The organism is Luteimonas yanweni, assembly GCF_039548475.1.
Classification (GTDB): Bacteria; Pseudomonadota; Gammaproteobacteria; order Xanthomonadales; family Xanthomonadaceae; genus Luteimonas.
The window spans coordinates 1-226,920 of the sequence record NZ_JBCLVC010000008.1; the positions used below are offsets into that span (position 1 = coordinate 1).

General features: G+C 69.3%; 201 protein-coding genes, 4 tRNA genes and 3 pseudogenes (1 of these 208 only partly in view). 104 read left to right on the top strand and 104 right to left on the bottom strand.

Annotated elements, in window-relative coordinates; all coding sequences use genetic code 11:
• Positions 1–212: 212 nt before the first annotated feature.
• Positions 213–1,037 (bottom strand): inositol monophosphatase family protein, encoded by an 825-nt coding sequence (locus WCE39_RS04095; protein ID WP_343275438.1) that lies wholly within the window; start codon positions 1,035–1,037, stop codon positions 213–215.
• A 121-nt stretch (positions 1,038–1,158) separates the two neighbouring features.
• On the opposite strand from WCE39_RS04095, the pseudogene WCE39_RS04100 reads away from it, so the two are divergent.
• From WCE39_RS04100 to WCE39_RS14280, 4 genes and pseudogenes are all read left to right on the top strand, one after another.
• Positions 1,159–1,950 (top strand): annotated as a pseudogene (locus tag WCE39_RS04100) (RNA methyltransferase); the annotation flags it as partial.
• Between the two features lie 71 nt (positions 1,951–2,021).
• Entirely contained in the window at positions 2,022–2,930 is a 909-nt protein-coding gene (locus tag WCE39_RS04105) for a phosphate/phosphite/phosphonate ABC transporter substrate-binding protein (protein ID WP_449283966.1), read from the top strand.
• Positions 2,931–3,529: 599 nt separating this feature from the next.
• Positions 3,530–4,243: pseudogene (locus tag WCE39_RS14275) on the top strand (diguanylate cyclase domain-containing protein); the annotation flags it as partial.
• Between the two features lie 75 nt (positions 4,244–4,318).
• Positions 4,319–5,059 (top strand): annotated as a pseudogene (locus WCE39_RS14280) (putative bifunctional diguanylate cyclase/phosphodiesterase); the annotation flags it as partial.
• Between the two features lie 10 nt (positions 5,060–5,069).
• Here WCE39_RS14280 and WCE39_RS04115 read toward each other — a convergent pair.
• Together WCE39_RS04115 and WCE39_RS04120 are read right to left on the bottom strand one after the other, a co-directional pair.
• Positions 5,070–5,693: an exopolysaccharide biosynthesis protein gene (locus WCE39_RS04115; RefSeq protein ID WP_343275441.1), complete on the bottom strand. Its 624-nt coding sequence runs from the start codon at positions 5,691–5,693 to the stop codon at positions 5,070–5,072.
• Positions 5,686–6,993, bottom strand: coding sequence for a hemolysin family protein (locus WCE39_RS04120; protein ID WP_343275442.1), 1,308 nt, complete (start codon positions 6,991–6,993; stop codon positions 5,686–5,688). The genes WCE39_RS04115 and WCE39_RS04120 overlap by 8 nt, the downstream gene beginning before the upstream one ends.
• A gap of 289 nt (positions 6,994–7,282) precedes the next feature.
• Here WCE39_RS04120 and WCE39_RS04125 point away from each other — a divergent pair, with 289 nt between their 5' ends.
• Positions 7,283–7,909, top strand: coding sequence for a DUF47 domain-containing protein (locus WCE39_RS04125; RefSeq protein ID WP_343275443.1), 627 nt, complete (start codon positions 7,283–7,285; stop codon positions 7,907–7,909).
• A gap of 10 nt (positions 7,910–7,919) precedes the next feature.
• Positions 7,920–9,047, top strand: coding sequence for an inorganic phosphate transporter (locus WCE39_RS04130; RefSeq protein WP_343275444.1), 1,128 nt, complete (start codon positions 7,920–7,922; stop codon positions 9,045–9,047).
• Between the two features lie 6 nt (positions 9,048–9,053).
• On the opposite strand, the gene WCE39_RS04135 is transcribed toward WCE39_RS04130, so the two are convergent.
• Entirely contained in the window at positions 9,054–9,464 is a 411-nt protein-coding gene (locus WCE39_RS04135; RefSeq protein ID WP_343275445.1) for a hypothetical protein, read from the bottom strand.
• A gap of 42 nt (positions 9,465–9,506) precedes the next feature.
• On the opposite strand from WCE39_RS04135, the gene WCE39_RS04140 reads away from it, so the two are divergent.
• Both WCE39_RS04140 and WCE39_RS04145 read left to right on the top strand, forming a co-directional pair.
• Entirely contained in the window at positions 9,507–9,842 is a 336-nt protein-coding gene (locus tag WCE39_RS04140; RefSeq protein WP_343275446.1) for an MGMT family protein, read from the top strand.
• A gap of 67 nt (positions 9,843–9,909) precedes the next feature.
• Complete coding sequence (locus tag WCE39_RS04145; protein WP_343275447.1) at positions 9,910–10,575, top strand: rhomboid family intramembrane serine protease; 666 nt, start codon at positions 9,910–9,912, stop codon at positions 10,573–10,575.
• 53 nt (positions 10,576–10,628) lie between these two features.
• Here WCE39_RS04145 and WCE39_RS04150 read toward each other — a convergent pair whose 3' ends face one another.
• Positions 10,629–12,632: a M13 family metallopeptidase gene (locus tag WCE39_RS04150; protein ID WP_343275448.1), complete on the bottom strand. Its 2,004-nt coding sequence runs from the start codon at positions 12,630–12,632 to the stop codon at positions 10,629–10,631.
• Between the two features lie 111 nt (positions 12,633–12,743).
• Positions 12,744–14,822 (bottom strand): M13 family metallopeptidase, encoded by a 2,079-nt coding sequence (locus tag WCE39_RS04155; RefSeq protein WP_343275954.1) that lies wholly within the window; start codon positions 14,820–14,822, stop codon positions 12,744–12,746.
• A 409-nt stretch (positions 14,823–15,231) separates the two neighbouring features.
• Between WCE39_RS04155 and WCE39_RS04160 the strand changes: the two genes are divergently transcribed.
• On the top strand, positions 15,232–16,620 hold the full coding sequence (locus WCE39_RS04160) for a DEAD/DEAH box helicase (protein ID WP_343275449.1): 1,389 nt from the start codon (positions 15,232–15,234) through the stop codon (positions 16,618–16,620).
• A gap of 20 nt (positions 16,621–16,640) precedes the next feature.
• Here the strand turns inward: WCE39_RS04160 and WCE39_RS04165 are convergent, their stop codons facing one another.
• The 3 genes from WCE39_RS04165 to trxA all read right to left on the bottom strand — a co-directional run bounded on the left by WCE39_RS04165 (position 16,641) and on the right by trxA (position 20,128).
• Positions 16,641–18,695: a bifunctional serine/threonine-protein kinase/formylglycine-generating enzyme family protein gene (locus WCE39_RS04165; protein ID WP_343275450.1), complete on the bottom strand. Its 2,055-nt coding sequence runs from the start codon at positions 18,693–18,695 to the stop codon at positions 16,641–16,643.
• A gap of 75 nt (positions 18,696–18,770) precedes the next feature.
• Entirely contained in the window at positions 18,771–19,241 is a 471-nt protein-coding gene (locus WCE39_RS04170; protein WP_343275451.1) for a DUF4442 domain-containing protein, read from the bottom strand.
• Positions 19,242–19,243: 2 nt separating this feature from the next.
• Positions 19,244–20,128 (bottom strand): thioredoxin, encoded by an 885-nt coding sequence (gene trxA / locus WCE39_RS04175; RefSeq protein ID WP_343275452.1) that lies wholly within the window; start codon positions 20,126–20,128, stop codon positions 19,244–19,246.
• A 95-nt stretch (positions 20,129–20,223) separates the two neighbouring features.
• On the opposite strand from trxA, the gene WCE39_RS04180 reads away from it, so the two are divergent.
• From WCE39_RS04180 to rlmH, 7 genes are read left to right on the top strand one after another with little or no spacing between them, the layout of a single operon-like run.
• Positions 20,224–20,874, top strand: a complete 651-nt coding sequence (locus WCE39_RS04180; RefSeq protein WP_343275453.1) for a DUF998 domain-containing protein — start codon at positions 20,224–20,226, stop codon at positions 20,872–20,874.
• Positions 20,875–20,907: 33 nt separating this feature from the next.
• Positions 20,908–23,667 (top strand): leucine--tRNA ligase, encoded by a 2,760-nt coding sequence (gene leuS, locus WCE39_RS04185; protein ID WP_343275454.1) that lies wholly within the window; start codon positions 20,908–20,910, stop codon positions 23,665–23,667.
• Complete coding sequence (locus WCE39_RS04190) at positions 23,664–24,281, top strand: LPS-assembly lipoprotein LptE (protein ID WP_343275455.1); 618 nt, start codon at positions 23,664–23,666, stop codon at positions 24,279–24,281. Before leuS ends, WCE39_RS04190 begins: the two co-directional genes overlap by 4 nt.
• A 16-nt stretch (positions 24,282–24,297) precedes the next feature.
• On the top strand, positions 24,298–25,335 hold the full coding sequence (gene holA, locus WCE39_RS04195; protein ID WP_343275456.1) for a DNA polymerase III subunit delta: 1,038 nt from the start codon (positions 24,298–24,300) through the stop codon (positions 25,333–25,335).
• Positions 25,332–26,009, top strand: coding sequence for a nicotinate-nucleotide adenylyltransferase (gene nadD, locus WCE39_RS04200; RefSeq protein ID WP_343275457.1), 678 nt, complete (start codon positions 25,332–25,334; stop codon positions 26,007–26,009). Before holA ends, nadD begins: the two co-directional genes overlap by 4 nt.
• Positions 26,010–26,037: 28 nt before the next feature.
• Positions 26,038–26,472, top strand: coding sequence for a ribosome silencing factor (gene rsfS / locus WCE39_RS04205; RefSeq protein WP_343275458.1), 435 nt, complete (start codon positions 26,038–26,040; stop codon positions 26,470–26,472).
• A 5-nt stretch (positions 26,473–26,477) separates the two neighbouring features.
• Positions 26,478–26,948, top strand: coding sequence for a 23S rRNA (pseudouridine(1915)-N(3))-methyltransferase RlmH (gene rlmH / locus WCE39_RS04210; protein WP_343275459.1), 471 nt, complete (start codon positions 26,478–26,480; stop codon positions 26,946–26,948).
• 30 nt (positions 26,949–26,978) lie between these two features.
• On the opposite strand, the gene WCE39_RS04215 is transcribed toward rlmH, so the two are convergent.
• Together WCE39_RS04215 and WCE39_RS04220 are read right to left on the bottom strand one after the other, a co-directional pair.
• Complete coding sequence (locus WCE39_RS04215; RefSeq protein ID WP_343275460.1) at positions 26,979–27,686, bottom strand: energy transducer TonB; 708 nt, start codon at positions 27,684–27,686, stop codon at positions 26,979–26,981.
• 74 nt (positions 27,687–27,760) lie between these two features.
• The gene (locus tag WCE39_RS04220; protein WP_343275461.1) at positions 27,761–28,501 is read right to left on the bottom strand and encodes an SIMPL domain-containing protein; all 741 of its coding nucleotides are present in this window, start codon (positions 28,499–28,501) and stop codon (positions 27,761–27,763) included.
• Positions 28,502–28,623: 122 nt separating this feature from the next.
• Here WCE39_RS04220 and WCE39_RS04225 point away from each other — a divergent pair, with 122 nt between their 5' ends.
• From WCE39_RS04225 to tldD, 4 genes are all read left to right on the top strand, one after another.
• Positions 28,624–29,217, top strand: coding sequence for a Maf family protein (locus WCE39_RS04225; RefSeq protein ID WP_343275462.1), 594 nt, complete (start codon positions 28,624–28,626; stop codon positions 29,215–29,217).
• Positions 29,214–30,713, top strand: coding sequence for a ribonuclease G (rng, locus tag WCE39_RS04230; protein WP_343275463.1), 1,500 nt, complete (start codon positions 29,214–29,216; stop codon positions 30,711–30,713). Before WCE39_RS04225 ends, rng begins: the two co-directional genes overlap by 4 nt.
• Before the next feature lie 27 nt (positions 30,714–30,740).
• Complete coding sequence (locus tag WCE39_RS04235) at positions 30,741–34,676, top strand: YhdP family protein (protein ID WP_343275464.1); 3,936 nt, start codon at positions 30,741–30,743, stop codon at positions 34,674–34,676.
• A gap of 63 nt (positions 34,677–34,739) precedes the next feature.
• Complete coding sequence (tldD, locus tag WCE39_RS04240) at positions 34,740–36,182, top strand: metalloprotease TldD (RefSeq protein ID WP_343275465.1); 1,443 nt, start codon at positions 34,740–34,742, stop codon at positions 36,180–36,182.
• Between the two features lie 61 nt (positions 36,183–36,243).
• Here the strand turns inward: tldD and yjgA are convergent, their stop codons facing one another.
• On the bottom strand, positions 36,244–36,831 hold the full coding sequence (yjgA, locus tag WCE39_RS04245) for a ribosome biogenesis factor YjgA (RefSeq protein WP_343275466.1): 588 nt from the start codon (positions 36,829–36,831) through the stop codon (positions 36,244–36,246).
• 56 nt (positions 36,832–36,887) lie between these two features.
• Here yjgA and pmbA point away from each other — a divergent pair, with 56 nt between their 5' ends.
• Positions 36,888–38,252 (top strand): metalloprotease PmbA, encoded by a 1,365-nt coding sequence (pmbA, locus tag WCE39_RS04250; protein ID WP_452299567.1) that lies wholly within the window; start codon positions 36,888–36,890, stop codon positions 38,250–38,252.
• Positions 38,253–38,338: 86 nt separating this feature from the next.
• Complete coding sequence (locus tag WCE39_RS04255) at positions 38,339–38,776, top strand: DUF4870 domain-containing protein (protein ID WP_343275468.1); 438 nt, start codon at positions 38,339–38,341, stop codon at positions 38,774–38,776.
• A gap of 5 nt (positions 38,777–38,781) precedes the next feature.
• Here the strand turns inward: WCE39_RS04255 and WCE39_RS04260 are convergent, their stop codons facing one another.
• The 6 genes from WCE39_RS04260 to WCE39_RS04285 form a co-directional block, all read right to left on the bottom strand.
• Positions 38,782–39,687: a polyprenyl synthetase family protein gene (locus tag WCE39_RS04260; protein ID WP_343275469.1), complete on the bottom strand. Its 906-nt coding sequence runs from the start codon at positions 39,685–39,687 to the stop codon at positions 38,782–38,784.
• A complete protein-coding gene (locus WCE39_RS04265) occupies positions 39,680–39,946 on the bottom strand; it encodes an exodeoxyribonuclease VII small subunit (protein ID WP_343275470.1) in 267 nt (88 codons plus the stop codon). Before WCE39_RS04265 ends, WCE39_RS04260 begins: the two co-directional genes overlap by 8 nt.
• 9 nt (positions 39,947–39,955) lie before the next feature.
• The gene (gene tilS, locus WCE39_RS04270; protein WP_452299562.1) at positions 39,956–41,329 is read right to left on the bottom strand and encodes a tRNA lysidine(34) synthetase TilS; all 1,374 of its coding nucleotides are present in this window, start codon (positions 41,327–41,329) and stop codon (positions 39,956–39,958) included.
• Positions 41,330–41,420: 91 nt separating this feature from the next.
• Entirely contained in the window at positions 41,421–42,380 is a 960-nt protein-coding gene (locus WCE39_RS04275; RefSeq protein ID WP_343275471.1) for an acetyl-CoA carboxylase carboxyltransferase subunit alpha, read from the bottom strand.
• Positions 42,381–42,441: 61 nt separating this feature from the next.
• Entirely contained in the window at positions 42,442–46,023 is a 3,582-nt protein-coding gene (dnaE, locus tag WCE39_RS04280) for a DNA polymerase III subunit alpha (RefSeq protein WP_343275472.1), read from the bottom strand.
• A gap of 83 nt (positions 46,024–46,106) precedes the next feature.
• The gene (locus tag WCE39_RS04285; protein ID WP_343275473.1) at positions 46,107–46,742 is read right to left on the bottom strand and encodes a hypothetical protein; all 636 of its coding nucleotides are present in this window, start codon (positions 46,740–46,742) and stop codon (positions 46,107–46,109) included.
• A 179-nt stretch (positions 46,743–46,921) separates the two neighbouring features.
• On the opposite strand from WCE39_RS04285, the gene WCE39_RS04290 reads away from it, so the two are divergent.
• Complete coding sequence (locus WCE39_RS04290; RefSeq protein ID WP_343275474.1) at positions 46,922–49,006, top strand: winged helix-turn-helix domain-containing protein; 2,085 nt, start codon at positions 46,922–46,924, stop codon at positions 49,004–49,006.
• 67 nt (positions 49,007–49,073) lie between these two features.
• Here the strand turns inward: WCE39_RS04290 and WCE39_RS04295 are convergent, their stop codons facing one another.
• The 15 genes from WCE39_RS04295 to rpsB all read right to left on the bottom strand — a co-directional run bounded on the left by WCE39_RS04295 (position 49,074) and on the right by rpsB (position 64,202).
• Positions 49,074–49,751, bottom strand: coding sequence for a ribonuclease HII (locus tag WCE39_RS04295; protein ID WP_343275475.1), 678 nt, complete (start codon positions 49,749–49,751; stop codon positions 49,074–49,076).
• Complete coding sequence (gene lpxB, locus WCE39_RS04300; RefSeq protein WP_343275476.1) at positions 49,748–50,950, bottom strand: lipid-A-disaccharide synthase; 1,203 nt, start codon at positions 50,948–50,950, stop codon at positions 49,748–49,750. Before lpxB ends, WCE39_RS04295 begins: the two co-directional genes overlap by 4 nt.
• Positions 50,947–51,741: an acyl-ACP--UDP-N-acetylglucosamine O-acyltransferase gene (gene lpxA, locus WCE39_RS04305; RefSeq protein WP_343275477.1), complete on the bottom strand. Its 795-nt coding sequence runs from the start codon at positions 51,739–51,741 to the stop codon at positions 50,947–50,949. The genes lpxB and lpxA overlap by 4 nt, the downstream gene beginning before the upstream one ends.
• Entirely contained in the window at positions 51,734–52,198 is a 465-nt protein-coding gene (gene fabZ / locus WCE39_RS04310) for a 3-hydroxyacyl-ACP dehydratase FabZ (protein WP_343275478.1), read from the bottom strand. The genes lpxA and fabZ overlap by 8 nt, the downstream gene beginning before the upstream one ends.
• Positions 52,195–53,217, bottom strand: a complete 1,023-nt coding sequence (lpxD, locus tag WCE39_RS04315) for a UDP-3-O-(3-hydroxymyristoyl)glucosamine N-acyltransferase (protein ID WP_343275479.1) — start codon at positions 53,215–53,217, stop codon at positions 52,195–52,197. Before lpxD ends, fabZ begins: the two co-directional genes overlap by 4 nt.
• Before the next feature lie 18 nt (positions 53,218–53,235).
• Entirely contained in the window at positions 53,236–55,689 is a 2,454-nt protein-coding gene (bamA, locus tag WCE39_RS04320) for an outer membrane protein assembly factor BamA (RefSeq protein ID WP_343275480.1), read from the bottom strand.
• 67 nt (positions 55,690–55,756) lie between these two features.
• Positions 55,757–57,109 (bottom strand): RIP metalloprotease RseP, encoded by a 1,353-nt coding sequence (gene rseP / locus WCE39_RS04325; protein WP_343275481.1) that lies wholly within the window; start codon positions 57,107–57,109, stop codon positions 55,757–55,759.
• A 10-nt stretch (positions 57,110–57,119) separates the two neighbouring features.
• Positions 57,120–58,304, bottom strand: coding sequence for a 1-deoxy-D-xylulose-5-phosphate reductoisomerase (locus WCE39_RS04330; protein ID WP_343275956.1), 1,185 nt, complete (start codon positions 58,302–58,304; stop codon positions 57,120–57,122).
• Positions 58,289–59,113 (bottom strand): phosphatidate cytidylyltransferase, encoded by an 825-nt coding sequence (locus WCE39_RS04335; RefSeq protein ID WP_343275482.1) that lies wholly within the window; start codon positions 59,111–59,113, stop codon positions 58,289–58,291. The genes WCE39_RS04330 and WCE39_RS04335 overlap by 16 nt, the downstream gene beginning before the upstream one ends.
• A complete protein-coding gene (gene uppS, locus WCE39_RS04340; RefSeq protein ID WP_343275483.1) occupies positions 59,110–59,874 on the bottom strand; it encodes a polyprenyl diphosphate synthase in 765 nt (254 codons plus the stop codon). Before uppS ends, WCE39_RS04335 begins: the two co-directional genes overlap by 4 nt.
• Positions 59,875–59,885: 11 nt before the next feature.
• Entirely contained in the window at positions 59,886–60,443 is a 558-nt protein-coding gene (gene frr, locus WCE39_RS04345) for a ribosome recycling factor (RefSeq protein ID WP_343275484.1), read from the bottom strand.
• A 67-nt stretch (positions 60,444–60,510) separates the two neighbouring features.
• Positions 60,511–61,428, bottom strand: coding sequence for a cation diffusion facilitator family transporter (locus tag WCE39_RS04350; protein WP_343275485.1), 918 nt, complete (start codon positions 61,426–61,428; stop codon positions 60,511–60,513).
• 109 nt (positions 61,429–61,537) lie between these two features.
• Positions 61,538–62,260, bottom strand: a complete 723-nt coding sequence (gene pyrH / locus WCE39_RS04355) for a UMP kinase (RefSeq protein WP_343275486.1) — start codon at positions 62,258–62,260, stop codon at positions 61,538–61,540.
• Between the two features lie 114 nt (positions 62,261–62,374).
• Positions 62,375–63,244, bottom strand: coding sequence for a translation elongation factor Ts (tsf, locus tag WCE39_RS04360; protein ID WP_343275487.1), 870 nt, complete (start codon positions 63,242–63,244; stop codon positions 62,375–62,377).
• A gap of 85 nt (positions 63,245–63,329) precedes the next feature.
• The gene (gene rpsB, locus WCE39_RS04365; protein WP_343275488.1) at positions 63,330–64,202 is read right to left on the bottom strand and encodes a 30S ribosomal protein S2; all 873 of its coding nucleotides are present in this window, start codon (positions 64,200–64,202) and stop codon (positions 63,330–63,332) included.
• A 315-nt stretch (positions 64,203–64,517) separates the two neighbouring features.
• Between rpsB and map the strand changes: the two genes are divergently transcribed.
• Genes map through dapE form a run of 5 tightly spaced genes read left to right on the top strand, consistent with a single transcriptional unit; the run spans position 64,518 to position 70,593 of the window.
• Entirely contained in the window at positions 64,518–65,291 is a 774-nt protein-coding gene (gene map / locus WCE39_RS04370; protein WP_343275489.1) for a type I methionyl aminopeptidase, read from the top strand.
• 1 nt (position 65,292) lies between these two features.
• The gene (gene glnD, locus WCE39_RS04375) at positions 65,293–67,965 is read left to right on the top strand and encodes a [protein-PII] uridylyltransferase (RefSeq protein ID WP_343275490.1); all 2,673 of its coding nucleotides are present in this window, start codon (positions 65,293–65,295) and stop codon (positions 67,963–67,965) included.
• Complete coding sequence (dapD, locus tag WCE39_RS04380; RefSeq protein WP_343275491.1) at positions 67,962–69,092, top strand: 2,3,4,5-tetrahydropyridine-2,6-dicarboxylate N-succinyltransferase; 1,131 nt, start codon at positions 67,962–67,964, stop codon at positions 69,090–69,092. Before glnD ends, dapD begins: the two co-directional genes overlap by 4 nt.
• A gap of 14 nt (positions 69,093–69,106) precedes the next feature.
• Positions 69,107–69,466 (top strand): arsenate reductase, encoded by a 360-nt coding sequence (locus WCE39_RS04385; RefSeq protein WP_343275492.1) that lies wholly within the window; start codon positions 69,107–69,109, stop codon positions 69,464–69,466.
• Positions 69,463–70,593 carry a succinyl-diaminopimelate desuccinylase gene (dapE, locus tag WCE39_RS04390; protein WP_343275493.1) on the top strand — a complete coding sequence of 377 codons (1,131 nt, stop codon included), beginning with the start codon at positions 69,463–69,465 and terminating at the stop codon, positions 70,591–70,593. The genes WCE39_RS04385 and dapE overlap by 4 nt, the downstream gene beginning before the upstream one ends.
• A gap of 114 nt (positions 70,594–70,707) precedes the next feature.
• Here dapE and WCE39_RS04395 read toward each other — a convergent pair whose 3' ends face one another.
• From WCE39_RS04395 to WCE39_RS04425, 7 genes are all read right to left on the bottom strand, one after another.
• Positions 70,708–71,379, bottom strand: coding sequence for a hypothetical protein (locus tag WCE39_RS04395; protein ID WP_343275494.1), 672 nt, complete (start codon positions 71,377–71,379; stop codon positions 70,708–70,710).
• Positions 71,380–71,451: 72 nt separating this feature from the next.
• Positions 71,452–73,827 (bottom strand): penicillin acylase family protein, encoded by a 2,376-nt coding sequence (locus tag WCE39_RS04400; RefSeq protein WP_343275495.1) that lies wholly within the window; start codon positions 73,825–73,827, stop codon positions 71,452–71,454.
• 84 nt (positions 73,828–73,911) lie between these two features.
• Positions 73,912–74,577, bottom strand: a complete 666-nt coding sequence (locus WCE39_RS04405) for a thiopurine S-methyltransferase (RefSeq protein WP_343275496.1) — start codon at positions 74,575–74,577, stop codon at positions 73,912–73,914.
• Complete coding sequence (gene parC, locus WCE39_RS04410) at positions 74,577–76,820, bottom strand: DNA topoisomerase IV subunit A (RefSeq protein WP_343275497.1); 2,244 nt, start codon at positions 76,818–76,820, stop codon at positions 74,577–74,579. The genes WCE39_RS04405 and parC overlap by 1 nt, the downstream gene beginning before the upstream one ends.
• Before the next feature lie 104 nt (positions 76,821–76,924).
• Positions 76,925–77,506 carry a cysteine hydrolase family protein gene (locus WCE39_RS04415; protein ID WP_343275498.1) on the bottom strand — a complete coding sequence of 194 codons (582 nt, stop codon included), beginning with the start codon at positions 77,504–77,506 and terminating at the stop codon, positions 76,925–76,927.
• A gap of 2 nt (positions 77,507–77,508) precedes the next feature.
• Positions 77,509–77,685 (bottom strand): hypothetical protein, encoded by a 177-nt coding sequence (locus tag WCE39_RS04420; protein WP_343275499.1) that lies wholly within the window; start codon positions 77,683–77,685, stop codon positions 77,509–77,511.
• On the bottom strand, positions 77,682–78,968 hold the full coding sequence (locus WCE39_RS04425) for a DNA topoisomerase IB (RefSeq protein WP_449283969.1): 1,287 nt from the start codon (positions 78,966–78,968) through the stop codon (positions 77,682–77,684). Before WCE39_RS04425 ends, WCE39_RS04420 begins: the two co-directional genes overlap by 4 nt.
• Between WCE39_RS04425 and WCE39_RS04430 the strand changes: the two genes are divergently transcribed.
• Both WCE39_RS04430 and WCE39_RS04435 read left to right on the top strand, forming a co-directional pair.
• Positions 78,967–79,179, top strand: coding sequence for a hypothetical protein (locus tag WCE39_RS04430; RefSeq protein ID WP_343275501.1), 213 nt, complete (start codon positions 78,967–78,969; stop codon positions 79,177–79,179). The genes WCE39_RS04425 and WCE39_RS04430 overlap by 2 nt on opposite strands.
• 62 nt (positions 79,180–79,241) lie before the next feature.
• On the top strand, positions 79,242–80,171 hold the full coding sequence (locus WCE39_RS04435; RefSeq protein ID WP_343275502.1) for an NAD(P)/FAD-dependent oxidoreductase: 930 nt from the start codon (positions 79,242–79,244) through the stop codon (positions 80,169–80,171).
• 3 nt (positions 80,172–80,174) lie between these two features.
• On the opposite strand, the gene WCE39_RS04440 is transcribed toward WCE39_RS04435, so the two are convergent.
• Positions 80,175–80,261: transfer RNA gene (locus WCE39_RS04440), tRNA-Leu, on the bottom strand.
• Positions 80,262–80,370: 109 nt separating this feature from the next.
• Between WCE39_RS04440 and rnr the strand changes: the two genes are divergently transcribed.
• Both rnr and rlmB read left to right on the top strand, forming a co-directional pair.
• Positions 80,371–82,899, top strand: coding sequence for a ribonuclease R (gene rnr / locus WCE39_RS04445; RefSeq protein WP_343275503.1), 2,529 nt, complete (start codon positions 80,371–80,373; stop codon positions 82,897–82,899).
• A gap of 13 nt (positions 82,900–82,912) precedes the next feature.
• Complete coding sequence (gene rlmB, locus WCE39_RS04450) at positions 82,913–83,671, top strand: 23S rRNA (guanosine(2251)-2'-O)-methyltransferase RlmB (RefSeq protein WP_343275504.1); 759 nt, start codon at positions 82,913–82,915, stop codon at positions 83,669–83,671.
• Between the two features lie 83 nt (positions 83,672–83,754).
• Here the strand turns inward: rlmB and rnt are convergent, their stop codons facing one another.
• From rnt to WCE39_RS04505, 11 genes are all read right to left on the bottom strand, one after another.
• Positions 83,755–84,384: a ribonuclease T gene (gene rnt, locus WCE39_RS04455; protein ID WP_343275957.1), complete on the bottom strand. Its 630-nt coding sequence runs from the start codon at positions 84,382–84,384 to the stop codon at positions 83,755–83,757.
• Positions 84,385–84,489: 105 nt separating this feature from the next.
• On the bottom strand, positions 84,490–85,332 hold the full coding sequence (locus WCE39_RS04460; protein ID WP_343275505.1) for an HvfC family RiPP maturation protein: 843 nt from the start codon (positions 85,330–85,332) through the stop codon (positions 84,490–84,492).
• On the bottom strand, positions 85,322–86,227 hold the full coding sequence (locus WCE39_RS04465) for an HvfB family MNIO-type RiPP peptide maturase (RefSeq protein ID WP_449283971.1): 906 nt from the start codon (positions 86,225–86,227) through the stop codon (positions 85,322–85,324). The genes WCE39_RS04460 and WCE39_RS04465 overlap by 11 nt, the downstream gene beginning before the upstream one ends.
• A gap of 4 nt (positions 86,228–86,231) precedes the next feature.
• Positions 86,232–86,696 (bottom strand): HvfA family oxazolone/thioamide-modified RiPP metallophore, encoded by a 465-nt coding sequence (locus WCE39_RS04470; RefSeq protein ID WP_343275507.1) that lies wholly within the window; start codon positions 86,694–86,696, stop codon positions 86,232–86,234.
• Positions 86,697–86,791: 95 nt separating this feature from the next.
• The gene (gene phoU / locus WCE39_RS04475; protein ID WP_343275508.1) at positions 86,792–87,496 is read right to left on the bottom strand and encodes a phosphate signaling complex protein PhoU; all 705 of its coding nucleotides are present in this window, start codon (positions 87,494–87,496) and stop codon (positions 86,792–86,794) included.
• The gene (pstB, locus tag WCE39_RS04480; protein WP_449283972.1) at positions 87,493–88,329 is read right to left on the bottom strand and encodes a phosphate ABC transporter ATP-binding protein PstB; all 837 of its coding nucleotides are present in this window, start codon (positions 88,327–88,329) and stop codon (positions 87,493–87,495) included. The genes phoU and pstB overlap by 4 nt, the downstream gene beginning before the upstream one ends.
• A gap of 34 nt (positions 88,330–88,363) precedes the next feature.
• On the bottom strand, positions 88,364–89,245 hold the full coding sequence (pstA, locus tag WCE39_RS04485) for a phosphate ABC transporter permease PstA (protein ID WP_343275509.1): 882 nt from the start codon (positions 89,243–89,245) through the stop codon (positions 88,364–88,366).
• Positions 89,245–90,213 (bottom strand): phosphate ABC transporter permease subunit PstC, encoded by a 969-nt coding sequence (gene pstC, locus WCE39_RS04490; RefSeq protein ID WP_343275510.1) that lies wholly within the window; start codon positions 90,211–90,213, stop codon positions 89,245–89,247. The genes pstA and pstC overlap by 1 nt, the downstream gene beginning before the upstream one ends.
• A gap of 53 nt (positions 90,214–90,266) precedes the next feature.
• Positions 90,267–91,322 (bottom strand): phosphate ABC transporter substrate-binding protein PstS, encoded by a 1,056-nt coding sequence (gene pstS, locus WCE39_RS04495; RefSeq protein ID WP_343275511.1) that lies wholly within the window; start codon positions 91,320–91,322, stop codon positions 90,267–90,269.
• Positions 91,323–91,621: 299 nt separating this feature from the next.
• On the bottom strand, positions 91,622–92,545 hold the full coding sequence (locus WCE39_RS04500) for a restriction endonuclease (protein ID WP_343275513.1): 924 nt from the start codon (positions 92,543–92,545) through the stop codon (positions 91,622–91,624).
• Positions 92,546–92,617: 72 nt separating this feature from the next.
• Positions 92,618–92,893: a polyhydroxyalkanoic acid system family protein gene (locus WCE39_RS04505; RefSeq protein WP_343275514.1), complete on the bottom strand. Its 276-nt coding sequence runs from the start codon at positions 92,891–92,893 to the stop codon at positions 92,618–92,620.
• Positions 92,894–92,976: 83 nt separating this feature from the next.
• On the opposite strand from WCE39_RS04505, the gene WCE39_RS04510 reads away from it, so the two are divergent.
• Positions 92,977–93,756: an FHA domain-containing protein gene (locus WCE39_RS04510; protein ID WP_343275515.1), complete on the top strand. Its 780-nt coding sequence runs from the start codon at positions 92,977–92,979 to the stop codon at positions 93,754–93,756.
• Here the strand turns inward: WCE39_RS04510 and WCE39_RS04515 are convergent.
• Together WCE39_RS04515 and msrP are read right to left on the bottom strand one after the other, a co-directional pair.
• Positions 93,730–94,371: a protein-methionine-sulfoxide reductase heme-binding subunit MsrQ gene (locus tag WCE39_RS04515; protein ID WP_343275959.1), complete on the bottom strand. Its 642-nt coding sequence runs from the start codon at positions 94,369–94,371 to the stop codon at positions 93,730–93,732. The genes WCE39_RS04510 and WCE39_RS04515 overlap by 27 nt on opposite strands.
• Before the next feature lie 44 nt (positions 94,372–94,415).
• The gene (gene msrP / locus WCE39_RS04520; protein ID WP_343275516.1) at positions 94,416–95,387 is read right to left on the bottom strand and encodes a protein-methionine-sulfoxide reductase catalytic subunit MsrP; all 972 of its coding nucleotides are present in this window, start codon (positions 95,385–95,387) and stop codon (positions 94,416–94,418) included.
• Positions 95,388–95,494: 107 nt separating this feature from the next.
• On the opposite strand from msrP, the gene serC reads away from it, so the two are divergent.
• From serC to aroA, 3 genes are read left to right on the top strand one after another with little or no spacing between them, the layout of a single operon-like run.
• Positions 95,495–96,601 carry a 3-phosphoserine/phosphohydroxythreonine transaminase gene (gene serC / locus WCE39_RS04525; RefSeq protein WP_343275517.1) on the top strand — a complete coding sequence of 369 codons (1,107 nt, stop codon included), beginning with the start codon at positions 95,495–95,497 and terminating at the stop codon, positions 96,599–96,601.
• Positions 96,594–97,715: a prephenate dehydratase gene (gene pheA / locus WCE39_RS04530; protein WP_343275518.1), complete on the top strand. Its 1,122-nt coding sequence runs from the start codon at positions 96,594–96,596 to the stop codon at positions 97,713–97,715. The genes serC and pheA overlap by 8 nt, the downstream gene beginning before the upstream one ends.
• Positions 97,716–97,732: 17 nt before the next feature.
• Positions 97,733–99,046 (top strand): 3-phosphoshikimate 1-carboxyvinyltransferase, encoded by a 1,314-nt coding sequence (gene aroA / locus WCE39_RS04535; RefSeq protein WP_343275519.1) that lies wholly within the window; start codon positions 97,733–97,735, stop codon positions 99,044–99,046.
• A gap of 8 nt (positions 99,047–99,054) precedes the next feature.
• Here the strand turns inward: aroA and WCE39_RS04540 are convergent, their stop codons facing one another.
• Entirely contained in the window at positions 99,055–99,633 is a 579-nt protein-coding gene (locus tag WCE39_RS04540; RefSeq protein WP_343275520.1) for an energy transducer TonB, read from the bottom strand.
• An 80-nt stretch (positions 99,634–99,713) separates the two neighbouring features.
• A complete protein-coding gene (locus WCE39_RS04545; protein ID WP_343275521.1) occupies positions 99,714–100,337 on the bottom strand; it encodes an energy transducer TonB in 624 nt (207 codons plus the stop codon).
• Positions 100,338–100,443: 106 nt separating this feature from the next.
• Here WCE39_RS04545 and serS point away from each other — a divergent pair, with 106 nt between their 5' ends.
• The 4 genes from serS (at position 100,444) to WCE39_RS04565 (ending at position 103,847) form a co-directional block, all read left to right on the top strand.
• The gene (gene serS, locus WCE39_RS04550) at positions 100,444–101,784 is read left to right on the top strand and encodes a serine--tRNA ligase (RefSeq protein ID WP_343275522.1); all 1,341 of its coding nucleotides are present in this window, start codon (positions 100,444–100,446) and stop codon (positions 101,782–101,784) included.
• Between the two features lie 92 nt (positions 101,785–101,876).
• Complete coding sequence (locus tag WCE39_RS04555; protein WP_343275523.1) at positions 101,877–102,848, top strand: LysR family transcriptional regulator; 972 nt, start codon at positions 101,877–101,879, stop codon at positions 102,846–102,848.
• Positions 102,849–102,960: 112 nt separating this feature from the next.
• A tRNA-Ser gene (locus WCE39_RS04560) sits at positions 102,961–103,048 on the top strand.
• Positions 103,049–103,196: 148 nt separating this feature from the next.
• Entirely contained in the window at positions 103,197–103,847 is a 651-nt protein-coding gene (locus tag WCE39_RS04565) for a response regulator (protein ID WP_343275524.1), read from the top strand.
• Between the two features lie 21 nt (positions 103,848–103,868).
• Here WCE39_RS04565 and WCE39_RS04570 read toward each other — a convergent pair whose 3' ends face one another.
• On the bottom strand, positions 103,869–107,252 hold the full coding sequence (locus WCE39_RS04570) for an Rne/Rng family ribonuclease (RefSeq protein WP_343275525.1): 3,384 nt from the start codon (positions 107,250–107,252) through the stop codon (positions 103,869–103,871).
• A 443-nt stretch (positions 107,253–107,695) separates the two neighbouring features.
• Here WCE39_RS04570 and WCE39_RS04575 point away from each other — a divergent pair, with 443 nt between their 5' ends.
• The gene (locus tag WCE39_RS04575; RefSeq protein ID WP_343275526.1) at positions 107,696–108,661 is read left to right on the top strand and encodes an RluA family pseudouridine synthase; all 966 of its coding nucleotides are present in this window, start codon (positions 107,696–107,698) and stop codon (positions 108,659–108,661) included.
• Between the two features lie 27 nt (positions 108,662–108,688).
• Here the strand turns inward: WCE39_RS04575 and WCE39_RS04580 are convergent, their stop codons facing one another.
• Positions 108,689–109,030 carry a 4a-hydroxytetrahydrobiopterin dehydratase gene (locus WCE39_RS04580; RefSeq protein WP_343275527.1) on the bottom strand — a complete coding sequence of 114 codons (342 nt, stop codon included), beginning with the start codon at positions 109,028–109,030 and terminating at the stop codon, positions 108,689–108,691.
• Between the two features lie 105 nt (positions 109,031–109,135).
• Between WCE39_RS04580 and WCE39_RS04585 the strand changes: the two genes are divergently transcribed.
• Together WCE39_RS04585 and WCE39_RS04590 are read left to right on the top strand one after the other, a co-directional pair.
• Positions 109,136–109,729 (top strand): NfuA family Fe-S biogenesis protein, encoded by a 594-nt coding sequence (locus tag WCE39_RS04585; protein WP_343275528.1) that lies wholly within the window; start codon positions 109,136–109,138, stop codon positions 109,727–109,729.
• Between the two features lie 27 nt (positions 109,730–109,756).
• Positions 109,757–111,493: a hypothetical protein gene (locus WCE39_RS04590; RefSeq protein ID WP_343275529.1), complete on the top strand. Its 1,737-nt coding sequence runs from the start codon at positions 109,757–109,759 to the stop codon at positions 111,491–111,493.
• A gap of 90 nt (positions 111,494–111,583) precedes the next feature.
• Here the strand turns inward: WCE39_RS04590 and WCE39_RS04595 are convergent, their stop codons facing one another.
• Both WCE39_RS04595 and WCE39_RS04600 read right to left on the bottom strand, forming a co-directional pair.
• On the bottom strand, positions 111,584–112,018 hold the full coding sequence (locus WCE39_RS04595; protein ID WP_449283974.1) for a c-type cytochrome: 435 nt from the start codon (positions 112,016–112,018) through the stop codon (positions 111,584–111,586).
• Positions 112,015–112,353: a c-type cytochrome gene (locus tag WCE39_RS04600; protein ID WP_343275960.1), complete on the bottom strand. Its 339-nt coding sequence runs from the start codon at positions 112,351–112,353 to the stop codon at positions 112,015–112,017. The genes WCE39_RS04595 and WCE39_RS04600 overlap by 4 nt, the downstream gene beginning before the upstream one ends.
• Before the next feature lie 229 nt (positions 112,354–112,582).
• On the opposite strand from WCE39_RS04600, the gene WCE39_RS04605 reads away from it, so the two are divergent.
• Genes WCE39_RS04605 through WCE39_RS04615 form a run of 3 tightly spaced genes read left to right on the top strand, consistent with a single transcriptional unit; the run spans position 112,583 to position 120,281 of the window.
• Positions 112,583–113,713: an efflux RND transporter periplasmic adaptor subunit gene (locus WCE39_RS04605; protein ID WP_343275531.1), complete on the top strand. Its 1,131-nt coding sequence runs from the start codon at positions 112,583–112,585 to the stop codon at positions 113,711–113,713.
• Entirely contained in the window at positions 113,713–117,201 is a 3,489-nt protein-coding gene (locus tag WCE39_RS04610) for an efflux RND transporter permease subunit (RefSeq protein ID WP_343275532.1), read from the top strand. Before WCE39_RS04605 ends, WCE39_RS04610 begins: the two co-directional genes overlap by 1 nt.
• A complete protein-coding gene (locus WCE39_RS04615; protein WP_343275533.1) occupies positions 117,198–120,281 on the top strand; it encodes an efflux RND transporter permease subunit in 3,084 nt (1,027 codons plus the stop codon). The genes WCE39_RS04610 and WCE39_RS04615 overlap by 4 nt, the downstream gene beginning before the upstream one ends.
• 216 nt (positions 120,282–120,497) lie before the next feature.
• Here WCE39_RS04615 and WCE39_RS04620 read toward each other — a convergent pair whose 3' ends face one another.
• The 5 genes from WCE39_RS04620 to ykgO all read right to left on the bottom strand — a co-directional run bounded on the left by WCE39_RS04620 (position 120,498) and on the right by ykgO (position 124,463).
• Positions 120,498–121,748, bottom strand: coding sequence for a TraB/GumN family protein (locus WCE39_RS04620; RefSeq protein ID WP_343275534.1), 1,251 nt, complete (start codon positions 121,746–121,748; stop codon positions 120,498–120,500).
• Positions 121,749–121,803: 55 nt separating this feature from the next.
• Entirely contained in the window at positions 121,804–122,709 is a 906-nt protein-coding gene (locus WCE39_RS04625) for a carbon-nitrogen hydrolase (RefSeq protein WP_343275535.1), read from the bottom strand.
• Between the two features lie 61 nt (positions 122,710–122,770).
• Positions 122,771–123,802 (bottom strand): agmatine deiminase family protein, encoded by a 1,032-nt coding sequence (locus WCE39_RS04630; RefSeq protein WP_343275536.1) that lies wholly within the window; start codon positions 123,800–123,802, stop codon positions 122,771–122,773.
• Positions 123,803–123,806: 4 nt separating this feature from the next.
• Entirely contained in the window at positions 123,807–124,133 is a 327-nt protein-coding gene (locus WCE39_RS04635) for a hypothetical protein (RefSeq protein ID WP_343275537.1), read from the bottom strand.
• A gap of 204 nt (positions 124,134–124,337) precedes the next feature.
• Positions 124,338–124,463 (bottom strand): type B 50S ribosomal protein L36, encoded by a 126-nt coding sequence (gene ykgO / locus WCE39_RS04640; RefSeq protein WP_005409283.1) that lies wholly within the window; start codon positions 124,461–124,463, stop codon positions 124,338–124,340.
• A gap of 131 nt (positions 124,464–124,594) precedes the next feature.
• Here ykgO and cmk point away from each other — a divergent pair, with 131 nt between their 5' ends.
• From cmk to WCE39_RS04690, 10 genes are all read left to right on the top strand, one after another.
• Complete coding sequence (cmk, locus tag WCE39_RS04645) at positions 124,595–125,278, top strand: (d)CMP kinase (protein WP_343275538.1); 684 nt, start codon at positions 124,595–124,597, stop codon at positions 125,276–125,278.
• A 158-nt stretch (positions 125,279–125,436) separates the two neighbouring features.
• Positions 125,437–127,125, top strand: a complete 1,689-nt coding sequence (gene rpsA, locus WCE39_RS04650) for a 30S ribosomal protein S1 (RefSeq protein ID WP_343275539.1) — start codon at positions 125,437–125,439, stop codon at positions 127,123–127,125.
• A 72-nt stretch (positions 127,126–127,197) separates the two neighbouring features.
• Positions 127,198–127,500 (top strand): integration host factor subunit beta, encoded by a 303-nt coding sequence (locus tag WCE39_RS04655; RefSeq protein WP_343275540.1) that lies wholly within the window; start codon positions 127,198–127,200, stop codon positions 127,498–127,500.
• 46 nt (positions 127,501–127,546) lie between these two features.
• Entirely contained in the window at positions 127,547–127,801 is a 255-nt protein-coding gene (locus WCE39_RS04660) for a LapA family protein (protein ID WP_343275541.1), read from the top strand.
• A gap of 1 nt (position 127,802) precedes the next feature.
• Positions 127,803–128,981: a lipopolysaccharide assembly protein LapB gene (gene lapB / locus WCE39_RS04665; RefSeq protein WP_343275542.1), complete on the top strand. Its 1,179-nt coding sequence runs from the start codon at positions 127,803–127,805 to the stop codon at positions 128,979–128,981.
• The gene (locus WCE39_RS04670) at positions 128,981–130,009 is read left to right on the top strand and encodes an MraY family glycosyltransferase (RefSeq protein WP_343275543.1); all 1,029 of its coding nucleotides are present in this window, start codon (positions 128,981–128,983) and stop codon (positions 130,007–130,009) included. Before lapB ends, WCE39_RS04670 begins: the two co-directional genes overlap by 1 nt.
• Entirely contained in the window at positions 130,010–131,920 is a 1,911-nt protein-coding gene (locus WCE39_RS04675) for a polysaccharide biosynthesis protein (protein ID WP_343275544.1), read from the top strand.
• On the top strand, positions 131,917–132,816 hold the full coding sequence (gene galU, locus WCE39_RS04680) for a UTP--glucose-1-phosphate uridylyltransferase GalU (RefSeq protein WP_343275545.1): 900 nt from the start codon (positions 131,917–131,919) through the stop codon (positions 132,814–132,816). The genes WCE39_RS04675 and galU overlap by 4 nt, the downstream gene beginning before the upstream one ends.
• Before the next feature lie 121 nt (positions 132,817–132,937).
• Entirely contained in the window at positions 132,938–133,462 is a 525-nt protein-coding gene (locus tag WCE39_RS04685; protein WP_343275546.1) for a hypothetical protein, read from the top strand.
• 121 nt (positions 133,463–133,583) lie between these two features.
• The gene (locus WCE39_RS04690) at positions 133,584–134,183 is read left to right on the top strand and encodes a hypothetical protein (protein ID WP_343275547.1); all 600 of its coding nucleotides are present in this window, start codon (positions 133,584–133,586) and stop codon (positions 134,181–134,183) included.
• A 74-nt stretch (positions 134,184–134,257) separates the two neighbouring features.
• On the opposite strand, the gene WCE39_RS04695 is transcribed toward WCE39_RS04690, so the two are convergent.
• The 3 genes from WCE39_RS04695 to WCE39_RS04705 all read right to left on the bottom strand — a co-directional run bounded on the left by WCE39_RS04695 (position 134,258) and on the right by WCE39_RS04705 (position 138,596).
• A complete protein-coding gene (locus WCE39_RS04695) occupies positions 134,258–135,463 on the bottom strand; it encodes an acetyl-CoA C-acyltransferase (protein WP_343275548.1) in 1,206 nt (401 codons plus the stop codon).
• 113 nt (positions 135,464–135,576) lie between these two features.
• Positions 135,577–137,949 (bottom strand): 3-hydroxyacyl-CoA dehydrogenase/enoyl-CoA hydratase family protein, encoded by a 2,373-nt coding sequence (locus WCE39_RS04700; protein WP_343275549.1) that lies wholly within the window; start codon positions 137,947–137,949, stop codon positions 135,577–135,579.
• Between the two features lie 29 nt (positions 137,950–137,978).
• Entirely contained in the window at positions 137,979–138,596 is a 618-nt protein-coding gene (locus WCE39_RS04705) for a TetR/AcrR family transcriptional regulator (protein WP_343275550.1), read from the bottom strand.
• Between the two features lie 224 nt (positions 138,597–138,820).
• On the opposite strand from WCE39_RS04705, the gene ndk reads away from it, so the two are divergent.
• From ndk to WCE39_RS04780, 15 genes are all read left to right on the top strand, one after another.
• Positions 138,821–139,246: a nucleoside-diphosphate kinase gene (gene ndk / locus WCE39_RS04710; RefSeq protein WP_343275551.1), complete on the top strand. Its 426-nt coding sequence runs from the start codon at positions 138,821–138,823 to the stop codon at positions 139,244–139,246.
• A gap of 159 nt (positions 139,247–139,405) precedes the next feature.
• Positions 139,406–140,557 (top strand): 23S rRNA (adenine(2503)-C(2))-methyltransferase RlmN, encoded by a 1,152-nt coding sequence (gene rlmN, locus WCE39_RS04715; RefSeq protein WP_343275552.1) that lies wholly within the window; start codon positions 139,406–139,408, stop codon positions 140,555–140,557.
• Positions 140,544–141,371, top strand: coding sequence for a tetratricopeptide repeat protein (locus WCE39_RS04720; RefSeq protein WP_343275553.1), 828 nt, complete (start codon positions 140,544–140,546; stop codon positions 141,369–141,371). Before rlmN ends, WCE39_RS04720 begins: the two co-directional genes overlap by 14 nt.
• Positions 141,368–142,174 carry a helix-turn-helix domain-containing protein gene (locus WCE39_RS04725; RefSeq protein ID WP_343275554.1) on the top strand — a complete coding sequence of 269 codons (807 nt, stop codon included), beginning with the start codon at positions 141,368–141,370 and terminating at the stop codon, positions 142,172–142,174. Before WCE39_RS04720 ends, WCE39_RS04725 begins: the two co-directional genes overlap by 4 nt.
• 131 nt (positions 142,175–142,305) lie before the next feature.
• Entirely contained in the window at positions 142,306–142,950 is a 645-nt protein-coding gene (locus WCE39_RS04730; RefSeq protein ID WP_343275555.1) for a YfgM family protein, read from the top strand.
• Positions 142,947–144,152 carry an outer membrane protein assembly factor BamB gene (gene bamB, locus WCE39_RS04735; protein WP_343275556.1) on the top strand — a complete coding sequence of 402 codons (1,206 nt, stop codon included), beginning with the start codon at positions 142,947–142,949 and terminating at the stop codon, positions 144,150–144,152. The genes WCE39_RS04730 and bamB overlap by 4 nt, the downstream gene beginning before the upstream one ends.
• 94 nt (positions 144,153–144,246) lie before the next feature.
• Positions 144,247–145,662, top strand: a complete 1,416-nt coding sequence (gene der / locus WCE39_RS04740; RefSeq protein WP_343275557.1) for a ribosome biogenesis GTPase Der — start codon at positions 144,247–144,249, stop codon at positions 145,660–145,662.
• Positions 145,659–146,234, top strand: coding sequence for a molybdenum cofactor guanylyltransferase (mobA, locus tag WCE39_RS04745; RefSeq protein ID WP_343275558.1), 576 nt, complete (start codon positions 145,659–145,661; stop codon positions 146,232–146,234). Before der ends, mobA begins: the two co-directional genes overlap by 4 nt.
• A 111-nt stretch (positions 146,235–146,345) precedes the next feature.
• Positions 146,346–147,488 (top strand): molybdopterin-synthase adenylyltransferase MoeB, encoded by a 1,143-nt coding sequence (gene moeB, locus WCE39_RS04750; protein ID WP_343275559.1) that lies wholly within the window; start codon positions 146,346–146,348, stop codon positions 147,486–147,488.
• Positions 147,489–147,567: 79 nt separating this feature from the next.
• Complete coding sequence (locus WCE39_RS04755; RefSeq protein WP_343275560.1) at positions 147,568–148,596, top strand: DUF2272 domain-containing protein; 1,029 nt, start codon at positions 147,568–147,570, stop codon at positions 148,594–148,596.
• A 79-nt stretch (positions 148,597–148,675) separates the two neighbouring features.
• Complete coding sequence (gene folD / locus WCE39_RS04760) at positions 148,676–149,566, top strand: bifunctional methylenetetrahydrofolate dehydrogenase/methenyltetrahydrofolate cyclohydrolase FolD (RefSeq protein WP_343275561.1); 891 nt, start codon at positions 148,676–148,678, stop codon at positions 149,564–149,566.
• Between the two features lie 115 nt (positions 149,567–149,681).
• The gene (guaB, locus tag WCE39_RS04765) at positions 149,682–151,139 is read left to right on the top strand and encodes an IMP dehydrogenase (protein ID WP_343275961.1); all 1,458 of its coding nucleotides are present in this window, start codon (positions 149,682–149,684) and stop codon (positions 151,137–151,139) included.
• Entirely contained in the window at positions 151,139–151,369 is a 231-nt protein-coding gene (locus WCE39_RS04770) for a hypothetical protein (protein ID WP_343275562.1), read from the top strand. Before guaB ends, WCE39_RS04770 begins: the two co-directional genes overlap by 1 nt.
• On the top strand, positions 151,366–152,949 hold the full coding sequence (guaA, locus tag WCE39_RS04775) for a glutamine-hydrolyzing GMP synthase (protein ID WP_343275563.1): 1,584 nt from the start codon (positions 151,366–151,368) through the stop codon (positions 152,947–152,949). Before WCE39_RS04770 ends, guaA begins: the two co-directional genes overlap by 4 nt.
• Positions 152,950–153,091: 142 nt before the next feature.
• On the top strand, positions 153,092–153,595 hold the full coding sequence (locus WCE39_RS04780; protein WP_343275564.1) for a hypothetical protein: 504 nt from the start codon (positions 153,092–153,094) through the stop codon (positions 153,593–153,595).
• Positions 153,596–153,614: 19 nt separating this feature from the next.
• Here the strand turns inward: WCE39_RS04780 and WCE39_RS04785 are convergent, their stop codons facing one another.
• On the bottom strand, positions 153,615–154,352 hold the full coding sequence (locus WCE39_RS04785; RefSeq protein ID WP_343275565.1) for a TorF family putative porin: 738 nt from the start codon (positions 154,350–154,352) through the stop codon (positions 153,615–153,617).
• 133 nt (positions 154,353–154,485) lie between these two features.
• Here WCE39_RS04785 and WCE39_RS04790 point away from each other — a divergent pair, with 133 nt between their 5' ends.
• The 4 genes from WCE39_RS04790 to WCE39_RS04805 all read left to right on the top strand — a co-directional run bounded on the left by WCE39_RS04790 (position 154,486) and on the right by WCE39_RS04805 (position 158,569).
• A complete protein-coding gene (locus tag WCE39_RS04790; RefSeq protein ID WP_343275566.1) occupies positions 154,486–155,625 on the top strand; it encodes a polyamine ABC transporter substrate-binding protein in 1,140 nt (379 codons plus the stop codon).
• A gap of 3 nt (positions 155,626–155,628) precedes the next feature.
• A complete protein-coding gene (locus WCE39_RS04795; RefSeq protein ID WP_449283975.1) occupies positions 155,629–156,786 on the top strand; it encodes an ABC transporter ATP-binding protein in 1,158 nt (385 codons plus the stop codon).
• A 128-nt stretch (positions 156,787–156,914) separates the two neighbouring features.
• Entirely contained in the window at positions 156,915–157,772 is an 858-nt protein-coding gene (locus tag WCE39_RS04800; RefSeq protein ID WP_343275962.1) for an ABC transporter permease subunit, read from the top strand.
• Positions 157,769–158,569, top strand: a complete 801-nt coding sequence (locus tag WCE39_RS04805) for an ABC transporter permease subunit (protein WP_343275568.1) — start codon at positions 157,769–157,771, stop codon at positions 158,567–158,569. The genes WCE39_RS04800 and WCE39_RS04805 overlap by 4 nt, the downstream gene beginning before the upstream one ends.
• 22 nt (positions 158,570–158,591) lie before the next feature.
• Here the strand turns inward: WCE39_RS04805 and pdxK are convergent, their stop codons facing one another.
• Positions 158,592–159,473, bottom strand: coding sequence for a pyridoxine/pyridoxal/pyridoxamine kinase (gene pdxK, locus WCE39_RS04810; protein WP_343275569.1), 882 nt, complete (start codon positions 159,471–159,473; stop codon positions 158,592–158,594).
• 73 nt (positions 159,474–159,546) lie between these two features.
• Here pdxK and tadA point away from each other — a divergent pair, with 73 nt between their 5' ends.
• Together tadA and orn are read left to right on the top strand one after the other, a co-directional pair.
• The gene (gene tadA, locus WCE39_RS04815; protein ID WP_343275570.1) at positions 159,547–160,044 is read left to right on the top strand and encodes a tRNA adenosine(34) deaminase TadA; all 498 of its coding nucleotides are present in this window, start codon (positions 159,547–159,549) and stop codon (positions 160,042–160,044) included.
• An 88-nt stretch (positions 160,045–160,132) separates the two neighbouring features.
• A complete protein-coding gene (orn, locus tag WCE39_RS04820; RefSeq protein ID WP_343275571.1) occupies positions 160,133–160,690 on the top strand; it encodes an oligoribonuclease in 558 nt (185 codons plus the stop codon).
• 171 nt (positions 160,691–160,861) lie between these two features.
• Here the strand turns inward: orn and ppsA are convergent, their stop codons facing one another.
• Positions 160,862–163,243 carry a phosphoenolpyruvate synthase gene (ppsA, locus tag WCE39_RS04825; RefSeq protein ID WP_343275572.1) on the bottom strand — a complete coding sequence of 794 codons (2,382 nt, stop codon included), beginning with the start codon at positions 163,241–163,243 and terminating at the stop codon, positions 160,862–160,864.
• A gap of 126 nt (positions 163,244–163,369) precedes the next feature.
• Here ppsA and ppsR point away from each other — a divergent pair, with 126 nt between their 5' ends.
• The 3 genes from ppsR to WCE39_RS04840 are packed head-to-tail and all read left to right on the top strand — an operon-like array spanning position 163,370 to position 164,910.
• Entirely contained in the window at positions 163,370–164,191 is an 822-nt protein-coding gene (gene ppsR / locus WCE39_RS04830; RefSeq protein ID WP_343275573.1) for a posphoenolpyruvate synthetase regulatory kinase/phosphorylase PpsR, read from the top strand.
• Between the two features lie 22 nt (positions 164,192–164,213).
• Positions 164,214–164,741 (top strand): DUF1249 domain-containing protein, encoded by a 528-nt coding sequence (locus WCE39_RS04835; RefSeq protein ID WP_343275574.1) that lies wholly within the window; start codon positions 164,214–164,216, stop codon positions 164,739–164,741.
• Positions 164,742–164,745: 4 nt separating this feature from the next.
• A complete protein-coding gene (locus WCE39_RS04840) occupies positions 164,746–164,910 on the top strand; it encodes a hypothetical protein (protein WP_343275575.1) in 165 nt (54 codons plus the stop codon).
• Between the two features lie 66 nt (positions 164,911–164,976).
• On the opposite strand, the gene WCE39_RS04845 is transcribed toward WCE39_RS04840, so the two are convergent.
• A tRNA-Glu gene (locus WCE39_RS04845) sits at positions 164,977–165,052 on the bottom strand.
• A gap of 40 nt (positions 165,053–165,092) precedes the next feature.
• Positions 165,093–165,168, bottom strand: a tRNA-Ala gene (locus tag WCE39_RS04850).
• Positions 165,169–165,309: 141 nt separating this feature from the next.
• Here WCE39_RS04850 and WCE39_RS04855 point away from each other — a divergent pair.
• A complete protein-coding gene (locus tag WCE39_RS04855; RefSeq protein ID WP_343275576.1) occupies positions 165,310–166,578 on the top strand; it encodes a Yip1 family protein in 1,269 nt (422 codons plus the stop codon).
• 48 nt (positions 166,579–166,626) lie between these two features.
• On the opposite strand, the gene WCE39_RS04860 is transcribed toward WCE39_RS04855, so the two are convergent.
• The 5 genes from WCE39_RS04860 to WCE39_RS04880 all read right to left on the bottom strand — a co-directional run bounded on the left by WCE39_RS04860 (position 166,627) and on the right by WCE39_RS04880 (position 171,267).
• Positions 166,627–167,160: a DUF411 domain-containing protein gene (locus tag WCE39_RS04860; RefSeq protein WP_343275577.1), complete on the bottom strand. Its 534-nt coding sequence runs from the start codon at positions 167,158–167,160 to the stop codon at positions 166,627–166,629.
• 25 nt (positions 167,161–167,185) lie between these two features.
• Positions 167,186–168,226 (bottom strand): copper resistance protein B, encoded by a 1,041-nt coding sequence (locus WCE39_RS04865; RefSeq protein ID WP_449283983.1) that lies wholly within the window; start codon positions 168,224–168,226, stop codon positions 167,186–167,188.
• A gap of 5 nt (positions 168,227–168,231) precedes the next feature.
• Positions 168,232–170,049, bottom strand: coding sequence for a copper resistance system multicopper oxidase (locus WCE39_RS04870; RefSeq protein WP_343275579.1), 1,818 nt, complete (start codon positions 170,047–170,049; stop codon positions 168,232–168,234).
• Between the two features lie 117 nt (positions 170,050–170,166).
• A complete protein-coding gene (locus WCE39_RS04875; RefSeq protein ID WP_343275580.1) occupies positions 170,167–170,580 on the bottom strand; it encodes a CopL family metal-binding regulatory protein in 414 nt (137 codons plus the stop codon).
• Between the two features lie 12 nt (positions 170,581–170,592).
• The gene (locus tag WCE39_RS04880; protein ID WP_343275581.1) at positions 170,593–171,267 is read right to left on the bottom strand and encodes a trimeric intracellular cation channel family protein; all 675 of its coding nucleotides are present in this window, start codon (positions 171,265–171,267) and stop codon (positions 170,593–170,595) included.
• Between the two features lie 131 nt (positions 171,268–171,398).
• On the opposite strand from WCE39_RS04880, the gene WCE39_RS04885 reads away from it, so the two are divergent.
• Entirely contained in the window at positions 171,399–173,264 is a 1,866-nt protein-coding gene (locus WCE39_RS04885; protein ID WP_343275582.1) for a LysM peptidoglycan-binding domain-containing protein, read from the top strand.
• 28 nt (positions 173,265–173,292) lie between these two features.
• Here the strand turns inward: WCE39_RS04885 and WCE39_RS04890 are convergent, their stop codons facing one another.
• A complete protein-coding gene (locus tag WCE39_RS04890; protein WP_343275583.1) occupies positions 173,293–174,189 on the bottom strand; it encodes a LysR family transcriptional regulator in 897 nt (298 codons plus the stop codon).
• A gap of 208 nt (positions 174,190–174,397) precedes the next feature.
• Here WCE39_RS04890 and WCE39_RS04895 point away from each other — a divergent pair, with 208 nt between their 5' ends.
• The 3 genes from WCE39_RS04895 to WCE39_RS04905 all read left to right on the top strand — a co-directional run bounded on the left by WCE39_RS04895 (position 174,398) and on the right by WCE39_RS04905 (position 177,019).
• Positions 174,398–175,111 (top strand): DODA-type extradiol aromatic ring-opening family dioxygenase, encoded by a 714-nt coding sequence (locus tag WCE39_RS04895; protein WP_343275584.1) that lies wholly within the window; start codon positions 174,398–174,400, stop codon positions 175,109–175,111.
• Between the two features lie 34 nt (positions 175,112–175,145).
• Positions 175,146–175,940, top strand: a complete 795-nt coding sequence (locus WCE39_RS04900; protein WP_343275585.1) for an SDR family NAD(P)-dependent oxidoreductase — start codon at positions 175,146–175,148, stop codon at positions 175,938–175,940.
• A gap of 95 nt (positions 175,941–176,035) precedes the next feature.
• A complete protein-coding gene (locus tag WCE39_RS04905) occupies positions 176,036–177,019 on the top strand; it encodes an aldo/keto reductase (RefSeq protein ID WP_343275963.1) in 984 nt (327 codons plus the stop codon).
• Between the two features lie 75 nt (positions 177,020–177,094).
• On the opposite strand, the gene WCE39_RS04910 is transcribed toward WCE39_RS04905, so the two are convergent.
• Both WCE39_RS04910 and WCE39_RS04915 read right to left on the bottom strand, forming a co-directional pair.
• Positions 177,095–177,796 (bottom strand): LytR/AlgR family response regulator transcription factor, encoded by a 702-nt coding sequence (locus tag WCE39_RS04910; protein WP_343275586.1) that lies wholly within the window; start codon positions 177,794–177,796, stop codon positions 177,095–177,097.
• Positions 177,784–179,487 carry a histidine kinase gene (locus WCE39_RS04915; protein ID WP_343275587.1) on the bottom strand — a complete coding sequence of 568 codons (1,704 nt, stop codon included), beginning with the start codon at positions 179,485–179,487 and terminating at the stop codon, positions 177,784–177,786. The genes WCE39_RS04910 and WCE39_RS04915 overlap by 13 nt, the downstream gene beginning before the upstream one ends.
• Positions 179,488–179,621: 134 nt before the next feature.
• Between WCE39_RS04915 and WCE39_RS04920 the strand changes: the two genes are divergently transcribed.
• From WCE39_RS04920 to WCE39_RS04940, 5 genes are all read left to right on the top strand, one after another.
• Positions 179,622–181,262: an alpha/beta hydrolase gene (locus tag WCE39_RS04920; protein WP_343275588.1), complete on the top strand. Its 1,641-nt coding sequence runs from the start codon at positions 179,622–179,624 to the stop codon at positions 181,260–181,262.
• A gap of 114 nt (positions 181,263–181,376) precedes the next feature.
• Positions 181,377–182,192 carry an alpha/beta fold hydrolase gene (locus WCE39_RS04925; RefSeq protein ID WP_343275589.1) on the top strand — a complete coding sequence of 272 codons (816 nt, stop codon included), beginning with the start codon at positions 181,377–181,379 and terminating at the stop codon, positions 182,190–182,192.
• Positions 182,193–182,429: 237 nt separating this feature from the next.
• Positions 182,430–183,197: an AzlC family ABC transporter permease gene (locus WCE39_RS04930; protein WP_343275590.1), complete on the top strand. Its 768-nt coding sequence runs from the start codon at positions 182,430–182,432 to the stop codon at positions 183,195–183,197.
• Complete coding sequence (locus WCE39_RS04935; RefSeq protein ID WP_343275591.1) at positions 183,197–183,508, top strand: AzlD domain-containing protein; 312 nt, start codon at positions 183,197–183,199, stop codon at positions 183,506–183,508. The genes WCE39_RS04930 and WCE39_RS04935 overlap by 1 nt, the downstream gene beginning before the upstream one ends.
• Before the next feature lie 443 nt (positions 183,509–183,951).
• Positions 183,952–185,484, top strand: a complete 1,533-nt coding sequence (locus WCE39_RS04940) for a serine hydrolase (RefSeq protein ID WP_343275592.1) — start codon at positions 183,952–183,954, stop codon at positions 185,482–185,484.
• A gap of 301 nt (positions 185,485–185,785) precedes the next feature.
• On the opposite strand, the gene WCE39_RS04950 is transcribed toward WCE39_RS04940, so the two are convergent.
• Genes WCE39_RS04950 through WCE39_RS04960 form a run of 3 tightly spaced genes read right to left on the bottom strand, consistent with a single transcriptional unit; the run spans position 185,786 to position 187,825 of the window.
• On the bottom strand, positions 185,786–186,634 hold the full coding sequence (locus WCE39_RS04950) for an SDR family oxidoreductase (protein ID WP_343275593.1): 849 nt from the start codon (positions 186,632–186,634) through the stop codon (positions 185,786–185,788).
• A 43-nt stretch (positions 186,635–186,677) separates the two neighbouring features.
• The gene (locus tag WCE39_RS04955; RefSeq protein WP_343275594.1) at positions 186,678–187,058 is read right to left on the bottom strand and encodes an SDR family oxidoreductase; all 381 of its coding nucleotides are present in this window, start codon (positions 187,056–187,058) and stop codon (positions 186,678–186,680) included.
• A 29-nt stretch (positions 187,059–187,087) separates the two neighbouring features.
• Complete coding sequence (locus WCE39_RS04960; protein ID WP_343275595.1) at positions 187,088–187,825, bottom strand: SDR family oxidoreductase; 738 nt, start codon at positions 187,823–187,825, stop codon at positions 187,088–187,090.
• A 220-nt stretch (positions 187,826–188,045) separates the two neighbouring features.
• Here WCE39_RS04960 and WCE39_RS04965 point away from each other — a divergent pair, with 220 nt between their 5' ends.
• Positions 188,046–188,954: an AraC family transcriptional regulator gene (locus tag WCE39_RS04965; RefSeq protein ID WP_343275596.1), complete on the top strand. Its 909-nt coding sequence runs from the start codon at positions 188,046–188,048 to the stop codon at positions 188,952–188,954.
• Positions 188,955–189,480: 526 nt separating this feature from the next.
• Here the strand turns inward: WCE39_RS04965 and WCE39_RS04970 are convergent.
• The gene (locus WCE39_RS04970; RefSeq protein ID WP_343275597.1) at positions 189,481–189,903 is read right to left on the bottom strand and encodes a MerR family transcriptional regulator; all 423 of its coding nucleotides are present in this window, start codon (positions 189,901–189,903) and stop codon (positions 189,481–189,483) included.
• 41 nt (positions 189,904–189,944) lie between these two features.
• On the opposite strand from WCE39_RS04970, the gene WCE39_RS04975 reads away from it, so the two are divergent.
• From WCE39_RS04975 to WCE39_RS04990, 4 genes are read left to right on the top strand one after another with little or no spacing between them, the layout of a single operon-like run.
• Entirely contained in the window at positions 189,945–190,301 is a 357-nt protein-coding gene (locus WCE39_RS04975; protein ID WP_233740725.1) for a mercuric transporter MerT family protein, read from the top strand.
• 10 nt (positions 190,302–190,311) lie between these two features.
• Positions 190,312–190,599, top strand: a complete 288-nt coding sequence (locus WCE39_RS04980) for a heavy-metal-associated domain-containing protein (protein WP_233740726.1) — start codon at positions 190,312–190,314, stop codon at positions 190,597–190,599.
• Complete coding sequence (locus tag WCE39_RS04985; protein WP_092410672.1) at positions 190,592–190,804, top strand: GDCCVxC domain-containing (seleno)protein; 213 nt, start codon at positions 190,592–190,594, stop codon at positions 190,802–190,804. Before WCE39_RS04980 ends, WCE39_RS04985 begins: the two co-directional genes overlap by 8 nt.
• Before the next feature lie 10 nt (positions 190,805–190,814).
• Complete coding sequence (locus WCE39_RS04990; protein ID WP_233740727.1) at positions 190,815–192,095, top strand: hypothetical protein; 1,281 nt, start codon at positions 190,815–190,817, stop codon at positions 192,093–192,095.
• Between the two features lie 247 nt (positions 192,096–192,342).
• On the opposite strand, the gene WCE39_RS04995 is transcribed toward WCE39_RS04990, so the two are convergent.
• From WCE39_RS04995 to WCE39_RS05060, 14 genes are all read right to left on the bottom strand, one after another.
• On the bottom strand, positions 192,343–195,495 hold the full coding sequence (locus WCE39_RS04995) for an efflux RND transporter permease subunit (protein ID WP_343275598.1): 3,153 nt from the start codon (positions 195,493–195,495) through the stop codon (positions 192,343–192,345).
• 1 nt (position 195,496) lies between these two features.
• The gene (locus WCE39_RS05000) at positions 195,497–196,945 is read right to left on the bottom strand and encodes an efflux RND transporter periplasmic adaptor subunit (RefSeq protein WP_343275599.1); all 1,449 of its coding nucleotides are present in this window, start codon (positions 196,943–196,945) and stop codon (positions 195,497–195,499) included.
• Positions 196,942–198,264: a TolC family protein gene (locus tag WCE39_RS05005; RefSeq protein ID WP_343275600.1), complete on the bottom strand. Its 1,323-nt coding sequence runs from the start codon at positions 198,262–198,264 to the stop codon at positions 196,942–196,944. The genes WCE39_RS05000 and WCE39_RS05005 overlap by 4 nt, the downstream gene beginning before the upstream one ends.
• A 129-nt stretch (positions 198,265–198,393) precedes the next feature.
• On the bottom strand, positions 198,394–198,792 hold the full coding sequence (locus WCE39_RS05010) for a hypothetical protein (RefSeq protein WP_343275601.1): 399 nt from the start codon (positions 198,790–198,792) through the stop codon (positions 198,394–198,396).
• A 68-nt stretch (positions 198,793–198,860) separates the two neighbouring features.
• Positions 198,861–201,287, bottom strand: a complete 2,427-nt coding sequence (locus WCE39_RS05015) for a heavy metal translocating P-type ATPase (RefSeq protein ID WP_343275602.1) — start codon at positions 201,285–201,287, stop codon at positions 198,861–198,863.
• A gap of 61 nt (positions 201,288–201,348) precedes the next feature.
• Complete coding sequence (gene copD, locus WCE39_RS05020) at positions 201,349–202,278, bottom strand: copper homeostasis membrane protein CopD (RefSeq protein WP_343275603.1); 930 nt, start codon at positions 202,276–202,278, stop codon at positions 201,349–201,351.
• 10 nt (positions 202,279–202,288) lie between these two features.
• A complete protein-coding gene (copC, locus tag WCE39_RS05025) occupies positions 202,289–202,672 on the bottom strand; it encodes a copper homeostasis periplasmic binding protein CopC (protein ID WP_343275604.1) in 384 nt (127 codons plus the stop codon).
• Positions 202,673–202,849: 177 nt separating this feature from the next.
• Complete coding sequence (locus WCE39_RS05030; RefSeq protein ID WP_343275605.1) at positions 202,850–203,200, bottom strand: four-helix bundle copper-binding protein; 351 nt, start codon at positions 203,198–203,200, stop codon at positions 202,850–202,852.
• Between the two features lie 70 nt (positions 203,201–203,270).
• A complete protein-coding gene (locus WCE39_RS05035; RefSeq protein WP_452299568.1) occupies positions 203,271–203,783 on the bottom strand; it encodes a DUF411 domain-containing protein in 513 nt (170 codons plus the stop codon).
• A gap of 29 nt (positions 203,784–203,812) precedes the next feature.
• Entirely contained in the window at positions 203,813–204,322 is a 510-nt protein-coding gene (locus tag WCE39_RS05040) for a nuclear transport factor 2 family protein (RefSeq protein WP_343275606.1), read from the bottom strand.
• Positions 204,323–204,422: 100 nt separating this feature from the next.
• Complete coding sequence (locus tag WCE39_RS05045) at positions 204,423–205,601, bottom strand: copper resistance protein B (protein ID WP_343275607.1); 1,179 nt, start codon at positions 205,599–205,601, stop codon at positions 204,423–204,425.
• Between the two features lie 5 nt (positions 205,602–205,606).
• Positions 205,607–207,460 carry a copper resistance system multicopper oxidase gene (locus WCE39_RS05050; protein WP_343275608.1) on the bottom strand — a complete coding sequence of 618 codons (1,854 nt, stop codon included), beginning with the start codon at positions 207,458–207,460 and terminating at the stop codon, positions 205,607–205,609.
• A gap of 103 nt (positions 207,461–207,563) precedes the next feature.
• A complete protein-coding gene (locus WCE39_RS05055; protein WP_343275609.1) occupies positions 207,564–207,965 on the bottom strand; it encodes a CopL family metal-binding regulatory protein in 402 nt (133 codons plus the stop codon).
• Positions 207,966–208,183: 218 nt separating this feature from the next.
• Entirely contained in the window at positions 208,184–208,597 is a 414-nt protein-coding gene (locus tag WCE39_RS05060) for a beta-lactamase hydrolase domain-containing protein (RefSeq protein ID WP_175498188.1), read from the bottom strand.
• Positions 208,598–209,208: 611 nt separating this feature from the next.
• On the opposite strand from WCE39_RS05060, the gene WCE39_RS14285 reads away from it, so the two are divergent.
• The 6 genes from WCE39_RS14285 (at position 209,209) to WCE39_RS05085 (ending at position 215,860) form a co-directional block, all read left to right on the top strand.
• A complete protein-coding gene (locus WCE39_RS14285; RefSeq protein WP_225218078.1) occupies positions 209,209–209,298 on the top strand; it encodes an SEC-C metal-binding domain-containing protein in 90 nt (29 codons plus the stop codon).
• Between the two features lie 61 nt (positions 209,299–209,359).
• Positions 209,360–209,752: a hypothetical protein gene (locus tag WCE39_RS05065; RefSeq protein WP_096009489.1), complete on the top strand. Its 393-nt coding sequence runs from the start codon at positions 209,360–209,362 to the stop codon at positions 209,750–209,752.
• A gap of 56 nt (positions 209,753–209,808) precedes the next feature.
• Positions 209,809–211,089, top strand: a complete 1,281-nt coding sequence (locus tag WCE39_RS05070; protein WP_343275611.1) for a TolC family protein — start codon at positions 209,809–209,811, stop codon at positions 211,087–211,089.
• On the top strand, positions 211,086–212,066 hold the full coding sequence (locus WCE39_RS05075) for an efflux RND transporter periplasmic adaptor subunit (RefSeq protein ID WP_343275612.1): 981 nt from the start codon (positions 211,086–211,088) through the stop codon (positions 212,064–212,066). Before WCE39_RS05070 ends, WCE39_RS05075 begins: the two co-directional genes overlap by 4 nt.
• 22 nt (positions 212,067–212,088) lie before the next feature.
• A complete protein-coding gene (locus tag WCE39_RS05080; protein WP_191728980.1) occupies positions 212,089–215,265 on the top strand; it encodes an efflux RND transporter permease subunit in 3,177 nt (1,058 codons plus the stop codon).
• Between the two features lies 1 nt (position 215,266).
• Positions 215,267–215,860 (top strand): cation transporter, encoded by a 594-nt coding sequence (locus WCE39_RS05085; RefSeq protein WP_095208872.1) that lies wholly within the window; start codon positions 215,267–215,269, stop codon positions 215,858–215,860.
• A gap of 8 nt (positions 215,861–215,868) precedes the next feature.
• Here the strand turns inward: WCE39_RS05085 and WCE39_RS05090 are convergent, their stop codons facing one another.
• Positions 215,869–216,264: a MerR family transcriptional regulator gene (locus WCE39_RS05090; RefSeq protein WP_095208871.1), complete on the bottom strand. Its 396-nt coding sequence runs from the start codon at positions 216,262–216,264 to the stop codon at positions 215,869–215,871.
• A gap of 94 nt (positions 216,265–216,358) precedes the next feature.
• Between WCE39_RS05090 and WCE39_RS05095 the strand changes: the two genes are divergently transcribed.
• A complete protein-coding gene (locus WCE39_RS05095) occupies positions 216,359–216,982 on the top strand; it encodes a cation transporter (protein ID WP_095209458.1) in 624 nt (207 codons plus the stop codon).
• Positions 216,983–217,297: 315 nt separating this feature from the next.
• The gene (locus WCE39_RS05100) at positions 217,298–218,122 is read left to right on the top strand and encodes a S1 family peptidase (RefSeq protein WP_343275613.1); all 825 of its coding nucleotides are present in this window, start codon (positions 217,298–217,300) and stop codon (positions 218,120–218,122) included.
• Between the two features lie 215 nt (positions 218,123–218,337).
• On the opposite strand, the gene WCE39_RS05105 is transcribed toward WCE39_RS05100, so the two are convergent.
• The 3 genes from WCE39_RS05105 to WCE39_RS05115 form a co-directional block, all read right to left on the bottom strand.
• Entirely contained in the window at positions 218,338–219,750 is a 1,413-nt protein-coding gene (locus WCE39_RS05105) for a UvrD-helicase domain-containing protein (protein ID WP_343275614.1), read from the bottom strand.
• Positions 219,740–221,491 (bottom strand): ATP-dependent nuclease, encoded by a 1,752-nt coding sequence (locus WCE39_RS05110; RefSeq protein WP_343275615.1) that lies wholly within the window; start codon positions 221,489–221,491, stop codon positions 219,740–219,742. Before WCE39_RS05110 ends, WCE39_RS05105 begins: the two co-directional genes overlap by 11 nt.
• Positions 221,492–221,641: 150 nt before the next feature.
• Positions 221,642–222,727 carry a site-specific integrase gene (locus tag WCE39_RS05115; protein ID WP_343275616.1) on the bottom strand — a complete coding sequence of 362 codons (1,086 nt, stop codon included), beginning with the start codon at positions 222,725–222,727 and terminating at the stop codon, positions 221,642–221,644.
• A gap of 109 nt (positions 222,728–222,836) precedes the next feature.
• Here WCE39_RS05115 and WCE39_RS05120 point away from each other — a divergent pair, with 109 nt between their 5' ends.
• On the top strand, positions 222,837–223,790 hold the full coding sequence (locus WCE39_RS05120; protein ID WP_343275617.1) for a DNA-binding protein: 954 nt from the start codon (positions 222,837–222,839) through the stop codon (positions 223,788–223,790).
• Between the two features lie 506 nt (positions 223,791–224,296).
• Here WCE39_RS05120 and WCE39_RS05125 read toward each other — a convergent pair.
• Positions 224,297–226,920, bottom strand: partial view of an excinuclease ABC subunit UvrA gene (locus WCE39_RS05125; RefSeq protein ID WP_343275618.1) — the 3' portion only. Its footprint extends 58 nt past the window's final position; only the last 2,624 of its 2,682 coding nucleotides appear in the window; the start codon falls outside the window, past its right edge — the gene reads right to left on this strand; it ends in the stop codon at positions 224,297–224,299.

Here is a 226,920-nt window from a genome sequence, read left to right on the forward strand (position 1 = left end):
CCCCCCCCCCCCCCACCCCCCCCCCCCCCCCCCCCCCCCCCCCCCCCCCCCCCCCCCCCCCCCCCCCCCCCCCCCCCCCCCCCCCCCCCCCCCCCCCCCCCCCCCCCCCGGGCCCGGACCTTCTTGGCGGTCGGGGGAGGAGGGCAGCGCGCATCCCGACGGAGCGGCTCCCGACCCGAACTATCTCGTCATCACCCGGAGATAGGCTTCGATCAGAACGCCGCGGCGTAGCCGGAGGCGGCGACGGTTTTTTGCAGGGCTTCGGCCACGCGGATGTTGCCGGCCACCACCTGGCGGCTGTTCATCGCGATGTGCAAGGGGCCCATCGCGGCACCCTTGTAGTCGGTGACCTTGCCGCCGGCCTCGCGCACCATCAGGATGCCCGCGGCGATGTCCCAGGCCTGCACGCCGGCTTCGAAATAGCCGTCGGTGCGGCCGGCGGCGACGTAGGCCAGGTCGAGCGCGGCCGAACCCGTGCGGCGCACGTCTTCCGCCACCGACAGCACCTGGCGCATGCAATCGAACTGCGCCGCCGCGCGGGCGCGCTCGCGCGGATGGAAGCCGGTGCTGATGGTGGTGCCGGCCAGGTCCTTGCGATCGGCCACGCGGATGCGTTTCTCGTTGAGCTGGGCGCCGCCACCGCGGCTGGCGGTGAACAGTTCATTGCGCAGCGGGTCGAAGATCACCCCGTGCAGCGGCTCGGCACCCTCGCACAGCGCGATCGAAACGCACCAGTGCGGGAAGCCGCGCAGGTAGTTGCTGGTGCCGTCCAGCGGGTCGATGACCCAGGTGTAGCGGCTGGCGCCCTGGCTGCCCTTCTGCGCGCCGTATTCCTCGCCCAGGACAGCGTATTCGGGATAGGCGCGGCGCAGTTCCTTGACCACGGCGACTTCGGCCAGGCGATCGACTTCGCTGGCGTAGTCCATGCGGTCCTTCTCGACGACGTTGATCGCATCGAGCTTGTGCATGTGCCGCAGGAGGATGTTGCCACCGGCGCGGGCCGCCTTGACCATGATGTTGACGGCAGGTTGTAGCATCGCAGGCGGACTCCGGCGTGGTTGGAAGCGGCAGGGGAAAAGAACAGTCGGCTCAGGGCCGCCGCACAGTTTACCATTCGCGCCCATGAACACCGCGAACACGGCGCATCCCGAAGGCGAGATCCGCATCGTCCTGGTCGGCACCCAGCACCCCGGCAACATCGGCTCGGCCGCGCGCGCCATCAAGACCATGGGGCTGCGGCGGCTGGTACTGGTCGCTCCGGAGCGCTATCCGCACGCCGACGCCGTGGCCATGGCCGCGGGCGCCGATGACGTGCTCGACTCGGCCGGCATCGTCGGCAGCCTGGCCGAAGCCGTGTCGGATTGCGCCCTGGTGATCGGCTGCACGGCGCGCAGCCGGCGGATCCAGCTCGAGGAACTGTCGCCGCGCGCGGGCGCCGCGCGGCTGCTCGATGCCCAGGCCGGCGGGGCGGAGGTGGCCCTGGTGTTCGGCCGCGAACGCACGGGCCTGGACAACGACGAACTGCAGCTGTGCCACGCCGCGGTGCACATCCCCGCCAATCCCGATTACAGCTCGCTCAACCTGGCCGCGGCCGTGCAGGTGCTGGCCTATGAACTGCGCGTGGCGACCTTGCAGCGCGGCGCGCCGTCCGCTGGCGTGGCTGGCGGCCATGGCGACGGCAGCGGCGAGGGCGGCGGTGACGGCCGGGCGAGGCGCGATCCCCTTGCCAGTCATGCGCAGCTGGAAGGGTTCTTCGGCCAGCTTGGCGACACGCTGGACGCGATCGACTTCCACAAGGGCCGCGCGCCGCAGTCCGCGTTGCGCAAGCTGCGCCGGATTTTCCTTCGCTGCGGCATGGACGAGCGCGAGGTGCGCCTGCTGCGCGGCGTGCTGGCCGATGCGCAGCGCATGGCGCGACTGGCGCGCGGGACCGGCGGCGGGGAGCCGTAAAAGTGTGCCTGCGATCATGTTTTCAGCTACGCTGCGCCATTGTCTGCACGCAGGGCTCCTCCGGAATCCCGATGTCCCGCCGTCTTCGCCAGCTGTTGGCCGCGATGGCCGCATCGCTCGCCCTGTGCGCCCCGGTCGCGGCCAGCGAGCCCGGCGTGCTGGTGCTCGGGCGCATCAGCGACGACCCGGCCGCGCACTATGACCAGCTCAAGCCGCTGCTCGATTACGTCGTGGCGCGGATGGACGATGTCGGCATCCGCGAGGGCCGCATACTCATGGCGCGGGACGCGAAGCAGATGGAGAGCTACCTGCGTCGCGGCCGCGTGGACTGGGTGACCGAGACCTCGGCCGGTGCCATGGCGCTGGAAGCGCGCGCCGGCGCACGCGCGATCCTCCTGACCGAGCGCGGCGGGCAAGACGCCTATCACACGGTCTTCTTCGCCCGCCGCGACAGCGGCATCGACGACCTCGACGACCTGCGCGGGCGCAGCGTCGCGTTCCAGAACCCCAGCTCCACCAGCGCGTACTACGTCCCGGCGATGGAGGTGATCTCGCTGGGCATGCCGATGGAGATCCTGCTGTCGCCGTTCGACCGCCCGGCCGAGGGCTCGGTCGGCTACCTTTTCGCGCGCTCCGAGTTCAACATCTCCACCTGGGTGCACAAGGGCCTGGTGGACGCGGGTGCGTTCAGCAACATCGACTTCCGGAACATGCCCGAGAGCTACCGTCGGGACCTCGTGGCCTTCCACGCCAGCGGGGACTACCCGCGGGCGCTGGAAGTGGTGCGCGGCGACCTCCCGCCTGCCGTCGTCGCACGCCTGGACGAGGTGCTGGCCGACGCCGCCAACGATCCCGCCGCCAGCGAAGCCCTGCAGCGCTTCTTCGGCACCACGCGGTTCGTGCCGATCGACGCACGCACGCGCGACTCCCTGGACATGCTCCGTTCGGGCGTGGCCCGCGTCGCCCAGGTGCTGGAATGAAGCCCCGCAACAACGGGCTGTACACGCGCTTCCTGGCGGCCCTGGGGCTGGCGCTGCTGGTGGTGCTCGCGGTGGTAGTGATGCTGCTGCATCGCCAGGACGTGATGCGCAGCGAAGTCCTCGAGCTCGGCAAGGAGTCGATGCACTCGCTGGCCTTCGACAGGCTGGCCGAGCGCTCCGAGGCCGCCGCGGTCGAGCTCGCCACCGGACTGGTCAATCCGCTGTACTACTTCGACCTGGACGAGATCGGCGTGCTGCTGCGCGCCGTGCTCAAGCAGCCCGATGTCGCCTATGCCGTGGTCTACGACAACGAAGGCACGCTGATCCACGACGGTTCGCGTGACATCCGCAGCTATGGCCAGGTGATGGACGACGCGATGGCCTTCGAGGCGGTGACCGCGCGCGCGCCGCACATCCAGGCCAGCGATTCGGTGCTGGACGTGGCGGTGCCGCTGCATATCGGTGACGTCCGCCTGGGCGGCCTGCGGGTGGGCTACTCGCTGGCATCGGTCAAGGCCGACGAGCAGCGCGCCGTGGCCGGCATGGGCGAGCGGCTGGCGGTCATCGGCCAGCGGCACGCGGGCTGGATCGCGACGCTGATGGCGGGCCTGGTGCTGCTGGCCGTGGGCCTGGGCATCCTGGTCCAGCGCACGCTGATGCGCCCGGTGCGCCAGCTGGCGGACGCCGCGCGCGAGATCGAAGGCGGCAACTTCGTCGCCGAGCTGCCCGACAGCAAGCGCGCCGACGAGGTCGGCGACCTGGTGCGCGCCTTCGGCAACATGCGCGAAAGTATCGCCCGGCACGACCGCGACATGCGGCGCGTGGCCTATACCGACGCGCTGACGGGGCTGGCCAACCGGCTTTCGTTCCGCGAGTCGCTCGACCGCAGGCTGATGGAACTGCACGGGGCCGGCCACCAGCTGGCGCTGCTGTTCGCCGACATCGACGACTTCAAGCGCGTCAACGACACCCTGGGCCACGACGCCGGCGACGAGGTGCTGGTGCAGTTCGCGAACCGCATCCGCGAGACGGTCGATCGGCTGGGCGGCGAGGGCGCGCTGCTGGCACGCTTCGGCGGCGACGAGTTCGTGATCCTGGTGGAATCGCCGGGCAGCGATGCCGGCGGCATGCGCGAAATGGCCAGCCGCCTGGCCGAGAGCCTGGTGGGCGAACTCAGCCGGCCGATCGTGGTCGGCGGGCGCCAGGTCTTCCTGGGGACCTCGATCGGGATCACGCTGTTCCCCGACGACGCCGCCGGCGCGACCATGCTGATGAAGAACGGCGACATCGCCATGTACCAGGCAAAGGTCGCCGGCAAGAATTGCCATCGCTTCTACAGCCGGGCGATGGACCAGGCCGTCGAGCGCCGCGTGAGCATGGAGCAGGACCTGCGCGGGGCCTGGGAGCGCGGTGAACTCAGCCTGGCCTACCAGCCGGTCTACCGGCTCGAGGACCGGCGCCTGGTCGGTGCCGAGGCGCTTCTGCGCTGGCAGCATCCCGAGAGCGGCATGGTCGCGCCCTCGGTGTTCATCGACGTGGCCGAACAGAGCGGCCTGATCGAGACCATCGGCCCACAGGTCCTGCGCCTGGCGTGCAAGGACGCGATGCAGTGGCGCCGCGACTTCCCGGACAGCGAGTTGTTCGTTTCGGTGAACGTCTCGCCGCGGCAGCTGCGCAACGGCGACCTCGCCGCGCTGGTTGAGCAGACCCTGGCCGAAACCGGCCTGCCGGCCGAGGGCCTGCACGTCGAGCTGACCGAGACTGCCGTGATCGGCGACGAACTGCGCGTCAGCAGCCTGCTCGCGCGCCTTCGCGACGCCGGCGTCAAAGTCTGGCTGGACGACTTCGGCACCGGTTTCTCCGGGCTGAGCCACCTGCGCCGGGTGCCGGTGGATGGCGTCAAGATCGACCGCAGCTTCATCGCCGACGTCCTCCGCGACCCGGACGACCTGGCACTGACCACGGCGATCATCGCCATGGCGCATTCGCTGGGCATCACCGTGGTCGCCGAAGGCGTGGAGAAGGAAGGCCAGTACGACGTGCTGCGCGAGCGCGGCTGCGACCTCGCCCAGGGCTACTGGCTGGGTTATCCCATGAACCTGCACGACTTCCGCGGCCTGCTGGCCTGAACGACGGGCTCTACAGCAGGCGGTCGACCCATTCGCCGGCCAGCGCCGCGAGCGTGCCGCCGGTGATCCCGAAGAACGCGATCGCCGCCAGGCCCGCGCCCCAGGCGACCAGCATCAGCGCGCCGTCGCGCTCGAGCAGGGCCAACGCGTAGGCCAGCAGCAGGACCCCGAACACATAGTTGGTGAACGGGATCGGCAGCGCCAGCAGCACCCCCAGCAGGACCAGCAACAGGCCGGTGACCGCCGTTGCCGCCGGATGGTCGATCATGCCGGGGAGGCGCGGTCGGACCACCCGCTCCAGGCGCTTGAGCCACGGTGATATGCGCTGTTCGAAGCGCGCCAGGGTGCCGCGCCTGGGGCCGCGGTCGGCGACCATGCGCGGCAGCCAGGGCCGGCGCATGCACAGCAGCAGCTGCACCCCGATCAGGCTCACCAGTGGCCCGCTGAGCGCACCGGCCACGCCGGGGATCGGCAGGAAGGCGGGCAGGGTGGCGATGAACAGCAGCATGCCGAACAGGCTGCCGCCCAGGCCTTCGGTCACCGAGCGCAGGGTGACCACGTCGTCGGCCGGGCCGGCAGCCAGGGCCGCCAGCACCGCGCGCGCGGTGGCCCGCGGCGGATCGGACTCAGCCATCGCCGGGCGGGTTGCCCGCGACCCGCTGCAGCAGCAGCTTGTCGATGCGCGGACCGTCCAGGTCGACCACCTCGATGCGCCAGCCGGCCCACTCGAAGTGCTCGCCGGCGCTGGGGATGCGCCCGAAGTGGGCGATGGTCATGCCGGCGGCGGTGTTGTAGTCGTGCTCGTCGGCGTGCGGGAGCGGCTTGCCGTCGAGCAGTTCGCGCAGCGAATCGGCGCCCAGCGCGCCGTCCACCAGCAGCGAGCCGTCGTCGCGCGCCACCACCAGCGGATGCGAATCCGCGCCTTCGCCGCTGGAGGTGCGGCCGATGACCGCCTCGAGCACGTCGTTGACGCTGATGATGCCGGTCACGTCGCCGTATTCGTCGACCACAAGGGCCAGCGACTGCTGCTCCTCGCGCAGGATCTCGATCAGCTTCATCGCCGGCGTTGATTCCGAGACGAACAGCGGCTCGCGCAGCTGCTCGAACAGGTTGAACTCGCCCTCCTGGAAGCGGTCGATCAGCGACTTGACCTCCAGGATCCCGACGACTTCGTCGTCGCTGCCGGCGTACACGGGATAGCGCGAGAACGGCGTCTCGCGCATGGTCGCAAGGTTGTCCTCGAAGCTCTCCGAGGCGTCGAGCCACGCGATGCGCGTGCGCGGCGTCATCAGGCTGTGCGCGTCGCGGTCGCCCAGGTGCAGCACCCGGTTCATCATGTTTCGTTCGTCGGCGTCGATCACGCCCTGGGCGTGGCCCTCGCTGACCAGCATGCGGATCTCCTCTTCGGAGATCGCGTTGCGCTCGTCGTCCTTGATGCCGAGCATGCGCAGCACCGTGCGGTTGATCGCGCCCAGGGCCAAGACCACCGGCTTGGCGACGGTGGCCAGCGCCTCCAGCGGCAGCGCGACGGCGCTGGCGATGGTTTCGGCGTTGGTCAGGGCCAGGCGCTTGGGGATCAGCTCGCCGAAGATCACGGTGCCGGCGGTGATCAGCCCGACCGCGGTGCCGATGCCGATCGGGCGCGCGTATTCGGCCGCCGAAGGCACCATGCCGTCGATCCAGCCGGCGACCTGCAGGCCGATGGCCTCGCCGCCGAACAGGCCGGTGAGCACGCCGATCAGGGTGATGCCGATCTGGACGGTGGACAGAAGGTTGTCCGGGTGCTCGGCCAGCTTCAGCGCGGCGCGCGCACCGCGGCTGGTCTCCGCCAGCTGCCGGAGGCGCGAGGTCCGCGCGGTCACCAGCGCCATTTCGGACATGGCGAAGAACCCGTTCAGGGCGATCAACGCGGCGACGATGAGGAGCTCGATCATTGCGGCATCCCCGGCGGTCGGGGGCGGGGGCGATCGGCGTTGCGGTGGCCTGGCAGCGCGGCGGGGCAGGGGCGCGGGCAGCGCTGCGGGGGTCTAGGGTCGTCGTCCATGGGGGTCCGTGAAACAGGGTGCGCCAGGCGCACGCGGCGATCATAGCAGGCACCCTGCCGGCCGGGCGGGCGCCGCCGGGTGGGCGCCGCCGGGGTGGGCGTATTGTCACGATGCGGTCATAATTCCGCGTCCGCCGGCCACGCGCGGACCCCGCATTCCCCGACGAGGCGACGCGCCCATGTTTTCCCTGCAGACCATGTTCGGCCAAGGCAAGCAGTTCTACACGCTGCTCGAGGAGGCCGCGCAGGCCGCACAGGACGCCGCCGTGGCGCTCCACCAGATGCTGCGCGAGGCCGACCGCCAGCCCGCGCTGGACGCCTTCAAGCTGGCCCGCCTGCGCGAGCGCGAGGCCTCCAACAAGATCAGCCAGGCGCTGGTGGACAGCTTCATCACGCCCATCGAGCGCGAGGACATCGAGGCCCTGGGGTCGGCGCTGTACAAGATCCCCAAGCAGATCGAGAAGTTCGCCGACCGCTATTCGCTGGCGACCGCGCACCTGGAGCACATCGACTTCGCGCCGCGGGCGGCCATGCTGGAGCAGGCCTCCGGGGTGGTGGTGAAGATGGTGAAGCAGCTGCGCCACCTCAAGCTCGAGCCGATGAAGGCCCTCAACGACGAGCTGCGCTCGATCGAGAACGAGGCCGACCGCCTGATGCTCGAACTGTACCGCGACATCTACTCGGGCAAGCTGGAAGCCCGCGAGATGTTCCTGCTCAAGGAGTTCTTCGAGATCCTCGAGAAGGCCATCGACCGCTGCCGCGAGGCGGGCGTGGTGGCCTACGAAATCGTGCTGAAGAACAGCTGAGGCCGGACCCATGCTCACCCTGGTGCTGATCGTCATCCTGGTGGCGCTCGCGTTCGAATACATCAACGGGTTCCACGACACGGCGAACTCCATCGCCACCGTGGTCGCCACCAAGGTGCTCTCGCCGATGCAGGCGGTAGGCCTGGCGGCAAGCATGAACCTGATCGGTGCGCTCGCCGGCACCGCGGTGGCGAAGACGATCGCTTCGGGGCTGATCGACGCCGGCGTGGTCGAGGTCGGTTCGCAGCTGATCCTGTGCGCGCTCATGGGCGGCATCACCTGGAACCTGATCACCTGGTGGTTCGGGCTGCCGTCCTCGTCCTCGCACGCGCTGATCGGCGGGCTGATCGGCGCGGCGCTGGCGGCCACCAGCAACAACTGGGACTCGATCATCTGGTCTGAGCCGGCGGAGCCTGTCTACCGCAGCGCCGGCGTGCTGTGGAAGGTGATCGTGCCGATGGTGAGTTCGCCGGTGCTGGGCTTCACCGCCGGCTTCCTGATGATGGGCGTGCTGTTTTTCGTGATCTCGATGATGGCGCGCAGCGGCGGCTGGCTTGCCAGGATCGCGCGGCCGCGCTGGGTGAACGGCTTTTTCGGCAAGGCGCAGATCGTGAGCGCCGCCGGCATGGGCTTCGCGCACGGCATGAACGACGCCCAGAAGACCATGGGCATCATCGCGCTGGCGCTGGTCAGCGCACAGTCGGCGGGCACGCTTGACGCGCTGCCCGGCTGGCTCGCCTTCCTGCATCCGTCCGAAAGCGCGCTGGCCGAGGGCGACATCGACCTCTGGATCAAGTTCACCTGCGCGCTGGTGATGGCCGCGGGCACCGCCGCTGGCGGCTGGCGGATCATCAAGACCCTGGGCCACAAGCTGGTCAAGCTGCATCCGATCCACGGCTTCGCGGCTGAAACCAGCGCCGCCTCGGTGATCCTGGCGGCATCCTCGCTGGGCATCCCGGTGTCCACGACCCACAACATCTCGACCGCGATCATGGGCGTGGGCACGGCCAAGCGGCTCAATGCCATCAAGTGGACCGTGGTCGAGAAGATGATCGGCGCGTGGATCCTGACCATCCCGATGTCGGGTGGCATCGCCTATGGTCTCTACCGGCTGCTGGGCTGGTTCGGCTGGCTGTAGGAGCCGCTACAGCAGGTCGCCGTCGGCACTGAGCAGGCGCTCCAGGCGGTCGCCCATGCCGCCGATCTCCAGCACCAGGCGTCCGAGTTCGGCCGCGTCCAGGCCCTCGTAGGGGCGGTTCTCGCACAGCTGCAGGTAGGGCACGTCGTCCAGCTTGCCGATGGCGAGATAGCCCACGCGGCTGTCCCAGTTGAAGGCGAGCGCGCGGCGCGCGTCGACGCCGGTGATCGGCGCCACTGCAGTGCTCACGCGCAGGTAGCAGCGCCGGTCGTCGTCGTGGAGTTCGGAGAGGAAGATCGCCTGGTGGCGGCGGCCACCGTCGAGGCTGAGCTCGACGCCGATCACGAAGGTTTCGTCGACGGTGGTCCGGAAGCCGTCCACTGCCAGCTGGCGGCGGACCTGTTCGAAGTTCTGCATGCGGGCTCCCGCGGGGGCGGACGGGATGGCTATCCTAGCGCAATGGCGCTTCCGGACCCGGCCCAACGCATCCTCGCAGCCGTCCGCGCGATCCCGCGCGGCGAGGTCGCGGGTTACGGCGAGGTTGCGCGCCGCGCAGGGCTGCCGGGGCGCGCGCGCTGGGTGGCGAAGCTCCTGGCCGGCAGCGACGATCCCGCGCTGCCGTGGCACAGGGTGCTGCGCAGCGATGGGCGGATCGCGTTCCCGGAGGGCTCGGCGGCGTGGGAAGAGCAGGTGCGGCGCCTGCGCGCCGACGGCGTGCCGGTCAACGCCGGGCGCGCCTGCGCGTCGGCGCGCAGGGAGACTTCGCTGGACGCGGAGGTCTGGGGGCCCGGCTAGCGGCCTCCGGCGGCCGGGCCGGACGATGTAAACGCTATCATTGCCGGTGCCCGCGCAAGGACCCCGAATGCTCACCAACCTGCCGCCCGTCACCAAGGGCCTGCTGATCGCCAATGCCGGCGTCTTCCTGCTCCAGAGCCTGCTCGGGAGCGCGGCCTTTGCGTCGCTGATGCTGTGGCCGCCAGGGGTGGACGCGTTCATGAGGATGGCCGGCGTGCCGGGCTTCTGGCCCTGGCAGCTTGTCACCTACGGCTTCCTGCACGGCGACCTGGCGCACCTGCTGTTCAACATGCTTGCCCTGGTGATGTTCGGAGCGCAGCTTGAATACACCTGGGGCCCCAGGCGCTTCCTCACCTATTTCCTGGTCTGCGTGGTCGGCGCCGGGCTGTGCCAGCTCGGCATCGTGAGCTGGACGCTGGCCCAGGGCGGCCAGCCCTATCCGACGCTGGGTGCCTCGGGTGGCGTGTTCGGCCTGCTGCTGGCCTACGGCATGCTGTTCCCGCACCAGCGGGTCATGCTGCTGATCCCGCCGATCCCGATGAAGGCGCGCACGCTCGCCATCGTCTTCGGCGTGATCACGCTGGTGATGGGCATCACCGGCCGGCAGCCGAACGTGGCCCACTTCGCGCACCTGGGCGGCATGCTGTTCGGCTGGCTGCTGATCCGCTACTGGCGCGGCCAGCCGCCCTTCGGTCGCGGCCCGCGCCGCGGGCCCCCGGCGCGGCGCTTCTGAACCACCTGCGCGCCGCGCCCCCTGGGCCGCGGGCGCCGTGACGCCGGCCGGCGTCAGCGCCAGACGCCGACGCGCTCGTCCTCTTTGCGGACCATGGCGTTGCCTGCCTTGCAGCTCCAGGTCGTGGCGAACCCGGGCAGGTTCGACAGGGGACCATTGATCCGCCACTTGCCGGGCGCCTGCACGGCAGTGCCGGCGCGCTGCTCGGCGACCGCGGGCGACACCTGCTCGCTCCACACCCCGGCCCACGCGTTGAAGAAGGCCTTCCTGCCGTCCTCGCCGGCCTCGGGCAGGGCATGGCTGAAGGCGTCCCAGGCGATCTCGACCGCGGCGACGTCGGCGGCATTCTCGTCGGCGGTCCGGGTGCCGTCGAGCTTGCGCCCGGCAAGGCCCGGATAGTCGTAGTTCCCGTACTGCGCCGCAAGCACGTTGAGGCGGTCGGTCCAGGCGGCCACCGTTCCGGGCGTCCACCAGTCGCGCATCTCGCCGCGCGAATCGACGCGCCGGCCCCTGCCGTCCACGGCGTGGCTGATCTCGTGCGCGACCAGGGCACCGAACGCGCCATAGTGCGCGGCGCCGTCAAGCGACATGTCCAGCACGGGAGGTTGCAGCATCGCGGCCGACACCAGCAGGCGGTTGTGGGCGGCGTCGTAGGCCAGCGCCGGCTCATGCGGCAGCACCGGCCAGCGGCGCTGGGCGTTGCCGCGGCCGATGCGCCGCATCTCCTCGCGGTGGTGCCAGGTGGAGGCGATCAGCATGTTGCCGCCGAAGCTGCCGCGGCCCATGGGCTGCACGGTGTAGTCGATGTTGCGCACCGGCGCGCCGATCTCGATGCCGAGGGCCTTGACCTTGGCGGCCGCCTCGGCGCGGGTGGCATCGTCCATCCACGGCGCGCGTTCGACCGCGCGCATGAGGGCGTCGCGAACCTCCGCGGCCACCGCTTCGGCGCGGCTGCGGCTGGCCGGCGGAAGGTAGCGGGCGACGTACTCGCGCGCGACCATCTGGCCGGCGGCGTGGTTGATCGCCTGCAGCACCAGCTGTTCGCGCGACGGCTGCGCGGCCTCGCCCCGAAGCACGCGGCCGCGGAAGTCGAAGGCCGCGTCGCGGAAGCCGCTGGACAGGTAGGGCGCCATCGCATCGCCGACGTGGAAGCGCAGGTAGGTCTTCCACTGCGCCGGCTTGAGGCTGCCGACGATGCCGTCGAGGGCGGTGAAGAGTTCGGGGTTGGCGATCGAGACGCTGTCGTCGGCCACGCCCTGGGCGGCCAGGAACTCGGACAGCCGCAGGCGCTTGTACGCCTTGTCCAGGCCTTCTGTGGGCACCAGCGCATAGTTCTGGCGAGGGTCGCGCAGCGAGGCCACCGGCAGCGATGCGCGTGCAATGCGCGTCTCGATGTCGATGACCGCCTGCGCTTCGGTCGCGAGGTCGGCCTCGGCGGTCCCGGTCAGCGCCAGGATCTTCTGTACGTAGCTGTTGTACAGGCCGAGCAGGGCGCGGGAGTCCGCGTCCTCGCGCGTGTAGTACGCGGGATCGGGCAGGCCGGTGCCGCCCTGGGCGAAGTAGCCGATGTGGCGGTCCAGGTCAGCCAGGTCGAGGTCGGCGCTGAAGTTGAACACCACCGGGACCCCGACCTGGTGCAGGGCGGCGATCGCAGGCGGGATGTCCTTCGCGCGCTTGATGCCGTTGATGCGGTCGAGCAGGGGCGCGATGGGCCGGGCGCCGTCGGCTTCCACCGCCGCCTGGTCAAGGCCGCTCGCCCAGAAGTCGCCGAGCAGCGCCTGCACGGGGCCCTGGGGGGCGTTCATCGCCGTTGACAGGAGTTCGCGCTGCTGTTCGAGCACGCGCGCCTGGAGCTGGCCAAGCGCGGACACCGCGCCGGCGTCCGGCACAGGGTTGGCGGCAAGCCAGGCCTGGTTGGCGAAGGCATCGAAGTCGCCGCAGGCGGTGGGGCCTGCGGGCGCGCGCGCGGCGCGGCGCTGTGCTTCGGCATCGGGGGACGCCAGGCCGATGAGGAGGCTGGCGGTGAGCGCGAAGGCGAGCGGGGCGTACTTGGGCATCGTGGAGTCCGGCAGAAGGGCGCGGGCAGTCTAGCAAGCGGACGTACGCGGGAAGCGCCACGAAAAAGGCCCGGCATGGGCCGGGCCTCGTTCGTGGTGCTGCCGTCGCGTTTACCAGATCACGACCTGGGACTCGCCTTCGCGGACCATCGCGCTGCCCGGGGTGCACTGGAACGCCGCGGCGAAGGCCGGCAGGTTCGAGGGCGCGCCGATCGCGCGGAAGTTGGCCGGGGCGTGCGGATCGGTGGCGATGCGCACCTTCAGCTCCTCGTCGGTGAAGTTGCGGCGCCACACCGTGGCCCAGTTGGCGAAGAAGCGCTGGTCGCGGGACAGGCCCTCGATCATCGGGTCCTCGCTGCCGGCGGTGGCCTTCTTCATCGCGTCGTAGGCCGTGGCCAGGCCGCCGAGGTCGGCGATGTTCTCGCCCAGCGTGAGCTTGCCGTTGACGTGCAGGCCGGGCGCGGCCTCGTAGGCGTTGAACTGGGCGATCAGCTTGTCGGTGCGTCCCAGGAAGCCCTTGGCATCGGCCTCGGTCCACCAGTTCTGGAACTTGCCGCTCGCGTCGAAGCGGCTGCCCTGGTCGTCGTAGCCGTGGGTCATCTCATGCCCGATCACCGCGCCGATGCCGCCGTAGTTCAGCGGATCGTCGGCCTCGGCGTCGAAGAACGGCGGCTGCAGGATCGCGGCCGGGAACACGATCTCGTTGGCCAGCGGGTTGTAGTAGGCGTTGACCATCTGCGGCGGCATCGCCCATTCAGTCTTGTCGACCGGCTTGCCGATCTTGCCCAGCATCCACTTGTAGTTGAACTCGTTGGCGGCCAGCACGTTGCCGATGTAGCTGTCGCGCGCGGTCTCGAGGCCCGACCAGTCGCGCCACTTGTCCGGGTAGCCGATCTTGGGCGTGAAGCTGGCCCACTTCTCCATCGCTTTCGTCTTGGTCTCGTCGGACATCCAGTCGAGGTTCTCGATGCGCAGCTTCAGCGCCTCGCCCAGGTTGGCGACCAGGGTTTCCATCCGCTCCTTGGCTTCCGGCGAGAACGCGACGTCGACGTACATCTGCCCCAGGGCCTCGCCGGTCTGCTGGCCGATGGTGTCGAGCACGCGCTTGCCGCGCTCCTTCATTTCCTTCTGCCCGCGCATGGTGGCGGAGTAGAAGTTGAAGTTCTCTTCGGCGAAGGCGTCGGCGAGGTAGGGCGAGGCGCTGTCGACGGTGTGGAAGCGCAGGTAGGACTGCCAGGTCGCGGGGGCGACGTCGGCGATCATGCTGCTGACTTCGGAATGGAACTCCGGGATCGCGAGCGAGAACTTCTCCGGGATCGCCAGGCCCTGGGATTCGAAGAACGTGGTCCAGGCAAAGTCCGGTGCCAGCGCGTCGGCATCCGCCGGGCTGACCGGGTTGTAGAACAGGCCGACGTCGCGCGACATTTCCTCGCTCGACTTGGAGACCTTGGCCAGGCGGCTCTCGAACGCGACCACGTCGGCGGCCTGGGTGGCGGCGTCGGCGGCCGGCACGCCGGACAGCTCGAGCACCTTGGCGACGTGCGCCTGGTAGGCCTCGAGCTTGTCCTTCTTGTCTGCGTCGAAGTAATAGGTCTTGTCGGGCAGGCCCAGGCCGGCGGGGAACGCGTAGGCGATGTTCATGGACGAGTCCATGAAGTCGGCCTCGGGGCCGAAGCCGAACACGGTGAACTGGCCCTTGGCCGCGCTGCTGCGCAGGTAGTCGGCGATCGACGCCGGGGCATCCAGCGCGGCGATGGCCGCCAGCTCGGATTCCAGCGGCGCGATGCCCTGTGCGTTGATCGCCTCGGCGTCGAGGCCGGTCGACCAGATGTCGCCGACGATCTTGTTGACGCCGGTCGCGCCCTCGACCGCCGCGGCCTGGTCGGCCAGCTGGCGCTGGATCGCCTGCGAACGCTCGTCCAGCATCTCGAACGCGCCCCACGACGTGCGGTCGCCGGGGACCGGGTTGGCCGCGAGCCAGGTTCCGTTGACGTACGCGCCGAAGTCCGTGCAGGCGTTGCCGTTGGCGTCGAAGTCGCTCGCCTTGAAGCTGTTGACGCCGGGCAGCGTGGATTCGTCGAGGGTGAACGCCGCGGCGGCTGCGGGCGGAGCGTCGACGGCCGCGGTTTCGGTCGCGGCGTCACGCTGGCAACCGGCCACCGCGGTGGCGACGGCCAGCGACAGAAGCAGGAACTTGGGTGCGGACTTGGAAAAATGGCTCACGGCGAACTCCGCCCTGGTGGGCATGGGTGATGGGATGGATCGGCCACGCGGGCGGGCCGGATGCCGAATCTACGCCTGCGTCGCTGTTGCCGGGGGTGCAGAAGGTCATGACGGGCTTTCGCGGTCGTGGCCGCTTCCACTGATGTGGTCCTCCCACATTCATGTTTCTGCCGTATGATGTGGGGGTTGGCGCACGGCAGTCCGTTATCCGGTCATTGCCCAGCCGCGGTCGCCCCAGGCACCCCGGCCCTTTAACTCCCGCACGTCTCTCGTCGCGCAGACACGGCCCGGACATCTCCGACAGCCGTCAAATCCATTGCCCGCCGCGCGGTTCACGGAAAGCGCCGGGCAAGCTGCGAACCAGGAGTTCAAATCCATGTCCGATACCCGGACCTTCGAGACCCTCGGGCTCTCGTCCGCGCTGCTGCGCGCGCTCGATTCGAGCGGCTACACCATTCCCACCCCGATCCAGGCGCAGGCGATCCCGTTCGTGCTCGCCGGGCACGACGTACTCGGCGCCGCCCAGACCGGCACCGGCAAGACCGCCGCGTTCGGCCTGCCGCTGCTGCAGCGCCTGGCCAAGGAAACCCCGCCCAAGGGGCCGCGCAAGCCGCGTGCCCTGGTGCTGGTGCCGACCCGCGAGCTTGCGGTGCAGGTCGCCGACAGCCTGAAGGAGTACGGCCGCCACCTGCGCATGAACGTCACCACCATCTTCGGTGGCGCCGGCATGCAGCCGCAGATCGACAACCTGCGCCGCGGCGTCGACATCCTGGTCGCCTGCCCGGGGCGCCTGCTCGACCACATGGAGAACGGCCACGCGAAGCTCGACGCGGTGGAGGTGCTGGTGCTGGACGAAGCCGACCGCATGCTCGACATGGGCTTCCTGCCGTCGATCAAGCGCATCCTGGCGCGCGTGCCGAAGCAGCGCCAGACGCTGCTGTTCTCGGCCACCTTCGAACCGCGCATCAAGGCGCTGGCGCTTGACTACATGCAGTCGCCGAAGCAGGTCGAAGTGGCGAACCGCACCACCATCGCCGACACCATCGTGCATCGCGCGCATCCGGTCGATTCCGGCAGCAAGCGCGACCTGCTGATCGACATCCTCGCCGCCCGGCACACCGAGCGGGTGCTGGTGTTCGGCAAGACCAAGCACGGCTGCAACCGCCTCGCCGAGCAGCTCGAGACCGCCGGCCTGCCGGCCGTCGCGATCCACGGCAACAAGAGCCAGGCGCAGCGGCAGAAGGCGCTGGACGCGTTCAAGGCCGGGCGGGCCAGGATCCTGGTCGCGACCGACGTCGCCGCGCGCGGCCTGGACATCCCCAACCTGCCGCTGGTGATCAACCACGACCTGCCGATGGTGGCCGAGGATTATGTGCACCGCATCGGCCGCACCGGTCGCGCCGGCGCGACCGGCGAGGCGCTGTCGCTGGTGTCGCCGGAAGAGGGCGCGCTGCTGAACCAGATCCAGAAGATGCTCAAGGCCGAGATCCAGATGGACGTGGTGGCCGGCTACGAGCCGAGCCGTCCGATCCGCCTGGATGCGCCGATGCCGCCGCAGGGCGGCCGCGGCCAGCGCCAGGGCGCGCCGCGTCCCGGCGGCCAGCGTCCGCCGCGGGCCCCGGGCGCCAAGCCCGGCCACCGCCAGGGCGGCCACGGCAAGGCGCAGCCGGTGGCGGCGCATGCCCATGCCGGCCCCAAGGCGCCGGGCAGCCGCGGTCGCGGCGGGCGTGGCCGGGGCGGCAGCAGGAGCGGTTCGAGCGCCTGAGCGCCTGCGCCTGGGCGCGGCTAGCCGCCGCCCAGGTCGCGGACCAGGCGGAAGCCAAGGTCATCGAAGCCACGCGCGGCTTCGTGGGCTTCCGGGCCGGTGGCGCCTTCGTCGCGCCAGCCGGCGCCGCTGGCCACGCGCTGCGCACAGCTGCCGCTGCAGTCGATGTTCCACTCCGACACCCGGCGCTCGCCGCCGGTGGCGGGCAGGCGGCTCCACTCCGACGCGGTGGCCAGGCGATATGTCAGGCCATCGCGCTTCCCGCGCCACGCCGCATAGGCGCTGGCGTCGTCCCATGACACGCAGACCACCGGGTCTGCCCCGCGCTGCTCGAATCCCGGGGAGCGCCAGTCGCGTGGTGCGAGCATGCGCAGCAGCGACGCCCGTTCGCGGCAGCGCGCGGGCTCGCGCCCGGTGGCGTCGGCGAACGCCGCGTATTCGTCGCGGCTGACCAGGCGGCGCATCGCCCCGAGGCGGACGCCGCCCTGTTGCACCAGGACCATGTCGATTCCGGGACCGCCCAGGCGCTCGCCCGGGATGGGGATGGTCCGTGCGCGTTTTTCCAGTGCCGCGAGCGCCTGCGCGTCCAGGCCCATCCTGCGCGCGTCTTCGACCGCGTCCAGGCCCTCGGCCCGGTCGAAGTCGGCTGCGGCGTGCTCGACGCGCGTGGCCACCACTTTCACGATGTCCTGCTTGGCCTTGCGCAGGGCCGCGCCGTCGGCGCGCGAGGTCCTTGATGCCAGCTGGCTGGCCTGCATCACGCCGGTGCGCGCCGCGTCGGTCCGGCCCGAGGCGAAGTCGCGCCCGGCCTTCTCGCCCAGGGCGGCGATCAGGGCGTCGATCGCCGGTGCGAGCCGGAGGTGGGCGGGATCGGCCTGCCAGGCATCGAGCAGGCTGGTGTAGGCGTTGTCGCCCGCGGGCGACGTCAGCTTGCCTGCGCGCAGCTGCCGTTCGGCAAGCACCAGGAAACGCTCGGCTTCGGACGCGGGCGCAGCGCGCAGCAGGGCGTCGTCCGGGTTGCCGATGGCCGGCGCGTCCCGGGTGGCCAGGGTGGGCGTGGCGCCGTCAGCGGCCCCGTCGCCGCCGGTGCCCGCGCGGTAGAAATCCGGCGCATCGCCGCGACGCTCGAAGTACAGCCCGGCGCCGAGCATGCCCACCGCGAGCAGTGCCGCCGCTGTCCAGGCCCGCGCGGGCAGCGCGCCAAGCCGCTCGCCCAGGCCGCGCAGCAGCGCGCCCGGGCCACCGCGCTCCGCCGCGGGCACCTGGTCCAGGGCCGCCAGCATCTGCGCTGCGTCGGCGAAGCGCCGTCCCGGCGACTTGGCCATCGCGCGGTCGATGAAGGCCTGCCAGTGGCGCAGCCCCGGCGGCAGTCGCGGGATCGGGTCCTGCACGTGCATCATCGCCATCGACAGGGCGTCGGCGGCGTTGTAGGGCAGGGAACCGACCAGCATCTCCCAGGCCAGCACGCCGACGCTGTAGAGGTCGGCGCGGGCGTCCACGCCTTCGCCGCGGGCCTGCTCGGGCGGCATGTAGGCGGTGCTGCCAACGGCCAGGCCGACGGTGGTCACGCGCGAGCCGTAGCCGCGGCGCAGGGCGATGCCGAAGTCGGCCAGCAGCGGCCGGCCGGTGTCGTCGAAGAGCACGTTCTCGGCCTTGACGTCGCGATGCACGATGCCGCGCGAATGCGCGTACTGAAGGGCCGAGAGCAGGCTGCGCAGGATCTCCCGGGCCGTGGCCTCGTCGCCGCGCAGGTTGCGCTGGCCAAGGTGGCCACGCGCCAGGTAGGGCATGGAGTAGTAGGGCAGGCCATCGCGCGTGCGGCCGACGTCGTGGATGCCGACGATGTTGGGATGGTCAAGGCGGGCGATGGTGCGCGCTTCGTTCTCGAAGCGGCGCCGGCTGACTTCGTCGCCCAGCGCCTCGGGCAGCATCACCTTGATCGCGACCTCGCGGTTGAGCGAAAGCTGCTCGCCCAGGTAGATCGTCGACATGCCCCCGATGCCGGCCACGCGCGTGACCCGATAGCCGGGAATGTCCGGCAACGGCGTGTCCGCGCTGCGTGTCGTGTCGTGCATGTCCCGGCCCCCCTCAGGCGTTGACGAGGATAGCGCTCCCGCGTCGGGATGTGATGAACGCCACTGCGACGGCGGTCACGCGCCCGCGTTCGCGGCGGCGCGTTCCGGCTTGCGACGCACATAGACCTGCTTGCGCATCGAGGCGACGACGTCGCCGGCACCGTCGCGCACCTCGGTGTCGAACCAGTGCAGGTACTTGGCGCCGCCGGCGGTGGCGGCGCGCATCGCGGCAAGCACCTCGTCGCCGAGGTCGAAGCTTGCGTGCACGGTCCCGCGGCCGGGCTTGAGGAAGCGGATCTCGGCAGCCTGGTCCCAGACGTAGTAGTCGCGGCCGAGCGAGCGCATCGTCAGCAGCATCCAGAACGGATCGGTCATCGCGAACAGGCTTCCGCCGAAGTGCGTGCCGACATAGTTGCGGTTGTACCAGCGCTGGCGCAGCTCGACGCGGGCGTGGCGGAAGTCGTCGCTGATCGCCGTGATGCGGATGCCGGCAAACAGGAACGGCGGCCACGCGTTCATGCCCCGGCGCAGGCTCGATGCGCGCACGCTCAGGACAGCAGCAGGGCCGACATCTGCCTGCGGTAGCGCGACACCAGCGCGGTATCGTCGATCACCCGGAAGGCCTCGATCAGTGCCTTGCGCGGCAGGCCGTCGTCATGGTTGCGGTCGCGCCGCAGCATCTCCATGAACTCCCGCAGCGCGGCCTCGTGGCGGCCGGCGACCATGTGGTGGGCGCCGAGCAGGTGGCGGGCGCGCAAATCGCCGGGATCGGCCGCGAGGGCGGCCTCGAGCACGGCGGCCTGCGGCGCGTCGCGAAGCAGGGCGGAGAAGCCGAGCGCGGCGCGCGCGCGCAGCGCGCGGTCGTCGGTGGCGAGGTTGGCGGGCAGCGCGTCGAGCAGCGGACCGGCCTCGGCGGTGGCGCCGGTGGCAATCAGGGCGACGGCCAGGTCGAGCCTCAGGCCGTCATTGTCCGGCGCGGCCTCGACTTCGCGGCGCAGGCGCTGGACTTCGGCCTGCGGGTCGACGGGGGCGGCGGCCTGCGCATCCACCGCTGCATCGGCGTCGGCCTGTGCCTCGGCGGGCACGATGCCGTGACGGGCGAGGAACTCGCGCAGCTCGCCTTCCGGCAGCGCGCCGGGGAAGCCGTCGACCGGCTGCCCGTCCTTGACCAGGATGATGGTGGGGATCGAGCGGATCTGGAACGCGCCGGCAAGCTGCTGCTCGCGCTCGACGTCCACCTTCGCCAGCAGGAAGGCGCCGTTGTAGTCGGCGGCGAGCTTCTCGAGCACGGGGCCGACGGTCTTGCACGGCCCGCACCACTCGGCCCAGAAATCGATCAGGACCGGCGTCTGCAGCGAACGGTCGAGGACTTCGGCTTCGAAGTTGTCGGCGGTGACATCGAGGACGTGTGGCTTGGCGTGTTCGGGGGACATTGCGCGATCCGTTATGCGATGGATACGAGATTGTGCCAGCGCTTGCCGATTGCAAGCCCGGGGGCGAGGATGCCGGGCCCACCGGAAGCCAGTGCATGGGCAAAAAAGCCGAGCCGTTCGAACACCCCGGGGCCGGCGCCAGGCGCGCGGCGGGGCTTGCCGCGGGTGCGTGCTTCGCGCTGGCGCTCGCGTGCTTCGGCGCCGCGCTCCCGGGATACGCGCAGCTGCAGTATCCGGTGGCACTGCTGGGTGCCGCAGGCGTTCCGCGCGCAACCGCGTTCAACCTCGCCGGCTTCCTGCTGCCCGGGCTCCTGGCGGCCTTCGTCGCCCTGCGTCGGCGTGGCGGGCTGCCGCAGTCGGCGGCGCTGGCGGCCCGCCTGGGCTGGACGCTGGCGCTGCTGGCGGCGCTGGCGTTCGCGGCGCAGGGCCTGCTGCCGCTGGATGCGTCCTCGCCCGACGCCGGCCGCGGCCGGCTGCACGGCGTGGCCTGGGGGCTGTGGGGCATCGCGTCCACGGCGGCGGCGCTGGCACTCTCCCTCGACGCGCTGCGGCTGCGCCGGTGGCGTGCGGTGGCGGGCCACCTGCTCGCCGGCGCGCTGGTTTTCAGCCTCGCATGGCTGACGGCCGACCTGGTGCCGCCGGCGCTGGCGCAGCGCGCGGCGTTCGCCTGCTGGTTCGCGTGGATCGCCTGCGTCGGCTTCGCCGGGGCGGGCGGCGCATGGCGGCGGCATCGCCCACTGCGGTAGGCTTGGCGGCCCTGTTTTACTGGCGCCCCCGACGTGTCCGAGACCCCCGCTGCGACCGACCCGACCTCCTATCGTCCCGCCGACGTCGAACGCGCGGCCCAGGGCTTCTGGGAGCGGACGCGGGCGTATGAAGTGACCGAGGACGCGGACCGGCCGAAGTACTTCTGCCTGGCGATGCTGCCGTACCCGTCCGGTGCGCTGCACATGGGGCACGTCCGCAACTACACCATCAGCGACGTCATCAGCCGCCACAAGCGCATGGGCGGCTTCAACGTGTTGCAGCCCATGGGCTGGGACGCCTTCGGCCTGCCTGCCGAGAACGCCGCGATCAGGAACCGCACCGCGCCGGCGAAGTGGACCTACGCCAACATCGACCACATGCGCGGCCAGCTGAAGATGCTGGGCTACGCGATCGACTGGTCGCGCGAGTTCGCCACCTGCAGCCCGGACTACTACGTCCACGAACAGCGCATGTTCACCCGCCTGATGAAGAAGGGCCTGGCCTACCGCCGCAACGCGGTGGTGAACTGGGACCCGGTCGACCAGACCGTGCTGGCCAACGAGCAGGTGATCGACGGCCGCGGCTGGCGCTCCGGCGCGCTGGTGGAGAAGCGCGAGATCCCGCAGTGGTTCCTGCGCATCACCGATTACGCCCAGGAGCTGCTGGACGGCCTGGACACGCTCGGCGGCTGGCCGGATTCGGTCAAGACGATGCAGCGCAACTGGATCGGCCGCAGCGAGGGCCTGGAAATCCGGTTCAGGGTCGATGGCGAAGACGAGCCGCTGACCGTCTACACCACGCGCCCGGACACGCTGATGGGCGTGACGTTCATCAGCATCGCGGCCGAGCATCCTCTGGCGCAGAAGGCGGCGAACGGGAATGCGGAGCTCGCGGCCTTCATCGCCGAGCTGCGCAAGGGCGGCGTCTCCGAAGCCGAGATCGAGACCCAGGACAAGCGCGGCATGGCCACCGGCCAGTGGGCGATCCACCCGGTCACCGGCGAGGACGTCCCGGTCTATGTCGCCAACTTCGTACTGATGGGCTACGGCACCGGTGCGGTGATGGCGGTGCCCGCGCACGACCAGCGCGACTGGGAATTCGCCAAGGTGCACGGGCTGCCGGTGCGCCCGGTGATCGTGCCGCCCGGCGTGGCAGACGCCCTGCGCGAGGTCAGCAGCGACGTCGCCCACGATGCCGATCCCTTCCAGGCGGCGCTGGCCGGCGGGACGGTCGACGCCTACGACACCTCGGCGGCGGTGGCCGTGGTCCGCGACTATTTCGAATCGATCCGCAGCGCGGGCGCGTACACCGAGCGCGGCCTCCTGGTCGCGTCGGGCGAGTACAGCGGCATGGAGTTCGCCGCGGCCTTCGATGCACTGGCCGCGCGTCTGGGAGCCGAAGGCAGCGGCCGCCGCCGGGTCAACTTCCGCATCCGCGACTGGGGCGTGAGTCGCCAGCGTTACTGGGGCTGCCCGATCCCGGTGGTGTACTGCGACGCCTGCGGCGCGGTGCCGGTGCCCGACGACCAGCTGCCGGTGGTGCTGCCCGAGGACGTCGAGGACGCGTTCGCCTGCGGCACCGTGCAGTCGCCGATCAAGGCCGACCCCGAGTGGCGCAGGACAACGTGCCCGGAGTGCGGCGGCGCGGCCGAGCGCGAGACCGACACTTTCGACACCTTCATGGAGTCCAGCTGGTACTACGCGCGCTACACCTCGCCGGGCGCGGCCGACATGGTCGACGCGCGCGCGAAGTACTGGACGCCGGTCGACCAGTACATCGGCGGCGTCGAGCACGCGATCCTGCACCTGCTGTATTTCCGCTTCTACCACAAGCTGCTGCGCGACCAGGGCCTGGTGGACAGCGACGAGCCGGCGGTGAACCTGCTCACCCAGGGCATGGTGGTGGCTGATACCTACTACCGCGAGGATGCCAACGGCGCCAGGGAGTGGTTCAACCCTGCCGATGTCGACGTCGAGCGCGACGAGCGCGGTCGCATCACCGGCGCGCATCTCGTGGCCGACGGCCAGCCGGTGCGGGTGGGCGGCATCGAGAAGATGTCGAAGTCGAAGAACAACGGTGTCGACCCGCAGTCGATGGTCGACAAGTACGGTGCCGACACCGTGCGCCTGTTCTCGATGTTCGCCTCGCCGCCGACGCTGTCGCTGGAGTGGAACGAGGCGGGTGTCGAAGGCATGTCGCGCTTCCTGCGCCGCGTCTGGCGCCTGGTCCAGGAGCACGTCGCCACGCTCCCGGCCCCAACGTCTCTTTCCCTGTCCGCCGGCGAGCTCACCCCGGAACAGAAAACCCTCCGCCGCCACCTGCACGAGACCATCCAGAAGGTGGGCGACGATTACGGCCGCCGCCACAGCTTCAACACCGCCATCGCGGCGCTGATGGAATTGCTGAACCACCTGGTGAAGTTCAACGACGCCAGCGGGGCCGGCCGCGCTGTCCGGCACGAAGTGCTTGAAGCGATGGTGCTGATGCTGAACCCGGTGACGCCACACACCTGCCACGCGCTGTGGCAGCTGCTGGGCCACGCCGAGCAGGTGGTTGACGATGTCCCGTTCCCGGTCGTCGACCCGGAGGCCCTGGCGCGCGATGCGATGACGCTCGCGGTGCAGGTCAACGGCAAGCTGCGCGGCACGATCGAGGTCGCCGCCGACGCCGCGCGCGAGGCCATCGAGGCCCGCGCACTGGCCGAGCCCGGCGTGGCGAAGGTGCTCGAGGGCCTCGCCGTGCGCAAGGTGATCGTGGTGCCGGGCAAGATCGTGAACGTGGTGGCCGCATGAAGCCCGACGCGCAGCTTGTCGCGCATCCCGGCGTCGTCCAGACTTCCGGCATGGCCCGCCATTCCCTCCGCTTGGCCCTTCCGGTGCTGCTGGCGCTGCTCGTCGGCGCCTGTGGCTTCCACCTCCGCGAGCCGCTGCAGCTGCCGCCGGAGCTCGCTGGCGTCCAGGTGACCGCCCGCGATCCCTACAGCCCGCTGCTTCAGGCGCTCACGCGCACCCTCGAGCGCGCCGGATTCGATGTCCCCGAGCGCGCGGGCCCGGGCGTTGCCCGGCTCCGTATCCTGTCGGAGCGCTGGGAGTCGCAGCCGATCAGCGTCGACCAGTTCGGTCGCGCCCAGGAGTTCACGCTGCGCTACGCGGCGGTGTTCAGCCTGCTCGGCGGCGATGGCGAAGAGCTGGTGCCCGAGCAGGTGATCGAACTGTCGCGCGACTACGTGTCGCTCCCGGCGAACTCGTCGGGTTCGGAAAGCGAGCGCGAGATGCTGTCGCGCGAGATGCAGCGCGAAATGGCCGCGGCCGTGCTGCGCCGGATCGATGCCGTGAACCGCACGCGCCTGGAACAGGACGCGGTGCCGCTGCCGATGCCCGTGCCGGTGCCGCCGGCCGGCGGCTGAGCGGCCGCGTCCGGCCATGGCCCGCGAACTCGGTCCCGAACAGTTGGCCGGCGGCCTGTCCCGTGGCCCGCTGGCGCCCGTGTACCTGGTGGCTGGCGGCGAACCCCTTCGGGTGCTGGAGTGCGCCGATGCGATCCGCGCGGAGGCGCGCGCCCAGGGCTACGCCGAGCGCGAGGTGTTCGAAGTCGAGACCCGCGACATCGACTGGGACGGTCTCGAGGCCAGCCTGCGCGCGCCAAGCCTGTTTTCGGCGCGGCGGCTGATCGAGGTCCGCCTGCCGACCGGGAAGCCGGGCAAGCGTGGCGCCGAAGTGATCACCGACTACTGCGCCGCGCCGCCTCCCGACACCTGCATGCTCGTCACCGGCGGTGAGTGGAGCGGCAAGCACGGCGGCAAGTGGAGCCAGGCGATCGCCGCGGCCGGCGCGGTCGCGGTGGCCTGGCCGGTGAAGCCGCATGAACTGCAGGGCTGGCTCGAGGCGCGCCTGCGCCGCCATGGCGTGCGCGCCGACCGGGGCGCGGTCCAGCTGCTGCTCGAGCGCGTGCAGGGCAACCTGCTCGCCGCCGCGCAGGAGATCGACAAACTGGTCCTGCTGGCCGGGGAGGGCACCCTGGACGCGGCGGGCATGCAGTCGCTGGTGGCCGACGCGGCGCGCTATGACGTGTTCCGGCTGGTCGATTCGGCACTCAACGGCGAGGGCGTGCAGGTGCTGCGCATGCTGGCCGGGCTGCGCGCCGAGGGCGCCGCGGTGCCCGCGCTGATGGGCATGGTGGTGATGGAGCTGCAGCGCGCCGCCGCGCTGGCGCGGGTCAAGGCGCGGGGCGGCAACCTGGCCTCCGAGTTCAAGGCCCAGCGGATCTGGGATTCGAAGGAAGCGGCCTATCGCCGCGCCCTGGATCGCCACCCGGCCGCCCGCTGGGAGCGTTTCGTCGCGGTTGCCGGAGACGTGGACAGGGTGGCCAAGGGTCGCGGCGCGGGCGACGAGTGGCTGCTGCTGGAGCGCCTGCTGCTTGCGGTCGCGGATCCGCGCGCCGTGCCGCTGCTGGCGGCATGACCCTGCTGGCCTGCTACGGCGGCAGCTTCGATCCGGTCCACCTGGGCCACCTGGCGGTGGCCATGGCCGTGCGCGATGCACTCGGTGCCGACGTGGCGTTCGTGCCGGCCGCCGATCCACCGCACAAGGACGCGACCCATGCCGCTGCCGCGCTGCGCGCCAGGATGCTCGAGCTGGCCGTCGCCGGCGAGCCCGGACTCCGCATCGATCCGCTTGAACTCGGGCGCGAGGGCCCGTCGTACACAGTGGACACGCTGCGCCTCCTGCGGGCGGCGCACGGCCCGCATCGGCCGATCGCCTGGGTGGTGGGCGGGGATTCGCTGCTGCAGCTGGACCGCTGGCATCGCTGGCAGGAGATATTCGCCCACGGCCACGTGCTGGCGGTCGCGCGCCCGGGCTCGCCGCTGGGCGAAGGCGAGATCGCCGCTCGTGCCCCGGCGGTGGAGCGCCAGCTGGGCTTCCGGCGGCGCCCGGCCGGCGACCTGTCCCGATCGCCGGCCGGCGGCTTCGCGCTGCTGGAGCTGCCGCGGCTGCGCCCCGAGTCCTCGACCGCGGTGCGGCGGCTGATCGCCACCGGCGGCGACTGGGAGCCGCTGCTGCCGCCGGCGGTGGCCGGGTTCATCCGCGAACGCCGGCTTTATGGATACGGGGCCGCGACGGCTCCTTCGCTATAATCCCCACCCCCGCCAACGAGCACCGTCCTTGTCCAGCCAAGCGCAAGTCATCAAGACCAGCCTGCCCAACCCGCCGCCATCCGTGGAACTGCTGCTGTCCACGGTCCTTGAGGCCGTTGCCGAACTCAAGGCGGTGGATGTCACCGAGATCGACGTGCGCGGCAAGACCAGCGTGTGCGACTTCATGGTGGTCGCCTCGGGAACTTCGACCCGGCACGTGAAGTCGATCGCCGACGAAGTGGTGAAGTTCGCCAAGCGCCTGGACTGCCAGCCGCTGGGCGTGGAAGGCGAGCGCGAGGCGGAATGGGTGCTGGTGGACCTGGGCGACGTGGTGGTTCACGTGATGCTGCCCCGCGTGCGCGAGTTCTACGCCCTGGAGCGCCTGTGGACGGTCGGCGACCAGCCGCCGGATGCCGCTGACGACGCCGGCCAGCCGCGCGACCACGGCCGCGACGACGGCTGAGGCCGGTGAAGGCGCGCCTGGTCGCAGTGGGCGAGCGCCCGCCGGGCTGGGTCGCGGAGGGCTTCGCCGAATACCGCAAGCGGCTGTCGCACTGGCTGCCGCTGGAACTTGTCGAAGTCACGCCCGGCCTCCGCGGCAAGGGCCGCGACGCCGTACGCGCGACCCATGACGAAGGCCAGCGCGTGCTGGCGGCGCTCCCGCGCGACGTGCACGTGGTCGCGCTGGACGGTCGTGGCCGGGCCTGGGATTCCGAAGCGCTGTCCACGCGCATGGAGCACTGGCGCGGGCAGGGCCGGGATCTCGCATTCCTGGTCGGCGGGCCCGAGGGCCACGCCGACGACGTGCTGGCCCGCGCCGACGAATCCTGGTCGCTCGGGCCGCTCACCCTGCCGCACATGCTGGTGCGGCTGGTGCTGGCCGAGCAGCTGTACCGCGCCGCGGCGCTGCTCGCCAACCATCCCTACCACCGGGCCTGACGCCCGCAGGCGCGTGCCGCCGGCGGCGGCTCAGCCCCGGTCGAGCCTGAAGTCGATCGGGACCAGGCCGATGGCCTGTACCGAGCGCCCGTCGCGCATCGCCGGCTGGAAGCGCCAGTGGCGCAACACATGGCGGCGCGCGGCCTCGTCAAGCTCGCGATGGCCGCTGCCGTCGTGGACCTGGACCCGCAGCGGCCGGCCGTCGATGTCCACCAGGACCTGCAGCATCACCGTGCCCTGCAGTCCCGCGCGCAGCGCTTCGCGCGGGTAGGGCGGTGCGCTGGCCTGGGCATAGGCGAGGCGCATGCCGGTCAGCGGCCCCGTGGCGGGTGGTGCGATGTCGGCCGCTGCCTGCTCCACGACGGGGGCGGGATCGGCGGGGATGCTTCCGCCATCGACCAGTGGCGGGACCGTGACGGGCCGGGGCTCGACAACCCGCTGCGCGGGCGCGGTCGGCGCCGGCGGAGTGACCGGACGCTCCACCGGCACGATCTCCGGCGGCGGAGGCGGCGGCACCGGCCTGGGTTCGAACCATTCGGTGTCCAGGCCGCGGGGCCCCGCGGGCTCCGGCGTGGGCCGGGACAGCGGGGCCAGCATCAGCAGCAGCAGGGCCCCGTTGAGCAGCAGCGTTCCGGATACCCCGGCGATGCGTACGGGGTCCGGGCGGTTGGCGACAGGCGGCGCGTGGCGGGCATGCGGGACGGACGACGGACTGCGGACTTCGGGCTGCAGGACCATGGACCACCTCCTCGTTGTGCCGGCACGATGCCGGCTGCATGGGGGCCAACGCGCGGCCGGCGGCCGCGGGGTTGTCAGCGCCCCAGTTCGAACACGACCTCCAGGTTGGCCTCCAGCGTGTTCTCGCCCGGCGCCACCGGAGTCGACTCCGCATCCATGGCCACCGCGCGCATGGCGTACATGGGTCGCGGCTGCGGGATGCTGCCGCCTTCACTGATGCTCACGATGCGGCGCACCCGCAGGTCCAGCGCCTGGGCATACATGTCGGCGCGGGCGCGGGCAAGCTCAAGCGCCTTGCGCCGCGCCTCGTCGTAGACCACCTCGGGCTGGTCGATGCCGAAACCGGGGCCGTTGACATTGTTGGCGCCGCTGGCCACCAGGGCGTCAAGCACCTCGCCCAGCGTGGCGATGTCGCGCACCTTCAGGCTGACGGTGTTGCTGGCGCTGTAGCCCGAAATCACCGGGGCCTGGTTTTCGACGTGGCGATAGTCGGGGTTGATGTTGATGCCGGAGGTCTGGATGTCCTTCTCGGCGATGCCCGCGGCGCGGATCGCCGCGATCACGCGCGTCATCTGCGCCGCGTTGGCGCGCATCGCGGCGTTGGCATCCGGGGCCTGCGTCACCACGCCGGCCGAGGCCGTGGCGATGTCCGGCGCGCGGCTGGCGGTGCCGCGCGCCGATACCGACAGCAGGGTGCCGTCGCTGGTGGCGCCCGCGTAGCCGGTCTGGGCGGATGCGGTCATGGCAAGGCTTCCAAGGGCGAGGGTGATGGCGAGGGCGGCGGTGGTCGCCGTACGCATGAGGGTCGGGCGCATGTGGATCTCCGGAAGCGACGTGGACAGGGTCGATGCGGTGGAGTGAACGGGTCGTGAGCCGGAACGGGGTTGCGTGCGCAACGTTCCGGCTGGCCGCGTGCCCGGCACGGTATCCTTCCTTCATGCTCCACCTGGCCTCGAAATCGCCGCGCCGGCGTGAACTGCTGGCGCGCCTTGGACTCGACTTCGGCGTGCTCGACGTCGACGTGCCGGAGGCGCGTGCGCCCGGCGAATCGGCGGAAGGCTATGTCGCCCGGGTTGCCCGCGACAAGGCCGGCGCCGGCCTGCTGTGCGTGGTCGCGGTGCCTGGCGCGGTGGTGCTGGGCTCGGACACCGAAGTGGTGCTGGACGACGAGGTGTTCGGCAAGCCAGCCGACGCCGCCACGGCAGCCGCCATGCTGAGCCGCCTGTCGGGCCGCACGCACCGTGTGCTGACGGCGGTGTCGCTGGTGTCCGCCGGGCGCGAGGCACGGGTCACGGTGTCGAGCGACGTCACCTTCGCTTCGCTGTCCGACGACGACATCGCCGACTACGTCGCCAGCGGCGAACCGATGGGTCGCGCCGGCGCCTATGCCATCCAGGGCGGCGCGGAGCGCTTTGTCACCCGCCTGGCCGGCAGCTATTCCGGTGTCATGGGCCTGCCGCTGCACGAGACCGCCGCGCTGCTGCGCGACTTCGGCATCCACGCGCGCACGCCGCGCGGGGCCGGCGCATGAGCGAGGAGATCCTGGTCAACGTGACCCCGCGCGAGACGCGCGTGGCCGTGGTCGAGAACGGCATGCTCCAGGAGCTGCACATCGAGCGCGGCTGGAGCCGCGGCGTGGTCGGCAACATCTACAAGGGACGCGTGCAGCGGGTGATGCCCGGCATGCAGGCGGCGTTCGTCGACGTCGGCCTGGAGCGCGCGGCCTTCCTGCACGCCAACGACGTACTGCGGCCCGGCCGCGCCGAGGACCTGGCCGTCGAAGAACCCGGCCCCGGCCCGGCCCAGCCCGCGCCGCAGTCCACGCCGCCGATCAGCGAGCTGCTGCGCGACGGCCAGGAGGTCGTGGTGCAGGTGGTCAAGGACCCGATCGGCAGCAAGGGCGCGCGCCTGACCACCCAGATCAGCATTCCGTCGCGCTACCTGGTGCTGCTGCCGCAGTCGCGCGTGATCGGCGTCTCGGCGCGGATCGAGGACGAGGCCGAGCGCGCGCGGCTGAAATCGCTGGTCGGCGCGCGTGCGCTGGCGAACGGCCACGGGTACATCGTGCGCACCAACGCCGAGGGCCAGCCCGACGAGGCACTGGCCGAGGATGTCGCCTACCTGGCGCGCGCCTGGGCGCTGGTCGAGCGCGGCGTCGCCGAGGCCCGCGTGGGTGCCTGCGTGTACGAGGACCTGACCCTGCCGATGCGCGCGGTGCGCGACCTGATGCGCCGCGATGTCGAGAAGGTGAAGGTCGATTCGCGCGAGACCTGCGACCGCCTGAAGGCCTTCGCCGCGCAGTACATGCCGGGCCTGGCCGAGAAGATCGAGCACTACAGCGGCGCACGCCCGGTCTTTGATCTGTACGGCGTGGAAGACGAGATCGGCCGTGCGCTGGAGAACGAGGTGCCGCTGAAGTCCGGCGGCTACCTGGTGATCGACCAGACCGAGGCCATGACCACGGTGGACGTCAACACCGGCTCCTTCCTGGGCCAGCGCAACCTCGAGGAGACGGTGTACCGCACCAACCTGGAGGCGGCGCAGGCGGTGGCGCGGCAGCTCCGGCTGCGCAACCTTGGCGGCATCATCATCATCGACTTCATCGACATGACCGACGCCGAGCACCGGCGCCAGGTGCTGCGCACGCTGGAGAAGTCGCTCGCGCGCGACCATGCCAAGACCACCGTCTACGACTTCTCGCCGCTGGGCCTGGTGGAGATGACGCGCAAGCGCACCGTCGAAAGCCTGGAGCGCCAGCTCAGCGAGACCTGCCACGAGTGCGGCGGCCGCGGCATGCTCAAGACCGCCGAAACGGTGACCTACGAGGTGTTCCGCGAGATCGTGCGCGCCGTGCGCCAGTTCGACGCCGAACGCCTGCTGGTGATCGCCTCGCCCAAGGTGGTGGCGCGGATCACCGAAGAGGAGTCGGCCGCGGTCGCCGAGCTCGAGGAATTCCTGGGCAAGACCATCCGTTTCCAGGCCGACGAGCAGTACTTCCAGGAACAGTTCGATGTCGTGCTGCTCTGAGCCCCGCGCACGGCGCGCGGGCCGCTGATGCCCGGCCCGTTCCGCCGCGGCCTGCGTCGCGCGCGGCGCGGCGCCTGGTACGTCTTCGCCGTCGGCCTGGTGCTGATGGCGCTGGGCGCGGGGATCACCAGCCAGCTGCTGCCGCTTGCCGAGCGCCACCCGGACCGGATCGCGGACTGGCTTGGCGCGCGCGCGGGCCGGCCGGTGTCGTTCGACGCGCTGGAGACGGCCTGGACGCGGCGCGGCCCGCTGCTGCGCCTGGACGGGCTGCGCATCGGCGAGGGGCCCGATGCGATCCCGATTGGCGAGGCCGAAGTGCTGGTGGCGCAGTACGCGGGCCTGCTGCCCGGGCGCTCGTTCACCGAATTGCGCCTGCGCGGCCTTGAACTCCGGCTGGAACGCGGCGACGACGGTCGCTGGGGGGTCCGGGGACTGCCGGGCGAGGCGCAATCGGGCGGCGATCCCTTCGCCGTGCTCGAAGGCCTGGGCGAACTGCAGGTGGTGGATGGCGTGCTCGAGGTGTCGGCGCCGCGCCTCGGCATCGCCTCGCGCCTGGGCGAGGTCGACCTGCGCCTGCGCGTTGACGGCGATCGCGTGCGCGCGGCCGCACGGGCCTGGATGCGGCCGGGGGAGTCGCCGCTGGACATCACCGCCGAGCTTGATCGCGACAGCGGCGATGCGCGCGCCTGGATGGCGCTGCGGCGGGCGGACCTGTCGGCGTGGTCGGACCTGCGCGCGGGTGGCATCGGCCCGCTGGCGGGGTCGGGCCAGGTCCAGGCCTGGGCGCGGCTGCGCGGTTATCGCGTGGAGTCGCTGACCCTGCGCGCGGCCCTCGACGGCCTGCGCCTGGGTGGCGACGAAGGCCAAGGCCACGTGCGCGAAATGGACATGGGGCCGCTCGATATCGATGCGCGGTGGACCGCGCTGGACGGCGGCTGGCGCTTCGACGCGCCGCGGCTGCGCATGGGTGGCGAGGGGCACGCACAGCGGCTCGATGGGCTGCTGCTCGCGGGTGGCGCGCGCCGCGCCGTGGTGGCCGAGCGCATCGAGGCCGGCGCGCTGCTGGCACTGGCCCCGCTGGTGCCGGCGGTGCCGCCCGCACTCGCCGACTGGTTGCGCGACGCGCGGCCCTCCGTCGTCCTGCATGCGGTGGAGGCGGCGGGCGACGCCGGCGGTGCGCTGCGCGCCACCGCGCGCATCGAGGACTTCGGGTTCCGGCCGCACGAGGGGGCGCCCGGCGTGTCGGGTCTGTCCGGACAGCTGCAGGGCGATGCCGCCGGACTGGTCTTCACTCCCGACCCGGAGGCGACCGTCCGGGTCGACTGGCCGGTGGGCTTTGGCCCGCCGGCGCACGCGGTGCGGCTGCGCGGCGAGGTGGCGGCCTGGACCGCCGGCGGCGGTTGGCATGTGCAAACCGGCGCGCTGCGGATCGATGGCGAAGGTTACGGCGCCGACGTGCGCGGCGGCATGGCGTTCGAGGGCGATGGAACGCGCCCGCGCATCGACCTGGCCGCCGAACTCGACGCCGCCCGGGTGCCGGTGGCGAAGCGCTTCTGGATCCGGCACCTGATGCCGGCGGCGGCGGTGCAGTGGCTGGACTCCGCGCTGGTCGACGGCCAGGTGCTCGAGGGCCGGGCGGTGGTGTCGGGCGACCTGGACGACTGGCCGTTCCCCGCGGCCGGCGGCGCCGCCGGGCATGGCCTGTTCCATGCGTCGGCCAGGCTCGAGGACGCCGTGGTGCGCTTCGATCCGGGATGGCCCGCCGTCGAGGCGCTCGACGGTCGCGTGGACTTCATCGCGAACGGGTTCGCCCTCGAAGGTCGCGCGCAGCTGGGCGGCGTGTCCATGGAATCGCTGCGCGCCGGCATCACCGACTTCGACCGGGCGCCGCTGCGGCTGTCGACCGCCTTCGCCGCGGACGCTGCGCCGGTGCTGGCGCTGCTCCGGGGCAGCCCGCTGCGCGAAGGGCGCGAGGCGCTGCTGGATGCGCTGGATGCGTCCGGCCCGCTGCGTGCCAGCTACGCGATGGTGCTTCCGCTGGGCGGCGATGGCGGCGGAGCGGACGGACTGCAGGTGTCGGGCCGGGTGGCCCTGTCGGGTGCGCGGCTGGCCGAGAAACGCTGGGAACTGGCCTTCGACGACGTCCGCGGGGAGGCGCGCTACGACCAGTCGGGATTCATCGCCGATGGCCTGCGCGTGCGTCGCGAAGGCCAGCCGGGTCGCCTGTCCCTGCGCGCGGGCGGGCCGCACGTGCGCGACCGTGGCATGGCCTTCGAGGCCGAAATGGAGGCCAGCCTGGCCTCGTCGGAGCTTGCAGCGCGCGCCCCGGAGCTCGCCTGGCTGGGCGCGTACCTGGCGGGGCGCTCGGCCTGGACCCTGGCCCTCGGGCTGCCCGTCGACGCCGGCAGCGATGGTGCAGGCGGCCGGTTGCAGCTGCGCTCGGACCTGGTGGGCACCCGCCTTACGCTGCCACAGCCGCTGGGCAAGCCGGCGGCCGAGCCCTTGCCGGCGCGCATCGACCTGACGCTGCCGATGGGCGAGGACGACATCGACGTGGTGCTGGGCACGCGCGTCGCGCTGCGCGCCCGCAGCCGCGGCGGACGCACCGGCGTGCTGGCGGTGCTGGGCCGGGATCGCGTCGACGCGGCGCCGCCGGATGCCGGCATCCGCATCGAAGGCCGGACGCCGGTGCTGGACGCGATGGAATGGGCGGCGCTGTTCGGCGGCGACGGTACCGATGGCGGCGATGTCGGCGATGCGGGCGACGGCCTCGCGCTGCGCGGCGTTGACCTGGTCGCCGGCAGGCTGCAGCTGCTGGGCGCGAGCTTCCCCGAGACGCGGATCGTCGCGCGGCCGGAGCGGGGCGGCACCGCGGTGCGCTTCGACGGCGCCGCGCTGGCGGGCAACCTGCGCATCCCGCAGGCGCCGGGTGCGGCGCTCTCGGGCCACTTGCAGCGCCTGTACTGGCGCAGCGCCGGCACCGCGGCCGCGGCGTCGGACGCGACGGCGCCGCGCGCCGCCGCCGATGCCGACGTCGATCCGGCGGCGGTCCCGCCGCTGGCGCTCGTGATCGATGAGCTGCGCGTCGCCAATGCCTCGCTGGGCAGGCTGGACCTGCGCACGCGCCCGACCGAGGGCGGCCTGCGGGTCGATTCGCTGCAGTTGCGCGCGCCGGGGCAGTCGATCGACGTCCAGGGCGCCTGGATCGGCCGCGGCGCGCAGGCGCGCACGCGGATGCAGGTGGCGGTGGACAGCGAGGACTTCGGCGCCCTGCTCGACGGCTTCGGCATGGCCGGGCGCATGGACGGCGGAGAGGGCACGGCGCGCTTCGCGGGCTCCTGGCCCGGATCGCCCGCCGGCTTCCGGCTCGGCGGGCTCGAAGGCCGCCTGGACCTCACGGTCAAGGACGGGCGCCTGGTCGAAGTCGAGCCCGGGGCGGGCCGCGTGCTGGGCCTGCTCAGCATCGCCGAGCTCCCGCGCCGGCTGATGCTCGACTTCCGGGATTTCTTCTCGCGCGGCTTCGCCTTCAACCGGATCGGCGGTGGCGTGGAGTTCGCCGGCGGCATGGCGCGCGGCGACGGGCTGGTGATCGACGGACCCGCCGCCGAGATCCGCATCGGCGGCAGTGCCGACCTGCGCGCGCAGGCCTATGACCAGGTGATCGACGTGTTCCCGCGCACGGGGAGCCTGCTCACCGCGGTGGGCGCGATCACCGCGGGCCCGGTCGGCGCGGCCGTCGGCGCGGTGGCCAACGTGGTGCTGGAGAAGCCGCTGGCCCGCATGGGCGCGCGCCGGTACCACGTCACCGGGCCGTGGAAGGATCCGAAGGTCGTGGTCGAGGGCCGGGAGATGCCGCCCCCGGCGGAGGATGCGCTCCGGCCCGCGATCGATCCGCGTGATGCGCCCGGATCCGCGCCCGTGCCGGAGCCTGCGTCCGGGCCGTCCGCGGACCCGCGGCCTTGATCCGCGGGCCCGCGCCCGCACGTCTGTGTGATGACTTCCCGTGATCCGGAGCCCGACCCCACCATGACCCAAGCCCTTGCCATAGCCGAAACACGCCTGCTGCTGCCCGCGGGCCTGGACGGCGGCGGCCTGGACCGCGCCTTCGGGACCCTGCTGGGTCCCGGGATCGACTTCGGCGACATCTATTTCCAGCACGCGCGGCGCGAGAGCTGGACGGTCGAGGACGGCATCGTCAAGGACGGTGCGCACTCGATCGAGCAGGGCGTGGGCGTGCGCGCGATCAGCGGCGAGAAGACCGGCTTCGCCTATGCCGACGACATCAACGCCGAATCGCTCCTGTCGGCGGCAGGCTCCGCGCGCGCGATTGCCCACAGCGGCGCCGAACGGCGCGTGCAGGCCCTGGTTCCGGCCGGCGCGCGCGCGCTGTACGCGCCCGAGGATCCTGTCGATGGCATGGCCAACGACGCCAAGGTCGAAGCCCTGCGCCGCGTGGACCGCCTGCTGCGCGCGGCCGACCCGCGGGTGAAACAGGTGATGGTGAGCCTGTCGGGCGGCGTAGACACCGTCTTCGTGGCGCGCTCGGACGGCGTGGTCGCCGGCGACGTGCGCCCGCTGGTGCGCCTCAATATCCAGGTGATCGTGGAACAGGGCGGCCGCCGCGAGAGCGGCTATGCCGGCTATGGCGGGCGCTACTCGTACGCAGAGTTGCTGGGCGACGGGCAGCCGGAGAAGTTCGCGCGTGAAGCGCTGCGCCAGGCGCTGGTGAACCTGGAGGCGATCGACGCCCCGGCCGGCGTGATGCCGGTGGTGCTGGGCAGTGGCTGGCCCGGCGTGCTGCTGCACGAAGCCGTCGGCCACGGCCTTGAGGGCGACTTCAACCGCAAGGGCACCAGCACCTATGCCGGCCGCATGGGCCAGCGCGTGGCGGCCCCGGGCGTGACCATCGTCGACGACGGCACGCTCGACAGGCGCCGCGGCTCCTTGAACGTCGACGACGAAGGCACGCCCACGCAGTGCACCACCCTGATCGAGGACGGCGTGCTGGTGGGCTACATGCAGGACACGCTCAACGCACGACTCATGGGCGTGGCGCCGACCGGCAACGGCCGCCGCGAATCCTTCGCGCACCTGGTGATGCCGCGCATGACCAATACCTACATGCTCGCCGGCAAGGACGACCCGGCCGACATGATTCGCTCGGTGAAGAAGGGGCTGTACGCGGTCAACTTCGGCGGCGGCCAGGTCGACATCACCAGCGGCAAGTACGTGTTCTCGGCCACCGAGGCCTATCTGATCGAGGACGGGAAGGTGACCGCGCCGGTGAAGGGCGCGACGCTGATCGGCAGCGGCCCGGAGACGATGCAGAAGGTGCGCATGGTCGGGCACGACATGGCGCTCGATGACGGCGTGGGCATCTGCGGCAAGGACGGGCAGAGCGTCCCGGTCGGCGTGGGCCAGCCATCGCTGCTGGTCGACGGGATCACGGTCGGCGGTACCCGCGCGTGAACCCGGGTGCTGTGGGAGCGGCTACAGCCGCGATGCCGGCCGTGCGACGGCGAGATCGCGGCTACAGCCGCTCCTGCAGGTGGTCTTCGCTGTCATCGCCTGCCGACCGGCCGCTTTCCCCGGTGCCTTCCGCGTCCAGCAGGGCGCGGATTTCGCGGTACAGCTCGCGGAAGGCGCGCGGCGGCTTGTTGGCCTTGCGCTCGGCCAGCGCGTTGCGCACCAGCTGCCGCAGTCGCTGGCTGTCGGCGCCGGGGAAGCCGTCGATGAGCGCCGCCAGCGCGAGGTCGCCGTCTTCGCCGAGCAGGCGCTCGCGCCACTCCTCGGCGCGGTGCAGGCGCGCGGTGTCCAGGCGCGCGGCCTCGCCACCGACGTCGAGCGCGTCGTGCAGTGCGTCCAGGGCGTCCTCGTCCTCGCGGCGCAGCTGCTTGGCCAGGAAGGCGACCTCGCGCTTGCGCGCGATGTGCGAGCTGATGCGCCGCGCCTGTGCGATGTGCGGCAGCAGGTGCTCGCCCAGCGGCAGCTTCGCCAGCTTGCCAGCGTCCAGTTCGACCAGCTGTTTGGCCAGTTCCAGCACGTCCAGCGCCTCGCGGCGCTGCGCGCTGCGGCTGGGGCCGAGGAATTCGCCGCTGTCTTCGTCCTTGCCGCGCATGTCGTTCCAGCCGTCCGTTGAGCCATTTCAAGAACACGAAGGATAAGGCATTGACCATCGCCACCACCGATCACGCCCCCGTCCACGATGACAGCCGCGAGCGCCTGGCGCGCCTGGAGGCCATCGCCGGACAGCTGCTCGACCGCTGCCGCGCCGCCGGGGCGACCCAGGCCGAGGTCGCGTCCACCGAGGACCGCGGCCTCAACGTCAACGTGCGCATGGGCGAAGTGGAGTCGGTGGAATCCACGCAGGATCGCGGCATCGCCGTCACCGTCTACTTCGGCCAGCGCAAGGGCAGCGCCAGCACGGCCGACCTGCGCGAGGAGAGCCTGGCGGCGACCGTCGAACAGGCCTGCGCCATCGCGCGCCACACTGAAGACGATGCCGCCGCCGGGCTGGCGGATGCCGCGCTGATGGCGCGCGACCTGCGCGACTTCGACACCTGGCACCCGTGGGACATCGACGCGCAGGGCGCGGTCGCGCTGGCGCTGGCGGCCGAGCAGGCCGGCCGCGACGCCGACCCGCGGATCACCAATTCCGACGGTGCCGGTGTCGGCAGCGGCACGTCGCTGGGCGTGTACGCCAACTCGCACGGCTTTGTCGGCGCCGAGCGCGGCAGCCACCACAGCCTGTCCTGCGCGCTGATCGCCGGCCGCGGGGAAGGCATGCAGCGCGATGGCTGGTACAGCTACGCCCTGGCCGCGGGCGACCTGGACCCCGCAAGCGCGATCGGCCGGATGGCGGCCCGGCGCACGCTCGCGCGCCTGGACCCGGCCCCGCTCGCGACCGGCCGCTACCCGGTGCTGTTTTCGGCGGACGTCGCCCGTTCGCTGATTGGCCACCTGCTGGGCGCGGTGTCCGGCGGGGCGCTGTACCGCGGCGCCAGCTTCCTGGTCGATGCCGCCGGCACGCAGCTGTTTCCGGACTGGTTCGCGATCCACGAGCGCCCCTTCCTGGCGCGCGGCCTGCGCTCCGCCTCCTTCGATGCCGAAGGCGTGGCCACGCGTGAATCGGCCCTGGTCGACGCCGGCGTGCTGCAGCGCTATGTGCTGGGCAGCTACTCCGCGCGCCGGCTCGGGCTGGAGACCACCGCCAACGCCGGCGGCGTGCACAACCTCGAGGTCGCGGCGAACGCCGGCGGTTTCGACGCGCTGGTCGCTGGCATGGACCGCGGACTGGTGGTCACCAACCTGATGGGGCAGGGCGTGAACACGATCACCGGCGACTACTCGCGCGGGGCGTCTGGCTTCCTGGTGGAAGGCGGCGCTATCGTGCGCCCGGTCGACGGCATCACCGTGGCCGGCAACCTGCGCGACATGTTCATGGCGATCGAAGCGGTCGGCACCGACGTCGACCCGCGGTCGCACATCCGCACCGGTTCGATCCTGGTTGGCGGGATGACGGTGGCGGGCAGCGACTGAGGCCTGGCCCATCAGTTGGGTTGCCTGCGCATGCGGCGGCCCCATCATCGTCCTGGGCCGGACTGTTTCCGGCCGGAGCCGGATCAATGGGCAATCCCCTTCCTCTCGTCGCCAGCACGCCGTCCGAACGCCAGTGGGCCGCATTGGCGCACCTGGCCGCGCTGGTCCTGGCCCTGTGCACCGGCTGGATCGCGGGCGCGGCCGGCATGCTTGGCGCCGGTGCGGTGTACCTGTTCAAGCGCGACCGGTCGGCGTTCGTCGCGGAGCACGCGCGCGAGGCGCTGAACTTCAACCTGAGCATGTTCATCTACGCCTGCGCGGCCACGGCGATCGGCATCGTGCTGGTCGGCGCCACCGTGTTGACCCTGGGCCTGGGCGCGATCGTGACGCTGCCGGCTGGACTGCTGCTCCTGCTGGCCTATTGCGCGATCGCGGTGATGTGGCTTGTATGCAGCGTGGTCGCGATCGCCCGCGCATGGAACGGCCAGGCCTATCGCTATCCGCTGACGCTGCGCCTGTTCTGAGGCACTCAGTGCGAGCGGTGGATCGCCAGCGTGCCCAGGGCGGCCAGCGTGGCGCCATCGGGGCCGATGGGCGCGAGCGCGGCGTCCATGGCCGCGGCCAGCCCGGCCAGTCGCGCGCGTGATGCCGCCGGACCGATCAGGGCGGGGAAGGTCGCCTTGTCCTGCGCCGCGTCCTTGCCGGCGGTCTTGCCCAGGATGGTGCTTTCGCTCTCGACGTCGAGCAGGTCGTCGCGGATCTGGAACGCCAAGCCCAGGGCGCCGGCGAAGTCGTCGAGCCGCTGGCGCTCGCCGGGCCCGGCACCGGCGGCGATCGCGCCCATGCGCAGCGCGGCGCGGATCAGGGCGCCGGTCTTGAGCGTATGCAGGCGTTCGAGGGCCTCGAGGCTGGACGCGGAACCACGGCCGGTCGCGGCCAGGTCCAGGGCCTGGCCACCGCACATGCCGGCCGCACCGGCGGCCCGGGCCAGCTCGCGCATCATCGCCACGCGCGCGTCGTCGCCGACGTGGGCCTCGGCAAGCACGGCGAAGGCCAGGGACTGCAGGGCATCACCGGCCAGGATCGCGGTGGCCTCGTCGAAGGCGACGTGCACCGTGGGCTGGCCGCGGCGCAGGTCGTCGTCGTCCATCGCCGGCAGGTCGTCGTGGACCAGGGAATAGGCGTGGACCAGTTCGATGGCCGCCGCGGGCGCATCGAGCGCGGACTCCGCGGCGCCGAAGGCGCTTCCGGCGGCGTAGACCAGCAGCGGGCGCATACGCTTGCCGCCGAGCAGCACGGCGTGGCGCATGGCAGCGCCCAGGCGTTGTTCGGCCGCGGGATGGTCGGCAAGCGCGGCTTCAAGCACGCCGTCGATGCGCTGGCGCCAGGCCTCGAACCGTGCCGCGGTGGCGTCCGCGGCGCTGGTGTCAGGCATCGTCGCCGCTGGCCGGGAATGCGGTGGCCGAGCCAGGCTGCTGCGGATCGGTGAGCAGGCGCACGCGCAGTTCGGCGGCTTCCAGCGCCTGCTGGCAGCGACGGTACAGGCCGACGCCGCGTTCGTAGGCGGCGAGCGAGTCTTCCAGGCTCATTTCGCCGCGCTCCATCTTTTCGACCAGCTGCTCAAGCGAGTCGAGCGAGGCTTCGAAGTCGGCGACGGGGGACGTGGCGTTGGCGGAATCGGGCGTGCTTGGCATGGGGCCAGTTTACGCCATGTCCCGCCAGCGCAGCCTGGCGCCGCGTGCCTCGAGCCAGGCGTGCAGCGACGCGTCCACGATGCCGTCACCCGCGGCCAGCAGCCGGCCGGAGGCGTGGGACAGCAGCGGCATGCGCGCGCGCTGCCACGGTGCGATGCCGGCGTCCTGCAGCAGCTGCTTCAGTGCATGCGAATGGGTCCGGCCGGGCAGGTGGATGCGTTCGCCGCCGCGGCGCGCATGTGCGTGCAGCGGCGCATCGAAGGCGTCTGCGCCTTCAAGCGCGAGGCTGCCGCCGCCGGGCAGCGGCAGCGGCGCGCGGCCGTCCCAGGGGCGTGCCCATCCGGGCCCGAGCTGGACCAGCGCCTGCAGCGGCATGGCGTGGAGCCGGTCGCGCCATGCGCGGACGCACGCGTTTGCCCAGCGGCATGCGGCGGCGCCGTCGCCGCGGGCCTCCAGCAGGCCCTCGATGCCCTGGATGGCCGATGCCGTCAGCGGTGGCAGCCCAAGGCCGCCGACCCAGGCGCGGAGCAGGCGTGCGCGCTGCGCGGATGGCATGGTCTTCAGCGGGGCGATCGGCAGGGTCCGGTCGTGATTGCGGGCGTCCTCGCGATCACCATTCCCGGCCACGGCGGCCCGCCCGGCAGTTTCCGTCGCGGTGGCCATCAGGTCGTCGAGCGCGGCGGCGTCGTGCACGGCGAGCAGGTCCACCGCCCCGGCGCACAGCGCGGCGCTGCGCGCCAGCGCCGCGTCCGCGCCCGGCCAGCGCTGGCGCAGCAACGGCAGCACGGTCCGGCGGAGAAGCGTCCGGTCGTGCATCGGGTCGGCGTTGGCCGGATCCTCGATCCAGGCCAGGTCCCGGGCACGCGCCCAGGCCTCCAGGCGGGCGCGTGGCAGGGACAGCAGGGGGCGCCACATCCAGCCGGCGGCGAAGCGGCGCCAGGGACGCATCGCCGCCAGTCCATCGGGGCCGGAGGCGCGCAAGGCGCGCAGCAGGAAGGTTTCGGCCTGGTCGTCCTGGTGGTGGGCGAGCGCAAGCACTTCGTCCTCGCCGAGCGCTTCCGCCAACGCCGCGTGTCGCGCCGCGCGCGCCGCGCCTTCCAGGCCCAGGCCGCTGTCGCGCTCCACCGCGACCCGCCGCACCGCCAGCGGCACGCCCAGCGCGGCGCAGGTCGCGCTGCAGTGGGCGGCCCACGCATCGGCATCGGGATGCAGGCCGTGATGCACGTGGAGTGCGCGCAGGCGGCGCGCGCGGATCGCGGGCAGTGCCGCGAGCCGGTGCAGGAGCACGCTGGAATCGAGCCCGCCGCTCAGGGCGACGGTGATCGCGGTGCCGGCGCCATCGTCCGGGACCGTGAACATGTGCTCCGGGAGCAGGCGCTCCATGCGAATGCCATCGGGCGGCTCGGGGTTCATCGGCTACGCAGCGGATTGCCGGCAGGCGAAGTCCATGCGACCACGCGCGGCCGGCCGGGTGTCAGGCGGCTTCGTAGGCGCCGTAGCCGCGCAGGCGCCGGTAGCGCTTTTCCAGCAGCGCGTCGACGGGCAGGCTTTCCAGCGCGTCGATCTCGTTGGCCAGCACCGCCTTCAGGCGGAGCGCCATCTGCCGGGGATTGCGGTGCGCGCCGCCGATCGGCTCGCGCACCATCTTGTCGACCAGGCCCAGGCCCAGCAGGCGTTTGGCGGTGAGCCCCAGCTGCTCGGCGGCGTCCTTGGCCTTGCCCGCGTCCTTCCACAGGATCGACGCGCAGCCCTCGGGCGAGATCACCGAATAGGTGCTGTATTCCAGCATCACCGTGCGGTCGCCGACGCCGATCGCCAGCGCGCCGCCGGAACCGCCTTCGCCGATCACCGTGCAGACGATGGGCGTCTTCAGCTCGGCCATCTCCATCAGGTTGCGGGCGATGGCCTCGGACTGGCCGCGCTCCTCGGCGCCGATGCCGGGGTAGGCACCGGGCGTGTCGATGAAGGTCAGCAGCGGCAGCCTGAAGCGCTCGGCCATCTTCATCAGGCGCAGCGCCTTGCGGTAGCCCTCGGGGCGCGGCATGCCGAAGTTGCGACGCACCTTGGCCTTGGTGTCGCGGCCCTTCTGGTGGCCGATGATCATCACGCTGCGGCCGTTGATGCGGCCGATGCCACCGACGATGGCGGCGTCGTCGGAATACGCGCGGTCGCCGGCCAGCTCCTGGAACTCGTCGCAGACGTAGCGGATGTAGTCGTTGGTATAGGGCCGTGCCGGGTGGCGTGCGAGCTGCGAGACCTGCCAGGGGCTGAGGTCGCGGAAGATCTGCGCGGTGCGCAGGCGCAGCTTGTTCTGCAGGGTGCGGAGCTCCGCATCGATGTTGACGCCCGGGCCGGAGCTGGCCTGGCGCAGGTCCTGGATCCTGGCTTCCAGGTCCGCGATGGGCTGTTCGAAATCTAGGTAGTTGGGATTCATCGGCGGCTGCGGTCGTGAAAGGGCCCAGTCTAGCGGAGTCGCCCCTGCGGGGCCGCCCGGCTCAGCTGGTCCAGGGACGCGTGCCCATGGCGACGTGCAAGGCGCGGACGCCGGGTTCGGCGCGAAGCTGGCCCAGGAGGTCGGGTTCGACGCGCACCGCGTTGGCGCCGTCGATGTCGAGGCTCCCCGCGGCGCCAGCGGGCAGCAGCAGGTCCAGCCGCAGCGGCGTGGTGCCGGGGCGGTGCGTGGCCAGCAGCGCGTCGATGCGGTCGAGGACGCCCGTGGACTTCAGGTCAAGGCGCAGCGACAGGCGCTGTGCGGACTGCCTGCAGACCTCGTGGAAATCCCAGGCCCGGCGCGCGCGCAGCGAGAAACCGCCGCTGAACTCGTCCTCGCGCAGGCCGCCTTCGACGATCACGATGCGGTTGCCGCCAAGCAGCGATGCGTATTCCACCCAGGCTTCCGAGAAGAACGCGCACTCGATGCGGCCACGGCCGTCTTCCAGTTGCACGAAGGCCTGGCTTTCGCCGCGCTTGCGGATGCCCATGACCTGGCCTGCCACTATCGCCGTGACCTCCTGTCGCCAGCCGCCGCGCCCGCCCTCGCCGTTGCCGTTGCCGCCCTTGCGCATGCTGCTGCCCGACTCCCAGAGCTGGTCGAGTTGGCCGAGGTCGGCGCCGACCAGGGTCTTGAGCTCGCTGCGCCACGGGTCCAGGGGATGGCCGCTGAGGTAGTGGCCAAGCGTGTCGCGTTCGCCCGCGAGCTTCTGCGCCAGAGGCCATTCTGCGACCTCGGGCAGGGTGATCTGGGCCGCCGCGGCCGCGGGCTCGGCAAAGCCTCCGAACAGCGAGGTCTGGCCGGCCTCGCGCTCGCGCGCCAGCTGGTCGGTGGCCTTGAGCACTTCGGGCAGCTGCAGCATCAGCGACGCGCGGTTCAGTCCGAGCGCGTCCAGCGCGCCCGCGTTCACCAGCGCCTCGAGCGTGCGCCGGTTCAGGCGCGCGGATTCGATCCGGCGGCAGAAATCCATCAGGTTGGCGTAGGGTCCAGCGCTCTCGCGCTCCGCGGCGATCGCCTCGCAGGCGCCCTGGCCCACGCCCTTCACCGCGCCCAGGCCGTAGCGCAGGGTGCGCGCATCCATGGCTTCGAACATGTAGCCCGAATGATTCACGTCCGGGAGCAGGATCTCGAGCCCGAGCGCGCGCGCCTCGGCGAGGAAGCCGACGACCTTCTCGGTGCTGTCCATGTCGCTCGACAGCACCGCGGCCATGAACTCGGCCGGGTAGTGCGCCTTCAGCCAGGCGGTCTGGTACGACACCAGCGCGTAGGCGGCGGCGTGCGACTTGTTGAAGCCGTAGCCTGCGAACTTTTCCAACAGGTCGAAGATGGGGCCGGCCACCTTGGGCGCGATGCCGTGGGTTTCCAGCGCGCCGGCCTCGAACTTGGCGCGTTCGCGCGCCATTTCCTCGACTTTCTTCTTGCCCATTGCGCGGCGCAGCAGGTCGGCGCCGCCCAGCGAATAGCCGCCCAGGATCTGCGCGGTCTGCATCACCTGTTCCTGGTACACCACCACGCCATAGGTCGGCGCCAGGACCGGCTCCAGCAGGTCGTGCGGGTACTGGACCTCGGCGCGGCCGTGCTTGCGCTCGATGAAGTCCGGGATCAGGTCCATCGGCCCCGGCCGGTACAGCGACACGAGCGCGATCAGGTCGTCGAAGCGGTCGGGTTTGGCGCGCTTGAGCAGCTCGCGCATGCCGCGCGATTCGAACTGGAACACCGCCACGGTGTCGCCGCGCGCGAACAGCTCGTAGGTCTTCGCGTCGTCCAGCGGCAGCTTGGTGATGTCGACCGGCGCCGGGGGGGCGTCTCCGCCCGGCGCGGCCTGTCCGGCCAGGCGCGTGTTGATCGCCTTCACCGCCCAGTCGATGATCGTGAGCGTGCGCAGGCCCAGGAAGTCGAACTTCACCAGGCCCACCGCTTCGACGTCGTCCTTGTCGAACTGGGTCACCGGGTTGCGGCCGCCGCCTTCGCCGTCGTGCTCGGCGAACAGCGGACAGAAGTCGGACAGCGGCGTCGGCGCGATCACCACCCCGCCGGCGTGCTTGCCGGCGTTGCGGGTCAGGTTCTCGAGCTGCAGCGCGAGGTCGATCAGGTCGCGGACGTCGTCCTCGTCGCCGTAGCGCGCGATCAGCTCGTCGGAGCGCCAGGCGTCGTCCTTGCGCCCCTTCTCGGTGCGCCCCAGCGCGTCCTGGAGGGACACGCCCAGGGTCATCGGAACCAGCTTGGCGATGCTGTCCACCAGCCCGAATGGATAGCCCAGCGCGCGCCCGGCGTCGCGCACCACCGCCTTCGCGGCCATGGTGCCGTAGGTGATGATCTGGCTGACGCGGTCGCGACCGTACTTGCGCGCGACGTAGTCGATCACCTCGTCGCGCCGGTCCATGCAGAAGTCGATGTCGAAGTCGGGCATCGACACGCGTTCCGGGTTGAGGAAGCGTTCGAACAGCAGGTCGTAGGGCAGGGGGTCGAGGTCGGTGATCTCCAGCGCCCAGGCCACCAGCGAGCCGGCGCCGGAACCACGGCCGGGGCCGACGGGAATGCCCTGTTCCTTGGCCCAGCGGATGAAGTCCGAGACGATCAGGAAGTAACCCGGGAAGCCCATCCGGATGATGACGTCGAGCTCGGTTTCCAGGCGCGCGTCATAGCTGGCGCGGTCGTGGCCGGCGGCGAGCGGCGCGTGCTCCAGCCTGCGGGCCAGGCCGTCGCGGGCCTCGCTGCGGATCCAGGAGTCGAGCGTGTGCTCGCTGGGCACCGGGAACGCGGGCAGGTGGTAGGTGCCCAGGCGAAGTTCGAGGTTGCAGCGCTGCGCGAGCGCCACCGTGTTGTCGAGCGCATCCGGCACGTCGGCGAACAGCGCGGCCATCTCGTCACCGGACTTCAGGTACTGCTCGGCGGTGTAGTCGCGCGGCCGCCGCGGATCGTCCAGCACGCGTCCCGACGAGATGCAGACCCGCGCTTCGTGGGCGTCGAAGCCCTCGCGGTCGATGAAGCGCACTTCGTTGCCGGCCACCACCGGCACCGAGCACAGCGAGGAGGCCTGCAGCGCGAAGTCGTTGAATGCCGCCTCGTCGGGAAAGCCGCAGCGGGCGAGCGCCAGGTGCAGGCCGTCGTCGAACACGCCGCGCCAGTCCTTCAGCCAGGCCTCGGCCTGGTCCGGGCGGCCGGCGGCGACCAGGCGGCCCGCGGGCGACTGGCGCCCCGCCAGGGCGAACAGGCCGCCGTGCACCTCGCGCAGCCATTCCGGGCGGACCACCACGCCGTCGTGGCGCTGGCCCTCCATCCAGGCGCGGGTGAGCAGCCGCGACAGCGACAGGTAGCCCTCGTGGTCGCGGCAGAGCAGGGTGAGCGTGGCCGGCGCCTCGTTGCCTTCGGCGATGCTGATGTCGGCACCGGCGATCGGCTTGATGCCGGCGCCCTCGGCCGCACGGAAGAACTTGACCAGCGAAAACAGGTTGTTGCGATCGGTCACCGCCACCGATGGCTGGCCCAGGGCCACGCAGCGCTTGACGAGCTCCGGGATGCGGATCGTCGAGTCGGCGAGCGAGTACTCGCTGTGGAGCGTCAGGTGGACGAAGCGTCGGGACATCGTGGGACCGCAGGCACAGCCATGCAGGTTAGGTCCCCGCCCCCGCGCGGACAAGGCTTGACAGCCAGGTCCGCGGAAGGCGTTCAGTGAATCCGGAACACCGGCGCCGATGCGGTGGACAGATAGCTCCGGGTGCCGCGCATGGCCACGTGCACGCGCAGGGCCATTTCCGCGCGGCGGGCTTCGAGCCACTGGTCGCGGCTGAAGTCGAAGCTGTCGCGGCGCTGGCCGCGCAGGAGGGCCTCTTCGACACGCAGGCGGCGGAAGTCGAGGTAGGCCTCGGCATCGGCGACCAGGCCAGGCCAGGCCAGATCGAACAGCACCGCGATGTCCAGGCCACCGATCACCGGCACCGCATCGGGCACGAGACGGTCGCGGCCGCGTGCGTAGTCGGCCAGCAGGGCGATGCACTCGACCTGCTCGGTGGCGAGCCGCCAGGCGGGGTCGTGCGCCAGTGTCTGCAGCGCTTGCAGGCCGTGGCGCCGCTGGTGGATGCATGGAGCCCAGGCATGTCCGGCATAGGCCTGGGACAGGCTGCGCGCGGCGCTGGCGACGCCGTCCAGCGTGGGGGCCTCGCCGCCCTGCGCGGCGAGCACGCGCGCGACGGCCTGGAACCGTTCCAGGCCGCGACCCAGGGGCTCCATCCCGGCGATCCGGTGGCGGCGGGCGTATGCGGGCCGCCCGGCGGGCATGGGCACGCTTTCGAGGATGGCTTGCATGACGTTCTCCGGCACACGCGCGCCTGATCGGCGCAGCTGCAGGATCCCACCGCCGAGTCCGTGAAGCTTGAGGGAAACCCACCGGGCTGGTGAGGGAATCGCGATGGAAGCCGGTTCTTTCCGGTTTCTGCGTTGACTGCGGGGCTCGCCTCTGGGCTGGACCCTTCCAAAGGGCTGCAATGCTGGATCAAGCGCGCATCTATCGCTTCGGTGACGTCGAGGTCGACACCGCCGCACACAGCGTCATGCGCGGTGGCCGCCCCCTGGCGCTGGAGCCCAAAGCCTATGCGGTGCTGCTGGCCCTGCTTGAGCACCCGGGGCATGCCATCGAGCGCGACGAACTGCTCGACCGGGTGTGGGGCCATCGCCACGTCACGCCCGGAGTGTTGAACCGGGTCGTGGGCCAGTTGCGCAAGGCGCTTGGCGATGATGCCGAGCATCCGCGTTACATCCAGACCCTGCACGCGGTCGGCTACCGCTTCATGTGCGTACCGGAAATTTCCGCGCATGTGGACGCACCGGAAATTTCCGGCGCTGCGGAGGCCGTGGGCCCGGACACCGGAGCGCCATCGGCGGGCGGTGATGGCACCAGCCGCAGCGGGCGATCCTGGCGATGGAGGGCCGGCGTGGCGGTGTTGCTGGTGCTGGTGCTGGTGCTGGTGCTGGCCGTGGTCGCGGCGGGCTGGTGGCGATCGGGCACGGAAACCACGTCGGCGCCAGTGGGATCCGCGATCGCCGTGCGTCCGTTCTCCATGCTGGGCGAAGGAGAGGCCGATGCCTGGTTCGCCGAGGGCCTGGCCGTTGAGATGCACGATGCACTGGCTTCGGTGCCGGGCCTCAATGTCGCGGCGTTGATGGGCAGCGGGGACTCCCGCCGCGATCACGACGTCCGCGAGCTGGGGCGTGAGCTCGGGGTCGATGCCATCCTTGACGCCAGCATTCGCCGCGAAGGCGATCGTGTGCGCATCAACGCCAGTCTCAGCGATACGCGAAGCGGCTACGTCCTCTGGAGCCGCGCCTACGAGCACTCGATGAGCGAGGTGTTCGCGACCCAGGGCGCAATCGCGGGCGAAGTCGTCGAATCGATGCTGGGCGCCATGCCCGCGGAGCGCGAGTCGCTGCGCCGCAGGCTGGCACAGACCCACAGCGTTGCGGCCTTCGATGCCTACCTGCGCGGCCTCCACCTGTCACGCGCTCCCGTGGACCGCGAACGCAGCTCCGGGGCCGCCGAGGCTTTCCGCGCGGCCTTGGCCGAGGACGCGGGCTTCGGGCGTGCGCAGGCGGCGCTGTGCACCACCGAGACCCGGCGGTTCGAGTACTGGAACGACACCGACGCCCACGAGCGCGCGCGGACGGCCTGTGCACGCGTGGCCGCGCTCGATCCCGTGCCGCCCGAAGGCGCGCTTGCACTGGGCAACCTGCATCGCGTCGATGGCGAGTTCGATCTCGCGCTTGCGCAGTTCGCGCCCGCCGCCGATGACCCGGCGACCGCCGCCTTGGCCGAGGTCGGCATCGCGAAGGTGCAGGCCGCGCGCGGTGACCGCGCCGCCGCGGCCGCGCATTTCCACAAGGCCCTGGCGCTCGCGCCCGACGATGCCCGGATATGGACCGAGGCCGGCCTCCAGGCCTATCGCGACGGCCACCTTGCCGAGGCGCTCCGGCAGTATCGAAAGGCCCTGGAGCTGGCGCCGGACAACGCCGGCAACTGGAATACCTACGGTTTCCTGCAGCTGCTGTCCGGGAACGCAGGGGACGCTGCCAGCGCGTTCGAGCGTTCGATCGCGATCAGGCCCAGCGCCGACGTGTTCGCCAACTTCGGCACCCTGCGCATGCGGACCGGCAAGCACGCGGCCGCGGTCGCGCTGTACCGGCGCGCGCTCGAGCTCGATCCGGACGACTACACCAACTGGGGCAACCTGGGCGACGCGCTGGCGGCGAGCGCTGCACCGCGGCACGAGGTGGCTGCGACCTATGGGGAAGCCGAGCGCCGCGTGCGCCGCTATCTCGGCGTCAACCCCGGCGACGGGTATGCGCTGGCGGCCCTGGGCTGGTATTGCGCGAACCTGGACAAACGCGTTGAAGCGCTGGAAATGGTGCGTCTCGCGGGCGCGGCCAAGCGCGGCGACGCCGCCGAGATCGCGCTCTACCAGGCCCAGACCCTGGCGCGGCTGGGCGAGCGCGCGGCGTCGCTGGAGGCCGTTGCGCGCGCCCGCAAGGCAGGCATGGACGACGCGCGGATCCGCGCCACCACCGCGTTGCAATGAACAGAGCACCGCGAACCGCAAGAGGGTGCGGTGAGCGGCCGCCGGGAGCGGCGGCCCCGGGCCGGAACTAGGCTGGCTCGAGCGCCAGGCGGGGCTGGAACAGGTCCGTTGCGGTAGCCGCGCGCACCGGAGCGAAGCTCCTGCGATGCTGCGGACAGGGGCCGTGTGTGCGCAGCGCGGCCAGGTGTGCCGGCGTACCGTAGCCCTTGTGGCCGTCAAAACCGTAGTCCGGGTACTGGGCGTGCAGCGCGAGCATGCCGCGGTCACGCGTCACCTTGGCCAGGATGGATGCGGCCATGATGCTGCGGTCGCGGGCGTCGCCGCCGACCCAGGCTTCGGCGGCGCAGGGCAGCCCGGGCGGGATCGCGTTGCCGTCGATGCGCGCGCTGCCCGCGACGTGCGCGACGGCTTCGACCGCGCGCCGCATGCCGAGCAGCGTGGCCTGGTAGATGTTGATGCGGTCGATCTCCGCGGCCTCGATGGAGACGACCTGCCAGGCCAGGGCGCGCTCGACGATACGCTCGAACAGTTCGTCCCGCCGCCCCGGCCCGAGCGCCTTGGAGTCATCGAGACCGTTGATGCGCGGACGATCGGGATCAAACACCACCGCGGCCACGACCACCGGCCCCGCAAGCGGGCCGCGACCGGCTTCGTCGACGCCGGCCACGAGCGCGGAGAATGAGATCGTCCCCGGCGGTGCCGGCTGGATCCTGATGCCTGCGGCTAGCGGGCCGCGCTGCCTCATGGCCGCGGGCCGGACTCGATGCCGGCTTCGGTGGCGACGTGGCGGGGATCAAGGAGTTCGACAACCGCAGTCGCGGCCTCGCGCGAGGCGTTACGACGCAGCAGCATGTGCAGTTCGCGATAGCGCGGCTCCAGCGCTTCGATCGCATCCGGGCGCGAGAACCAGGCGAGCACCGCTTCAGACAACCTGATCGGCGTGCAGTCGTCCTGCATCAGCTCCGGCGCGATGGTTTCCCCGGCGAGCACGTTCGGCAGGGCGTAGCGATCCACCTTCAGCATGCCCAGGCCCTTGACGATGGCATGGGTGGTGGGCGAGATCCGGTAGCCGACCACCATCGGGCGCTTGGCCAGCATCGCTTCCAGGGTGGCGGTGCCGGATGCGAGCAGCACCACGTCCGAGGCCACCATGGCTTCGCGCGCCCGGCCTTCGAGCAGCCGTATGGAAGGCTCATCCGCGCGGGACGCGGGCAACATCGCGGCCAGCGCCTCGCGGCAGGCGGCATTGGCCGCGGGCACCAGCACCTGCAGGCCCGGGATGCGCTCGGCCACCAACGCCGCGGCCTGCAGGAAGGCGGGCCCGAGTCGCTCGATCTCCCCCAGACGGGAGCCGGGGAGCACCGCCAGCACCGGGGCGTCGTCGTCCACGCCGAGCGCCGAGCGCGCGGCGCGACGGTCCGGGTTGAGCGGCATGGCATCGGCCATCGGGTGGCCGACGAAGCGTGCGTCGACGCCGTGGCGGGCGTAGATCGGCGGCTCCATCGGGAACAGGCAGAGCACGCGGTCGGCGCTGCGCCCGATCTTCGCCGCCCGGCCCTGGCGCCAGGCCCAGACCGATGGGCTGACGTAGTGCACGGTGCAAACGCCGCGTGCCTTGAGCTGGCGCTCCAGGCCGAGGTTGAAGTCGGGAGCGTCGATGCCGATGAAGGCGTCGGGCGTCCAGTCCAGGATGCGGCGGCGCAGGCTGCGGCGCAGGCGCAGGAGGCGCGGCAGGTGGGCCAGCACTTCGGACAGGCCCATCACCGCCAGTTCGCCGGCGTCGTGCCAGGTGTCCATGCCGGCCGCGCGCATCGCATCGCCGCCGACGCCGGCGAATTCGGCGTCGGGAAAACGCTCGCGCAGGCCGTCGACCAGGCCGGCACCCAGGAGGTCGCCGGAGGCTTCACCGGCGACCAGCGCGAAGCGCGGCCCGCCCGCGCTCACCGCAGCAGCGGTCGTTCGCCGCCCTCGATGAAGTCCAGCATCAGCCGCACGTCCTCGCTGCCCGAGGCCAGTTCCGCCAGCTTGCCGCGGGCTTCGTCGAGCGTTTCGCCGGACATGTACACCGTGCGGTAGGCGCGGCGGATGGCCGCGATCCGGTCCTGGTCGAAGCCGCGGCGCTTCAGGCCTTCGGCATTGATCCCGCGCGGCCGGCCGTAGCCCTCCTGCGCGACCATCAGGAAGGGCGGGACGTCGCCATTGACGAAGGCGCCCATGCCGATGAAGGCGTGGGCGCCGATGCGGCAGAACTGGTGGATGCCTGCGAAGCCGCTCAGGATCACGTGGTCGCCGACCACGACGTGCCCGGCCAGCGTCGCGTTGTTGGAGAAGATGCAGTGGTCGCCGACGATGCAGTCGTGCGCCACGTGGGTATAGGCCAGCAGCCAGTTGTCGCTGCCGATGCGGGTGACACCGCCGCCCTCGCCGGTGCCGCGGTTGATGGTCGTGAACTCGCGGATGACGTTGCGGTCGCCGATCTCCAGGCGCACGGGTTCGCCGCGGTACTTCTTGTCCTGCGGCTCGCCACCGATCGCGGCGTGGCCGTGGACGTGGTTGTCACGGCCGATGCGGGTCGGACCCGTGACGCTGCAGTGCGGGCCGATGCGCGAGCCTTCGCCGACCTCGACGCCGGCGCCGATGATCGTGAAGGCGCCGATGCTGGCCCCGTCGCCGATGCGCGCCGACGGATCGACGACGGCGCTGGCGTGGATCGACGCCGCGGCCACGTCAGGCATCCACCTCGGCACAGAGGATGTCGGCGCTGGCGACCTGGCCGCCGTCGACGCTGGCGACGCCGCTGTACAGCGTCATGTTGCGGATCAGGCGCTTGATCGTGACCTCGATGTCGAGGCGGTCGCCGGGGACGACCATGTTCGCGAAGCGCGCGTTGTCGACCTTCACCAGGTAGGACAGGCGGCCGTCAGGCGTGGCGCCGCCGCGCGACAGCTGGGTCAGCACGCCGCCGGCCTGGGCCATGGCCTCGATCACCAGCACGCCGGGCATCACCGGGCGGTCGGGAAAGTGGCCCTGGAAATAGGACTCGTTGGCGGTCACGCTCTTGTAGGCACGCACGCGCTTGGCTTCTCCGTCGTACTCGACCACGCGGTCGAGCAGCAGGAAGGGGTAGCGGTGCGGCAGCATCCTGCGGATGCCCTCCACGCTGATCGGAAAGCTCAGCTCGGCGGCTGTCATGTCTTCTCCTTGTCGAGCGCCTGCACCTGGCGGGCAAGCGCGTCGAGTTGCCTGAACCGGGCCGCGCTCTTGCGCCAGCTCCGGGCATCCATCAACGGCGTGCCGGACGAGTATTCACCCGGCACGTCGATCGAACTGGTGACCAGCGACATCGCCTGGATGACCACGCGATCGCAGATCCTGATGTGGCCGACGATGCCGGCGGCGCCGCCGACCAGGCAGTAGCGGCCGATCACGGTGCTGCCGGCGACGGCGACGCAGCCGGCCATGGCCGTGTGCGCGCCGATGCGGACGTTGTGCGCGATCTGGATCTGGTTGTCGAGGCGCACGTCCTCCTCAAGCACGGTGTCCTCGATGGCGCCGCGGTCGATGGTGGTGTTGGCGCCGATCTCGCAGTCGTCGCCCACCGCCACGCCGCCCTGCTGCGGGACCTTGATCCAGCGGCCGGCGTCCATCGCCAGGCCGAAACCGTCGGCGCCCAGTACCGCGCCGGGGTGGATGAGCACGCGTTCGCCCAGGCGCACGCGGCGCACCAGGGTGACGCGCGCCACCAGCTGGCTGCCAGCGCCGATGTCGCAGTCCTCGCCGATGACGCAGCCGGGGCCGACGATGGCGCCGGCGCCGATGCGCGTACGCGCGCCGATGACCACCAGGGGACCGATTTCCGCGCCGGGGTCGATCTCGGCCGAAGCGTCGACGACCGCCGAGGCATGCACGCCCGGACGGGCGAGGGGCGGCGGGTCGAACAGCGCCGCGATCCGGGCAAAGGCCACGTAGGGATCCCGCGCCACCAGCAGGGTGCGGTCCAGGCCCTCGGCATCCTCGGCGCGCACGACCACCACGCCGGCGCCCGAGCCGGCAAGCTGGCCGCGGTAGCGCGGGTTGGACAGGAACGACAGCTGCCGCGGACCGGCGCCGGACAGCGTGGCGACCGAGTCGATCGCCGCCGCGCCGTCGCCGCGCAGGACCAGGCCAAAGCGCTCGGCCAGTGCCGCCGCCGTCTGCGTGGTGGATGACATCGCCGCGCGCCCGGGCGGCTAGAACGCGCCGCCGAAGGTGAACTGCAGGCGCTCGAGCTCGTCGCCGTCCTGTTCGCGCAGCGGCATTGCATAGCTGATCGAGATCGGGCCCACGGGCGCGCGCCACATCAGGGCGACGCCGGCCGAGGCACGGAGCTCGCCCGCGTCGACGGCATCGAAGTCCTTGAACACGTTGCCGAAGTCGACGAAGGCGGAGACGCGCGCGGCGGGCGAGTCGAACAGCGTGGGGAAGAACATTTCCAGCGAGCCCACGGTCTTCACCGCACCGCCGATCACCTGCTGGTAGCTGCTGTTCCAGGCCGCCTCGCGCGGACCAAGCGTGTTGTCGCGGAAGCCGCGCACAGAGCGCGCGCCACCGGCGTAGAAGTTCTCGAAGAACGGAAGGCCGTCGGCCACCGCCGCGCGGTACTCGGGCAGGTCGTCGGTGTCCTCGGGGGAGTCGGGGTCCTGCACGATGCCGAAGCGGGCGTCGCCGTAGCTGTCGCCGTAGCCGAACTCGAAGCGGGTGTTGAGCACCAGCGCGCGCGAGATCTGCCAGTACTTGGAGAACTCGTAGTTGATCTTGTAGTACTCGGCGGTGGAGCCCGGCAGCGCCACTTCCGCGGACACGCGCTGCAGCGTTCCGCGCGTGGGCTGCAGGAAGTCGTTGCGGGTGTCGCGCGCCCAGCCCAGCTCGCCGCGCCAGGCGTGGAAAGTGCGCTGCCCGATCACGTCGATGTAGTCGACGATCGACTGCGGCGAGCTGCCGCGCCAGGCGAAGATCTGGTTGCTGTCGATGCCGAACATCGCCGTGACCGTGTCGTGCTCGGTGATCGGGATGCCCAGCACCACCTGCGCGGCCCGGCTGGTCGAGGAGTACTGCGCGGTGTTGTATTCGGAGTTGTCGAACTCGCGCCACCACAGGTTGTAGCCCAGCGACAGGCCGTTGTCGGTGAAGTACGGGTTCAGGTACGAGAACGAGTAACGCTGCAGGTAGACGTTGCGCTGGGCCTCGATCGAGACCCGGTTGCCGCTGCCCAGGAAGTTGTTCTGGGACAGCTGCACCGAGGTGGTCATGCCGCTGAGCTGCGAATAGCCGACGCCGAACATGAAGCTGCCCGACGTGGTCTCGGTGACGCTGTATTCGATGTCCACCAGGTCGTTGGTGCCGGGGACGGGCTTGCTTTCGACGTTCACGCTGCCGGACTCGAAGAAGCCCAGGCGCTGCAGGCGCACCTTGGAGCGGTCGATCGCCGCCTGCGAATACCACGCGCCCTCGAACTGGCGCATCTCGCGGCGCAGCACTTCGTCGGCGGTGCGGGCATTGCCCTTGAACACGATCCGGCGCACGGTGACGCGCGGCCCGGGCACGACCTGCAGCTTGATGTCGACGCGGCGGTTCTCGCGGTCCACTTCCGGGATCACGTTGACCTGCGCGAAGGCGTAGCCGATGTTGCTCAGCGTGGATGCGATCTGGTCGGAGCTGAACTCGAGCAGCGCGCGCGAGAAGGTCATCTCGGGCTTGATGAACACCAGGCGCTCGATGTCTTCCTTCGGCAGCACGGTGTCGCCGGTGACCTCGACCGTGTCCACCGTGTACACCTCGCCCTCGGTCAGGCCGGCGGTGATGTACATGTCGCGCTTGTCCGGGCTGATCGCGACCTGGATGTTGTCCTCGCTGAAGTCGATGTAGCCGCGGTCGAGGTAGAAGTTGCGCAGCTTCTCCCGGTCGCCCTCGAGCTTCTCGCGCGAGTACTGGTCGTCGCGGCGGTACCAGCTCAGCCAGTTGCTGGTGCCCGACTCCCAGGCCCCGGTCAGGGTCTCGTCGTCGAAGCTGTCGTTGCCGACCAGGTTGATGTGGCGGATGCGCGCGGCCTTGCCCTCGTCGACCTTGATCGTGATGTCGACGCGGTTGCGGTCCAGCGGCGAGACCGTGGGCGTGATCGCGACGTTGTACTTGCCGCGGTTGTTGTACTGGCGGGTGAGCTCCTGGGTCACGCGGTCCAGCGCGAGGCGGTCGAAGGTCTCGCCCTCGGCCAGGCCGATGTCGCGCAGGCCCTTGGTCAGGTCCTCGGTCTTGATGTCCTTGTTGCCGGTGAGCGTGAGCTTGTTGATCGCCGGGCGCTCGGTGACCTCGACCACCAGGATGTCGCCCTGGCGGCCCACGCGGACGTCCTCGAAGAAGCCGGTGGCATACAGCGCGCGGATGGCGTCGCCGACGCGGCCGGAATCGATGGTGTCGCCGCGTTCGATCGGCAGGTAGGTGAAGACCGTGCCGGCGCCGATGCGCTGCAGGCCGTCGACGCGGATGTCGGACACAGTGAATGCGCCCGGGGCGAGGGCGGCGGTGGCCGGCTGGGGCGGCATGCCGAAGGCGGCCAGCGGGTCGACCGGCTGCTGGGCCCAGGCCGGCGCGGCGAGCGTCGAGGCGAGGGCGATGGCAAGCAGGCGGCGTTTCGGGAGTCGCGTCATCAATGGCGTCCGGGTGGGGCGTTTCGTGGGGGTGCGGCGCTGGGCGCGGCGGCGGTACATGCGGGCATCAGCGCACCAGTTGCAGGATGTCGTTGTAGAACGCCAGGCCCATCAGGCCTGCGAGCATGGCCAGTCCGACATATTGCCCGGCGACCATCGCGCGCTCGCTCAAGGGGCTGCCCTTGACCAACTCGATAAGGTAATACAACAGGTGACCGCCGTCCAAGATCGGGATCGGCAGCAGGTTGATGATCGCCAGGCTCAGCGAGAGCAGGGCGAGGAAATTCAGGAACCAGGCCGCGCCCATGCCGGCGGACGCGTTGGCGTAGCGGGCGATGGTGATCGGGCCGGAGACGTTTTCCATCGAGGCCCGGCCGCTGGCCATGCGCCAGACCATGCCCAGGGTGTCGCGGGTGAGGCGCCAGGTCTCGGTGGCGGCCGCGGGAACGGCGGCCAGCGGCCCATGGCGCAGGGTGGCGTCGTGCACCGCCGACCGCGGGGTGGGCTCGATGCCCAGCGCCCAGAATGGGTCGCGCCCCTCTGCCTCGGCCAGCGTGGGCGTGATCTCCAGCGCCAGGCGCTCGCCGTCGCGCTCGACCTCGACCATGCCCTTCCCGCCCTGCGTGCCGAGCTCCTGCACCAACGGGCCGATGTCGGCGAAGGCGTGCACGGGCGTGCCGTCGATGGCGGTGATGCGGTCGCCCTCGGCGAGCACCCCCCAGGCGGCGCTGTCCTCGCGAACCCGGCCCACGTCCGGCGGCAGCACGAAGGCCTGCGGGAGCAGCCCGATCGCCGCGATCGTGCGCCGGGCCTCGAGGTCCGCGGGCAGCGCGGACAGGCGCAGCGTGCGGACGGCTTCGCTGCCATCGGCCGTGCGCAGGCGCACCTCGACGTCGGAGCGGTCCATGGCCGCGGTGGTCAGGGCCATCGCCGCCTCGCTCCAGGTCGGGGTCGGGCGGTCGCCGATCCGGAGCAGGGTGTCGCCGCGCGTCAGGCCCGACTCCGCGGCGATGCCCTGGGCCTGGCCCAGCACCGGCTGGTAATCGGGCCGGCCGATCACGAACATCGCCCACAGCAGGGCCAGGCACAGCAGCAGGTTGGCGATCGGTCCCGCGGCCACGATGGCGATGCGCTGCCAGACCGTCTTGCGGTTGAAGGCCGCGCCCAGCTCGGATTCCGCGACATCTCCCTCGCGCTCGTCGAGCATGCGCACGTAGCCACCCAGGGGCAGGGCGGCGACCACGTATTCAGTGCCGTCGCGGCCCACGCGCTTCCACAGCGGCCGGCCGAAACCGACCGAGAACCGCAGGACTTTCACGCCGTTGCGCCGGGCCACCCAGAAGTGGCCGAACTCGTGGAAGGTCACCAGCACGCCCAGGCTGACGATCATCCACCACACGGAACCCAGGAAGGTAGTCATTGCGTGCTCGTCAGTGGGCGTGGCGGGCGAGGGCGTGCCGGGTGGCGTCGCGGGCGAGGCCGTCGGCCGCGCGCAGCGCTTCGAGGGACGTGGCCGGGCTGGCCGGCAGCGCAGCCAGCGCGTCTTCGACCAGTGCGGGGATGGACAGGAAGCCGGTGCGGCCCTGAAGGAAGGCTGAAACCGCCTCCTCGTTGGCGGCGTTCAGCACCGCGGGCGCGGTGCCCCCGGCGACCAGGGCGTCGAAGGCCAGGCGCAGGCAGGGAAAGGCGTCGGTATCCGGCGGCTCGAAATCCAGCCGGCCGTGGGCAAGCAGGTCCAGCCCGCCGACGCCGGATTCGATGCGCCGTGGCCAGGCCAGGCCGACCGCCAGCGCGGTGCGCATGTCCGGCAGCCCGAGCTGGGCAAGGGTCGAGCCGTCGATGAACTCCACCAGTGAATGGACCAGGCTCTGCGGATGCACCAGCACGTCGATGCGGTCCGCGGGCAGGCCGAACAGGTGGTGGGCCTCGATCACTTCCAGGCCCTTGTTCATCAGGGTGGCGGAGTCGACCGAGATCTTCGGGCCCATCGACCACTTGGGGTGGGCCACGGCTTGGGCGGGCGTGACCCCGGCGAGCGACGCGCGGTCGCGGCCGCGGAACGGGCCGCCGGAGGCGGTCAGCACCAGCCGGCGCACGTCCGCGCAGGCGCCGCCGGGCGGCAGGCACTGGAAGATGGCGCTGTGCTCGCTGTCGATCGGGATGACCTCGGCCCCGTGTTCGCGGGCCGTGGCCATCACCAGCTCGCCGGCGAGCACCAGGGATTCCTTGTTGGCGAGCAGCAGGCGCTTGCCCGCGCGCGCGGCGGCGAGGGTCGAATCCAGGCCCGCGGCGCCGACGATGGCAGCGACCACGGTGTCGCTCCCGCCGTCGGCGGCAAGGTCGGCGATCGCGGCCATGCCGGCGTGCGCGCGGGTCGGGAGCCCGGCCTCGCGCAGGCCGTCGCGCAGCCGGGGATAGGCCGCTTCGTCGGCGATCACGGCATCGTCGGGACGATGCCGGCGACAGGCCTCCAGCAGGGCCTCGACCCGGCTGCCGGCGGCGAGCGCGCTGGCGCGCATGGCCTCGGGGTGGCGGGCGATGACGTCGAGTGCCGAGGTGCCGATCGAACCGGTGGCGCCGAGGACGGCGACGCGGCGCATCAGAAGCCCAGCCAGATCTTGCCCAGCGCGAACACGGGCAGGGCGGCGAACACGCTGTCCAGGCGATCCATGATGCCGCCATGGCCGGGGATGATGTTGCCCGAGTCCTTGGCGCCGACGTGGCGCTTGAGCAGGCTTTCATGCAGATCGCCCACCACTGAGAACAGCACCGTGAGCAGGGCCACGAGCGCCACCAACGGCAGAGCGGGAACGCCGACGCCGATGAGCCATGCGCCCAGCGTCGCCACCAGCACGCCGGCGGCGGCGCCGCCGACCAGGCCGGCCACGGTCTTGTTGGGGCTGATCCGGGGCGCCAGCTTGCGCTTGCCGAACGCGCGCCCGGAAAAATAGGCGCCGGTGTCGGTGGCCCAGACGGTCATCAGCACCAGCAGCAGCCACGAGGGGCCGTCGTTGTGCAGCAGGGCCAGCGCGCACCACGCCGGGACCACGGCGAAGGTCGCCGCGGCAAGCTTGAACACGCGGGCATTGGTGTCGTGGTCGGAGGCGAAGTCGTAGTGGACCAGCCACATCATGGCCAGCAGCCACCAGACCACGCCCAGCACCACCGCCAGCTTGAACAGCACCAGGGTGGCGGCGGTGCCGCCGGTGCCCCAGACCAGGGCCACCATCAGCAGCAGGTTCAGCACCAGCAGCGCGCTGCGCGCCAGCGAGTCCTCGATTTCGGCCAGCGCGAACCACTCCCACATCGCGGCGAGGAAGACGATGGCCGCGGCCAGCATCATCCACGGCGTGGGCAGCAGCAGCACGGCGGCGATGGTCCCCGGCGCCATGACGAGGGCGGCGATGATTCGGGTGCGGGTCATTGGGTCATGGTATCCGTGGTTGCGCCGCCGGCCACCTGCTCGCCAGTGAGGCCGTAACGGCGTTCGCGGCGTGCGAAGTCGTCGAACGCCTGCTGCAGGGCGGCCACGTCGAGATCGGGCCACAGCAGGTCGGTGAACCAGAGTTCTGTATAGGCGAGCTGCCAGAGCAGGAAATTGCTGATCCGCAGGTCGCCGCCGGTACGGATGAACAGATCGGGGGCCGGCAGGTCGGCCAGCGCCACGCGTGCGCCCAGCGCCGTTTCGTCGATGTCCTCCGCGCGCAGGCGGCCCTCGGCGACGTCCACGGCCAGCGCGCGCGCGGCCGTGGCGATGTCCTGGCGGCCGCCGTAGCTGGCGGCGATCGAGAGCGCCAGGCGGTCGTTGCTGGCGGTGAGCCCCTCGGCAGCGCCCATGCGCGCGATGATCGCGGCGTCGAAGCGGCTGCGGTCGCCGATGAAACGCACGCGCACGCCGCGTCGGTGGAGTTCGCCCACCTCGCGGTCCAGCGCGTTGAGGAACAGCTTCATCAACGCCCCGACCTCGTCGGCGGGGCGGCCCCAGTTCTCGCTCGAGAACGCGAACAGGGTGAGCGCCGCGACGCCACGGTCAAGGCAGAAATCGATGCACAGGTTGACCGCGCGCGCGCCGGCGCGGTGGCCGATCATGCGCGGCCGGCGACGGCGGGCAGCCCAGCGGCCGTTGCCGTCCATGATGATGGCGACGTGGCGCGGGATGCGTGGCGTGGCGGGCGGGGCGTTCATCGCGACCCCCGTCAGACCGCCATCAGCTCCTGCTCCTTGGCCTTGACCACCTCGTCGACGTCCTTGATGGCGTCGTCGGTGAGCTTCTGGATCTCGCCCTCGACGCGGCGTTCGTCGTCCTCGCTGATCGCCTTTTCCTTCAGGAGATCCTTGACCTGCTGGTTGGAATCGCGGCGGATGTTGCGGATCGCCACCTTGGTGGACTCGCCCTCGGCGTGGACCAGCTTGCTCAGCTCGCGGCGGCGCTCTTCGGTGAGCGCGGGCAGGTTGATGCGGATGGTGGTGCCGGCGGTGTTCGGCGTCAGGCCGAGGTCGGAGGCGAGGATCGCCTTCTCGACCGCGGCGACCATGGGCTTTTCCCAGGGCGTGATGGTGAGCGTGCGCGCGTCGCTGACGCCGACCGAGGCGACCTGCGTGAGCGGCATGTCCGAGCCGTAGTAGTTGACCTTGAGGTGGTCGACCAGCGCGGTGGACGCGCGGCCGGTACGGACCTTGGTCAGGTCGTGGCGCAGCGATTCCACGCTCTTCGCCATGCGCGTCTGCGTGTCTTTCTTGATCTCGTTGAGCATGGGCCGCGGGCTCCTGTTCGCAATCGGCGGATTATAGGCGATGCGCGTGGACCGCGGCGCCCGGGACTCAATGCCGTGCGTGGCCGCCGCAAGCGCCGTCGCCGCGTTCGACCTGGAGCGTGGCGTGGTTGATGCCGAAGCGCGCCTGCAGGGCTTCGGCGGTAGCGCGCATGAACGCGTCGTCGTCGCCCTGCGGGCGCACCAGGTGGGCCGTCATCGCCACCCCGCCGGCACCCAGCGACCAGATATGCAGGTGGTGCACCGAGGCGACGCCCGGCTGGGCAGCGATGAAGTCACGCACCGCTGACGTGTCGATGCCCGGCGGCACCGCGTCCATCGCGGCGTTGAAGCTGTCGCGCAGCAGGCCGACGGCGCCGACCGCCACCACCAGCCCGATCAGCAGTGCGGTCACCGGGTCCAGCAGCGCCCAGCCCCAGGCCAGCATTCCGGCGCCGGCGACCACGGTGGCGAGCGAAATGCCCGCGTCGGCCATCAGGTGCAGGTAGGCGCCGCGGCGATTGAGGTCCTGCGCGTGGCCGTCGCGCACCAGCAGCGCGGTGCCGAGGTTGACGGCGATCCCGATCGCAGCGACCACGATGATGGTCATGCCCGGGACCTCGGGCGGCGCCCACATGCGCCGCAGGGCTTCCCAGGCGAGGGCCCCCGACAGGCCCACGAGCAGCACCGCGTTGGCGAGTGGCGAGAGCAGGGTGGCGCGGCGCCAGCCATAGGTGTGGCGCTCGGTCGGCGGCCACTGCGCGATCACCGCCGCGCCCCAGGCCATGGCGAGCCCGAGCACGTCGCCAAGGTTGTGCAGGGCGTCCGACAGCAGGGCCAGGGAGCCGGTCATGAAGCCGTAGGCCGCCTCGACCACGGTGTAGCCCAGGTTGACCAGGGTGATGATGGCGAAGGTGCGCGTGGCCGTTCCCGGCGCTGGCGCGTGGTGGTGGCCGTGATGGCCATGGCCGTCGTGGTGGGGTTGCATGTGCTCAGGCTGGCACGGGCCGCCCGCGGACACTATTCCAGTCGCGATGCAGCAGCCCGGCCGCGCGGATGGATGCGGGAGCGGCCATCGCCGCTCCCGGGCGAGGGCCTCAGCCCCGGCCCTGCACCAGGGTGCCGATCGGCTCGCCCTTGAGGATGCGCAGCAGCTGGCCGGGCTGTTCCATGTCGAAGATCCGCAGCGGCAGGTCGCTGTCGCGGCACAGGGCGAATGCCGCGGTATCCATCACCTGCAGGTCGCGACGGATCACCTCGTCGTAGCTCAGGCGGTCGAAGCGCACCGCTTCGGGATTCTTCTTCGGGTCGGAGTCGTAGACGCCATCGACCTTCGTCGCCTTGAGCAGCAGGTCGGCGCCGATCTCGATCGCGCGCAGCGCAGCGCCCGAGTCGGTGGTGAAGAAGGGATTGCCTGTGCCGGCGGCGAAGATCGTGAGCCGGCCCTTTTCCAGGTGGCGGATCGCACGGCGGCGGATGTAGTCCTCGCAGACGTCGTTGATCTTGATCGCGCTCATCACCCGGACCTTGGCGCCGAGCTTCTCAAGTGCGTCCTGCATCGCCAGGGCGTTGATCACCGTCGCCAGCATGCCCATCTGGTCGCCGGTCACGCGGTCCATGCCGCCGGCCGCCAGGCCCGCGCCGCGGAAGATGTTGCCGCCGCCGATCACCAGCGCGATTTCCGCGCCCGCCGCCTGCGCCTCGATGACCTCGGCCGCGAGGCGATTGATGACTTTCGGATCGATGCCGTAGTCCTCGTCGCCCATCAGCGCTTCGCCGGAAAGTTTGAGCAGGACACGGCGATAGGCGAGTTGGGACATGGTGGATCTCCGGCGGTAATCACGGGAATTCTAGCGGAAAAAAACGAAGGGCCGCGGATTGCTCCGCGGCCCTTCGTGCGTGCATCGCAGTCCGCGGCGTCGCCGCGGCGCGCGTCAGGCCAGGCCGGCCTGCTTCATCACTTCGGCGGCGTAGTCCTCGACCACCTTCTCGATGCCCTCGCCAACGGCCAGGCGCTCGAAGCGGATGACCTCGGCACCGGCGGCCTTCAGCACCTGCTCGACGCTCTTGTCGGTGTCGAGCACGTAGGGCTGGCCGTACAGCGTGACCTCGTTGACGATCTTGGCGATCTTGCCGCTGATGATCTTCTCGAGGATCTCGGCCGGCTTGGCGCGGTCCTTGTCGCTCATCTTCGCCAGCTCGATTTCCTTTTCCTTGGCGAGGAAGTCGGCCGGCACGTCGGAGGCCTTGTTGTGCGGCGGGTTCATCGCCGCCACGTGCATGGCCAGGCCGCGGGCGAGCTCGGCGTCGCCGCCCTTCAGCTCGACCAGAACGCCGATGCGGCCGCCGTGGACGTAGCCGGCAACGGTGTCGTTGCTCTCGATCGAGACCATGCGGCGCACCTGCACGTTCTCGCCGACCTTGGCGATCAGCTCGGCGCGGGCCTCTTCGACGGTGCGGCCGTCGATGGTCGCGGCCTTGAGGGCGTCCACGTCGTCCACGGCGACGGCGGCGTTGGCCACGGCCTCGCAGAACGCCAGGAAGTTCTCGTCCTTGCCGACGAAGTCGGTTTCGCAGTTGATCTCGACCACGGCGGCGCGGTTGCCCTGCTGCGCGAAGGCGACGCGGCCCTCGGCGGCGACGCGGTCGGCCTTCTTGTCGGCCTTGGCCAGGCCCGACTTGCGCAGCGCCTCGGCGGCGGCGTCGATGTTGCCGCCGGCCTCGGTGAGCGCCTTCTTGCACTCCATCATGCCGGCGCCGGTGCGCTCGCGCAGTTCCTTGACCAGGGAAGCGGTGATTTCCATTGGGGACCTCGAATCTGTGGGTGTTCAAAGTGCGCGGCCGCGCACGGTGGCGCGGCCGCGTGTCAGGCGCGTGACGCCGGGTGCGTTACTCGGCGGCTTCGGCCTTGCCTTCGGCGGCGTCGGACTTCGCGTCCGCGGGCTTGGCGGCCTCGGGCTTGGCGGCTTCGGGCTTGGCCTCGGCGGCCTCGGCCTTCTTGCGGGCCGGCGCGCGACGCGGCTTCTCGCCTTCGCCGCCTTCGCTGAACTCTTCCTCGCGCACGGTCGCGGCGCTCGGCGCGGCGGCCTTGCCCTCGAGCACGGCGTCGGCCGCGGCGCGGGCGTACAGCTGCACGGCGCGGATGGCGTCGTCGTTGCCGGGGATGGCGTAGTCGACCAGCGACGGATCGTAGTTGGTGTCGACGACCGCGATCACCGGGATGCCGAGCTTCTTGGCTTCCTTGATGGCGATGTCTTCATGGCCGATGTCGATCACGAACAGGGCGTCGGGGAGGCGGTTCATTTCCTTGATGCCGCCCAGCGAGGCCTCGAGCTTGTCGCGCTCGCGGCGCAGGCCCAGCACTTCGTGCTTGACCAGCTTTTCGAAGCTGCCGTCGGTCTCGCCGGCTTCCAGCGTCTTCAGGCGCGAGACCGAGCCCTTCACGGTGCGGAAGTTGGTCAGCGTGCCGCCCAGCCAGCGCTGGGTCATGTACGGCATGCCGCAGCGCTCGGCCTCTTCCTTCATCGGCTCGCGCGCGCTGCGCTTGGTGCCGAGGAACAGGATGATGCCGCGCTTCTGCGCGATGCCCGAGATGAAGTTCATCGCGTCCGAGAACAGCGGGACGGTCTTCTCGAGGTTGATGATGTGGATCTTGCCGCGCGCGCCGAAGATGTACGGCGCCATCTTCGGGTTCCAGTAGCGCGTCTGGTGGCCGAAGTGGACGCCGGCTTCCAGCATCTGGCGCATGGTGATCTGGGACATTGTGGTGATTCCTGATGGGGAACCCGGCCGCCGGACAGGGTAGGGGCGGCTTGCCTGCGCAATGGCAGGCGATGGGTTCCGGGGTTGGGCCTCCCTGCCGCTTCCGTCTCCGAATCCGGCGCGGCGGGCCTTGCGGCCCTGCTGTGCTGGACACCCCGGGACGGGCTGTTGCGGCAGGTGTGTATTCGACGGTGTCGCCCGTCGTGGGCGATTCCGGGCCGGAGTCCGGCCTTGGGAACCCGCTGATACTAGCCCGCGGGGCCCTCCGGAGCAAGTTTCGGGCGGCGGCGCGCGCGATCGGCGATACTGGCGGCCATGATTACTCCCAAGACCCCAGAACAGATCGAGAAGATGCGCGTCGCCGGCCACCTGGCCGCCGAGGTCCTGCAGATGATCGCCCCGCACGTGAAGCCCGGCGTCAGCACAGAGGAGCTCGACCGCATCTGCCACGAGCACATCGTCAACGTGCAGCAGGGTACTCCGGCCAACGTCGGTTACCGCGGCTATCCCAAGGCCACCTGCATCTCTGTCAACAACGTCATCTGCCACGGCATCCCGAACGAGGCCAAGATCCTCAAGGACGGCGATATCGTCAACATCGACGTCACCGTGATCAAGGACGGCTGGCACGGCGACACCAGCCGCATGTACTTCGCCGGCACGCCGTCGGTGATGGCCAGGCGCCTGGTGGAGGTGACCCGCGAGGCCATGTTCCGCGGCATCCGCGCGGTGAAGCCGGGCGCCACGCTCGGCGATGTCGGGCATGCGATCCAGACCTACGCCGAGGCCGAGCGCTTCAGCGTGGTGCGTGAATACTGCGGCCACGGCATCGGCCGCGTGTACCACGAGGAGCCGCAGGTGCTGCACTACGGCCGCCCAGGCGAGGGCCTGGTGCTGGAAGAGGGCATGACCTTCACCATCGAGCCGATGATCAACGAGGGCGCGCGCCACACCCGCCTGCTGCCGGACGGCTGGACCGTTGTCACCAAGGACCGCAAGCTCTCGGCGCAGTGGGAGCACATGGTCGCGGTGACCGCCGATGGCGTCGACATCCTCACGCGCCTGCCCGGCGACGACAACGACTTCTGACATGGATGCGACCGCGCCAGCTGACGCCCCCGGCCGCATGGGCGGCGCCGGGGACGCGGGCTGGGCGCAGGAACGCCGCGACGCGCTGCTGGCGATCGACACGACCCTGGCGGCACGGTTCGACGCAGGCGCCGACGCCGTGCGCCTGGCCGCGGAGCGCGCGCGCGCGGTCGACCTGGCCGTCGCCGACGCCTGGCATCGCTGCGTGCCAGGCGCGGTGGACGCAGCGGAGTCATCGGACGCGCCGGGCATGGCGCTGTTCGCCGTCGGCGGATATGGCCGCGGTGCACTGTTCCCGCACTCCGACATCGACCTGCTGGTGCTGGTGGGCGAGGAGCCCGACACGGATGCGGCCGGCGGCGCCGCGCTGTCGCGCTTTTTCGCGCTGCTCTGGGACTGCGGCCTGCCCGCGAGCCATTCGGTGCGCACGGCCGAGCAGTGCACCGCGGCGGCCGCCGACATTTCCGTGATGACCGCACTGCTCGAGGCGCGGCCGCTCGTGGCCGGCGACGAGGCGCGCCTGGCGCTGGCGCGGGCGATCGCGCCCGACCGCGCCTGGCCCGCGCGCGACTTCTTCGTGGCCAAGTCGGAAGAAAAGGATCGCCGCCACGCGCGCTTCGGCGACACCTCCGACAACCTCGAACCGAACCTGAAGGAAGGCCCGGGCGGCCTTCGCGACCTGCAGACCCTTGGCTGGATGGCGCGCCGCGCCTTCGGCACCCACGAACTCGAACCGCTGGTCGCGCTGGGCCAGGTGGGTGCAGACGAGGCCGCCGCGCTCGACCGCGAGCACCGTGCGCTGGCCCGGCTGCGCTACGGCCTGCACCTGGTCGCCGGTCGCGGCGAGGACCGCCTGCGCTTCGACCACCAGAAGCCGCTGGCCGCGCGCCTGGGCTTCGCCGACGACGCCCGCAACCTGGGCGTCGAGCAGATGATGCAGGGCTTCTACCGCAGCGCCGCGGTGGTGCGCCGCATCGGCGACCGGCTGCAGCAGCGCTTCGAGGAGCATTTCGACGGCGCCGCCGTGCCGGAGCCGGTCGACTCGGACTTCGAGCTGCGCCGCGGCTATCTGGCTGCGCGCGACCACGACTGGCCGCATGGCGACGTGGGCGAAGTGTTCGCGCTGTTCGCCGCCTGGGCGCGGCTGGGCGAACTCCGCGGGCTGCATACGCACACCGCCCGCGCCCTGGCCGAAGCGCTCGACGCACTGCCCGCGTACACGGCTGCCGAACCCGCGCACCGCGAGGCGTTCATGGAACTGCTGCGCGGGCCGTCGCCGGTGCGCACGCTCGAGCGCATGGCGCGCCTCGGCGTGCTGGGGCGCTGGATCCCCGCCTTCGCGCAGGTGTCGGGGCGGATGCAGTTCGATCTCTTCCATGTCTATACCGTCGACCAGCACACGCTGGCGGTGCTGCGCAACCTGGCCGCGTTCGCGACCGGCGTGCCCGACGAGCGCTTTTCGCAGGCGCACGCGGTGTATCCGACCTTGCACAAGCCCGAGCTGCTGCTGCTGGCGGGCCTGTTCCACGACATCGCCAAGGGCCGCGGCGGCGATCATTCCGAACTCGGCGCCGTGGACGCGCGCGCCTTCTGCGAGGCCCATGGCCTGGACGAGCCAGACACCGCGCTGGTGGAGTGGCTGGTGCTGCGCCACCTGCTGATGTCGGTGACCGCGCAGAAGCAGGACATCGCCGATCCGGCGGTGATCCATCGCTTCGCCGGCGAAGTCGCCGATCGCGAGCGCCTCGACTACCTGTACCTGCTGACCTGCGCCGACATCGCCGGCACCTCGCCCAAGCTGTGGAATGCGTGGAAGGACCGGCTGCTGGCCGACCTGCGCAACGCCACGCGCCTGGCCCTGCGCCGGGGCCTGGAGCATCCGTTCGCGGCCGCCGAGCGCATTGCCGGGACGCGTGCCGCGGCGGCGGCGCTCCTGGCCGGGAAGGGCATCGATCCCGCGGATGCCGACGCGCTGCTGGGGCGCTTCCCGGCCAACAGTTTCCTGCGCGCGCGGGCCGAGCAGATCGCGTGGCAGGCGCTGGCCCTGCACGAGTCCACGGCGGATGGCGAGGAGACTGGACGGCCGGTGGTACAGGCGCGGAGGGTGGCCACCGGCAGCCCCGCGATGGAGGTCTTCGTGCACGACGCGGACCGCGATGGCCTGTTCGCGGCGATCGTGGTCACGCTCGACCGGCTGGGCCTGGCGATCCAGCAGGCGCGAGCGATCGACGGGCCGGGTGGCGGGGTGTTCGACAGCTTCCAGGTCCTGCCGGAAGACGCGCGCGCGGACTGCGAGCCGCGGATGGTGGCGCGCAAGCTGGCCGCAGTGCTGGCGGGGCCGCTGGACCGGGTGCGTCCGGCACAGCGCACCCTGCCGCGGCACCTGCGCCACTTCCGCATCGTGCCCCAGGTCGAATTCGCGCCCAGCACCGACGGCTCCGCCACCGTGCTGAGCCTGGTGTGCACCGACCGGCCGGGGCTGCTGGCCGACGTCGCGCACGTGCTGCGCAGCCAGGACCTGCGCGTGCACGACGCGCGCATCGCGACCTTCGGAGCCCGCGCCGAGGACGTGTTCCGGGTGACCGGCGAAGACAAGCAACCGCTGGACGAGGCGGCGTGCGCGCGACTGCGCAGCGCCTTGCTGGCAAGGATCGACGGAGAAGCAGGTAGATGAGCACCAGGAAGAAGCCCGCCGTGAAGAAGCCGGTGGCGAGGAAGGCGGTGTCGAAGACTGCAGCGAAGAAGGCTGCAGCAAAGAAGGCTGCGTCGGAGAGCGTTGCGCCAAAAAAGGTCGCGTCGAAGACGGTCGCAACAAAGAAGGTTGCCTCGAAGAAGGTTGCCTCGAAGAAGACAGCGGCGAAGAAGGCTGCTGTTGTCCCCGCCATCGCGAAGAAGACGTCGGCGCGCAAGGCGGCGGCAGGCAAAGTTGCCGGGGCCGGAGCTCCTGCCCCGGCGCCGGAGAATGGGCCCGACCAGGAGCTCGCCTTCATGATCGACAGTGCCTGGCACCGGCGCTCGACCCTGACGCCCGAAGAGGTCGAAGGCTCCACGCGGCCGCTGGTCGAACGAGCGATCGAAGGGCTGGAGGAGGGCCGCCTGCGCGTGGCCGAGCCCGATGGCAACGGTGGCTGGCGCGTCAACGAATGGCTGAAGAAGGCCGTGCTGCTCTACTTCCGCGTGCAGGAGATGGAAACGGGCGAGCAGTATCCGGCACCCTACTGGGACAAGATCCCGATGCGCTTCGCCGACTTCGACGAAGCCGCGTTCCGCAAGCTCGGCGCCCGCGTGCTGCCCGGTGCGATCGCCCGTCGCGGCGCCCATGTCGGCCGTGACGTGGTGCTGATGCCGTCCTTCGTGAACATCGGTGCCTGGATCGGCGAAGGCACCATGGTGGACACCTGGGCCACGGTCGGCTCCTGCGCACAGGTGGGCAGCCACTGCCACATCTCCGGCGGCGCCGGCATCGGTGGCGTGCTGGAGCCGCTGCAGGCTTCGCCCACGATCATCGAGGACCATTGCTTCATCGGCGCGCGTTCGGAGGTGGTGGAGGGCGTGATCGTCGGCCACCACAGCGTGATCGGGATGGGCGTGTTCCTGGGCCAGTCGACCCGCATCTACAACCGCATGACCGGCGAGACCAGCTATGGCGTGGTGCCGCCGGGCAGCGTGGTGGTGGCGGGCTCGCTGCCGGCCGCCGACGGCACGCACTCGCTGTACTGCGCGGTGATCGTGAAGCAGGTGGACGCGAAGACCAGATCCAAGACCTCGGTCAACGAACTGCTGCGCGGGCACGCGCTCTGAGCCGGGAGAGGATGATGACGACGCTGCATGGACTGAAGAACTGCGACACCTGCAGGAAGGCGCGGAAGTGGCTGGACCGCTTCGGCGTCGAGCATGGATTCGTCGACTACCGCGACGACACGCCCGAGCCGGAAACCCTGGTCGAGTGGGCCGGCAAGCTCGGCGGCTTCGAGGCCATGGTCAACAAGTCCTCGACGACCTGGCGCCAGCTTCCGGACAACCGCAAGGCGGCCGGTTCGGACGCCGAGTGGAAGCTGCTTCTGCGAGAGTATCCGCAGCTGGTCCGCCGGCCGGTGGTGGTCACCGAAGACGGCGTCGTAAGCCAGGGCTTCAGCGACAAGGGCTTCAAGAAGCGCTTCGGTACCGGCGAATGAGCGAGGTGCTGGCGCTGGCCCGTGAGCTGATGGCGCGGCCTTCGGTGACGCCCCATGACGCCGGCTGCCAGTCATTGATCGCCGGGCGCCTGGCGCGCGCCGGCTTCGCCTGCGAGTCGCTTCGCTACGGCGAGGTCGACAACCTCTGGGCCACCCACGGCAGTGGCGATCCCGTGCTGGTGCTGCTGGGCCACACCGACGTGGTGCCGCCCGGCCCGCGCGAGGCCTGGGCCAGCGATCCTTTCGTTCCCGAAGTCCGCGACGGCGTGCTGTACGGGCGCGGCGCCGCCGACATGAAGGGGAGCGTGGCCGCGTTCGTGGTCGCGCTGGAGCAATACGTGGTCGCGAACCCGGACCACGCGGGCACGGTCGCCCTGCTGCTGACCTCGGACGAGGAGGGCGATGCCATCGACGGCGTGCGCCGCGTGGCCGACGAGTTTCGCGCACGCGGCCAGCGCATCGACTGGTGCATCACCGGCGAGCCTTCATCGACGCATCGCCTGGGCGACCTGCTGCGCGTCGGCCGCCGCGGCTCGCTGTCGGCCGCGCTCACCGTGCACGGCGTGCAAGGGCACGTCGCCTATCCGGACAAGGCGCGAAATCCCGTGCACGACGCCCTGCCGGCGCTGGCCGGGCTGGTGGCCCGACGCTGGGACGATGGCTACGAGACCTTCCCGCCGACCAGCCTTCAGGTCAGCAACATCGCCGCGGGCACGGGAGCGACCAACGTCATCCCCGGCAGCCTGCGCGTGGACTTCAACCTCCGCTACAACCCGAACTGGGACGCGCCTCGGCTGGAGTTGGAGATCGAGTCGATGCTCGCGCGCCACGGCCTGGAGTTCGGGATTCGCTGGCACCGCAGCGGCGAGCCCTTCTTCACGCCGGAAGGGCCGCTGCGCGCCGCCGCCCGCGACGTGCTTGCCGGCGTGGCCGGCGCGTCGCCGGAAGAGAGCACCGGCGGCGGCACCTCGGACGCGCGCTTCATCGCGCCGCTGGGCGCGCAATGCATCGAGGTTGGGCCGGTGAACGCCAGCATCCACAAGGTCGACGAGAACGTCTCCGTCGCCGATCTGGAGGCGCTTCCCGATCTTTACCTGGCGCTGATCGAGCGGCTGCTCCCGCGCTGACCCGCGCGCCGGCCTGCCGCGGCTGCGGATGGCGAGCGCCGTGGGTCTCGTGGGCCCTCACCGTGACGCGGTGGCCGGTATGGACGAGCGCTGGCCGGTGCCGTTGCCTTGGCCCTAGTCCTGGCCCTTGCCCTTGCCCTTGCCCTTGCCATTATTCCCATTGTTGCCGTTGTTGCCGTTGTTGCCGTTGTTGCCGTTGTTGCCCTTGGCGGGCTTGGCTCCATGGCCGGAATTGCCGCGGCCGCGCTCGTTGCGTTGGCCATTGCCGCGCGCGCCTTTTCCGTCGCGGGCCTGGCCCGGCCCGGAGCGCGACCAGTCGACGCGGACCGGGCGGTCGACCACGATCGACTGCCCCCACCGGCCGTAGGTGTCGACCTGTCCGCGCTTGAGCGCGTGGAAGGCCGCCGAGCCGGGCTTGATGCCCATGCGCTTGGCAACGGCGCCCCAGCCCTGGCCGGGGTTGCGCTCGTATTCGCGGACCACGTTGCTGCAGGGCACGCCCAGGGCGTGCGCGATGGCGCATGCGTAGTAGACGTCGCCAGGCGCCCAGCCGCGGCCGTCGAGCAGGTCGACCAGCAGCGGGCGCGGCGCGCCGTAGTGCCCGCTCATCTCGTCGAGGAAGGGATCGCGGTGGTGGCGGCCGTAGTCGTTGATCTCGCCCAGGCGCGAATCGACCCAGACATCGCCGGTCCGGGTGTTGTAGCCGATGGTCTGGGCGGACGCGCTCGCGGCCAAGCCGAGGCCGAGGGCGAACGCGAGGATGCGGAGTCCATTGTGCGTGGCCATGGATGCTGCTCCTGGATGGGGACCTCGGTGGATTGTGGACGTTTGCGATGAACCTGCGGTGATGTCGCCGCGTCAGCGCGGCTCCAGCACCAGCGCGTGGGTGGCGGGCCCCGGAAGGAATGGCGAGGGCCGGCCGTGCACCCAGTCGTCATGGCCGGCGCCCCAGAACGGCGACAGTGGATGGCCACTCTGGCCGCCGGGCATGTGCACGATGCCGTCGGCTTCGCGCCCCGGCGACACCACCATGCGCTGGGACGCACCGAACGCCGGGGCCTGCACCAGCGGCATGTCGGTGTCGCCGCCAAGCTGGTCGGGAGGCATGCAGAGCATGCGCCTGCCCAGCACCGGGATGGCACCGGCCAGCGGGTGGCAGATCGCCGCGGTGTTGCGCTCGCCCCAGCTGCGCTCGACAAGCGGCCCCGCGGCTTCGAGTTGGCTGCGGACATCGTGCGCGGCATCCTCGAACAGCGCCTGCCAGCTGTCGTAGCGGCGGGGCAACAGGTGCGCCGGCTGCGTGGACGCCAGCGGCCATGCGACGCCTTCCAGCTGCGGCAGCGCGGGCATCGCGAAATCCTCGCCCAGCGCCGCGCGCGCCGGCGCCACCAGGCCGGCGGCGATCCGGTCGTGGACCTCGTTGCGCCAGGCGCGGACCAGTCGGTAGCCCGTGGAGTCCGGCGTCGCACGACCCTGCCAGTCGCCGGCAGCGTCGGCGAATGCACGCAGCGCCGGCGCGTGCGCGCCCGCGCTGCCGGCGCTCGACTGCAGCAGGTTGTGCCAGCGCTGCAGGAACAGCGCGCGGTCATCGAGCTGGATCGCGAGCAGGGCGCGTTCGTCGAAGCGGTCGCTGGCGAACAGGGCGTCGCGGATCTGCTTGGCGCGCGCGCCGTTCACATGGCCGCCGTCGCCGATGGCCGTGATCCAGGGTGGGCCTACGACCCGGTTGTTCGCCGTCCAGACGCGGTCGACGGTGGGCGTGGCGACGTGCGGCGCGCTCCGGCCGCTGATGCTCCACGGTGCGCATGCATCGCCATCCGCCACCAGGTCAGTGGCTGGGCAGGCCACGTCGCGCTGGGGCAGCGGCCCGAGCAGCCTCCAGGCGATCCGGCCGCGATGGTCGCCGATCACCAGGTTCTGCGCCGGCAACGCGATATCGCGTGCCAGCAGTAGCGCGCGGTCGAGGTCACCCGCCCAGGCCATCGACATCAGCCCGAGGTTGAGCGCGCCCGGCTGGTGCGCCACCCAGCGCAGCGCCAGGGCGTCGCCACCATCGAGACGATGCAGCAGCGGCCCCCAGGGCGCCTCGTCGATTCCGAGGTCGACCGCGTCGTCATCGGCGACATCGATGCGTTCCACGAAGTGCTCGACGGGCGTGCAGTCGCCGCCGCTGTCGGCGCCGTCGTCGCTCTCGCCGCAGGGCGTCACCCGCGCCCAGTCCAGGGTGTCGGCGTAGCTGTTGGTGAAACCCCAGGCGATGTGGCCGTTGCTGCCCACCACGACCGCCGGCAGGCCGGGCAGGGTGAAGCCGGAGACGTCGACCCGGCCATCGGGTGCGCGCGCATCGGGCCAGCGCAGGCGCGCCCGGAACCAGATGCCGGGTGCGCGCAGGCCCAGGTGCATGTCATCGGCAACGATGGCGCGGCCGTCGGCGGTGAAACGCCCCGACACCGCGAAGTTGTTGCTGCCGGGGGCGGGCGGGCGCGGCGAATCCAGCGGCTGTGCGTCATCGGGCAGGGGCAGCCGGCGCAGGTCGACGGCATCGGGCGTGGGCAGCACGGCATCGCCGGTGGCGGGGCCCAGGAGCGGCGCATCCCAGCTCGAGCCGGCGTGGCTGATCAGGGTGAACAGCGCCGGCGGCAGGTGTGGCCGCAGCGTCCAGAGCGCCAGCTCCCGCTGGTTGGCGGCGTCCTGCAGGTCGAAGTACATCGCGTAGCCGGCCAGGGCTGTGTCGGCGGGCGTCCAGGGCTCGGGCGTCCGGCGCAGCAGCAGGTAGGGCCAGGGCCGCGCGCCAAGGCCGGCGAGGCCGGCGTTGGCGCCCGCGGCGTAGGCGTCCAGCAGCGGCCGCTTGCTGCCGGCGATCGCGTCGATGTCGGCGTCCACGCGGGCGCGCATCCGGTGCACACGATGCCGGCGGTCGGCGTCCAGCGCGACCGCGCCGAACAGCGCGGACAGTTCGCCGGCGGCGGTGCGCCGCATCAGGTCCATCTCGAAGTAGCGCTCCTGCGCGTGCAGGTAGCCGAGCGCGCGGACCGCGTCGGCCTCGCTCGCGGCATCGATGGTGGCGACGCCGATGGCATCGCGGCTGATCGTCACCGGTGCCGACAGGCCCGGCAGCGCCACGGTGCCGTCGAGCGTCGGCAGGCTGGCGCGTAGCGCCCACCACGCGGCGAGTGTCGCGACCGCGGCCAGCAGGGCGAGCAGCAGCACGATGCGCAATGACCAGCGAAGCATGGCGTTTCCCCCTGTAGCCTGCCGCATTGTAGAGCGCTCCATGCCACGGCCAGTGTCGCCGCCGCAGGCCGGTGACGGTGCGCGCTATGCGCGCGGCTGGCGCTGGAGCCGCCAGGCGGCGGTGGCGAGCGTACTGACCCCATCGGCACTGAAGCGCGGCTCGTCGGCGAGGCTGTCGCTGCGCTCGAGCAGGATGGGCGACCAGGCCGCGCCGAACAGTGCCTGCACTTCGCTGGCCTCGACCGCGAACGGCGGCCCTGCTTTTTCCGCTTGCGGATACTCCAGCGTCACCAGCAGCGCGCGGCAGTGGGCCGGCAGGCTGGCCCATGTCGTTTCGACATAGCGCTGGCGCAGCTCGGGCGGCAGCGCGACCAGCGCGGCGCGATCGAATACGCCCGCACAATCCGCCAGCGCCATGCGGTCGAGCCCGAAGGCATCGCCGATGATGATCTCGAACGGACCCGCGCTGCAGTGCAGGCCGTATCCCGTTTCGTGAATCACGGGCTCGAGGCCGCGCTCGCGGAAAAAATCCCGCACGGCCAGTTCCGACAACTCGACGCCAAGCACGCGGTGGCCGCGGGCGGCCAGCCACGGCATGTCCAGGCTTTTGCCGCAGAGCGGTACGAACACGGTGCTCCCCGCAGGCAGGTCCAGCGCGTCCCAGTGGCGTTCCAGCTGCGGCGTGGCCGCCGACTGGTGGAAGCCGATCCGCCCGTCACGCCAGCGCTCGTGCCAGAACGCCGGTTCCATCAGTCGACCGCCAGCCCGTCGACCTTCTGCCAGCCGCGCGGCAGCAGCCCGCCGCGGCTGCCGCGGGCGCCCAGATAGGGCTCCAGGTCGCGGTACGACAGCGACATCGTGCGCGCGCCGGACCTGACCGAGAGCGTGCCGCCCTGCGGCACCGCCGCGATGGCCACCACGCGCTCGGTGCTGCGCTTGGCCTTGGGGATCTCGATGATCTTGTTGCCCTTGCCGCGCTCGAGCTCGGGCAGCTCCGAGACCGGGAACGCCAACAGGTGCCCGGCGCTGGTGACCGCCACGATGCGGTCGGTCTCCATGCCGGCGACCGGCGAGGGCTGCAGCACGTGCGCGCCCTCGGGCACGCTGAGCATGGCCTTGCCCGCCTTCTGCCGCCCCACCAGGTTCTCGAAGCGGGTGACGAAGCCGTAGCCGGCGGAGGAGGCAAGTGCCAGGCGGGCGCCGGCATCGCCGGTGGCCATGGCCACGAAGGTGGCACCGGCCGCGGGCGAGAAGCGCCCGGTGAGCGGCTCGCCGTTGCCGCGTGCCGACGGCAGGCCGTGGGCCAGGGTGGAGTAGGCGCGGCCGGTGGAATCCAGGAACGCGACCTGCTGCGTGCTGCGCCCGCGCACCGCGGCCAGCAGCGCGTCGCCTTCGCGGTAGGACATCGTGGACGCATCGACGTCATGGCCCTTGGCAGCTCGCACCCAGCCCTTCTGGCTGAGTACCACCGTCACCGGCTCGCTGGCCACGAGGTCGGTCTCGGCGAGGGCCTGCGCCGCGCCGCGCGCGACCAGCGGCGAACGCCGCTCGTCGCCGAATTTCTTCGCGTCGGCCAGCAGCTCGTCCTTGACCAGCTTGCGCAGCTTCGACTTGCTGCCCAGGGTCGCCATCAGGCGGTCGCGCTCGGCCTCGAGCTCGTCCTGCTCGCCGCGGATCTTCATTTCCTCGAGCCGGGCGAGCTGGCGCAGGCGGGTCTCGAGGATGTAGTCGACCTGGTCGTCGCTGAGCTCGAAACGCGCCTGCAGCACGGCGCGGGGTTCGTCCTCGTTGCGGATGATCCGGATCACCTCGTCCAGGTTGAGGAAGGCCACCAGCAGGCCTTCCAGCAGGTGCATGCGGCGCTCGACCTTGTCCAGGCGGTGCTGCAGGCGACGGGTGACGGTGTCGCTGCGGAACGACAGCCATTCCAGCAGCAGCGTGCGCAGGTCCTTGACCTGCGGCCGGCCGTCCAGGCCGATGATGTTGAGGTTGACCCGGTAGCTCTTCTCAAGATCGGTGGTCACGAACAGGTGGCCCATCAGCTGGTCCACGTCGATCCGGTTGGAACGCGGGATCAGCACCACGCGCACCGGGTTGGCGTGGTCGGACTCGTCGCGGATGTCCTCCAGCCATGGCAGCTTCTTGGCGCGCATCTGCGCTGCGATCTGCTCGATCACCTTGCCCGGGCTGACCTGGTAGGGCAGGGCGGTGATGACGATGTTGGCCGCTTCCTTCAGGAACGTGGCGCGGGCGCGCACGCTGCCGTGGCCGGTTTCGTAGATCGTGCGCAGGTCGGCGGCCGGGGTGATGATCTCGGCAGCGGTGGGGTAGTCGGGCCCGCGCACGTGCTCGCACAGGTCGGCGACGCTCGCCTCGGGGTCGTCGAGCAGGCGCACGCAGGCACTGACCACCTCGTTGAGGTTGTGCGGCGGCACGTCGGTGGCCATGCCGACCGCGATGCCGGTGGTGCCGTTGAGCAGCAGGTGCGGCAGGCGCGCGGGCAGCCAGGTCGGCTCCTCCAGCGTGCCGTCGAAGTTGGGCGCCCAGTCGACGGTGCCGTGCGCGAGTTCGCCCAGCAGCGCCTCGGCGATCGGCGTGAGCTTGGATTCGGTGTAGCGCATCGCCGCGAACGACTTCGGATCGTCGGTCGAGCCGAAGTTGCCCTGGCCTTCGATCAGCGGGTAGCGATAGCTGAAGGGCTGGGCCATCAGCACCAGGGCTTCGTAGCAGGCGCTGTCGCCGTGCGGGTGGAACTTGCCGATCACGTCGCCGACGGTGCGCGCCGACTTCTTGGGCTTCGAGGTCGCGCTGAGCCCGAGCTCGCTCATCGCATAGATGATCCGCCGCTGCACCGGCTTCAGCCCGTCGCCGATGAAGGGCAGGGCGCGGTCGAGCACCACGTACATCGAATAGTCGAGGTAGGCGCGCTCGGCGTACTCGCGCAGGGGGATCTGTTCGAAACCGTGGAAGACGGGGCGGACCGGGTCGTTCATCTGGACTGCTGTGGCGTTCGGGGACCCCCGATTCTACAAGGCCGGCAGCGGCCGCATGCCCGTGCCTCCCGGTCGGCGCCGCGCCGTCCGGCGCGATGGCCCGGCTACCCCGGGGGCCCTCGCGTCCCCCGCGCACTCCACGCCATCGCGCGCGCGCTGTCGACGGCCCGTGCGATTCCGGCGCCCTCCAGCACCTTCAATGTGCTGGCGCGCAGCTCCGGCCGCCCGGCCACGCCGTCGCGCAGCACCGCGACCTCGTATTCGCGCGCGTTGGCGTCGATCGCCGTGGCCAGGACGCAGCTCTCCAGGGCCATGCCCGCCAGCAGGATCCGGCGCACGCCAAGCTTGGCCAGCAGCACCGGCAGGGCCGTGGCCAGGAAGGCGGAATGCTTGGGCTTGAGGACGAAATGGTCTTCGGGCAGGGGCTGCAGCAACGCCGCGATGCGCCCCGCCGGCCCTGGCGTGGCCGAGGCCATCGCCACCAGCTCGCGGAAATCCGACTGCCAGCGGGCGAAGTTGTCATTGGCGAAGATGACCGGCCAGCCGCGGTCGTTGAAGCGCTCGCGCAGCGTGTGGATGTTGCGGGCTGCACGCAGCGCGGCCGGGGCGAGCCGATCCGCTTCCGGGAAATCGAACAGCCCGATCATGTCCACGACCAGAAGCGCGGACGGTACCGGCGTGGCCATCCTCAGTCGCGGACTTTCGCCGGCACGAAGGGCGAGGTCGGGTCGCTGGCGGGGAAGGTTTCCTCCAGCGCCTCGTCCTGGTTCTCGCTCTCGCGGTCCTTGCGGCGCGTGCGGTCCTGCGGTGTCTCCGGTTCATTGCGGTCATGGTCCCGGGGCGGGTCTTTGCGGTCGCGGCTCATCGGTGGCCTCGTCGTGTGGGGGGTATCGGCTTCTTAGCCTTGGCGGCGTTGTTTCCGCGTGACCGGGGCCGGGCGGCGGCCCGGTGGGAGCGGGCGAGGAAGCGCAGCGCCGCGGTTTCCCACTGCCGCGCGCCGCGGGCGCGCGATGCCGCCCGCGCCAGGCTCCCGTCCTCCCATCCTTCGAACACGCAGGGGTCGATATAGGAGCTCCGGCAGACCGCCGGCGTGTTGCCCAGCGTGCGCGCGACCTCTTCCACGACCTGTTGCCGCAGCCGCGCCAGGGCGACTTCGCTGGCATCGTCCGGCGGTGGCGTGGCCGCTAGCAGGCGGAACGCGGCCAGGGTTGCGCCCCAGGTGCGGAAGTCCTTGGCGGTGAACGGCGCGCCCATACTCGCCTGCAGGTAGGCATTGACCATGCTGGAGTCCACCGGCTGCGGCCCGCCGTCGCCGTGGTACTGGAACAGGTGCTGGCCCGGCAGCTGGTGGATGGCGCGCACCATGCGCGCGAGCCTGCGGTCGTCGAGCTCGACCTCGAGCTGCCTGCCGCCCTTGCCTTTGAACTGCAGCCGCATTGCCCCGGGTGGGAAGCGGGCGTGGCGGCTGCGCAGCGTGGTCAGGCCATACGACCCGTTGTCGCGGGCGTAGCCGGCGTTGCCCACGCGCAGCAGCGTCTCCGACATGATCCGCACCACCACGGCCAACACCTTGTCGCGCGGGAAGCCAGGCTGCGCCAGGTCGCTGCGCAGCGAGCGCCGCAGGCGCGGCAGCGCCTTGGCGAAGTCGGGCAGGCGCTCGAACTTGCCGGTATCGCGGAAGCTGCGCCAGTCGGCGTGGTAGCGGTACTGCTTCCTGCCGCGCGCATCGCGTCCGGTGGCCTGGAGGTGGCCGCGTGGCGAGGCGCAGATCCAGACATCCTGGTAGGCCGGCGGGATCGCCAGCGCGCGGATGCGCGCCAGGGTCGCGGCATCGCTGACGCTACGCCCGTCCGCGTCGACGTAGCGGAATCCGCGCCCGCAGCGCACGCGACGGATGCCGGCCGCCCGGTCGCTGACGTGGCGCAGCCCGGCTTCCGTAGCCACCGCCCTGTCAGCCGTGTCCGTCGGCGTGGGCGTGTCGGATGCCTGCGTGGCCGCGGGATGCGCGCTGCGTGGGGTGCCCATTGTGCGAACGCTACTGCCGGGCGGTGATTGCGCGATGAAGCCTTCCACGGGCCTCACATCGCCTTGCCGCGGGCGCGCGCATCGTCGCCACGCCCATCCTTTTGCATTCACGGAGGCGGACATGACCCACGACAGCAGCCCGGACGACGACGGCCGGGACGACACGCGCCGCGAGACAGGCAGGCCCGAACGGGAGGAGCGCTCCTATCCCCACGGAAGCGGCGACCGCAACGCCTGGACGCCCAGCGGCGACAAGGGCCGCATGCCGCGCCATGACGGCGGCGCCCAGCGCGACGCCACGCCCGAGCCTCCCGGCGCCGTGGGCGATGAGTGATCCACGCCGCATGTCGCGCGCCGTCCGCAGAAGCGGCCGCCAATGATCCGCGATCGGCTGGCGTGATCGATGTGATCGTGGTCGGTGGCGGGCCGGCCGGGCTGACCGCGGCCACCTACCTGCATCGCTTCCACCGCGCGTGCCTGGTGCTGGACGCGGGCCGGAGCCGCGCCCGCTGGATCCCTGAAAGCAACAACTGCCCCGGCTTCCCGCACGGCGTGTCGGGACGTGAGCTGCTGCGGCGCATGCGCGAACAGGCGGCCGACGTCGGGCTGTCGACCTGGCAGGCCGAGGTCGATCGCATCCAGCCGCTGGATGGCGGCTTCGAGGTGCGTGCCGGCGAGGGCCGGTGGCGCGCGCGCAAGGTCATCCTCGCCACCGGCGTGACCGACCGCCTGCCGGACATGCCCGGCGTGGCGGCGGCCATAGCTAGTGGCGCGTTGCGGCTGTGCTCCGTCTGCGATGCCTACGAAGCGAGCGACCTCGTGATCGGCGTGTACGGTCCGGCCGAGGCCGTGGGCAGCCACGCGCTGTTCCTGCTCGGATACTCGAACTCGGTCCACGTGCTGCCGAGCGACGGTGGCGATGGTGGCGAGGCCGGGCGCAGGTCGCGCGCACGGGGCGCGCAGTGGCTGCCGGGCGGCGGGCGCCTGTCCTTCGATGGCGAAGCCTGCAGCTACGAGCCCCCGGGAAGCGCCCCGGTCAGGCTCGACACCGTGTACGCCTACCTGGGGTCCGACACCAGCGCGGGCATCGCAGCGGCGGCGGGTGCCGCGCTGACGGAGGAGGGCGGGATCATCGTCGACGCCGACCAGCAGACGCGCCTGCCCGGGCTGTACGCGATCGGCGACGTGGTCAGCGGGCTCAACCAGATCTCGGTGGCGGTGGGGCACGCGGCGATCGCCGCCACCCATGCGCACAACGCGCTGCCGTTCGCGGCGCGGGACAAACAAAAAACCCCGCTTTCGCGGGGTTTCCTGTCATCAACCTAATGATGGTGCCCAGAAGAGGACTCGAACCTCCACGGAGTTGCCCCCGCTAGCACCTGAAGCTAGTGCGTCTACCAATTCCGCCACCTGGGCAGGTGGGCGCGTATGGTGCAGCGCGGTGACGATCCTGTCAACGGTCTGCATGCGAATGTCGCGAAAAGATGCGCACGGGACTTGCACGGCGCCCGCGTACAATCGCCGCATGACAAAAACTGCAGGCAAGGGCGGCAGCGGCCGCGACAGGACATCCCCCCGCACGGGCAGCGACAAGGCCGCGCCGGCCAAGGGCGCGAAAGGCACCGCCAGATCCGGGAAGGGCCCGGCACCCGCGCGCGCCGCGTCGAAGAAGCCGGCCGCCCAGCCGGGCTGGATGCCGGATCCCGGCCTGCTGCGCGCCATGAAGCCCCGCGGACAGGACGCGCCCGTCGCGCCCGCGGCCGCCGCGCCTGTGCGTGCGAAGGAAGGCGGCATCGGCCGCGGTGGCTTCGATGACCCGCAGGCCGCGCGCGAGGCCGGACGCTACGAGAATCCCATCGCAAGCCGCGAGGCGATCCTCCAGGTGCTGTCCGATGCCGACGGCCCGCTGGACGCCGAGGCCCTCCAGGAGGCGCTGGGTCTTACCGAACCGGAACGTGCCGAAGCCCTGGACAAGCGCCTGGCGGCGATGCTGCGCGACGGCCAGGTGCTGAAGAACCGCCGGCGCGGGTTCGTGCCCGCCGCGCGCGCCGACCTCATTCCCGGCACGGTGATCGCCAACCCCGAGGGCTTCGGCTTCCTGCGCCCCGAAAGCGGGGTGGGCGACGACCTGTTCCTGCCACCCTTCGAGATGCGCAAGGTGATGCACGGCGACCGCGTGCTCGGCAGCGTCACCGGCGTCGATCGCCGTGGCCGCCGCGAAGGCGTGATCGTGGAGGTGCTGGAGCGCCGCGTCAGCCGGCTCATCGGGCGCTACGCGCTCGAGTCCGGGATCAGCTTCGTGGTCCCGGACGACCGCCGTATCCAGCGCAACGTCCAGATTCCCGCGGACGCGCGACTGGACGCGCGCGATGGCCAGCTGGTGGTCTGCGAAATCGTCGCGCCGCCGGACAACCACCGGCCGCCGATCGGTCGCGTGCTGGCGGTGCTCGGCGACAGGTTGACCGCGTCGATCGCGGTCGAGGCCGCGATCCACGGCCATGACATCCCGCACGAGTTCCCCTCCGAGGTGCTCGACGCTGCGGCCGCGGTGCCGGTCGAGGTCGACGCCGCCAGCGCCAACCGTCGCCTGGACCTGCGCAAGCTGCCGCTGGTCACCATCGACGGCGAGGACGCCAAGGACTTCGACGACGCGGTGTACTGCGAACCCAACCGCGACGGCTTCCGCCTGATCGTGGCCATCGCCGACGTGTCGCATTACGTGCGCCCCGGCGAGCCGCTCGACGTCGAAGCGCAGAAGCGCGCGACTTCGGTGTACTTCCCCGGCTTCGTGGTGCCGATGCTGCCGGAGACCCTGTCCAACGGCATCTGCTCGCTGAAGCCGCGCGAGGACCGCCTGTGCTTCGCCTGCGACATGCAGGTCGACCGCCGCGGCAACGTGGTCTCGTACGAGTTCCACGAGGCGGTGATGCATTCGCACGCGCGCCTGACCTACAACCAGGTCTGGAACGCCGTGGGCGACGGCATTCCCGATGCGGACCGCGATGCCGCGCAGGCCTTCATCGGCCCGCAGATGCAACAGGTGCTGCAGTTGCACCAGCTGTACAGGGTGTTCGAGAAGGCGCGCAAGCAGCGTGGCGCGATCGACTTTGAGACCTCCGAGGTGCGCTTCGTGCTCGGGCCGCAGGGGGAGGTCACGCAGGCCGGCATGATCCAGCGCAACGACGCCCACAAGCTGATCGAGGAATGCATGATCGCGGCGAACGTGGCGGCCGCGCATGCGCTGCTCGCCTCCGGCATCCCGGCGCCGTTCCGCGACCACGACCGCCCGCCCGAAGGGAAATACGCCGACCTGCTGGAGTTCCTGAAGGAGTTCCAGCTGCGCCTGCCGACCTGGCAGAAGGTTCATCCCAAGGATTTCCGCAAGCTGCTGGAAACGGTGCGCGAGCGGCCCGACGCGGCGCTGCTGGAGTCGGTCCTGCTGCGCAGCCAGTCGCTGGCGGTGTACTCGCCGGACAACATCGGCCATTTCGGGCTGGCGCTGGAGGCGTACGCGCACTTCACGTCGCCCATCCGCCGCTACGCCGACCTGCTGGTGCACCGGGCGATCAAGCATTCGCTGGCCGGTGGCAACGCTGCGCAATACAAGTACTCGGCGCACGAGATGGCGACGCTGTCGCTGCAGTGCTCGGAGCGCTCGCGCCGCGCCGACGAAGCGCAACGCGAGGTCGACGAGCGCTATCGCGCGGCGTGGATGGAAGAGCACGTGGGCCGCGAGTTCGACGGCGTGGTCAGCGGCGTCACCAGCTTCGGCCTGTTCGTCGAGCCGACCGAATCCAAGGTCAACGGCCTGGTGCACGTGACCCAGCTGCCGAATGACTTCTACAACTTCGATCCGATCCGCAAGACGCTGACCGGCCAGCGCTCCGAGCGCGAGTACCGGCTCGGCGATGCGGTGCGCATCGTGGTGCTCAAGGCCAGCGTCGAGGAATTGAAGATCGACTTCCGCCTGGTGGAAGAGGGCGGCCGGCAGGGCGCTCCGGTTCCACCCGCCCCGCGCGGGCAGCCCGCGAAGCGGACCAAGAAAAAGTACTGAGGACGAAGGCCCGATGGCCAGCAAGCAGAACCAGTGGATCGTGGGCATCAACGCCGTCGCATCGGCCGTGGAACACGATGCCGACAACGTGCGTGAAGTCCTGCTCGAGGCCGGTGCGAAGAATCCGCGCATCGGCACGATCGAGGAAGAGGCCCGTCGCCGGGGCATCGAAGTGCGTCGCGTCGCGCAGAATGCGCTGGACGGCGTTGCCGGCGGCCTGCGCCACCAGGGTGCGGTCGCGCGCTATGCCGCGGCGAAGACCTTCGACGAGGACGACCTGCCAGGCCTGGTCGAGGCCGCCGAAGGCCGCGCGCTGTTGCTGGTGCTCGACGGCGTGCAGGACCCGCACAACCTGGGCGCCTGCCTGCGCAGCGCCGCGGCCGCGGGGGTCACCGCGGTGGTCATCCCCAGGGACAAGGCGGTGCAGGTCAACGCCACGGTGCGCAAGACCTCCGCCGGCGCCGCCGACAGCATCGCGGTGGTGCGCGTGACCAACCTCTCCCGCACGCTGCGCGAGCTGCAGAAGCAGGGCGTCTGGATCTACGGCCTGGCCGGCGACGCCGGCGCATCGCTGTACGGCATCGACCTGCGCGGCAACGTCGCGCTGGTCCTTGGCGGCGAAGGCGAGGGCCTGCGCCGCCTGACGCGCGAACACTGCGACCAGCTGGTCGCTTTGCCGATGCCGGGCGCGACCGAGGCCGGCGTCGACAGCCTCAACGTCTCCGTGGCCGCGGGCGTCTGTCTGTTCGAAGCGGTGCGCCAGCGACTCTGAGGGCTGCGGGCCTGACTTGACAAAGAGCTTTTATTTTCCGCTTTTTTCGCGCTGATCCGTAGCAAATGCAGTGCGAGCCGCGCCTACAGCGGAGCGGGCGCGGGAGAATTGTCGGGCGGCGAAGTGGCGTGGCGGCCCCAGCCGTTGGCGATCGTGCAGAAGAGCTGGGCGGTGCGTTCGGTGTCGTAGACGGCCGAGTGCGCTTCGTCGCTGTTCCATTCCATGCCCGCGGCCTGCACCGCGCGCGCCAGTACCGTTTGCCCGTAGGCCAGGCCGGCCATGGTCACGGTGTCGAACACGCTGAAGGGGTGGAAGGGATTGCGCTTGTGTTCGCTGCGGGCGACCGCGGCGTTGACGAAGTTGAGGTCGAAGTGGGCGTTGTGCCCCACAAGGATCGCGCGCTGGCAGCCGTGCTTGCGCACCGCGGTGCGCACGGCGGCGAAGACGTGGTCCAGCGCGTCGCGTTCCTGCTTGGCGAGGCGGAACGGATGGTCGAGGTCGATGCCGGTGATCTGCAGCGATTTGGGATCGATGTCGGTGCCCGGTGCCGGTACGACGTGCGCGCTGGCGCCTTCACCCAGCACGTAACGGCCTTGGTCGTCCAGGTCGATCGGCATCACCGCGATCTCGAGCAGCGCGTGGCGGTTCCAGTCGAAGCCGCCGGTCTCCACGTCGACCACAACGGGCAGGTAGCCGCGGAAGCGGGACGACATGGGGGCGAAGGTGGGGGCGGCCCCGGAGGGCTGGGGCGGTGGCGTGGGCAGGGTGGTCACCGGCGCTAGTCTATCCGAGTGCGGGCAGCCGGCCCGGTGGCGGGTTCAGCTGCGCACGCCGGCGACGATGCCCTCGCCGTGCCAGCGCAGGAGCATCGCGCGGCCCTGGTCGATGAAGGCGGCGTCCGCGGAGCTGCCGGCTTCTGCCGCCAGCGCCTCCAGCTGGGCACGCCCGTCCAGCCCGGGCGCCTCGTCCAGGCGCTGCAGCAGCCGCCAGGCCAGCGGGCTGGGCGCGTGGAAGCGCACGCGGCCGTCGGCGCCGCGATGGAGCAGCAGCAGCGTCGGCTCGGGTGGCGCTTCGGCCGGGAGCATGTCGGGCCCGATGCGGTGCACCGGCCAGGCATAGGCCAGCGGCCACGCGAGCGGGGAAAGCAGGGGGCGGCCGGCCAGGAGCGCGGCCGCGACGTCGGTACCGGGTGCGTCAAGCGGGTCGTGGGCGATGTCGCTGACGCGCGACTCGCTGATCTGCAAGGCCAGCTCGATCCACTCGTAATGCGCCAGCTCCGGCAGCCAGGGCTCGCGCCCGCCGCTGGTTTCCAGGTAGCGCAGGAATTCCCGCGGAAGCTCCGGGAACAGCGGGGTGCGACAACCGTGGTCGCGGTAGAACTCGCGCACCAGCGCCGGCCAGGCGTCGCCGCGGATGCGGCGGATCACCGGGAAATTTCCTGCCAGCAGACGCGAGACGTTGTTGAAGAACAGATCGCGATAGACCTGCATCCTGCGTGCGTCGATGCCGGGCGGCGCTGGATGGCGGTCGGGATCGCGGATATGGGCGGTGAAGGCGTCCTGCTGCGCGCGCAGCGCGTCGCAGGCGGCCAGGCCGCCTGGACCCGTCCCCTCTGCGGCGCCGGGCCCCGCCTTGCCGTGGGCGGTGTGGTCAGGCGACACGACGGATCGCCGGTATGGCGGAAAGGTGTCCACGCACGATGTCGAGTTCGCCCAGCAGCTCGTCGAAGGGCGGGAAGTCGAAATCACGCTCGAGCAGCGTGGGCCGCGGGCCGAACAGGGCATAGGCCTCCGACAGCAGCGCCCAGACCGGGTCGGCCACGGCCGCGCCATGGGTATCGATCTTGAGTCCGGGCGCTTCGTCACGATGGCCGGCGACGTGGACACAGGCGATCCGGTCACCCGGCAGCCCGCGCAGGAACGTCAGCGCGTCGTAGCCGTGGTTGGTGGCATTCACCACGATGTTGTTTACGTCCAGCAACAGGTCGCAGTCGGCTTCCGCAAGCACGGCGTTGACGAACTCGAGCTCGGTCAGTGGCCGTGTTCCGGCACCCGGGGGAATTCTCGCGTAGTACGAGATGTTCTCCACGGCGATGCGCCGGCCGAGGATGTCCTGGGCACGGCGGATGCGCGCGGCCACGTGCCGTACTGCTTCGTCGCTGAAGGGCAGGGGCAGCAGGTCGTAGAGCTGGCCGAGGCTGTCGCCGCAGGCGCTGAGGTGCTCGCTGTAGAGCGGCGCGCGATGCGCATCGAGGAAATCGCGCAGCTGGTGCAGGAAAGGCTCGTCCAGCGGCGCGGGGCCGCCGAGCGACAGCGACAGGCCGTGGCATGCGAGCGGATGGCGCGAAGCGAGCTCGGCGAACGCCTCGCCCGGCGCGCCGCCGACGCCGATCCAGTTCTCGGGCGCGGCTTCGAGGAAATCGAAGCTGCCCGGCGGCGCGGCGCGCAGCCCGGGCAGCAGGGCGCGGCGCAGGCCGAGGCCGACGGCGCGCGGATGCAGCGGAGCGTTCATGGCTGGCGGGTGCGCGGCGGGTGGCCACGCATCCGTATCACCCATTGGGTCAGGCCACGCCGCCGCAGGCACCGGAGCCGCCGCACTTGCCTTCGCCGCACTTGCCCTCCTGGGCGGCCTTGTCGTTAGCGGCGTCTTCGTCGGAGCCGGCCTTTTTCGCGGCGTGGTGGGCGCCGTGCTCGGCCTTGTCGACGAAGCCGTCGCCGTTGCCGTCCATCGCGGTGAAGTAGGAGGCGTCCTTTTCCGGATGGCTGGCGGCGAACTCCTCGGCGGAGATCCGGCCGTCGCCGTCGCTGTCGGCGTGGGACATGCCGCAGCGGCCCTCCCCGGATTTGGCGTCGGCCTTGGCGTCGGTGGCGGCTTCAGTGGCGGCCGCGTCCTGGCTGACTGCAGCGCCGGACAGCATGTAGCCGCTGGCGAGCGGGGTCATCGCGAACGCAGCGCCGGACAGCGCGAGGCCGCCAAGCGTGGCGGCTACGGCAAGGGCGACGGGCTTTGCAGGGGACTTGGACATGCTGGCGTTCTCCTGTTCCGCGGCGGGAGGCCGCGGGGGCGCCAAGTATGCCGCAGCGCGCACGGTGCAGTGCAGCAGCGTTGCGGGTGCCGAATTCAGGTCTGGGTGTTGGTGTGGTCGGCCTTTTCGCGCGGCGGCAGGTTGTCGTCGCCATAGGCCATGAACCAGATGTTCTCGGCGATGTTGGTGGCGTGGTCGCCGATGCGCTCGAGGTTCTTGGCCATGAACAGCAGGTGGGTGCAGCCGGTGATCGCGCGTGCGTCTTCCATCATGTAGGTCAGCAGTTCGCGGAACAGGCGGGTGTATTCGGCATCAAGCGCGGCGTCGGTGTCGCGGACCAACTGCGCCGCCTCGGGGTCGTGGGTGCGGTAGGCCTCGAGCACCCGGCGCACCTGGCGCACGGCCAGCGCGCCGAGGTGGGCGAGGCCACCGGCGACCGGCAGCGCCGGCGCCTGGTTGAGCGCGATCGAGCGCTTGGCGATGTTGGCCGCGTAGTCGCCGATGCGTTCGATGTCGGAGACGATGCGCAGGGCCGCCAGCACTTCGCGCAGGTCGCGCGCCAGCGGGCCGCGCAGCGAAAGCTTCATGACGTCCTGGCTGACCACGCGCTCGATGTCGTCGATGGCCTGGTCGTTGGCGACGATATGGCCGGCCGCGCGGTCGTCGCGGCGCTCGACCACGTCGAGCGCGGCCTCGAGCTGCGCGACCGAGAGCTCGCCCATGCGCAGGATCTCGCCGATCAGGCGCTCGCGCTCTTCATCGTGGCTGCGAACGATATGGTCATGGGGCTGGTTGTTCATCCGAACCGTCCGGTGATGTAGTCCTCGGTCTGGCGCTTCGAGGGATTGGAGAAGATGGCCTCGGTGCTGTCGTGTTCGACCAGGTCACCGAGGTACATGAAGGCCGTGTAGTCCGAGACCCGCGCGGCCTGCTGCATGTTGTGGGTCACGATCACGATGGTGTAGTCGAGCTTCAGCTCTTCGATCAGCTGCTCGATGCGGCTGGTCGAGATCGGGTCCAGCGCGGAGGTCGGCTCGTCGAGCAGCAGCACCTCCGGGCGCAGCGCAACTGCGCGGGCGATGCACAGGCGCTGCTGCTGGCCGCCGGACAGGCCGAGCGCACTCTGCCCGAGCTTGTCCTTGACCTCGTCCCAGAGCGCGCCCTGGCGCAGCGCGGCTTCCACGCGCCCGTCCATGTCCGCCTTCGACACCTTCTCGTGGTGGCGGATCGCATAGGCGATGTTCTCGTAGATGGTCATCGGGAACGGCACGGGCTTCTGGAACACCATGCCGACCTTCGAGCGCAGGCGGTTCATCGCGTACTTCGGCGACAGGATGTCCTCGCCGTCGAGCAGGATGCTGCCGCTGGCCACCTGGCCCGGATACAGCGCGTAGATGCGGTTGAACACGCGCAGGAGCGTCGACTTGCCGCAGCCCGAGGGTCCGATCAGCGCGGTCACGCGCTTCTCCGGGATATCCATCGCCACGCCCTTGATCGCGTGGAACTTGCCGTAGTGGAAGTCGAGGTCGCGCACCGACAGCTTCACGGGCGCAGGCGCGGCGGTGGCACGATGCATGGGCGAGGTGGACAGCGTGGGGCGTCCGTGCCCTGCGGGGACGTGGATGGCATTCATCGGCGGGGTCCGGGAAGGAGTCGAAATCATCGGGTCAGTCATTGGTGATGCGGTTCCGCGCCAGCACCGCGCGCGCGCCGAGGCTGATCAGCAGCACGAAGGCGGTGAGGACAAGGGCGCCGGCCCAGGCCAGGTCCTGCCAGCTCTCGTAGGGACTGCCGGCGAACTGGTACATCACCACCGGCACGCTGGCCATCGGCTGCATGATGTCGCTGTTCCAGTACAGGTTGCCGAAGGCGGTGAACAGCAGCGGCGCGGTCTCGCCGCTGATCCGGGCCAGGGCCAGCAGGATGCCGGTGACGATGCCCGCCGAGGCGCTGCGATAGAGCACCTGCACGGTCACTTTCCACTGCGGCACGCCGAGCGAAAGCGCAGCCTCGCGCATCTGCGTCGGCACCAGCCGCAGCATCTCGTCGGTGGTGCGCAGGACCACCGGCAGCACGATGAAGGCCAGCGCCACCGAACCCGCCAGCGCCGAGAATCCGCCGCCGCCGTACATCACCAGCAGGGTGTAGACGAACAGGCCGAGCACGATCGATGGCGCCGACAGGAGGATGTCGTTGACGAAGCGCACGACCGTGGCGGTGCGGCTGTTGGCGCCGTATTCGGCAAGCCAGGTGCCCGCGGCCACGCCGAGCGGCGCGCCGATCAGGATCGCCAGCCCGCACATCACCGCCGAACCGAACAGCGCGTTGCGCAGGCCGCCCTCGGCCATCGGCGGCGGGGTGTCGCGGGTGAACAGGCTGACATTGATGCCGCTGATGCCCTTGGAGACCAGGGTCCACAGGATCCAGGCCAGGAACACCAGGCCAATCACCGCCGCGACGCAGGACAGCGAGAGCGTGACCGCGTTGATGATGCGGCGGCGGAGGTAGAGCTGGCGCGCGCCGCGCGGCATGGGGCTTGCGGCGGCCATCAGTTGCCCTCCCTGCGTGCCAGCCGGGCCAGCATCAGCCGCGCCAGCGTCAGCACCACGAAGGTGACGATGAACAGCACGAAGCCAAGCAGCAGCAGCGCGGAGCGGTAGGTATCGGTGGCCTCGCCGAAGTCGTTGGCGATCAGCGCGGCGATGGTGGTGCCGGGCTCCAGCAGCGACGGCGTCAGGCGCACGCTGTTGCCGACCACGAAGGCGACGGCCATGGTCTCGCCCAGCGCGCGGCCCAGGCCCAGGAAGATGCCGCCGATCACCGCGGAGCGCGTATAGGGCAGGACGATGTCCCAGCACACTTCCCAGCGCGTGGAGCCGAGCGCGTACGCCGACTCCTTGAGCCGCGTGGGCACGGTCAGGAACACTTCGCGCATCACCGAGGTGATGAAGGGCACCACCATGATCGCCAGCACCAGGCCCGCGGTGAGGATGCCGATGCCCAGTGGCGGGCCGCGGAACAGCATGCCCAGGCCCGGCACGTTGCCGAGGTGCTCGTTGAGCCAGGGCGTGACGTGCGTCGTCATCACCGGCACCAACACGAACAGGCCCCACATGCCGTAGATGATCGAGGGGATGCCGGCCAGCAGTTCGATCGCCGCGCTCACCGGCCCGCGCAGCCAGCGCGGCGCAACCTCGGTCAGGAATACCGCGATGCCGAAGCTGATGGGCACCGCGAGCAGCATCGCGATGATGGCGGTGACGACCGTGCCGTAGATCGGGGCCAGCGCACCGTAGCGGTTTTCGACCGGGTTCCACTCCGCCGAGAGGAAGAACGACAGGCCCTGCGACTGCAGGGCTTCGCGGCCGCCCCAGAGCATCGACAGCGCCGCGCTGGCGAGTGCCAGCAGCACGAAGGCCACGGTGCCGACGAGGGCGTAGCGGAACCAGCGGTCGGCGCGCGCGTCGCGCAGGTCGCGTTGGCCGGAGCTGGTGGCTGGGAGGGTGGAAGCGTTCATCTACGTCCCGGAGCTGTGGGGCGCCCGCCGCAGCAGCGGCGGGCACGAAGGCCTCAGTTGAACTTGGCGGCCCAGTACGCCTCGACCTGGGCCACGAGCTCTGCCGGCAGGGGCACGTAGTGCAGCTCGCTGGCCTGCACCTGGCCGGATTCGAAGGCCCACTTGAAGAAGTCACGGGTCGCTTGGCTGCGCGCCGGATCCGCCGGCTGCCTGGGCATCAGCATGAAGTTGGTGGCGGTGATCGGCCATGCATCCGCGCCCGGGGCGTCGGTGATCACCAGGTTGAAGTCGCTGGCCGAAGCCCAGTCGGCGGTGCGCGCAGCGGCGGCGAAGCTTTCCGCGCCGGGCTCGACGAAGTTGCCGGCCGCGTTCTGCATCGAAGCGTAAGGCATGGTGTTCTGCAGCGCGTAGGCAAGCTCGACATAGCCGATCGCGCCCTTGATCTGCTGCACGTAGGACGCGACGCCTTCGTTGCCCTTGCCGCCAACGCCCAGCGGCCAGGCGACCGAGGTGCCTTCGCCGACCTGCTGCTGCCACTCGGGGCTGACCTTGGACAGATAGTTGGTGAAGTTGAAGCTGGTGCCCGATCCGTCGGAGCGGTGGACGATGCTGATCTTGGCGTCCGGCAGGGCCAGGCCCGGGTTGACCGCGGCGATTTCGGCGGCGTTCCAGTTCGCGACCTTGCCCAGGAAGATGTCCGCCAGCAGCGGGCCGGTGAGCTTCAGCTCGCCCGGCGCGAGGCCGTCGACGTTGACCACCGGCACCACGCCGCCGATCGCCGAGGGAAACTGGACCAGGTCGGCTTCGGCCAGTTCCTCGGTGGACAGTGGCTTGTCGCTGGAGCCGAAGTCCACGGTGCCCTGCTTGACCTGGGCGATGCCGCCGCCGGAACCGATGGACTGGTAGTTGACCTGGTTGCCTGTGGCGGCGTTGTAGTCGGCCGACCATTTCGATACCAGCGGATAGATGAAGGACGCGCCGGCACCGGAGACCTGGTTGGCGCCGCTGTTGCCGCCGGCCGCAGGTGCGCTGCCGGAAGGCTGACAGGCGGCAACGAGCAGGGCCGAGGCGAGCGCAAGAGAGGCGAGACGCAGCTTGGAAGGAGTCATGGTGGAATTTCCGTTGTGGGCAGGCGCCGTGTGAGGCGTACGCACATTGGATGATGTTTTTGTGACAGCTTCATGACGACTGCCCCCCGGACCTGAACGCAGCTGCCGGGCGCCGCAAAAAAGAGCGGGCCCAAGGGGCCCGAAAAGCAGCGCAATTGTCTGGGGAGGAGAGGCGTGGCAGGCTGTATCGCGATGGCGACGCGGCCGGGTGCAGGCCTTGGCGTCATTTGAACGTTGCGCGGTGACCCGATGATGTCGGGCCGATTACGGTCCCGTGACATTCCTCGACGGCGGCGGCCTCAGTAGCTGCGGCACTGCCGGAAGCGGACCGCCCGGCCACTTTCCACCGGCGATGTCACCTGGATCCGAGAAGAAGCCAGCGCCGGATAGCGCTCCACCAGCGAGCAGATCGCAGGGAACGGGTCGCTTTCGGCACCCGCCACGAAGACCTCGAGCGTGGAACTGCTGGTCCACAGCGCCCTGCTCATGCCCGGTAGCGTGGCAACCGTCGCGGCCAGTTCCCTGCGCTGCGCCTGGAGCGCGGCGGCATCGGGTTCGACCATCGCCATGGCCGCCTGCTCCAAGGCCGTCGAATCGGCTGGCGTATCCGCCGGGCTGGCCGCCGCGGCGGCGGGCGGCTGCGGCGCGGGCAGCAGCGCAAAGATGGCCACGCCGGTGATCAGGGCCATCAGCCAGCCCGCCAGGCTGCGCTCACGCGCGCGCTTTGCGGATGCCTTTTCGATCGGCGCCAGCGCTGCTGCGGGCACCAGGGGACGGAGTTCCGGCCACAGCGTCGCACCGTCCAGCAGCTCGACGGCCTGGCCGCGCGCGGTCCGGCGGGCGTCGTCGTCGATGCGCCCCTGCGTGACCAGCAGTCCGCCCACGGCACCGGCCAGGCCCATGGCCGCGGTCAGCTCGTTGACGGCGGCGCGCCCGAGCACGAACGCGCTGCCGTGCTTGGTCGACAGCAGCCAGTGGTCGCCGTTGCGGACCAGGGTGTGGTCACTGTCCCCGGACGGGGCCTCGCGATCCACCACGCGGTGGTAGCCGCGACGCGACAGGGCCTCGAGCACGATGCGGATGAACTCGCGCCAGGACATCGCGGATAGTGCGGCGATTCCGGCGGCGGTTTCATCGCGCCGGCGCAGCGGGCCATGTGCCAGCCAGGTGGCGGCCACGCCGATGGCGAGCACGACGACGATTGCAAACAGCCACTTCAACATGTGTTCCGCCCCTGTCCCGGAGCGCCAAGGATAGACGGATGCGCGCCCCGGTTGGCGGCTGTGCGCGCGTCCTCAGCCGAAGTGCTTGCCGAGCACGCGGCGGATTTCCGACTCGATGGGGCCCTGCATCGCCGCGAACAGGAAGCCGAGCTGCGCGGTGACATGGACTACGCCCGGATGCAGCGCGATGGTGCCGTCCACGCCCGCGCGGCTGAAGCCCAGCACGTCGCCCTGCCACCGGCAGTCCACCCCGAAGCGCTCGACCAGCTTGTCGGCCACCTGCTGCACCGCGTCGCGCGCGCTCTCCATGGACAGCTGGTGTGGGTGGTGGATGTCGATGTCGGCCATGCCGTACTCCGTGTGTCTGGGCCGACATTCTGGATGCGACGGCGGCGCGATCCAAGGGTGGCGCGTGATAGATTCCACCGCGCATGGACACTCTCAGGCTGCGCTTCGATCCCACCGGCGACGACTACCCGCTGGCCGTCGGCGTGCACGGCATCGGGCGTACCGGTGGCGACGCCACGCTCGGCCCGGTGCAGGACGCCGCCATCGTGAATTTCTGCGTCGACCGCCGCGGCGTCTGGCTGACCGTCCCCGAAGGCACGCGCGGCGTGCACGTCAACGGCCGCCCGGTGCAGCGCATGGCCATGCTGCGCGTGGGTGATGCGGTGTTCGTGGATGGCAGCGGCATGCGCCTGGTCGCACCGCACCCCCCACGGCAGCCGGCCGCCGGTTTCGGCGACAGCACGGGAGAGGCCGGCGACGTGCGAACCGTCCTGCGCGGCGTGGGTGGCCACTACCACGGGCGCAGCTTCACCCTGGAGCGTCCGCGGCTGGTCGGGCGTGCGCCCGAGGCCGACATCCGCATCGACGAGGCCGCGTTCGCCGAACGCCACGCCCGCCTGGAGATGCTGGGTGGCGAAGTGGTGCTGCGCGACCTCGGTTCAGCCGAAGGCAGCCAGGTCAACGGCGAGCCGGTGCGCGACGCGGTGCTGCGCCCGGGCGACCAGGTCGTGTTCGACGCTCACCATCGCTTCGTGCTCGAGGCGCCTTCGGGCGCAGCGCGGGAGGCCGGGACCGGGGTGGCGACCGCCGAGGCACCGGTGACGGGCAAGCGCGGCGGGGCCATGCGCCTGCCATGGCTGCTGGTCACGGCCGTGGTGCTGGCGGGACTGCTGGCGCTACTGCTGCTGTTCGGTACCGGCTGAGACCGGGGCGCGCGGTGGCGAGGCCGTGCGCCGGCGCCGCCAGGGCAACCGCCAGGCAAGCAGCGCCGCGAGAATGGCCGCGTACAGCAGCGGTTCGCGGACGTCCGACTTCACCACCCACCAGAAATGCAGCACCGCAAGCGTCGCTATGACGTATATCAGGCGATGCAGCCGCCCCCAATTCCTGCCCAGCCGCCGCATCCAGCCGCGGGTCGAGGTCAGCGCCAAGGGCACCAGCAGCAGCCAGGCCGCAAAGCCCACCGTGATGTAGGGCTGCTCGACGATTTCCACCAGCACCTGTGCCCACCAGCCACGCAGGTCGAGCACCAGGTACGCACTCAAGTGCAGGCTGGCATAGGCGAAGGCGTACAGCCCGAGCATGCGCCGGAAGCGCAGCAGCAGCGGTTGCTGCAGGAGCTGGCGCAGGGGCGTCACCGCCAGCGTGGCGAGCAGCAGGCGCAGCGCCCACAGCCCGAGCTCGTGTTCGATCGCGGCCACCGGTTCGGCACCCAGTGCGTCGATATCGGCGCCGCTGCCCACCTGCCAGGCCTGCCAGCCGAGCAGCGCCAGCGGCGTCAGCGCGAGCGCGTGGACGGCGGCCTTGGCAGCGACCAGGCCACGGCCGCTGCGCGGAGCATTCCGCGCTCCAACCGGCGCGTTCAATACCAGCGTGCCAGGTCCATGCCCTGGTACAGCGAAGCGACCTGTTCGGCGTAGCCGTTGAAGGGGCGCGTGGCCATGCGGTCGGCGAACAGCCGGTTGCCGTCGCCGGCGATCCGCCGCTCGCTCGCCTGGCTCCAGCGCGGGTGGTCGACGGCCGGATTCACGTTGGCGAAGAAGCCGTACTCGCGCGGCTGCATGTCGTTCCAGGCGGTGCTTGGCGCCTTGCGGGTGAACTCGATCGCGACGATCGATTTGATGCCTTTGAAGCCGTACTTCCACGGCACCACCAGGCGCAGCGGCGCACCGTTCTGCTGCGGCAGGGGCTTGCCGTACATGCCCGTGGCCAGCAGCGTGAGCGGATGCATGGCCTCGTCGATGCGCAGGCCCTCGCGGTAGGGCCAGTCGATGATCGGCGCGCGCACGCCCGGCATCTGCCGCGGGTCGGCGAGGCTGGTGAAGGCCACGTACTTGGCGTCCGAAGTCGGCTGGAAACGCTTGAGGACCTCGCCCAGCGGCACGCCGAGCCAGGGGATCACCATCGACCAGCCTTCGACGCAGCGCATGCGGTAGACGCGCTCTTCCGGCACCAGGCCCTTCAGCAGGGTTTCCAGCGGCACCGTGCCGGGGCGGGCGCATTCGCCCGAGACCGCCACCGACCACGGCGATGTCACGAGCGTCTTCGCTGCGCGCGACGGGTCGGCCTTGCCGCTGCCATATTCGTAAAAGTTGTTGTAGCTCGTGGCGTCTTCGTAGCGGGTCAGCGGCTCGTCGGTGTTGAAACCGGTGCGAGCGCCTGTGCCGGCGGCGCGCGGCACGTCGACCGGTGGTGGCGGCTCGGCGCCGCGGCAGCCTGCCGCGAGCAGGGCGGGCGACAGCGCAAGCATCTGCAGCAATCGGCGCCGGTCGCGGTAGACGTCCTCGTCGGTGAGTGGCTCGCCGGGAAGTCGCGCGCACTGGTAGCGGGCCATGTCCGCATCTCGCCCTGGGGGAGGGCCAATCCTAACGCCGGCCAGGTGATGCCGCGGTGCTGCATTGCGGCATACTGGATCGTCCATCCGTACCCCGAGGTCCAGCCATGTCGCGCGCCTACAACTTCAGTCCCGGTCCCGCCATGCTGCCGGAGCCGGTGCTGCTCCAGGCCCGGGACACGATGCTCGAATATGGCGAGGCCGGCGCCTCGATCGTTGAAATCAGCCATCGCGGGCCTGAATTCATCGAGATCGCCGCCCGCGCCGAGGCCGACCTGCGCCAGCTGATCGGCATTCCAGCCGACTACGCGGTGCTGTTCCTCCCGGGCGGCGCCACGGCTCAGCAGGCGCTGCTGCCGCTGAACTTCGCCGCCCCCGGGCAGCGCGCCGACTATGTGCTCACCGGCCACTGGGGCGCGATCGCCACCCGCCAGGCCGCGCCCTATGTCGACCTGAACGTGGCCGCGAGCAGCGAGCCTGATGGCTACCGCAGCATCCCGCCGGCCGCGGGCTGGCGCCTCTCCGAAGACGCGGCCTATGTGCACGTCACCGCCAACGAGACCATCCACGGCGTCGAATTCCGTCCGCCGGTGGCGGGAGGCCACGCCTATCCGGATACCGGCAACGTGCCGCTGTTCGCGGACTTCAGTTCCAGCATCGCGTCCGAGCCGATCGATGTCTCGCGCTTCGGCGCGATCTATGCCGGGGCGCAGAAGAACCTCGGCCCGGTCGGCATCGGCGTGGTGATCGTGCGCCGCGACCTGCTGGAACGCGCCGGCCAGCCGCGCGCCGACATCTTCGACTACCGGCTGCAGCTGGCCGCGGATTCCATGCTCAACACGCCGCCGACCTGGAACTGGTACGTCGCGGGCCTGACCTTCCGCTGGATGCTCGAACAGGGCGGGGTGGAGGAATTCGCGCGCCGCAGCGAAGAGAAGGCGAAGCTGCTGTATGCGGCCATCGATGGTTCCGGCGGCTGGTACCGCAACCAGGTCGAGCCGGCCGTGCGCTCGCGCATGAACGTGCCGTTCTTCCTGCCCGACCCCGCGCTCGACGAGGCCTTCCTTGTCGAAGCGCGCGAGGCTGGCCTGATCGGCCTCAAGGGACATCGCGTGGTCGGCGGCATGCGCGCATCCATTTACAACCCGATGCCGCTGGCCGGGGTGCAGGCGCTGGTCGATCACATGGCGGATTTCCAGCGTCGACATGGCTAGCAGGGACGACCAGGGTGAGGGCGGCGGGTCGGCGGCGAAGCCGGACCTCGCCGCGGTGCGTGCCCAGATCGACGGCATCGACCGTGAGATCCAGGCGCTGATCGCGGAGCGCGCATTCTTCGCCCGCCAGGTCGGCCGCGCCAAGGGCAGGCTTGCCGCCGCCATCGACTACTACCGGCCCGAGCGCGAGGCGCAGGTGCTGCGGCGCGTGGTGGACCGCAACGACGGCCCGCTGGCCGACGACGTGCTGCTGCGCCTGTTCCGCGAAATCATGTCCGCCTGCCTTGCGCAGCAGGAGCCGTTGAAGATCGGCTATCTCGGCCCCGAGGGCACGTTCTCGCAGCAGGCGGTGCAGAAGCACTTCGGGCACTCGGCGCTGGGCCTGCCGCTGGCCAGCGTCGAAGAGGTCTTTGACGAGGTTGCTTCGGGCGCCGCCGATTTTGGCGTGGTGCCGGTGGAGAACTCGGGGCAGGGCACGATCCAGTCGACGCTCGACATGTTCCTCACCTCGCCGCTGATGATCTGCGGCGAAGTCGAGCTGCGCATCCACCAGTACCTGATGTCGCGCACGGGGCGGATCGGGGATGTCGAGCGGATCTATTCCCACGGTCTGTCGCTGGCGCAAAGCAAGAATTGGCTGCGGCAGCACCTGCCCCTGGCGGAGAAATTCCCGGTGTCCAGCAACGCCGAGGGTGCGCGGCGCGCGCGCAACGCCGACGACGCGGCGGCCATCGCCGGTGAAAGCGCGGGCCGGGTTTACGGGCTGAAGACGGTCGCGGGCCCGATCGAGGACCGCAGCGACAACACCACGCGCTTCCTCGTGATCGGGCGCGCCGCGTTCCCGTCGTCGGGACACGACCGCACCTCGCTGATGGTGTCGATCCGCGACCAGCCGGGCGCGCTGTACAGGATCCTCGAGCCGCTGGCGCGGCACGGCATCAGCATGAACCGCATCGAATCGCGGCCCTCCCACGGCGCGCTGTGGGAATACGCGTTCTTCATCGACGTCGGTGGACACGCCGAGGAGTCGCCGCTGAAGGATGCGCTGGCCGAGATCGACGCATTCGCCGGCGACGTGCGGGTGCTGGGCTCGTACCCGGTCGCCGTGCCGTGAGCGCCGGCAGAGCGGCGATGAGCGCGAGCCCGCCGGGCTGGGTGGCATCGCGCGGCAGGGCGCTGTCGGGCGAATTCGCCGTGCCGGGCGACAAGTCGATTTCGCATCGTGCGGTGATGTTCGCCGCGCTCGCCGACGGCAACTCGCGCATCGACGGATTCCTGGAGGGCGAGGACACGCGCGCCACCGCAGCCATCTTCGCCGCGATGGGCGTCCGCATCGAAGCGCCTTCGCCGGCGTGCCGCCTGGTGCACGGCGTCGGTATCGACGGCCTGCAGGCGCCGGCCACCACGCTGGACTGCGGCAATTCCGGGACCGCGATGCGCCTCCTGGCCGGGCTGCTGGCCGGCCAGCGCTTCGACAGCGTGCTTGCGGGCGACGCCTCGCTGTCGCGCCGTCCCATGCAGCGGGTGATGGCGCCGCTGAAGGCGATGGGTGCGGCGATCGCCTCCGACGACGGCGAGCGGCCGCCGCTCCGTATCAGCGGCGGCAGGCCCCTGCGGGGGATCGCGTACGAGCCGCCGGTGGCCAGCGCCCAGGTGAAGTCGGCGGTACTGCTGGCTGGCCTGTATGCCGATGGCACGACGACCGTCCGCGAACCGCGGCCGACGCGCGACTACAGCGAACGCATGCTGGCCGCGTTCGGCTGGCCGGTGGACACGTCGGGCGGTGTGGTGCGGCTGTCGGGCGGTCACCGGCTGCAGGCGCGCACGATCGACGTGCCCGGCGATTTCTCGTCGGCGGCCTTCTTCATCGTGGCCGCGACCCTGGTGCCTGGCTCGTCGCTGCTGCTGCGTTCGGTCGGCGTGGATCCCCGGCGCACCGGGCTGCTGGACGCGCTGCGCGCGATGGGCGCGGACATCCGCGAGATCGACCGCCGCCCCGGCGCCTGCGGCCCAGTCGCGGACATCGCGGTGCGCCATGCGAGCCTGCGCGGCATCGAGCTCCCCGAGGCCCTGGTGGCCGACATGATCGACGAGTTTCCTGCGTTCGCCGTCGCCGCGGCCTGCGCGCGTGGGACCACGCGGGTGAGCGGCGCCGCCGAACTCAGGGTCAAGGAGTCCGACCGCATCCATGCGATGGCCGTGGGCCTGGCGGCGCTCGGAATCGAGGTGCGCGAGCGACCCGATGGCATGGAGGTCGACGGCGGGTCGCTGCGCGGTGGTTGCGTCGACAGCGCTGGCGACCATCGCATCGCGATGGCCTTCGCGGTCGCGGCGCAACTGGCCGACGGAGAGCTTGTGATCAGGGACGTCGCGAACGTCGCGACGTCGTTCCCCGGGTTCGAGGCGATGGCGCAGGCCGCGGGCTTCGGCCTGCAGCAGCGCTGACGGGCGCGCTACTCGTCGTCCAAGCGGAAGGTCACCGGCACTTCGACCGTGCTGGAGACGGCGTCGCCAGCGCGGATGGCGGGCTGGAACGTCCACTTGCGCACCGCGTCCACGGCGGCGCGGTCGAGTTCACGCGAACCGCTGCGGCGCACGATGTCGACCTCGCCGGGCCTGCCATCGGTACCGATCACTGCGCCCACCAGCACGGTGCCTTCCGCGCGGTCGCGGTAGGCGGCGGGTGGATACACCGGCTGCACGCGGGTCAGGGGCTCCGCGTCGCGGTCGGGAGCCACGGCCGGCGCAGCGGGTGGCGCGTCGTCCCGCGCCTGGCGACGGGCATCGTCGGCGGCGCGTTCGCGCTCGGCGGCGGCGTCCTGCCCATCGTCGACGCCGATGGCCGGTGGCGGCAACGCGTCGGGCGCGGGCGTAACGCCTGCGCGCTGGCTGTAGATGAACCAGCCGAAGGCGAGCAGGGCCAGCAGCAGCACGATCCAGAGCAGCGGCGCTGCGGTCCTGCGCTCCGGTTCCACCGCGGGGGGCTGCGGGGGAGGCGGGGAGGTGTCGGGGTTCCGGTTCGGGTCGGTCATGGACGGCTCCTTGCCTGCGCGTGCAGGTGGCTGGAGCGTTCCACAGGCGCGGTCGCGGCCGCGTGCATGGCCGCGCGCGATCAGCGCCCGCTGTCGAACCTGATCGGGACGGTCACGGTGCCCGCGACGGGGCTGCCGTCCTGCATCGCCGGGCGGAAGCGCCAGCGCCGCGCCGCGCGCTGGGCGGCCCGGTCAAGGTCGCGGGAGCCGCTGCTCGCCGCGATGTCGACCTGCGCCGGGACACCGCGGGCATCGACCTGGATGCGCAGCATGACTTCGCCCGACTCGCCGCGGCGGAGCGCGCGCGGGGGATAGGCCGGCCCGGGCGAGCTGATCGGCACGGGCGAGCTGGCGGAAAGTTCGATCGGGCCGGTCGCCGGCATTGCCTCGCCAGGCACGGGGTTGGCGGCGACGGGCGGAGGCCTGGTCGCCGCGGGCTCCTCCAGGCGGTCGCCCGATGCGGGCGGCTCCGGGATGCCGGCACCCATCGCAGGACCCGTTCGCGGCGGCGTGGGCAGTGGCTGGAACACCTGCGTGGCGGCGGCGGGCGGCTGCACGTCGGCCCGGTACGGGTCGCGATCGCTGCGCTGCGCGATCCACAGGGCGAGGAAGATGGCCAGGCCCGCCGCGATGCCGGCGGCGACCAGCCACCAGCCGCGGCCGGTCGGCAGGGGCAGGGAATTGCGTGTCGTGGGGGCTGGCATACGGGGTCCTGCGATCGCGTCCGTCCCGATTCTGACACGGCCCCGCGGAGCACATGCGGTCGCGACACGCGATAATCACCGGCCCGCCACTTCATGAAGCGACGCGATGCTCGATCCCAATCTTCTGCGCCAGGACCCCGCCGCGGTCGCCCTGCGCCTGCGCGAGGCCCGTGGCTTCGAACTCGATGCGGCCGCGCTCGAAGGCCTCGAGTCCGGGCGCAAGGCCCTGCAGGTGCGCACCCAGGAGCTGCAGAACCTGCGCAATACCCGCAGCAAGGAGATCGGCATGCTGATGGGGTCGATCGCACGCCTCAAGGCGGGCGGGGACGCCGGACAGGCCGCGGAGGCCCTGGCCAGGGCGGAGGAGATCAAGGCGGAGGTGGCCGGCTTCGGCGACGAGCTGAAAGCGTCGGAGCTCCAGCTGGAACGCCTGCGCGTCGATCTGGAATCCATCGCACTGGGCATCCCCAACCTTCCCGACCCGAGCGTGCCCGCCGGCAGCGACGAGTCGGGCAACGTCGAGCAGCACCGCTGGGGTACGCCGCGCATTTTCGATTTCGAGGTCCGCGACCACGTCGACCTCGGCGCCCGCCATGGCTGGCTCGACGGCGACGCCGCCGCCCGCCTGTCCGGCGCGCGCTTCACCGTGCTGCGCGGGCAGTTCGCGCGCCTGCACCGCGCGCTGGCGCAGTTCATGCTGGACCTGCACGTCGACGCGCACGGCTACGCGGAAACCAGCGTGCCGGTGCTGGTCAACGGCGATGCCATGCGCGGCACCGGGCAGCTGCCCAAGTTCGAGGACGACCTGTTCGCGACCATGGTGGGCGAGGGCGAGGCGGCGTCGAAGCGCTATCTCATCCCCACCGCCGAAGTGCCGCTGACCAACCTGGTCGCGGACACGATCCTCGAGTCCGCGGCGCTGCCGCTGCGCATGGCCGCACACTCGATGTGCTTCCGCGCCGAGGCCGGCAGCCACGGGCGCGACACCCGGGGCATGATCCGCCAGCACCAGTTCGAGAAGGTCGAACTGGTGTCGATCACGCGCCCCGAGGACAGCGATGCCGAACACGAACGCATGACGCGCTGCGCGGAAGTGGTGCTCGAGCGCCTCGACCTGCCTTACCGCCGGATGCTGCTGTGCTCTGGCGACATGGGCTTCGCCGCGCGCAAGACCTACGACCTCGAGGTCTGGCTGCCGTCGCAGGGCACCTGGCGCGAGATCTCCTCGTGCTCCAACTGCGGCGACTTCCAGGCCCGCCGCATGCTGGCGCGCTGGCGCAGCGATGCGACTGGCAAGCCCGAGCCGGTGCATACGCTTAACGGTTCCGGCGTGGCGGTGGGCCGGGCCCTGGTGGCGGTGGTGGAGAACGGCCAGCAGGCCGACGGGTCGATCAGCATTCCCGAGGCGTTGCGCCCCTACATGGGCGGGGTGGAGGCGATTTCCTGATCCGGGACGCCGCGCGTCGGCGTCGCGGGTTCGTTGCATGAATGGGACGATTGTGGTGGAATACCATCAATTGTCCCGGTGAGGTGCGTGCAATGCAGGATCTGAACGACCTTTACTACTTCGCCATGGTCGTCGACCACGGCGGTTTCGCCGCTGCCGAGCGCGCGCTTGGAATTCCCAAGTCGCGGCTGTCGCGACGCATCAGCCAGCTGGAAACGGAACTCGGCGTCCGCCTGCTGCAGCGCTCCACGCGCCGCTTCGCCGTGACCGACGTCGGCCAGAGCGTCTATCGCCACACCCAGTCGATGCTGGCCGAAGCCACTGCCGCACGCGAGGTCGTGGACCGCCTCAGCGCCGAGCCACGCGGGATCGTCCGCGCCAGCGTGCCGGTCAGCCTGGCGCAGCAGCAGCTGCCGAAGCTGCTGCCCGAATTCCTGGCGCGCTATCCGCAGGTGCGCGTGCAGATGCACGTCAACAACCGTCGCGTCGACGTCATCAACGAAGGCTTCGACGTCGCCATCCGCGTGCGCAACAAGCTCGATGACGATGGCAGCCTGGTGATGCGCAGTTTCGGCCAGATCCAGGAGCTGCTGGTCGCCAGTCCGACCTACCTGGACCGTGCCGGCCGCCCGGCCACGCCGGAAGAGCTCAACGACCACACGACCATGAGCATGAGCGAGGACGAGGTTCGCCAGCGCTGGGAGCTCCAGGGCAGCGACGGCGAAGTCCGGCGCATCGACCTCAAGCCGCGCGTGGCGGGCGGCGATTTCCCGATGCTGATGTCGCTGGCCCGCCAGGGGCTGGGCATCACGATGCTTCCCGAAACCCTGTGTGCCGAAGCCGTCCGCAACGGCGAGCTGGAAGTGGTGCTGCCCGAGTGGCGCCTGCCGCAGGGCATCGCGCACCTGGTGTTCGCGTCGCGCCGCGGCCTGCTGCCGGCGGTGCGGGTGTTCATCGACTTCCTTGCCGAGAAACTGCCGCCGCTGATCGAGGGCTCGCGCCTGGACTGCGAGAGCTGCGGCCCCCGGAGTGCAGGCACGGAGGCGTCGGCCGCCGCTGCCTGAGCGGAGACGGGGGCGGGCGCGCGCGCCGCGGCATGCGACAATCGCGTCGCGGCATCGCCAGGCATCGGATAAGCGCCCGGCGTGCCCTCGGGCGATGCCGTCAAGCTGTAACGGAAGAGTGGCCGAGCGGTTGAAGGCACCGGTCTTGAAAACCGGCAATGGGAAACCATTCGTGGGTTCGAATCCCACCTCTTCCGCCACCTCACGCGTGTTTCGCGCCGGTTTCGAGCGCAGCCTGCGGTCCGCATCACACTGGGGCCGGTACTGGGTCGTACTTCCGCTTGCGGCACTCCGCCGCCGGCGCTAGCCTCGCGGCAGGGGTTCATTAAGCGTTGCGAGGGGACAAGGATGACCATCAGGGTCTACGTGGTGGATGACCACGCACTGGTACGCGCCGGGATGCGCATGATTCTGTCGGCAGAGCCCGACATCGAAGTGGTGGGCGAAGCCGAATGCGGCGAGGACGCCCTGCCGCAGATCCGGGCGCTGAAGCCCGACATCGTGCTCTGCGACCTGCACCTGCCCGGCGTCAGCGGGCTGGAGGTCACCGAGCGCATCGTCCGGGGCGAATACGGGCCACGGGTGATCGTGGTGTCTGTGCTCGAGGACGGGCCCATGCCCAAGCGGATGATCGCCGCGGGCGCCGCGGGTTACGTCGGCAAGGGCGGCGACGCGCAGGAATTGCTGCGCGCCGTACGCGAGGTCGCGTCGGGTCGGCGGTTCCTGGCGAGCAGGGTGGCGCAGTCGCTCGCGCTGTCCGGGCTCGACGCAGAGGAATCGCCCTTCGATGCCCTCTCGCCGCGCGAGACCGAGGTTGCGATGCTGCTGATCCAGGGCATGCGCCAGGAGGAAATCGCGCGTCGCCTGAGCCTGAGCGCCAAGACCATCAACACGCACAAGACGCGGCTGTTCGAAAAGTTGCGGGTGCACGACAGCATCGCGCTTGCGCGCCTGGCCAGCCAGTACGGCATGGCCGACCCCGCGCACGCCATCGTCTAGCGTACGCGGGGTGGCGTTGGATCAGGCGCCAGCGGGCGCCTGATCGTCGTCGTCGTCGCCAGCCGCGCCGGCCACCGCATCCTGCGGCGTGTCCGGCGTGGCGGGCTTCGCCGTTCCGGTCCCTTCGCCGGCGGTTTCCGCGTTGGCTGCGGCACCGGTCTCGTCGGCGTCCACGGCGGCATCGGAATCCGACGCGGCCACGGCATCGGCAGCGGCATCCGCGGGTGCGGCCACATCATTGGCCTCTGCTGTCGCGTCGATGGCCGGGGCCACCGTCTCGGCCACGGGCTCGACGCGCGCGTGGCCTGCGGCTGCAGGGGTGGCCGGGACGCCGGCGTCCGGGGTGGGCTCGAGGGCGTCGAAGAGGCCGCGCGGCTGCGATGTTGCGGCCGGCTCGATCGTGGCCGGCGTCGTTGCCGCCGCCTCGACTCCACCGGGAGCGGCGGCACTGGTGGCCGTTTCCCCGGTCACCCGGGTTTCGACCGCGTGCGTCCCGAGCGGGTCCGTGCCGGCCGCAGGCGTGGTCTCGCCCGTGTCACGTGCCGGAGTGACGCCAGTGCCCGCCGTGGACGCCGAGTGCGCACCTGCGTCCGCAGGCTGGGCGTGCGCGGTGTCCCGATGTTCCGGAGTCTGTTGCTCCGGAGCCTGATGTTCCGGAACCTGTTGCACGGCCACCGCTGCGACTGCGGTGGCGGCCACGGCCGCGGGAGTCGCCGCGGGCGCGACGCTCGCGGGGGCCGCGGGCGCAGGCGCGGCCGGAGCCGGAGCCGGAGCCGAAGTCACCGGACTGTCCGGGCTTGCCGGAGCCGGAGCGACCCGGGTTGCCACGGGCGCGGGGCGCTGGACGGACTTCGCCGCCGGCGCATCGTCTTCGAAGTCGAACTCCGGCTGCGAGCTGCGCGCAACCGGAACTTCGGAGGCGTCCTCGCCGGCTGCGATGTCGATGCCGCCGGCATCGTCACCGCTGCTCTCTTCGCCCGCGCCGCGACGGCGACGGCGGCCACCGCGACGTCCGCGGCGGCGCTTCTGCGCGGCCTGGCCGGACTCGTCAGTGGACTCGCCGGGTGCTGCTGGGGTGTTCACGGCGTCGCCGCCGTCAACCGCGTCGACAGCCGGGGTCTCATCGCCGATGGCTGCCGCGGGTGCGCGGCTGCGGCGCGTGCTTTCGCCCTGCGTGCCGGACCCGGCGGCAGCTGCCTGCGGCGCGGTTGCTTCGATCGCGGCAGCGGCTGCCGGTGCGGCCGCTGCGTGGATCACGGCCTTGTCCGCATCATCCTGTGCGGTGCTGCCGCCGGCCGCGGGGGCCTGCGCCTCTTCGCTGCGACGCCTGCGGCCCTGGCTGGCACGCTCGCCCTCCGGCCGGTCGCTGCGCTTCTCGCGCGCCGCCCTCTCGCGCGGCGGCTTCTGCGCCGAGGCGGCCTGGCTGTCCAGTGCGTCATTGCCGTCCTGGTTGCCCTGGGCCGACGCCTTCTGCTGCCTGCCGGCTCCCTGGCCGCCATTGCCACGGCGGCCGTCACGGCGAGCGCCGCCCTTGCCACCGCGACCATCGCGTCCCTCGCGCTCGGCGTCGCGCCCTCCGTCACGCTCCTGCCGCTGGCCGCGTTCGCCGCGGCGCTGGCCGCCGGACTTCTCCACCGCCGGCTTGCGCGCGTCGGCTTCGGGCTGGCCCACGAACAGGGCCTTCAGCCAGCCGACGATGCCGCCGCTGGCGGCGATCGCCGGCAGGGGGGCGGCCGCGGCGGGCGCGGGTGCAGGAGCGGGTGCCGGCGCCGCCTCGGGCGCCGGGCGCGGCTCGCGCACAGGTGCCGGGCGCGAATGCTGGACCTTGGTGACTGCGGCCGCGGGCACGTTGAGGTTGGCCTTGGTCAGCGCGATGGTCGCCACCTTGCGCGGCGTGCCGCGACGGTAGCTCGGCTTCGCGGACTCGTCGTCGAGCTCGCTGGTACGCAGGCGGGTGACTTCGTAATGCGGCGTATGCAGCTGCTCGTCGGCGACGATCACGATCGGCGCGTCGTGGCGCTTCTCGATCTCGCGCAAGGCGCTGCGCTTTTCGTTGAGCAGGTAGTTGGCGATTTCCACCGGGGCCTGGACCAGGACCTGTCCGGTGTTGTCCTTCATCGCATGCTCTTCGGCCAGGCGGATGATCGCCAGCGCCAGCGATTCGACGCTGCGCATGCGGCCATGGCCCTCGCAGCGCGGGCACACGATCTGGCTGGACTCGCCCAGGCTCGGGCGCAGGCGCTGCCGGCTCATCTCAAGCAGACCGAAGCGCGAGATGCGGCCCAGCTGCACGCGTGCACGGTCGTACTTCAACGCACCCTGCAGGCGGTTCTCGACCTCTCGCTGGTGCTTGTTGGAGGACATGTCGATGAAGTCGATCACCACCAGGCCGCCCAGGTCGCGCAGGCGCAGCTGGCGCGCCACCTCTTCGGCCGCCTCGAGGTTGGTATGGAACGCGGTCTCCTCGATGTCGCCGCCCTTGGTGGCGCGCGCCGAGTTGACGTCGACCGCGGTCAGCGCCTCGGTCTGGTCGATCACCAGTGCACCGCCGGAGGGCAGGCGGATGGTGCGCTCGTACGCGTTCTCGATCTGCGATTCGATCTGGTAGCGATTGAACAGCGGGACGTCGTCGGTGTAATGCTTGAGCTTGCGCAGGTTGTGCGGCATCACCAGTTCGACGAATTCCTTCGCCTCTTCGTACATCTCCGGCGTGTCCACCAGGATCTCGCCGACGTCGGCGCGCATGTAGTCGCGCAGCGCACGGATGATCAGGCGCGATTCCTGGTAGATCAGGAACGGCGCAGGCTTCGAAAGCGCGGCCTCGGCCACCGCCTTCCAGATCGACAGCAGGTAGTCGAGGTCCCACTGCAGCTCTTCGGCGTCGCGACCGACGCCGGCGGTGCGGATGATCACGCCCATGTCGTCGGGGATCGCCAACGCGTCCATCGCCTTCTTCAGCTCGGCGCGGTCGTCGCCCTCGATGCGGCGCGAGACCCCGCCCGCGGTCGGCGAGTTCGGCATCAGCACCATGTAGCGGCCGGCCAGCGAGATGAACGTGGTGAGCGCCGCACCCTTGTTGCCGCGCTCGTCCTTGTCCACTTGGACCACGACTTCCTGGCCTTCGCGCAGGAGCTCCTTGATGCCGGCCTTGTTGTGGTCGACGCCGGAGGCGAAGTAGTCGCGGGAGATTTCCTTCAGCGGCAGGAAGCCGTGGCGATCCGCACCGTATTCGATGAAGGCGGCTTCAAGCGAGGGCTCGATGCGGGTGATGCGGCCCTTGTAGATGTTGGACTTTTTCTGTTCCTGGGAGGGTTGCTCGATGTCGATGTCGTACAGGGTCTGGCCATCGACGATGGCGACGCGCAGTTCCTCTGCCTGCGTCGCGTTGATCAGCATGCGCTTCATTGTTGCGTTCCTTACGCGCTCTCGCACGCGGAACGCCGGGCGTTTCGCCTGGATGTGGCCTGTCGCCGGCGCGCGAGCGCCTGGCGACCCTGGTTGCTTCCAGCGCTGCACACCACGGCGGGCCGCGGGAGCGCTTGTTCCATGATGCTCTTTTTGGGCCGGCGGCTGCGCAGGAACGCCCCTCTGGGGCAAGCCTGCGCGCCGCGCGGGACATGTTCAGCGCCGGTGCGTGCACCGGGCGATCACAGGGACTGCCGTCCAGCCGCTAACATGGCTGCCCCGAGGGCAGTGGCCGCGCTCTGGTGGAACTCGCGGAAGGCCGGCTTTTGGCCGGGGAACTTCCAGCGAAATCAGGACCTTATCTCGCCCGGCGAGTGTAGCAGAAAAGAATTCAGGCGAGACGCCCTCCGAGGGCGCTTCCAGCAGCCCCAGGGAACCCGCGCATGACCGATCCAGGCAAGACCCCAGCAACCGGTGGCGTACGCCAGGTCCGCATTTCCGAGGACCGCGACGGCCAGCGCCTCGACAACTTCCTCCTCGCCTACCTCAAGGGCGCTCCGCGCTCGCTGGTCTACAAGATCGTGCGCAGCGGCCAGGTGCGCGTGAACGGGGGCCGCGTGCGCGCCGACCGGCGCCTGGAAGGGGGCGATGAAGTCCGAATCCCGCCGGTCCGGATCGAGGATCCGGCGGAGAAGGGCAGCCCCGCGCCGGGCCTGCTCGAAGCCATGGCCGGCAGCATCGTGTTCGAGGACGCGCGCCTGCTTGCGATCAACAAGCCGTCGGGCATCGCCAGCCATGGCGGCAGCGGGATCAGCTTCGGGGTCATCGAGACCCTGCGCGCCCTGCGTCCCAACCAGGAGCTGGAGCTGGTGCACAGGCTCGACCGCGACACCTCGGGGCTGATGGTCGTGGCCAAGAAGCGTTCGGCGATGTCGGAGCTGCAGGCCCTGTTGCGCGAAGGCAGCGGCACCGGGCTGCGCAAGCGCTATCTGGCCCTGCTGCTGGGGCGGATGCCGGACGGCGTGATGAGCGTTGACGCGCCGCTGCACGTCGGCCTGCGCCAGGGCGGCGAGCGCCATGTCCAGGTCGATCCGGCCGGCAAGCCGTCGCTCAGCCATTTCCGCGTGCTCGAGCGCCGCGGGGGGCAGTCCTACTGCGAGGTGCGGATCGAAACCGGGCGCACCCACCAGATCCGCGTGCACGCCCGGCATATCGGCCACGCGGTGGCCGGCGACGACAAGTACGGCGATGCCGAGGCGAACCGCCGCCTGCGCGACAAGGTCGGCCTGCGCAGGCTGTTCCTGCACGCAGCTTCCCTGGAGTTCGCGCTCGATGGCGGCCAGGCACCCTACGTGCTCAGCGCGCCGCTGGCGCCGGACCTGGTCGAAGCCCTGGACCGGCTGGGCTGACACCCGCCGCCCGGGCCGCGGTACCGCTCAGGCCGCCAGTTCGTCGCTGCGTGCGGCGCAGATGAAATCGTTCTCGCTCAGCCCGCCGACGTCGTGGGTGGACCAGCGCACCTCGCAGCGGTCGTAATGCACGCCGAGGTCGGGATGGTGGTCCTCGCGGTTGGCCATGTGCGCCAGCGCGTTCACGAACGACATGGTGTGGCGGTAGTCGGGGAAGCGGAAGGTCCGCACCAGCGCCGTGCCGTCCTCGGCCAGGGTCCAGCCGGGCACGTCTGGCAGCAGTTCGCGGATCCTGGCCTCGGACAGGCGGTGCCCGGGGCCGCGGCGCGGCACGCAGTGGGCGCGGGCAAGTGGGGTCGGGTCGGACATGGTCGGCTCCTGGGAAGGCGGCCCGGGGCTGAACGGGCGGTGCCGGCCAACATGCGGCCGGCCGGCATCGCCGGCAAACCCGGACAGGACGGATAGAATACCCGCATGATCCAGATCTCCGATTCCGCACAGACCCATTTCCGCAAGCTGATCGAACGCGAGGCCGTGCCCGGCATGGGCGTGCGCCTGGCGGCGATGCGCGCCGGCACGCCGCAGGCCGACGTGCGCCTCGAGTTCGCGGCCCCCGACGAACTGAGCGGCGACGAATGGGCGGTGGACTGCACCGGCTTCACGCTCTGGCTCGATGCCGGGAGCGTGCCCTTCCTGGAAGGCGCCGAGATCGACTACACCACGCTGGCCACCGGCGGCCAGCTGCAGATCCGCGCGCCCCGCATCAAGGGCGTGAGGCCCGATGACGAAGCGTCCCTGGTCGAGCGCGTGCGCTGGACCATCGAGCACGTGGTCAATCCGCAGCTCGCTTCGCACGGCGGCCATGTCAGCGTGCAGGAAGTCAGCGCGGAGGGCGTGGTCATCCTCAGCTTCGGCGGCGGCTGCCACGGCTGTGGCATGGCGGACGTCACTCTCAAGCAGGGCATCGAGAAAACCCTGCTCGAACAGGTGCCGGGGGTGACCGCGGTGCGCGACGCGACCGACCATGACACCGGTGCGGCGCCGTACATCCCGCGCGCTTCGGCCTGATCGCGCGACCCGCTTCGACGCCGACGGATGTTCACTTCCGCCGAACTGATCGAAGCCCTGCGCCGGCGTATGCGGCGCTCCCTGCGCCCGCTGCCGCCGCCCGGCGAGTTCCCGCCGGCCTGGCGCGACTGGTTTGCCAGCATGGCGGCGCGTCCGGGGCCCGTGGTCGGGGCCAGCGCGGACGAACTGCTCGCGGTCCTGTCCGCGCGTGAACCGGCGCTGCCACCGGGCAGCGTGGAGCGCCTGGGACGGTGGCGCGCATTCACCACGCTGTGGCGCCAGGACTGGCAGCCGGCCAGCCGCGACGAGCGCTGGACGCGGATCGCCGCGACCTCCGGAAGCCTGTTGCTGCACCTGCTGTTCGTGGTGGCGCTGGTCTGGCTGATGTTCGCAAGCTTCCACGTCCCCGGTTCCGTCGACGATGCACGCGAGGGCCAGGAGCACGTGCTGCAGGTGGAGTACATCGGCGAGAACGCACCGGTTGAAGCGGGCGGCGGGGCGGCGGTCGCGCCGATCGAGCAGGCCGTCGAACCCGCGCCCGCCGCATCGGCCCGGGTCGCACGCGCGACGCCGCGGGAGGTCGCGCCGGCGGAGACGCCGCCGGATCTGCCGGCCGAGGAGGCGCCGGTCGCGCCGCCCCCGCTGCCGGAGCGCGAGATCGTCCTTGACCTTCCGGAGATGGCCCCGCCGACGGTCGCCACGCCCGACGTGCTCCAGGTCACCGAGGTCGAGGTGCCGGACAGCGACTTCGTCCTGCCGCCGCCGCGCGAGCTGTCCGTGCAGGCGCCCGCCGCCCCGGCGCCCGACGTGGCCGTGCGCAGCCGCGACATCGAGGTCCAGGCGCCTGCCACGGTGGAGGTGCCACGCAATCCCGTGACGCGCGCGGTCGACGTGGCCGTGCCGCAGTCCTCGCCGCGCGGCGTGGCGATGGCCGAGCGCGAAATCGAGCTCGCCGAGGCGCCCGGCGTCACGCTGCGTGCGTCGACCGGGCTCGCGCCCATCCGCACGACGGGCATGACCGCCACCGCGCCGGCGGTGCGCGAACGCGGGGTGCCGATGCCCGCGGAACCGGCCGCGGGCGAGGGCGCCTCCGCCGCCGATCGCGGGCGTGCGTCGGCATCCGCGTCGGATCGTGCCACCGGCACGGATGCTGCGGACGGGCGAAGCGCCGCCGCCGGCGGTCGACCGGCCGCAGGCCCCGGTGCGCGCGCCAGCGGGGCGCCGGCGCCGGGCGCGGGCCAGCAGGCGGGACGGCCGCCGGGAACGGTGCCATCCGCCGGCACGAGCGACGACTGGGGCGACTCCACGCGAAACGTGCCCGGCCGGCAGGCCGGCACGCCGGGCGCCTCGGGCCTGTTCAACGCCGACGGCAGCCCGCGCCTTGCCGCCGGTGACCGCGTCGGCGGCGGCTTGCCGCCTGGCACCATCACCGAGGACTTCGAGAACATCGATCGCCACGGCACCTGGTTGAAGCGCCCGCCCTATGACTACGAGCCGACGTCGTTCGACCGCTTCTGGATGCCCAGCGAAAGCCTGCTTGAGGAATGGGTACGGCGCAGCGTCACCGAGGTCCGGATCCCCATCCCCGGCACCACCAAGACGATCCGCTGCGTCACCGTCATGCTCGCGCTCGGCGGAGGCTGCGACATCGTCGATCCGAACCTGCAGGAACAGCCGGCCGCGGCCCGCCCGCCGCCGGACATCCCCTTCAAGCGGGAGCTGCAGGAAGACCAGGACAGCCTGGGCCCGCCGCCGCAGCCCTGAGCGAAGGTCCCGCCGCGTGGCGGTGGATACCCCGGACGGCACGAAGCCCGCGCATGGCGGGCTTCGTGGACGGCTTGCCGGGCGTGGACCTCAGTTGATGCTGTGCACGCCGTGGAGGTCGCGGACCTGCGCCGGACGCGATGCGAAATAGGCAGCCAGGTCGGCGATCTGCTGATCGTCGAGGTCGCGCGCCTGGTTGGACATCAGCGGATGGTCCCGCTCGCCGCTGCGGTAGGCCTGCAGCGCATGCGCCAGGTAGTCGTTGTACTGGCCGCCGATCTTGGGATAGGTCGCGTCCAGTGGCGCGTTGCCATCGGCGCCGTGGCAGTCGATGCAGGTCTGGCCCGTGGCTTCGCCCTTGACGTTGGCGCGCGCCTCGCCTTCGGCGATGCGGCCCACGGGAAGGGAGTTGACCGAGGTGGCCTGCACCAGGCCCGGTTCCGCCGGTGCGCCACCGCAGGCGACGAGGAGGAGGCTGGTGCCTAGGGCGACGGCAAGTGCGGAAGTCTTCATGGCGCGGCTCACTGCGTCAGGCCCGAGAGGAAGGCGGCGATGTCGGCGATGTCCTGGTCGGAGAAGCTCTGCGCCTGGACCTCCATGGTCGGATGCTTGCGAGTGCCGTTGCGGTACTCGGTAAGCGCGTTGACCAGGTATTCGCTGGACTGTCCGCCGATCCTGGGCACGTGGTAATGCGGATAGGCATTCTTGTAGCCTTCGATGCCGTGGCAGCCCACGCAGGTATAAGTGAGCACGCGGCCTGCATCGGGCGTGCCCTCGGCGACGACCTGCTGCGCGAGCGCGGCGGGTGCATGTACGGCGAAGGCAAGGGCAAGGCAGGCGGCGATCGGCAACGGTCGCATCATGTCGTGTTCCGCGTCCTGTAAAAGTTGAAGGATGGGGGCCGGCGACGATTCCCCCGTCGTCGACCATCGCCGCAGTATAGCGACGGAGCGAAGCGCTGTTAAAGACGTTCGTTCCCCGGGGCGACGCGAGGCCCGTCACATGCCATAGGCATGCATGACCTTCGGCGGATTCAGCTGCCTGTCCCAGTGATGTACATTCCTACCACACCATTCTGGCCTGTCTTCCATGTCCGCAATCCGCCCTCCTGTCCGACGTTCCTTCGCCGGCACCGCCGTCGCCCTGCTGGCCGCAACGCTCCTCCTCGCCGGCTGTGGGAGCCGTGCGGAAAACGAGGCGGCGAAGGAGGGCGACGAGCCGCCGCCGGTCACCGTGGAAGCGGTGGCGGCAGCACCGCGCGCGATGGCCGCGAGCTACAGCGGCAGCGCGTCGCTGGAGGCGCGCGCCGAGGCCCAGGTGGTCGCCAAGACCTCCGGCGTCGCGCTCCAGGTGCTGGTGGAAGAAGGCGACGTGGTGCGCGCGGGCCAGGTCCTGGTGCGCATCGACGCCGATCGAGCGCGCCTCAACCTCGCGCAGGTCGATGCGCAGGTGAAGAAGTTGGAAGCCAACTTCCGGCGCGCCAGCGAGCTCGTGAAACAGCAGATGGTCAGCGTGGGCGACCACGACCAGCTGCGCTACGACCTCGAGAACGCGCGTGCCACCTGGCGCCTGGCGCAGCTGGAGCTCTCGTACACCAACGTCACCGCGCCGATCTCCGGCGTGGTCGCCTCGCGCTCGATCAAGCCGGGCAACTTCGTGCAGATCAACACGCCGATCATCCGCATCGTCGACAACTCGCGGCTCGAAGCCACGCTCAACGTGCCGGAGCGCGACCTGACCACGCTGCGCGAGGGCCTGCCGGTGCGAATGCAGGTCGATGCCTTGTCGGGTCGCCAGTTCGTGGGCGTGGTCGACCGGATCGCTCCGGTGGTGGATGCCGGCAGCGGCACCTTCCGCGTGGTCTGCGCATTCGATCCGCACGACGGCGCGCTGCAGCCGGGCATGTTCGCGCGCATCGGCATCGACTACGACAACCGCGCCGCGGCGCTGGCGATCCCGCGCGGCGCGCTGCTCGAGGACGACGGCGAGCCGGCGGTGTTCCTGGTCCGCGATGGCAAGGCGGTGCGTACCGCGATCAAGACCGGCTACGTGGACGGCGGCTTCATCGAGGTCCGCGACGGGCTTGTCGAGGGTGATCGCGTCATCACCGCGGGCAAGATCGCGCTGCGCGACGGCAGCGCGGTGCAGGTGATCGGCGACGCGCCGGTCGAGGTGTCCGCTGCCGCTGCCGGCGACGACGCGACCGACGGGACGCAGTAATGAGCGACCAGGGGAGGGGACACGACGGCGTGGACGGCACGCTGCGCGCGGACGGCCTGGTCGGTTTCTCGGTGCGGCGCCGGGTGACGGTGGCGATGGTGACGGTCAGCCTGCTGCTGTTCGGCCTGATCGCGCTGGGCAACCTCAAGGTCAACCTGCTGCCCGACATCAGCTACCCGACGCTGACGGTGCGCACCGAGTACACCGGCGCCGCGCCGCAGGAAATCGAGACCCTGGTCAGCGAACCGGTGGAAGAGGCGCTGGGCGTGGTCAAGGGCGTGCGCAAGCTGCGCTCGGTCTCGCGCACGGGGCAGAGCGACGTGGTGCTGCAGTTCGCCTGGGGCACCGACATGGACCAGGCCAGCCTGGAGGTGCGCGACAAGCTCGACACCCTGGCGCTGCCGCTTGAGGTCGAGCCGCCGGTGCTGCTGCGCTTCAACCCCTCCACCGAGCCGATCCTGCGCCTGGCGCTGAGCGCCGGCGACGGCGACGGCGACGCGATCCGCCAGCTCACCCTGCTGCGGCGCTACGCCGACGACGACTTGAAGAAGAAGGTCGAACCGGTGCCGGGCGTGGCCGCGGTCAAGGTCGGCGGCGGGCTCGAGGACGAGGTCCAGGTGGAACTGGACGTGCAGGCGCTCGCACGCATCGGCCTGTCGGTGGACGCGGTCGTGCAGCGCCTGCGCGAAGAGAACATCAACCTGTCGGGCGGGCGCCTGGAGCAGGGCACGCAGCGCTACCTGGTGCGCACGGTCAACCAGTTCGCGAGCGTCGACGAGATCCGCGGGATGCTGGTCGCCACGCAGGCGGGCGGGTCCGGTGGCGGTGGCGCCGACGAGGTGGCGCGCATCGCGGCCGCGTCCGGCGACGCGTCGGTGCTGGCCGCCGCGATGTCCGCGCAGAGCGCCGCGGCCGCGTCCAACCGCGCCGTCGCCGACGGTCGCGCGGTGCGCCTGGGCGACGTGGCCGAAGTCCGCCAGGGCTACAAGGAGCGCGAGGCGATCATCCGCCTCGATGCACGCGAAGCGGTGGAGCTGGCGATCTACAAGGAGGGCGACGCCAACACCGTCGCCACCGCCGCGGCGGTCGAAGAGCGGCTGCAGCGCATCCGCAAGGAGCTGCCCGAGGGCGTGCGCCTGGACGTGGTCGACGACCAGGCACGCTTCATCCGCGCGGCGATATCCGACGTGCGCACCGACGCCGTGCTCGGCGGCACGCTGGCAATCCTGATCATCTTCCTGTTCTTGCGCAGCGGCTGGAGCACCTTCGTGATCGGCGTGTCGCTGCCGGTCTCGATCATCACCACGTTCTTCTTCATGGACCAGATGGGGCTCAGCCTCAACGTCATGTCGCTGGGCGGCCTGGCGCTGGCCACGGGCTTGGTGGTGGACGACTCGATCGTGGTCCTGGAAAGCATCGCCAAGGCGCGCGAGCGCGGGCTGGGCGTCCTCGACGCGGCGATTGCCGGCACCCGCGAGGTGAGCATGGCAGTCGTGGCCTCGACGCTGACGATCATCGCGGTGTTCCTGCCGCTGGTGTTCGTGGAAGGCATCGCCGGCCAGCTGTTCCGCGACCAGGCGCTGACCATCGCGCTGGCCGTGGGCATTTCCCTGGTGGTGGCGATGACCCTGATCCCGATGCTCAGCGCGCTGAAGTCGGAGGCGCCGATGGCCTTCCCGGAGGAGGCGCCGCATCCCGAGTGGCGGCCGACTTCCGCCTGGCAGCGGCCGTTCGCGTTCCTGGCGCGCTGGGCGGGCAGGATCTTCCGCGCGGTGGCATTCGGCATCGCGTGGGTGGCGATCCGTGCGGGCCGCTTGCTGTCGGCGGTGGTGGGTCGTCCGATGGGTGCTGCGAGCCGCTTGGCCATGGCGCCCTACGACCGTGCCGAGCGCGGCTACATGCGCGTGCTGCCGGGTGCGCTCGCGCGGCCCCGGCTGGTGCTGGCCGTGGCCGTACTGGCCTTTGCGGCAAGCATGGCGATCGTGCCGACCCTGGGCACCGACCTGATCCCGCAGCTGGCGCAGGACCGGTTTGAAATGACCATGCGGCTGCCGCCGGGCACGCCGCTGCGCGAGACCGACGCGCTGATGCGCCGGGTGCAGCAGGCGCACGTGGATGACGAAGGCACGTCGGTGCTGTTCGGCGTCAGCGGCACCGGAACCCGGCTGGACGCGAACCCCACCGACAGCGGCGAGAACATCGGCCGCCTGTCCATCGTGATGGATGGCGGGGGCAGCGCCGAGGTCGAGGAACGGCTGACCCGCGGCCTGCGCGACACCATGCAGGGCGAAGCTGGGGTGCAGGTCGACTTCAGCCGGCCCGCGCTCTTCAGTTTCTCCAGCCCGCTGGAGATCGAACTGCGCGGCCATGACCTGGACCAGCTCGCAGCCGCCGGCAGCCGCCTGGCTGCGCTGCTGCGCGGCAGCCCGCACTACGCCGACGTGAAGTCGACGGTGGAGCAGGGCGCGCCCGAGATCCGCATCGTCTTCGACCAGGAGCGCGCCGGGGCCATGGGCCTTACCACCCGCCAGGTGGCCGATGCAGTGGTCAACTCGGTGCGCGGCGAAGTGGCCACGCGCTACGATTTCCGCGACCGCAAGATCGACGTGCTGGTGCGGGCCCGCGAGTCGGAACGTGATTCGGTGCGCGCGATCCGCGATCTGATCGTGAACCCGGCCTCGGCGCAGCCGGTGCGCCTGTCCGCGGTCGCCGACGTCGTGGCCACCACCGGCCCGAGCGAGATCCATCGCGCGGACCTGGGGCGCGTGGCGGTGGTGTCGGCCAACCTGCGCGACATCGACCTCGGCGCCGCGGTCGACGAGGTGCGCGACCTGGTGGCGGCCAACCCGCTGGGCGCGGGCATCGGCATGCACATCGGCGGCCAGGGCGAGGAGCTCGCGGAGTCGCTGTCGTCGCTGCTGTTCGCCTTCGGCCTGGCGATCTTCATGGTCTATCTGGTGATGGCATCCCAGTTCGAGTCGCTGCTGCATCCCTTCGTGATCCTGTTCACCATCCCGCTGGCGATGGTGGGCGCGGTGCTGGCGCTGCTGCTGACCGGCAACACGATCTCGGTGGTGGTATTCATCGGCCTGATCCTGATGGTCGGCCTGGTGGTGAAGAACGCGATCATCCTGATCGACAAGGTCAACCAGCTGCGCGAGGCCGGGGTGGCCAAGCGCGAGGCCCTGGTGGAGGGCGCGCGCTCGCGCCTGCGCCCGATCGTGATGACCACGCTGTCGACGCTGTTCGGCTTCATGCCGCTGGCCCTGGCCTTCGGCGAGGGCGCCGAGGTCCGTTCGCCGATGGCGGTGACGGTGATCGGCGGCCTGCTGGTGTCGACCCTGCTCACCCTGCTGGTGATCCCGGTGGTCTACGACCTGGTCGATCGTCGTGGCGATGCCTGGTACCTGGAGCGCGGGCGCCGCGCGCGACTCGCTTCAGGTGGCGACGGCGACGGCGAAGGCGGTGGACGGGGGCTGCCGGCGTGAGCGTCGCCGAGTTCAGCCTGCGGCGCCCGGTGACCACGGTGATGGTGTTCATATCGCTGGTGGTGGTCGGGTTGATCTCGGCGTTTCGCCTGCCGCTGGAAGCGCTGCCCGACGTGTCGGCGCCGTTCCTGTTCGTGCAGCTGCCGTACGAAGGCTCGAGTCCGGAGGAAGTGGAGCGGAACCTCTTGCGGCCGGCGGAAGAAGCGCTGGCGACGATGACCGGGATCAAGCGCATGCGCGGGCAGGCGAAAGCCAACGGCGCCGGCATCTTCCTGGAGTTCCGCGACTGGGAGCGCGACATCGCGATTACCGCGTCCGAAGCCCGCGAGCGCCTGGACGCGATCCGCGACGAGCTGCCCGACGACTTCCGCCGCTACTTCGTCTTCAAGTGGTCAAGCGGCGACCAGGCGATCCTGCGCGTGCGCCTGGCCGGTGACGTCGACCTGTCGTCGTCGTACGACCTGCTGGACCGCCTGCTCAAGCGCAGGCTCGAGCGGGTGCCCGGGGTGGCGCGGGTCGAGATCAACGGTGCGCCGGCCAACGAAGTCGAAATCGCCATCGACCCCGATCGGCTCAACGCCCACGGCGTTGCCCTGAACACGCTGGCCCAGCGGCTGCAGACGGTGAATTTCTCGGTCTCGGCCGGGATGATCGAGGACGGCGGCGTGCGCCTGCGCGTGCAGCCGCAGGGCGAGATCACCGCGCTGGACCAGCTGCGCGAACTTGTCATCGATCCCAGCGGGCTGCGCCTGGGCGACATCGCCGAGGTCCACCTCAAGCCCGAACGCATGGACTATGCGCGCCGCCTGGACGGCCGCAGCGCGGTGGGCCTCGAGGTCTACAAGGAGCGCGACGCCAACCTGGTCGAGGTCTCGACCACGGTGCTGGCCGAGGCGCGCGCGGCCGCAAGCGAGCCGGGGCTTGAGGGCATCGACTTCAAGATCATGCATGACATGGGCGAGGAGGTGACGAGTTCACTCATAGAGCTGGCCGAGGCCGGCGGCATCGGCCTGCTGCTGTCGATCGTGGTGCTGTTCTTCTTCCTGCGCCACTGGCCCTCGACGCTGATGGTGACGCTGGCGATCCCGATCTGTTTCATCATGACCCTGGGCTTCATGCACTTCTTCGGGGTCACGCTCAACGTGCTGAGCCTGATGGGCCTGCTGCTGGCGGTTGGCATGCTGGTCGACAACGCCGTGGTGGTGGTCGAGAGCATCTACCAGGAGCGCGAGCGCGACCCGGGCAATCCGGTGCGGGCGTCGCTCAACGGCACGAAGCATGTCGCGATCGCGCTCTCGGCCGGCACGCTGTGCCACTGCATCGTGTTCCTGCCCAACCTGCTGGGTGAAACCAACGACATCAGCATCTTCATGGCGCAGATCGCGATCACGATCTCGGTGTCGCTGCTGGCCTCGTGGCTGGTCGCGGTCAGCCTGATCCCGATGCTGTCGGCGCGGATGCGCACGCCGCCGGCGGTCGCCGCGAAGGGTGGCGCCATCCGCCGCCTGCAGGACCGCTACGCGCGCATGCTGCGCTGGTCGCTGGCGCACCGCGGCTGGAGCGTCTTCGGGATCATCCTGGTGGTAGCACTGAGCATGGTGCCCGCGACCCGGACCACCTTCGACATGTTCGGTGGCGGCGAACAGGGCGAGATCCAGCTCTACTACAAATGGAACGGCGGCTACACGCTGCCGCAGATGTCCGACGAAGTGCAGCGCGTCGAGGCCTTCCTGCAGGCGAACCGGAAGCAGTTCCGGATCACCCAGATCTACTCCTACTTCAGCGAGGGCGACGACGCCGGCACGATGATCACCTTCGAGGACGGCATCGCCGACCTCAAGCCGCTTTCCGAGGCGATCAGCAAGGCGCTGCCCAGGTCCGCGCGCGCCGAGATCGGCGTGTCGGGCCCGGGCGGGCAGGGCGGCGGTGGCGGCGGCATGGGCCAGAACGTCAGCGTGCAGCTGGTGGGCGACAGCGCAGCCGTACTCCGCGAACTCGCCGCCGACGTGGTGCCGATGCTCGAGGCGCGGCCCGAGCTGCGCGACGTTCGCGTGGACGACGGCAACCGCAACGACGAGCTGGCCGTGCGCGTCGACCGCGAGCGCGCGGCGGCGTTCGGTTTCAGCGCGGAACAGGTGTCGTCGTTCGTGTCGATGGCGCTGCGCGGCACGCAGCTGCGTGAATACCGGCGCGGCGAAAGCGAAGTGCCGGTGTGGGTCCGCTTCAGTGGCGCGCAGGACTACGGTCCCGCCAACGTCGCCTCGTTCATGGTGCGCTCGCCCGACGGCCGCCAGGTGCCGCTCTCGGCGATGGTCGACATGGAGGTGGCCGCGTCTGCGGCGCAGATCTCGCGCCACGATCGCCAGACCGCGCTCGGCATCCAGGCCAACCTCGAGGGCGAGGCGACGATGGAGGAGGCGCGCAAGGGCATGGAGGACGTGCTGGGCGCGGTGTCGCTGCCGGCCGGCTACGGACACACCTTCTCGGGGAGCGGCTTCGAGGAGGACGAGCAGGCGATGAACCAGATGCTGTTCAACTTCGTGCTGGCGCTGGTGATGATCTACGTGGTGATGGCCGCGGTGTTCGAGTCACTGCTGTTCCCGTCGGCGATCATGAGCTGCGTGCTGTTTTCGATCCTGGGCGTGTTCTGGCTGTTCTGGCTCACCGGAACTTCGTTCACGGTGATGGCCTTCATCGGCATCCTGGTGCTGATGGGCGTGGTGGTGAACAACGGCATCGTGATGGTCGAGCACATCAACAACCTGCGCCGCCGGGGCATGAACCGCACCGACGCCCTGGTCGAGGGCAGCCGCGAACGCCTGCGCCCGATCCTGATGACGATGGGCACCGCGATCTTGGCGATGGTGCCGATCTCGCTCAGCGAGACGGTGGTCCTGGGTGGCCTGGCGTACTCGCCGATGGCGCGCGCGGTGGCCGGCGGGCTGGCGTTCTCGACGGTGGTCAGCCTGCTGTTCCTGCCGACGATCTACGCGATTCTGGATGACATGGCGGGCGGCACGTCCCGGCTGCTGCGCCGGGCGCGGCGGCGGCGCGACGAAGCGGAGGTCGCGGCTGCCTGAGTGACGGCGGTCGCGGTGATGGCAGCAGCTTCAGCTGCGTTACCGGCTTGTCGGAGCGGCCACGGCCGCGACTGGCGTCACCGGTTGATGCGATCGCAGCTATAGCTGCTCCCACTGTGGGAGCGGCCATGGCCGCGATCGGGGTTGCCGGTTGGTCCGATCGCAGCTGGAGCCGCGCCCACTGTGGGAGCGGCCATAGCCGCGAGCGACGGGCGGTCAGCCGAACAGTTTTCCGAGCATGCGCAGCCCGCCTGTCCACACGCCGATGGCGGTGCCGAGACTGGTGAGGAAGAAGTTCAGCAGCACCCGTGCCACGCGGTTGCGCCACCAGCCGCGCGCGGTGTTGACGTCTTCGCGCAGGGCCATGAAATCGTCGTAGGTCGGCTTGCGCAACGCGGCCTCGACCACGGCGCTGACGGTGCCAGATGCCAGCGCCGGGTGCAGCGGCGTCAGCGGCGATGCGATGAACGCCGACAGGATGCTCAGCGGGTGGCCGCCCGCGATCGCGCAGCCCAGCGCGCCCAGACCGCCTGTGACCAGCACCCACTGCAGCACCAGGTCGGTGCCGACGTCGAAGCCGCCGCGCCAGAAGCCCCAGGCGAAGCCGCCGATCACGACCGTGCCGATGACCAGTTCCATCCACGGGATGCGGGACTTCGGCTTCACCTGTTCCAGCGCTCCACGGATCTCGGACGGTGGTGCGGTGTCGTCGCGCAGGTGTATGGCCAGCCCCTTGAGGTGGCCCGCGCCGACCACCGCCAGCACATTGCGGGCATCGGCTGGCGCGTCGCGCAGGTTCGCGGCCATGTAGCGATCGCGTTCGGCGATGATCGCCTCGTAGAGCTCCGGCGTCTGGCCGGCAAACTCGGTGAAGCTGGATTCAAGCACGTCGCCCTGCTTCAGCCGTTCGATGTCCTCCGCGCCCACTTCATCGCTCGACAGCAGCCCCATCAGCAGGCTGGCGCTGACCTTGGCGCGTCCCCACCAGCCCAGACTCTGCATCGCGCGCTTGAAGGTCAGGCCAACGTCGCGATCGATGAGCTGCAGCGGCAGCCCGCGCGCATTGGCGTCGGCGGCCGCGGCCTTGAGTTCGGCGCCGGGCTCCACGCCCATCTGCTCGGCCAGGCGGCGCTGGTAGGCGGCCAGCGCGAGGTTCGCAGCGAACAGCGGGGTCTTGCCCTCGCGCAGCACCTTCACCAGGTCCAGGCTCCCGAGCGTCTTGGGATCGCTCATCGCCGTCAGGCGCTGGGCGTCGAGTTCGACGGCGATCGCGTCGTAGTCGCCGGTGGCGATCGCCGCACGCACGGCGTCGACGCTGGCGCGCGATACGTGCGCGGTGCCGAGCAGCGTGTAGCGCACGCCGTCGCGCTCGACGATGGCATGCGGCTGGCTGGCGAGGTCGAAGGCGCTGGCGGCCGCATCGGCGGGATCGATCCCGCTGGTGGCCGGGGTGGTGGTTTCAGTCATGGGAATCCGGGTGGGGCGGAGCTGCGGCCGCGGCTGCGGCTCGCGCTTCAGTCAGTCAGTCGCGGTAGCGGCGCAGCAGGTCGCCATAGGCGTCGATGCGGCGGTCGCGGAGGAAGGGCCAGATGCGCCGCACGTCCTCGCTGCGCCCCAGGTCGACTTCGCAGCTCAGCACGGTAGCGTCGCCGCCGGCCTCGGCGATGAATTCTCCCTGCGGGCCGAGCACGTGGCTGTTGCCCCAGAAGTCGATGCCGGAAGCGCCGGTGCGATTGTCGGAAGCATGCGGCGACGGCTCGTGGCCGACACGGTTGCAGGACAGCACCGGCAGCCCGTTGGCGACCGCGTGGCCGCGATGGCTGAGGATCCAGGCGTCGCGCTGGCGCTGCTTCTCGTCCTGGTCGTCGGTGGGATCCCAGCCGATGGCGGTCGGGTAGAGCAGCAGTTCGGCTCCCGCAAGCGCCATCAACCGCGCGGCTTCCGGATACCACTGGTCCCAGCACACCAGCACGCCCAGGCGACCGACCGAGGTATCGATCGGCTCGAATCCGAGGTCGCCGGGCGTGAAGTAGAACTTTTCGTGGAAGCCGGGATCGTCGGGAATGTGCATCTTGCGGTACTTGCCGGCGATGCTGCCGTCGGCGTCGAGCACCACCGCGGTGTTGTGGTACAGGCCGGTGGCGCGCTTCTCGAACAGCGAGCTGACCAGGACCACGCCGTGCTGCTTCGCGAGCGCGGAGAGCCGCCCGGTGCTGGGCCCGGGAATCGTCTCGGCGAGGTCGAACTCATCGACCGACTCGTGCTGGCAGAAATACGACCCGTTGTGCAGCTCCTGCAGCACGACCAGCTTCGCGCCCTGGCGCGCGGCTTCGCCGACGCGCGCTTCGATCACCTCGAGGTTTTCCGCGGCACCGCCGTGGTTGCGTTCCTGGACGAGCGCGACGGGGAGCGTGTTGGTCTTCTTCATCGAGTGCAGGCCTGCAGCGGTGTTTCGTGGGCCGGCCATTGTAGGCCGGCGCTGCTGTCCGCTAGATGAGGCCGTCCGGCAGCTGCATGGAAATGCAGTGCAGGCTGCCGTTCTGCCAGATCAGTGCGCGGCAGGGCACCTGCACCACTTCGCGACCCGGATGGGCCTCGGCCAGCACCGCGGCGGCGAGATCGTCGGCAGGATCTTCGTAGGCGGGCATCAGCACGGCGTCGTTGATCACCAGGTAGTTGGCATAGCTGGCGGCAAGGCGGCGGCCACCGTCCAGCACGGGCTGCGGCCAGGGCAGCGGGAACAGCCGGTAGGGGCGACCGTCGGCGGTGCGCAGCGCGGCGAGCTCGGCCCCCATCGCCGAGAGTTCGGCGTGGTGAGGGTCGGCGGGGTCGTCGCAGGCCTGGAAGACGATGGCGTCGCCGGGCGCAAACCGGGCCAGGGTGTCGACGTGGGCGTCGGTATCGTCGCCCTCGAGGTAGCCGTGCTCGACCCAGAGCACGCGGTCCTGGTGCAGCCAGTCGCGCAGCCCCGCGTCCAGTTCGTCGCGGGAGGCCTGCGGGTGGCGCTCGTGCAAGCAGCGCCAGGTGGTCAGCAGGCTGCCTTGGCCATCGGTTTCGATGGCGCCGCCTTCGAGCGCAAAATCAATAACTTGCAGTGAACTCTCAACAAAGATTCCAGCTTCGTGCAGGCGCTGCACCAGGCGGTCGTCCTCGGCGGCCTCGAACTTCCCGCCCCAGCCGGTGAACCGGAAGTCGAGCAGGGTGAAGGCATTACCGGCGCGTAGCGTGACCGGGCCGGTGTCGCGCAGCCAGGTGTCGTTGTAGGGCAGGGTGATGAAGCCGACCCGCGCCATGTCGATGCGGTTGGAGGCCAGCCTGGCGCGGGCGTAGGCCTCGATATCGTCATCGGCCACGCAGATGATCACCTGCTGGAAGCGGGTGATCGCGGCCACGTGGGCGATGTAGGTTTCCTCCACGTCGCCCAGGCGCTCGGCCCAGTCGGTGTCGGCGTGCGGCCACGCCAGCAGGATCGCGGACTGGGGCTCCCACTCCGCGGGGAAACGCAGGGTCTTCTGGGTCATCGGTTCAGCGGATCGGCGGCTTGGGCCCGGTCTCGCCCGCGGTGGCCTGGTTGGCGACGGCGTCGATCACCCGGCTGTTCTCGAAGTAGACGGTGAACGCGGGATAGACCCAGCGGTTGATGGTCGGCCACTGGCTCTTCTGGCCGCCGCGCGGGTCGAGGCGTTCGGCCGGGGCGCCGAAGCGGGCTTCGACCGCTGACATCGCCATGCCGCGGGTGGGCAGTGCGACGCCGGCTTCATGCTGGACGCGATCGATCAGCAGGGTGTCGGCGCTGGCGCCGCCTGCGGCGGCGAGCAGGGCGAAGGTGGTCAGTGCAAGGAACAGGCGCATGTCGGATCTCCCCGGTGACGCTGCAGGCTGCAGCCGCAGCGGTTTTAGCAGATCACGCGTGCCTGCAGCGAGCACGGGCGACGAAGCGGGCGGGCGGTCACGCCGCTGGCGGACCGGAAACGCGAAAGGCCGCATTGCTGCGGCCTTCCAGGGCGTTCGGACGAACGTGGCATGCAGCGCACGCCGGTCGCCCTGGCGCGCAGCTCAGCGCTGGCGAGCCTTGAAGCGCGGGTTCGACTTGCAGATCACGAAGATCTTGCCGCGACGACGAACGACCTTGCAGTCGCGGTGACGGGCCTTCGCCGACTTCAGGGAGGACAGGACCTTCATGACAAACCTCGAAAAATGGTTGGGACAGAGCAAGCCGACAATTCTAGCGGGCAACAACGTCGCGGATCAAGTGCTTGCGGGCCCGGGGGCGCTGGCCGGTCTAGAATGGCCACCCCCTCCCGGAGCCCGCCATGACCGACGCCGCCATTCCCGTACTCACCATCGATGGCCCCTCAGGCTCGGGCAAGGGCACGATCAGCCGCGCGGTGGCCAGGCGGCTGGGCTGGAACTACCTGGACTCCGGCGCGCTGTATCGCGCGGTCGGCGTGGCCGCAGGCTGGGCCGACCTCGACCTGGACGACGCCGGAGCCCTGGTCCGCTGCGCCTTCGACACCGAGATCGGCTTCCGGGACAGCGCCGACGGCGAGCCGCGGGTGCTGGTCAACGGCAATGATGCCACCGACGAACTGCGCACCGAGACCGCGGGGGCCGCCGCCTCGGCGATCGCCGCCATCCCCGAGGTGCGCTCGGCGCTGACGGAGCGCCAGAGGGCCTTCCGCCGGGCGCCGGGCCTGGTGGCCGACGGCCGCGACATGGGCACGGTGATCTTCCCCGATGCCGCGACCAAGGTGTTCCTCACCGCAAGCGCCGAGGAGCGCGCGGAAAGGCGCTATAAACAGTTGAAGGACAAGGGGGTTTCCGTTACATTGGCCGGTCTGCTGCGGGAGATTCTTGCCCGCGACGCGCGCGATGCCAGCCGCGCGGTGGCACCGCTGCGACCGGCCGAAGGCGCCGTCCGCATCGACACCACCGCCCAAGGCATCGATGCCGTGGTCGCACGCGTCCTGGCCCTGGTGCCCGGTGGCGCGGCCTGACCTTCCGTAGCAGGTGGCCCCGCGCAGCATCCGCCGCGCGGATTTTCCTTTTCCAACAGCACTCACGGCAAGGCGCAATCCCGCGCACGCCGACAACGGGTGGACCGATGGCCCGCGCACGCGGCCCCGGTCTGTTTCATCAACCGAGTATTTTTCCAATGACCGAATCATTCGCAGAACTGTTCGAACAGAGCGAGGCCCACCTGGCCAAGCTGAAGCCGGGCTCCATCGTCACCGGCACCGTGATCCAGGTGCGCACCGACGTTGTCGTCATCAACGCCGGCCTCAAGTCCGAAGGCATCGTGCCGATCGAGCAGTTCCGTAACGACGCCGGCGAGATCGACGTCGCCGAGGGCGACATCGTCAAGGTCGCGCTCGACTCCCTCGAGAACGGCTTCGGCGAGACCGTGCTGTCGCGCGAGAAGGCCAAGCGCGCCATGGTGTGGGACGAGCTCGAGGAAGCCCTCGAGAAGAACGAAACCGTCACCGGCCGCATCAGCGGCAAGGTCAAGGGCGGCTTCACCGTCGACATCAAGGACGTCCGCGCGTTCCTGCCGGGTTCGCTGGTCGATGTGCGCCCCGTGCGCGACCCGGTGTACCTGGAAGGCAAGGAGCTGGAATTCAAGCTCATCAAGCTCGACCGCAAGCGCAACAACGTGGTCGTCTCCCGCCGTGCGGTGGTCGAGAGCGAGCATTCGGAAGAGCGCGAGCAGCTGATGGAGAAGCTGGTCGAGGGCGCCGTGCTGAAGGGCGTGGTCAAGAACCTCACCGACTACGGCGCGTTCGTGGACCTGGGCGGCATCGACGGCCTGCTGCACATCACCGACATGGCCTGGAAGCGCGTGCGCCATCCGTCCGAAGTCGTTGAAGTGGGCGCCGAGCTCGACGTCCGCGTGCTCAAGTACGACCGCGAGCGCAACCGCGTCAGCCTGGGCCTGAAGCAGCTGGGCGAGGATCCGTGGGACAACATCGCCCGCCGCTACCCGTCCAACACCCGCGTGTTCGGCAAGGTCTCCAACGTCACCGATTACGGCGCGTTCGTCGAGATCGAGCCGGGCGTCGAAGGCCTGGTGCACGTGTCCGAGATGGACTGGACCAACAAGAACGTCAACCCGCAGAAGGTCGTGCAGGTCGGTGACGAGCTCGAGGTCATGGTGCTGGACGTCGACGAAGAGCGTCGCCGCATCTCGCTGGGCATCAAGCAGGTCACGTCCAACCCGTGGGAGACCTTCGCGGCCATCCACAAGAAGGGCGACAAGGTCGACGGCCAGATCAAGTCGATCACCGACTTCGGCATCTTCATCGGCCTGGACGGCGGCATCGACGGCCTGATCCACCTCTCCGACATGAGCTGGAACACCAGCGGCGAAGACGTGGCGCGCGAGCTGAAGAAGGGCGACACGCTGGAAGCCGTCGTGCTTGCGGTCGACCCGGAGCGCGAGCGCATCAGCCTGGGCGTCAAGCAGCTCGAGCAGGATCCATTCGGCCAGTTCATGGCCGCCAACCCGCGTGGCTCCAAGGTCACCGGCACGGTGAAGGAAGTGGACGCCAAGGGTGCGACGATCGAACTCGCCGACGGCGTCGAGGGCTACGTGATGGCCCGCGACATCGCCGACGAGCGCGTCGACGACGCCAGCCAGCACCTGAAGGTCGGCGATTCGATCGAAGCCAAGTTCACCGGCATGGATCGCAAGGGCCGCACGCTGCAGCTGTCGATCAAGGCGAAGGACGAGGCCGAGGTGGCCGAGACCCTGGCCGAGTACAACCGTGCTTCGGCCGACGCTTCCAGCGGCACCACCAAGCTGGGCGCGCTGCTGCGCGAGCAGCTGGACGGCAAGTCCGAGTAATACCCGCAGTATCCGGCGGCGGCCTGGTGCAAGCCAGGCCGCCCTCGGCTGTCCGACGCCAGCCAGGGCACCATGACCAAGTCCGAACTCATCGAAATCCTCGCCCAGCGCCAGGGGCACCTGAAGGCCGACGACGTCGACCTCGCGGTGAAGTCGCTGCTGGAGGTGATGGGAGGCGCGCTGGCCAACGGCGAACGCATCGAAGTCCGCGGTTTTGGCAGCTTTTCGCTGCATTACCGCCCGCCCCGCACGGGCCGCAATCCCAAGACCGGCGAGGCCGTCGCGCTGCCGGGCAAGCACGTTCCCCATTTCAAGCCTGGCAAGGAGCTTCGCGAGCGCGTCAGCGACGTCATGCCGCTGCCGGCCGAAGACTGAAGCATTTGCTGACTGCGGGGCGCGGGCTCGGCTAAGCTAGCCGCCCATGCGACCTATCCGCATCCTCATCGCCATGCTGTGCCTGGCTACGGGCGTGGCAGCCGGCGCACTCAATCCCCAGGTGGTCCAGGTCGACCTCGGCCTCGTTGTGCTGCGCCCGACGCTTGGCGTGGCCCTCCTGGCAACCCTGCTGCTGGGCGTCATCGCCGGCGGGCTGGCGATCCTGGTCTCGGTGGTCCTGCCGCTGCGCCAGCGTCGTCGCCCCGAAGCCGCCCGCCGCAACGCAACGGACGCGAACTGACATGGCTTTCGTCACCGAGTGGTTCTGGTTCTTCCTGCTGCTGCCGATCGCCGCGCTCAGCGGATGGGTGATCGGCCGTCGCGGCGGCGAGCGCCACAGCGACAGCCAGGTCAGCAAGCTGTCCACCACCTATTTCCGCGGCCTGAACTACCTGCTCAACGAGCAGCCGGACAAGGCGATCGAGCTGTTCCTGCACATCGCCGAGCTCGACAAGGAAACCTTCGAGACCCAGGTCGCGCTGGGCCACCTGTTCCGCCGCCGCGGCGAGGTCGACCGTGCCATCCGCCTGCACCAGGGCCTGGTGCAGCGCCCCGACCTCAGCGACCAGCAGAAGGTGCAAGCGCTCCTGGCGCTGGGCGAAGACTACATGCGCTCCGGCCTGCTCGATCGCGCCGAGACCGTGTTCACCGAGCTGGCCGCGATCGACCAGCGTGCGCCGCAGGCTCTGCGCCACCTGATTGACATCTACCAGGCCGAGCGCGACTGGCCGAAGGCGATCGAGAACGCCACTCGCTACGAACAGGTGACCGGCGAGCCGATGGGCAAGCTGATCGGACAGTTCGAATGCGAGCTGGCCGAGCGCCTGCGCGCCGGTGGCGACCGTGACGGCGCCCGCCAGGCGGTCGCGCGCGCCTATGCCGCGGACTCGACGTCGGTGCGCGCCGGCATGCTGGAGGGGCGGCTCGAGATCGATGCCGGGAACGACGCCGCGGCCATCCGCGCCTATGAGCGCGCGGCGCGCCACGACCCCGACTACCTTCCCGAGATCCTCGCGCCACTGCGCTCGGCCTACGAGCGGGTCGGCGATTCCCCCGGCGCGCGCGCGTTCCTCACTGAAATGAGCGAGCACTACCGGGGCGTGGCCCCCGTGCTCGCGCTGACCCGGCTGGTCGAGGCGGAGGAGGGCGTGCCGGCGGCGCGCCGTTTCCTGGCCGAACAGCTCAAGGACCGTCCGTCGGTGCGCGGCGAGGCCGCCCTGATCGACCTGACCCTGGCCGAGGGTGGCCACGAGGCCACCACGCTGCAGGACCTTCGCCACATCACCGACCAGCTGCTCGTGCGCAACCCCGCGTACCGCTGCAACCGCTGTGGCTTCGGCGCGCGCAGCCACCACTGGCAATGCCCGTCCTGCAAGGAATGGGGCAGCATCAAGCCGTTGCTGAACTACGCCGTGGTCTGATGGTGTCAATCGACTGGACAAGCACCCTGCCGTGGCTGGCGATGGCCGCGGCGCTGGCAGCGGCCGGGGCCTGGGTGGCGCGGCGCCATGCGCTGCGCCACGGCCTGATCGACATGCCTGGCGAGCGCCGCAGCCATGGCGTGCCGACCCCTCGCGGAGGCGGCATCGGTATCGCCGTGGCCTGGGCGCTGGCCTGCGTGGCGCTGGCGCTGGACGGGCGCCTGGCCTGGCCCCTGGCGGCCACAGCCGTGACCGGGGTGGTGCTCGTGGGCGGCGCCGGCTATGTCGATGACCACCGACCGGTGTCGCCCTGGTGGCGTCTCGCGGCGCACGTGGCCGCGGGCCTTGCGTTGGCGGCGGGGCTGGCCGCCGCCGGGGCGCCGGCCTGGCTCGTGGTCGCGGCCTTCGTGGCCGTGCCGGTCCTGGTCAACGTCTGGAACTTCATGGACGGGATCGACGGTCTGGCCGCCAGCCAGGCCGCGCTGGCGGCGGTCGGGTTCGCACTGATGTCGGACGGGCCCGCGACGGCGCTCGCCGCGCTGGCGCTGGCCGCCGCGTGCTTCGGCTTCCTGCCGTTCAACTTCCCCCGCGCGCGGATCTTCCTTGGCGACGTCGGCAGCGGCGTGCTGGGCTTCGCGCTGGCGTTCCTCGGGGTCCTGCTGCTGCTTGGCAGCCACGCGGGAAAGAGCGCGGCCCTGGTCGCCCTGGTCTTCCTCCCGCTCTCGGCCTTCCTGGTTGACGCGGCGTTGACACTGGGAAGGCGCATCGTGCGCCGCGAGCGATGGTGGTCCGCGCACGTCGGGCACGCCTACCAGCGCCTGGCGGCCCGGCGCGGGTCGCACGTGCCGGTGACCTTGCTTTATGGTGCGTGGAGCCTCGCCACCGTCGCCCTGGCCGGCATGGCGGCGAAGCTCGGGGTCGCGACCGGCGTGGCCGTCGCGCTGGCGGCGGCCTGCGTCGCGGCCGCCACGCTGGCCTGGCATGCCATCACGGATGCCGGCCACATCAAGAAAAGGAAGGCCCGTTAGATGATCAGCTTGAGCGACCGTGTCAGGACGGGCCTGCCGCGCGCCTCGGTGGTGGTGCACGACCTGTTCATGGTCTGGGCGACCTGGGCAGGGCTCAACTATTTCCGCCACTCCGCGCTGGACCACGCCGCGGTGGCACCGCTGCTTTCGCCGGAGATGCTGCTCATCCTGATCGTGCAGGGGCTGATCTTCTGGCAGGTGGGCCTGTATCGGGGCGTCTGGCGCTTTGCCAGCATTCCCGACCTGGTCAACATCATCAAGGCCAGCCTGTTCGGGCTGCTGGCGATCCTGCCGCTGCTGTTCTTCGTCTTCGACCGCGCCGGCCAGGTCTCGCGCACGGTGATGCTGGCCTATCCGGTGGTGCTTTCGGCGCTGCTGGGCATGCCGCGGCTGCTGTACCGCGCCTGGAAGGACCACGGCAACGAGCGGACCGACAAGGCCGCGCTGCGGGTGCTGATCCTGGGTGCGGGGCAGGCCGGCGAGGCCCTGGTCCGCGACCTGCGGCGGGTGGGCGCCTACCAGCCGGTCGGCTTCCTGGATGACGCCGCCAAGCTTCGCGGAAGCTACCTGCAGGGTCTGCCGGTGCTGGGCCGCGTGGACGACGTGGTCCGCATCGCGCCCGAGACCGCAGCCAAGCTGCTGGTGATCGCGATGCCGTCGCTGGACGCGACCGCCATGCGCCGCGTGGTGGCCGCCTGCGAGCGTACCGGCCTGCCGTTTCGCACGGTGCCGCGCCTGAACGACCTGCTCGAGGGGCGCTCGCTGCCCGGCGAACTCAAGGAGGTGGCGATCGAGGATCTCCTGGGCCGAAAGCCGGTCACCCCCGACTGGAAGGCGATCCGCGACTGGCTGGGTGGCCGCAGCGTGCTGGTGACCGGCGCCGGTGGATCGATCGGTGCCGAACTGTGCCGCCAGTGCGCGCGGCACGGCGCGCGGCGGATCACACTGATCGAGCTCGACGAACTGGCCCTGGCGACAACCCAGGGTGAGCTGCGCCGCGACTTCCCGCAGATCGAGTGCCTGCCCGTGCTTGGCGACTGCGGCGATCCTGCGGTCATCCGCCACGCGCTGTCGCTGTCGTTGCCGGAAGCGGTGTTCCACGCGGCCGCGTACAAGCAGGTGCCTGTGCTCGAGGGCCAGCTGCGCGAGGCCGTGCGCAACAACGTCCTGGCCACCGCCACCGTCGCCCGCGAAGCGAACGCGGCAGGGGTGGGCACCTTCGTGCTGATCTCCACCGACAAGGCCGTCGACCCGGTGAACGTGCTGGGCGCGACCAAGCGCCTTGCAGAGATGGTCTGCCAGGCGATGACCGGGATCGGGGGCACGCGCTTCGTCACGGTGCGATTTGGCAACGTGCTCGACTCCGCGGGCAGCGTGGTGCCGCTGTTCCGCGCGCAGATCCGCCAGGGCGGGCCGGTCACGGTGACCGACCCGGAGGTCACGCGCTATTTCATGACCATCCCGGAGGCCTGCCAGCTGATCCTCCAGGCGGTCTCGATCGGTTCGCTGCAGGCCGTCTACACCCTGGACATGGGCGAGGCGGTCTCGATCCGCCTGCTCGCCGAACAGATGATCACCCTGGCGGGCAAGCAGCCGGGCCGCGACATCGCCATCGTCTACACCGGCCTGCGCCCGGGCGAGAAGCTGCACGAGACCCTGTTCCATTCCGAAGAGCGCTACCGGCCCACCGCACACCCCAAGATCCTGCAGGCCGAGGCGCGCGGCGTGGCCGCCGACCGCATCGAATCCGCGATCGCGAAGCTTCACGACGCAGTGGCGAGCTATGACGTGGACGCGCTTGGCAAGGTGCTGCGCGAGGCGGTGCCCGAATTCGCGCCGCTCGCAGCGGGCGCGACACCACAGGCGGCCACCGTGGTCGCATTCCCAGCAAGGAACGCAAGAAGGACATGACGCAACGCATCCGCAAGGCCGTATTCCCCGTGGCGGGCCTGGGCACCCGCTTCCTGCCCGCCACCAAGACCGTTCCCAAGGAGATGCTGCCGATCGTCGATCGACCGCTGATCCAGTACGCGGTGGACGAGGCGATCGACGCCGGCTGCGACACGCTGGTGTTCGTCACCAACCGCTACAAGCACGCGGTGGCGGATTACTTCGACAAGGCCTACGAGCTGGAGCAGAAGCTGGAGGCATCCGGCAAGCAGGAGCTGCTGGAGGTCGTGCGCAACGTCCTGCCGTCCGGGGTCCAGGCGATCTTCGTGACCCAGCGCGAGGCCCTCGGCCTGGGCCACGCCGTGCTGTGCGCGAAATCGGTGGTGGGCGACGAGCCCTTCGCGGTGTTGCTGCCCGACGACCTGATCTGGAACCGGGGCGGCCCGGGTGCACTGCGGCAGATGGCCGACCTGGCGGAGGCCAGCGGCGCCAGCGTGATCGCCACCCAGGCCGTGGCGCCGGAGCAGGTGTCCAGCTATGGCATCGTCGCCACCGGCGAATTCAGTGACCGCAAGGGACCGGTGACGGCGATCGTCGAGAAGCCCGCGCCTGCGGATGCGCCCAGCAACCTCGCGGTGGTCGGGCGCTACGTGCTGTCTCCGCGCATCTTCGCGCTGCTCGAGACGACCCGGCCTGGCGCCGGGGGCGAAATCCAGCTGACCGACGCGATATCCGCGCTGCTGGCCGAAGACCGCGTGCTGGCCTATCGCTTCCAGGGCACGCGATTCGACTGCGGCACCCACCTCGGCCTGATCGAAGCCACCATCCGGCATGCCCTCGACCACGAAAAGCTCAGTGAATCGGCGCAGGGCTTCATGCGGGACGCGCTGGCGGAACTGGGAGTGGTCGATTCCTGAATCGCTGCCCGGGACGGGTGACATTGTCGTCGGGGCGGGGTTATATTCAGGCGGTCAGGAAGGGCACCACAAATGTGCACCTGATCGCTTGACAGCACACCACCAAGGGAGAGAACGCTTCATGAAGCTTGCAACAACCATTGCTGGCCTGACGCTCGCCGTCGCAGCCACCTACAGCATTCCGGCCACCGCGCAGACCCTCCACGGCAACTCCTCGCAGGCCGTCGCGCGCTGCCAGGGCGCGCTGCCCGCCTTTGAAACGGCGATCCGCAAGCGTCCGCTGGCCATCCAGAACGAAGGCGACCGGGCCAGCTACGTGACCTGCGGCTTCGAGTTCGACTCCACCGATGCCATCAACAACTCGGCGTTCCTGGTCGACACCTACTTCACCAACAATACCGACGCCGCCGTGACCGTGGCCTGCACCGCCGTGACCGGCTACGCGGGCGCCGAGAACGAGTACGTGTCGTTCGACGTCGAGGTCGCCGCTGGCGGCGGCGGCGAAGACGCGAACCTGTTCTGGTACGACGATGACTTCGCGGGTGGCGGCATGGAGACCGGTCTGGTCGCCATCAGCTGCCAGCTGCCCGCCGGCGTCGGCATCAACGACACCTACGTGTTCTGGGAGTCCGGCGCTCCGGTCTGATCGCCGGCAGAGTCCGTTCCACGCGACATCTGGAGGGTGCCGGGTTACCGGCACCCTTTTTTTGGGCCCGGCAATCGCCCACACTTGCACGCACCCGGCACAAACAGGCAGTACCGATCACATGAAACCAAGCAACAGGATTCCCCTCATCGTCGCGGGCGTGGTCGTGCTTGCGGTGGTTGCCGGCACCTTCGTCCTGCGCGGACGCGACACGGTCCTGGACCCTCCGGAGGCGCAGCCGGTGGCTGGAGCGCCGATCGCGGACGCTACCGGCGACGCGGTGCCGGCCGGTGCCGCGCCCGTGCGCGCCGCTCAGGCCGCGACCTCGCCGGACGAAAGCGCGCTCGGGCACGTGGAGCGACGCAAGGAGATGCGCGAAAGCCAGCAGGCGCGGATCAAGGCCCTGCGGGAGGAGTCCGCGCAGCGCTTCGCGAGCGAGCAGGTCGATCCCGCCTGGGCTCCGGCGAAGATCGAGGAGCTCACCAGCGTCGCGAGCGATCCGTCGTTCGCCGTGGCCGAGGCCGAGCCGCAGCAGCTGAGCGTGGACTGCCGCAGCAGCACGTGCCGCATCGACGGGCAGTTCGAAACCGCCAGCAAGGCCGAGGACTGGATCCTGATGTACATGTCCAGCGTCGGCAGCCGCATGCCGAACTCGGTGGTCTCGCGCAGCAGGAATGCCGACGGCAGCACGCGCGTGGAGATCTACGGCCGGGGGCGCTGAGGCGCCGGCGCCTGGCCGCCCCGGGGCGCGTGCGGGCAGGAAGAAGGGGCGCCGGTGGCGCCCCTGTCCCGTTGTTACAGCGCCTCGAAGATGCCCGCGGCGCCCATGCCGGTGCCGATGCACATCGTGACCATGCCGTACTTCTGGTTGCGGCGGCGCATGCCATGGACGATCGTCGCGGTTCGCACGGCGCCGGTCGCGCCCAGCGGGTGCCCGAGGGCGATCGCGCCGCCCAGCGGGTTGACCTTGTCGGGGTCAAGCTCCGAGTCGCGGATGACCGCAAGTGCCTGCGCGGCGAACGCTTCGTTGAGTTCGATCCAGTCCAGCTGGTCCTTCGTCAGGCCGGCCTGCTTCAGCGCCTTCGGGATCGCCGCGATCGGGCCGATGCCCATCACCTCGGGACGCACGCCTGCGACCGAGAACGACACGAAGCGCGCAAGCGGGGTCAGGCCGTAATCCTTGATCGCCTGCTCCGAGGCGACCAGCACCGCACCGGCACCATCGCTCATCTGCGATGAGTTGCCCGCGGTCACCGTGCCGCCGAACTGCCCGTTGCGGAACACCGAGCGGAGCTTTGCGAGTCCTTCAAGCGAGGTGTCGGGGCGCGGGCCCTCGTCGTGCTCGACCAGCAGCTTCCTGAGCCGCACGCTGCCGCCGCCCAGGTCGGGCTGGCGCGAGATGATCTCCAGCGACGAGATCTCGTCGCGGAACTCGCTGGCCTTCTGCGCCGCCAGTGCCTTCTGGTGCGACGCCAGCGCGAACGCGTCCTGGTCCTCGCGCGAGACCTTCCACTCCTCGGCCACCTTCTCGGCGGTGATGCCCATGCCGTAGGCGATGGCCACGTGGTCGTCGCGGAACACCGCCGGTGACAGCGCGACCTTGTTGCCCATCATCGGCACCATGCTCATCGACTCGGTGCCGCCGGCCAGCACCAGGTCGGCGTGGCCCAGGCGGATCTGGTCGGCCGCCAGCGCCACGGCCTGCAGGCCCGACGAGCAGAAGCGGTTGATGGTCTGCGCGGCCACGGTGTCGGGCAGGCCGGCCAGCAGCACGCCGATGCGCGCCACGTTCATGCCCTGCTCGCCCTCGGGCATGGCGCAGCCGATGATCGCATCGTCGATGCGGTTGACGTCGATGCCTGGCGCCTGTGAGACAACGCTCTTCAACACGTGCGCCAGCATGTCGTCGGGCCGGGTGTTGCGGAACACGCCCTTGGGCGCCTTGCCCACCGGGGTGCGGGTGGCGGCGACGATGTAGGCGTCCTGGATTTGACGGGTCATAGACTGTTCTCTCTGGAATTCAAAGGCTGCAGCTTTCATGGGAGCGGCCATGGCCGCGATCAGCTGACGGGCCGTGGGGAATTCGCGGCTGTCGCCGCTCCCACACGCACGTCCTAGTTGCGCAGCGGCTTGCCGGTCTTGAGCATGTGCGCGATGCGGGCCTGGGTCTTTTCCTGCTGCGCGAGCTCGACGAAGTGTTGGCGCTCCAGTCGCAGCAGCCAGTCCTCGTCGACCACCGAGTTGCGGTCGACGTCGCCGCCGCTGACCACGGTCGCGATGCGCTGTGCGATCTCGTAGTCGTACTCGCTGATGAAGCGGCCCTCGAGCATGTTCTCCAGCAGCATGCGGAAGGTCGCGACGCCGACGTCGCCGGCCACGCGGACGCGGCGGGCGGGCAGGGGCGGGCGGTAGCCGGTTTCGGCCAGGCCGCGCGCTTCCTGCTTGGCGATGTACAGCAGCTCGTGGGCGTGGAAGACGACCTTGTCTTCCTGGCGCAGCAGGCCGAGTTCCTTGGCTTCCATCGCCGAGGCGGACACCTTGGCCATGGCCACCGATTCGAACCAGCCCTTGAGTTCGGCGAACACATCGCCGTTCGGGCCGGCCGCATCGGAGGCGCGTACCGCGAACTCCTTCAGGCCGCCGCCCGCCGGCAGCAGGCCGACGCCGGCCTCGACCAGGCCGATGTAGCTCTCGAGATGGGCGACGGTGCGCGCCGAGTGCATCTGGAACTCGCAGCCGCCGCCCAGGGCCAGGCCGCGCACCGCAGCCACCACAGGCACCAGCGAGTACTTGATGCGCTGGCTGGTGGCCTGGAAGTTGGCGACCATCGCCTCGAAGGCATCGACCTTGCCGGCCTGAAGCAGGCCGAGCGCACCCGCGAGGTCCGCACCGGCTGAAAACGGCTCCTTCGGCTGCCAGACGACCAGGCCCGCGAAGTCGCGTTCGGCACGTGCGACGGCCTCCTGGAGGCCATCCAGGACGCGGTCCGAAACGGTGTGCATCTTGGTCTTGAACGATGCCACGGCGATGTCGTCGCCATCGGTCCACATGCGGATGCCGTCGTTCTCGAAGACGGTCTCGCCGGTGGAGAACGTCTCTCCCAGCAGTGGATCCGGGAAGCGCTGGCGCTTGTAGACGGGCAGCGTGGAGCGGGGCAGGCGGGCGTTCTTGCCCGGGCTGTAGCTGCCTTCCGCGGAATGCACGCCCTCGCGGCCGTCGAAGACCCAGTCGGGCAGCGGCGCATCGCTCATGGCCTTGCCGGCCACGATGTCGTCGGCGATCCACTGCGCAACCTGCTTCCAGCCTGCGGCCTGCCAGGTCTCGAACGGCCCCAGGCTCCAGCCGTACCCCCAGCGGATCGCGAGGTCGACGTCGCGCGCGGTCTCGGCGATGTCGGCCAGGTGGTAGGCGGAGTAGTGGAACAGGTCGCGGAACACCGCCCACAGGAACTTCGCCTGCGGGTGCTCGCTGGCGCGCAGGGCGGCGAACTTTGCCACCGGATCCTTCGTCTTCAGGATTTCGACCACCTCGTCGGCGGCCTTGCGGTCGGCCGGGCGGTAGTCCTGCTTCTCAAGGTCCAGGACCATGATGTCCTTGCCGACCTTGCGGAAGATGCCGGCGCCGGCCTTCTGGCCCAGCGCGCCCTTTTCGACCAGCGCGGCCAGCCACTTCGGCGACTTGAAGTACTTGTGCCAAGGGTCGTCGGGCAGGGTGTCGGCCATGGTCTTGATGACATGCCCCATGGTGTCCAGGCCGACGACGTCGGAGGTGCGGTAAGTCGCCGACTTCGGGCGCCCGACCAGCGGGCCGGTCAGGGCGTCGACCTCGTCGAAGCCCAGGCCGCCCTCGACGGTGTGGTGGATGGTGGCGAGGATCGAGAACACGCCGATCCGGTTGCCGATGAAGTTGGGCGTGTCGCGCGCGTAGACCACGCCCTTGCCGAGCGTGGTGGTCAGGAAGGTTTCCAGTCCCTGCAGCACGGCCTTGTCGGTGCCCTTGGCCGGGATCAGCTCGGCCAGGTGCATGTAGCGCGGCGGATTGAAGAAATGCACGCCGCAGAAGCGCGGCCGCAGCTTCTCGGGCAGGACTTCGGCCAGTTTGTTGATGCCCAGGCCCGAGGTATTGCTGGCGAGGACGGCGTGATCGGCGATGAACGGCGCGATCTTCGCGTACAGGTCCTGTTTCCAGTCCATGCGTTCGGCGATCGCCTCGATCACCAGGTCGCAGTCCTTGAGACGCTGCAGGCCCAGCTCGTAGTTGGCCGGCACGATCGCCGCGGCCAGGGATTTCGACGCCAGCGGGGCGGGGCTGAGTTTGCCCAGGCTGGCGATGGCGCGGTTGACGATGCCGTTGGCTTCGCCTTCCTTGGCCGGAAGGTCGAACAGCACCGTGTCGACACCGGCATTGGTGAGATGGGCGGCGATCTGGGCCCCCATCACGCCGGCGCCGAGTACTGCGGCCCGGCGCACAAGCAATTTCTCAGACATGTTATGCAACTCCTTGATGCAAGGGAGATTCAGCTCTTGATTCCGGCGACCGCGAAGCGGATCAGCTCTTCCGCGGCACGCTTGCGGTGGGCGATTTCAGCGACCCCGGTGGGGCGCTTGATCAGCCCGAAATCTGACATTGCGTAGGTCAGCGCGCCGGACAGGAAGTCCAGGCGCCAGTACAGCTGCTCCTTGTCCAGCTCGGGCACGCATTCGGCGATCGCCCGTGCGAACTCGCGCAGCACGTGGCCGTACTGCTCGGACAGGAACTTGCGCAGGCCGTCGTTCTTCTCGGCGTAGGCGCGCGCGATGACGCGAATGAAGGCGCCGCCGCCCTGGCGGTCCCGGGCCAGCGCCAGGGCCGGCTCGACGAACGCAGCCAGGACCGGCGCCAGCTCGCCCGGACGCGACGCCCGGGCCTCGGCCAGCATCGCAAGGCGCTGCCGGCTCATGTCGTCCATGCGCCTGCGGAACACCTCGTTGATCAGGTTCTCCTTGCTGCCGAAATGGTAGTTCACCGCGGCGATGTTGACGTCCGCGCGGCCGGTCACCTGGCGCAGGGACGTGCCGCTGAAGCCATGCTGGGCGAACAGCTCTTCGGCGGCGCCGAGGATCCGGTCCTTGGTGGAAAACTGGGTGCTGGCCATTGGTGCGGGAAAGGTCCTGCGTGAATCAAACGCTTGTTTGGATACTAGGCGCGCGGCGATCGCGGGGTCAACCGGGAAGCATCGCGAAACCGCGTGCAGAGGGCGTATCCGATCCGTTAGAATCACTCCAGCCTTGTCGGCTAAACCCGCGCCCCGGCGTGGGTTTTTCTGTTACCTTTCGGGTCTGCCCAAGGATGGCCGGCCCGTTTTACCGGAGACCTCCCATGGCGCTGGAGCGCACACTGTCCATCATCAAGCCCGATGCCGTCGCAAAGAACGTCATCGGCGAAATCTATTCCCGCTTCGAAAAGGCCGGCCTGAAGATCGCCGCCTCGAAGATGAAGCAGCTGTCGCGCGCCGAGGCCGAAGGCTTCTACGCCGTGCACCGCGAGCGTCCTTTCTTCAACGCGCTGGTCGAGTTCATGATCAGCGGCCCGGTGATGATCCAGGTCCTGGAAGGCGAGAACGCCGTGCTCAAGCACCGCGACCTGATGGGCGCCACCAACCCGAAGGACGCTGCCGCCGGCACCATCCGCGCCGACTTCGCCGACTCGATCGACGCCAACGCGGTCCACGGCTCCGACGCCGCCGAGACCGCCGCCGTCGAGATCGCGTACTTCTTCCCGGCGACGGACGTCTACGCGCGTTGATCTTTTTTTGCCACGGATCTACGTGGATGGACGCGGATAAAGCAGGACAAGGGGCGGGTGGGACGACATCTCCACTATTCAGCTGCTCCCTGCACCATCCGCGTGAATGTGCTCTTGATCCGCGTAATCCGTGGCAATGCTACTGACCCCTGAAGGCCCGTGACCGAAGCAACCACCAAGCAGAATCTCCTGGACCTCGATCGCGCGGGGCTGGAGGACTTTTTCGCCGATCAACTCGGCGAGAAGCGTTTCCGCGCGCACCAGGTCATGAAGTGGATCCACCACCGCCACGTCACCGACTTCGACGAGATGACCGACCTCGGCAAGGCGCTGCGCGCCAAGCTGCAGGAGCGCGCCGAGGTCATCGTTCCCCAGGTCCACTTCGACAAGGCGTCCGAAGACGGCACCCACAAGTGGCTGCTGGGCATGGACGGCAAGAACGCGATCGAGGCCGTCTACATCCCCGACAAGGGGCGCGGCACGCTGTGCGTGTCCTCGCAGGTGGGCTGCGCGCTCAACTGCACCTTCTGCTCGACCGCGACCCAGGGCTTCAACCGCAACCTGTCCACCGCCGAGATCATCGGCCAGGTCTGGGTGGCCGCGAAGCACCTCGGCAACATCCCGCACAAGCAGCGCAAGCTGACCAACGTGGTGATGATGGGCATGGGCGAGCCGCTGGCCAATTTCGACAATGTCGTGCGCGCGATGAGCGTGATGCGCGACGACCTGGGCTACGGCCTGGCCAACAAGCGCGTGACCCTCTCGACCGCCGGCATGGTGCCGATGATCGACCGCCTGGCCGAAGAGAGCGACGTGTCGCTCGCCGTGTCCCTGCACGCGCCCAATGACGAGCTGCGCACGAAGCTGGTGCCGCTCAACAAGAAGTACCCGATCGCCCAGCTGATGGACGCTTGCGTGCGCTATGCGCTGCGCAAGAGGGGCGAGTCCGTGACCTTCGAATACACCCTGATGAAGGGCGTCAACGACCAGCCCGAACACGCGCTCGAGCTGGTGCAGCTGCTGCGCGCGTTCGACCGCGCGGTGCAGATGAAGGACGCCGCCAAGATCAACCTGATCCCGTTCAACCCCTTCCCGGGCACGCGTTACGAGCGCCCCGACGAAGCGGCGATCAGGACGTTCCAGAAGCTTCTCAACAGCGCCGGCATGATCGCGCCGGTGCGGCGCACCCGCGGCGACGACATCGACGCCGCCTGCGGCCAGCTCAAGGGCCAGGTCGCCGATCGCACCCGGCGCCAGGCGGATTTCCGCCGCAGCCTCGAGGCCGGGAAGGACAGCCATGCGTCGTCCTGACCGCACGGCGGCCGTGCTTGCGCTCGCGCTGCTGGTGCTTGCCACGGGCTGCTCGCGGCTGAGTTTCGTCAAACCCAGCGCGGCGCGCGGCGACTCCGAGCAGGTCGCGCGGACGTATGACTTCAGCGACGGCAAGCGCGACCGGAAGGGCGCCGGGGAGGCACGCGCGGAGCTGCTTCGCGGGGAGCGGGCGCTGCACGAAGGGCGCGTCGCCGACGCCGGCGGGCATGCCGCGAAGGCGCTGGGCATCGACGATGGCAACCCGCTGGCGCACACGCTGATGGCGCTGGCGCTTGAGCGCCAGGGCAAGGCCGCCGATGCCGGCAGGCACTACGCGCGAGCCGCGGAGCTGGCGCCGGCCTCGGGGCCGGCGCTCAACAACTACGGCAGCTGGCTGTGTCTGAACGGCCGTGCGCCGGAATCGCTGGACTGGTTCGACCGGGCGCTGGCCGACCGCAGCTATGCGAACCCCGAATCCGCGCTGGCCAACGCCGGCGCCTGCGCCGTGGACGGTGGGCAACCGGCACGCGCGGAGCGCGACCTGCGCGCCGCGCTGCGGCTGGACCCGGTGAACGCGGTTGCGCTCGAAGCACTTGCGCGTCATCTTTACGGGCAGGGGGAACACTTCGAGGCGCGGGCGTTTTCGCAGCGGCGCCTTGATGCGGGGCCGGCCACGCCCGGCGCGTTACTACTTGCGTCACAGATCGAAGAAATGCTCGGCGACAAGGCTGCCGCCGCTCGTTATGTTCAGCGCCTGCGGACGGAATTTCCGCAAGCGCAGGCAGCGCTGCCCGGGGACAGCAGTTCACGATGATGCCGCCAGACCACAACACGGCCGATGCCCACCAGGGCTGCGGCCAACGCCTCCGTACCGCGCGCGAAGCCGCGGGCCTGACCGTGCAGGACGTCGCGAGCCGGCTGAAAATGCCGGTGCGCGTAGTCGAATCGCTCGAGGACGAGGACTGGAGCCGCCTCGGCGCCCCGGTGTTCATCCGCGGGCAGCTGCGCAGCTACGGCCGCCTGCTGGGCCTCGCCACCGATACCGTGCATGCCGCCGCCGGCGTCGCGGCCGTGCAGCCGGTCGAGCTCACGCCGCGCACCTACGTGCCGCGCATGCGCATCGTGTTCGAACAGGCCGCGCGCCGCCTGGTGTACGTGGTGATCACCGCGGCCATCGCGCTGCCGGTCTGGCTGCACCTGTCGCCCCAGGAGCCCGTGTCCGGATCGCTGGACATGCCGGTCTCCACGCCGTCGCCGTCGGCCACGCAGGCACCCAGGCCGCTGGTGGCCTCGATGGCGCCCGTGGCGCAGAGGCCTGCCCCCGCCGTGTCGGCGCCGGTGCCCGCGGATGCCGACGGCCTCGAACTGCGTCTGGACGCGGACAGCTGGGTCGAAATCACCGCTCCCGACGGCAGCCTCGTCGAGCAGACGCTGCTTCGCGCCGGCGATGTGCGCAGCTACGCGGCGGGCGAGGTGGGCGGCATGGTGCTGGGCAACGCCAGCGCCGTTGACGTGCTCCGCGGCGGCGTGGACCAGGATCTCTCCCCGTACCTGCGGGCGAACGTGGCCCGCTTTACGGTATCCTCTGACGGTTCGCTGGCGCCCGCGCAACACTGAGCACGGTGCGCAGCGGATGCGGCGGCCCAGCGGGGCCCCACGCATGAAACCGGCGGCCCGTACGCGGGCCGTTCCCTTTCCGGTGCCTGCCCGCTCCTTGGCGGTGCGGTGCCCAGCACGATCGGACGGACATGGCAGTAGACGAGTTGCTCGATGAGCACGAACAGGGCGAACGCGTACGCGAGTGGATCCGCCAGAACGCCTTCGGGGTCATCGCAGGCATCGCGGTCGCGCTGGCCCTGGTCTACGGATACGGGAAGTGGCAGGACCACCTGCTGGCCAAGCGCATAGCCACGGGCGAGACCTACGCCGCGATCAACGACAGCATCGCCGCTGGCGACCTGGAGCAGGCGCGCACGCTCGCCGAAGGCGCCGCGCTGGACGACGGCATCTACGGCACCCTGGTGGCACTCGACCTCGCGGCGGCGCAGGTGCGCGCGGGTGACCAGGCGGCGGCGATCGAAACTTTGGCCGGCATCGGCGCGGTCGATCCGGCGCTGGCCCCGGTGGTGGCGCGCCGGCGCGCGGTGCTGCTGGTCGATGCCGGCAAGACCGACGAGGCGCTGGCGGTGCTCGGCGACGCCAACGACGCCGGCAGCCTCGAGATCCGCGGCGATGCCGAACACGCCGCGGGCCGCCCGGAGCAGGCCCGCGAGGCCTATCTGGCGGCGCTCACCACGCTGGACGAAGCGGCCACGACCCAGCGCCAGCTGCTCGAGATCAAACTGGCCGACGTTGGCGGCACGCCAGCCGCCACCGAAGAGGACACCCCATGACCACGTTCGCGTACACGCAGCCGCACCGCCTTGCGCGGCCCGCCGGTCGTGCCCTGGCCGTGCTCGCCTGCATCGCCATGGCGACCGGCTGCAGCACCGTCAGGGGCTGGTTCGGCGGCGACGACGACAAGGCCAACACCGACCCCGCCGAGCTCGTCGATTTCCAGCCGTCCGCCTCGCCCAAGCGCATCTGGACAGCCAGCGCCGGCAAGGGCGATGGCGGCACCGGCGTGGCGCAGTCGGCCACGATCGCCGACGGGCGCGTCTACGCGGCGTCGGTGAAGGGAGGGGTCCGTGCATTCGACCTGCAGGGCGGCGGCAGGCTCTGGCATTACGACACGGACCTGCGCCTGTCGGGCGGGCCGGCCGCCGGCGATGGCCTGGTGGCCGCGGGTTCGCTGGATGGCGACGTGGTGGCGCTGGATGCCGCGACCGGCGCCCTGCGCTGGACCGCACAGGTTCCCAACGAAGTGATCGCGCGCCCGGCCGTGGGCCAGGGCCTGGTGGTGGTGCGCTCCAACGATGGCCGCGTCACCGCCTTCGACGCGGCCAGCGGCGAGCGCCGCTGGTTCTGGGCGCGCGAACTGCCGTCGCTGACCGTCCGCGGCAACGCCCCGGTCACCCTGGCGCCGGGCCTGGCGTTCATCGGCACCGATGAAGGGCATCTTGCCGCGCTGTCGCTTGCGGACGGGCGCCTGGTGTGGGAGCAGCCGGTCGGCGTGGCCGACGGCCGCACCGAGCTGGAGCGCATGGCCGATGTCGACGGCGCACCCGTGGTCGACGGCAGCGTGGTGTTCGCCAGCAGCTACAAGGGCACCAGCATGGCCTTCGAAGGGCCGTCCGGGCGCCCGCTCTGGGCCGCTGAAAGCGGTGGCGCGGGCGGCATCGGCATGGCCGACGACCGGGTGGTGGTGAGCGATGCCGCCGGCACCGTCTGGGCCATCGACAAGTACGTGGGCACCGCCTACTGGCAGCAGCCCGCGCTGGCGCGGCGCAACCTGGGCCCGGCGGCGGTGCATGGCGACTACGCGGTGGTCGGCGACTTCGACGGCTACCTGCACTGGATGCGCCTGTCCGACGGCGAGTTCGCGGCGCGCGAACGCGCCGGCCGCTCGCCAATCGCCGGGCGCCCGGCGGTGGCCGACGGCGTCCTCGTGGTCCAGAACACCGACGGCGACCTCAGCGCCTGGCGCATCGACTGAGCCCGATAAAATGGCGGATCGCCGCGGCCCCGGGTAGTCTCGCTGCCCGGGGCCGCGCGTTTGCGCCCCACACCGCACCAAGGCACGACATCGCATGCTTCCCCTAGTCGCCCTCGTGGGCCGCCCCAACGTCGGCAAGTCGACGCTCTTCAACGCGCTGACGCGGACGCGCGACGCCCTGGTGCACGACCAGCCGGGCGTCACCCGCGACCGCCACTACGGCGTGTGCCGCATCGATGGCGAGCGTCCATTCGCGCTGGTCGATACCGGCGGCATCGCCGATGGCGGCGTGCACCTGCTCACCGGCGACCTGGCCGGCGCCACCGCGCGCCAGGCCCGCGCCGGCGCCGACGAGGCCGACCTGGTGCTGTTCGTGGTCGATGGCCGCGAAGGCCCGTCCACGGTGGACGACGAGATCCTGGCGTGGCTGCGCAAGTCCGCGCGGCCGACCTTCCTCGTGGTCAACAAGACCGACGGCATGGACGCCCGCGCGGCCGTGGCGGAGTTCGCGCACTACGGCTTCAAGGACGTGCTGGCGGTGTCTTCGGCGCACCGCCAGGGCATCGACGACCTGATCGACGAGATCCGCGGGCGGCTGCCGGACGAAGGCGCCTCCGAGGCCCTGGACGATGATCCCAAGCGCATCCGCCTCGCCTTCATCGGACGCCCCAACGTGGGCAAGTCGACCCTGGTCAACCGCATCCTGGGCGAGGAGCGGATGATCGCCTCCGACGTGGCCGGGACCACGCGCGATTCGATCGCCGCCGACCTGGAGCGCGACGGCCGCCTGTACCGGCTGGTCGATACCGCCGGCATCCGCCGCAAGTCGCGGGTCGACGAGGCGGTCGAGACCTTCTCCATCATCAAGACCCTGCAGTCGATCGAGCAGTGCCAGGTGGCGGTGGTGCTGATCGATGCGCGCGAGGGCGTGACCGACCAGGACGCCAGCGTGCTGGGCGCGGTTCTGGATGCCGGCCGCGCCCTGGTGGTCGCGGTCAACAAGTGGGACGGGCTGGATACCTACCAGCGCGAGCAGGTCGAGGCGTTGCTGTCGCGCAAGCTCGCCTTCGTGCCCTGGGCCGAGGCGGTGCGCATCAGCGCGCTGCACGGCTCGGGGCTGCGCGAGCTGTTCGGCGCGGTCCATCGCGCCCACGGCTCGGCCACGCGGATCTTCAGCACCGCCGAAGTGACCCGCGCGATCGAAATGGCGGCCGAATCCAATCCGCCGCCGGTGGTCCGCGGCCACGCCGCCAAGCTGCGCTTCGCGCACCCCGGTGGCGACAGCCCGCCGACCATCGTGGTCCACGGCACGCGCCTGCGCACCTTGCCGGACAGCTACCGGCGCTATCTGGAGAACTTCTTCCGCAAGCGCTTCAAGCTGGTTGGAACGCCGGTGCGCTTCGTGTTCCGCGAGGGCGAAAACCCCTACAAGGACCGCAAGAACGTGCTCAGCGAGCGCCAGGTGGCGAAGCGCAAGCGCCTGGTCCGGCACGTCAAGCGCCGCAAGTGAGCGCGCTCGCCGCGACCACGCTGGGGCTGCTGGCGGGCGGACGCGCAACGCGCCTGGACGGCGCCGACAAGGCCTGGCTGGAGAAGGGCGGCGAGCCGCAGGTGCTGCGCCTGGCGCGACGCGTGCAGGGCGAGGTGGACGCGGTGCTGGTGTCCGCCAACCGCAGCCCGGAGCGCTACGCCGGGCACGGGCTGCTGGCGGTCGCCGACCGACGCGCCGGCCTCGGCCCGCTGGGTGGCCTGGACGCGCTGGCCGACGCCTGCACGACCCCCTGGCTGCTGACGCTCCCGGTCGACCTGGTGTCGGTCAACGACTGCCTGCTGCGCAGCCTGCGCGCCGCCGGTGGCGATGGTGCCTGGGCCGAGGACGACGACGGCAGGCAGCCGCTGGTCGCGCTGTGGCGCACCGCGTCCCTGCGTGCCGCGCTGCCCGGCGCACTCGCCTCGGGCGAGCTCTCGGTCCACGGCCTGCAGGGGCGGCTGGGCATGGTCGCGGTGCGATTCGCCGGACTGCGTTTTGGAAACCTGAACACCCCGGCCGACCTTGCCGCCGCGGGCTTCCCACCGGCCTGAACGATGCATCCCGCCACCGGTCCGGCGCGCCGTCCTGCCATGGCGTAGGGTAGGGCGCAATCCGGGCTCGCCACAGTCGGCGGCAGCGGACCCATGCAGGATAATCGCGGCATGCCGGTCATCGACATCACACCACGCGAGGCGCTGCGGCGCGTCGCCACCTCGGGCGCCATCCTCGTCGACGTTCGCGAGGACCACGAGCGCGAACTGGGCATGGCCGAAGGTGCGCGGGGGATCCCCCGCGACGAACTCGAGGCCGAGCCCGGATTCCACTTCCACGACCGCGACGCGGAGCTCCTGCTCATCTGCCAGAGCGGCGGGCGCTCGATGCTGGCGGCCGAGAGCCTGCTGCGGCAGGGATACCGCAACGTGCACTCGGTGCGTGGCGGCACCCTGCTGTGGGCCACCGAAGGCCTGCCCATGGCGCGCCCCGAGGCGCCCGCGCAGCCGCGCGACGAGGATTTCCACGAGCGCTATTCGCGCCACCTGCTGCTGCCCGAGATCGGCATGCGCGGGCAGAAGCGCCTGGCGATGGCGCGCGTGCTGATGCTCGGTGCCGGCGGCCTTGGTTCGCCTGCGGCGTTCTACCTGGCAGCGGCCGGCGTGGGCGAGCTGCGCATCGTCGACGACGACGTGGTCGAGCGCAGCAACCTGCAGCGGCAGATCCTGCACGCCGATGCCGACATCGGCCTGCGCAAGGTCGATTCCGCCGAGGTCCGGCTGTCGGCCCTCAACCCGCGGATGAAGATCGATGCGGTGCCCGAGCGCCTGACCTCGGCGAACGTCGAGCAGCTGCTGGAGGGCGTCGACGTGGTGGTTGACGGCGCCGACAACTTCGCCGTGCGCTACCTGCTCAACGACGCGTGCGTGCGGCTGGGCGTACCGCTGGTGTACGGCGCGGTGCACCGTTTCGAGGGCCAGGTGAGCGTGTTCGACGCCGGACGCCACCGCGGCGAGGCACCGTGTTACCGCTGTCTGTTCCCCGAGCCGCCGCCGGCCGGGGCCGCGCCCAACTGCAGCGAGGCCGGGGTGCTTGGCGTACTGCCCGGGGTGGTCGGCATGCTGCAGGCCACCGAGGCGCTGAAGCTGTTGCTGCACGTGGGCGAGCCGCTGCGCGGGCGCCTGCTGCACTTCGATGCGCTCGGCATGCGCTTCCGCGAGACCCTGCTGACGCCGGACCCGGCCTGTCCGCTGTGCGCCCCGGGCGCGGCGTTTCCCGGCTACATCGATTACGAGGCCTTCTGCGCGGGCTGAGCTCGCGTCGCCCGTGCGTGAGCACCGCGGGGCTGGCGACGCGCTAGGCTCCGGCGACACTACTCCGCGGGAACTCCACATGGCGTACGGATCGTGGCGGCACGCCGCTCTTGCAGTCCTCCTGGCCGCGTGCGCCGCGCTGGCACCGCCGCTCGCGCACGCCGCCGACCCCTGTCCGCTGCTGCGTGCGCAACAGGCAGCGCCGGACACGGCCACCCGGATCGCGGCCACGGCCTGCGACGAGCACCAGGCCTGGTATCGCGGCTTCATCGACCGCGAAGGTCGCCTTGTGGGCTCCGCCGTGCGCGAAGCCGAAGCATCGCGCCTCGCCAATGGCCAGTCCGCCTGGCTGCGGGTGGCCGGGTACTGGCGCGACAGCGGCCTGCTGTGGCAGGTGCAGCAGCGCGCCGGGGCCGCCGACTGCGCGGCCGCCCGCGACGCGTACCCGTCGCCGGGCTGCCGCGGCTTCGTGGTCGACACGCCCTGGTCGGCCGCCTTCGTGTCCTGGGTGATGCGACGCGCCGCGCTACCGGGCTTCGGCGCTTCGGCCAGCCACGTCGACTACGTGCGCGCGGCCTACCGCGATCCAGACGGCAGTCCCTACCGCATCGTCGATCCGCATGCGGCGCGTCCGGCCCGTGGCGACCTTCTCTGCTATGTCCGGGTGCCGGGCAGGAACTACGGCTTCAGCGGCCTGGCGACCCTGCTCAGCACGCAGGACAGCGGCCTGGGCATGCATTGCGACATCGTGGTGTCGGCCGGCGAGGCGGCCGACCGCACGGCGCGGCTGGTCGGCGGCAACGTGTTCGATGGCGTCACCATGCGGCTGCTGCCGCTCACCGACGGCGGCCGGTTCGAGGACCTGCCGTCGCGCGGCGATGATGGCGTGGAATGCAGCCCGGACCAGTCATCGGCCTGCAGCGCCAACCGGCAGGACTGGGCGGCACTGCTGCAGCTGCGTCCGCAGGGCGAACTCGCGCGGCTCGCGCCGGCGCCGCCCATGGCGGGCCCGGGACCGGCCGCGACAACGCCGCAGTGCTGCGTGCACTGCGTGCTGGGAGCGGGCGTGCCGCGCTGCCCGGCCACGGGGCCGGTGCCTGTGGATTGAGGCCATGCCCCGTCACGTGGCTCGCGCCATGCGCTGCCGATCGGCGACAATGGACGCCTCACGCACGCGACCCACAGGCATGCCAGATATCGCTCCCCAGGCCCGGATCCTCGACGGCAAGCGCATCGCCGATGAACTCCTCGACACTCTCAGGCTGCGGGTCGAGGTGCGCACCGCGTCCGGCCACGCGCCGCCCGGCCTGGCCGTGGTGCTGGTCGGCGACAACCCGGCGTCGCGCTCCTACGTGCGCAACAAGCGGCGCGCGGCAGGCATCGTCGGCATCCGTGCGCTGGACTTCGACCTGCCCGAAGGCACCACCGAGGCCGAGCTGCTGGCGCTGATCGACCGCCTCAACGCCGACCCGAGCGTGCACGGCATCCTGGTGCAGCTGCCGCTGCCGGGCATTCCCGACGCCACGCGCCTGATCCACCGCATTGATCCGCGCAAGGACGTCGACGGCTTCCATCCCGAGAACGTCGGCCATCTGGCACTGCGCCAGTTCGGCCTGCGGCCCTGCACGCCGCGCGGCATCACCACGCTGCTGGCCTGGACCGACCGCCCGGTGCGCGGGCAGAGCGCGACGATCGTCGGCGTCAGCAACCACGTCGGCCGGCCGATGGCGCTGGAGCTGCTGATCGCCGGCTGCACGGTCACCAGCTGCCACAAGTTCACGCCCCGCGACGTGGTGCGCCGGCACGTGGGCGAGGCCGACATCCTGGTGGTGGCTGTGGGCAAGCCCGACCTGGTGCCGGGCGAGTGGGTGAAGCCCGGCGCGGTGGTGATCGACGTCGGCATCAACCGCCTGGACGACGGCCGCCTGGTGGGCGACGTCGGCTTTGCCGCAGCGGCCGCGCGCGCAAGCTGGATCACGCCGGTGCCCGGCGGCGTCGGGCCGATGACGGTAGCCACCCTGATGCAGAACACGCTGGAAGCCGCGGAGGCTGCCGACGCCGCTGCGTCCGGCGCCTGAGCGCCGGACCGGTCCCGCGCCACGCGGTTCTGCGGGACGCGTCATTCCGCCACCGCCCGCGCTCCAGCCGGCTGCGGCGGGTACAATGTCGTGCTTCACCACCACCGGCACGCCCATGCTGCGCATCCAGGCTGAAGCGCTCACCTTCGACGACGTCTCGCTCGTCCCGGCGCATTCCACGGTCCTCCCCAAGGACGTCTCCCTCGCCACACGGCTCACGCGCGACCTGCGCCTGAACATGCCGATCGTGTCCGCCGCCATGGACACCGTCACCGAGGCCCGCCTGGCCATCGCCATGGCCCAGCTCGGCGGCATCGGCATCGTGCACAAGAACATGAGCGCCGAACGCCAGGCCGCGCACGTGCTGCAGGTCAAGAATTTCGAGGCCGGGGTGATCCGCGAACCGTTCACCGTCGGCCCGCAGACCTCGATCGGCGAGGTGCTGCGGCTCACCCGCGCGCGCAACATCTCCGGCGTGCCGGTGGTCGATGGCGACCAGCTGGTGGGCATAGTCACCGGGCGCGACATGCGCTTCGAGAAGAAGCTCGATGATCCGGTGCGCAACATCATGACCCGCAAGGACAAGCTGGTCACGGTGAAGGAAGGCGCCAGCGACAGCGAAGTGATCGAGCTGCTGCACCGCCACCGGATCGAGAAGGTGCTGGTGGTCAACGACGAGTTCCAGCTGCGCGGCCTCATCACCGTCAAGGACATCCAGAAGGCGCAGGACAACCCGAACGCCGCCAAGGACCTGTCCGAGAGCCTGCTGGTCGGCGCCGCGGTGGGCGTGGGCGGCGATACCGAGGAGCGCATCGAGCGCCTGGCTGCCGCCGGCGTCGATGTCATCATCGTCGACACCGCGCACGGTCATTCGCAGGGCGTCATCGACCGGGTGGCGTGGGCCAAGAAGCGCTACCCGCAGCTGCAGGTGGTCGGCGGCAACATCGTCACCGGCGACGCGGCGCTCTCGCTGATGGACGCCGGCGCCGACGCGGTCAAGGTCGGCGTGGGCCCGGGTTCGATCTGCACCACGCGCGTGGTTGCGGGCGTGGGCGTGCCGCAGATCACCGCCATCGACATGGTGGCGTCGGCCCTGCAGGACCGCATCCCGCTGATCGCCGACGGCGGCATCCGCTACTCGGGCGACATCGGCAAGGCGCTGGCCGCCGGCGCGTCCTCGGTGATGATCGGCGGCCTGTTCGCCGGCACCGAGGAAACCCCCGGCGAGACAGAGCTCTACCAGGGCCGCAGCTACAAGAGCTATCGCGGCATGGGCAGCCTGGCGGCAATGGAGAAGGGCTCCAGCGACCGCTACTTCCAGGAAGCCGCGAGCGCCGACAAGCTGGTGCCGGAAGGCATCGAGGGCCGGGTGCCGTATCGCGGCCCGCTCAGCGGCGTGATCCACCAGCTGATCGGTGGCCTTCGCGCCACGATGGGCTACGTCGGCTGCGGCACGGTCGAGGACATGCGCAGCAAGCCGCAGATGGTGAAGATCACCGGTGCCGGCCAGCGTGAGAGCCACGTCCACGACGTGCAGATCACCAAGGAACCGCCGAACTACCGGGCGGGCTGATGCGCCGCGCGCGTCCGTCCCGCACGCATTCGCCCGCGCGCCGCATCCTGCTGCGCGGACTCGTGCTGGCGCTGCTGGTCTCGGCCGGCCTCTACGGCTACGCCTGGTACCGCGACTGGCAGCTGCGTGATTCCTGCACCGGCAACGCCGGCGAGTGGAATGCGGAGCTCGAGCAGTGCACCTTCCGCCTCCCGCTCCCCGAACAGACGGCCCCCGATCCGACGCCATGACCGACCTGCACCGCGACAAGATCCTCATCATCGATTTCGGCGCGCAGTACACGCAGCTGATCGCGCGCCGCGTGCGCGAACTGGGCGTGTACTGCGAGATCTGGGCCTGGGACCACGACCCGTCCGAGATCGCGGCCTTCGGCGCCCGCGGCATCATCCTGTCGGGCGGGCCGGAATCGACCACGGTCGAAGGGTGCCCGCGTGCGCCGCAGGAGGTGTTCGACAGCGGCCTGCCGCTGCTCGGCATCTGCTACGGCATGCAGACCATGGCCAAGCAGCTCGGTGGCGAGACCGAGGCCGCCGACGCGCGCGAATACGGCCACGCGGAAGTCACGCTGATGGCGCGCGACCGCCTGTTCGGCGAGCTCAACGACCACGGCAGCGAACCGCCGCGCCTGGACGTGTGGATGAGCCACGGCGACCACGTCTCGAAGGCACCGCCCGGCTTCACGGTCACCGCAAGCACCTCGCGCGTGCCGGTCGCGGCCTTCGCCAACGAGGACAGGCGCTGGTACGGCGTGCAGTTCCACCCCGAGGTCACGCACACGACCTCGGGCCAGGCGCTGCTGCGCCGCTTCGTGGTCGACGTCTGCGGCAGCGAGACCCTGTGGACGGCCGAGCACATCATCGAGGACCAGGTCGCGCGCGTGCGCGAAACCGTCGGTACCGACGATGTGATCCTGGGTCTCTCTGGTGGCGTCGATTCCTCCGTCGTGGCCGCGCTGCTGCACCGTGCGATCGGCGACCAGCTCACCTGCGTATTCGTCGACACCGGCCTGCTGCGCTGGCAGGAGGGCAACCAGGTGATGGCGACCTTCGCCGATGCGTCCGACGCGCATGGGCTCGGCATCCGGGTGATCCGGGTCGATGCACGCGATCGCTACTTCAGCGCGCTGGCCGGGGTCACCGATCCCGAGGCCAAGCGCAAGATCATCGGTGGGCTGTTCATCGAGATCTTCGACGAGGAGGCCGGCAAGCTGGCCAATGCCAAGTGGCTGGCACAGGGCACGATCTACCCCGACGTGATCGAGTCGGCCGGCAGCAAGACCGGCAAGGCGCACGTGATCAAGAGCCACCACAACGTCGGCGGCCTGCCCGAGCACATGAAGATGGGCCTGGTGGAGCCGCTGCGCGAGCTGTTCAAGGACGAAGTGCGGCGCATCGGCGTGGCGCTGGGCCTGCCGCACGAGATGGTCTACCGCCATCCGTTCCCGGGCCCGGGCCTGGGCGTGCGCATCCTGGGCGAGGTCAGGCCCGAGTACGCCGATATTCTTGCGCGGGCGGATGCGGTGTTCATCGAAGAGCTGCGTTCGGCCGGCCTGTACGACAGGACCAGCCAGGCGTTCGCGGTGTTCCTGCCGGTGAAGTCGGTGGGCGTGGTCGGTGACGCGCGCGCCTACGAATGGGTGATCGCGCTGCGTGCGGTCGAGACCATCGACTTCATGACCGCGCATTGGGCGCACCTGCCTTACGACTTCCTCGGACGGGTCTCGAACCGCATCATCAACGAGGTGCGCGGCGTGTCGCGCGTGGTCTACGACATCAGCGGCAAGCCGCCGGCGACGATCGAGTGGGAGTAGGGCTTGCTGCTGGACTCCGCCGGCCACGGCAGGACGCCTTGCGCCCTGGCCTGGTGTTTCCGGCGATGATCGAACGGAAGTGACAGCGGCGCCGGCCGACAAGCCGGCGTTTCCATGGGATGCTCCGGGGAGGGAGAGACCGATGGTCGTGAGACTGCTTGTGCTCGCCGTGTTGGCGGCGGTGGCCGCGCTTGCCTGGGACAACGGCTGGCGGATCGACGAATCGCATGTGCAGCGCTACTACGCGCGGCAGATGGATGCGATGCGCAGCTTCGACCATGAGTCGATGTGCAAGGACATCGCAGGCGATTTCAGTATCAGCGTCACCTCGTACGTCGATGGCCGGCGCACGGGCGAGGCCGCATATGACGGCGAAAGCACCTGCCGCATGACCCGGGAAATGCTGGAGGGGATGCGCAACCTGGGCAGGCGGAGCCGCGGCCTGCTGACTTTCGATGTCACTGTGGACGTGCGTTCGATCCGCATCGAGCCCGGACGCCGCAACGCGACGGTGGAAAGCGTCACCACGATGAAGATGGGCGAGGTCCTGGTCAGCCGCAGCCGCGGCACGGAGCGCCTGTCACGCTCGGTCTGGCGCGTGCGCAGCCATGGTGGCGAGGGCCAGAACTGGACCTACCTGTTCTGATCAGGCCGCGTACCGCCCCTCAGAACGCCCAGGTCAGCAGCAGCGCCGCACGGCCGTCGGCCAGGCGCGAGTCGCCGACCGATTCCGCCAGCAGTTCGCTGTAGCCGGAGGTGTCGGTGTACTGCAGCTTCGCGTTGATCGGCCCGAAGTCGCGGTCAAGCGAGACCAGCCAGTCGCTGTAGCTGTCGCCGGCGGCGGCGTCGAGGTCGTAGTGGCCGGCCTGCAGGCCCAGGGTGAGGCCGGTCCCGCCGAGCGGGAAGGCCGCGCCGGCGGTGTAGTACCAGCCCTTGCCGCCGAGGTTGAAGATATCGGGCGAGTAGGCCACGCCCACGTTGTAGTACCCGGCGAAGCCCAGCACCGCCTGGACCTCTGTGTAGTCGATGTCGTAGTCGGCCCCGTTGTGGCCGGGGTAGGCCACGTGGGAAACGAACACGTCCAGCTCGGTGCCGGCGCCCAGGTCACCGCTCCAGCCCACGTAGAGTTCGCGCTCGTGGTCGATGCCGTCTTCCGGGTCGCCGAAGTCGACGGTCGAGGCGAAGGCACCGACGTAGAAGCCGCTCTGGTGCTCGACGTATGCCTCCAGCTGCAGGGCCGGATCCTCCATGGTCTGGGAGACGCCGCGCCAGACATAGTCGCTGGCCGCGACCACTTCGCCGCCGACCGACCAGGCAGCGTCGTCACCGGCTTCCTGCGCATAGGCGGGCAGGGCGGTGGCGAGCAGGGCCGCCAGCGCGGCGGCGAGAGACAACTTGGTCATGGCTGGAACTCCGGACCCGTGAGCGGGCGAGGCGCGGGACGATACACCGGCGCGGTGCCGGGGTAAATCCACGTTGACACTGCCCGATCCCCCTCGGAACATGACCGTCTTGCCCCCGTTCCGGAGAACCGCCGTGTCCCTGCGCCTCGCACCGCTTGCCTGCGCCCTGGTCCTTGCCGCATGTGGCGGCCAGTCCGGGTCCACCGACGCCGGCGCCCAGGGGGCGGAGGAGAAGGTACTCAACGTCTACAACTGGTCGGACTACGTGGCCGACGACACCATCGCGAACTTCGAGGCGGCCACGGGCATCAAGGTCAACTACGACGTCTACGCCGAGAACGAGACGCTGGAAACCAAGCTCACCGCCGGCGGCTCCGGCTATGACGTGGTCTTCCCCTCGGCGCGACCGTTCGCGCAGCGCCAGATCGCGGCCGGGCTGTATTCGGAGCTCGACAAGTCGAAGCTGCCCAACCTGCAGCACATGGACCCGGCGATCATGAAGGGCCTGCGGGACATCGACCCGGGCAACGCGCACGCGGTGCCGTACATGTGGGGCACCACCGGCCTGGGCATCAGCGTCGAGCGGGTGCGCGCAGCGCTGGGCGAGGCGGCGCCACTGGATTCCTGGGGCCTGCTGTTCGATCCCGAGAACGCCGCGAAGCTGGCCTCCTGCGGCATCCACGTGCTCGACGACGACCAGGAGGCCTTCGGCGCGGCGCTGCTGTGGCTGGGCCGCGATCCGAACGCCGGCGCCGCCGACGAGATCGACGCGGTCAAGCAGGTCTACGCCGCGATCCGTCCGTATATCCGCACCTTCAACAACGCCGAATACAAGGACGCGCTGGCCAACGGCGATGCCTGCCTTGTGATGGGCTATTCCGGCGACATCGGCCAGGCGCGCGACGTCGCCGCCGAGGCCGCCACGGCCACCGGCAAGCCGGTCCCCGACATCCGCTACGTGATCCCGAAGGAGGGCGCGATCCGCTGGACCGACCTGGTCGCGATCCCTACCGATGCGCGCCACCCGGGCAACGCCCACGCCTTCGTCAACTACCTGATGGAGCCCGGGGTGATCGCCGCGATCACCGATCATGTTGCCTACGCCAACGCCAACCAGGCGGCCACGGCGCTGATCGATCCGGAGATCGCCGGCGACGCGGGCGTGTATCCGCCCGAAGGCGTGCGCGCCAAGCTGGTGGACCCGACCTCGCTGCCCGAAGCCGTGCAGCGCCAGCGCGTGCGCGCCTGGACCGGCATCAAGAGCGGCCGCTAGGCGATGGCGGCCCCCGTGCGGAGCCTTGCTTCCGAGCCCTGGCGCGACCCGGCTGCACAGCCATTCGTGCGCATCGAGGGGGTCACCAGGACCTTCGGCAAGGTCTACGCCTGCGACGACGTCACGCTGGACATCTACCGGGGCGAGTTCTTCGCGCTGCTGGGCGGCTCGGGCTCCGGCAAGAGCACCCTGCTGCGGATCCTGGCCGGGCTGGAGGCGCCCGACCAGGGACGCATCCTGATCGACGGCCTGGACGTGACCGACCTGCCGCCGTACCAGCGGCCGGTCAACATGATGTTCCAGAGCTATGCGCTGTTCCCGCACATGAGCGTGGCCCAGAACATCGCCTTCGGCCTGCGCCAGGACCGGCTGCCCGCAAGCGAGATCCGCGACCGCGTGCAGGCGATGCTGGAGCTGGTGCGCATGCCGCAGCTGGCCAACCGCAAGCCGCACCAGCTGTCGGGCGGACAGCGCCAGCGCGTGGCGCTTGCACGCGCGCTGGCCAAGCAACCCAAGCTGCTGCTGCTGGACGAACCGCTGGGCGCACTGGACCGGCGCCTGCGCGAGCACACCCAGTTCGAACTGGTGAACATCCAGGAGCGCGTCGGCACCACCTTCATCATGGTCACCCACGACCAGGAAGAAGCGATGACGATGTCGTCGCGCATCGCGGTGATGGACACCGGGCGCATCGTGCAGGTGTCGACGCCGGCGGTGCTGTACGAGTACCCGGCCACGCGCTTCGTGGCCGAATTCATCGGTGGCATCAACATCTTCGAAGGCCGCGTGCTGGACAGCGAGGAGGCCACGGGCCAGGCGCGCATCCAGTGCGACGCGCTCGACGCCGAGCTGCTTGCACGCCACACCGATCCGCTGCCGGAAGGCACGGCAGTGAGCGTGGCCGTGCGCCCGGAGAAGATCGACGTGCACGAGGCGCCGCCGCCGCGCGGCAGCGTGGCCACCGAGAACGTGGTGGTCGGCAAGGTGCGCGACATCGCCTATCTGGGCGACGTTTCTATCTACCAGGTCGAGACCGAAGCCGGCGCCATCGTGCGCGTGCAGGAGACCCACGTGGCCCGCAGCTCCGAGCCGCACTACGACTGGGACGACACCCTGTGGCTCAGCTGGGAAGCGGCCAGCGCGGTGGTGCTGACGGCATGAGCCAGGTCCGCAACGCGGGGCTGTGGGACTTCTGGTTCGACGTGGTGCGCAACCTGTTCGGCTGGTTCCGCGCGGTCGGGCACGAATTCCGCACCCGCCGCGGCCGCTTCCTGGTCACTGCGCTGCCGATGCTGTGGCTGGGCCTGTTCTTCCTGGTGCCGTTCCTGATCGTGCTCAAGATCAGCTTCGCGCAGGCGGTGTTCGGGCAGGCACCGCCGTACACGGCCCTGGTCGAGACCGCGGCCGACGGCGCGGCCTCGCTGCGCCTGCACGTCTCCAACTACGCGATGCTGCTGTCCGACCCGCTGTACGTGTCGGCCTATCTCAAGTCGCTGCTGTTCGCGTCGGTGTCCACCGTGTTCTGCCTGCTGCTGGGCTATCCGATCGCGTATGGCATCGCACGCGCCACGCCGGTGATGCGCCTGCTGCTGCTGGTGCTGGTGATCCTGCCGTTCTGGACCAGCTCGCTGCTGCGCACCTATGCGCTGATCGGCATCCTGAAGGCCAATGGACTGCTGGCCCAGGCGCTGATGGCGGTTGGGCTGGCGAGCCCCGACTTCGCGCTGCTGCATACCGACATCGCGGTCTACATCGGCATCGTCTACAACTACCTGCCGTTCATGATCCTGCCGCTGACCGCCACGCTCATGCGGCTGGACTTCACCCTGCTGGAAGCCGCCGAAGACCTCGGCGCGAAGCCGTGGCACGCCTTCCTGCGGGTGACGCTGCCGCTGTCGATGCCGGGCATCATCGCCGGCTCCCTGCTGGTGTTCATCCCCGCGGTCGGCGAGTTCGTGATCCCCGACATCCTCGGCGGCCCCGACGCGCTGACCATCGGCCGGGTGCTGTGGATCGAGTTCTTCACCAACCGCGACTGGCCGCTGGCGGCCGCGGTGACCATCGCCATGCTGGTGATGATCGTGTTGCCGACGCTGCTGTTCGAATACTTCGAGAACCAGCGCAGCGAACGCGAGGCGGAGGCATGAAGCGCAATCCGTTCCTGCTCTACACCGCCATGGTGCTGGGCTATGCCTTCCTGTACATCCCGATCCTCTCGGTGGTGGCGTACTCGTTCAATGCCTCGCGGGTGGCGACCGTGTGGGGCGGCTTCTCGACGCGCTGGTACAGCGCGCTGCTGGCCAATGACCAGCTGCTGGATGCGGTGCAGCGCAGCTTCCTGATCGCCGCGATCACCGCGACCGCCGCCGTGTTCCTGGGCACCGCCTGCGGCCTGGCGCTGTCGCGCTTCGGCCGTTTCCCGGGGCGCGGCCTGCTGAGCCTGATGAACTCGGCGCCGATGGTCATGCCCGACGTGATGATGGGCCTGAGCTCGCTGCTGCTGTTCGTGACCCTGCAGCAGGCCTTCGGCTGGCCCGACCGCGGCATGGTCACGATCACGCTCGCGCACATCACGCTCACCGCCTGCTACGTCACCGTGGTGGTGCGCTCGCGCATGGCGGGCATGGACGACAGCCTGGAAGAAGCGGCCATGGACCTGGGCGCGAAGCCCTGGCGGGTGTTCTTCGTGATTACCCTGCCGCTGATCGCACCGGCGCTGCTGGCAGGCTGGCTGCTTGCGTTCACGCTGTCGCTGGACGACCTGGTGATCGCCAGCTTCACCTCCGGCCCTGGCGCAAGCACGATGCCGATGGTGATCTATTCCAAGGTCAAGCTCGGCGTGACACCGGAGATCAACGCGCTGGCCACGATCATCGTCGTGCTGGTCGCGGCGGGCGTGAGTGTCGCAGGGGTGTTGATGCATCGCAGGCAGGGCACGGGCTGATCCGACACCGCACGCGCGTGGATCAGGCATCCGGCGCCGGGTCGGGGAAGACCAGCATTTCGGCGCTGCCGGCGGCGCGGGTGGTGGCCAGGACTTCAAGCACGCGATCGCAGGCGCGCCTGGCTGCATCGGCAACGCCGCATCCGGCAAGCCGGTGTCCGGCGAGGGTCGCGCTGAACAGGTCCCCGGTTCCCTTGGGGGTGCTGTCCAGGCGCGGGTGCTCGATGACTTCGACGGACTCACGGGTCGCCACGGCTACCCGCATCGTGCCGGCCCGCCAGCTGGCCGGCGCCGCGCTGGTGGCGACCACGCAGCGGGTTCGTCCGGCGAGCAGGGCGCGCGCCGCATCCACGACCTCGTCGACGCTTGCCACCGGCCGACCGGCCAAGAGCCCGAGCTCGAAGCCGTTGGGCACCAGGCCGTCGGCCAGCGGCAGGAGATGGGTGCGATAGGCCTCGACCATGCCCGGGTCGACGTACACGCCGACGTCCTCATCGCCGATCACCGGATCGATGAAGACCTGGATGCCCGGGCGTTCGTGCACCAAGGCCTCGATCCAGCGTGCAAGCGCCTTGGCCTGGGCGGGACCGCCGAGGTAACCCACGACCACGGCCTTCAGGCGCCGCAGGGAGTCGCGCGCGTGCAGGTCCGCCAGGTAGCCTTCGAACCACTCCAGCGGGATCGCGCCGCCATGGATCGTCGGATGGTGCGGCGTATTGCTCAGCACCACCGTCGGCACGGCGGCCACGCGCAGGCCCAGCGCCTGCAGCGTCGGCACCGCGATGGTGTTGCCGACCTGGCCATAGACGACCTGCGACTGCACCGAGACGACGTCGACCTGCATTGGCCGCAGTGGTGCCTGTCCGCCATGCCCGGACGGCGCGGGTGCGTTGCCTGTGTCCATCCGCTGATTCTAGGCCCCGCGGCGGCGGGTGCCGCTGATGCCGGTCAGGTCCGGGCCATCTAGAATGTGCGGGATGCACCCGGATGACGCCACCAGCGCCGACGAACGCGACCAGGCCTGGATGCGCCATGCACTGGGGCTGGCCGACCGCGCCGAGCGCGAGTTCGACGAGATCCCGGTGGGCGCGGTGCTGGTGGGGCCGGAAGGCGAGGTCGTGGCCGAGGGCTGGAACCGGAACATCGGCGAGCACGACCCCAGCGCGCACGCCGAAATCGTGGCCATGCGCAAGGCCGGCCAGGCGCTGGGCAACCACCGGCTCATCGGCTGCACGCTGTACGTGACGCTGGAGCCCTGCGCGATGTGCGCGATGGCGATGGTCCACGCCCGCATCGCACGCGTGGTCTACGGTGCCGCCGATCCCAAGACCGGCGCCGCAGGCAGCGTCTTCGACCTGCTGGCCGATGCGCGCCACAACCACCGCGTCGAGGTGAGCGGCGGCGTGCTTGCCGTGGAGGCCGGGACCCGTCTGCGCGACTACTTCCGGCGCAAGCGCGGGCGCGCCGCAGGCTGAGACAGCTGCAGGCGCCACGTTATGATGTGGGATTGCAGCGCCGGGGCCCGCATGCCCGCCGCGAACCGACACCCGACAAAGGAACGACGTGAGCGAAAGCAGCAACCGCCTGGCGTGGATCGACCTCGAAATGACCGGCCTGGACACCGACCACGACTCCATCCTGGAGATCGCCACGGTGGTGACAGACGCCGACCTCAACATACTGGCCGAAGGCCCCGAGCTTGCCATCGCACATCCGCTGGCACGGCTCGAGGCCATGGACGACTGGAACCGCAACCAGCACGGCAAGTCCGGCCTGTGGCGGCGGGTGCTGGAGGAGGGCGTCACGATGGCCGAGGCCGAGACGCGCACGCTGGAGTTCCTGGGTCGCTGGATCAAGCCCAACGAGTCGCCGATCTGCGGCAACTCGATCTGCCAGGACCGCCGTTTCCTGCACCGCTGCATGCCGCAGCTCGAGCGCTTCTTCCATTACCGCAACCTGGACGTCAGCACGATCAAGGAGCTGGCACGCCGCTGGGCGCCCGACGTGCTGGCGGGCATCCGCAAGCAGGCCGCCCACACCGCACTGAGCGACGTCCACGACTCGATCGCCGAACTGCGCCACTACCGCGGCGCAATGGGTACGTTCGCCCCGCACAAATAACGTTGTGCTCCTGTTGTAGGAGCAGCTACAGCTGCGACCCGGCGTAGCATTCCTGCGGATCCGCTTCATCCGTGGCAAAGAGAAAGGCCAGGCTGCGAAGCCCGGCCTTTCGGTTTTGCTGCCGCGGTGATCGCGGCCATGGCCGCTCCCACAGGGGAGCGGCGCTGGCGCTCAGCCGGTGGCCTTGGCCTTGGACTTGGCGAGCTTCAGCCAGGTGTCGACCACGGTGTCGGGGTTGAGCGAGACCGACTCGATGCCCTGCTGCATCAACCATTCGGCGAGGTCCGGGTGGTCGCTCGGGCCCTGGCCGCAGATGCCGATGTACTTGCCCTTGGCCTTGGCGGTCTGGATCGCCATCGACAGCAGCTTCTTCACCGCAGGATCGCGCTCGTCGAACAGGTGCGCGACCACCGCGGAGTCACGGTCCAGGCCAAGCGTCAGCTGGGTGAGGTCGTTGGAGCCGATCGAGAAGCCGTCGAACATCTCGAGGAACTCTTCGGCCATCAGCGCATTCGACGGCACCTCGCACATCATGATGACCTTGAGCCCGTTGACGCCGCGGCGCAGGCCGTTGGCGGCGAGCACCTCGAGTACGCGACGGCCTTCGTCAAGCGTACGCACGAACGGGATCATCACCCAGAGGTTGTCCAGGCCCATGGTCTCGCGCACCTTGAGCACCGCGCGGCATTCCAGGGCAAACGCGTCCGCGAAGGCCTTGTCGACGTAGCGGCTGGCGCCGCGGAAGCCGATCATCGGGTTCTCTTCCTCGGGCTCGTAGCGCGACCCGCCGATGAGGTTGGCGTACTCGTTGGACTTGAAGTCCGACATGCGCACGATCACAGGGTTCGGCGCCACCGACGCGGTCAGCGTGGCGATGCCCTCGGCCAGGCGGTCGACGTAGAAGCTCACCGGGTCGGCGTAGCCGGCCGCGCGCTCGTCGATCTTCTTCTTCGTTTCCGCATCCTGCGCGTCGTACTGCAACAGCGCGTTGGGATGCACGCCGATGTGGGCGGCGATGATCATCTCCAGGCGCGCCAGGCCGATGCCGGCGTTGGGCAGCTGGCCGAAGTCGAACGCGCGCTCGGGGTTGGCGACGTTCATCATGATCTTGAGCGGCGCCTCGGGCATCGAGGTCAGGTCGGTGGTGATGCGCTCGAAGGGCAGGGCACCCGCGTAGATGAAGCCGGTATCGCCCTCGGCGCAGCTGATGGTGACGGTGGCGCCGTCCTCGATCGTGTCCAGTGCGTTGCCGGTGCCGACCACGGCCGGCACGCCCAGCTCGCGGGCGATGATGGCGGCGTGGCAGGTGCGGCCGCCGCGGTTGGTGACGATGGCGGCGGCGCGCTTCATCACCGGCTCCCAGTCGGGGTCGGTCATGTCGGCCACCAGCACGTCGCCCGGCTGCACGCGATGCATGTCGTCCAGCGTGCGCACCACGCGCGCCACGCCGCTGCCGATCTTCTGGCCGATGGCGCGACCCTCGCAGACCACGTCGCCGCGGCTGCCGAGCATGAAGCGCTCGATCTGGGTGGCCTTGGCGCGCGACTTCACTGTTTCCGGGCGCGCCTGGACGATGAACAGCTTGCCGGTCACGCCGTCCTTGGCCCACTCGATATCCATCGGGCGCTCGTAGTGCTGCTCGATGGTCAGGGCCTGGCGGGCGAGTTCGTGCACGTCCTCGTCGCTGATCGAGAACTTCGAGCGCAGGGCATCGGGCGTGTCCTCGTTGCGCACGCGCTCGCCCGGCTGGGCGGAATAGACCATGCGGATCTGCTTGGCGCCCAGCGAGCGGCGCAGGATGGCGGGACGGCCCTGGCGCAGCGTGGGCTTGTAGACGTAGAACTCGTCCGGGTTGACCGCACCCTGCACGACGTTCTCGCCCAGGCCATAGCTTGAAGTGATGAACACCACGTCGCGGAAGCCGGATTCGGTGTCGAGGGTGAACAGCACGCCCGAACTTCCGCAGTCCGAACGCACCATCAGCTGCACGCCCGCGGACAGGAACACGTCCTCGTGCTTGAAGCCGTGGTGCACGCGGTAGGCAATGGCGCGGTCGTTGTAGAGGCTGGCGAACACCTCCTTGACCTTGACCACCACGTCTTCCACGCCGGTGACGTTGAGGAATGTTTCCTGCTGGCCGGCGAAGCTCGCGTCGGGCAGGTCTTCGGCGGTGGCCGAGGAGCGCACGGCGACGGCCACGTCCTGGCCGCCGTTGTCGGCGCAGAGCTTGGCGTAGGCGGCACGGATGTCGGACTCGAGCGCGGGATGCAGCGGCGCGTCGATCACCCAGCCGCGGATCTCTCCGCCGGCGCGCGCCAGCGCGGGCACGTCCTCGACGTCGAGCGTGGCGAGCCTGTCGAAGATCCGCTGGTGCAGGTTGTTGTGGGCAACAAAATCCTTGAAGGCCTCGGAGGTGGTGGCGAAGCCGCCGGGCACGGACACGCCGAGCCGGGCCAGGTTGCCGATCATCTCGCCAAGCGAGGAATTCTTGCCACCGACCTGTGCGAGGTCGGTCAGGCGAAGGTCGTCAAGCCACAGGATGTTGGCGCTCAAGGCGGACTCCGGAGGGAAATCGGTGGAACGGTGGGAAAGGCGGCCGGCCAGCGGCACCGGGCGTCGAGTCCGGGTATTTTAGCAAGCCATCCCGCCGCGGGGCCCGCGGCGCAGCAGGAAAAACGCATGTCGACGCCGCGCCCGGTCTTTTACGTCTCCGATGGCACCGGAATCACCGCCGAAACCATCGGCCACAGCCTCCTGACCCAGTTCAGGGACACCGCGTTCGCGGCCGAACGCATTCCCTTCGTCGACAGCGTGGAGCGCGCCGCGGAGATCGCCGTCCGCATCCGCGCGGCGGGGGAGGCCGCGGGCGTGCGCCCGGTCGTGGTGAGCTCCTGCGTCAACGTCGACTTCACCTCCGCGCTCGCGGCCAGCGGCGCGATGGTGCTGGACGTGTTCGAACCTTTCATGAGCCTGCTGGAGGCCGAGTTGGGCGAACAGCGGCAGCCACGCGTGGGCCAGGCGCACGGCATGGTGGATTTCGACACCTATCACAAGCGCATCAACGCCATGAACTACGCGCTGACCCACGACGACGGCATGTCGATCAACTACGACGCCGCCGACGTGATCCTGGTGGCGGTATCGAGGGCCGGAAAGACGCCGACCTGCGTCTACCTGGCGCTGCACCACGGGATTTCCGCGGCCAACTACCCGCTGACCGAGGAGGACCTGGAGCACGACCGCCTGCCGCCGCGGCTGCGCGCCCACCGCGCCAAGCTGTTCGGGCTGACCATCGATCCCGTGCGCCTGCAGCAGATCCGCCAGGAGCGGCGCCCGAACTCGAAGTACGCCGAGCTCGAGACCTGCAAGCGCGAAGTGGCGGCGGCGGAATCGCTGTTCCGCGCCGAGCGGATCCCGGTGCTGAGCACCACCCACACATCGATCGAAGAAATCTCCAGCAAGGTGATGTCCACCCTGGGCATCCGCCGCGGCATGTTCTAGTCGACCGTGTAGCATCGGTGGCATGTCGCAACTCGTCGCCCGTCGCCTGCATGTCCCCGGCCTCAGCCGCCTCGGTTGGCTGATGGCGCTCTATGCGGAAAACCATGCGCGCCTTGTGCGCCTGTTCGAAGCGGGCGACCTGGCCGTTGGCGCTTACGTGTCCAGCATCGGCGATGGCCTCGACCTCCGCCTGGACGTGATCGAACGCCACGCCTACACCAGCGAACTGCGCATGGCCTACGGGGCACTGCCCGATCCGGTCACCGGCCAACCGGACCCTTCCGCGTTCCTGCGGCTGTACCGCGACGCGCGCCAGGTGGAGGCGACCCACTGCTACGTCGGGCGCCGCTGGCAGGACGCGATCGGGATGTTCCCACCGCCGGCGCAGCTGCTCGGGCACCGGATGCGGATGAACACCTTCCTCGGCAAGTGGCTGCAGTACCTGGCCGAAAGCGGGCACGGGGTGGCCACGCTCGCGCCGGTGGCTTCATGCCCGGCGCCTGCCGCAGTGCTATCTTCGGGCCGCAGTTCCCCCGACAGCACAAGGTGAACCCATGACGACGAAGCTCGACAAGCCGCTCAAGCGCGAAGTGCAGATCGGCGACAAGGCCTACACCCTCACCATCGACCCGACGGGTCTGAAACTGGTCGAGAAGGGACATCGCAAGGGCGTGGAAATCGACTGGCCGGAGATCGCGGCGCGCGAAGGCAACGACTGAGCGACGCGCAGCCGCCGCTGCATCGCAAAGAAAAAGCCCGCCATGAAGGCGGGCTTTTTTTTGTGTTGGCGTCCCCACGGGGATTCGAACCCCGGTGTCCACCGTGAAAGGGTGGTGTCCTAGGCCTCTAGACGATGGGGACTTGAAACTGTCCACACTCACGACCGGCCCGGGTCGATGAGTGGTGGAGCCAGGCGGGATCGAACCGCCGACCTCCTGCATGCCATGCAGGCGCTCTCCCAGCTGAGCTATGGCCCCACGTTGCTGAGCCCGAAATTGTAGGGGCGGGAAATCGTTCCGTCAACACATGTTGTCGCGTTGGGCCTCGATGTCCTGTGCAGCAGGCGGGCGGCGTACATCATAGGGACAGTCATCGCCCTACGCTTGCAAAGGATCCCCATGGAAACCGACCCGCAGTTCCCCAGCCGCCCCTCGACCGACACTGCATCCCTGGTTGCCAGGGTCCAGGCGATCCTGACGTCGCCGCGCACGGAGTGGCCGGTGATCGCCGCCGAAGACGCGAGCATCAAGGGGCTCTACACGCGCTACATCATGATCCTTGCCGCCATCCCGGCGGTGTTCGGCTTCCTCAAGGGCAGCCTGATCGGGCACAGCATGCTCGGCGTCAACGTGAGCACGCCGATCCTGATGGGCCTGTTCGGCATGGTGCTTGGCTATGTGCTTGGCCTGGTGGTGCTGTACGTCGTGGCGATGATCGTCAACGCGCTGGCGCCGTCGTTCGGCGGCCGCAAGGACCAGGTGCAGGCGCTCAAGGCGGTCGGCTACGCATGGACGGCGGCATGGGTGGCCGGCATCGGGATGGTCATCCCCTGGCTCGGTTGGCTGATCGCCCTGGCCGGTGCCGCGTACAGCATCTACCTGTTGTACCTCGGCCTGCCGCACACCATGAAATGCCCGCCGGAGAAATCGCTGGGCTACACGGCGGTCAGCGTGGTCATCACCTTCGTGCTGAGCCTGATCCTGGGCGCGATCCTGGCCGGGATCACCGGCGCGGGCGCGCTTGCCACCGGGGCACTGGACGGGAGCAGCGGCAGCGACGTGGCCTTCCACGAGGACAGCCGGCTCGGCCAGCTGGAGCGGATGGGCAAGCGGATGGAAGCCGCTGCCCGCGACGTTGAAGCGGCCAAGGCCAGCGGCGACGGCGCTGCGCAGGCCAAGGCGCTTGGCGCGATGATGGGTGCCATGTCCGGCAGCACCGGCGCGGACGGCGAGCCGGTGCCGGCGCTTGCACCCGAAGCGCTCCGTGCGCTGCTGCCTGACAGGCTTGGCAACAGGGCCCGCACCGCCATTTCCGCCAGCCGCAACAGCGGCATGGGCATGGAGATCAGCCAGGCATCGGCCACGTATGCATCTGGCGACGGTTCCGGCGAGATCCAGGTCGAGATCGTCGACCTTGCGGCCATGGGCTCGATGATGGCGATGGCCAGCGCCTTCGGCGTCGAGGAGAGCACCGAGACCAGCGACGGCTTCGAACGTAGCTACAGCCGTGACGGCCAGCTCTTCAGCGAAGAGTGGAACAGCGCCGGGAAATACGGCACGTACAGCGTCACCGGGGCCGACCACTTCAAGATCGAGGCGAGCGGCAACGTCGACAGCTTCGACGAGCTCCGCAGCGTCGTCGGCCAGATCAAACCCCGCCGCGACTGATCCGGCCGCGGCCCGCCAGGGGCGCCCGGGCCGGGCGCCCGCATCCGCTCAGTCGCCGTGGCGGGCGTATTCGGTCGTGCTGCCATCGTGCTGGACCAGCTCGACCGCATAGGGATGGACCGTGCCGTCGGGCAGCTCCATCCCCGGTGATCCGGCCGGCATCCCGGGCACCGTCAGGCCGCGGGCATCCGGACGTTCGGCCAGCAGGCGTTTGACGTCCTCCGCGGGGACATGGCCTTCGACGAAATAGCCGTCGATCTCGGCGGTGTGGCAGGAGCCCTTGGCGTAGGGCACGCCGGCCCGCTGCTTGATCGGACCCATATCGTCGTGGTCGTGGATTTCGATGGCGAAGCCGGCGTCGCGCATGTGCTCGATCCAGGCCACGCAGCAGCCGCAGCTGGGGCTCTTGTGCACCACCAGCAGCGACGAGTCGGCAGTGTTCGCCGGCGCAACGGGACTGTGCGCAGGCACGGACCGCGGGGCCACGGGCGCAGCCGGGGTGCTGCTGTCGGCCGTGCAGGCCGCAAGCAGGCCGAAGATACCCGCCAGCACCACGGCGAAACTCTTGTTGATGTCATTCATTGCAAATATCCTTCATGTGACTGTTTCAAAACCAGAATCTGAGGCCGATAACTGCGCGTGTGTCGCGGGTCGACCCGCCGTCGCCGCGACGCAAACGGCTGGTGCCGCCGAACGTCCGCTCATGGACCACGCCGATGTACGGCGCGAAGTGGCGGTTGAACTCGTAGCGCAGGCGCAGGCCTGCTTCCATCGAGGACAGTCCCGAACCCACGCCGCGCGCCTGGTCATCCTTGCCGAACAGGGTGGCTTCGAGCACAGGCTGCAGGATCAGGCGATTGCTGAGCAACAGTTCGTACTCGGCTTCCGCGACCAGCGCCGTGCGGCCTGATTCGCCCACGTAGCCGGTCACCGAGACCTCGAACATATGAGGCGCGAGTCCCTGCACGCCGAACGCCGCCCAGGTCTGCGCGTCGTCGGGGGCGAAGTCGTGCTTCAAGCCGGCAACCACGTCCCACCAGGCCGAGACGCTGCGCCCGTAGAGCAGCTCGAGGTCGGCAGACTCCGTCGTGCCGCCACTGCGTTCGCCCTCCGTGCGCAGCCACAGCCGACGCAGGTCGGTGCCGAACCAGCCTTGCGCTTCCCAGGCCTGGCCGCTGCCGGGGTCGGCGTCCCAGGCCTCGAAGCGGTTGAACAGCAGATAGCTGTTGATCGCCGACGCGTGCTTCATGTGTCGCTCGAGCTTCGGGAAGGCGGCCGCGCGATCGGCGTCGGTGAGTGTCGGGACCGGGGTGACGGGGGCCGGGGAGCCTGATGGGCTGGCATGACCGGCGTGGTCCATGGTCGAGTGGTCCATGGTCGAGTGGTCCATGGTCGAGTGGTCCATGGTCGAGTGGTCCATCGTGGAATGGTCCATCCGCGATTGGTCCATCGTCGCGTGATCCATCCCGGAATGATCCACCTTCGCGTGATCCATCACAGCGTGCGCCTTAGCCGGTCTGGTGGCCTGCTCTGCGTGCCCCTCGTGTCCGTGATGTCCGGCATGGTCCTGCGCCTGCACCTGCGCCTGCACCTGGCCGATCGCACCCGTGCCCAGCACGATGGCCAACGAAAGCACGGTGGCATGCATGCCGCTCATGCCTGCTCCTCCACACGCACTTCGCGCATCATGCCCGCCTCCATGTGGTACAGCAGGTGGCAGTGGAAGGCCCAGCGGCCGAGCGCATCGGCGCGCACGCGGAAGCTGCGCCTGGTGCCTGGCGGCATGTCCACGGTGTGCTTGCGGAGCTGGAAATTCCCGTCCGCGTCTTCAATGTCGCTCCACATGCCGTGCAGGTGGATCGGGTGCGACATCATGGTGTCGTTGACCAGCACGATCCGAAGGCGTTCGCCGTAGGTCATGCGCAGCGGCTCGGCGTCCATGAACTTCTTTCCATTGAACGACCAGGCGAACTTCTCCATGTGTCCGGTCAGGTGCAGCTCCACCTCGCGACCGGGATCCCGGCCGTCCGGGTCGTCGAACAGGCTGCGCATCGCGCCATAGGTCAGCACGTCGCGGCCGTTGCCGCGCAGGCCGACGCCGGGATCATCGAGCTTCGGCGCCAGCGACATCGCCTGCATGTCGATCAGCGGATTGCCGTCTTCGCTGGCCGGGTGTTGCTGCATGCCGCCGGGGCCATGGTCCATGACCGCCATCGGCTGCGTACCGTGGCCGGCGTGCGCGGACTGGTCCATGGCCGCGTGGTTCATCGCGCCATGAGCCATCGCGCCATGATCCATTGCGCCATGATCCATTGCCCCGTGATCCATCCCGCCGTGGCCCATGTCGTCCATGGTCAGCAGCGGACGCGGGTCCAGCGCCGGTACCGGCGGCGCCAGGCCGTGGCGCACGGCCAGCGTGCCGCGGGCATAGCCGGTGCGGCCGCTGTCCTGGGCAAAGATCGCGTACGCATCCTGGCCACGCGGTTCAACCAGCACGTCGAAGGTCTCGGCAGTCGCGATCCGGAACTCGTCCACCGTGACCGGGTGGATGTACTGCCCGTCGGCCGCGACCACGGTCATCTTCAGGCCGGGGATGCGCACGTCGAAGTAGGTCATCGCCGAACCATTGATGAAACGCAGCAGCACCTTCTCGCCGGGCTGGAACAGGCCGGTCCAGTTGCCCGCCGGCGCGGCGCCGTTGAGCAGGTAGGTGTAGGTGTGGCCGTTGATGTCGGAGATGTCGGTCGGCGTCATCCGCATCCGCCCCCACATCGCGCGGTCGCGCAGCGTGGCTGCAAGGCCATCGGCACGCGCGTCGCGGACGAAGTCGCCCACGGTGCGCTGGTAGTAGTTGTCGTAGGCGGAATCCTTCTTCATCCGCCGGAACAGCGCTTCGGGATCCATGTCGGTCCAGTCCGACAGCAGCAGCACGTGTTCGCGGTCGTAGTGGTAGGGCGGCGGCTGCAGCGGATCGATGACGATCGCGCCGTACAGTCCGGCCTGCTCCTGGAACATCGAGTGGCTGTGGTACCAGTACGTGCCCGACTGGTTGACCTGGAAGCGGTACTGCCAGGTTTCACCGGGCGCGATGCCGTCGAAGCTCAGGCCCGGCACCCCGTCCATGTTCGCCGGCAGGATCAGGCCGTGCCAGTGGATCGAGGACCAGGCATCACGCAGGCGGTTGGCCACCCGCAGGGTGACGGTGTCGCCTTCGCGGAAGCGCAGGAGGGGGCCGGGAAGGCTGCCGTTGACCGTCGTCGCCAAGCGTGGCCGCCCGGTGAAGTCGACCGGGGACCGGCCGATTGACAGATCGAACCGGCTGCCGGCAAGGATGGGCATTTGCGGATGCGGCGCGGTCTGGCCGGCCCGCGGTGCGAGGCCGAGTACGGCCATCGCCCCGCCCGCGGCCAGGCCCTGCACGAAACGACGTCGGGGAATGCTCGCGCCAGGGGGCGGAAGAAGGTGGTGCATGGAATCTCCGGATCACGCTGCAACGCCACGGGCCTTGCCGCGACATCGAGGTTCAGTGGATCACCGCCCGGGCAGTGCCGGGCGACGGCCTGTGGCTGGCGCCTGGTGGCGCCCCGGTCAGGCGATCGGAGGGCGGATGGGGCTCGGCAACGGCGGTGCCGGATGGCCCGCGGCAAGACGGTGCAGGTTCGCATCCGCCCGCGGCCGCGCCACGTCGACCAGCAGGGACGGCGCCACCGCCAGCGATGCATGCATGCAGGCCTGGCGGCACTCGGGACTGTCGCCGCAATCGGACCCGCCGGCGGCGTGGCAGTCCGCCGCGGGCTCGGGCGCCGGGGCCACGGCTTCGCCATGGCTGGCGCAGTCGCCGGGCATGACGGGCAGCGCGTCGTCCGCCACGGCCCCGGCCACGGCCGGCGGCATGACCGGCATCGGCATTCCGACAAGCACACCGGCCATGGCGCCACCGATCCCGTTCAGGACCAGGGCAATGGCAAGCAGAATCTGCAGGGGCAGGGCATACGCGCGCACAGTGCCGCCAGTCTAGCGCGTCCCGTCTCCGCCTGGCGGCTGCGAGCCGCGCGACATGGGCAGCTGCCAGCCCCATCGCACGGCCGCCATGCGCAGGCCGAAGCAGACCAGTCCGCCCACGCTGGCCGACACCAGCACCGGCGCCTCGACCAGGGTCCCCGCCACGACGATGCCGCTGCCGGCCAGTGCGGCCACCGCGTAGAGATCCGAGCGCAGCACCACCGGAACCTCGGCCAGCAGGATGTCCCGCGCCATGCCGCCGCCGATGCCGGTCAGCACGCCCATCAGCGCGGCCATCACCGGGTTGAGTCCGAACACCAGGGCCTTGTGCGTGCCGGCGATGGCGAAGAAAGCCAGGCCGACGGCATCAAGCATGCGCACGGGGTTGCGCAGCCGTTCGACCATGGCTGACCAGTAGAACGTGAGCACGCCCGCCGCCATGGCGACCGCAAGATAACGCCAGTCCTGGAACGCGGCCGGCGGCGTCGCGCCGATCAGCACGTCGCGGCTGATGCCGCCGAAGGTGGAGGCCGCGAACGACACCACCAGCACGCCGAACAGGTCCAGCCGCCTGCGCACCGCCGCGGTGGCGCCGCTGACGGCGAACGCGAACGTGCCGCACAGGTCCAGCACCAGCACCAGCGTGCGGTGGAATTCCAGGGAGCCGTGGAGTTCGACGGAAATCATCGCGGGCAGCTTACACAAGCCTGCACGGCCCGGAAACGTGAAGCACGACAATGACTTAGGGGCCTCCCTAGGTTGTCTGTCGCGTCTGGTTGCAGGAATGTCCGGGGTATCGCTGAAAGGACGCACACGCCATGACCTTCGATTCCATCGCCGCATCACCGTCCCACGCCGCCAACGCCGCGTTCGTCGACCGGCCGGGCGATTTCATCAGCCCCAGCGGCTATGACTACAACGACATCATGGGCGTGCGCGGCAATCCGCATGTCACCCAGGCCTTCATCGACAAGGTGGAAGCCATCTCGGCGCGCATCGGCACCAAGCCCGAGTACCTGATGGCGGTGATGAGCTTCGAATCCGGCCAGAGCTTCCGCCCGGACGTGAAGAATCCGCTCAGTGGTGCCACCGGGCTGATCCAGTTCATCGTGCCGACCGCGCAGGGACTCGGCACTTCGACCTACGCGCTTTCGCAGATGACTGCGATCGAACAGCTGGACTACGTCGAGAAGTACTTCGGTACGTACAAGGGCGAGCGGCTGGGCACGCTGGAGGGCCTGTACACCACCGTGCTCGCCGGGCGGCCGATCACCGATCCCAACGCCACGCTGTTCGATACCGGCGACGGCCTGGCCTACACCCAGAACGCGGGGCTGGACTTCAACAACGACGGCCGCATCACCTCCGGCGAGGCGACCAGCCGCGTGCGCCAGCAGGCCGCGACGGACCTGCCGCCGCCGGGTGGCAACGTCGCCAATCCGGGGCCCGCGCCCGGCCCGAACCCCACGCCAACGCCAACGCCAACGCCCGCACCGGGCGGAAACACCTACACCGTGCAGTCCGGTGACTCGCTGTGGGCGATCGCCAATGCCAACAACACCGACTGGCAGACCCTGGCCCAGCTCAACGGCCTGCGCGACGCCAACACCATCCATCCCGGCCAGGTGCTGCAGCTGCCGGGTGGAGCCCAGGCCGATCCGGGCTCCTATACCGTCCGTAACGGCGACACCCTTTCGGGCATCGCCAGTCGACTGGGTACCAACTGGCAGACGCTGTCGCGCCTGAACGGCCTGGGCGACCCGAACATGATCTATCCGGGACAGGTGCTGAGGACCCCGGGCGGCGGCGACGCCTCGCCGCCGGCGACGGGCACGCACACCGTGCAGTCAGGGGAAAACCTGTCGACGATCGCCGCGGCCAACAACACCGACTGGCAGACCCTGGCGCGGCTCAACGGCCTGGGGGATCCCAACATGATCTTCCCGGGCCAGGTGTTGAGGACGCCGGGCGGCGGCGCGGCGCCCGCACCCGCGCCGACGCCGGCACCGGTCCCGGAAACCGGTACGCATACCGTGCGCGCGGGCGAGACGCTGTCGGGCATCGCCGGCCAGTTCAACACCAGCTGGCAGGCGCTGGCACAGCTCAACGGCCTGGCCAATCCGAACCTGATCCATGTCGGCCAGACGCTGACGGTGCCCGGTGGCGGCGATGTGGCACCGATGCCGAACCCGGTGCCGGGTCCTGGAGGTGCCAGCACCGACCGCAGCAGCTTCTACCTGCAGCAGCCCGATGGCTGGTCCTGCGGCCCGGCCTCGCTGACCATGGCGCTGGCCGCCTGGGGCGTGCGCCCGAACAACATGACCACGCGCAATGAGGCGGTGGGCCTGATCGGGCAGAGCTGGGGCCACGGCGTGCCGGGTGACGCCTCGCTGATCGCAGCCGGTGCGCGCAAGGCCGGCCTGCAGGCCAGCTTCAATCCCAGCGGCTCCGCCGCATCGGTGCGCAGTGCGCTCGAGTCCGGCCAGACCGTGATCCTCAACGGCGGCCTGCCCGGCGGCGGCGGACACTTCATCTACGTCGCCGGCCTGGACGGCAACGGCAACTTCATCGTCGGCGATCCCGCGCGTCCGGGCATCACCACCATGACCGCCGGCCAGCTCGAAACCTTCTCCTATGCCAACCCGGGCCAGCATCCCAACGGATTCGCGGCGATCTGGAAGTAACCAAGGCTCACTCGAAGACAGCCACGCGCTAGTCCGCCGCGGCGAAAGCCTCCACCAGGTAATCGATCATCACCCGCACCTTGGCCGGCGGTCGCCGGTCGGGCGGGTAGAGGACGTGGATGCCGCCGAGTTCCACCGGGGCCTTGTCCAGTTCCAGCGTGACCAGTTCGCCACGCTCGATCGCGCCGCCGACGATGAACTGCGGCTGGTAGATGATCCCCTGGCCCCGCACCGCCGCCGCCAGCAGGGCATCGCCGTTGTTGGCCAGCAGGTTGCCGCCGACGGGGACGCGTATTTCGCCTTTGGCGCCGAACGCCCAGTGTCCGCGCCCCTGCGACGCCGACAGGGTGTAGCCCAGGCAGTTGTGCTGGACCAGCTCGGCGACCCGGCGTGGCACACCGCGTGCGTCCAGATATGCGGGCGCGGCGCAGACACGCATGGGGCTGTCGCCCAACCTGCGCGCCTGCAGCGGGCTGTCGCCGAGTCGGCCGATGCGGATCCCCAGGTCCCAGCTGCCGGCGATCAGGTCGAGTTCCGCATCCGACAGGCCCAGCTCCACGGTCACTTCGGGATGCCGTTGGCAGAACTCCGGGATCAGCGGCGCGATGAAGCAGCGTCCGAATGACAGCGGCACATTCATGCGCAGCAGGCCGCTGGCCTTGGTGCGCTGCGAGGTGGCGGCAGCCTCGGCCTCGTCGATCTCGGGCAGGATGCGCAGGCAGGCCTCAAGGTAGTCGCTGCCGGGCTCGGTCAGTGCCAGCTGGCGGGTGGTGCGATGGAAGAGCTTCACGCCCAATCGCGCCTCCAGCGCGTTGACGTGCTTGGTCGCCATGGCCGGGGACATGCCCAGGTGGCGGGCGGCGGCAGACAGGCTGCCGTCCGTAGCGGCGCGCACGAACACCCGCATGCTGGTGATCCGGTCCATGCCGCCAATCTAACACTACTGGTGCGAACTGCTGGCCTCGATCGCCAGGTTCACGCTGTCAGGGAAGGAGCCGACAATGGCTGCCATGACGATTCAGCCTTCCCAACCCGCCACTGGCAGCGCCACGCGCATGCCTGTCCTCTTCGTTCCCCACGGTGCCGGTCCCTGCTTCTTCATGGACTGGAACCCGCCCGGGACATGGGACCGCATGGCCTCCTTCCTCACGGGGGCGGCCGCAACCCTGCCGCAGGCGCCGCGCGCGATCGTGCTGGTGTCCGGTCATTGGCTGGAGACCGGCTTCAGCGTCACCGGTCACCCCCGGCCGCCGCTGATCTACGACTACAGCGGCTTCCCGGCCCACACCTACGAACTGACGTATCCGGCCCCCGGCGACCCGGCGCTGGCCGACCGCATCGTGCAGCTGCTGGACGAGGCAGGCACGCCGACGCGCATCGATCCGCAGCGCGGCTACGACCACGGCGTCTTCATTCCGCTCAAACTGATGTTCCCCCGTGCCGACGTGCCGGTGGTGCAGCTCTCGCTGCGCCGCGACATGGATCCGGCGGCACATATCGAAGCCGGCCGTGCCCTTGCCGGGCTGCGCGACGAGGGCGTGCTGATCGTCGGCAGCGGCATGAGCTTCCACAACATGCGCGGCTACGGTGACCCGCGCTACACACCGCTTTCGGCAAGGTTCGACGAATGGCTGACCGCGGCGGTAGAGCGCGCGCCGGAACAGCGCGAGGCCATGCTGCGCGAGTGGGCGAACGCGCCCCACGCCCGCGACAGCCATCCGCCGGGCGCCGAGGAGCACCTGCTGCCGCTGCTGGTTGCCGCCGGCGCAGGCACCGGTTCCGAGGGCCGCAAGGTCTATTCCGAGGAAGTGATGAAGACCACGCTGTCCGCATTCCGCTTCGGCTGATCCAGCCCCAGCCCCGAACCAGGAGACCATTCCCATGAAGATCGATCTTTCCGGCAAGTCCGCTGTCATCACCGGGTCCACCGGCGGCATCGGCCTGGCCATCGCCACCGGCCTGGCCAGGGCGGGCGCTACCGTCACCGTCGTCGGCCGCGAGCAGGAGCGCGTGGACGCCGCCGTGGCCGACGTCCGCAAGGCCTCGGGCCGCGACGACGCCGGCGGCGTGGTCGCCGATGTCGGCACCGCCGAAGGCTGTGCCGCGCTCACCGCCGCGCGGCCTGACGCCGACATCTTCGTCAACAACCTCGGCATCTATGGCGCGCGCGAGTTCTTCGACATCGATGACGCGCTGTGGGACGAGTTCTGGCAGGTCAACGTGATGACCGGCGTGCGCCTGGCGCGCCACTACGCCCGTGGGATGCGCGAGCGCGGATGGGGCCGCATCCAGTTCGTCTCCAGCGAATCCGCGCTCAACATCCCCACCGAGATGGTGCACTACGGTGTCAGCAAGGCCGCGGTTCAGGGCCTCTCGCGCGGACTGGCCAAGGTGCTTGCCGGTACCGGCGTCACGGTCAACACGATCCTGCCGGGCCCGACCCGCACCAGCGGTTCGGTGAAGATGATGGCCGGCCTGGCCGCAGAGCGCGGCGTGACCCCGGTCGAGATGGAAGGCCTGTTCCTGGCCGAGAACCGTCCGTCCAACCTGCTCGGGCATTTCGCGGAACCTGAAGAAGTCGCGAACCTGAGCGTCTACGTGGCCTCGCCGCAGGCCAGCGCCACCACCGGTTCCGCGCTGCGCGTCGACGGCGGCACCGTGGAAACCATCGCCTGACCCAGGCCTTCCCGGCCTCGTTCACCCCCATCCGGCTTCAACCGCGCGACGCGGGGCAGGGCCTCCAGGACTCCAGGGAGCAATACACCGTGCAGATGCGCAAACTCGGCCGCAGCGGGCCTGACATCGCACCGCTCGTTTTCGGCGGCAACGTCTTCGGCTGGACCGCCGACGAGGCCACCTCGTTCAAGCTGCTCGACCGCTTCGTCGAGCGTGGCTTCAACGCCATCGACACCGCCGACGTCTATTCCTCCTGGGGCCCGGGCCTGTCGGGCGGAGAATCCGAGACCGTCATCGGCAACTGGCTCGCCAAACGCGGTCGCCGCGACGACCTCGTGCTGATGACCAAGGTCGCCAAGTGGGCACCGCGCAAGGGGCTGTCGGCGGCCAACATCGAGGCGGCGGTGGAGGATTCGCTGCGCCGGCTGCAGACGGATTACCTCGACGTCTATTTCGCCCATGAGGACGATGCCGACGTGCCGCTTGCCGAAACGCTGGGCGCGTTCGGCAAGCTGGTGGGGGCCGGCAAGGTGCGCACGCTCGGCGCATCCAACTACAGCGCGGGCCGGCTGCGGGAGGCGCTGGCGGTCTCGCAGCAGGAGGGCCTGCCGCGCTACGAAGTCATCCAGCCGGCGTACAACCTGTACGACCGCAGCTTCGAGTCGGAGCTGGCCGGCGTGGCCGCGGAACACGGGCTGGGCGTGGTCGGCTACTTCTCGCTGGCCAGCGGTTTCCTCACCGGAAAGTACCGCAGCGTGGACGACCTGAAAGGCGCGGCGCGCGGAGGTTTCCTGCAGGGATACTTCGACGAACGTGGCCTCAAGCTGCTCGATGTCCTGCGCAAGGTCGCCGATGAGGCGAAGGCCACTCCGGCGCAGGTCGCGCTGGCCTGGCTGATGACGCGACCGAACCTGACCGCGCCGATCGCAAGCGCCACCAGCCTGCAACAGCTGGACGACATCATGAAAGCCGCCGACCTTTCGTTGCCGCCGTCCGCACTGGAAGCGCTCGACGACGCAAGCAACCCGGCCTCCACCGCGCCCTTGCCGCCACGGCATCCAGGGGCTGGCCGATCCTGATGGAAATGAGCACGGTAGCGGGCATCAAGCCCATCGACGTCTCGCCCTTCGTGGACGGTGGCGACCGCACGTCCTTCAGTCGATGCCAAGCGCCTGTCGCAAAGCGGACACATGGGCGCGGCCCACGGCCAGCTCCTTTCCATTCGCCATGACCAACCAATAGCGACTGCCCGAACCGGCATGGAGTGAGCGGACATGGCGCAGGTTGACCAGGCAGGAGCGGTGGCAGCGCACGAAGTCGGGCGGCAGCACGGCGGTCAGCGCCGTCAGGGATTTGTCGTGCAGCTCGCTGCGGCCATCAAGCAGCCGCACCTCGCTGTAGTCGCCATCGGCACGGATCCAGAGTACGTCGGCCAACTCGACCAGCGCTGTGCCGCTCGCGCGCCATATGCCGAGATAGCGTGCGCGCCCTGGCCGATAGCGGGCGGCGTCAAGCAGGCGATCCAGGGCCAGGCCGAGGCGCTCGCGCGTGAATGGCTTGGGCACGAAATCCAGCACGCCATGTTCGAACGCCTGCAGGGCGCGCTCGCGATGGGCCGACACGACCACGCAGTGGTCGCGACCGGCGACCGCCTGCCGCAGCAGGTCGAAGCCGTCCTCGCCGCCGAGGTTCAGGTCCAGCAGCAAGCCGTCATAAAGGCTTCGCTGCAGTCGGTCGCCAGCCAGGTCGAGGTCGGCGACGGCGTCGAAGCGTGCGCGTCCGCCCGCCAGTTCACTGCACATGCGCAGCAGGCGCTCTCGGATGAGCGGTTCGTCCTCGACGATCAGGATGCGCATGCCAGCTCGATCCGGCCGCACCAGCCCGCATTGTCGGGGCCCTGGGTGAAGCGCCAGCGGCCCGGGAAGGAGGCAGCGAGGCTGGCCTCGATGTAGCGCGTGCCCGTGCCCAGGCCACGATGCGCCGCAGTGCCAAGGGCACTGCGCAGTTCGAGGATCCGGTGTCCGTTCTGCCGTGTCACGCGCAGGCGGAAGGGATGTTGTGTGCAGGCGCGTGTACCGGCGTGGGTGAGTGCGTTCTCGACCTGGGCGTGGAGCACCCCCGGTGGCAGAAGCAGATCGGTATCGTCGGCATCGACCTCCAGGCCAATCGGCTGCCCGAGTGCCAGGCTGACGATGTCCAGGTGGTTGCGGCAGAGCGCCAGTTCGTCGTCCAGCGGAACCAGTGCCTGGCCACTGCTCTCGCGCAGGCGGTCGAACTGCTCGGCCAGCGATTCGACAAGACGGCTGGCCCGCGGCGGTGCCTGTTCGATCAGCTCCTGCAGGCAGGTCAGCGTGTTCATCAGCCAGTGCGGCTGTATGCCACGCTGCAACAGCTGCAGCGACAGCTGCGCGCGTTCTTCGCGAAGCCGCGCGTTGTGACGGGCCATGGCGCGCAGCCGCTCCGCATGGCGCAGCAGCAGGAAGCCCATGAGCACGGCCAGCAGGAGGAAGTAGGGGCCGTCGAGGAATGCACCGCCGGCGACCGGCATCGTCAGTGCACCGACCAGCATGAGGACAAGGATCGGCCCGCGTTCCCCGTGTTCGCGCTCTGCGCGCCGCAGCAGCCATACCGAGGCCAGCAGGCTCAGCAGCAGGAGAGTGGCGCCGCGACCATCGAAACTTGGCAGGAAGGCCACCACACCCGCCAGCGTCGCAATATAGGCGATGCATGCAGCCCGCGGCACGGCCACGTCGAAACGCCGCGCAAGGTAGGCCGGCAGCAGCACAGCTGCCGCCGCGTGCATTGCCAGCAGCGCGAACATGCGCAGGCCGTGCCATGGATAGGGATAGCCGAGCAGTGGCCGCCAGGCTTCAAGCACCGGCAGCGCCAGGCCAACGGCGCCCAGCGTCAGCAGCAGCGGTGCGCCATGCGCTCGGGGCTGCCAGCGCTGCACGGCAAGCAGGTACAGCCACGCGGCTCCAAGCGCGCCTGTGGCAAACGCGACGATCAGCCATGAGCCAGCGCCGTCCAGGACAGGCGCCCCGACCGGTACGATCCGCAACCCCGCATCGGTGGTGCCCATGCGCAGCCACTGGTGTTGGCTCGACGCAAGAACGACCAGCTCATCGGCTCCGATGTGCGTGGACGGTGGCAGCACGCGGACGATATCGATCAGCCCGGGATGTTCCTCGTCCTCGCTGCGCCCGACGATGCCGTTGGCGGCCAGCGGCTGCCCGTTCCAGTAAGTCTGGCTGGCGGCACGCAGGGACAGGTGCAGCAGGCGGCCGGCATGGTCCGCCGGGGAAGCCACGCGCCAGCGCAACCAGTAGGGATCCTGCCAAGCGGCCAGCATGCCGGGATCAAGCGGCTGCCAGTCGAGTTCATCCGGAGGCTGTTCGGGCATCGGTCCTGACATCGGCATCAAGGCCGGCGCCATTTCGGCGGACAGTACCTGTCCGGCCGCGGGACCGTGCGATGTCGCCAGGAGCCAGGCGGCGACCAGCAGCACCAGCACCAGAGGTGCGGCCAGGACGTTTGTGATCCTCATGCGCCATATCGTACTGGTGACCTGGAGACATTGGCCCCGCAGCTGGAGACGTTGGGCGGTTGCAAACGCCATGACCCACGGGGCAGGGCGGATGCTGGTGGGACGCCTTTCCCTGCTGACATCCGGAACCCGCCATGCCCCATGTCTTGTTCGAGATCTCCACATCCAGCGGCGGATCGTTCGCGCTGCCCCTTCGTTTGACGGTGGCCTGCACGCTGTTCGCAATGATGCTGCCAGCGGATGCGACAGGCGTCGACGTTGATCCATCGCTGGCGTTCGCGCCTTACGCATTCGAGACCCAGCGACACGGCACCATCGACGCCCAAGTCGCGTTCCTGGACGTGCCGCGTCGCCGCGACGAGCAGGACGGCCTGCGCATGCAGCTGCGCGTCGTGCGCCTGCCGGCCACGGGTGGCGACGGCAAGGCAGCGCCGGTGGTCTATCTGGCCGGGGGTCCCGGCGGCTCCGGCGTTGGAACGGCACGCGGGCCGCGCTGGCCGGTGTTCGAACAGGTGCAGCGCGAAACCGACGTCCTGCTGTTCGACCAGCGGGGCACGGGATTGTCCGAGCCTCCGCCGCCGTGTCCTTACGTCCGGCAGTTCGACGATACGCGGCCCCTGGACCGCGCATCTGCGCTGACGACGCTGAGTCAGACGGCCGCAAGATGCATCACCCATTGGCGGGAGGAGGGCGTCGACCTGGCGGCTTATACCACCGCCGAGAGCGCCGCCGATCTCGAGGACCTGCGGCGGGCGCTGGGCGTGCCGAAGATCAGCCTGTGGGGCATGAGTTACGGCACTCACCTGGCCATGGCGAGCCTGCGTCTGCACGGTGCGGGGATTGAACGCGTTGTGCTGATCGGCGCCGAAGGCCCTGACGACACGCTGAAACTTCCCTTGGCGGCAGACACACTGCTCTCGGAGCTCGCCCTGGTCGCTCGGGAGCAGGGATTCGAAGACCTGACAGGGATGACCCGGCGCGTTCTGGCGAGGCTGCGCGACCAGCCCGCCCAAGGTCGCAGCTTCATGCACCGGGGCAGGGTAGTGACCCTGGGCGCCTATGACGCGCAGCTGGCGATCGCGGCCGCCCTGGGACGTCGATCCACCCAGCAGATGCTGCCCTTGGCCCTGCACGATGCCGACGCGGGCGATTACGATCTGCTGGCGACCCTGGTGCTGGCGGTGCGCGAGCACCTCGGCGAGTTCCACGCCATGCCGCTGGCGATGGACGTGGCATCCGGGCAGAGCCGCCAGCGACGTGCATTGGCCGAAACGCAGGCAAAAGAGAGTCTTTTCGGCGATGCCTTGAACTTTCCGTTTCCGATGATCGGTGATGGCCTGGGGCTGAAGGTTCTGGGCGAGGGCTACCGTGCGCCGCTGCGGAGCGATGTCCCGACGTTGTTTGTCAGCGGCACGCTCGATGGGCGCACCCCACCAGCGAATGCGGAGGCGCTGCTGCCCGGCTTCGGCGTTGCCGCCCATCTCCTCGTGCGCGGCGCCAGCCATGACGACGAACTGTGGTTGGGTGATCCGGACATTGCCGGGGAGGTTGCCGGATTCCTTGCAGGGCGCGGCGTAAGCATCACGGAGCTGGTAGTGCCGCCTCCAGTCATGGCACAAGGAAAGCCGGGCTTGCTGATGCAGACGTTGGGCATCGGCAAAGGAGCGGTATTGGGCGCAGTCGGGATGCTCGGAGCACTCGTGCTGATCGCGGTAGCGCTGCTATGGCGGTGGCGTCGTGGTGCACGGATCCGCAGTTCTCAGCGGATGCAGTGACGGTTGTGCAGAGCCCCAACCACTCACCGCCGCGGGACAGAGCATTACCTACGGCACATGTGTGCTGGTGAAATACAGCAGTACGGTACCAAGATACCGCCCGGAGAGGTCCACATGCGCATTGGAGTCCAGACATTCGTGATGGCTGCGGCCATGCTTCTCACCGCCACGGCGCAGGCGGTCGATGTGCCTATCGATCGAGGCGCTTACACGCTCAAGGCTCAGCAGGACGGCCAAGGCGAACTGGCGGTGGTGTTTGAAGCCGGTTTTGGTCAAGGATCCAGCGTCTGGAGGGAAGTCATTGCAGGTCTCGGCGAAGAGTGCAGCTGCGTCTCCTACTCCCGTGCCGGGCTAGGCGACTCCGGCACCGACAGCGCACCCAAAACCATAGAAGCGCATCTGACCGATCTCGCAGCAGTGATCGACACGTTGGCGCCAGGGCAAGAGGTTGTACTGGTAGGGCACTCCTACGGTGGATTGCTAGCCACCGAGTTCGCGCGCCGGCATCCCAGCCGAGTGCGGGGACTTGTCTTGGTCGATCCCGCCACGCTGGGTCAGCGCCGCGACTTCCTGCAGGCCGACCGCGCCCGCGTGCTGGAGGACGACGCGGCTCTGCTGAAAATGTTGCCTCCCACGATGGCCGCCGACTACCAGTTGCTGGTCGATCAGCTCGACAGGTTGGGCGCGACCGGGCCCGTCGCAATGCCTGACGTGTCCGTCGCATTGCTTACAGCAACGCGGGTCGCTGATGAGCCGTTCGTGTTTGAGGAGACCGCGCAAGGCAAGGCGTTGTGGAAGACGCAGCACGCCGCACTGTTCGCCCAGTTCAACCAGGGCTCTCATATCTACTTCGCCACGGGGCACAACATCCACCGCGAGGATCCGAAAGCAGTGGTCAACGCAATCCGGCTCGTCTCGAAATTGGACTGACGCGTGGGACCCGGTTCGTCCGGGGTCTGGGCAACCGGATCCTGCGACGCGCCTGCTGCCGGTTAGCAGCCAGTTCTGGCCAAAGACAATGGGCGCTCCAATCAGGTTCTAGCAGCCCACGTCCGATTCTGGCCGCCAGCTGCCAGCGCAAACCGCGCGAGTGACTTCCTGAGCGCTGTGCGGGGCGATCGTGCGGTTATCTCGTGTCCTTCGGGGCGACGCAGGCAGAATGGGTGCATGAACATGCGCCACTCCGCTGCCGTCAGGATCGGTCTCTCCATTGCCGTCGCGACCGGCCTGTACGGAATCTCGTTTGGTGCGCTCGGCGTTGCCTCCGGACTCAGCGTCTGGCAGACGGTGGCGCTGAGCCTGCTGATGTTTACCGGCGGCTCGCAGTTCGCTTTTATCGGGATGGTGGCGGGCGGTGGCACCGGCTCGGCCGCGTTCGGTGCGGCGGCGCTGCTGGGCGTGCGCAACGCCGTCTATGGCATGCAGATGAACCGCATGCTCAGGCCCGCCGGCTGGCGCAAGCTGATCGCCGCGCAGATCACCATCGATGAATCCGCAGCCACGGCCGTCGGCCAGACCGAGCCGAACGAGCAGCAGCGCGGTTTCTGGACGGCCGGACTGGGGGTGTTCGTGCTCTGGAACCTGTTCACCGCGGTCGGCGCGGTGATCGGTGACGCGCTCGGCGACCCGAAGCAGTGGGGACTGGACGGCGCGGCGGTCGCCGCATTCCTCGGGTTGTTATGGCCGCGGTTGCGCGCCTTCGAGCCGGTGGCCATTGCCGTGGCCTGCGGTCTGGTCACGGTGCTGACAGTGCCCCTTGCGCCGCCGGGTGTCCCGATACTGGCGGCGGCGCTGGTCGCCGCCTTGTGGGGCTGGCTCAGTCATGGCCCGGCGGACGAGGGGCTGGAGCCGGACGTGGACCCGTCTGAGTTTGGACAGGCCGTGGACGATAACGCGAGCGGTGGCACAGGGACGTCGTCAAGGGAGAACAGCTGATGTCGCTGTGGGGATCGATCCTGCTTGCCAGCGCGGCCGCGTATGCGACCAAGCTCGCAGGATACCTGGTGCCGCCGCGGTGGTTGGAGAACGACCGCATGACCCGGGTGGCTGGCACGCTGACCATCGGGTTGCTGGCATCGTTGACGGCGATGAACGCTTTCAGTGCGGGGCAGGCGTGGGCGTTGGATGCGCGCATTGGTGCGCTGGTCGCGGCGGGGGTAGCGCTGAGGTTAGGCGTGCCCTTCCTGGGCGTGGTCATCGTCGGTGCGGCGGTGGCGGCCCTGATCAGGGCGACAGGGCTCGGTTAGGCCGTACTACGAGCGCACGCGGATCGACACCCGCCGCAGGGGAGCGATGGTTCTGCACAGCGGACGAAGCCGCACACGCCGGATGGCGGCCGGCGACCCGGTAGAGAGGGTAGTAAGGCGATCGAGGCACCGGTCGCTACAAGTCCCGCCGTCGAAAAGGAGCCAGCAGCCTCGCCATCCCGGGGCGGGCCCAAGGCACTGGGATTGCCTGGAAGGCTGGGGAACCGTCCAAGGTATGCGTCGTTGCCGCTGACAACCATCTTGCTGAAGCCACACAAGCGATTGCGAAGATTTATCAGGGGTAGGGAAGGGCACCTTCCGACCCATAGCGAACATTGGTCCCGAAAAAGCGTGGCCAGTGCCCACCAATCGCGGTGCGGCTTGATCGCTTGGGTTGACGTCGCCAATCTGGGTCCTAGGGACGCCGGGTTCGAGATGACATGATGAGACATTCACTGCTCCTCGCGGGCATTGCACTGGTTGCCTGCCTTGAGTTGATGCCGCAGGCGAAGAGTGGTCCCAGGGTCGACCAGCGCGATTCCAAGGCCTCCGCGGAGCGGGTCGAAACGGGACTTCCGGCGGTAACGCAGGGCGACAGGACGGAGCGGCGCTCATTGACCGGGTGGATGGAGGCGCTGGCTGTACCCGGCGTCAGCATCGCGGTCATCGATGACAACCGCATCGTCTGGGCAAAGGCATACGGCGTCACTACGCCCGGGCCGCTGGGCTCCCCGATCACGCCGGACACGATCTTCCAAGCGGCGTCCATCGCCAAGCCAGTGGCCGCTCTGGCCGTGTTGCACCACGTCGAGCGCGGCACGTTTGAGCTGGACGCCGATATCAACGGCTACCTGCAGTCGTGGCGCTTGCCGGAAGGCGAGCTGCAGGCTGGTGAGACAGTCACGATCCGGCGTCTTCTGGCCCACACCGGTGGTATTACACCCGGGGGTTTCCAGGGATATGCACGCACGGAGCCGCTACCCGGAATCACGCAGATTCTGGAAGGCGCGGCCCCGGCCACCAACCCTGCGGCCCGTGTCCTGGCAAAGCCCGGCTCCGAAGTTGCCTACAGCGGGCTGGGATATTCCCTGCTCCAACTCGCGCTGGAAGAGCGTCTGGAACAACCATTCGAATCGATCCTGCAGGACAGCGTGCTACGCCCCCTCGCACTCCATGACAGTTCTTTCGACCAGGTTCTTTCCCACGCGGATGTGGAACGCGCGGCAAGGGGCCATCTCGGCATCGGAGCGGGCGTGGACGGCGGCTGGCGGGTGTACCCGGAGCTGGCGGCCGCCGGCCTGTGGACAACGCCAACCGATCTGGCAACGTTGGTTCTCGACGTGGCACGCTCGAAGCGCGACGGTAGTGGCCGCCTGCTCTCCCACGACATGGCGCGCCAGATGCTGTCGCCGCAGGGGGACGGGATGGGACTGGGCTTCGTTGTTCGTGGGGACGGTGCGTACGGCTACTTCGCACACTCGGGTGGCAACCCCGGCTACTTCGCTCATTTCGAGATGCTTGCCGATACCGGCCAGGGCATTGTCATCATGACCAATGCGGAAGCCGGCCAGGCTTTGGCGTCCTTGATCGTCGCAAGCGTGGCCAACGAGTATGCCTGGCCGTTGCCCGATCGCAGAAACGTTTCGCCGGGCCGAGTCGAGCGGGTGTTTGCGCAGCTTGATCGTGTCGCCAACAAGCGTGTCAAAGCAGAGGTGGCGCCCGCAGTCCTGTCGCGATACATCGGCAAGTACGAGCTGACACCCGGAATGCTGTTCGACATCACCCTCGACCATGGTCAGCTTCAACTCCGGCTGGGCGACCAGCCCCAGTTTCCGCTGTTCCCGGAATCAGAAGTCCGCTTCTTCCTGGAAGCGGTGGACGCGCAGATCACGTTCGTCGTGGACGATGCGGGCCAGCCCACGTCGCTGATCCTCCATCAGGGTGACAGAGACCAGCAGGCGGTCAGGGTCGATTAGGGGACGATGCTTCGGCGAGGAGCTATGCGTCGGCATCTGCTTATCAATGTCAACCTCTGGCCGAGAGCAGACGTTGGCATAGTAGTGGATTAGGAAGGTTTATCGCGGGTAGGGAAGGGCACCTTCCGACCCAAAGCGGCCCTTAAGGGGGATTCGTCAATCGAACGTTTCTCGCGCCGCCAGCTTCGCCAACTCGTCCACCACGTGGCGCACTTTCGGCCGCAAATGGCGCGTCTGCGGCCAGAGTGCATGAATCTCGACGTGCTGCTGTGAGCATAGGCAGCGCGCAGCGTGCATTTACTCAGACAGGAAAGTCCGTCGCTTCGGATGAGCCCTTCCAGATCTCCATCTCCTCACCTATCGCTTTCATCTTCTGTACCGCCAGTTCGTTAGCGATATGGCCGGCAAACAGATGAAGCGGCGGCTTGGCGTGATCAGCGGCCTGGATGATCAACAAAGCCAGCCTCGCGGGATCGCCGGACTGATTGCCGGCGTAGGTTCCCAGGTGCAGATCCAGCGACACCTGCGCCTCCGTGTACTCGCCAATTTGACGTTCGGCCACAACCAGCGATCCGGGTGACAGGAAGTCGGTGCGCACGGGTCCGGGATACAGCACGGTAGCCTTGATGCCCAGTTCGCCAACCTCGGCCGCCAGCGACTCGGTCAAGCCGGCCAGAGCGAACTTGCTCGACACATAGCTGCCCCAGCCCGCGTAGCCCCCCTGAAAGCCGACGATCGACGCGACGTTGAAGATGTGGCCCGACCGCTGGCGCCGGAGATGCGGCAACGCATGGCGCAACACGTTCACTGGCGCGAAGAGATTCACTTCGAAGTTCTGGCGCAACTCTGTATCCGACAGCGCCTCGATCGCTCCCTGCTGCCCATAGCCGGCGTTGTTAACGACGACGTCGAGCTGGCCAAATGTGGCGACTGTTCGTTCGATAGCGCATTGGACGCTGCGTTCGTCAGTCAGGTCCACCTGCAGCGGCAGCAAGCGCTCCGAGGGCGGACCGAGCGCGGCTTCGAGTGACCCGAGCGACCTCGAAGTCGCAGCGACGCGGTCGCCACGTTCCAGCAGCTGGCGCGCCAACGCATAGCCGATGCCTTTTGCTGCGCCTGTAATGAACCAGGTTTTCTGAATTGCATTCATGGTATGGCCTTTGCGGTTGTGTGCGGTTATTTGAGGGCTACGCTCATGCCGCCGTCGGCCATGACAACAGACCCGACGAGGTAGCTGGCTTTGTCCGAGGCCACTCGTCGAGTGTCATCTCCACGACCGGCTTGTTGATGATGATGCCGGCGTTGTTCACGAGAACATCGAGCTTTCCGAAGGTGTCTCTAGCCAGGGTCACCGCGCGTACCGCACTCTCTTCGTATGCCACGTCGGCAACCAGCGGAACGATGCCAGGACGAGCCAGCTTGTCGACGTTTGAACTCCTTCCCACCGCGATGACCCTTGCGCCTCGCGCGTGCAGAAGCTCCGTCGTCGCAAGCCCGATACCACTTGCAGCACCTGTCACGATGGCGACCTTGCCGTCGAATGTCGCTTCACTATTTGATGTGCTGGATGTCATGTTCGTTCTTCTTTTGCCTGGACTGGCAATCAATAGGGGCTCGCTGTTGGCCGCACCACGATTTCACTCACATCCACTCCCGCCGGCTGCTCGATCGCATAGGAAATTGCACGTGCGATGGCGTCGGGGGACAGCGCTATACGGCGGAATTCGCGCATGGCACTGCGGGCTGTATCGTCGGAGATCGCATCGGCCAACTCGGATTCGACTACGCCAGGGCAGATCACCGTCACACGGATCCTGTCGCTCTCCTGGCGAAGACCGTCCGAGATGGCGCGCACCGCGAATTTCGTTGCGCAGTACACGGCTGCGGTGGGCGATACGGCCAATCCGCCAATGGAAGACATGTTGATCACCTGGCCGTAACCCTGTGTCTGCATGCGTGGCAACACCGCCGCCATGCCATGCAGCACGCCGCGAATATTCACGTCGATCATGCGATTCCATTCCTCCACCTTGAGCGCGGCCAGTGGCGACAGCGGCATGACACCCGCGTTGTTGACGATGACTTCGATCCGTCCGAACGCGTCCATGGCGAACCCGGCGAAGGCGTTCATATCTTTCAAAGAGGTGACGTCCAGCGCGCGGTATCGTACTGAGCCACCACTGGCCTGGAACTCGTCGGCCAATGCAGCCAGCCGATCTGTCCGGCGCGCGCCGATGACGAGGTGATGCCCCTGGGCAGCAAGAAGGCGAGCGGTGGCTTCGCCGATGCCGCTGCTGGCTCCCGTGATGAGAATGACTTTGGGCTCTATGGTTTTGGACACGTCGGCTCCCCTCTTGCGGAGGCATTCCGCAGATGTCCATGCTAGGAACGACGCTACGTCGTGCGAATACCCACAACTCTGTGGCTATTGCCTATTGCTATAGCGAGCAACGATCTCGATCGACAATTTCCGGACGCTGCTGGACAATTCCTATCGCGCGACCCCTCTTGAACCGAGTGAACCAAGCATGCCTGCCGCCGACGTCGCCGTCTCCCGACGCATGACCAACCTGCTGACAGAACTCGCGCCGAACGAGGGTTACACCTTGTCTGCACTCGACGGCGTCCGCTTCATGCGCTCCGATCGTCCCTTGGGACGTACGCCTGTGCTCTACGAGCCGAGCATCGTGATCGTTTGCCAGGGTCGCAAACGCGGCTTCCTGGGAGATGAGATCTATCTCTACGATGCCCAGCATTACCTGGTGCTGTCGGTCCCGCTGCCTTTCTCCACGGAAACCGAAGCCAGCGAAGCCCAGCCGATGCTGGCCGTCTCCCTGCGCCTGGATCTGACGGCAGTGGCGGACCTGGTACTGGCCATCGGCCAGTCGCGGGACCACACAAACGTTGCGCCACGTGGCATGGTTTCGACTCCACTCGGGGAAGTTCTGGCCGATGCAACGCTGCGTCTGCTTGAGGTCCTCGCCTCCCCGCTCGAAGCGCAGATCCTCGGGCCGGCGATCGTGCGGGAAATCTGTTTCCGTGTGCTCGTCGGGGAACAGGGCGGCGCCATGCGGGCGGCTTTGGCGCACCAGGGGCAATTCGGTAAGGTCGCCAAGGCACTACGGCGCATCCACGCCGACTATGCGCAGGCCCTCGACGTCGCCCACCTGGCGGGCGAGGCCGGCATGAGCGTGCCGGCCTTTCACGCGCATTTTAAGACTGTTACACAGACCTCGCCGATCCAGTACATCAAGTCGACGCGTCTGCATCAGGCCCGGCTGCTGATGATTCGCGATGGCGTTACCGCAGCCGCTGCCTCAGCTCGCGTCGGCTATGAAAGCCCCTCGCAGTTCAGTCGTGAGTTCAAACGGTTCTTCGGGCGAACCCCGGTTGAAGAAGTACGTGACCTGCGCGCTTCTTTTGCCCTGTCGCCTGCAGTGCATGTCTCTGGATTCGCTATATCTCACTGAATCTTCGCTCAGGCTCGGCAACATGGGCGCGACCAGTTCGACGGGTGGTAGCTGTATGAGTTGGGGCCGGGGCCTCTGCGGCGGCGCCGCCGAACCCGGCTCGACACCATTGCCCAGTGCTGATCTTCCGAAGCGCCGGACTATGAAATGGGGCGACGCTGGCACGTGATTAAGGAGGGAACCTGGGCCGGAGCGGATTGACCGCTCGCCAATGGCCGGTTCTGGCCGAAAGCAGACATGCGGGGCAGGGGATTAGGGTGCGTTATCGGGGCTAATGTACATCGCCTCAAGAAAGCCGCCGTCGGGATACGGTGGCGGCGGCGCGGGCGTCTCGTCCGATTTACTCAGCGCAAAGAGCCCATATTAAACGTCGCAAACGTGTGCGGCGCTGCCCGCTGCTGGTCTCTCTGGGCGGTTGACGGAACCCATTGGGCTGCCAACGATCGTCAGGATGCGCGGCCTTCACCCGCCAGGCAGATGGTGGGTTGAGGGGCGGCGGAACTCGCGTAGAACAGCCAGAAGTGAGCTAACTCGCTGCCGTGTAAGGATTTTCCATCGTCAGAAAATTAAGCGTCGGGCAGCACTCTCCCGCCGGAACTTGGGCGCACCGCGCTACCTTTTGTTCGAGGTCCCTCTCCAGATTCCGCAGTTCGCGGATTCGTAGGCGGATATCGACGAGCTTTCGCTCGGTCAACTGGCGGGTCTGCTCGCAAGAATGCTCGCCCGGAATCTGTAGTAGGCCAGCGATCTCGTCGAGGCTGAATCCCATCATCTGAGCGTGCCGTATGAACCGAAGCCGATTCACGTCGCTTTCGTCGTAGCGACGCACGCCTCCGCTCGGTCGCGCGGGCTGATGCAGCAGCTTGCGGCGCTGGTAGTAGCGCACGGTTTCGACGTGCACATCGGCAGCCGCTGCCAAGCGGCTGATCGTGAACGTGTTTGGACGCATAGCTTGACTCCGTACCCGGGTACGGAGATTAGTATGCCCTGATGCAAACAACTCCCGCTAAATCTTCTGTTCCGGCCATCGTTGGCGCGAGCATCGCCGCGATTGGCGCGTCCGTCTGTTGCGTCGTGCCACTGGTACTGATGTTCATGGGGATCAGCGGCGCTTGGATCAGCACCCTTACGGCCCTGGATCCCCTGAGGCCTTGGTTCAGTGCCGCCGCCGTAGTGTCCTTGGCGGTGGCGTTCTGGATGCTGTATCGGCCGGCGTCACAGTGCGGTGTGGATGGCAGTTGCGTCGAGCCGGCCACGCTGCGAAGCAGGCGGCGTTGGCTCTGGTTGGCGACAGCTCTCATCGTCCTGTTGCTGCTGTTTCCCTATTACATCGTCTGGATTCTGTAGGAGGCGCGTGATGCGCAAGTGGATACTGGCCCTCGTGGCTGCTCTTTCGGTCGGTGCCGCTCTGGCGGCGACGCCCGCGACCGTGGTGCTCGATGCCGAGAACATGACCTGTCCCGCCTGTGGCATCACCATCAGGAAGGCGCTGGAGAAGGTGCCTGGCGTCACCGATACGAAGGTAGACACCCGGGCAGAAACAGTCACGGTCACGTTCGATTCGAGCCGAACAGATACGTCCGCAATCGCGCGCGCAGTCACAGGAGCAGGCTTCCCGGCCAAGGCGCGGGCTGGCGGTGAGTGACGTCGAGCTAGAAAGCATCTTGACCTGCCCGGAGTGCGGCCATCGGGCGACCGAGACAATGCCAGTCACAGCGTGCCAATTTTTCTACGAGTGCACGGGCTGTGGAGTGGTCTTGCGGCCAAATCAAGGCGACTGCTGTGTGTTCTGCTCGTTCGGAACAGTGCCATGTCCGCCGATCCAGCAGCACAACTCATGTTGTGGTTGACCGAACTCCGATGATGACTGCTCACGCAGGCTGCGATCGCGACTGTGCCACCTCGATGGGTGCGCCGCTCAACCAGCGGTGCGCATGCGAAGTGGTCGACGTCCTCCGTCTGCACGAGTCGATCCAGTCCACCTTTCCGGAGGTCAGGCTAGATCCAGCCGTGCACGCGCACCTGTTTTCACCCTACGCCCTGTTCGTTGACCGGGCGACGCTGGACGCCATGGGGAGAGTTGCGGCGGCGGTCTTCGAAGTAGAGGGAAATTCGGGTTACCGCCAGCAGGTCATGCAATGGGCGCCGCAGATCGCCAGTCATCAGCCACGTTCGGCGGGTGGTGTCTTGGGGCTGGACTTTCACTTGACCGTCGACGGCCCGCGGTTGATCGAGATCAACACCAATCCGGGCGGGCTGCTCCTCAATGCAGTGCTGCTCGATGCCGTGCGGTCCTGCGCGCCGGCTGCGTGGACCACTTGGACAACGGCGGCACGAGCGCGCAACGCGGCTGTCGCCGCCTGGCTTGACGATGCCCGGCAGCAGTCGGGCCACGTGCCGTCGCGTCTGGCCATCGTGGACAGCGTCCCGCGGGAGCAGTTCCTTTATCCCGAATTCGAGCTGTACGCGGACGCATTCCGGGAACATGGCGTGGATTGCGTGATACGCGCACCCGAGGAACTGAAGCTTGGTCCGGATGGGCTTGCAGATGCGCACGGCCGGATCGACATGGTCTACAACCGGTTGACCGATTTCGCGCTTGAGGAAGCCTCGCATACAGACCTTCGTCAGGCTTACCTGGCCGGGGAAGTCGCGCTGACACCGCATCCGCGTGCGCACGCGCTGTTCGCCGACAAGCGCAACCTCGCGGTGCTGGGAGACCCTGTCCTGCTTGGCCGGTTCGGGGGCGAGGCGGGTTCGGCGGCCCTGTTGGCACAGGTGATCCCGCCCACGGTTGAAGTCGTGCCCGGGAACCGGGATGCGCTGTGGGCCGCGCGCAATGGCTACTTCTTCAAGCCTGCAGCAGGGTTCGGCAGTCGCGGGAGTTATCGGGGCGACAAGCTCACCCGGCGGACGTGGGAGTCGATGGCGTCGGCGACCTACATCGCACAGGCCTTCGCGCCACCGAGCATGCGGATCGTGCATGGGGGCCAGTCCCTCAAGGCGGATGTACGTTGCTTCGCGTCCGAGGCGGGTGTGCTGTTGTTCGCGGCCAGGTTGTACCAGGGCCAGACCACGAACATGCGCACCCCTGGTGGTGGATTCGCAGCGGTGCTCACGACGCCACTGATCGACGAGTGATCATCGGCCAAGCGGCCCCCGGGTTGTGCCTGGGCTACAACGAGGTAAGCGTCGATCTCAGCCAGCTCGCGGTGTGGTGGTGACCCAGAAAAATTGACCACGCTTGACCTGTATCCCGCACACAGATCAACCTTGACTCACGCGATGCGATCAATGACAAGACACTCGATGCGTCGGCGGCGATAGCACCTCTTGGTCCCGCGCGTAAGCGGACCGCCTTGGTCAGACGCCTTGAGATTCTGACGCATCACTGCACTTCGACGGGCAGCGCGGCGGGTGTCGACCGCTTGATGGCCAGCTGCCATTGCTTGATCAGCGAGTACAGCGCCGGGATCACCACCAGTGTCAGCACCGTGGACGAGACCATGCCTCCCACCATCGGCGCGGCGATGCGGCGCATGACCTCGGAACCCGTGCCGCTGCTCCACATGATCGGCAGCAGGCCGGCCATGATCGCGACCACCGTCATCATCTTCGGGCGCACGCGGTCGACCGCGCCTGCGATGATCGCGTCGCGCAGGTCGCCGGCGTCCAGCGAGCGGCCTTCGGCCTGCCGCTGCGCGGCACGTGCCTCGAGCGCGTGGTCAAGGTAGATCAGCATCACCACGCCGGTTTCCGCGGCGACGCCGGCTAGTGCGATGAAGCCCACGATCACCGCGACGCTGACGTTGTAGTCGAGCATCCACATCAGCCAGACTCCGCCGACCAGCGCAAACGGCACCGACAACATCACGATCAGCGACTCGGTGACACGGCGGAAGTTGAGATACAGCAGCAGGAAGATCAGTGCCAGCGTCACGGGGACGACGACGCGCATCTTTTCGGCGGCGCGCTGCATGTATTCGTACTGCCCGCTCCAGGTCACGTAGTAGCCAGGCGGGAACTCCACCTGCGAGGCAACAGCCTCCTGGGCCGCCTCCACGTAGCGGCCCAGGTCGCTTTCGCGCGTATCCACGTAGATGTAGGCCGCCAGCATCGCGTTCTCGGTGCGGATGCTGGGCGCACCCATGGTGACTTCGATGCGTGTGAGCTCGCCCAAGGGCACCTGGGCGCCGCCGGGCACGGGCACCAGGACCTGCGTCCCGATGCGGTGCGGGTCGTCGCGCAACTCGCGCGGATAGCGCACGATCGCGCTGAATCGCTCGCGCCCCTGCAGGATGGTGGTGACGATCTCGCCGCCCAGGGCGGCCGCCACCACGTCCTGCACCTCGCCAAGGGTCACGCCGTACTGCGCCAGGCTGGGCAGGTCCGGGGTGATGTCGAGGTAGTAGGCGCCAGTCAGGCGTTCGGCGAACGCGCTGGTCGTCCCCGGCACTTCGCGCACGACCGCTTCGATCTCGGTCGCCAGGGCGTCGAGCTGCTCGAGGTCGGTGCCGAAGAGCTTGATCCCCACAGGCGTGCGGATGCCGGTGGCCAGCATGTCGGTGCGCGCCTTGATCGGCATCGTCCACGAGTTGGCGACACCCGGGAACTTCAGCGCCTCGTCCATCTCGGCGATCAGCTTGTCGGTGGTCATGCCATCCCGCCATTCGTCCTCGGGCTTGAGGTTGATGGTCGTTTCGAACATCTCCAGGGGCGCCGGGTCGGTCGCGGTCAGGGCGCGCCCGGCCTTGCCGAAGACGGATTCCACTTCGGGGAAGCCCTTGATGATCCGGTCCTGCTGCTGCAGCAGCTCCGAGGCCTTGGTCACCGACATGCCCGGGAGGGAGGTGGGCATGTACAGCAGCGTGCCCTCGTTGAGCGTGGGCATGAACTCGCTGCCCAGGCGCGATGCCGGCCACAGGCTGGCGAACAGGGCGACCAGCGCGATCGCGATCGTGGCCATCCGGTAGCGCAGGACCACGTTGATCACGGGCCGGTAGGCCGCGACCAGGAACCGGTTCACCGGATTCTTCTGCTCGGGCACGATCTTGCCGCGCACGAACAGCAGCATGAGCACCGGCACCAGGGTCACCGACAACAGCGCGCCGCCGGCCATGGCGAAGGTCTTGGTGAAGGCCAGCGGCTTGAACAGGCGTCCTTCCTGCGCCTCCAGCGCGAACACCGGAAGGAAGGAGACCGTGATGATCATCAGGCTGAAGAACAGTGCCGGCCCGACCTCCCTGCAGGCGTCGATGATCAGCTGGGCCCGGCTGCGGGAGCCGTCGGAACGTTCGATGTGCTTGTGCGCGTTTTCGATCATCACGATCGCCGCATCGACCATCACGCCGATCGAGATCGCGATGCCGCCCAGGCTCATGATGTTGGAGTTCATGCCCAGCGCACGCATCGCGATCACCGCGATCAGCACGCCGACCGGCAGCATGACGATCGCGACCAGCGCGCTGCGGGCGTGGAACAGGAACACCAGGCACACCAGCGCGACGATCAGGCTCTCCTCGAGCAATGTCGTGCGCAGGGTCTTGATCGCACGAACGATGAGGTTGGACCGGTCGTAGACCGCCTGGACGCTGACGCCTTCCGGCAGGCCGCGTGCAAGTTCCGCGATCTTGTCCTTCACCCCGCCGATCACGGCCAGGGCGTTTTCGCCGAATCGTGCAATGACGATCCCGGCCACAACATCGCCTTCGCCGTCCAGGTCGGCGATGCCGCGGCGCTCGTCCGGTACCAGTTCGACCCGGGCGACGTCGCCGACCAGCACCGGTGCGCCGCCTTCGGCGCGCAGCACCAGGCTCTCGATGTCCTCGATGCCGCGCAGGTAGCCACGCCCCCGGACCATGTACTCGGTCTCGGCCATTTCGATCACGCGGCCGCCGACGTCGCGGTTGCTCGCGGCGATCACTTCGGACACCCGTGAGATCGGGATGTCGAACTCGCGCAGGCGCACGGGGTCGACGGTGATCGAGTACTGGCGCACGAAGCCGCCGACGCTGGCGACCTCGGCCACGCCGGGCGCGGTGGTGAGCTGGTAGCGCAGGTACCAGTCCTGCAGGGCGCGCAGTTCATCCAGCGAATGGCGGTCGCTTTGCAGCACGTACTGGTAGACCCAGCCCACGCCTGACGCATCGGGGCCCAGCGCCGGTGCCACGCCAGCCGGCAGGTTCTTCGACGCGACGTTGAGGTTTTCGAGCACGCGCGAGCGCGCCCAGTACAGGTCCGTGCCCTCGTCGAAGATGACGTAGATGAAGGAGGCACCGAAGAACGAGAAGCCGCGGACGTCCTTTGATTTCGGCACCGCGAGCAGGGCGCTGGTCAGCGGATAGGTGACCTGGTCTTCGACCACCTGGGGCGCCTGCCCCGGATACTCGGTGAACACGATCACCTGCACGTCCGACAGGTCCGGCTGGGCATCCAGCGGCGTATTCATCAGTGCGTAGATGCCACCGGCGACGATCGCCAGTGTCATCACCAGAACCAGGAAGACGTTGCGGACCGACCATTCGATGAGGCGGGCAAGCATGTCAGTGCCCCTCGTGGCCGGTCGCGGGAGCGTCGTGGTCGCTTACGGTCCCGTGGTCGCTCCTCTGGTCGTCATGTGCGCGGTCGCCGCTGTCGGGGGACAGCGTCGACTCCGGCGTGGCCGGCATGGCGTGGCCGACATGTGGATCGGCCGTGGCATCGTCGTGCCCTGCGTGCGGATCCTCACTGGCGTCCGAGGGCGAACCGTGGCCCGCATGACCGGCCAAGCCTTCGAGCGCGGACTGCAGGTTGCTTTCGGCATCGATCAGGAAGTTGGCGGAGACCACGACCTGCTCGCCCTCTGACAGTCCGTCGAGGATCTCGATGCGATCGCCGCCGCGCCGCCCCAGGGTGACATCCCGCGGCGCGAAGCGGCCGGGGCCGGTCTCGACCAGCACCACCTGGCGGGTGCCGCTGTCGAGCACGGCCGAGCGCGGGACACTCAGGACAGGCCCGACCCCCGGCTCCTCGAGCAGCACCGTTCCGTAGAGTCCTGGACGCAGGTCGCCGACAGGGTTGGGCAGGGCGATGCGCACGTCCACGGTGCGCGTCATCGGATCGATGACGGGCTGCACGAAGGTGACCTCGCCCTCGGCCACTTGGCCAGGCAGGGCCACGGTTTCGAAGCGGGCCGGCTGCCCGACCCTGATGCCTGCGGCCTGCGCCGCCGGGACCTTGGCGATCACCCACACCGTCGACAGGTCGGCCAGGCGCAGGATGGTTTCGCCCGGCTCGAAGCGCGCGCCCTGGACCACCGGCTTCTCGATCACGACCGCGTTCGCGGGTGCGGTGAGCACCAGTCCCGTTTTGCCGAGCTGCGCGTCGCTGATTTCCCAGTTGCGCAGGCGGGTGCGGGCGGCATCGCGCAGCCGGACCATCGACGCCGCGCTCGCGGGGTCGGACGCCGCCAGCCTGCGGGCGGTCTCGTCGGCCAGCCGGTATTCCTGCTGCGCCGCGGCCAGCTGCGGGCTGTAGACGGACAACAACGGTTGCCCCGCGCGGACCCGCATGCCGGTCTGGTTCGCGTACAGCCGCTCCACCCAGCCTTCGAAGCGCGGGGCGATCGCGTACTGCCGGGTCTCGTCGACCTCGACGGTGCCGCTGGTGCGCACGGTTGCAGCCAGGACTGCACGCCTGACCGCCTCGGTGCGCACGCCCAGCGCCTGCACCTTGTCGGGTGGCATCACCACCGTTCCCGGTGTCGCGGCAGACGCGTCGCCGGCGTAGACCGGGACGTAGTCCATGCCCATCGGGTCCTTCTTCGGCACCGGTGAGGTGTCCGGAAGGCCCATGGGATTGCGGTAGTAGAGCACCTTGCGTTCCGCGACCGGCGCCTCGGCGGACGTGGCTGCGGTCGGGGAATCGGTCGTCGCGCGGCCGGCCATCCAGCCGACGGCGAGGGCGGCGAGTGCAACGCCGACGGCGAGCGACAAGGTTTGGACACGGGTCATCGGATCTCTCCTTCGATGGCGCGCACGGCGGCGGCGCCCAACAGTTCGTCACGCAATGCATCGACCCGTGCGAGGTCGGCGCCCTGCCATTCATTGAGTGCTTCGAGCAGCGTCCCGAAGTCGACTTCGCCGACCTGGTAGCTGGCCAGTGCGGACTGCCAGGTGGCGTCGGCCTGCGGCAGCAGCGTGTTCTCGATCAGCCCGCGGCGCTCGCGTGCGCTGGTCCACTGCGCCCAGGCGAAGCCAGCGCGCTCCTCGACGGCGCGCAGCGTGGCATCCCTGCGGGCCAGCGCCGCGTCTTCGAGCAGGCGCGATTCGCGCTCGCGTTCGCGGCGGGCCCGTTGCTGGAACGGGATCTCGACCTCCAGCATCAGCTCAGTGCTTTCGAGGCCGTTGCCGAGCTGCATCGCCCCCACCCCCACAGTGATGTCCGGAAAGCGGTTGCGACGCTCCAACACCACGTTGGTGTGCGCAGCCTCGGCGCGGGCCTGCTGCGAGCGGACCGCGGGGTGCGCATCGGCGCCATCCAGTGCCTCGGCGAGCGAGGCACTGTGGACGACGAGGCGCAGTGCCTCACCGGGAGTCGCCAGCGGTGCATCGGAACGCCGCCCCAGTACCGCGTTCAACGTGGCCGCCGCCTCCTGCTTGGTCGCAAGGCGTTCGATCCGCTCGCGCTGGAGGCTGGTCTGCTCGACCTGGGCGCGGATGGCATCCTGCTGCGCCGCGCGGCCCAGGGCGTAGCGCACGCCGGCCATCTCTTCGACCTGGCGGAGCAGGGCGATGCGGCGATCGAGTACGGCCACGGCCTGATCGGCATGCCAGTAGCGAGCGTAGGCCGTCTCCGCCTCTGCCAGCAGATCGCGCGCGGTGGTCAGTCGGTCGAGCCCGGCCGCGACCGCGTCCTGGCTGGCCGCAATGCGCGCCAGGCCGCGCTTGCCCCAGAGGGGGAAACGCTGGCGCAGCGCGTAGTCGATTTCGCGGTCGGCACCGACGGTGCGCCAGGGTTTGTCCGGATCGAGGCCGCGGAATCCCACCGAGGCCGTCGGGTCGGGCAAGGCGCCCGCCGGCAGGATCCGGGCTTCGGCGGCCTGGGCCTCGAAGTCCATGGCCCGCAGCTCTGGGTTGTGTTCGAGAACCCAGGCGCGGATCGACTCGAGGCTGTGCCCCGGGACGGGCCCGCTTGCGGCCACGGGCAGCGCCAACGTCCACAGGGCGCCGGCGAGCACGCAGGAAAGGAGGTGCCGGACCGGTGGTCGACGGCGGAACAAGGGGCGAGGGTGCAGGCGCCTGGCCTGCAGTCGGTGGAGCGGGGATGCCATATCAGTGTCCTTTGGCCGGCGCGACGCAGGTCGCTCGGACGAGGGCAGGAACACATGCCGTGACGCAGCCACGGCGCGAACGCACAGGACTGCGCCGCACGGACGTGCGGAGCGGTCAGCGTCCGGGCATCAGATCAGCAGGAGCGCCGCTGGATGGGCGGTAGGTCGGTGCCACGCGGGTCTGGGCGGCGAATCCACCCATGTCGCCGTGACACCTGGCGCAGCATCCGCAATCGCGGCGATCGCAAGCCAGGAGAACCAGACTTCGGCCAGCAGCGGCGGAATCGAAGGGATGCGCCCACTGTCCGCCGAGATGTCACCCTCGGTGCAGTGCGCGTCGCACAGTGACTTGCTAGCCGAGGGGAGCTCAGCATCGCACCCGTGGCCATGGTCGTGCCGGGTGTCGGTGGCGGCAGCGACAAACGCCGCCGGCGTGCCTGGGAGATCCAGGCACTCGCCGTGGCCTGCGAGCGCGAACTGGGACCAGAGCAGGGCCGCCATCGCGAGGAGGGCGGTGCGCTGGAACACGTTCCGATGGCGGAGGCGGACCATGAAGTGAGCTTACCCCTTGGGTGGTTCGATGCAACTGATCCAGATCAGTCGGTGGCCAGACCAACGGCCCGGTCTGCCGGAGGTGTTTTCGGCGAGGGCGGTACGGCGGCCGACTTGGCGAGGCGAAGTGCATTGGCCACCACCGATACAGAGCTAAGGCTCATGGCCAGCGCCGCGACCATCGGGCTCAGCAGGATCCCGAACGCGGGATAGAGCACCCCGGCCGCGACTGGAACCCCCAGTGCGTTGTAGATGAAGGCGAAAGTGAGGTTCTGCTTCATATTGGCCACGGTGGCCTGGGAGATCTTCCGTGCGCGCAGGATGCCGCGCAGGTCGCCCTTGACTAGGGTGATCTGCGCGCTCGACATCGCGACGTCGGTGCCCGTGCCCATGGCGATGCCGACGTCGGCCGCGGCCAGCGCGGGAGCATCGTTGATCCCGTCGCCCGCCATCGCCACCCGCCGGCCTTCGCGCTTGAGGCGCTGCACCAGTTCGGCCTTGTCTTCGGGGCGGACCTCGCCATGCACTTCGTCCAGGCCCAGCTCCGTGGCTACGGCCCGTGCGGTGGTGAGCCCGTCACCGGTGGCCATGATGATGCGCAGCCCGGCGGCGTGAAGCTCTTTGATGGCGGCCGCGGCCGAGGCCTTGATCGGGTCGGCGACCGCGATCAGTCCGGCCAGGCGACCGTCGACGGCGAGGAACATTGCGCTCGCACCCTCGCGACGCATCCGCTCCGCAACATCCACATGCGCACCTGGGTTCGCGCCAAGATCCTCCATGAGTGCGGTATTGCCCAGCGCCAGTTCGTGGCCCGCCACGGTTCCGCGCACCCCCATGCCGGTCACCGAGTCGAAGCCCTCCACGCGGTCGAACTCGAAGTTCCGGCGCCGGGCCTCGGCGACGATGGCGTCGGCCAGCGGATGCTCGCTGCCCTGGTCCAGGCTGGCCGCCAGGTGCAGGACCCGGTCGGCATCGAAGCCCTCGAAGGCCACGGCTTCCTTGAACGCGGGGCGTCCTTCGGTGAGGGTGCCGGTCTTGTCGACGATCAGGGTGTCGATGCGGCGCATGTGCTCGATGGCCTCGGCATCGCGGAACAACACGCCCACCTGTGCCGCCTTGCCCGTGGCGACCATGATCGACATCGGCGTGGCCAGGCCCAGCGCGCAGGGGCAGGCGATGATGAGCACCGAGACCGCGTTGAGTATCGCGTAGGTCCAGGACGGGTCCGGGCCGAAGAAGCCCCAGATGAAGAGGGTCGCCACCGCGATCGCCAGCACCGCAAGCACGAACCAGTAGGCGACGGTGTCGGCCATCCGCTGCATCGGCGCGCGAGAGCGCTGCGACTGCGCGACCAGCTGCACGATCTGCGAGAGCACCGTGTCGGAACCCACCTTGGCGGCGCGGATCACCAGTGCACCGGTGCCGTTCTGGGTCGCGCCGATGACCTGGTCGCCCGCGGTCTTCTCGACCGGGATCGGTTCCCCCGTGAGCATCGACTCGTCGACGCTGGAGCGGCCTTCCACCACTTCGCCATCCACCGGTACCTTCTCGCCGGGACGCACGCGCAGGTGATCGCCGACATGCACGTGGGTCAGCGGGATGTCCTCCTCGGTGCCGTCGGCATTGACCCGCCGGGCTTCCTTGGGCGCCAGGCCAAGCAGGCCCTTGATCGCCGCGGACGTTTTTGAGCGCGCCCGCAGCTCAAGTATCTGGCCGAGCAGGGTGAGCGACACGATCACCGCCGCCGCCTCGTAATAGACACCGACGCGCCCGTGCTCGGTAAACGAAGGCGGGAACAGTCCCGGTGCCAGCGTGGCGACCAGGCTGTAGCCGAAGGCAGCCGCAACGCCAATCCCGATGAGGGTGAACATGTTCGGGCTGCGGTTGCGGATCGACTGCACGCAGCGCTCGAAGAACGGCCAGCCGGCCCACAGAACGACCGGCGTGGTCAGCACCAGCTCGATCCAGGTCTGCACGTCGATCGACAGCGGCAGGATCTCGACGCCGCCCAGCTCGAGCCGCGGGAGATGTCGGCCGAACATGGCCAGGACCAGGGTCACCACCGTCAGCGGAAGCGTCCACCAGAACCGGCGCGAGAAGTCGCGAAGTTCCGGATTGTCATCGTCCTCCAGGCTGGGCATTTCCGGCTCCAGCGCCATGCCGCAGAAAGGACAGTTGCCGGGACCCTGTTGCCGGACTTCAGGGTGCATCGGGCAGGTGTAGATGGCGCCGGGCTGGGCCACCTCGGGCTCATCCCGGGACGTCAGGTAGCGCTCGGGATCAGCCACGAACCTCGCGCGGCATCGCTCCGAGCAGAAGTGAAAATGGGCGCCGGCGTGGTCCGCATGATGCGGCGTGGTGGCGGGATCGACCTGCATGCCACAGACCGGGTCGGTTACCCGTCCATCCGCAGTCTCGACAGAGGCTTCGCCTGCGGAATGGTGATGGTCATGGGACGACGGTGAGTTCATGCCGATGCTCGCTTTAGAGAGGATGGACTGCCAAGGCAGTGTGCCATTGCGGGTTAAAAAGCTATTCGGGGCTGAGTGTCCCGAGCACTGAAACAACAATTAGGATCAACATGACCAGCGCGGCCTCCGCCGTAACACTCTGCCGCAAAGCCCGCACCTCCTGCGCGGGATCTCCGCTGGTCAGCGCTCGTTCCAAGCGCGGCACCAGCGTCCATCGGTGCAGCGCTCCAAAACCCAGCATTCCAGCGAACAGGGCCAGTTTGAACAGCAGCAACTTCCCGTAGGTGCTCTGGAACAGGGCCGAGAACGACCACGCGGTGAGATCCCCGTAGTGCGCGATGCCGGACACGATGAGCGCAGCAACGAAAATCGTTCCCAGCGTCGAAAATCCATGCAGGAAGGCATGCGTTGATCGCAGACGTCTGCTGCCGGTAGCCTCGTTGGCGCGCAGCAGCATCCCCAGGAACATCAGGACCGCTGCGATCCAGCCGCCTGCCGCGAGAAGATGGACGATGCCTGCAGCAAGCCGGACCGCGCCTGCCACGCCCTCGCCAGCGGCGGCGTGGCCGTTCCATGCCAGCGAAGCGAGTGCGCCGCCCGCCAGCGTCGCCGCCAGCGGGAAGGCGGACTCCACCTTCCCGCGGCGACGATGCCATCCGAGCACAAACATCAGGGCGACCAGCAGCGCGGCTCTCACCATCGTTGCCCGGCCCCCGGACGTCTCGAGCAGATACCAGCCAAGGGATGCGCGATCAACGTCGGCAAGCGGCATTCCCATGATGCCCGCGGTCTTGAAGAAGACATCGAGCCCAGTGAGCACGAGACCAGCCACGGCACTCGCCAATAGAACGCCCATGAGTGGCCACCCGGCCAAGGCGTCGGCGAGTGCCGATCGATGCGAACCGTACCAACCGAAGAGTGGAACCCCGAAAAGAACCATGAGGACAAGGTATTCCAGGAATCTCAGTGCATAAGCCGACAGGTCGACCATTCGCGACTCCTCAGCGCACCGTGAAGCTGAAGCTGCCCGCCATGGGGTGGTTGTCACCACCGACGGCCCGGTATTCCACCGTATAGACGCCCGGAGCCAGCTGTCCAGGCAACTTGGCACGCAGGGTCTTGCCGTTGCTGACGATCTCGGTCGTGAAGTTCTCGATCGGCATGGCGGAACTGCCGTGCTTCATGAGCAACTTGAGACGCGACGCCCGCGGAATCAATGTTTCGTTGAACACGAGATCAATCTGGCCTGGCGAGGCCACCACCGCGTTTGCCGCCGGTGTGGACTGCTGCAGCGCGGCGTGGCCGTGCGCGACCTGCAGCGAAAACTGCCCTGCCGCAATCGCAAGGACGAGCGCAAGGGAGCGAAGGAGGTTTGACGACTTCATAAGGATAAATCCTCATTGCGAATGTGATGCAAAGCCCTGTTCGCGGGGCCGTGCTGTGTTGGATCCGATAAGCGTTACATGTTGGGCTGTCCGCGAAACCACGATGGGTCGCCTTCTGATGTTTCCGGTTTCGCGAGGGGAGAATCCCGCCGTTTCCAGCGGGATCCCTGCGGCGTATCAGGCCGCCATAGCGCTACAGCTGTCCGCGCAGCGGCGACAGGCTTCGGCGCAGCGTGTCATCTCAGGATCGTTCATGGCCTCGCATGCCTCGGCGCACCGGCGGCAGATCTCCGCGCAGGCACCGCAAACGACCTCGTGAACGCTGGCACCGCGCAGCATCGCGTCGGCACTGGTTGCGCAGATATCGGCACACGTCGCCAGCAGGGCGATGTGTTCCGGCGCTGCGTGGGCACCTCCTTTGGTCAGGCAGTAGTTGATGGTCTCCAGGCAGATCGCATGGCACTGCGTGCAGTTGTCGATGCATTCGTTCATGGCCTGGGACCGGTGGGCCGCGGAATGATGAGTCATGTGGTTCTCCTTCTTCCTCGCGGGCGAGAATCGGCGCGCCCGCAACACCGCCCCCTGCTGCTCTGACGGATCAGTGCTGTGCGAACGGTTCGGTGGTTCCGTCGTGACGGACCAGTTCGACCGTGTACGGCTGCTGGCGCCCATCCGGGACTTCCATGCCCGGAGAACCAAGCGGCATTCCCGGTAGGACCAGGCCGCGTGCGTCCGGCTTTTCCTCCAAGAGGCGCTTGATGTCCGTGGCCGGAACATGGCCTTCGATGAGGTATCCGCCGATCTCGGCGGTGTGGCATGAACCCTTCGCATAAGGGACACCCAGGCGTTGCTTGACCGGGCCGAGGTCATCCATGTCGTGCACGTCGACCGTGAAGCCGGCTTTCTGCACGTGCTCGATCCAAGCACTGCAGCAGCCGCAGGTCGGGGTTTTGTGGACGGTCATGCGGGGCAGCGCCGTGGGAGCCGCGTCGGTCGCTCCCACGGCAGCCTGTGCGGCTGGCGCAGTGGTGGCGGATTGCGCGGGTGAAGCGGCCTGGGAACAAGCACCCAGGCCGATCACGGCAAGACCCAGCCACGTGAGGCGGTTCAATCTGAAAGCGTGCATTCCGGGTTCTCCGCTCAGCGTTTGGTCCGCGAGGACCAGTGGATGTGGACGATTCGCCAGCCGTCCGTGGTCTGCTTGAGGACCATCGTCTCGGCGCTCTGGACGGTGAGCGGCTTTCCGTCCTTCTGGGCATGCAACTCGCTTTCGGTTCCGACCCATGCGAACTCGCCAGCGGTGCGTGCGCGCTGACGGAGCAGTTGGCGGTGGGCGCCCTTGAGGAACGCCGCATCGCTGGCGGCGTGATGGCCCATGTATTCCTCACGGCTGCGCTCGGCGCCTCCGGACTCCAGGATAAGCACGTCCGCAGCGAGCAGGGCTTCGACCGTGGTCAGGTCGCCGCTGGACAGCGCGGTATTGAATCGTTCCGCCACAGCGACCGCGGCTTCTGCGGCAGCGGGGACGTCCACGTCCGGGGATGGTGCGGCGGTGGGGTGATGGGCATGCGACTGTGACGCCTGTGCCATGGCCGGCGACACGACGGCCAGCGCCAGGGAGAGGGTGAAGGAGGTTGCTAGCGCTTTCATGCATGGACTCCAGGGAATCAGTGGGTGTGTGTTTGTCCTGCGGCAACGCCGATCACACAGGCGTGCTTCGGGGTGCCTGGTTTCAATGTCCAGTTCCTGGTCAGAACCAGATTCGAACACCGGCCACGATCCGGGTGTCGTCGATGTCTCCGGACTGCGCGCTACGCTGGTCCGCCGTCCCGCCGTAAGCGCGCTCCCAGACCACGCCGACATAGGGGGCGAACTGCCGACGGAACTCGTAGCGCAGGCGGAAGCCGGCTTCGATCGTGCTCAGTCCGCTGCCGATTCCCGCCGCCGGATCGTCCTTGCTCCAGGCTTCGCCCTCGATCAGCCACTGGCCGATCAGCCGGTTGGTGAACAGCATTTCGTACTCGGCTTCCGCGGCGAGCCCGACCTGGCCCGACTCGCCCAGGTAGGCCGTGGCTTCGACTTCGAACTTGTACGGGGCAAGGCCGATGACGCCGAGCGCGGCATAGGTGCGCGACGGGCTGCCGCCAAAGCCGAAGTCATGGCGGACACCAGCGACCGCGTCCCACCATGGTGCGATCGCACGGCCGTACAGGACTTCCACGTCCGCCGACTCGGTGGAGCCGCCCGCACGCTCGCCCCCGCTGCGAAGCCAGACCTTGTTCAAGTCGGATCCGATCCAGCCCTTCGCTTCCCAGGCCATGCCGGTCCCGTGCTCATCCGCGTCCCACGCCTCGAGCCGATCAAGCGCCCAATAGGAGTTGATCGATTCGCCGTGCACCACGTGCGCGTCGAGGTCCTGGAACGCCGCGGCCCGATCTGCCGGCGTGACAACCGGGATGGGCACGTGCGGCTCGGCCGTGGGTGGGAGATCCTGGCTGGCACCAGGCTGATGGCCCATGGACGCGTGATCCATTCCGGAGTGATCCATTCCGGAGTAATCCATCCCGGAATGATCCATCTGGGAGTGGTCCATGGTGGAGTGATCCATCGTGGAGTGATCCATCGTGGAGTGGTCCATCGTGGAGTGGTCGCTGCGGGGAGTGTCCGCAGCCCCATGTTTCATGGCGCCGTGGTCCATGTCTCCGTGGTCCATGCTCCCGTGATCATGGGAACTCTTGTCTGGCGGAGTCGGCTCATGGTCGGCGTGCGGGTCAACAGGCTTGGCCGGCGGCTGGGTTGCAGCCGGCTTCGCTTCCGGGTGGTGCGCGGTGTGGTCCGTCTGCTGCGCCCAAGCCGGCGCGAACCCGGCGGCAAGAGACAGTGCGGAGGCCAGGCCGATGGCCAGGGGATGGCGGCTGGAACGGATCATGGCGCTCATTCCTCCACCCGCACTTCGCGGAACATGCCGGCTTCCATGTGGTAGAGCAGGTGGCAGTGGTAGGCCCAGCGGCCCAGTGCGTCGGCACGCACCCGGTAACTGCGTCGGGTGCCCGGGGGCATGTCGATGGTGTGCTTGCGCACCATGAAGTTGCCGGCCTCGTCCTCGAGATCGCTCCACATGCCGTGGAGGTGGATCGGATGCGACATCATCGTGTCGTTGACCAGCACGATCCGCAGGCGCTCGCCGTAGTTCAGGCGCAGGGGCTCCGCGTCAGCGAACTTCACTCCGTCGAAGGACCACGCGAAGCGCTCCATGTGGCCCGTCAGGTGCAACTCGACCGTGCGGCCGGGTTCGCGCCCGTCGGGATCGCGGAAGGTGCTCCGCAGATCGGCGTAGGTCAGCACGCGGCGACCGTTGTCGCGCAGGCCGATGCCCGGATCATCCAGCTTGGGCGCGGGTGCCATCGTCTGCATGTCGACGAGGGGGTTTCCGGTTTCGCTGGCAGGGTGTTCCTGCATCCCGCCGGCACCATGATCCATCCCGGCCATGCTTCCGCCGGCCATGGCGCCTCCGGCCATCGACGACATGTCGTGGCCGCTGTGGCCCATGCCAGCCATCGAGCCGCCGGCCATCGCACCGTGCGACATCGAGGACATGTCGTGGCCGCCGCCGCCCATTCCGCCGTGGCCCATATCGTCCATGGTGAGGAGCGGCTTGGGGTCGACGTCGGGCACGGGCGCCCGCAAGCCTTCCCTGACGGCGAGCGTGCCGCTGATGTAGCCGGTGCGGCCGCTGTCCTGCGCGAAAATGGTGAACGCATCCTGCCCCGTCGGTTCAACGATGACGTCAAACGTTTCGGCGGTTGCGATGCGGAACTCGTCGACCGTGACCGGATGCACGTACTGCCCGTCGGCCGCGACCACGGTCATTTTCAGACCCGGGATGCGCACGTCGAAGTACGTCATCGCCGACCCGTTGATGAAGCGCAGGCGAACCTTCTCGCCCGACCGGAACAGCCCGGTCCAGTTGCCGAGCGACGTCGTGCCGTTCATGAGGAACGTATAGGTGTTGCCGTTGACATCCGACAGGTCGGTCGGCGTCATCCGCATCTGACCCCACATCTTGCGGTCCTCGACCGTGGCGGCCAGGCCGTGTTGCTTCACGTCGTCGAAGAAATCGCCGACCGTCTGCTTGGAGAAGTTGTCGAAGTCCGACCGCTTCTTGAGCCGGGTGAACAGGCGCTTCGGATCGAGGTCGGTCCAGTCGGTGAGCATGACCACGTAATCGCGGTCATAGGCGAAGGGCTCGGGTTCCAGCGGCTCGATCACCAGCGGCCCGTAAAGACCGGCCTGCTCCTGGAAACCGGAATGGCTGTGGTACCAGTAGGTGCCGCCTTGCACGACGTTGAAGCGGTACTGGTAGGTCTCGCCACGGTTGATGCCGTTGAAGCTCAGCCCGGGCACGCCGTCCATGTCGGCCGGCAGCAGGATGCCGTGCCAATGGATCGACGCCTGGTCGCCATGGATGGAACCGGGGGGCAGGGCATTGCGGACCCGCAGGTTGACAGTCGTGCCCTCGCGCCAACGCAGCAGGGGCGCCGGAACGGATCCGTTGACCGTGATCGCGGGGCGCGTGGCGCCGGTGAAGTTCATCGGCGTCTCGCCGATGGTCAGGTCGAATTCGGTGCCCGAGAGCACGTTGGGTACGCCCTCAGCCTGGACGGCCCAACTGGAACGCGGCCAGAGGCCCAAGGCTGCAACGGCGCCACCGGCGGCAAGGCCTTGCACGAAGCGGCGGCGCGACGGGGCAGACAGCCCCTCGGCACGGCCGAAAGAATCGGATGACATGGGAACTCCGGGAAAGGTCGAAGGCTCGCGGGGCGAGCCTTGCCCTGTCGGTGCGGAACAGCGGACAGGGTCCATCAACGCCTCAAGAGGCGTGCAGCGACACTTAGCCGATCGGAGGTCGGAACAGATTGGTCAGGGCAGCGGACGCGTGCACCGACAGGAAGGGCTCGGCGGTTTGCCGATACAGGACGGAGACGTTGCCGAGTGTTGAACCGACGAGTGCCGCAAAACAATGGTGCATGCACGCACAGCAATCGCCCGCCTGGCAGCAATCGCCCAACGGCGATTTCGCCTCGGCCAGCTCAGCGGGCCGCGGGTGACTGTGATCGTAGGCCACCGGCGGGGTCGTTGTGCCGTGGCAGGCAGCCATGGCCTCGCTTCGTGTCTGCGCCGCGGCCACGGAGGTCACGTCGCCCGCGGAGTCTCTCAGATGATCCATATGCATGGCCGCCCCAGCAATGCCCGGACCGTTGGCCAACAGGGCAACGATCAGGAACACCCGCATCAGGAGCGCACGCAAAGACATGCGCCCAATTATACGTTCGGATCTAAACGCTGGATGAATGCACCGGAAACGCAGCCGCGTCGCCGATCGCACCCGGGCCAATCAGAACTTCCACGTCGCCGGGGCGTTCTCGAGCATCGGCAGTTGGATCGCCAATTCCCCGTGCGGCACTGCTCCAGCCCGGTGGCGCAAGGCGCGCCTCTTTGCTGCTGGCCTGATTAAGGGGTGTCCACCATTTTAAGGTCAAGCAGGGCACGCACCGGTTCCTGCAAACTTGTCATGCCACGGCGCCCCAGCTCCAGGGCCTCTTCCGGTGGCGCGCCGTTGCGTGCGGCCACCATCGCCAGCAGCGCGCCGGCGCGATTGCCGGAAGCCCAGTGCAGCAGCACAGGACCCGGTGCCTCGTCGATCCAGGCTTGTACCTGCGCAGCGTTCGCATCGGTGATTTCCTGGACCCCACCGACATCAAGTTGGCGGTAGGCCATGCCGGCGGAGACGACTTCGGATGCTTCATCGCGCCCGGCCATTTCCTCGTCGAGACGCAAGTTGATGACGGTAGTAACCCCGCTTGAGCGGATCGAAGCCCACTGGGAAGGCGCGGGCTGGCCGGAGGTAAACAGGCCGCTGGTCACTGCCTGCAGCGGCACCTCGTCAGATGACGCGGCCGACGCAGCGCCGGCATGCCGGCTTGCCGGCTGTGTGGAGGCGCAACCAACCAGAGCAGCACGCCGGCCAGCGGCCAGGTCAGGGCCCGGATGCGACCGGCGGTGCGGGATGGTCTGGACTTCATGCGTTCAAAAGTACGGCTGTGCCGCTGATGCCGCCATCAGCGGGGCCCCGTCCTGGTCCTTGCTGGTCCAACAGCTGGTTCGACCAATTCGGAGGCCTTTACCTCAACGCTGGAAGTGGCCGGGGCAGACCTTGCTGCAGATTAGGGCTGGTTATCGGGGGTAGGGCGGATGGCTCCTTTCGACCCAAAGCGGACGTCTCGTTGGAACATCGCGCACCACTTCGTCCCACGGATCACTCAGGCAGCCAAGCCCGACCGCATGACCTCGTAGAGCGCAGTCCGGGTATTGCTGTCTGCCATCGAAGGGCTAGCAGCCCATGCAACGGCAAGAGCCCCCAGGAAGAGACTGAGCCGGGGCATCCCGGCGGCTCCCGGCGAGGTCAGTGTCCCCGCGCATGAAATCGAACCGCTGCAGCAGGCGCACCAGTTCCTGGACACGCACTGTCGTCGGGGCTGCGCGATCACCAGCCGTGCCAGTGCGGCAGCGGAAACAAGTACAAGCGGTGCCATGGCCGACAACTGGAACGCGCCTTTTCCCTGTAGCCCTCTCGACGCATTCAGCGGAATTGTATAACCCCATCATCCGCAGGTACCCTGCGCGGCCATGACCCGCCTGCATCCCCGCTTCTTGTTGCCGCTCCTGCGCGTCGTCGTGCTGGGTGTGCTTGCGTTGGGGTTGGCATTCCAACCGGTGATGACAGCCGCTGGCGAAATGCATGAGCTCGCGCACGATCCGTCGGGCGCGCACAGCCACGGCCCGCATGCCAACGATCCGGGCGCGGAGTTCGCCGCGGCGGACGCGCACGATCAAGACGGATCGGAGACGTTGCACCTGTTACTGGATTTCGCCCATTGCTGTGGTTCAGCCGCGGCCGTGTTGCCGGTCCTGGATTCATTTTCTACTCGACCGGTCGCCGGTCGAATGGGGGTCGAAAAAGCATCGCCCCCGGCCGCCTTGCGTCTGCCGAGCCCATTCAAGCCTCCGATCTTCGGATGACCGCGCCGTCGGCCTGATGCCGACTCCCGTCAATTCGATTCATCGGAGCAACCCCCATGCGTTTGCGATCAGCGGCCCTGGCCGCGTTCGTCGCCGTGTGTGCCGTGACATTCCCCACGCACGCCGCCGACCCCCTCACCCTGGACGACGCTTTCCTTCGCGTTGCCGACGCCCATCCCGATCTACGCTTGTTTGGTGCCCGCCATGAGGCCCTGAAAGCCGAACTGGATCGCTCCTCGTTGCGCCCGGCGCTGGTCGCTGGAGCCGAGGTCGAGAACGTGCTCGGTACCGGCCCGGCCAGCGGCCTGGATGGCGCCGAGATCACGCTGAGCCTCGCCTCCGTGCTGGAGCGCGGCGGCAAGCTCGATGCCCGCCGCACGCTCGCGCAAAGCCGGATCGACGCGCTGGCCATCGAGCGCGAGGCGCAGCGGTTGGATCTCCTGGCCGAAGTGGCCCGCCGCTACCTGGCGGTCGTCGGTGCGCAACGCGAAGGCGAGCTTGCGCAGTTGGACGTCGACCAGCGCGAACGCACCGTTGCTGCGGCGCGCCGGCGTCACGAGGCCGGCGCTTCGCCGGAATCGGTCGTACTCACCGCCCAGGCCGCCCTCGCGCGGTCGGAACTGGATCGCGCTCGCGCCCGGCAACGTCAGGCGGCCGCCCGCCAGCATCTCGCGGCCCTGTGGGGCGAGCGAAATCCCGCATTCGAGATCCTCGGGGGCGATCTGCTCGCCGTGCCCCAGATCGCGGACTTCGCGGTACTCGCCGACTGGTTGCAACGCACTCCCGAGCTCGCGCAGTTCGTCGATCAGCAGCGCATTGGCGAGGCACGCCTGCAGCTGGCACGCAGCGAAGCGACCCCGGACTTCGACTGGCAGGTGGGCGTGCGACGGATGGCGGACGGCGATGACTTCGGCTTGGTCGGCAGTGTCTCGATCCCGCTGGGCACCACCCGCCGGGCACAACCGGGCATCCGTGCCGCACGCGCCGAGTTGACAGCGCTGGAAATCGAACGGGAGGCCGTGGGGCTGTCGCTCTACTCCACCCTCGCTGAGGCGCATGGCCGCTTCGGGGTGGCCCGCCTGGAAGCACAGCGGCTGGGTGAGGACGTGCTTCCACGTCTGGCCAAGGCCGAAGCAGCGGCCGCCACCGCGTACCGCGCAGGCGCCGCCAGTTATCTGGAGTGGTCGAGCCTGCAGGCGGAGCGCGCCGCCGCACGGCAGCAACAGCTGGCAGCTGCGCTGGAAGCCCAGCGCGCCCTGATCGAGATCCAGCGGCTGACCGGCCAGGCATTCGTCGCCGGCCCGGGCCCGCAAGACAACCAAGGAGCAACCCCATGAAGCCTGTCCACCTGATCCCGGCATTGGCGCTGGCCTTGAGCCTGGCGGCTTGCAGTGGTGAGCCGGACCAGCCTAGCCAGCCGGCAAACGACGCCCATGCTGACGAGGCCGCCGACCACGGCACCGAGGCCGACGAACACGGTCATGAAGCGGGTGAAATCGCCAGCACGGTCATCCCTGCCGAAATTGCCGAAAAGTCCGGTATCCAGACGCGGCCCGTCGGCCCCGGCGTGATCGCCGACGAGCATGAGGTGCAAGGCCTGCTGACCCCGGTCGAGGGTCGCGTTGCGCAGGTCACCGCCCGTTTCCCGGGCCCGATCCGTTCGCTGCGCGCCAACGTCGGCGACCCGGTCCGCGCCGGCCAGGTGCTGGCGACGATCGAGAGCAACCTGAGCCTGAGCACCTACAGCGTCGCCGCGCCGATCTCCGGCGTGGTCGTCGAGCGCAGTGCCTCGGTCGGCGGCCTGGCCAGCGAAGGTGCGCCCCTGTTCGAAATCGCCGATCTTTCGCAGCTCTGGGTCGACCTCCACATCTTTGGCGCGGACGCCCAGCACATCCAGCCCGGCGTGCCGGTGGCGGTCACCCGCATGAGCGATGGCGAGACCGTCCGAACCACGCTCGAACGCGTGCTGCCGGGCATGGCCACCGCCAGCCAGAGCACGGTGGCACGCGCGACGATCGACAACGCCGACAACCAATGGCGGCCGGGCACAGCAGTCAAGGCGCGGATCACGGTCGCACAGGAACCGGTGGACCTGATGGTGCCGCTGACCGCGCTGCAGTCGATGGATGGCCAGGAGTCCGTGTTCGTACGTGAGGGCGAGACGTACCTGACCCGACACGTCGAACTCGGTGCCCGCGATGCCACGCAGGTGCAGATCCTCTCGGGCCTGAGTGAAGGCGAGGAGGTGGTCGTCGCGGAGAGCTACCTGATCAAGGCGGACATCGGCAAGGAAGGCGCGGCGCATGACCACTGACGCCATAGGCCGCCAGCCGGGCCTGCTGGAGCGGATCGTCCGGTTCTCGATCCGGCATCGCTGGATGATGCTGGTGCTGACCCTCGGGCTGATCGGAGTAGGCATCTGGAGCTTCACCCGGCTCCCGATCGATGCAACGCCGGACATCACGAACGTCCAGGTGCAGATCAACACCGAGGCGCCCGGCTACTCTCCGCTGGAGTCCGAGCAGCGGGTCACCTATCCGATCGAGACGGCACTCGCCGGCTTGCCCCGGCTCGACTACACGCGCTCGCTGTCGCGCTACGGCTTGTCGCAGGTCACCGTGGTGTTCGAGGACGGCACCGACCTGTACTTCGCCAGGCAGCAGGTGGCCGAGCGCCTGCAGCAGATCCGCTCGCAGATCCCAGAGGGACTGGAACCCGAAATGGGGCCGATCTCGACCGGGTTGGGCGAGATCTTCATGTACACCATCGATGCCGCGCCCGAGGCGGTCAAACCGGACGGCACGCCGTGGACCGCCACCGACCTGCGCACCCTGCAGGATTGGGTGATCCGGCCGCAGATGCGCAACACCCCGGGCGTGACCGAAGTCAACACGATGGGCGGCTTCGAGCGGCAGATCCACATCACGCCGGACCCGTCCAGGCTGGTCGCACTCGGCTTCACGCTGCATGACATCGTCGACGCGGTGGCGGCCAACAACCAGAACATGGGCGCCGGTTACATCGAGCGCAACGGCCAGCAGTACCTGGTGCGCGTGCCCGGCCAGGTCGGCGGGATCGACGAGATCCGCAACATCGTGCTGGACCGGCGCGAAGGCCTGCCGATCCGGGTTGCCGACGTGGCGCAGGTGGGTGAAGGCCCGGAGCTTCGTACGGGCGCGGCCACCCAGAACGGCGAAGAGGTCGTGCTGGGCACCGTGTCGATGCTGGTCGGCTCCAACAGCCGCAGCGTCGCGCAGGCCGCGGCGGCGAAGCTGCAGGACGCGAACGCGAGCCTGCCAGAAGGCGTTATCGCAACGGCGGTCTACAACCGCACCGGGCTGGTCGAACGCACCATGCAGACGATCTCGAAGAACCTGGTCGAGGGCGCCCTGCTGGTGATCGTGGTCCTGTTCCTGCTACTGGGGAACTTCCGCGCCGCGCTGATCACCGCAGCCGTCATCCCCCTGGCCATGCTGTTCACGATCACCGGAATGGTGCGCGGAGGCGTCTCGGGCAACCTGATGAGCCTGGGTGCACTCGACTTCGGGCTGATCGTCGATGGCGCGGTCATCATCATCGAGAACGTCCTGCGCCGGTTTGGCGAGATGCAGCATCGGCTTGGCCGGACGCTGACACGTGAAGAACGCAACGACCTGACGGCTACCGCCACGGTCGAGGTCATCCGGCCCAGCCTGTTCGGCATGTTCATCATCGCCGCGGTGTACCTGCCGATCTTCGCCCTGACCGGGATCGAGGGAAAGATGTTCCATCCCATGGCGATCACGGTGGTGCTGGCCCTCACCGGCGCCATGGTGCTGTCGCTGACCTTCGTTCCCGCGTCGATCGCGATCTTCATGGGCAATCGCGTCCAGGAGAAGGAGAACCGGCTGGTCCAGTGGACGCGAGGCCGCTATGAGCCCTTGCTTGCCTGGTCGCTCCGCCGGCAGAACTGGGTCCTTGGCGGGGCACTCGCCCTGGTTGCCGTGTCCCTGCTGGTCGCCACGCGCCTGGGCAGCGAGTTCATTCCCAGCCTGGACGAGGGCGACATCGCCATGCACGCGATCCGTATCCCAGGCACGGGCCTGGAGCAGTCGGTGAAGATGCAGCTCGCCGTTGAGGAGCGCCTGCAGCAGGTTCCTGAAGTGGAGCGGGTCTTCAGCAAGATCGGCACGGCGGAGGTGGCCACCGACCCGATGCCGCCGAACGTGGCGGACACCTTCTTGATGATGAAGCCACGCGCGCAGTGGCCCGACCCGAGCAAGCCCAAGGACGTGCTGCTCGAGGAGATCGAGGCGGCGGTGGCGACGCTTCCAGGCAACAACTACGAGTTCACGCAGCCGATCGAGATGCGGACCAACGAGCTGATCTCCGGCGTGCGTGCGGACGTGGCGGTCAAGGTGTTCGGCGATGATCTGGACATGCTGATCGAGGTCGCCGAACAGGTCGAGGCGGTTGCCAGGCAGGTCGATGGCGCGGCGGACGTCAAGACCGAACAGGCGACCGGCTTGCCACTGCTGACGATCGTCCCGGATCGTGCGGCGCTGGCGCGCTTTGGCCTGAATCCGGGGATCGTGCAGCAGACCATTGCCACCGCGGTCGGTGGTCAGGTTGCCAGCCAGCTGTTCGAGGGCGACCGCCGCTTCGACATCGTGGTCCGGTTGCCGGAACAGATGCGTGTCGATCCGACTGCCCTTCAGGATCTGCCGATCCCCTTGCCCGACGTTGCGAACGCGGACCGGTCGAGCCTGGAGCCACGCTGGGCGACCGCGCGGACCGTACCGCTGCGGGAGGTCGCGAAGATCGAAAGCCTGCTGGGGCCCAACCAGATCAACCGCGAGAATGGAAAGCGCCGGGTGGTGGTCACCGCCAACGTGCGTGATCGCGACTTGGGTAGCTTTGTCGAAGAGCTGCAGCAGCGCGTCGGGCAGCAGGTGGACGTGCCCGAGGGCTACTGGATCGACTACGGCGGCACGTTCGAGCAGTTGATCTCGGCCAGCCAACGGCTCGCAGTCGTGGTACCGGTGACGTTGGTCCTCATCTTCGGCTTGTTGTTCATGGCGTTCGGTTCGGCCAGGGATGCGGTGATCGTGTTCAGCGGGGTGCCGCTGGCCCTGACGGGCGGTGTGGCCGCACTGGCACTGCGCGGCATCCCGTTGTCGATCACCGCAGGCGTCGGCTTCATCGCGCTGTCCGGCGTGGCCGTGCTCAACGGCCTGGTCATGATCGCCTTCATTCGCAACCTGCGCGAACAAGGCCAGTCGCTGGACGACGCGGTCTTCAACGGCGCCCTCGGGCGGCTGCGGCCCGTGCTGATGACCGCCCTGGTCGCGTCGCTCGGCTTCGTCCCCATGGCGCTCAATGTCGGCGCGGGCGCGGAGGTGCAGCGTCCGCTCGCCACCGTCGTGATCGGCGGGATCGTGTCTTCAACGCTGCTCACCCTGCTTGTCCTGCCCACCCTTTACCGTCTTCTGCATCGCGGCGACGCAGCGAAGCCGCAACTGGAGGCCCACTGAGTTGAGTGAAGAGAAGATCGAGATACACGACGCGCACCAGCGCCGGATCCTGTTGATCGTCCTCGCCCTGAACCTCGCGCTTGCCGCGGGGTTCGGGGTCACGGGCGTCGCCGCCGGCTCAAGCGCTCTGATCGCAAATGGACTGGACAATGCGTCCGACAGCGCCGTCTACATCATCACCCTGCTCGCACTCAGTCGCTCACAAGCCTGGAAACGGTCGGCGGCCAAAGTGTCCGGCTGGCTGCTGATCCTGTTCGCCGCTGGGATCCTGGTCGACGTGGGCCGTCGGTTCCTGGGTGACGCCGAGCCCATTGGTACGACGATGATGGTGATGGCGCTGGGGGCCGGCCTGGTAAACGCGACATGCGTGTGGCTGCTCAAGAAAATCCGGCAGGCCAATGTGAACGTGCGTGCCGCGACGACCTTCAGCACCAACGATTTCATCGCCAACGCAGGCGTGCTCGTGGGTGGCGGACTGGTGCTGTGGACCGGGCGGGCCTGGCCCGACCTCGTCGTGGGGCTCGCAGTGGCGGCGATCGCCCTGAAAGGGGGCATCGAGATCCTGCAGGATGCCCGTGGCGAAGAGGACGCTTGAGTGCCGACCTAGGATGGCGGGTGGCGCAGCGTGTCGAGGATGGCGCACTGGCCGCGCTCGCCGCCGCTGCAACTGCCAATCACCCGTTCGAGCTCCGAGGCCATCCGCTGAAGGTCGTTTAGCCGGTTCCGGATGTCCAGCAGGTGCCCGCGGGCAAGACGGTCGACATCCTGGCAGGACAACCCGTCGTCTTCGGCCAGGCCCAGCAGGCTGCGGATCTCCTCCAGCGAGAAGCCCAGTTCGCGTCCGCGGCTGATGAAGCGCAGCCGATCCGCGTCGGCGGGACGGTAGTCGCGATACCCGCCCGCCGTGCGCGGCGGGGCAGGCAACAACCCGATGCGCTCGTAGTAGCGCACGGTTTCGGGATGGCACCCGCTGCGCTCCGCGACCTCTCCGATCTTCATGGGCTTGACTCTGTAGCGACTCCGGGGTTTAGGATCGCCGACCTGGAAGCGGGCCGCAAATCCTCGGACGCCCGCTCGACTCGGAGACATGATCATGAGTGATTCGTGCGGCTGCGGAAGCACGGTGGATATCCGCGCCCTGGAGGCGGGGCAGCGGCGCGTGTTGATGATCGTGCTGGCAATCAACATCGCCAGCTTCGTGATGATGATCACCGCAGCGATCTACAGCGGCTCGTCCTCGTTGCTGTCGGGCAGCCTCGACAACCTCGGTGATGCGTTGACCTATCTGCTGAGCCTGGCAGTGATCGGCGCGAGCCTGCGCGCCAAGGCCAGGGTGGCGTTGTTCAAGGGATTGCTGATCCTCGGTGCCGCGGTTGCGGTCGCCATCCAGATCGGCTGGCGCCTGGCCCACCCGGAGGTGCCGATCTTCGAGGCCATCGGCATCGCCGCCGTGATCAATCTTGCGTTCAACGCCTTGTGCCTGTGGCTGCTTACCCCGTACCGCTTTGGCGACGTGAACATGTCATCGGCCTGGGAGTGCTCGCGCAATGACCTGTACGAGGGTGTTGCGGTGCTGCTGGCAGCCGCCGGCGTGTGGCTGTTCGATGCCGGCTGGCCCGATCTGGTCATCGCCGGTGGACTGTTGCTGATGTTTCTGCGGTCCTCCGCTCGGGTACTCCGCATGGCTTGGCGGAGTTACCGGGACGAGGTGAAATAACGAGTTACGGCCCGTTGTCCGGTCCTCGAAGAAGAAATGCTCCGTTCTGAAGCGTGGCTGGAGCGGCCAAGAAAGTCAGCTATGACAGGCAGTAAGCTCACCTTTGGCCGTTTTTTACACGAATCCCTGCCGACCCTCTGAAAGAGTGGATTCGAAGCGGCAGTTCGGGTCAGCCAGAACGTCCGCTTCTGGCCGGAAGCAGCCCGCCGCGCAGGAGGGCCGTTGCCGACCCAAAGCGGCTATCTCGAGGCCCACATCTAGCCGCTGGCGAGCTTTCGACGCCACAATAGGCTTTCCCGACAACGGATCTTGCGAATGCGTCGCGCCGCCCTTCTGCTCCTACTGATCTCTTTCAGCGCAAGGGCTGTCGTCATTCGAGATGACATTCCGGACCTGCAGTATCGGATGGCTGCCTCCGAGTTTCCCGCGCTTGCCGATGTCCCCGGTGAGGGCCACGGAGTCCTCATCGCGCCGCAGTGGGTGCTTACTGCCGCACACGCAATCACCTGGCAGCATGCGGTGGATGTCGTTGTTGTCGGTGGTACTCCCCGCGCCGTCAGCCGCGTTGTCATCCATCCGGGCTACAAGAAGCCGTCTCAGGAGATGATCGATTCGGCAATCAAGTCGGGGGATTGGGCGGCATTCCTGGAGTTCATCGCCTCCTCGGACGATCTTGCTCTAATCCACCTTTCGGAGCCGGTTCGCGATGTCGTGCCCGCGCCCGTTTACAGTGGATCGGCGCTAGGTAAGGTCGTCCGGATCATGGGCCGAGGCGCCACCGGCACGGGAGCGGAGGGGCACCATCCGCACGGCCCGAATCGGACAGACCTGCGTCAGGGCTACAACCAGATCACCGCCTCGGATGGTCGGTGGATTTCCTACACCTTCGACAAGCCGCCTGCTGCACTTCCCCTAGAGGCCTCGACCGGCAACGGGGACAGCGGCGGCCCCATGCTGGTCGCTGTGGACAACGAGTGGCACGTTGCCGGAATCACCTCGTGGAAGCGTGTCGACGGCAACCCGATGGAGATCCACCCAGGCAGGTACGGACAAACCAACTATGGGGTGCGCCTCGAGCACTACAACCAGTGGATCAAGACGACGATCGCAATGGCCGTGCTTACCGGAAACGGGCGTTGAGGAGCGGTAGAGCTGGGGCGCGCTTCGGGCCGGCAGCGGACCTTAGGAGGGCAGGGGGGATTACGAAGATTTACCGCGGGTAGGGGAGGTCCGATTTCGAACCAGGGCGGACGTTTCGGGCAGCCAGATCCATCATCGGCTCCCCCAGCGAGGCAACCATCGCCTTGCAGACCTGGCGGGCGGAGAGAAGGGTCAGATGGTCGTCGCCTTGGCCGCTACACCGGCAAAATCGGCGTCGTCGAACACACGATAATGCGGTGGGAAGCGCGGCTCAAAGCGACGTAGAGGTGGCGCGCATCCATCTGCTCCGGATGCAAAATCGCGGCGACCTCTGCTTCAAGTCCTTTCAATAGGAGCGTACTGCCAATGTTGCGACTGGCCAACGGGCGCCCACGCTGGCGGAAGCGCTCACGTTCAAGCACCGTGGCCTCGTGAAACGAACAATGACCATCTGCCGCACGGCCCATCGCCCTCAGGCATCGCTCCAGAACTTCGTGCCGATACACACGAACGTTCGATTGCGCACGTAGGCAAGTAATTGCTCGGCGGGCCGAGTGCAGGGTCCGGGTCTGCTCAAACTCCAGCAGCGCAGCCTCCGCGTCCGTGGGCGGGTTTCTGGCGCGCCCGTCGCGAATGGAATTCAGGCGCTGGAGGGTCTGCGCAACAGCTAGGCTGGTCATGAGTGAACCGGCGAACGCCAACAACCTCGATGTTGCATCAGGGGCGACCGGGTCAAACTGGCGCCCGAAAGACGTCAGGTCTCGGAGGTCTACAGTTTCTACAACGGTGGCCCCCGGCGTCTGGCTGGCTAGTTGGTGACGTCCAGCCACGTTGCGGGAGTCCGCAATTATCAGCACCGAACCCTGATTTGTCTCGGCACGTGCCCGTAAGGCGACCATCCTGCGGATGTCGTCTTGTGCGGGGGATACATGAACGTATTCCACACGCTGAGGCAAGGTTCGCACGTCAATCTTCTGTCCCAACTCGAGCGCACGTCGCACCTCCAGCAACCAGCCGCCGAGATCGGCTGCCCCGACATTGGTCCAACGCCAAGTGTCGTTTAACTCGCCAACAGAGGGGTAGTTGGGTAACACATCGGCTTGCCAATCAATTAATCGTTCCGAGAAGCCGAAGATGGCCTGCATTGGGTCGCCCAGCACACACACAGGAAGGGCGACGGCGAGGGCGCTGACGATCCGGTGCTGTGTCAGGGAGCAGTCCTGATACTCATCCACGAACAGCCGCGCGTAGGTGGCGGAGAGAACATCGTCTAGGTGTCGGCCTTCCAGTGCCGCGATGGCAGCCGCACGTATAGCGGGGTAGTCCCGACCGGGGTTCGTCAATTCAAGCACCCGCGGGTTGATGCCACTGCGGCGAGGAAACGACGCTGCTACACGTTTCGCGAAGCCGTCGATGGTCGCGACACGATAGGCGCTCGCCGGGACACCCGTGTTGTTGAGGCGCAAGCGCAACGCGGAGACACCCGCGTTCGTATGAGTCAGCACCAAGATCGGAAGGCGCCCTTGATGCTGACGAAGCGCTGCGGCGATCAGGTGGGTCTTGCCGCACCCCGCTGGAGCGGTGACCGAGCCACGCTGAACCGCCAGCAGAGTCTCCTCAATGCTCATGAGCCCAGCTGAATAGGTTGCGGATATGCTGCTGGAAAGGCGCCGCCGTTTGAGCAAAGCGCGGACCGATAATGTCCCTCGCCAAGTCCTCGACGATGCCCTGCTGCTTAAACCAGCCGCTCTTGTGCGCAACACTTCCTAGCTCTTGTCGCAACTGCGAATCGAACCCATCAGACAGGGATGTTTCGTCGATGGCTTCGAGTGTCCACTGACCATTGGTTCGGGTTCTGATTTGATCGTCTATCACCTGGCGCCCATGGAGTTCGATTGCTCGTTCAAGAAGCTCTGCAACCCCACCGTGGTCAAGCGACATAAAGAGTTCATGCTCGGTCGCACGGTCGGCATCCCATTGAATATGGCGCCCACCGGCGGCTACGTGGGTGGCCACGTCTCCCGGGTTGATGGGCTTGTCGCTGTCAACGAGCACAATCGTCTTGTACCCGAGTGAGCGCAGAGCCAGCCCCCGTTGAAATCCCTTTTCGGGAAAGCTGCCACCTACGCTTACTGCGATAGCTCCGGCTGACAGCAAGGAGCGGTGGTTCTGCTCGACCCAATACATGTCCAAGCCTCGGACCAGTCCCACTTCGCTGGCGCCCTCACACAGAATCACGGTCTTCGCGAGCAGCGCCTCGGGCGTCGCTCGCGCCGTGCCTTGCGCTTCTGCGAATTCCCCGGCCCAACGGGCTTCGTGCTGGACACCCTCCGTGCGGACTACCCAGATTTGCTCTGCATCAAGTTCGCGTACTGCCACGGGGGAGTGAGTGGTCAGGAATACTTGCATCGGCGCAGCTGGGTCCTTCGCACCCAACGATATCAGGAGTCGTTGAAGGCGATGCGGTTCCAAGCCAGTTTCCGCCTCATCAACCAGGACGATGCCCGCTTGATCCTTAAATGCGGCCCGTTGGAGCCCTGCTATGAGCAGGCGCGCTGATCCGGTGCCCAATGAACGCAGTGGCACGCCGGCATCATTGTGAAGGGCAACCGCCCCATCTCCAAGCGATACCGAGTGGGCGTCTAACAGGGCTTGCGCGCCTTGTTGCCCCACCGAAATCCCTAGCTCCTGCGCCTGCCGGTTTACCTCGTCAAGCACCTGCCGTAAGGGTTCGGAAGCGGCCTGTCCGAAACTTGCGCGCGCTTGCCTAGCAGCTTGCGCAAGTTGTGGGCCCAGTTGGACTGCGTCGTCCGACAAGCGATTGAGAACGGAACCCCGCGTCCACCCGAGGTGGGCGTTGAGATAGTTGCCCAGCCGCGCGGGTGCAATGGAAACGCGGTCCGCCCAGCGTAGCCCTCGCTCTATTCCTGCGGCTTGCGCCTGGGACGAGATCAGCGTCCAAACAGGCTCAAGATCGGCGCCTACTAGTACGTTGACGGAAAGGACCGTCTCCCAACCATGCTGCGGCTCTTCCTCGATCACGCGCGTGCCTGCATGGTATGAACGCAGGAAATCACCGTAGGTATCAAGGTTCTGCAAAGCGTCGGGCAACGCCCCAAGCGTCAACGTGATGCTGATTGCCTGCCCAACGTCGAGGTTGTGGAAATCTGTATCGGAGATAGCCGCCGTGCGCCGGGCACCCAAGCAGAAATCGATTGCGTCCAAGATGGTTGATTTCCCGCTGTCCCCCGGCCCTATAAGGCAGTTCACGCCGGGACCTGGAAACCAGTCAAGCGCCCGGACGGAGCGGAAGTTGCGAATTTCAACCTTGCGAATACGAGCCATCCGTGTGCATGCCCCCTGTGGCATTGCGTCTAGGGAGGATAGTGGGAATCCCCGACTTGATCCATTTAGCTGAAATCAATGGTTTTCTTAGGCCGCGGGCCAGACAAGGCTCGCCTGCGGAGCCGGTGGCAAGAGCAATCTTGTGGCTGAAAGAGATCGCGAACCGAGCAGCGATCAGTCTTCTAGAAGACGGGCAGCAGGATTCGTGGTGGCGCTACCCGTCTGGAAATATCCCATTACGCTCGACACCGCCCGGTGCTCAGTCAATTGCATGATCGCCGGCAGCGCCACCCCTTGACGGCTGGCCTCGGTCACGAACCCGGATCTGAGACTATGCCCCCCAAAATCCCCCTCTAGACCGGCCAGCCGTGCCCGCCGCTGCACAATCTCTCCCACGGCGGCGGGAGAGAGGGCAGGGCCCACGCGTGTTTTCCACAGCCGCCGGAAGATCGGGCCCTCGGTAATTCCGGCCGCCTCGAGCCACTGCTCCAGCGCCAGTGCCGCGCGATCAAGCACCGGCTTGTCCGGGGTGGAGGATGCGGTGACGCCCGCCTGCTGGGTCTTGCTGTGCTCGAGGCGGTAGAGGTAGCCTTGGTCGCCGATTCGGCGCAGGTCCCGTAGGTCCGCGGCGGCGATCTCGCTCCGCCGGCGCCCGCCGCTGGCAAAGCCGAAGCAGAGCAGGGCGCGGTCGCGCAGGCCTTCTAGGCTGTCGTCACAGGTCGCCAGCATGGCTTCCAGTTCGGCCAGGGTGATGGCGGTCTTCTTGCGCGGCCGTTCGCCGCGTTTGACCGCGGCCCGAGCCGCCCGGCTGAGAACGGTGCGGACGGCCGGTTGCTCGCAGGGATTGGGTACTTGTTTGAGCCGGTGCGCGGTGGACAGCACCGCGACCCGATGCCGCACCGTGCTCAGCGTCCACGGCCCGGGCTTGGCCTTCAGGCCGGCGGCCACCAGCGCCTGGTCGACGGCCGGCGGCAGTTCCCATGTCATGTCGCCGTCAGCCGAGCGGCGCTGGACATGGTCGACCACAAACTGCAGCACGGCGGCTTCCGGCACGGGCAGCGCCAGTTCGACGCCATAGCGCGCCGCATGCCAACCGGCCCAATAACGCAGGGCCGTCGCATAGCTGCGGGTGGTGTTGGCGGCCGCCGCTTCGGCCAGCAGTTCCCGCACGGCTTCGGCCGCCTGCTGCGCCAATTGGTCGGGCAGGGCAAGTGCGGACGCCGGTTGCGCCAAGGTCGGAAGTGCGTAATTATCATTCATAGTATGTAGTACACACTACAGCAAAAAGCATGTACCCACGATAATCATCACTGGCCGTTATCACCAGTACAGAAGCAACGGGGCAGGGCGCCCGCGTAGGAGGCACGACATGGCCCGAGGCATCACCGAATCCGACGTCCACACCGCCGCCGACGAAATCGTTGGCGCCGGCGAGCGACCGACCGTCGAGCGCATCCGCGCGCACCTAGGCACCGGCTCGCCAAACACCGTCACTCGGTGGCTCGAGACTTGGTGGCAAGGGCTGGGCCAGCGATTGCACGCGCAGCAGGCCAGACTCGCGGTCCCGGCCGCGCCGGACGCGGTCGCCGCCCTTGCGGCGGAGTGGTGGGCGCTAGCCCTGGAGAGCGCCCGAATCAGTGCCGACGAGGACCTCGCGGCCGACCGTGCGGCCCTTCAAGATGAGCGCGACGGCCTCCACCGGGACCGCGAGGCTTTCGGCAGCGAGGCTGCGGTTCTGCGTGAGCAGGCGGAAACGGCTGCGCACGCCGAACGCGTGGCGTCGACCCAGGCGGCCGAACTGCAACGGCTGGTCAGTCGGCTCGAAGGGCAGATCGGGGAACTGTCCCAGCAGCGAGAGGCGGCGCTCGCACGGGCAGTGGAGGCCGAGGCCGTCCGCCAGGCGGTTGAGCAGCGCCTTCAGGAACATCAGGAGGCCGCTCAGGCCGAGCGGGAATCCCTGGCGAACCACGTGCGGACGGTGGAGGATCGCGCCCACGCCGAGGTCGATCGCGCCCGCCAAGAAGGCAAGGATCTCAAGAATCAGCTGGCGGCCGTCAAAAAGGCGCATGCGGAAGCCGAGAAGTCGCTGGGCCAGCGGGCTGAGGCAGCCACTTCGAAAGCGATGGCGGCGGAGCGTGAAGCCGGCATCCAGCGTGCGCGGGCGGATGCTCTGGACGACCAACTGGGCAAGCTCCGTGATCTACCCGTTGCACTGGAAGCGGCTTTGCGCCGGAATGAGGGGCCGTCAAAGGCGAAGACTGCGCGGGGCAAACGACCGAGTCGAGGCTCCGGCAAGCCCCCCAAGGTCCCCGCAGAGCGGTGACCTGCGTGAAGTGGCCCGCCACATGGGCGCATCCGTGCTCGACCATGCTTGTAAAGAGCCCCAAGACTGCGGTGGCGCCGCCTATAAGAGTGCGGTGCCCACAGCGGTCGATCAGTCGTCAGATGTCTCAGATCGAGAGTTCGGAAGCTATTCAGCCACGCGACTGAGATGTCAGTGAGGGTACTTTTCCGCGGAGTTGGCCGCGGCAGACAGCGGGATCGGTGCACACCGAAATCTACGGAAGTCGCAAGAGTGCACAAGCCTTTGTACGGTAGAAATTTGGATGTACAGGCGTGAGTGCGTCGGATGTACACCGAAAGTGTTCACGCGATACAGCAAAGAGTGCGGTGCCCATGCACCATGACCACACGTTACTTGACCGAAACCGGGCCTGCTGCTACTTCGCATAATGCACATTATGTAAATACCATGACGGCCACCGGCGGCACCCGGACTCCGGCAAGCAAACGGATGGACGCAGTAGTCACGTCACGCGCTCTCCCACGCTAAGCGCACCCCTCCAACGCCGTCGCCAGGTACTCCGCGGTCCGGCTACCACGCACCTTCGCCACCTCGCGGGGCCGCCCCTCGGCGACGATGCGGCCGCCACGCTCACCCGCACCCGGGCCCATGTCGATCACCCAGTCCGCCTGCGCCACCACGCGCATCTCGTGTTCGATCACCACCACCGTATTTCCCGCCTGCACCAGCCGGTGCAGCTGCACCATCAGGCGGTCGACGTCAGCGGCATGCAGGCCGGTGGTCGGCTCGTCAAGTACGTACAGGCTGCGGCCACGCTGGCTGCGCTGCAGTTCGGTGGCCAGCTTGATGCGCTGGGCCTCGCCTCCGGACAGCTCGGTGGCCGGCTGGCCCAGGCGCAGGTAGCCCAGGCCGATCTCGCGCAGCAGGTGCAGCGGGCGGGCGATGGCACCCTGCTCGCTGAAGAACTCTCCGGCCTGCTCCACCGTCATGCCCAGCACCTCGGCGATGTTGCGGCCATTCCACCGCACCTGCAGCGTGGCCTCGTTGTAACGGGCGCCATGGCAGGTGGGACACGGCGCGTGGACGCTGGGCATGAACAGCAGCTCGACGCTGACCACGCCCTCCCCTTCGCAGGTCTCGCAGCGGCCCTTGGCGACGTTGAATGAAAACCGCCCGGCATCGAAGCGGCGTCGGCGGGCTTCGGGCGTGGCGGCAAACAGCTTGCGCACGTGGTCGAACAATCCGGTGTAGGTCGCAAGGTTGGAGCGCGGCGTGCGGCCGATCGGCTTCTGGTCGACCTGCACCAGGCGCTGCACCGCATCGATGTCGCCTGCCAGATGCCCGCGCGTGCGCTCGATCGCCGAGGGCGCATCGGGGGCCTCGTCGTCGCTGTCCTCGGGCTCGTGGCCCAGGTGCAGGCGGACCAGTTCGGCCAGGGCCTGTGCGATCAGGCTGGACTTGCCCGAGCCGGAAATGCCGGTGACCGCAGTCAGCACGCCCAGCGGAATGCGAGCGTCCAGCCCGTGCAGGTTGTGGCGGTGCAGGCCCCGCAGCTCCAGCCACCCGGACGGGGCGCGCTCATGGCTCTCCGGCGCCGGGGTGGTGTCGAACAGATACTGCGCCGTGCGTGACGCTTCGATCGCCGCCAGCCCTTCCGGCGGTCCGCTGTACAGCACCTCCCCGCCGCGTTCGCCGGCATCGGGGCCGACATCGACCAGCCATTGCGCGCGGCGCATCAGCTCAAGGTCGTGCTCCACCACGAACATCGAATTGCCGGCGTCGCGCAGCTGCTCCAGCGCGTCGTACAGCGCCTGGCTGTCGGCCGGGTGCAGGCCGGCGGACGGCTCGTCAAGCACATAGACCACGCCGAACAGGTGCGAGCGCAGCTGCGTGGCGAGCCGCAGGCGCTGCAGCTCGCCGGGCGACAGCGTCGGCGTGCTGCGGTCCAGCGACAGGTAGCCCAGCCCCAGCGCCTGCAGCGTATGCAGGCGACCGATGACGCCTTGCGCAAGACGCTGCGCGGCCAGCCGTTTCTCCTCGGACATCGCCGGGGTACGGCGAACGTCCGGCGCGGCGGCATGGGTGGCCTGCTTCGCGGCGGCGCGCCTGGCCCGGTCGCGCCCGGTCGCGCTGGCGCTGATGCTGCCCTCGCCGGCGTCGACGGGAAATTCGCCCTCCGCGATCGGCTGCAGCAGCTCCACCACCCGATCCAGCGGCAGGCGCGAGAACTCGCCGATGTCGACCCCGGCAAACGTCACCGACAGGGCCTCGCGTTTGAGCCGCTTGCCGTCGCACTCGGGGCACGGCCGGCCCTCCAGGAAGCGCGACACGCGCTTCTTCATCAGCGCGCTCTGGGTGGTGGCAAAGGTGTGCAGCACGTAGCGGCGCGCGCCGGTGTAGGTGCCCATGTAGCTGGGCTCGGCCTTGCGCTTGAGCGCGGCGCGGGTCTCGGCCGGGGTGAACCCGGCATACACCGGCGCAGTCGGCGTCTCCTCGGTGAACAGGATCCAGTCGCGGTCCTTCTTCGGCAGCTCCTTCCACGGCCTGTCGATGTCGTAGCCGAGCGTGACCAGGATGTCGCGCAGGTTCTGCCCGTGCCACGCCGGCGGCCACGAGGCGATCGCTTTTTCGCGGATGCTCAGCGACGGATCCGGCACCATCAGCGCCTCGGTCACCTCGTACACGTGGCCGAGACCGTGGCAGCGCGGGCACGCACCCTGTGGCGTGTTGGGCGAGAAGTCCTCGGCGTACAGCATCGGCTGCCGGGCCGGGTACGCACCGGCGCGGGAATACATCATCCGCACCAGGCTCGACAGCGTGGTCACGCTGCCGACGCTGGAGCGCGCATTGCCGGCGCCGCGCTGCTGCTGCAGGGCGATGGCGGGCGGCAGGCCCTCGATGGAGTCGACGTCCGGCACCCCGGCCTGGTCGATCAGGCGCCGCGCGTACGGCGCCACCGACTCGAAGTACCGGCGCTGCGCCTCGGCATAGATGGTGCCGAACGCCAGCGACGATTTGCCCGACCCCGACACGCCGGAGAACACCACCAGCTGGTCGCGCGGCACGTCGAGGTCGACGTCCCGCAGGTTGTGTTCGCGGGCACCGCGGACGCGCACGCAGCCGTCGTCACGGGCGATGGCCGGGGCTG

Coding starts and splice junctions, on each gene's coding strand:
- WCE39_RS04095 (WP_343275438.1), bottom strand. CDS start 1,037: ATGCTACAACCTGCCGTCAACATCATGGTCAAGGCGGCCCGCGCCGGT.
- WCE39_RS04105 (WP_449283966.1), top strand. CDS start 2,022: ATGTCCCGCCGTCTTCGCCAGCTGTTGGCCGCGATGGCCGCATCGCTC.
- WCE39_RS04115 (WP_343275441.1), bottom strand. CDS start 5,693: ATGGCTGAGTCCGATCCGCCGCGGGCCACCGCGCGCGCGGTGCTGGCG.
- WCE39_RS04120 (WP_343275442.1), bottom strand. CDS start 6,993: ATGATCGAGCTCCTCATCGTCGCCGCGTTGATCGCCCTGAACGGGTTC.
- WCE39_RS04125 (WP_343275443.1), top strand. CDS start 7,283: ATGTTTTCCCTGCAGACCATGTTCGGCCAAGGCAAGCAGTTCTACACG.
- WCE39_RS04130 (WP_343275444.1), top strand. CDS start 7,920: ATGCTCACCCTGGTGCTGATCGTCATCCTGGTGGCGCTCGCGTTCGAA.
- WCE39_RS04135 (WP_343275445.1), bottom strand. CDS start 9,464: ATGCAGAACTTCGAACAGGTCCGCCGCCAGCTGGCAGTGGACGGCTTC.
- WCE39_RS04140 (WP_343275446.1), top strand. CDS start 9,507: ATGGCGCTTCCGGACCCGGCCCAACGCATCCTCGCAGCCGTCCGCGCG.
- WCE39_RS04145 (WP_343275447.1), top strand. CDS start 9,910: ATGCTCACCAACCTGCCGCCCGTCACCAAGGGCCTGCTGATCGCCAAT.
- WCE39_RS04150 (WP_343275448.1), bottom strand. CDS start 12,632: ATGCCCAAGTACGCCCCGCTCGCCTTCGCGCTCACCGCCAGCCTCCTC.
- WCE39_RS04160 (WP_343275449.1), top strand. CDS start 15,232: ATGTCCGATACCCGGACCTTCGAGACCCTCGGGCTCTCGTCCGCGCTG.
- WCE39_RS04165 (WP_343275450.1), bottom strand. CDS start 18,695: ATGCACGACACGACACGCAGCGCGGACACGCCGTTGCCGGACATTCCC.
- trxA (WP_343275452.1), bottom strand. CDS start 20,128: ATGTCCCCCGAACACGCCAAGCCACACGTCCTCGATGTCACCGCCGAC.
- WCE39_RS04180 (WP_343275453.1), top strand. CDS start 20,224: ATGGGCAAAAAAGCCGAGCCGTTCGAACACCCCGGGGCCGGCGCCAGG.
- WCE39_RS04190 (WP_343275455.1), top strand. CDS start 23,664: ATGAAGCCCGACGCGCAGCTTGTCGCGCATCCCGGCGTCGTCCAGACT.
- holA (WP_343275456.1), top strand. CDS start 24,298: ATGGCCCGCGAACTCGGTCCCGAACAGTTGGCCGGCGGCCTGTCCCGT.
- nadD (WP_343275457.1), top strand. CDS start 25,332: ATGACCCTGCTGGCCTGCTACGGCGGCAGCTTCGATCCGGTCCACCTG.
- WCE39_RS04215 (WP_343275460.1), bottom strand. CDS start 27,686: ATGGTCCTGCAGCCCGAAGTCCGCAGTCCGTCGTCCGTCCCGCATGCC.
- WCE39_RS04220 (WP_343275461.1), bottom strand. CDS start 28,501: ATGCGCCCGACCCTCATGCGTACGGCGACCACCGCCGCCCTCGCCATC.
- WCE39_RS04225 (WP_343275462.1), top strand. CDS start 28,624: ATGCTCCACCTGGCCTCGAAATCGCCGCGCCGGCGTGAACTGCTGGCG.
- rng (WP_343275463.1), top strand. CDS start 29,214: ATGAGCGAGGAGATCCTGGTCAACGTGACCCCGCGCGAGACGCGCGTG.
- WCE39_RS04235 (WP_343275464.1), top strand. CDS start 30,741: ATGCCCGGCCCGTTCCGCCGCGGCCTGCGTCGCGCGCGGCGCGGCGCC.
- tldD (WP_343275465.1), top strand. CDS start 34,740: ATGACCCAAGCCCTTGCCATAGCCGAAACACGCCTGCTGCTGCCCGCG.
- yjgA (WP_343275466.1), bottom strand. CDS start 36,831: ATGCGCGGCAAGGACGAAGACAGCGGCGAATTCCTCGGCCCCAGCCGC.
- WCE39_RS04255 (WP_343275468.1), top strand. CDS start 38,339: ATGGGCAATCCCCTTCCTCTCGTCGCCAGCACGCCGTCCGAACGCCAG.
- WCE39_RS04260 (WP_343275469.1), bottom strand. CDS start 39,687: ATGCCTGACACCAGCGCCGCGGACGCCACCGCGGCACGGTTCGAGGCC.
- WCE39_RS04265 (WP_343275470.1), bottom strand. CDS start 39,946: ATGCCAAGCACGCCCGATTCCGCCAACGCCACGTCCCCCGTCGCCGAC.
- tilS (WP_452299562.1), bottom strand. CDS start 41,329: ATGGAGCGCCTGCTCCCGGAGCACATGTTCACGGTCCCGGACGATGGC.
- WCE39_RS04275 (WP_343275471.1), bottom strand. CDS start 42,380: ATGAATCCCAACTACCTAGATTTCGAACAGCCCATCGCGGACCTGGAA.
- dnaE (WP_343275472.1), bottom strand. CDS start 46,023: ATGTCCCGACGCTTCGTCCACCTGACGCTCCACAGCGAGTACTCGCTC.
- WCE39_RS04285 (WP_343275473.1), bottom strand. CDS start 46,742: ATGCAAGCCATCCTCGAAAGCGTGCCCATGCCCGCCGGGCGGCCCGCA.
- WCE39_RS04290 (WP_343275474.1), top strand. CDS start 46,922: ATGCTGGATCAAGCGCGCATCTATCGCTTCGGTGACGTCGAGGTCGAC.
- WCE39_RS04295 (WP_343275475.1), bottom strand. CDS start 49,751: ATGAGGCAGCGCGGCCCGCTAGCCGCAGGCATCAGGATCCAGCCGGCA.
- lpxA (WP_343275477.1), bottom strand. CDS start 51,741: ATGCCTGACGTGGCCGCGGCGTCGATCCACGCCAGCGCCGTCGTCGAT.
- fabZ (WP_343275478.1), bottom strand. CDS start 52,198: ATGACAGCCGCCGAGCTGAGCTTTCCGATCAGCGTGGAGGGCATCCGC.
- lpxD (WP_343275479.1), bottom strand. CDS start 53,217: ATGTCATCCACCACGCAGACGGCGGCGGCACTGGCCGAGCGCTTTGGC.
- bamA (WP_343275480.1), bottom strand. CDS start 55,689: ATGACGCGACTCCCGAAACGCCGCCTGCTTGCCATCGCCCTCGCCTCG.
- rseP (WP_343275481.1), bottom strand. CDS start 57,109: ATGACTACCTTCCTGGGTTCCGTGTGGTGGATGATCGTCAGCCTGGGC.
- WCE39_RS04335 (WP_343275482.1), bottom strand. CDS start 59,113: ATGACCCGCACCCGAATCATCGCCGCCCTCGTCATGGCGCCGGGGACC.
- uppS (WP_343275483.1), bottom strand. CDS start 59,874: ATGAACGCCCCGCCCGCCACGCCACGCATCCCGCGCCACGTCGCCATC.
- frr (WP_343275484.1), bottom strand. CDS start 60,443: ATGCTCAACGAGATCAAGAAAGACACGCAGACGCGCATGGCGAAGAGC.
- WCE39_RS04350 (WP_343275485.1), bottom strand. CDS start 61,428: ATGCAACCCCACCACGACGGCCATGGCCATCACGGCCACCACCACGCG.
- pyrH (WP_343275486.1), bottom strand. CDS start 62,260: ATGTCCCAACTCGCCTATCGCCGTGTCCTGCTCAAACTTTCCGGCGAA.
- tsf (WP_343275487.1), bottom strand. CDS start 63,244: ATGGAAATCACCGCTTCCCTGGTCAAGGAACTGCGCGAGCGCACCGGC.
- rpsB (WP_343275488.1), bottom strand. CDS start 64,202: ATGTCCCAGATCACCATGCGCCAGATGCTGGAAGCCGGCGTCCACTTC.
- map (WP_343275489.1), top strand. CDS start 64,518: ATGATTACTCCCAAGACCCCAGAACAGATCGAGAAGATGCGCGTCGCC.
- glnD (WP_343275490.1), top strand. CDS start 65,293: ATGGATGCGACCGCGCCAGCTGACGCCCCCGGCCGCATGGGCGGCGCC.
- dapD (WP_343275491.1), top strand. CDS start 67,962: ATGAGCACCAGGAAGAAGCCCGCCGTGAAGAAGCCGGTGGCGAGGAAG.
- WCE39_RS04385 (WP_343275492.1), top strand. CDS start 69,107: ATGACGACGCTGCATGGACTGAAGAACTGCGACACCTGCAGGAAGGCG.
- dapE (WP_343275493.1), top strand. CDS start 69,463: ATGAGCGAGGTGCTGGCGCTGGCCCGTGAGCTGATGGCGCGGCCTTCG.
- WCE39_RS04395 (WP_343275494.1), bottom strand. CDS start 71,379: ATGGCCACGCACAATGGACTCCGCATCCTCGCGTTCGCCCTCGGCCTC.
- WCE39_RS04400 (WP_343275495.1), bottom strand. CDS start 73,827: ATGCTTCGCTGGTCATTGCGCATCGTGCTGCTGCTCGCCCTGCTGGCC.
- WCE39_RS04405 (WP_343275496.1), bottom strand. CDS start 74,577: ATGGAACCGGCGTTCTGGCACGAGCGCTGGCGTGACGGGCGGATCGGC.
- parC (WP_343275497.1), bottom strand. CDS start 76,820: ATGAACGACCCGGTCCGCCCCGTCTTCCACGGTTTCGAACAGATCCCC.
- WCE39_RS04415 (WP_343275498.1), bottom strand. CDS start 77,506: ATGGCCACGCCGGTACCGTCCGCGCTTCTGGTCGTGGACATGATCGGG.
- WCE39_RS04420 (WP_343275499.1), bottom strand. CDS start 77,685: ATGAGCCGCGACCGCAAAGACCCGCCCCGGGACCATGACCGCAATGAA.
- WCE39_RS04430 (WP_343275501.1), top strand. CDS start 78,967: ATGACCCACGACAGCAGCCCGGACGACGACGGCCGGGACGACACGCGC.
- WCE39_RS04425 (WP_449283969.1), bottom strand. CDS start 78,968: ATGTCCGCCTCCGTGAATGCAAAAGGATGGGCGTGGCGACGATGCGCG.
- rnr (WP_343275503.1), top strand. CDS start 80,371: ATGACAAAAACTGCAGGCAAGGGCGGCAGCGGCCGCGACAGGACATCC.
- rlmB (WP_343275504.1), top strand. CDS start 82,913: ATGGCCAGCAAGCAGAACCAGTGGATCGTGGGCATCAACGCCGTCGCA.
- rnt (WP_343275957.1), bottom strand. CDS start 84,384: ATGTCGTCCCGCTTCCGCGGCTACCTGCCCGTTGTGGTCGACGTGGAG.
- WCE39_RS04465 (WP_449283971.1), bottom strand. CDS start 86,227: ATGGGTGATACGGATGCGTGGCCACCCGCCGCGCACCCGCCAGCCATG.
- WCE39_RS04470 (WP_343275507.1), bottom strand. CDS start 86,696: ATGTCCAAGTCCCCTGCAAAGCCCGTCGCCCTTGCCGTAGCCGCCACG.
- phoU (WP_343275508.1), bottom strand. CDS start 87,496: ATGAACAACCAGCCCCATGACCATATCGTTCGCAGCCACGATGAAGAG.
- pstB (WP_449283972.1), bottom strand. CDS start 88,329: ATGAATGCCATCCACGTCCCCGCAGGGCACGGACGCCCCACGCTGTCC.
- pstA (WP_343275509.1), bottom strand. CDS start 89,245: ATGGCCGCCGCAAGCCCCATGCCGCGCGGCGCGCGCCAGCTCTACCTC.
- pstC (WP_343275510.1), bottom strand. CDS start 90,213: ATGAACGCTTCCACCCTCCCAGCCACCAGCTCCGGCCAACGCGACCTG.
- pstS (WP_343275511.1), bottom strand. CDS start 91,322: ATGACTCCTTCCAAGCTGCGTCTCGCCTCTCTTGCGCTCGCCTCGGCC.
- WCE39_RS04500 (WP_343275513.1), bottom strand. CDS start 92,545: ATGTTGAAGTGGCTGTTTGCAATCGTCGTCGTGCTCGCCATCGGCGTG.
- WCE39_RS04505 (WP_343275514.1), bottom strand. CDS start 92,893: ATGGCCGACATCGACATCCACCACCCACACCAGCTGTCCATGGAGAGC.
- WCE39_RS04510 (WP_343275515.1), top strand. CDS start 92,977: ATGGACACTCTCAGGCTGCGCTTCGATCCCACCGGCGACGACTACCCG.
- msrP (WP_343275516.1), bottom strand. CDS start 95,387: ATGGCCCGCTACCAGTGCGCGCGACTTCCCGGCGAGCCACTCACCGAC.
- serC (WP_343275517.1), top strand. CDS start 95,495: ATGTCGCGCGCCTACAACTTCAGTCCCGGTCCCGCCATGCTGCCGGAG.
- pheA (WP_343275518.1), top strand. CDS start 96,594: ATGGCTAGCAGGGACGACCAGGGTGAGGGCGGCGGGTCGGCGGCGAAG.
- aroA (WP_343275519.1), top strand. CDS start 97,733: ATGAGCGCGAGCCCGCCGGGCTGGGTGGCATCGCGCGGCAGGGCGCTG.
- WCE39_RS04540 (WP_343275520.1), bottom strand. CDS start 99,633: ATGACCGACCCGAACCGGAACCCCGACACCTCCCCGCCTCCCCCGCAG.
- WCE39_RS04545 (WP_343275521.1), bottom strand. CDS start 100,337: ATGCCAGCCCCCACGACACGCAATTCCCTGCCCCTGCCGACCGGCCGC.
- serS (WP_343275522.1), top strand. CDS start 100,444: ATGCTCGATCCCAATCTTCTGCGCCAGGACCCCGCCGCGGTCGCCCTG.
- WCE39_RS04555 (WP_343275523.1), top strand. CDS start 101,877: ATGCAGGATCTGAACGACCTTTACTACTTCGCCATGGTCGTCGACCAC.
- WCE39_RS04565 (WP_343275524.1), top strand. CDS start 103,197: ATGACCATCAGGGTCTACGTGGTGGATGACCACGCACTGGTACGCGCC.
- WCE39_RS04570 (WP_343275525.1), bottom strand. CDS start 107,252: ATGAAGCGCATGCTGATCAACGCGACGCAGGCAGAGGAACTGCGCGTC.
- WCE39_RS04575 (WP_343275526.1), top strand. CDS start 107,696: ATGACCGATCCAGGCAAGACCCCAGCAACCGGTGGCGTACGCCAGGTC.
- WCE39_RS04580 (WP_343275527.1), bottom strand. CDS start 109,030: ATGTCCGACCCGACCCCACTTGCCCGCGCCCACTGCGTGCCGCGCCGC.
- WCE39_RS04585 (WP_343275528.1), top strand. CDS start 109,136: ATGATCCAGATCTCCGATTCCGCACAGACCCATTTCCGCAAGCTGATC.
- WCE39_RS04590 (WP_343275529.1), top strand. CDS start 109,757: ATGTTCACTTCCGCCGAACTGATCGAAGCCCTGCGCCGGCGTATGCGG.
- WCE39_RS04600 (WP_343275960.1), bottom strand. CDS start 112,353: ATGCGACCGTTGCCGATCGCCGCCTGCCTTGCCCTTGCCTTCGCCGTA.
- WCE39_RS04605 (WP_343275531.1), top strand. CDS start 112,583: ATGTCCGCAATCCGCCCTCCTGTCCGACGTTCCTTCGCCGGCACCGCC.
- WCE39_RS04610 (WP_343275532.1), top strand. CDS start 113,713: ATGAGCGACCAGGGGAGGGGACACGACGGCGTGGACGGCACGCTGCGC.
- WCE39_RS04620 (WP_343275534.1), bottom strand. CDS start 121,748: ATGACTGAAACCACCACCCCGGCCACCAGCGGGATCGATCCCGCCGAT.
- WCE39_RS04625 (WP_343275535.1), bottom strand. CDS start 122,709: ATGAAGAAGACCAACACGCTCCCCGTCGCGCTCGTCCAGGAACGCAAC.
- WCE39_RS04630 (WP_343275536.1), bottom strand. CDS start 123,802: ATGACCCAGAAGACCCTGCGTTTCCCCGCGGAGTGGGAGCCCCAGTCC.
- WCE39_RS04635 (WP_343275537.1), bottom strand. CDS start 124,133: ATGCGCCTGTTCCTTGCACTGACCACCTTCGCCCTGCTCGCCGCCGCA.
- ykgO (WP_005409283.1), bottom strand. CDS start 124,463: ATGAAGGTCCTGTCCTCCCTGAAGTCGGCGAAGGCCCGTCACCGCGAC.
- cmk (WP_343275538.1), top strand. CDS start 124,595: ATGACCGACGCCGCCATTCCCGTACTCACCATCGATGGCCCCTCAGGC.
- rpsA (WP_343275539.1), top strand. CDS start 125,437: ATGACCGAATCATTCGCAGAACTGTTCGAACAGAGCGAGGCCCACCTG.
- WCE39_RS04655 (WP_343275540.1), top strand. CDS start 127,198: ATGACCAAGTCCGAACTCATCGAAATCCTCGCCCAGCGCCAGGGGCAC.
- WCE39_RS04660 (WP_343275541.1), top strand. CDS start 127,547: ATGCGACCTATCCGCATCCTCATCGCCATGCTGTGCCTGGCTACGGGC.
- lapB (WP_343275542.1), top strand. CDS start 127,803: ATGGCTTTCGTCACCGAGTGGTTCTGGTTCTTCCTGCTGCTGCCGATC.
- WCE39_RS04670 (WP_343275543.1), top strand. CDS start 128,981: ATGGTGTCAATCGACTGGACAAGCACCCTGCCGTGGCTGGCGATGGCC.
- WCE39_RS04675 (WP_343275544.1), top strand. CDS start 130,010: ATGATCAGCTTGAGCGACCGTGTCAGGACGGGCCTGCCGCGCGCCTCG.
- galU (WP_343275545.1), top strand. CDS start 131,917: ATGACGCAACGCATCCGCAAGGCCGTATTCCCCGTGGCGGGCCTGGGC.
- WCE39_RS04685 (WP_343275546.1), top strand. CDS start 132,938: ATGAAGCTTGCAACAACCATTGCTGGCCTGACGCTCGCCGTCGCAGCC.
- WCE39_RS04690 (WP_343275547.1), top strand. CDS start 133,584: ATGAAACCAAGCAACAGGATTCCCCTCATCGTCGCGGGCGTGGTCGTG.
- WCE39_RS04695 (WP_343275548.1), bottom strand. CDS start 135,463: ATGACCCGTCAAATCCAGGACGCCTACATCGTCGCCGCCACCCGCACC.
- WCE39_RS04700 (WP_343275549.1), bottom strand. CDS start 137,949: ATGTCTGAGAAATTGCTTGTGCGCCGGGCCGCAGTACTCGGCGCCGGC.
- WCE39_RS04705 (WP_343275550.1), bottom strand. CDS start 138,596: ATGGCCAGCACCCAGTTTTCCACCAAGGACCGGATCCTCGGCGCCGCC.
- ndk (WP_343275551.1), top strand. CDS start 138,821: ATGGCGCTGGAGCGCACACTGTCCATCATCAAGCCCGATGCCGTCGCA.
- WCE39_RS04720 (WP_343275553.1), top strand. CDS start 140,544: ATGCGTCGTCCTGACCGCACGGCGGCCGTGCTTGCGCTCGCGCTGCTG.
- WCE39_RS04725 (WP_343275554.1), top strand. CDS start 141,368: ATGATGCCGCCAGACCACAACACGGCCGATGCCCACCAGGGCTGCGGC.
- WCE39_RS04730 (WP_343275555.1), top strand. CDS start 142,306: ATGGCAGTAGACGAGTTGCTCGATGAGCACGAACAGGGCGAACGCGTA.
- bamB (WP_343275556.1), top strand. CDS start 142,947: ATGACCACGTTCGCGTACACGCAGCCGCACCGCCTTGCGCGGCCCGCC.
- der (WP_343275557.1), top strand. CDS start 144,247: ATGCTTCCCCTAGTCGCCCTCGTGGGCCGCCCCAACGTCGGCAAGTCG.
- moeB (WP_343275559.1), top strand. CDS start 146,346: ATGCCGGTCATCGACATCACACCACGCGAGGCGCTGCGGCGCGTCGCC.
- WCE39_RS04755 (WP_343275560.1), top strand. CDS start 147,568: ATGGCGTACGGATCGTGGCGGCACGCCGCTCTTGCAGTCCTCCTGGCC.
- folD (WP_343275561.1), top strand. CDS start 148,676: ATGCCAGATATCGCTCCCCAGGCCCGGATCCTCGACGGCAAGCGCATC.
- guaB (WP_343275961.1), top strand. CDS start 149,682: ATGCTGCGCATCCAGGCTGAAGCGCTCACCTTCGACGACGTCTCGCTC.
- WCE39_RS04770 (WP_343275562.1), top strand. CDS start 151,139: ATGCGCCGCGCGCGTCCGTCCCGCACGCATTCGCCCGCGCGCCGCATC.
- guaA (WP_343275563.1), top strand. CDS start 151,366: ATGACCGACCTGCACCGCGACAAGATCCTCATCATCGATTTCGGCGCG.
- WCE39_RS04780 (WP_343275564.1), top strand. CDS start 153,092: ATGGTCGTGAGACTGCTTGTGCTCGCCGTGTTGGCGGCGGTGGCCGCG.
- WCE39_RS04785 (WP_343275565.1), bottom strand. CDS start 154,352: ATGACCAAGTTGTCTCTCGCCGCCGCGCTGGCGGCCCTGCTCGCCACC.
- WCE39_RS04795 (WP_449283975.1), top strand. CDS start 155,629: ATGGCGGCCCCCGTGCGGAGCCTTGCTTCCGAGCCCTGGCGCGACCCG.
- WCE39_RS04800 (WP_343275962.1), top strand. CDS start 156,915: ATGCTGTGGCTGGGCCTGTTCTTCCTGGTGCCGTTCCTGATCGTGCTC.
- WCE39_RS04805 (WP_343275568.1), top strand. CDS start 157,769: ATGAAGCGCAATCCGTTCCTGCTCTACACCGCCATGGTGCTGGGCTAT.
- pdxK (WP_343275569.1), bottom strand. CDS start 159,473: ATGGACACAGGCAACGCACCCGCGCCGTCCGGGCATGGCGGACAGGCA.
- tadA (WP_343275570.1), top strand. CDS start 159,547: ATGCACCCGGATGACGCCACCAGCGCCGACGAACGCGACCAGGCCTGG.
- ppsR (WP_343275573.1), top strand. CDS start 163,370: ATGTCGACGCCGCGCCCGGTCTTTTACGTCTCCGATGGCACCGGAATC.
- WCE39_RS04835 (WP_343275574.1), top strand. CDS start 164,214: ATGTCGCAACTCGTCGCCCGTCGCCTGCATGTCCCCGGCCTCAGCCGC.
- WCE39_RS04840 (WP_343275575.1), top strand. CDS start 164,746: ATGACGACGAAGCTCGACAAGCCGCTCAAGCGCGAAGTGCAGATCGGC.
- WCE39_RS04855 (WP_343275576.1), top strand. CDS start 165,310: ATGGAAACCGACCCGCAGTTCCCCAGCCGCCCCTCGACCGACACTGCA.
- WCE39_RS04860 (WP_343275577.1), bottom strand. CDS start 167,160: ATGAATGACATCAACAAGAGTTTCGCCGTGGTGCTGGCGGGTATCTTC.
- WCE39_RS04865 (WP_449283983.1), bottom strand. CDS start 168,226: ATGCATGCCACCGTGCTTTCGTTGGCCATCGTGCTGGGCACGGGTGCG.
- WCE39_RS04870 (WP_343275579.1), bottom strand. CDS start 170,049: ATGCACCACCTTCTTCCGCCCCCTGGCGCGAGCATTCCCCGACGTCGT.
- WCE39_RS04880 (WP_343275581.1), bottom strand. CDS start 171,267: ATGATTTCCGTCGAACTCCACGGCTCCCTGGAATTCCACCGCACGCTG.
- WCE39_RS04885 (WP_343275582.1), top strand. CDS start 171,399: ATGACCTTCGATTCCATCGCCGCATCACCGTCCCACGCCGCCAACGCC.
- WCE39_RS04890 (WP_343275583.1), bottom strand. CDS start 174,189: ATGGACCGGATCACCAGCATGCGGGTGTTCGTGCGCGCCGCTACGGAC.
- WCE39_RS04895 (WP_343275584.1), top strand. CDS start 174,398: ATGGCCTCCTTCCTCACGGGGGCGGCCGCAACCCTGCCGCAGGCGCCG.
- WCE39_RS04900 (WP_343275585.1), top strand. CDS start 175,146: ATGAAGATCGATCTTTCCGGCAAGTCCGCTGTCATCACCGGGTCCACC.
- WCE39_RS04905 (WP_343275963.1), top strand. CDS start 176,036: ATGCGCAAACTCGGCCGCAGCGGGCCTGACATCGCACCGCTCGTTTTC.
- WCE39_RS04910 (WP_343275586.1), bottom strand. CDS start 177,796: ATGCGCATCCTGATCGTCGAGGACGAACCGCTCATCCGAGAGCGCCTG.
- WCE39_RS04915 (WP_343275587.1), bottom strand. CDS start 179,487: ATGAGGATCACAAACGTCCTGGCCGCACCTCTGGTGCTGGTGCTGCTG.
- WCE39_RS04920 (WP_343275588.1), top strand. CDS start 179,622: ATGCCCCATGTCTTGTTCGAGATCTCCACATCCAGCGGCGGATCGTTC.
- WCE39_RS04925 (WP_343275589.1), top strand. CDS start 181,377: ATGCGCATTGGAGTCCAGACATTCGTGATGGCTGCGGCCATGCTTCTC.
- WCE39_RS04930 (WP_343275590.1), top strand. CDS start 182,430: ATGAACATGCGCCACTCCGCTGCCGTCAGGATCGGTCTCTCCATTGCC.
- WCE39_RS04935 (WP_343275591.1), top strand. CDS start 183,197: ATGTCGCTGTGGGGATCGATCCTGCTTGCCAGCGCGGCCGCGTATGCG.
- WCE39_RS04940 (WP_343275592.1), top strand. CDS start 183,952: ATGAGACATTCACTGCTCCTCGCGGGCATTGCACTGGTTGCCTGCCTT.
- WCE39_RS04950 (WP_343275593.1), bottom strand. CDS start 186,634: ATGAATGCAATTCAGAAAACCTGGTTCATTACAGGCGCAGCAAAAGGC.
- WCE39_RS04955 (WP_343275594.1), bottom strand. CDS start 187,058: ATGACATCCAGCACATCAAATAGTGAAGCGACATTCGACGGCAAGGTC.
- WCE39_RS04965 (WP_343275596.1), top strand. CDS start 188,046: ATGACCAACCTGCTGACAGAACTCGCGCCGAACGAGGGTTACACCTTG.
- WCE39_RS04970 (WP_343275597.1), bottom strand. CDS start 189,903: ATGCGTCCAAACACGTTCACGATCAGCCGCTTGGCAGCGGCTGCCGAT.
- WCE39_RS04975 (WP_233740725.1), top strand. CDS start 189,945: ATGCAAACAACTCCCGCTAAATCTTCTGTTCCGGCCATCGTTGGCGCG.
- WCE39_RS04980 (WP_233740726.1), top strand. CDS start 190,312: ATGCGCAAGTGGATACTGGCCCTCGTGGCTGCTCTTTCGGTCGGTGCC.
- WCE39_RS04990 (WP_233740727.1), top strand. CDS start 190,815: ATGATGACTGCTCACGCAGGCTGCGATCGCGACTGTGCCACCTCGATG.
- WCE39_RS04995 (WP_343275598.1), bottom strand. CDS start 195,495: ATGCTTGCCCGCCTCATCGAATGGTCGGTCCGCAACGTCTTCCTGGTT.
- WCE39_RS05000 (WP_343275599.1), bottom strand. CDS start 196,945: ATGACCCGTGTCCAAACCTTGTCGCTCGCCGTCGGCGTTGCACTCGCC.
- WCE39_RS05005 (WP_343275600.1), bottom strand. CDS start 198,264: ATGGCATCCCCGCTCCACCGACTGCAGGCCAGGCGCCTGCACCCTCGC.
- WCE39_RS05015 (WP_343275602.1), bottom strand. CDS start 201,287: ATGAACTCACCGTCGTCCCATGACCATCACCATTCCGCAGGCGAAGCC.
- copD (WP_343275603.1), bottom strand. CDS start 202,278: ATGGTCGACCTGTCGGCTTATGCACTGAGATTCCTGGAATACCTTGTC.
- copC (WP_343275604.1), bottom strand. CDS start 202,672: ATGAAGTCGTCAAACCTCCTTCGCTCCCTTGCGCTCGTCCTTGCGATT.
- WCE39_RS05030 (WP_343275605.1), bottom strand. CDS start 203,200: ATGACTCATCATTCCGCGGCCCACCGGTCCCAGGCCATGAACGAATGC.
- WCE39_RS05040 (WP_343275606.1), bottom strand. CDS start 204,322: ATGAAAGCGCTAGCAACCTCCTTCACCCTCTCCCTGGCGCTGGCCGTC.
- WCE39_RS05045 (WP_343275607.1), bottom strand. CDS start 205,601: ATGATCCGTTCCAGCCGCCATCCCCTGGCCATCGGCCTGGCCTCCGCA.
- WCE39_RS05050 (WP_343275608.1), bottom strand. CDS start 207,460: ATGTCATCCGATTCTTTCGGCCGTGCCGAGGGGCTGTCTGCCCCGTCG.
- WCE39_RS05055 (WP_343275609.1), bottom strand. CDS start 207,965: ATGCGGGTGTTCCTGATCGTTGCCCTGTTGGCCAACGGTCCGGGCATT.
- WCE39_RS05065 (WP_096009489.1), top strand. CDS start 209,360: ATGACCCGCCTGCATCCCCGCTTCTTGTTGCCGCTCCTGCGCGTCGTC.
- WCE39_RS05070 (WP_343275611.1), top strand. CDS start 209,809: ATGCGTTTGCGATCAGCGGCCCTGGCCGCGTTCGTCGCCGTGTGTGCC.
- WCE39_RS05075 (WP_343275612.1), top strand. CDS start 211,086: ATGAAGCCTGTCCACCTGATCCCGGCATTGGCGCTGGCCTTGAGCCTG.
- WCE39_RS05090 (WP_095208871.1), bottom strand. CDS start 216,264: ATGAAGATCGGAGAGGTCGCGGAGCGCAGCGGGTGCCATCCCGAAACC.
- WCE39_RS05095 (WP_095209458.1), top strand. CDS start 216,359: ATGAGTGATTCGTGCGGCTGCGGAAGCACGGTGGATATCCGCGCCCTG.
- WCE39_RS05100 (WP_343275613.1), top strand. CDS start 217,298: ATGCGTCGCGCCGCCCTTCTGCTCCTACTGATCTCTTTCAGCGCAAGG.
- WCE39_RS05105 (WP_343275614.1), bottom strand. CDS start 219,750: ATGAGCATTGAGGAGACTCTGCTGGCGGTTCAGCGTGGCTCGGTCACC.
- WCE39_RS05110 (WP_343275615.1), bottom strand. CDS start 221,491: ATGCCACAGGGGGCATGCACACGGATGGCTCGTATTCGCAAGGTTGAA.
- WCE39_RS05115 (WP_343275616.1), bottom strand. CDS start 222,727: ATGAATGATAATTACGCACTTCCGACCTTGGCGCAACCGGCGTCCGCA.
- WCE39_RS05120 (WP_343275617.1), top strand. CDS start 222,837: ATGGCCCGAGGCATCACCGAATCCGACGTCCACACCGCCGCCGACGAA.